This is a genomic window from Methylobacterium tardum (assembly GCF_023546765.1).
Classification (GTDB): Bacteria; Pseudomonadota; Alphaproteobacteria; order Rhizobiales; family Beijerinckiaceae; genus Methylobacterium; species Methylobacterium tardum.
In genome coordinates this window covers 113929-339243 of sequence record NZ_CP097484.1, presented here as the reverse complement: position 1 = coordinate 339243, position 225315 = coordinate 113929, and the positions used below count along the sequence as shown (strand labels likewise).

The window sequence follows — 225315 nt, the reverse complement described above, 5'->3', positions numbered from 1 at the left end:
CCAGATCGATCTGCGGGCCGCCGGCGTCGACGCTCTGGTCGGCAGCATCGTCGGGCAGCGCTTCGGCTCCGACAGGGGAGCGCTGGTCGGGCAGTTGGTCGGCGGCCTTCTGGGCCTCAGCCGGCGGCCCGACGCGGAGGCGCCGACCGGCAGCGCGCCTCTGAAGGCGCTGCCGCCGCTCCGGCTGGTGGATGGTCGGCTGGTCTTCAGCGGCTTCCCGATCCCGAACGTCTTCGTGCCGGCGCTGTATTAGAGTCGTCCTCGATCATCCTCAGAGCTCTGACGCGCAGCCCTGCGTGCGGCGCGTCCCCATCCGGGCCGGAATCGAACCGGATTCGCTCAGTAGAGCCGCAGCCCGGGACTGATCGGCGACGCGGGATCCGCTATAGGAGGCACATGGCCTCCGAGACCGCCGTCCCGACCCGCGTGAAGATTTGCGGGCTCAGCACCGAAGCGACCCTGACCGCCGCCCTTGAGGCCGGTGCGGATTGGATCGGGCTGGTCCACTTCGCGCGCAGCCCGCGGCACGTCACCCTCGCGCAGGCTGCCGCCCTCTCCGTCCTCGCCCGTGGGCGGGCGGAGCGCGTGCTCCTGCTCGCCGATCCGGACGATGCGCTGGTGGCTTCGGCCGTGGCGGCGGCCGATCCGGATCTGATCCAGCTTCACGGGCGCGAGAGCCCCGAGCGCGTTGCGGCGATCCGGGCAGCCACCGGCCGGCCGGTGATGAAGGCGCTCGGCATCGCGACACCCGCCGACCTCGCGGCCCTGCCCGCCTACGCGGCCGTGGCCGACCGGATCCTGCTCGACGCGAAGGCGCCCGCGGACGCGACCCTGCCGGGCGGGAACGGCCGGCGTTTCGACTGGGAGCTTCTGCGCGGCACCGATCTTCCGCACGGCACGATGCTGTCGGGCGGGCTCGACGCGGCCAACGTCGCCGAGGCGCTGATGCGAACCGGTCTCCGCGCCGTCGATGTCTCATCTGGCGTCGAGTCGGCGCCCGGGACCAAGGATCCGAGCAGGATCGCGGCCTTCGTGGCGGCCGCGCGGGCCGCGCGCTAAATTCTCGGAAGACGCAGGCCGTCCAAGAAAGGGCCCGTTCCCGCCGCCGCCTCGCGACGTGGCTGCCGCCCTATCGCGGCGCCGGCAGGGCGGTGCGGCCCGTATTCGGGACCGTGTAGGGGCCAACGGTCTCGCTCTCCGGCGCGTAGGTCCGCAGCCGCGTTGCCTCGCGCTCGTACCGGACCGCCTCGCGGCGGTGGTAGCGCGCCCGGGCGCGGGTCTTGCCCTGGCCGAGCCACGTGAAGATGCCGCCCACCACGATCCCGAGCGCCACCGCGCCGAACAGGATCGCGTAGAGCGGCAGGGCGACGCTGAAGACCGGCGCGTCGGCGTTGAACGGATCGAAGGAGAGCTGCACCGGCGCGCGGTTGGCGACCGCCAGCAGGATCACCAGGGCGGCGATCGGCAGCAGCACGAGGCTCTTCAGGAAACGGATCATCGCGCTCACAGGTCCTTCCTACTCGGCGGCCGAGGCGCTCTCGCCGATGCCCGCGGCGTTGAGGCGCTGGCGCATCTCCTTGCCGGTCTTGAACACCGGGATCGCCTTCTCGGACACGGCAACGGCGGCGCCCGTGCGCGGGTTGCGTCCCCGGCGCGCCTCGCGGCGTTTCACCGAGAAGGCGCCGAAGCCGCGCAACTCCACCCGGTCGCCGCGGGCCAGCGCGTCGGAAATGGTGTCGAGGATCGCGTTGACCAGGATCTCCACGTCGCGCTGGTAGAGATGCGGGTTCTGCTCGGCAATCTTGAGGACGAGCTCCGACTTGATCATGGCGTCTTGTCTTCTCGCGGGATCGGGGCGGGCTGCGTGAGGGCAGGCAATCAGGGGGCCGGGCGCCAGAGCGCGAGCAGCCCGCCCTGGGAGGCCTGGGCCTCGGCGCCGACGGTCCGCAGCCGCGCCGCGAGACCGTCGAGCCCGAGGAGATCGGCGCCGATACCGGCCGCGGACCACAGGGAGAAATTGCTCTCGGTCGAGGGCTTCCAATCCTTGATCGGCAGGTCCTTCTGGACGCCGCGGGCGCTCTCCAGCCACGCCGCGGCCTGGCGCTCGCTGCCGAGCTCGTCCACCAGCTTCAGCGGCAGGCTCTGGCGGCCGCTGAAGACACGGCCGTCCGAGACGGTGGCGAGCTGGCCCGGATCCATGCCCCGCCGTTCGGCCACGAGGCCCTTGAACCACGCGTAGGTGTCGCCGACGACCGCGGCGAGCGCCGCGCGCGCTTCCGGCGAGGTCGGGGTGAAGCCCGACGGCTCGGCCTTGAGCGGCGACGACTTCACCGACTCAACCTTGACGCCGACCTTGTCGAGCAGGCCGGACACGTCCGGATACTGGAACAGCACGCCGATCGAGCCGACGAGGCTCGTCTCGCGCGCCACGATGTGGTCGGCCGCGATGGCGGTTATGTAGGCCCCGGAGGCGGCGGTGCCGTCCACGAAGGCAACGATCGGCTTCTTGGCGGCCAGCGCCCGCAGGTTGCGGAAGATCTCCTCGGAGCCCGTGGTCGTGCCACCGGGTGAGTTGATCGAGACGATCACACCCTTCACGGCATCCGCGTCGCCGACCCGCTTCATCAGCTTGGCGGTGGCCTCGCTGCCGGCGATGAAGCCCGAGACTGAGATGCGGGCGATCTGCGGCCGCACGGCGAAGCCGCCCTCCGCGCCGGTGCGCACGCGGTAGCCAAGGGCGCCGACCGCCACGATCAGGCCGCCGATGCCGAGCACGCGCCAGAGAGACAGACTGCGGCGCAGGCGCCGCCGGTCGATCAGCAGTTCGGCGTCGGCTGCCATGCTGTGCCTTCCCCTGAAGCCCCCGGTCGCTCCCCTCGACGGGGTGCGGGAGCCACGCCCCCGCGCCGGGCAAGTCCTTGGTTTCCTTCGGCTCGCTCGGTCCGAGCCGTGCGAGGCCGGTGTTCTAGAGCATTTACCGCGGGCGTGGATATGGGGCGGACGAAGAAAATGACGGGGTGGCCGGCCGCTGTCGCGTCGCACCGGCCCGTCCGACCTGCGATCTGCCTTCGGCAACCTTGAATTGTTGGACCAAAAAAGAACCCGCGCAGGACATCGGTCCTGCGCGGGTCTCGGTACCGCGGATCCGCCGCCCGGACAGGCCGGGCGGCAGAGAGCAGCGGCTTACTCGTCGTCGGAGCGCTTCTTGTTGAAGGCCGCGCCCAGGATATCGCCGAGCGAGGCACCCGAATCGGCGGAGCCGAACTGGGCCATGGCCTCCTTCTCCTCGGCGACCTCGAGGGCCTTGATCGAGACCTGCACGCGGCGGGCCTTCCGGTCGAACTGCACGACGCGGGCGTCGAACTTCTCGCCGGTGGCGAAGCGCTCGGGGCGCTGATCGCCGCGGTCGCGGGCCAGCTCCGCGCGACGGATGAAGGTCTGCATGTCGGTGTCGACGATCTTCACCTCGACGCCGGCATCCTTCACCTCGACCACCTCACAGGTGACGATCTGGCCCTTCTTGATCTCGCCGGCCTCGGCGAAGGGGTCACCGCCGAGCTGCTTCACGCCCAGCGAGATCCGCTCCTTCTCGACGTCGACGTCGAGAACCTGGGCGCGGACCATGTCGCCCTTCTTGAACTCCTCGATGACCTGCTCGCCGGGACGGTTCCAGTCGAGATCCGACAGGTGAACCATGCCGTCGACATCGCCCTCGAGGCCGATGAACAGGCCGAACTCGGTCTTGTTCTTGACCTCGCCCTCGACCTCGGAGCCGACCGGGTGCTTCTCGGCGAAGGCCTCCCAGGGGTTCTGCAGGGTCTGCTTGAGGCCCAGGCTGATGCGGCGCTTGACCGGATCGACCTCCAGGATCTGAACCTCGACCTCCTGGGAGGTGGAGACGATCTTACCCGGATGGACGTTCTTCTTGGTCCAGCTCATCTCGGAGACGTGGATCAGGCCCTCGATCCCCGGCTCCAGCTCCACGAAGGCGCCGTAATCGGTGATGTTGGTCACGCGGCCCTTGAGCTTGGCGCCCTCCGGGTAACGGGCGGCGATGCCCTCCCACGGATCGGCGAGAAGCTGCTTGATGCCGAGCGAGATGCGGTGCGTCTCGTGGTTGATCTTGATGATCTTGACCTTCACGGTCTGACCGATCGTGACCACCTCGGACGGGTGGTTCACGCGGCGCCACGCCATGTCGGTGACGTGCAGCAGGCCGTCGATCCCGCCGAGGTCGACGAACGCGCCGTACTCGGTGATGTTCTTGACGACGCCGTCGATGACCTGACCTTCCTCAAGGTTGGCCACCAGCTCAGAGCGCTGCTCGGCGCGGCTCTCCTCGAGGACGGTCCGGCGCGACACGACGATGTTGCCGCGGCGGCGATCCATCTTGAGGATCTGGAACGGCTGCGGGGTGCCCAGCAGCGGGGTGACGTCGCGGACCGGGCGGATGTCGACCTGCGAGCGCGGTAGGAACGCCACGGCGCCGTCGAGGTCGACGGTGTAGCCGCCCTTGACCTGGTTGAAGATCGTGCCGGTGACGCGGTCGTTGTTCTCGAACGACTTCTCGAGCTTGACCCAGCTCTCCTCGCGGCGCGCCTTGTCGCGCGAGATGACGGCCTCGCCGAGCGCGTTCTCGATCCGGTCGACGTAGACCTCGACCTCGTCGCCGACCTTCAGCTCGCCCTCGCGGCCGGGACCGGTGAATTCCTTGAGCGCGACACGGCCTTCCGTCTTGGCGCCGATGTCGATGACGGCCACGTCCTTCTCGATCGCGACGACGCGACCCTTGACGACGGAGCCCTCGGTGATCTCGTGTTCGAGGAAGCTCTCCTCGAGGAGTGCGGCGAAATCGTCGCGGCTCGGGCTGCGCCCCAGAGCGGTACCTGCGGTCATTCTGTCTCCTGAACGGCCTCCGGCGGAGGCCCGTTGCGTCGGCGGCTCGCGTTGCAGGCACCCTCGCTCGCCGCGGCCTCCCCGGACTCTTTCGGGAGAGGCGACCGGTCCCGTGGGACCCGGCTTGCCGACGCGTCGATACGGATGACGAGGGCGGTCCAGCCGGCGGCCCAGCGGGCGCAAGAGTGACGAGCGCGCGAGAGCGGATCCGGGAGGACGCGCGTGCCATACAGCATCGGCCCTCTGACTTCAACCGAACGGGGGGGTCCGCGCCGCGGCGGATGGCACATCCGCGGCCTGGTGACGCTTTCGCTTGCCGCTCTTGCCCGGCGCCGTGCAGGCGCGATACCTCTGGCGGCGACACGAGGGCTTCCGGCAGCGGCGACGTGATCCTGCTCGTCTCGCAGGGCCATCGCTTCGCCGATCGGGTCTGGCACCAGGTTCAAGGCCGGTGCCCGCAGGAGAGCGCCGATCGATGTCCGGTCTGGAGGAATGAACGTGCTGGGCTCCTGTCTCAACCGTCCGGCCGAAGCGGGTCAGCCGCGACGGTCCCACCTGATCGGGCAGCTCAAGGCCTAAGCGCGGATGCCGACCGGACGACACTCACCGCTGGAGATGCTGACGCGCAAGCTCGACAGCATAACGGTCCTGGCCGAAGAGGATCGGACCGCGATCCTCGATCTGCCGCACACGGTTCGAAACCTGCCGGGGCGCCACGATATCGCCCGGTTCGGCGAACGGCCGAGCCAGTGCTGCCTCGTCCTCCAGGGCTGGGTCTCGCGCTATGCCGCGCTGTCCGAAGGCGGCCGGCAGATCCTGTCGTTCTACGTCGCCGGCGATATGCCGGACCTGCAGAGCCTGCATCTGCACCGGATGGACCACAATCTCGCCACCCTGACGGCCTGCACCATCGCCTTCATCCCGCACGACGCGCTGCATCGGGTGCTCCGGCGGCACCCGGACCTTGCGAATGCCCTGTGGCGGGATACCCTGATCGACGGGGCCCATTATCGCGAGCGGATCACCAGCCTGGGCCGGCGTCAGGCGCTCGGACGCGTGGCGCACCTGTTCTGCGAATTGTATCTCCGGCAGCGCGCGGTCGGACTGACGAATGGCCTCAGCTTCTCCCTGGCCCCGAAGCAGGCGGAGTTGGCCGATGCGCTCGGCCTGACGAGCGTGCATCTGAACCGGGTTTTGCGCACCTTGCGGGCGCGCAAGCTGGTCACCCTCAGCGGCGGTGTCCTGACCATCGAGGATTGGGACGCCCTGGTCGCGGTGGCCGAGTTCGATCCGACCTTCCTCCACCAGGGCAACAACGCGCCGGCCGTCCGCGAGACGGCCGAAACCGTCTAGCAGCACCCACCTGCTTTCAGGCTGCGCGGGCCAGAGGCGTGGCTGCGCCCGGCACTTCGTCGGTGTGGACGTCGAACCGCGCGAGGTACGCGGAACCGAAGCTCGTCGTCAGGGCGCAGTCGGTTGCGTCGCGTCCGCGGGCCATGACGATGCGGCCGATCCGCGGCCGGTTGTGGCGCGCGTCGAACGTGTACCAGCGCGGGCCCTCTGGACCGTCGAGATAGACCTCGAACCACGCTGAGAAGTCCATCGGGGCGGGATCCTTCGACACGCCGATATCGCCGAGATAGCCGGTGGCGTAGCGCGCCGGGATGTTCATGCAGCGGCACAGGGTGATCGCGAGATGCGCGAAGTCGCGGCACACCCCGACCCGCTGAGTGTAGCCGTCGAAGGCGGTGCGGGTCGCGTCGGCCTGCTGATAATCGAAGCGCAGATGCGCGTGGGCGAAGTCGACGATCGCCTGGACCCGGGCCCAGCCTTCCGGTGTGCTGCCGAACAGCGACCACGCGACACCCGAGAGCTTGTCGGTATCACAGTAGCGCGAGCCGAGCAGGTACATCAGGACATCGTCCGGCAGGTCCTGCACGGAGGGCTGACGCGCGCCGGGTGCCTGATCGTCCGGAAGGCCGCTGTCGGCGATCGTGAAATCGGCCGCCATGGTGATCCGGCCGCCCGGCGCGACGATGCGCGTGCAGACGTTGCCGAAAGCATCGACGTGCTGGCGGGCGGGAATCGGCGGATCGAAGGTGATCGTCTCCGGGGTGACGAGATCGGTCCTGCGCTCCGGACGCACGTTCAGGAGCAGGTTCATCGGCGTCGGGCCGACGGTGTCGAAGGCGATCGAGAATCCGGTGCGAATATGCATCGTCGGGAACCATGTCGGAAACCGCCGCTCGGCTGGACGAGAGGCAGGTTGTTTCAGTCCAGGGCCCTAAAAAGCGATGAGCCGAAGCAGAGTTCCGTCCGGAAGCTCAGTTCTTGCCCCGTCATCTGCTCTAATATTGAGCAGCGGAGGCACGCGCCGCGATCGATGTCTTCGCGCGACTGACCGCACGGCCCGTTGCGGCGGCGCACCTCTGCCCGGCGCCGCGCCATGTTGCATCGCACAGGGCACGCTCGTATCCCTGTCGCCTCGGGGCTCGGAGCGACCGAATCCCGCCGAGACTTCCTGCCAGACGATCGATGCCGATGACGCCCGACAAGCTCTCCCTGCCCAAGGACAAGATCCGGGTCCTGCTGCTCGAAGGCATCAACGACAGCGCCGTCGCGCTGATGCGGGCGGCCGGTTACACCAACCTGACGCGGCTGCCGAAGGCGCTCGACCGGGAGGCCCTGCACGAGGCGCTGCAGGGGGTGCACATTGTGGGCATCCGGTCCCGGACGCAGCTCGACGCGGCCGCCTTCGAGGCTGCGGACCGGCTTCTGGCGGTGGGCTGCTTCTCGGTGGGGACAAATCAGGTCAATCTCGAAGCGGCGCGCCACCGCGGCATCCCGGTCTTCAACGCGCCCTTCTCGAACACACGCTCGGTGGCCGAGCTGACGATCGGCGAAATCGTGATGCTGCTGCGCCGGATCGTGCCGCGCTCGGTCGGCGCCCATGCCGGCCGCTGGGACAAGTCGGCGGTCGGGTCGCTCGAGGTCCGCGGCAAGACGCTGGGCATCGTGGGCTACGGCAATATCGGAACGCAGCTCTCCACCCTGGCGGAAGCCATGGGCATGCGCGTCCTGTTCTACGATCACACCGACAAGCTGCGACACGGCAATACCGAGCCCACCGAGACGCTGCACGAGCTGCTCGCCCAGAGCGATGTGGTCTCGCTCCACGTGCCGGAGACCGACTCCACGGCCAACATGATCGGTGAAGCCGAGATCCGGGCCATGAAGCCCGGCGCGTTCCTGATCAACAACGCCCGGGGCACCGTGGTCGATCTCGACGCTCTCGCATCGGCCCTGCGCGACGGCCACCTCAAGGGCGCCGCCGTCGACGTCTTCCCCGTGGAGCCGGGATCCAACGCCGAGACCTTCGTAAGCCCGCTCCAGGGGATCGAGAACGTCATCCTCACGCCGCATGTCGGCGGTTCCACGGAAGAGGCGCAGGAGCGCATCGGCGCCGAAGTGGCCCGCAAGCTCGTGGATTATTCCGATATCGGGTCGACCGTCGGCGCGGTGAATTTCCCGCAGGTGCAACTGCCCGCCCGGCCGACCGGCACGCGCTTCATCCATGTCCAGCGCAACCTGCCGGGCATGCTGGGGCGCCTCAACGACGTGTTCTCCCGGGGGCACGTCAACATCGCGGCGCAGTTCTACCAGACCGACGGCGAGGTCGGTTACGTGGTGCTGGAGACGGACGCCACCGACGCGGACGCGGAGGGGCTCCTCGACGAGATCCGCGCTATACCGGGCACCATCCGCGCCCGGCTGCTCTACGAGCGGCGTTGAGCGCTCGGCTACGCAATCCGCGGCGGGCATTTACGCTGCGCGCGTGAACGCGCCCGCGCCTGCCGCGTTCGACTTGCGTGGCCAAGCCGGCCGCTGTTCAAGTGGCGTGCGACCGGTCCCGGTGGATCGGATCGGCGGCGGAGGATTGACGGTGACGAAACGTGTTGCGCGCGCCTGGGCCGGCCTCGTGCTCGGCATCGCCGGGACGGTTCCGGCCGCCTCCGATGCCTCGGCGGATTGCCTCCGCCGCGTCTACAACCGCTCGAACTTCGTGCTCGTGGTGCGGAACGAAGCCGGCCCTCCGGTGACGCTGCCGCCCGGGCGGTCCGTGCCAGTGCGACTGTCGCGACCGGGCCAGATCGACGTGTCGGCCTATTGCGGCATCCCCGGCGGCGAGCCGGTGCTGCACCGGACTTTCGACTACGAGGCCGTGCTCGACCGCTGCTTCGTGCGATTCGGGGACGATCTGTTCGTTCCCCAACTCGGGCGCGGGTTCTTCGGAACGCAGGAGACCGCGCCGTTCACGGTCAACAATCCACGTCAGGGTGACATCGTCCTCGGGCCGGCAGCCCAGCCGGCCTGCGCGGTGCCGAGCGCTGTCCTGAGCCGCCGCGGCTGATCGCTCAGAGATAGTGCCGGAAGACGACCCCCCATCCTCGGCCATGTCGGGCTGACAGGGGGCGGCCGGCCCGATCAGCGGGCTGGCCAGACGCAGGGCGATCAGGCCGAGGGCTGCGAGCGTCGGGGCGACGAATCGGAACGGGCGAGCGAGCATGGGCGCCTCCGTCGCGCGATCGCCGATACAGGAACGGTCCTGTGTGCAGCCCTGGCGCGCTTGTGAAGCATCGCACCCGACGACTGAACCCGAGGTGCCCCAGCGCACATGGGTAACGTTAAGCTGGCGCCGCTGCTGTCTGGTCCGGTCGGGGCGTGCCGGCGTTACGGTCGGTCGATTGCGTCGACCGCGTCGCTGGCATGTATCCCGACGCGCTCCTATGCTGCCCGTGGCGGGAATTTGCCGGCTGTCGCGTCCCACGGCGTGCGGCCGCGCCGTCCCTGCAAGACCAATTGCGTGAACGAGGACGCGCGTATGCTCACTCAGACTGGCAGCTCGATCGTGCGGGGGATCTCGGTGTCGAGGAGACCATCGAGTCGACAACATCGTCCGCTGGGACGGCGAGCGGCTCTATGTCGAGCAGGACGTCTACCACAACGGGCAACTCGTCCACCGCAAGTATCGGCGCACCGTCACCGAGCCCGTGGCCCGCGTGCTGTGGACGATCATCAACCGCGCCAAGCAGTAAGCGGCGCTGCGGGCTCACGCGGCGGCCTTCTTGGGTCGCCGCGCCCGATCCAAGCGATGGCGTCTCGGCGGCTTAGTTCCGACCGGTGACGCGCCGCGGTGTAAGCACCATCCCAGATCTCAGGCGGGACCTCGACGCGGGCCTGTGTTCGCCACGCCGAGCGTTGCGGACCCTATCCGGCCTCAGGCGGCTACGGCGTCGGGCGTCTCGACCAGTGTGAGATGCACCGGTCGGAGTGCGTCCAGGCGCTCATGCGCGGCGTCGAAGGCGGCGCGAATCGTCGTGCTTGCATCCTCGACGGCGACCAGCACCGCCAGCTTCTGCGTGCTCGCCCGCTCGGCGATGCTGCGGGCGGCGCTGACCAGGGATTGCTCCAAGTCCAGGAACTCGGTTTCGGCGTCCGTCCCGGCCTCCTGCGTGGCCGTCGCGAGACGTGCAAGCACAGCTTCCAGTGCGTGACGCAGGACAAGCGTCCGCACGCGCTCCTGAAGGAGCGCCCTCTCGTCGATCTTCATCGGAATCAGTCCGGGTTCGGGAACATGGCTAAGTTCTCATAGTTCGCCGGACTGTGCAGCCACCTTTTTGCAACAGCGTAATACAGTCTCGCAGGCGGCGGCCGCGGCGCTCTGACCATCGTGCCGGTCAATATTCCTGGAAACATCCGAGCAATATTCGAATTTTTGTGGGATCGGGCCCGGATCAGCCGCTGACGGATAGAGGCCGAGACGATGAAGAGGCGGAAGAATAATCTGTATTCGTGACCTTAGGATCCCGCGCGCAAACGTCGACCATGGGTATGGCTGACGGCCGCCGTCTCGACGGTATGAACCGGACAGTGAGGCGCCGCAGATGTCCCGGCAGGGAGCCGCGTCAGAGGTCAGTATGGGGTGCCCTGGGCGCGCCGGGTGCGCAGGGCCTCGGCATACCATTCCAATTCATCCAGGAACCGGTTCGCGGACCGCTCGAGCCACGACTCTGCGGGCGTTCCGTCGTCGCCGATAGCTTTCTGAAGACGGGGGATCGGCAGGAGCGAGGGAATGCTGGGCATGCCCATCTCTGCGAGCATCGCGCGCAGCGGCATGGCCGCCCGGACGCCGCCGAACTGTCCTGCCGAGTAGCAGCAGATCGCCGATGGCCGCCAATAATACTCCTCGAGAAAATGATCGAGGGTGTTCGAGAGCGCGGGCGGGACCCCGTGGTTATATTCGGCCGAGACGATCAGGAACGCGTCGGATCCACGATATAGCGCGGCGAGCCGCTCGAGCGGTTCCGGTGCCGTGCCGGCCGGATATTCCTTGTACATCCGGTCGAGCAACGGAAGCTTCAGCTCGGCAGGATCGGCGAGCGGCGCGGCGTGGCCTCGTGCCTCCAGCTTCGACGTCAGGAAGCGGGCGGCCCGAATGCCGATCCGGTCGGATCGGACGCTGCCGAGGATGACGGGCACGGTCAGGGTCATAGTGGCCTCCCAGACGCGCGATCATGCCAGAGCCGCGCGCGCCGCTCCAGGCGCGCCGCACAACCCGTCCGCTCAGGCCTTCGCGGTGCTCGTCAACGCCGCCGCCGCGACGCCGACGGGGCCGCCGCTCGCGTAGGCGGCGATCGCCTTCGTCATCTGCTGCAGCAAGGCGTCCAGACCACTCCCGATGCTGGCCGTCGAGGACGCGTCGCCGCTCGAGGATGCGCCCGCGACCGTCGACGTGTCCGAGGCGCCGCTCGCCTGCCCGGCCTGCGTGCCGTCCGCAGCGTCCGACGCGAGCGGATGGTGATGATGCCCGCGATGACGCTGGACCGGGGTCGCATCGCCCGCGCCCTGGCTTGCGTCCGTCACACTGGAGCTCGCGGCGGTCCCGGAGGCATCGGCCGGGTCGGTCGGCGATGTGACGCCGTTCTGCAGGCCCATCTGGCTGAAGTCGGATTGCAGTTGCAGGAGCGAGGCCATCAGGTCGTTCGACATCGCCGGCGCGGAAGCCGCGCTGCCGGACTGAGCGGCGCTGCCGGCGCTCTGGGCCGATCCGGCATCCTGCGACGCGGGCGTGAACGTGTCGGCGTCCACCGGCCGCGCATTTGCAGCGCGCGCCTGACGCAGCGCGCTGACGAGATCCTTCTGAAGCGAAGCCCCTGAGACCGTGTTCACCGACATAGCCGAATCCTCTGCCGCCTTTCGGATCCGGCAGGCACGGCGCGTTCCAGAAATTCGCCTGTGATTTCAAGCACCCGTCCGGGCAAAGCACCGGCAGGTTCGACCGCGCGGCAATTTCTGCCGGCGCATTACCAGGCCGACATCGCGCGGATCGCGGCCGGGCCGGGCGTGTGCGTGCCGGCGGGGAATGCCAGGAGGGTGATCGCGTTCAGCAGGGCGCAGAGCAGGAACAGGACGCCGAGACCCTCGGTGACGGCCTCGGCGCGCGTGCCGGCTTTCTGGATGAGGATGCAGCCGAGCGTGAACAGCGAGGCCATCGCGAGGGGCAGGCCGAGGATGGACGGCATCGCCGCTCAGGCGCTCGCGACGGCGCCGGCACCCGCCGCTTCACAGCAAGCGCGGCCGCGTCTGACTGCCCAGGTCGCCACCATCATCGATTCCCCTCGCCCGCGGGAGCATGGCGGTCGCGGCAGAGCGGCTGCGACCGGTTCGGCATCGTCGCCGAGCCTTCGATCGGGATCAGCGCCCCTGTTCAGCGCCCCTGCGCGCCGGCTGAAACGTCCCGGTCGCTCACCGCAATGAGCGCGAGTTCGCTGAGGCCGAGGGCCGCGAGCAGAAGGCGATCTTCCGCCGGCTCGTCCTGCAGGAGCGCGGCCGCGCCGACGAAGCTGAGGGCGCCGACCGCGTCGCAGGCGAGGTGGGTCCGCATGGACAGGAACGGCACGAGACCGCCCTCGTAGCGCGTCAGGAGCGAGTACGCGTAGTGCCACACGGGGCCGATCCGCATGATCCGGCGCGTGGCAGGACCACGCCCCCGCGAGAGTGCGGCGATCATCGCGGGGAAGACGTAATCGGTGACGGCGTGCACGCGGCTCGGGATCATCCCTGGGGTTTCCTCGGGCCGACGGTCAGGACGATTTCGACGTGGTGCTGGCATCGCCGAGATGGCGCAGGTTCTCGGGAGGAGTCTCCGCCTCTGTCGCCTCGACCGAGGCGGTGCTGCCGCCGGCCACAGAATCCAGGCGCTGGTAACCCGAGGCGATCCGTGCCGTCTCCGCCTGCCAGCTCGGATCGGATTCGAGTTCGCGCTGCAGCTGCGCCGGGCGTCCGACGTCCCGGGCCTCGTCCTGGCCGAAATCCTGGCCGTTGCGATCGGTGTAGGCGTCGAACTCCCTGAGGTTCGGGCGCTTCGAACGCTGCGTGTCGTCGGTCTCGTGTGCCAAGGGATGCTCCCGTTTTGCTGCGCAGGATGGATCAGATAATCGGTTTGCCGCCGGTGACCGCGACGGTCGCGCCGGAGACGTAGCTGGATTCCGGGCTCGCCAGCATGACGTAGACCGGCGCGAGCTCGCAGGGCTGGCCGGGGCGCTTCATCGGAACTTGGGAGCCGAAGCTGCGCACCTTCTCTTCCGGCATGGTCGAGGGGATGAGCGGCGTCCAGATCGGGCCGGGCGCCACGCAATTCACGCGGATATCGCGCTCGGCCAGCATCTGCGCCAGGCCGCCGGTGAAGTTCTGGATCGCGCCCTTGGTGGTCGCGTAGGCGAGCAGCTGCGGGCTCGGCGTGTCGGCATTCACCGAGGTCGTGTTGATGATGGCGCTGCCGCCCTTCATGTGCGGGAGCGCGGCCTTCACAAGGTAGAACATCGCGTGGATGTTGGTCGCGAACGTGACCTCCCACTCCTCGTCCGAGATCTCCTCCGGGTTGGCGAAGGTCTTCTGGTGCGCGGCGTTGTTGACCAGCACGTCGACTTGCCCGAACTCGGCGACGGCCTTGTCGGCGATGGCCCGGCAATGCTTCGGATCCTTGATGTCGCCGGGGAGCGGGACGGCCTTGCGCCCGGCGGACTCGACAAGGCGGCAGGTTTCCCGGGCGTCGTCGTGCTCGTCGTAATAGCTCACCAGAACGTCCGCGCCCTCGCGGGCGAAAGCCAAAGCGACCGCTCGGCCGATGCCGCTATCAGCGCCGGTGATGATCGCCTTCCGGCCGGACAGCCGCCCCGATCCCTTGTAGTGCGCCTCGCCGTAATCCGGGCGCGGGTCCATGTCGGCGTCCCGCGCCGGCGGGGTGAGCTGGCGTTGCCGGTCGAAGGGCGGCTTGGGAAAGTCGGTCATTGTGGCGCTCCTTCCAGCGCGGCGGCTGGTCACGACGTCTCATCGAGGGCCGCGACGCAGGGCGCCGCGACGATGGGAGGCAGGCTGTGCCCGAAGATCGCGTGTGGCCGCTGTCGAAGAGCGCCCCGGCTTCATGCCCCGGTGAGGCCCGTTGGATCGAAGCGGGCTTCGGTTCTGCCCCGATAACCCGGCCTCCCGGCCATTGTTTCGTCGGTCGCGCAGATCCGCCGCTGCGCTCATCCGCGCCGTCGTTCCCCGCAAACGCGCAGTAGATGTCGATGCGGTTGCCCGATCCGGGGCACGTCGGCTGCGACGCAAAGTGTATCTTTGTATTCCGTCACGGAGATGGCGCGCGGTCTGTTCGGAAAGCTTGGCCGGATACACATCATCCGGAACGATGCGTGTGCCCCCGGGTTTGCACCACATTCGGCAACGACGGGGTACACATGACGACCAAGCCACCACCCGTTCCTCCGGCGAACCGCTCCGACAAGGGCCCCGGTAGCGCGACGGAAGCGCCGCTTTCGCAAGGCCGCGCCGGTTCTCAGACGAAGGATCCCGACAAGATCGGGCAGGCCGGGAACTCGAAGGTGAACACCACCAATCAGGGCTACCAGCAGGACCGCTGACAGCCGCCAGCGCGGCGGCTGCGTCCGCCGTGCCGAACACAGCTTAGGTTCCGCATCGGAGAATCAACATGGCGAATGCAAGTCGGCATAAGGTCGGTCCGGGCGCCCAGGGCAAGGGTGATGGGACCGGCGCGATGTCGGAATTGCCGGACGGTGTGCTGCCGGAGAACATGGTTCTCAGCAACCGCGACAAGTCTCGTCACAGCGACGAGCGCGGCCTCGACAGCAAGAACGTTCAGACTGAGCAGTATCAGGACCATGCCGGGAATCGTCAGGTCTCCCTCGACGAGGCGGCGGATGCCAGCGGGAATACCAGCGGGCTCGCCAACCCGATGACGGACGAATCCGGCGCGCAGAGCAGCCTCAGGAAGCAGCAGCATTCGTAAAGGCCGGCAACCCGTCACCGGAGTCGCGATCCGGTCGGGAGTCGCGGCGCGCGCCGGGACTCCCGGGCGTTCCGCGGCAGGCAGGCCTAGCTGTTTGTTGCCTGGCGTCCGATCAGCCGGCCATTCTGAAAGTGGATGATGGCCGCCTCGGTTGTCCCGGATGCAGAACCAGGATCAGGACAGGTGCGATGTCGCGATCGGTAATCCTCGCTCCGCTCCTCGCGAGCGTCTCGCTCAGCTCGGCTCTGGCCCAGGCTGTCAATCCGACGCCGGGGACCGAGGCTGCGCAATCCAATGCGCTCCTCAGCACCCCGGTCTGGCTGATCCTGGGCGTTATCGTCGCCTTTGCGATACTATACGCGTTCCGCGCACGCCGCCGCCGGTAGGTCAAAGCTCAGCAGCGTGGTGTTTTGCCTGACGTGCTAACACACGTGAGTGTCACGTCTCCCTGATCACGCACAAGACAGTCCCGCCCGAGCCCGGCATCCTGAAATCGGCGGCGATCTTCGGTTTTGCGCGGGAGCACATGAAGTCGGGCCGCGCGCACGGGCGCGAGTCCTGAGCGGGCCTGCCAGAATCCAGAGTACCGCTTGATGGCGGCTGACCGGTCGGACGAGGCGAGTCGGGTGACGCGTGTCTGAAGCTCGCCTATCGCGGTTCAACCGCCTTCTCGACCGCCTGGACGCGGTCGTCCCGCAACCGCAAGCTTGGTTCTTCGCGCTCCGCATCTGGATCGCGATGATGCTCGCGCTCTACGTCGCGTTCTGGCTTCAGCTGGAGAGCGCCTCCTCGGCGGCCGTGAGCGTCGCGATCCTGGCGCAACCGAAGCGCGGACAGGCGATTTCCAAGGCGATCTACCGGTTCCTCGGAACGATCCTCGGCGGCGTGATCTCCATCGTGTTCGCGGCGGCATTCGGCCAGGACCGGGTGCTGATGCTGGTCTGCTTCACGGCCTGGCTGAGCCTCTGCGTGTTTGTCGCGCAGTATCTGCAGGATACCCGTGCTTACGGGGCGATGCTGTCGGGCTACACGGTGGCGATCATCGCGATCAGCAACATCGACACGCCGCAGAACGTCTTCGACGCGGCGGTGTCGCGCGTGGCGGCGATCGCCGTCGCCATCACGGCCATCACCTTCATCAACGACGCGCTCGCCTCACCCAGCACGTGGCGCGGCCTCCTGCCCCCGATCGCGACGGCCCTCCGGTCGGCGAAGGTCTTTGCCCGCCAAGCGCTCCGCGACGGCGATCCCGGCCCCGAGAAGGCGCTCGATCTGATCCGCATGACGGCGCCGCTGAGGGCGGATGCGAGCGCGATCGCGGGCGAACTCGACGACGGCCCCCAGCGGGCCGCGGGGGCCCGCAGCGCCATCGCGGCTCTCTACGCGACCATGGCGGCGAGCCGGAACTTCGCCATCGCCGCGCGGGATGCCGGCCCGGACCGTCCGGCCATCGCGGAGGCCCGCTCGATCTGCGCCCGGCTGGTGGCCGACGACGGCGCATCGGTGGACAATTCGGCCTTCGCCGAAGCCCGCGGGCGGCTACGGGCGCTGATCGAGGCTGCGGTCCGTGACGGTCGTCGCAGCCTCGGACGAGGTTCTCACCCTTCAGCGCGCCCGCGACCTCGCGACCGCGTTGATGTTTGCGCAGGACGGACTGAATGCCCTCAGGAACGGCCATCGGCCGTTGCGCGACGTTCGCCTGCCGACCCACCGCGATTTCCCTGTGGCGTTCCGCGGTGCCGCACGCGTCGCCCTCGCTTTCGCGCTGACGGCGGCCCTGTTCGTCGGGCTCGGCTGGCCGGCGACGACCTATGCCCTCGTGCAGGTCGCCGCGATGGGGGCAATGTCGTCGGTCAATCCCGATCCTCTGAAATACGCCAACGGCGTCGTCATCGGCATCCCGCTCGCGGGCTTGGCGGCCGGCCTGATCCTGCTCCTGACGCTGCCGACGGTGAACGGCTTCCCGATCCTGGCGCTTGCGGTCGCGCCTGTCGTCTTCGCCGCCTGTTTCCTGATCCTGAATCCGCCGACCGCGTCCATCGGCTTCATCCTGCTGGTCTACTTCCCGGTGCTGCTGTCGCCGGGAAACCCGCAGAGCTTCGATGCGCAGACGTTCTTCGGGAATTTCGCTCAGATGACGATCGTGGCCGTCATCCTCGCGACGACGGTGCGGGTCATCCTGCCGATCCGGCCCGATCAGGCCCGGGCGTATGCCTTCGACTCCGCGATCCGGGATGTTCGGAGCGCCCTCGTGGGCGCAGGCGGCGATGCGGTCGACCGGACCAGCCTGAACTCCGATCGGATCTTTCAGTACGCCCAGATCAATGCCGGACCGGATATCGTGCGGGCGCGTCGCCTGAAGCTCGCTTTCGCCATCGCCCACCTGGAGGCGTCCGCCGCACGGGCGCATGACCAACTGCGCGCCTTCCACCGGGATGCCGTCCTGCAGACAGCGAGCGCGCAGGCGCGCGCGGCCCTGGCCGGCGGAACCGTGGGTGACATCGAAGCCGCCGCGCAGGCTCTGCTCAGGGCCGTCCGCGACGCCGACGCCTCTCAGAGCCTGCCGGTTGCCCGGGCCGTGAGCGATCTCGTGGCGGTCGCGCGCGTCATGGCGCGCCACAAGCGCTTCCTTCAGACGATCGCGCATCCGGAGACGTGACGGCCGCTTCGCGTGAGCGTCGATGGTCCTCGGTGCGCCACGAAGAAACGCACGATTTTGCGCTCGAGTGGCGGCCGGAGCCGAAGAATTCGGGAGGGTTGGGTCGGTGGCTCCCCGAGCAGTTAAGCCATAACGCAATGGCGCCAATGGCTTGGCTCCCGCACCCGCGCGTACTGACCCTATTGTTAGGCAAGGCGAATTTTCGACGCCTCCGCACCCCGTCAGTGGTTCGACGACTGCTCAAACGCCCTCTCCTGCCCTCGTGATCAGCGACGCCGAGCGTGTCCAATTAGGCGCAGGAAAGATCCGCCGCTTGCCTTGATGTGCGTCCGAGAAGGTTGAGGAACGGGTTCTGTCCTTCTGCCCAAGAGCGGACATTCCACTTCCGACCCAACCCGGTCACTCAGCTGCATAGGCCGGCAGCCCGAAGGCGGACGCGACTGACTGCACGTCCTGCCTTTGAGCCCGCCGGTAGTCACGGGGGCTCATGTCGTAGCGATCCTTGAAGCGGCGCGCGAAATGGGCCTGGCTGACGAAGCCGCAGCTATAGGCCAGCATGCCAATCGACAGGTGGGCGCAGGCCGGATCGCTCAGGCGCTTGGCTGCTGCCGCCAGCCGGCGCTCCCAGATCCAATCCGAGATGTGCTGACCGCGCTTGTGGAACAGCTCCTGGAGCCGCCGCACAGACACGCCGACCACGGAGGCGAGCTGTGGTGGATCGAGGGTTTGGTCGTGAAGGTTGGCCTCGACATAGGCTTTGGCGCGCTGGACGACGAGAGAGCCTTGGACAGGCTGGGGCACCTCCCGGGCGATGCGCTCGGCGAGGCTGGCGACGATGAGATCAATTCCCACCCCAACCATGCGCTCGGCGACTGCCGGTGACATCTGATCCGCCCGAGCCGACAAATTCGTCAAGAAGGAGCGAGCCAGGGTGGCTACAGGTTGGTGGCCCTCGACGGTCAGACTGGCGAAGAGCCGAGCCGGCCCCAGCACGGTCTCTATCCGCTGCCGTGGGATCGCGATGGCTAGCACTTCGGTGTAGCCGTCGTGCTCGATCGTCCATGGCATGTTCGTATCGCGAATCGCGAAGTCGCCGGTTCCATCCGTGCTCGATCGATCGTTCTGGTCCGCTTTCACGGTGCCGGTCAGCACCATGCTCATGAAAAGATGATCAGTCTTATGATTTTCGTGGCGGAGAGTTCTCGGTGTTGTCGAGGCCCTGAGGTTGCGCAAAGCGAATTTGGTAAAATCTAGTCCACCAATACTTGCCCCGTCGATTGTGGCATCAAACTGCCCGTCGCCCAGAGGTCTTTGCTCCATTGGGACGAGACGATCCTCACAGACTTCACGCCAGTGCCGAAATCGGTCCCTCGGCAACACCCCGTCCGTTGAGAAGATGGTCTTCATCGCGGCCGCGTTATGTCCGCAGTTGCGAGTGTTTACAATATACATTCTGAATTGAATTATTTATACATTTGGATAGCGCTTGGAATTTTCGCCATAAAATGTGCCGTCGGACCAACAAACTTTAAAAGGCGTCACGTGCTCGAACGACCGAAAGCTCACCGGCCTCTTCCGGCAAATCGGCGAGCGTCCGCTTTCTTCATACCCGCTCCCGGAACCGGAACGACAGAGTTCCACCCATAACAGACCTTGCAGCTTGCGATCGCTTGCGAGGTAGGGCGGTCATGCATAGGCGACCGGCAGCTCGCTCACCTGCGTGGTGTAGCGCGGCGTGCGCATCTCGAACTTGGTGTTCCAGTCGCGCCGGCTCACCAGACCCGCGCGGGCCGGCACCACCGCGCCTCGGCCCCAGCGCGCGTTGCAGGCATCCATCGCCGCCATCAGCGGCCCCGATCGCTCGCGATCCAGCGCGCCGATCAGCGCCCGCGGGCTGTGCGACAGCGGCACGAGGTCGTTGGTGACAATCCCCGCTTTGGAGAAGCGCCACGGCCGCTCGCCCGGCTCCCGCCAGGTCTTGGCCACGCCGTGTCGCGCCGCCTTGATCAGCGCCAGCGTGTCCGAGGTGTGCTCTGGCAACTGCACGGTGGTCGAGACCGAGCGCATCGGATCGTCCCGGTCGTGCTCGCTCGTGTGGTAGAAGACCGTGACGTGGTTGGTCCCGAGCCCCTCGCGCCGCAGCTTCTCACCGAGCCGCGTCGCATGCGCGGCGACCGCCTCCTCCAGCACCGCGCGCTCCGTGATCCGGCTGGAGAACGAGCGACGGGTGTGGACAGGGTCGAGAAAAGCGAACGGCGGCAGCGCGTTGCGCCGACCGTCAGCTAGGACGGGCGGACATGGCGATGAAGACGGCGTTCGTGGTGCAGCCGTTCGAGGTGCACCGGAAGCGGTTGCGGCCGGGCCGGCAGGAGCCGGCGCAGACCGAGAGCGGGGCGCTGAAGAAGGCCGAGAACCTGGCCAAGCGGATGCCCGGCGCGGCGGCGCTGAAGGTGGTGGCCGACGACGAGACGGGCGAGCTGGAAGGCGTCACCATCCTCGGACAGTGGGGCGAGATCCCGGACGACTTCGCCGAGAGCTTGCAGGGCGGCTGACGATCAGCGACGTGCGTCCAGCAGGCTCATGACGTAGCAACCGCCTCCTTCAACCCACTGGTCGCCACGAAGAAGCAGCACGCGGCCGATGACGAGGCAGAGCTCCATCGCGTCGACCAAACTGAAGACGACCAATTGGCCGGTGGGAGGCATGCCCAAGGACACGATTGAATAGCTTCGACCGAGGCTCGCGAGCGCGCAATCGTCACGGCGAATGGGCGGCCAAGCCGAGTGTGGTGGCCGATCATCCCGCTCCAGAGCAGCTGAGCAGCGTCATTATTCCCGCTTCGGTGGTGCAAAATCATTATAACCGGCCGAAAGCGTAACTCAAATTTTGAGTTGCCTTCCGTTAGCGGTAGTCATAGCTTGCGGGCCAGAATTCGGTGGGGTGAAGCAAAGTGACTACGGGAACACCAGACCGCACGTCGGACCTGATCGAACTAGCCGGCGGGATCGTTTCCGCATACGTCTCGCGGAACCCCGTCCCGATGGCTGAGCTTCCGAAGCTTATTCAAAGCGTTCATACCGCGATCGCGGGACTAGCCTCTGGCGGCATATCTGACGCGCCTGCCTCGACTTACGAGATCCAGAAGCCAAGCGCGCTCCAAATTCGCAAGTCGGTCCGGGATGACGGGATAACGAGCTTCATCGACGGCAGGACCTATAAGACGCTCAAGCGCCATCTCTCAGCCAAGGGGCTTGACCCGCACAGCTACCGTGAACGGTTCGGACTACCCAGCGATTACCCGATGGTGGCCCCGAGCTACGCCGAGAAGCGCTCGGCCCTAGCTAGAGCGATCGGGCTTGGCGTGCAGGTGCGCGCCGGTCAGCTTAGAAGTGTCGCGAGATCGCCGGCCCAACACAGGCGGGCCGCCGAGCCGCTGACTTCAGATCGTCACTCGTGTCACCACGACTCCAGCGGCTCGGAAGAGGCGTTGGAGCGACGCGCATCGGACGGCCGAAGGTATCGGCCCAGCTCAGCCGAATGATCTTGGCGCAGGGCCTTTCGATAGCAGCTGCTGCGGCGGCTTTTGACCGGCGAAGATTAGCAGCGCCGATCCAGCGGGCCACCCAGTGTTCACGTCCGCGGCGCAAAGCCGGTGATCGTTCAGGCTTGGACCAGCGCTGTGCAGAGCGGACCTGGTCGCGCTTACCTGAAGACATGAGCGAGGCCCCCGGTCGGGCTGTCGGAGACTGTTTTTAACAATGTGACCAGCTAAGCCGTATCCTCCTTTTGGGTGAGATGCCGAAGGATGCCCGGTTTGGCTGGCCCAGATGCCAGCGTCGTCCTTAGCAGCGTGAAGCCTGAGAGCGAGCCTGTGCTGCCGAGGATGGCGGCCGGCGGTTACCGGGACGAGACCGGGCATGCTACCCCGGCAGCATGCCCCGTTGGCTGCACTTCGTTCTTGGCTTCCTCACGCTGATCGCGCTCGCTGTGGCCGTCGTCCGCGCAGCACACCGCAACATGCCGGGCGGGGTTAGTGCCTGGTTCTGGCGCTGGAGCTACGAAGCCTTGGTCCTGATGCTGGCCGCCGCTTTCGTGACCTTCGTCGTTCTGCTCACCCGGAAGGGGAAGGCTGCTCGGACCGACGAGGAGCCTTGATGCCGCCGAGACCCCGGCTGCGCCCGGACAGGCCCGCGCCGGCGGACTTGGAAGCTCTTGGTACCAGGACCGCCAGAACAAGCGTGACTCAATGACGGATCCGCCGTGGACGGGCTGCAGTGCTAAATTTAATCTACCTTCATATAAAACTTGCAGAAAATCTGGATATCATTGACTTTAGTCACGTGCTGAAACTACACGCAGGGGTACTTGGTGCTCAAGGGGTCACCCGGCGGCGAAAGTTACCAATTTATAGAAGGCGTTATCCTCTCTCGATAAGCAGTCGAAGTCTTGATTAAGGCTACGTCGTAAAAGCGGGGCAGAGTCGCTCGGACAATAGGTATACTTGCATTTATTGCCGGGGCTGACACGATGAGAATTTTACATCTTCCGACAAATTTGAAGACAAAGTCTGGCACTCGTCCTCCGCTCCCAGTTGTCGTTGCATCCGTTGTAGCTGCGGTTGCGATTTGGGCACCGATTTATTGGCGTGCAGGGCGCGTGATCTGGTTCTGGTGAATTGCGCATCTTTGTCAATCTTTGTCTTGATAGCCTAAATAAGCGCCGACTAGGTAGCCGGATTGATGCGCAAGCAGGTATGCGAATGTTAATAGAAGCTCCACTATATCGAATTGAGACAGAGTTGCAAAAAATATTATTGACGAAAAAAATATAAGCGATGACGACAGGAGCAGGGCAAATACATTGTGCCCTAGGCCGAGAAAAATCCCAGCACCGAATAATAAAGCTGCAACTATCATCTCGCTCGCCCATCCGCACCTGGATAGATAGCATTTTACGCTTCGGCACTTTGATCGATTGCCGGGTTGTCAGCCCTATGCGCGGTCTTCGTTCCTCTGATTTTTTTGGGCAAGAAGTTACATTGTGGAAACCATAGGCGGGGTTATCGGGCAGTTAAATTATTCCGCGCGTTTTAAACGAGGTCTTGTTTTTTGCGGCTGAGCCGTGGCCGGAAGGCGTTCTGAGACAGCGGTGAGCTGTCTACGGCTGAGCCCGTTGCGAGCATCACGGGAGCGGGATCGAAAATGCCCCGCGCGGCAGTCGCTGATGCGCCAGTCGAAGAACGGCTTCACGTCGGGCTTGCCGGTCGCCGCGCGCCACGCGGCGAAGTAAGCGGCCGGATCGGCGATGCCGCGGCCGGCGCCGGTGTTGAGGACGATCGGGCTGGTGAGCGGCCCGGTGTTGCCCTCCCACACGATCGCGGTCGGCGCCTCGCCGCGCAGGACGATGGCCGCCGCGTCCGGGCGCGCCGCGAGGCCGACATAGGTCCAGCAGTCGCGGATGGCGATCGAGCCGCCGCGCGCGTAGCCGAAATCCGCGTTGCCGCTCGCGTCGCAGTTCGCCACCGTGAAGTGGTGGCAGATCGGCAGCCCGCCCTCCTCGCCGCCGAACCGGCGCTGCGCCGCGGCGAAGCTGCCGCGCACGTCGACCCAGCGCGTGTCGGCGATCCAGCCGCTCGATCCGTCGGCGTTCTGGCCGAGGACGGGAATGCCCGCCCATCCGGTCATGGTGAGCCTCTGGAAGTAGCGCCTGGCCGTTGACCGTGTGGTTCATGCAGTAGACGGCGCGGTCGGCCGTGAAGTTGTCGGCGAGCGGCTGGCTCCAGCCGGCGATGATGGTGGTGATATCCGTCTCGGTCCGCACGTCGCCGTTGCAGCGCACGAAGCGCGGACGCTCGAGGTGCAGGCTCGTCGAGTAGGCCTGGACGGCGTCCACCGCGTAATCGGCGGTGTCGGCGAAGGAACAGCCCAGGATGTCGAACAGGCCCTCGCCGATGTTCGGGTTGCCCGCGACAGCCCGTCGAGCCGCGCGCGCACGGCGGCGGTGGCCTCCGCGGCCTCCGCGTCTCCAGCGGCCCGCGCGTCCGCTTCGGCCTGGACCAGCGCGGTGCAGGCCGCGGTGACGGACGCGACCGCCTGCGTGATGTGGGCGACCCGGTAGCCGGCCTCCGCGCCGACCGTCTGGTTCGCTGTGATGGCGACCGCCTGGATCTGCGCGTCGAGCGCGCGCGACGCGGCCGCGACGGCGCCCTGGCGCGCGGCGATCTCCGCCTCGATCTGCGTCTGCAGATCGGCGACATGCGCCGTGAGTGGATCGACGGCGTCGCAGAGCGCCACGATGCTGCTGAGCGTCGCCGCCGTGTCGCCCGTGATCGGTCGAGGAAGTGCTATTCCGGCCTCTTGATCTGATGCGCGCGCGCCGCCGAAGCCGAGACCGGTTCGGCGTCAAGGCGCGCGTCGCGCCGAAGACTGAGACGAAGGCTTGAAGCGGCGCGCGACACGGCCGGGCCCGGCTCCAGAGTCGAGACGCAATCAGCTTGGACGTGTGAAGGGCTGCTTAGGGTGGGTATCGGTCATTGGCCTTCCGGCCCGTAGCGGACGTTCCGCGGACGTCCCGATCGCGCCTGAGATGCCGGATCGTGCCGTCCTCGAAGGCGAACGAAGGCAGCATCATTCCGGCGGAGCGAGCGTGGCGAGAACAGTTATGCAACCATAAGGCGAAGTCAGGTTGTATAAAATGCGACGCAAAATCCTATCCGGATGTATCGTCGCGCAATGCATTTTGAACTCACAAAGCTTGAGACATCTGTTTGGGCGATCGCTCACCTCACGCCTGTCTCGATCAGGAACGTCAGACCATGATCACGCGCGTCCTCGACGAACTATGCCTCAGTGCCCTGGGTTCGCCGGCCCTCGGATGGGCGGTGCGCACGGTCATCGTTCTGGCATCACGGAATGCTTCGCCGCGCGGCGAGGCCGTCTACGGGAGAGCAGGCACGATGGTGACGGCCCGGTAGGCAAAAGGATTGCTGAGGGCGGCGCGGATCATGCCGCCCGAGCTAGATCCCCTTCGATCGCGGCAAGCGCCCGCTCCAGCGCAGCGAAGCAGGTCGGGTCGAACGCTGTCCCGACATCGGCGCGCATGATCCCGAGCGCTTTCTCCAGCGGCATGGCCGACCGGTAGGGGCGGTCGGCGGTCAGCGCGTCGAACACGTCTGCGACCGAGACGATGCGGATCTCAGGTGCGATCGCATCGCCTTTCAGCCCACGTGGATAGCCCTTGCCATCCAGCCGTTCGTGGTGGCTGCCGCCGATGCAGGCGGTCTCCCGAAACACCGCCACGCGGGAGAGGATGGTCTCGGACAGAACTGCGTGATTACGCATATCCCGCCACTCCGCATCGTCCAGCTTGCCATTCTTGTCGAGGATTGCGTTCGAGACCCCGAGCTTGCCGACGTCGTGCAGGAGTGCAGCCCGCTTGAGCCAGCGGCGGCGTTCCGTGGTGAAGCCGAGTTCGGCCGCGATCATATCGGCATAGACCGCGACCCGCTCCGAATGGCCGGAGGTGAACGGGCTTTTGGCATCGATGATCTCGGCGAAGGCACGGGCGATATCGTCGAGGTAGTCTTCATCCACGACGATCGGGCTCGCCGGCGCCAGCGCGACGACCGCCGCCTCGACTGCGTCCGAACTCAAGATCTCCCAGAAGCCTGGTTCAGCCGCGACCGACTCGAAGCAGGCCACAACCTGCGGGTCGAACCATGTTCCCGAGCGCGAACGCACTTCAGCGATCGCGGCCGCAGGACCAGCCGCTGTATGGAAGACGTCAACCACCTGCGCGAGCAACGCCACGCGTGCGTAAAGGGGGATTGCGGCGCCGGCGAGATGGTCCGGTCGGCCGCTGCCGTTCCAGTGCTCGTCGAGCGCGTGGATGGCTTCACAGACGCTCGCGGGAAAGCGGAGCTGAAGTGCGATCTGAGCTCCGCGCTGACAGCGGGTCTGGATAAGATCGTCGACGATCTCTCCGCCGTTCTGCAAGATGTTCAGCACGGCGCGAAAACGTTCGGCCAAGCCTGCTTTGAGGCCCGTGTGCGCGAAAACAAACCCCAGCACCTTCGGCAGGCTGTCACTGACCGTCTTAAAATCGCGTTTGAAGCTGAGATCGTCGGATAGATAAAGCTCGCAGATGCGCGCGGCGTTGCTGGAGCATCCGAGGTCTTTCAGCATCACCGTGTGGTAGAGTTCCCACAGCTGCAAATCAGGCAGGCCCATCTTTCTGCCGATGTGGAAGCCAATCCATGTGGCACGCACGCAATGGCCGACGGGCTGACCTTCCGTCAGATCGAGGGCGTGGCTCAGAGCGCCAAGGATTTCCGACAGCTGTACGGTCCTGGTCTCCGTTGCACTGCTCGCGACAATTTCCATTAATATTGCCCAGCCCCGCGCCTAACAGGATCGGAGTTTATATCCTGAGCCTAAGTAAAGCGTTTAAAGGCAGCTCGATCGAATGGTGAACCCTTCGTTGGCGCGGCGTTCACTTCAACGCGTTTGCGACTTGGAAGCGCGCACTTGCAAAATCATTTGCTCCGATCGTTGGCCCTGACTCGCAAATCAGCCCGCGCGCGGACCTTCCCCACTTCCGCAAGGGGTCGAAACCAGCCCCCGCATGATCCCGCGGATCGGGTTCTGACCCTCTAGAACGCTTTGACGAACTCGATCTTCACGGTGCCGGTGCGCGAGAGCTGGAGGCTCATGGCAGCCGTGTCGTCGCTGGCCAGGCGCATCGTGCCCACCGGCGCCCCGAACATGATCGCCGTGCCGGCGGGATAGGTGTCGCGCAGCCAGGGGCGCACGGCCACCGCCAGGATCCCGGGCGGTCCCTGCCGGCCGGCAGATCGGCGATCGTGTGCAGGCGCGCGCCGAGCGAGAGCATCATCCCGGGCTCCAGCACGCCGCCCCGGACCCGCTGCACGTCGAAGACGGCCGACCCGAGCGGCGCGAGGCCCGCAATCCGGAAGTTGACCCCCGACGCCGTGTCGCCCGTCTCCAGCTCCGGATGCGTGATCCGCTGCCGGCAGGTCAGCGCGTTGCCGACGAAGTCGCGATTCCAGGGCGCGCGCGGGTGCTCGTAGGGGCCGATCAGCCAAGCCGTGCTGCGTTCCATCGCGATCACGCGGCGCATGGCCAGGACCTGCGCCGGCGTGAGGCACGGAACGGTCAGCGCGGCCTTCCACCGGGCTGTGGGCGAGGCCACGACCTGCTCGTGGCCCTGGAAGGTCTGGCCGCCGGAGCGCGTGCCGCCGCGCAGCGACCACTCCTCGGCGGATGGCACGAGCAGCCCCGGCCAGGGCAGCGGATCGGCCATGATGGTCGCGCGCCTCAGGTCCACGTGTCGGGCATCGGCGGGCGCTGCCCTTCCCAGGCCAGATCCCAGGCCGGGCCAGCACCTCGGCGCAATCGTAGGCGCCCCAGGACCGGTAGCGCATCTCGGCGGTGGCGCCGTTCGGGTCCGGCACGACCAATGCCACCGGCTCGTCGCAGACATCGGCCAGGGCGGCGAAGCTGGCGAGGTCGATCCCGGCGAGCGCCAGCCCGTAGCCGCTGGCATGGGTCAGGTAGTCGAGCAGGACGATGGCGGCGTTGTCGGTGTAGGCAGTGGCCCCCGAGCGGGGATCGTAGGAGGGCGCCCCGGCGACCAGCAGGCGCACGTCCGGTGCGCCCTCGGGGAAGATCTGGCTGCCCTTCTTGAGTGGCGTGGCGACCACGACGCTGTAGCACAGGCCGGCGAGACGCTTGCTCGCGCTCCAGTAGGGCAGCTTCAGCAGGGCGGACGAGGCCGGCTGGTCGTCGGTGCCGGCATGGGCCTCGATCACGATCTTGCCCTGGTAGACGCTGTCCGGGACGCTGCCGCCGGGTCCGGCGGCGAGGCCGGTCTTCACGTCGCCGAGCCAGTATTGCAGGATCGCGACCGGCCCGACGCAGTGGACCGCGCCGCGGTACAGGACCTTGTTGGTGTCGTTGTACTTCAGCGTTTCCAGCGCGAAGATCACGCCGCCGAGCTTGGCCTGACCGAGGACGCGGCGGCGCGGCGCCACCGCCTGCCGGACGGTGATCTGGTGGTCGGCGCGCTTCTCGCCGCCGAGCAGCGCCTGGGCGCCGTATTGCAGCCCGATCGTGCCGACCGTCAGGGCGGCGTAGCCCACGAGCGTCTCCGCCGAGACGCCCGCGAGGGTCGAGCCGATGATGACGTCGAGCCCGACCTCGCCCAGGATCGCGACGCCGATCGCGGCCGGCATCAGAGGCGCCAGGCCGCGCGGGTCGGGAAGGCGCCGAGCGCCACGCCGGCTTGCCCCTTCACGGCCCAGCCCAGCGCGCAGCGGATCGCGCAGGCGGGACCGACCTCCGGGTGCGCGACGAGGCCGACATCGCCGGGGCGCGGCGCGTCGGTCGGGGCGAATCCGGCCGCATCCATCAGCGCGCAAACCGCAGCCTCGAACCCGCCGCGTCGGAGGACGGCGCGCGCCGCGCCGCGCGCCGTGCGGTAGCGCCCGCGCAGGGGCGCGGCCGGGTCGACCCCGCGGGCGCGCCGGCACCAGTCGGCCATGGTCAGGGCGCAGTCGCAGAGGCCCCAGGCGAAGTCGGCCCGGACCATGGCGCGCAGGAAGACACTCAGCTCTTCTCGGGGATCTCGGGGTTCCACGGGCGCCTCCGGTTGACCATCTGGGCGATGTCGAACAGGCCGTCGTCGCCGGGGTGGCGACGCTGCTGGTCGGCGTGGGTGAGGTTGCCGAAGGGCGGCAGGCCCCGGCGGGCGAAGCGGGTCTCGGCGGTGAGCTGGGCGGTCCAGCTGTCGGGTCCGGATGCGGTGTGGGTCAGGCGGTCCATGATGCCGCGGTAGAGGGTGTAGAGGCCGCCGAGCGGCGCGAGGTCCGCGCCGTAGAGCTGCAGATAGAGCGTGCAATCCCGGCCCTTCACCTGCGTGCGGGCGTCGACCACGTCGGCGGCGATCGCGGGCCCGACGCCCGAGAGGGTGAAGGTGACGAGCGGGGCGAGGCCGCCGACCGGGCTCTCGATGTCGGAGACGGCGCCCAGGCCGCCCAGGCCCTGCAGGTCTGGCCCCCGGCCCGGAGCGTGCCGAACCCGGCATGGACGCGCTGCGGCCGGTCGCGGAAGTCGAAGAACGCCAGGATCTCGGCCGTGATGGTCGCGCCGGCGAGCGCGGCCGCCCCGGCCGCGTCGAAGATCGGCACGGTTCACCGCCCCGTGCCGTAGCGCCGACTGGCGACGGCGCTGCGCGCCGCGAGGGTGCGGCTCAGGCCCCGGTCGTAGGCGCCGAGCGCCGCGGTGATCTGCTCGGCGACGCCGGCCTGCGCGCCGCGCGCGTCGATCGTGTAGCTCCGGCTGTTGTCGACGCTCTGCGGGCCGGAGGCGGCGCCGGGGGCGATCGGCACGATCGTGCCGTTGGTCTGCGGCACGAACAGCTCGCGGCCCATCTCGCCGACCGTGACCGGCTGGCCGGCGGCGACCGGGCCGCCATTGGCCCGGAACAGGCCGCCGAACAGCGTGCCGAGCAGGCCCATCGGCGAGTCGCCGGCCAGGTCGAGGGTCGCGCCCGATGCGGGCGGCCCCGGAAGCACCCCACCTGCGCCGGCCCTGCCGGCTCCGCCGCCGGCGAGGCCGCCGAACAGGTTGCCCAGGAGCCCGCCGGCGGCGTTCGGCCCGGCGCTCGCCAGCGGCGCGGTGCCGAGCAGGCCGGCGAGCGGCCCGGTGCCGGTCAGGAGCCCGGACAGCATCGAGCGCTCCAGCTGCTCGGCGATGTCGGCCAGCACCGAGGCGAACGACTTGCCGTTGACGATTGCCTCCGTGAGCCCGTCGGCGGCAGCCTGCGCGAAGAACCGCGCCGCCTCGGCGCTCTGGCGCAGGGCCTGCTGGGCGTTCTCGGTGGCGTCCCGGTAGTGTTGCATGGCCTCGGCGGCCGACAGGACCCGGCTGCGCTCGTCGTCGCCGAGGGCCGGATTCGCCCGCTTGCCGCGCTTGGCATCCTCCCGGGCGGCGGCCTCGGCCTTGGCCAGAGCCACCGCCTTCTCGCGCTCGACGTTGGTCTTGCCGACGGTGTCCAGCTCGGCCTTCGCGGTGTCGCGAGCCTTCTCCAGCTGCTTGACCAGGGTCTCGACCGCGTCGAGGCTCTCGGCCTCGGAGCCGCCCCGACCCTTGTGCGCGTGCAGCGCTGGCAGCACCGCCGAGCGGTCGGGCCCCTTGGGCCGGACCTTGATGGCGAGTGGCGCCGGCGGCCCCTGGGTCTCCGGATCGACAAGGCCGGTGGCGCGGCCGGCCTCCTGGAGGAAGGTGAGCGGGTTGCCCGCCGTGAGCATCTTGCCGATCCCGGGGATCGACCCGACCAGCTCGCGCACCTTGCCGACCATGCCGGTGACGGTTTCGTAGAGGTTCACGGCGATCTGCACGACCCGGGCGATCACCCGCTCGACGTCGAGGAAGGCTTGGTAGGTGTCGAGCACCGCGTTCGAGATGTCGTGCTGGATCGGGGCGAGCGCGGTGGCGAAGGTGTCGGCGATGTCCTTCGCCTTGGCGTCGAGCAGCCGGGCGCGCTCGACCTCGTCCGCGCCGACGATGCGCACGCCGGCCACCGTCGTGCTGCTGCTGTCGAGGGTCTCGCGCAGCTGATCGGTCAGGTCGACGCCGCTGCGCAGCTGGCGCTCGAAATCGGGCCCGAAGAAATGACCGGCGAGGTCGAAGGCCGCGAGGTCGCGCTGATCGGCCCGGAGCTTGTCGATCAGGTCGAGCATCGCCCGGATCTTGGCTTCCTGCGTCTCGGCGGCGTCGAAGCCCGCCTTGTCGGCGGCCGAGAGGTTGCCGGCCCGGACATTCTGGGTCAGGCGCCCGTCCATCGCCGCGGCGTTCGCACCGTCCTTGCCCTCCCCGATCCGGACCTCGCTCGCGGCCCGGGCGTGCTGGAGCGCGGCGACCATCTGCTCGACGGTGAGGCCGAACTTGTCCGCGTCCAGGGTGGCGCGCTGGAAGAAGCCGGTGCCCACGCCGGCCTTCTCGGCCTCGCGGCCGATCCGGACGAAGTCGGCGATATGCGCGCGCGCGGCCTCGATCGAGGCGGTGACGCTGTCGAAGACGAGCTTGGCGGCCTCGAAGCCCAGGAAGGCGGCGAGCAGCGTGTTGAGCGACGGGATCTGGGCGGCCACGCCCGAGACCGCGCCGGAGGTGGCCGACAGGCCGGTGCGGGCAGCGGCGCCGGCGGTGTTCGAGGCGGCGGCCGCGCCCGTGAAGGCGCGGACGACGCCCTCCAGCGTGGCCCTGTCGGCGGTGGCGGCATTCGCCGTGGCGGAGGCGATGGACCGCACGTCCTGGCTGACGGCGGCGGCGGCGCGCTGGGCGTTGGTGGCGAGGCCCTGGAGGGACGCGCCGAAGGTGTTGCTGTTGGCGGCGCCGCCCGACATGGCGACGCCGATCGACGTCATATTGCCGACGATCTGGGACGCCAGCGTCGCCATCGCGCTCTGGGCGCGGGACGTGTCGGCCGCGAAGGCGATGACGAGCGGTTCGGCCATCCTCTCTAGCTCCGTTGAAGGAGCAGCTGTGCACGGAAGACCTGGCGCGATTCGACACGGGCCGTTGCTGGCACCCGACGGGTGCCAGCGGTTCGCGAGGTGGTTATGCGGCCAGCGCGCCGAAGCATCAGATCTATGGGTGCGCGTCCTCTATGACACTGAGCTGATCTGGAGAGACGAACTCTGGCGTGCGCGCGAGCTTTCAGCACCTCCCTCGGGGAAGCATTTGGAAGATCTAAATCCCCGCACCTTGTGCCAGGTTTAACCTTGCGTTCTGCGTCGCCGGCTCGGTCCATCTCTGGATGATCAGATCACCGATCACCTTCCTATCAGATCTTCCGAGTATGTCCGGATTAACAGCGGGATCCTCAGTCCATTTGCTGTGGCTGTAAGTCCGCTGAAACGACTCGCCGATGGCGAAGCCGATCGAAGCCGCAACGACCGTTGCGTACAAGATGAAGATGTAGACGATGGGATGGATAGCCGCGATCTGGAAGCCGTGTACCAGGGTGACGATGCTCGCAAGGAAGCTTGCTGCACCGGTGACGCCCGCTTGCTTCCAGGACCGGAGATGCGACAGGGGACGTTTCAACCTGGATTTATCGATGTACTTGCCGGTGAAGTAGCCCGTGATTGCAGGAAGCAAGGCCCAGGCGAATGCGATCCGAGCCGGATTGCCCGACATCATGACAAATGCGATCTGAATCGTCAGGCAGATCATATAGGAAACAGCTGCGCAAATCTCATTTTCCGGGGCATCCGAAGTTCCCCCATGCGCATGCTTCGGAGCATAGAAGCGCTTCACAGCGAGGGCGACGACGACGGCCAAAGTATGGAGGGCCGCGGCCATGAGGGCCCACATGACAACCTGCTTGGGATCGACGGGCACATAGGCTCGGTACTGCGCCGGAACGCTAAAACCGAGATTGTCGACGCTTGCCGCATAAATAAAACTTGGTATTAGAGTCGATAGAATGACGCAAAGACCGACGATGAAAATAGCCTCCCAATGCCATCGTGGGAGATAAGTCACTTCAACACCGAAGCCGAGGCTTTTGAGCCTCATGTCTATCCGCTCCGGACGTTGCTCGACCGCGAAAACGGCCAGCGTACACAGCCTGCAAAATCGTAGCTTCAGGGCTTGAACCTCCGCCAGGAATGCACGCCTCTGAGCGGTGAATTCCTGGATCTCGGGCTTATCGATCTGACTCATCAGGAAATCATCTATGTTCTCCACGTAGTCCGGGAGAACTTTGTCCTGCTGCTGAAAGTAATTGAAGATTTGATCTCGAAGATTGTCGACACGTTGTCCCGCGTCATCGATGTCTGATTGGATGATGCTCTGAAGCAGGGGTATCGGGCAGTTCAGGACGTATTTTTTGACGCTCTCACGAATGCAACGCAGTTCGAACCATGTCCGCTCCAGGGAGCCCGTTTCCCGTTCGGCTATCACTTCGCGAAAATGGTGGGTTCGAATGCCGGTAAAGATATCGCTACCAATCGTCTGGTTCGGCTCATATTCGACGATCAATAAGTACTGAGCCGTCTGCTCCACGCCAGTTGGCACATTCGCGCCTTTGTGGAGTGCGCGAAGGATGAACCCGTCAACCTGCCTGAATACCGGAAAAGAAGTCAAAAGACCGGTCAAAATAAATAGCGACCAAATTGCCCTCTCAGTGACAGTTTCTGGAAAATGAATTTGTCCTGTTGGAACGCTGGCGCCGGATAAATAGTAAATTGATTTGACCACTTCCGGTGAGAAGGTCATCACGACGAAAGCCGTTTCGAGCATTATGACATATTTGAGCATAAACCTTTGATATTGAGAGCGCGTTGTCGTGTATTTTGGTGGCGCCAAGCCATTAATCCTGGATATGGCTGGATCCAGAGTAGATGGGCCCGCAGCTCGTTCCGAACCGCCACTCAAAGCGTAATTTGGAGTGTTGAAGTGATAACTACCGAAGAAGAATAAGGCGATTACACCGACTGCTACGATCCAGTAATTGAGTATTGCCGTCTGTAGCCACGGCACTGGAACGCCGAATAGTATTTGAGGGAAATCAATCATGGACCCCTCCCGGCGGCCGAAGAGCAATGAACTCAGATCTTCGGGGAAGAATGCAGTAAGTCTCATCAATTGACTCGTGTCAATACAGTAATGGAACCCGCTTCTCGATGTTGGTGCCATCTGTCACGCTCGCCCCGCCGCCATCTCCTCCGCCAGCACCGCCAGGAACTCGTCCGCGCTGCCCCCCGCTTCCGGCGGCCCGTGGGCGGCGATGAAGGCCGCCACGATGACGTGCCACTCGGCCAGCGTCATCCGGCGGACCTCCTCCGGCGCGAAGCCCGCGACCGCCCCGGCGCCGTAGAAGACCGAGAGGTCGGCGGGTCGGCTGTCCCCTCCCCCTCGGCCGCGGCGTTTCCCGCCGCGTCGCCCGCCTGCGGCACGCCGTTGACCGCCGCCGCCACGATCCGGCCGCCAGTGGCAGGTGATCCATCAGCGGATCGTCCTGATAGTGCAGCACCAGCGCAGAGGCCGCGATCCCGCTCATGCCGCCGCCCTCCAGCCCGAGGCGGATCGTGTCCCACACGTCCCGGTGCGAGAACTGGTGCGTGCCGAGCCGCATGAAGATCGCCCCGATCCCGGCCCCGCACAGCCGCTCCAGCTCGGTCATCTCGCCGAGCCGCAGCTGGAAGCGGCACGGCCGCCCGGCGAAGTCGGCCGTCACCAGGGTGCGGCCGGTCTCAGGCCCGCACACGTCCAGGGCCCCCAGGCGAGCGGACCGTCGCCCCGGAACTGGCTGGTGAAATTCACGGTGCCGTTGTTGGCCTTCGTGATCTCGAAGTTCTCCACGAACACCCGACCCGACCACGCGCCGGCCCCGACGCCGTCCTTCGGGTCGATCCGGAACCGGTAGGGCACCGCCTCGTCACTGGTGGCGTCGGCGCGGAACTCGTCGGCCTGCCCGGCGATTCGCCCACCCCAGGAGCGCGAGGTCAGCACGCTCTTGCGGTCCGGGATGCCGGTCGGGTCGTCGCAATCGGCCACCGTGGCATCCTCGTAGCTGTTGGTCAGCGTCAGGGTGATTGAGGTGGCGAGGCAGATGAAGTGGTAGGCCAGCGGCGAGCCGGAGCCGCGATACGCGGAATCGGTTGCCGGGCAGGAGCGCGGGCTCGGCCATGGTCAGGTCTCCTCTCCCGGGATGGGCCAAGCGCACGGCCTGCGCAGATCCAGAAACACCGACTTCGCCTGAAGCGGGTCGATCACGTCGCCCGCCTGGACCACCTCGATCGGCGTGCGCTGGCTTTAGGGTGTGCGTCCGCCGGCGTGCCGGGCCGGGCGCAAGGCCGGTGCGCGCCGGGCGGCCGAGAGCGGCGCGACGGAGGCTGAATTGAACGCGTGGTTTGGGTGGGCCGAGGGAAGCCGCGAGAGCGCGACTTACGTGCGCGGCGCCAATCGAACGAAGCTGGCCGAGCGTATTGCCGATCGATGGGACGGCAACGCTATTCCCGCACCTCAGCACCCGGCGCGGGAGCGAGCGCAGAAAAGCTTGAACGTTCAGGATGTTGCTGGAGTGATGGCTCCCCGAGCAGGACTCGAACCTGCGACAAGGCGATTAACAGTCGCCTGCTCTACCAACTGAGCTATCGGGGATCACGGTCGCGTCTGTACACACCGGGATCGCGTGGCGCAAGGCCCTCGGCGCGCAATCTGTGCATCGTTGAAGCCCGCCAGCCGACGTTACAGGAGCAAGGCGCCAACCTGCGGCCTCACGGCAACAGACGGCGTTACCGGCAACGAACGGTCGCGCAACCCCGCCCTGCGGTCGGGACCGGGCGACGGCGTTTTGGCGCCTCAGGTCATCCGAGCGTCATGACCCAGGCCTACGGGACCGGCCTCGCCGGTCGAGCCGGCCTCCGCGCGCTGCACCCATGCTGACCCATCGCTGCCTCGACCCTCAGGATCCGTACGGTGAACGGGAGGTCCGCGTCGCCTTCGAGTGGGTCGCCGGCGGTCCGCGGCTGATCGCAGCCTTCGACGAGCTGCAGGCCGACATCCTGCCCGATCTTGTCGAGGCCCAGTGCGACGACCTGCGCCGCGAGATCGTCACGGCCGTGCCCGGCCCTGAGACACGTCCGATCCGGACGGCGGAGGCAAGAGTCTCGCGGGCCTGCGAGCACTGACGGGCCGTCCTCGTCCGGTCACGTCCAGGAGCCTGCACCGCGTCCCGCCGACGAGCCGAGCACGCTCCGCGCTGACAGGCGTTCCGGCGCGACTTGAACACGGTCGCTAGATTTGCGCCCGTGAGACTGCATAGGCCCGGTGATGCCTGTCAGAAGCCGAACGTAAGGTTTGCGCATCGCAATTGTTCTAAAAGATAGCGCGATAATTTCGGTTTGCGCGCACGGTAACGATAAGAGAAAAAACATCGAATTTGCCGGCTATATTTGGATGTGCGGCACCTTCGGCGGCTGTATGTCTCGCCCGCTCCGGTTCTTCTGCGAACGTGGCCTCGGACCCATGCGCATTTCTCTGGGACTCAAGCTCTCGGCCGTCATCGGCCTGCTGGCCCTCGTGGCAATCGGCATCTCGCTCTTCGCAATCCGCCAATCAGGCCGGGAGCAGGAGCGCGCCGCCGCCACCGACAGGATCTGGAACGCCGGGCTGCAAGCCGGGGCACTCGGGCAGGCCATCGAGCATGCCGTCGTGCAGGCGACTGCGCTCTACACCGCCGAGGACAAGACGGAGGCGCGGACGCGTCTCTCCGCGCTCCACGAGGCCCTGACGGTGGTAGAGCAGGTCCGCGGGCCGTTTCTCGAGGCCATGACGGACCAGCTGCCCGACGACCGGCGTCGCCGGTTCGACCTGTTCGTCAAGGAGTTCATCGCCTATCAGAACGACACGGCCGAGCTGGGACTGACCATCTCGCCGAAGGCGGCCCTCATCCAGGCCACGGACGAGGCGACGGTCAAGAACCGCGAGCGCATGATCGCCGAGATCGCTGCGCTCGGGCGCGAGGTACTCGGCCGCCTGAACGCGCGCCGCGCCGCCGACGCGGCGGACCGCAGCCAAGCGCGGATCACCCTCATCGTCGTGCCGGCGGTGGCACTGGCAATCGGCCTGCTTGCCGCGATCGGGATCATCGTCACGCAGGTCCGGCGGCCCCTGCACCGATTGAAGGTCTGCATGACGGCTCTGGCGGCCGATGAGCTCGACCGGACGATTCCGTTCACGAGCCGCCGCGATGAGATCGGCGAGATGGCGGGCGCCATCGCGGCGTTTCGGACGGCGCTCATCGAGAAGCGGCGTCTCGACCGGGAGGCGCAGGCGCGCCGCGACCGCGATCGGATCCGAGCGGAGGCTCTGGCCCAGGCGACGCGCGCGTTCGAGACCGAGACCCGTCGCGCCGTCTCGGACCTCGCCGGCTCCGCCGAGGCGATGCAGGCGGCGGCCGACACGCTCTCGGGGAATGCCGGTGCCATGGCGGTACAGGCGACTGTGGTGGCTGGCGCGTCCAGCCAGACTGCCGGGATCGTCGACAGCATCGCCAGCGCGGCCGAGGAGCTCTCGGCCTCCGCGCGGCAGATCGAGACCCGTGTCCGCCATACCAGCGAGATCGCCTCGACGGCCCGCACCGACACGCAGGGCCTGGCGCAGACGGTGTCGAGCCTCGCGCAGGCGGCCGAGGAGATCGGTGCCGTGGTCACGCTGATCCGCGATGTTGCCGGGCAGACCAACCTGCTGGCACTCAACGCCACGATCGAGGCGGCGCGGGCGGGTGCCGCCGGCCGCGGCTTCGCCGTCGTCGCCGCTGAAGTCAAATCCCTCGCCGGCCAGACGGCGCGCGCCACGGACCGCATCACCGGGCAGGTGGAGTCCATCCAGAACGCTGCGGATCGGACGGCGAGCGCCATTGCGGCGATCGGCGAGACGATCGCCCGGATGAGCCTGATCGCCGCGGAGGTCGCGGACGCCACCGACCAGCAGGGCCATGCCAGCCAGGAGATCGCGCGGGCGATCTTCAACGCGGCCGAGGATGCCCGGAAGGTCTCCGAGAGCGTGGCGGGTGTGCGAGCGGCGGCTGCGTCCAACGAGGCTCAGGCCGGACAGGTCCGGGGCAGCGCGTCCCGGGTGAATGCCGGCACGCACAGCCTTCAGCAGGCGATCGAGACCTTCCTGGCCCAAGTCCACGGCGCCTGACTGCGGTCGGGCCCCTGGAACACGGCGAAGATCGATGATGGGTAAGATGGAGGCCTCGCCCGGAATCGAACCGGGGTGCAAGGATTTGCAGTCCTCTGCGTAACCACTCCGCCACGAGGCCTTCTGAACGGCGCCGAAGCACCGTGCGGAGCTGGGCGGTCAGCTCCGGGTGCGCGTCTCTAGCAGAGGTCGGCGGCCGCAGGCAACGGCTGCGACACGCGAAGATGCAGGATCGTGTCAGCTCTGCCAGACCCGGGGCATCGGCAGGCCGCGATAGCCGGCGAGGAAGCGTGCGATCAGGCCCCTCAGCGGCCCGACCGTGCTGGACAGGGCCCGGATGGCGAGATGCCCGTTCCAGGCACTGGCGGCCGCCTCGATCCCAGGCGCGCCGACTTCGGCCAGCCGCGCGCGCGCCTCGTCCAGGCGCGTTTCGGCATCGTCCGAGACATCGAGCAGGGTCGCGCAGGCACCCGCCCCGCCGCCGACCGCGGGCCGCGCCAGGAGCTCGCTGATCGGACCCTCCAGCACGAAGCTGTCGGCGTAGACCAGATGCCCTGCCCGGCGCACCCGCCAAGCATCGGCGAACAATCCGTCCGCAATGCGCTCGCCCCGCGCGGCGCGACCGAACGCGACGATCTCCGCGGCGACCAGCGCGGCGCCCGGCGCCAAGTCGGCCTCGAAGCGGCGCCGCACGCGGGCGCGGTCGAAGAGGATGGTTTCCTGCGGCAGCCAGGCGAGCTTTGCGCCGGCGCCCAGGGCAACTTGGTTCTCGATCCGGCTCACCGGCCCGTCCGAGCGGTAGATCTTCTCCGCGGCCGTGGTGGTCAGGACGAGGTCGCCTCCCGGCGCGAGATCGAGCGCGATCGCGAAGTGATCACCGCACGCGACGCCGCCGGCCGTGTTGACCAGCACGGCCTCGAGCGCGCCATTGCCCCGCGGGAAACGCAGCCGGGACGGGCCGGACTCCGCGAGGTCGATGATGCGCGTCGCCCCTCCCGGATGCGCCGGGCCGGCCTGCAGCCGGACATGTCCGTTCGAGCGCTGACGCATCGGCGCCGCGCGGTCCATCGCGCGCAAAGCTTCGGAATCCGGGACGCGGCCGTGCATCAGGCGCGCTCAGCGGTGTCGCCCGGCACCGCCTCGACCGGCAGGGTCGGCCGGTCGAGGATGCGCCTTCCGAACAGGCTGGCAACCAGCTCGACCAGCACCCGGGCGCTGCGCCCCCGCTCATCCAGGAATGGATTCAGTTCGACCACGTCGAGCGAGCGCACGAGACCGGAATCGTGCAGCATCTCCATGATCAGATGCGCCTCGCGGAACGTCGCGCCGCCCGGAACCGTCGTGCCGACGCCCGGTGCGATGGACGGGTCGAGGAAATCGATGTCGAGGCTGACATGCAGATGCGCGCCGAGGGCGGAAACCCCGTCGAGCACGCGCCGCAGCGGCGCGACCACGCCGAACTCGTCGATCGTGCGCATGTCGGTCACGCCGACGCGGCGGGCCGTGACCAGCGCGCGCTCGCCCGCATCGATCGAGCGCAGGCCGAACAGGTGGACGTGGCTCGGCGCGAGCGGCGGCGGCGCCGGCTCCGCGAACAGGCGCGGGAAGCCCGGCTCACCGCAGAGCGCGGCCAGCGGCATGCCGTGGACATTGCCGGAGGGCGAGGTCTCCGGCGTGTTGAAGTCGGCATGGGCGTCGAGCCAGAGCACGAAGAGCGGGCGGCCCTGCGATGCGCAGTGGCGCATGACGCCATCGATGGAGCCGAGCGAGAGGCTGTGGTCGCCGCCGACCGCCAGGGGAAGCGCACCGGCCTCGAGCGCGGCCAGGACTGCCCGGGACAGGGCACGCGACCACGCGGTGACCGCGGCGAGACCTCGCGACTCCGCCGGCTCGTCGGGAACGACGTCGCCGTGATCCGTGACCGCATGGCCGAGGTCGGAGAGTGCACGGACCAAGCCGGCGGTGCGCAGGGCGGCCGGACCCATGAGGGCGCCGGGCTCGCTGGTCCCGACCTCGATCGGGACGCCGATCAGCGCGATGCGGCACGCTGGGTCGGAAGTGGCCTCGCTCGTCATCCGATCTCCATCGGCCGCACGAATTCCGCGGCGGCTCGTGTCTCGCCGCTGCTCTAGCAGGCCTCGGGCCGCGGTTCGATCACGGCAGCTGTCGGCTTTATCGGTCGCCGATCAGGGTTACCGCGGCGGAACGCGCCCGGATGGCCGGTGCCTGCTGACCGGTTCTCCGCAAGGACCAAAGTTCGGCGAGACCCGCCAGACCGAGCGCCGTTTACGCGCCCTTCACGAGCGTTGCTTCTATGTTTCCGCGCAATTCTAACCCCCTCCAGAACGTCCAGAGCCCATCATGACTATGCTTTCGCGGCTGAGCGCGCGCCTTCCGGCGATGACCGTCGGGCTGGCGCTTCTCAGTGCCACCGCGATGGGCGGTTTCAGCTGGTACACGGCCCGGTCCGGGCTGATGGATGCGGCGCACGAGCGCCTGCAGCTGGCCGCGGCGGCGCGCCGGGACGGGATCGAGCTGGTCGCCGACCGGATGCAGGCCGACTTCCTGGCCGTCGCGGCCCACCCCCAGATCGTCTCCAACTTCCCCGACCTGATCGAGACCCTCGATCCGGCAAAGCCCGAGACCGCCGCTGTCATCGAGGCCTTCCGGGCGCCGCAGACGGTTGAGGCGCGCGTGGCGCTCGACGGCGCCGGGATGGCGTCGATGTACGGGCGCCGGCACGTCAAGGTGCAGGAAGTGGCCCGCAAGCTGATCGCCCAGCCGGGCTACGCCGACCTCATGTTCCTCGATGAAGGCGGCCGGATCGCCTACACCACGACCAAAGGCGCCGATTTCGCCAAGCCGATCTCGGACGACACCCTGGCGAGGACCGCCCTCGCGCGTCTGGTCGAGCGCCTCAAATCCGCGGATTCGAATGCCGTGCTGTTCGAGGATTTCGCCGCCTACCCGGTGGATGGGGCTCCGGCCGCCTTCATCGGACGCGCCATGACCAAGCGGGCGAACGTCGCCATGGGAACGGCGCAGGCGGCGGAGCGGATCGGCTTCATCGTCATGCGGGTCACGCCGACCCTGTTCGACCAGACCCTGGCCAAGCGGACCGGTCTGGGAGAGACCGGGCAGATCCTCGCGGCCGGTGCCGACGGGCTCCTGCGCAGCAATCCGCCGCTCAATCCGACGGTGAAGGCCGGGAGCGGGCTCGCGCCGCTCGGGATCGCCGCCGAGCAGCTCAAGGCGGGCGGCAGCGTCGATTTCACCGCCGCCGACGGGCCGCACATGGCGGCCGTCTCGCCGCTCACCGTTCTGGGCGCGCCCTGGACGGTCATCGCGGAGCAGTCGCAGGCCGAGGCGATCGACGCCGTGCGCGCGCTGTCGCGGACGTTGATCCTGACCGGCCTCTTCGTCCTGCTTGGCACGGCTGTCCTGGGCCTGCTGCTCGCGCGCTCGATCGTGGCGCCGTTGGGCGCCCTCACCCGCGCCCTGAAGGCGCTCGCCGACCGGCAGAGCCTCGCCGACGTGCCCGGCAGCAAGCGGCGCGACGAGATCGGCGACATCGCCCGCGCCGTCGTGACGATCCGAGACATGTCCCTGGAGGATGCCGCGCAGCAATTGCAGACCACGGAGGCGGCGCGCCTCCGCGAGGAGCAGAGCCGTCGCGCCATGCTGAAGGAACTCGCCGACGGCTTCGAGCAGTCGGTCGGCGGCATCGTGCAGGGCCTGACCGGCGCGGTGGCGGCTTTGCAGGACGCCTCCGGCACCATGCGGGTCGCGGTCGCCGGCACCTCGCAGCGCTCGACCAGCGTCGCCGGCGCGGCCCAGCAGACGTCCGACAACGTCAACGCCGTGGCGGCGGCCGCGGAGGAGCTCGGCGCGACCGTGCAGGAGATCGGCCGCCAAGTGGAGCAGGCCGCCGGCATGTCGGCCACCGCCGTCGGCGAGGCCCGCCGGGCCGAGCAGACGATGGCCGATCTCGCTGCGGCGGCGACGCGGATCGGCGACGTCGTCGGGATGGTCTCGGCGATCGCCGGGCAGACGAACCTCCTGGCTCTGAATGCCACCATCGAGGCCGCGCGCGCCGGTGAGGCCGGTCGCGGCTTCGCGGTGGTCGCCGCCGAGGTCAAGGACCTCGCCACGCAGACGGCCCGGGCGACCGAGGAGATCGGCCGGCAGGTGGAGGCGATCCAGACCGTGGCGCGCGATGCGGCCGGCGCGATCCAGGGCGTTGCCGGTCAGATCGAGGCGATGAGCCACGTATCGACCAGCATTGCGGCGGCGGTTGATCAGCAGGGTGTCACCACCCAGGACATCGTCCGCAGCATGGGACAGGCATCGACCGGCACCGGCATGATGACGGCCGATATCGCGGAAGTCGCCCGGGTTGCCGGCGATGCGGGCCAGGCGGCGGCTTCCGTGGCCCAGGCCTCCGACGCCCTCGCGGCGCGCTCGGAACAGCTTCGGGCCGAGGTTGCGCAGTTCCTGCGCAACGTGCGGGCGGCTTAGACGCGCCGGCCGCCGGGGCGGACGATTTCAGGCCGCCTCGGCCGGCATCGGCGCGAGCTTCTGCTCCCGCCGGCCGGCGAAGGTCTGGGCGGCCAGGGGCAGCTCGATCGCGGCGCAGAGGCCGCCCTCGCGCCGGTTCTCGAGGGTGAGCCGCCCGTTATGGGCCTCGACGATGGCCTGGACGATCGAGAGGCCCAGGCCGAAGCCGCTCGCCTCGTTGAGGTTCCGGGCCCGGTCGCCGCGCACGAACGGCTGGAGCATGGCCTCGCGCTCAGCCTCGGGTATGCCCGGGCCCTGATCGAGCACGCAGACGCGGACGCCGCGCTCGGAGGCGTCCATGTGGACCTCGGCGCGGCCGCCATACTTGATCGCGTTGTCCACGAGGTTGGTCACCGCGCGCTGCAATTCCTCCGGGCGGCCCTGGACCAGGACGTGCCGGCTGCGGCCGACGCTCACCGGCGCACCGAAATCCGAGAAATCGTCGCAGACGGTCTGAACCACCGAGGCGAGATCCACGAGGCTGTGGCTGCCGGTATCCCGGGTCTGGCCGTCGCGGACGAAGGACAGCGCGGTCTCCACCAGACCATTCATCTGGTCCAGGTCGCGCAGGGTGGCGGCCCGGGCGGTGTCGTCCTCGATGAACTCCGCCCGCAGGCGCAGCCGCGTGATCGGCGTGCGCAGATCGTGGCTGATCGCCGCGAGCATCTGTGTCCGGTCATCGATCAGCCGGCGAACCCGCGAGCGCATCCGGTCGAGGGCCCGGGAGACCGCCAGCACCTCGCGGGGACCCGCCTCCGGCAGCGCGACGTGATCGTCACGGGTTCCGAACGCCTCGGCCGCGCCGGCCAGCCGCTTCAGCGGGGCCGTCAGGGCGCGGGTCGCCCAGACGCTGAGCAGGGCCAGGGTCAGCGCCAGGAACACGACGGTGAAGATCAGCGCACCCTGCTTCGGCGTCCGCAGCGGGTCATTGGGCAGCGTCGCCTGGAGCATCGCCCCGGCCGGGGTGACGATGCCGATATGCAGCCGCGCCGGCGAGCGGGTCTGTTCCGGGTCGCCGTCCGACAGGTCCGTAATCGTCACAGGCCGCCCGGCGCCGTTGCGTAGGCGATGGATGACGGGAAGGTCGGGAACAGGTTTCGCGCCGGGCGGCACCGTCCCGTCCCAGCTCTCGACACGGATCAGCGGCAGGCTGTGACCGCTCGCCAGGAGTGCGGGCCGGGCGGCCGGGTCCACCGCATCGAGGAGCCGCGCCAGCGTGCCCAGGCGGCTCGCCGCCACGCCGGGCAGCTCGTCGGGATTCTGTGGCTCGTGCAGCAGCAGAAACGCGATGGTCGCGACGACGTGCGCGACCGCGATGCCGGCGACCACTAGAAGCGCGATCTGGCCCGCGATCGTCGTCGGTCGCAGCCGGAGGCGCAAGCGTCGCAGCGCTGTCATGAGCGCGTCACCTCGGGCGTGAACAGGTACCCGCCCGAGCGGATCGTGCGGATGAACTCGGGATTGCGGGTATCACGCTCGATCTTCTGCCGAATGCGCGAGATCAGCACGTCGATGCTGCGCTCGAACGGGCCCGCCGTGCGCCCCTGCGTGAGATCGAGAAGCTGATCACGGGACAGGACGCGACCCGGGCGCAGGCACAGTGCGTGGAGGAGGTCGAACTCGGCGCCCGTGATGGAGATTCGCGCCCCCTCGGGCGAGAGGACCTGCCGAAGGGAGACATCGAGCGTCCAGCCGGAGAAATGCAGGCGCCGGCGCTCGTCCGTATCGGGCGCCTCGGCAGCGACCCGACGCAGAATCGCGCGGATGCGGGCGAGCAGCTCCCGCGGGTTGAACGGCTTGGCGAGGTAATCGTCGGCCCCGAGTTCCAGGCCGAGGATCCGGTCCACATCCTCGGACTTTGCCGTGAGGATCAGGATCGGGATCTGCGAGGAACCGCGCAGTCGCTTGCACAGGCTCAGGCCATCCTCGCCCGGAAGCATCAGGTCCAGGACGATCAGATCGATGCGGGATTCCGCGAGGGCGCGGTCCATGTCGGTCCCGTCGCCCGCCAGCGTGACGCGGCAATCGTTGCCCCGCAGATAGCGCGCGATCAGGGCCGAAATCTCCCGATCGTCCTCGACCACGAGGATGTGGGGTGTTGCCGGAGCAGTCATCGCGAAGGAATCTGTGTGCGGTTCGGCCTGCATCATCAGGCTATTATGCGCCGATCCGACGATTATTCGAAGATGGTTGGCGGAACCAATTTGTAAGCGCGTGTTTCCCGCACGCATCCTGCATTGGGCTGCGACATGACGAAGGGGAACCGATGACCGAGAATGAGGCTCGGGGCGAACGGATCGCGCCGCATCCGCCGGAACTCGCCTCGCCGTGGCGGACCGACATGCGGATGGCGCTTCAGGACGAGGCCCGGACCTTTGCCCGCGACACGGTGCTCCCGCTGGCCGATGAGCTGGATCGGCAAAAGGGCGAGATGCCCCGGACGCTGATCGACGCTATGGCCGAGAAGGGCTGGTTCGGCATCACGATTCCGGAGCAGCAGGGCGGCCTGGGCCTCGGCGTGTTCGAGTACTGCCTCGTCTCGGAGGAGCTCGCGCGAGCCTGGCTCTCCGTCGGCAGCATCCTGGCGCGTGGCCAGGGGCTTGGGACGCAGACCCTCGATCCGAAGCGCCGCGCCGACCTGCTCCGGCGCTCCGCCCGCGGACAATGGATCGGATCGATCTCCCTGTCGGAGCCCGATGCCGGCTCCGACCTCGCCGGCGTTCAGACCCGGGCGGTGCGCGACGGCGACGTCTGGCGCCTGACGGGGACGAAGCGGTGGGCCGGTTTCGCCAAGGGCGCAAACTTCGTCGAGGTCCTGGCTCGGACCCGCGACCCAGAGCCCGGAGAATCGCGCTCGGCCGGCCTGGAGCCGTTCCTGGTGATCAAGGAGCGCGACAGCTTTCCTCCCGGCATGACCGGCCGGGTCATCGACAAGATCGGCTATCACGGCTTCGAAACCTTCGAGCTGACCCTCGAGGATGTCCGCGTGCCCGAGAGCGACCGGCTCACAGGCCTCTACGGCGACCAGGGCGCCGACGCCGATTCCGGCGGGTTCGCGGCGGTCCAGCGCGGCCTCAACATCGCCCGGGTCCACACCGCGGCGCGCGCCGTCGGAGTGGCGCGGGCGGCCGTGGAAGACAGCCAAGCCTACCTTCAGGAACGCGTCCAGTTCGGGCATCCGATCGGCGACTTCCAGGCCCTACGCTTCGCCCTGGCCGACATGGCCGCCGAGGTCGCGCAGGCCCGGGCCTTCTGGCACCAAGTCGCGCATCTCCTCGATCAGGGTGAGCCCGCCGAGAGCGAGTCGGCCATGGTGAAGCTGCTGGCCACCGAGATGGCGGTGCGCGTCACCAACCAGGCCATGCAGCTGCACGGCGGCAACGGCTACACCACCGAGCGCCGGGTCGAGCGCTACTGGCGTGATGCGCGGCTGACAACGATCTTCGAGGGCACGAGCGAGATCCAGCGGCGCATCATCAGCGACCGGATGCTGCCCCGGGCCAAGACCTGAGCCGTCGTGCGGCGAATCGTCGAGCGGGACTCCCCGCTCGGCGTCGCCCGGCTACGTCCCTGAGACGATCCCGCCCGCCGCGGCGGACGCAGCCCTCCCCGGAAACCACGTGTCGAAGCCCATCAGCGACTACGCCCTCATCGGCGACACCCATTCCTGCGCCCTGATCGCCCGCGACGGCTCGATCGACTGGCTGTGCTGGCCGCGCCACGACTCGCCCGCCCTGTTCCTGAAGCTCCTCGACGACGAGAAGGGCGGCGCCTGCAGCCGGCTTTCGACGGCCTCAGCGGCACCACACGGCGTTACGTGCCGGACACGAACATCCTAGAGACCACCTTCGAGACCGCCACGGGCCGAGCCCGCCTCGTGGACGTGATGCCGGTCAACCCGCCGAGCCCGGAACCGGACGAAGGTCCGGACGGCGAGGGCGAGAGCCGGCTGATCCGGCTGCTCACCTGCGAGACCGGGCAGGTGACCGGCCGCTTCCTCGTGCGGCCGACCTTCGACTACGCACGCCGGGCCTGCACGCCGATCGCCGAGGGCGCCTCCGTACTCTTCGAGGCCGGCGACTGGCGGCTGCGGGTCAACGCCCTCCCGCGGCCGGACCTCACAGGCGACGAGGCCGAGGTCCGTTTCACCCTGAGCGCGGGCGAGACCGCCTACCTGGTGCTCACCCACGGCGAGGATCAGGAGGAGGCGTGCATCGACGACTTCGCCGGCGCACAGCGCCGCATGAAGTCGACGGTCGATTACTGGCACCGCTGGTGCGCCCGCAGCACCTATCGCGGTGCCTATCGCGACGCGGTGATGCGCTCCGCGCTGTGCCTCAAGCTGCTGACCTACTCGCCCTCGGGCGGGATCCTGGCGGCGGCCACCGCCGGCCTGCCGGAAGCCGTCCCGGGCAATCGCAACTACGATTACCGCTTCACCTGGATGCGCGACGCATCCTTCACGGTCACGGCCTTCGTGATGCTGGGCTACGTGCGCGAGGCGGCTGAATTCCTGCGCTTCCTGCGCGAGCGGGACGGGACCTACGGGCGCGAGACCCGGCTGATGTACGGCATCGCCGACGGCATGCCGCCCGAGGAGGAACTGACGCATCTCGCCGGCTGGAACGGTGTGCGGCCCGTGGTGATCGGCAATGTCGCGGAATTCCAGGACCAGCACGACATCTACGGCGAATTGCTGCGGGCGCTGTGCATCTTCCTGGAGGCAGTGGATTACGACCCGCCCGAGAAGGTCAACGACCGCCTGCCGGAGGTCCTCGACAATCTCACGGCGCGGGCGATCCGCCACCGGCACGAGGCGGATCACGGGATCTGGGAGCTTCGGACCGAGCGGCGCCAGCAGGTTCACACCAAGGCAATGATCTGGGTCGCGCTCACCGACGCGGTGCGCATCGGGCGCAACATCGCGGGCGTGCCCGAGGAAAAGATCGCCGAGTGGGAGCGCGTCGCCGCGGAGGTCCGGGCAGAATACCTCGAGAACGGCTGGAATGCCGAGAAGCAGGCCTATGTCGGCGCCTACGGGTCGCATCACCTCGACGCGGCGGTGCTGCGCGTCGCCCTGTTCGGGGCGCTGGATCCGAAGGATCCGCGCACGCGCTCGACCCTCGCGGCCGTCGAGCGGGAGCTGGGGCGCGGCGACCTGATCTATCGCTACCGCATGGATGACGGCCTCGACGGTGACGAGGGCACCTTCACGGCCTGCGCCTTCTGGCGCGTGGGCTGCCTTGCCCTCGACGGCCGCACCGCCGAGGCCAAGGCCGCGTTCGAGCGGCTGATCGCGCGCGGAAACGATGTCGGGCTGTTCGCCGAGGAGATCGATCCGGAAACCGGCGATCAACGCGGAAACACCCCGCAGGGCTTCTCTCACATGGCCCTGATCAACGCCGCCCTGCGGCTGGAGAGCAGCATCGAACGCTACGGGCTCGCCGATCCGGCGGAGGCGGAAGAGCGCAGAGCGGCCGAGTAGGGACCTGCTCCGCGTCCGATCCAGTCGGCGGCCTCACCTGTTCAGGCGGCGATCTTCACCACGCTGTCGGGCTCGGCGGCCTCCGCCGCCGGTGCGGCGGAGTCCTGGCTGGCGCGGAAGTGATCGAGCAGGCTCTCGCCGAGCCCGTCGAGCACCGCATCGGTGGCCGCCTGCGTCTCCGGATCCATCTCCGGCTCGTCGGTCCTGTACCAAGCCAGGATCTGGTCCGGCAGAGCCTCGAGGATCGCGCCGACCGGATTCTGGGGTTCCGCGGCCGCTGCAGTGGCCACGATCTCCGCTACCGGGATAATCTCCGCCTCGCCCGCCGAGGGCGCGAATTCGGTCCGGCGCTGGCTGTCCAGGGCGGCGCGCCACGCGGCGTCGGCCGCCTGGGCATCACGACGGGCGTTCTCCCGCGCGAGCGCCTCCGCGGCGATGGCCCGCGCGACCTCGCGGGCCTCGTCGCGGGCGGCCTCTGCCTCATACCGGTTCAGCAGCGCGCGGACCGGATGCATGTCCGGCCCGGGCAGGTCGTCGCAAGCGCTGATCGCGCATTCGATGATCTGCCGCGATAGGCCGGCGCCGCGGTTTGCGGCCGGGCGGCGACTGACTGCCTGCCAAGCCGAGACCGCCGCCTGCATCGCCGGCAGGAGTGCGTCGTGCAGGCCGGCCCGCGCGTGAAGGTCGGCGAAGCTGCGCGGATCGCGCATGGCCCGGGCGACCCCGGCATGATCCTGGCCCGACAGGTCGGCAAGCGCTGCCAGGGCGAAGTCGATCCGACCGGACAGGACGGCGCGCAGGATCAGCCCGGCCGTGAGCTGATGGGTGGTGCGCAGATGGGCGACGAGCCGAGCCACGGCGGCCGCTCCCGCGCCCCCGCAGGCCTCGAGCGCAACGCGCTCGCCAGCCTCGCGGCTCAAGCGGTCGCAGCGCTCGGCTCCGAGCCAGCCGCGGTGCGTCACGAAGTCGGACAGGGCGTCCGCCACCGCGAGGCCGATCGCGTGGCGGACCTCCGGCGGCAGGTCGGCCCGGGTCAGCAGAGCCTCGCGCAGGGCGGCGTCGTCGCCGTGCCGCTCCAGCATGCGCAGCATCCGGCCGGCGGTGATCTTGGCCGTGGGATTGCGCGCGAGAACCACGAGGATGTGCGGTTCACCGATCTCGGCGAGCGCTCCCGAGACGGCATGCGTCAGGTGGTGGCGGGCCGCGATCACCGCACGCGTCGTCTCGTCGCCGAGGGCCGCGGCATCCACGAGATCCGCATCGGTCAGCACCGGCGAGCGCGCCAGCACGAGCCGCGCGACCTCGGGCACGTCGCAGGACAGCGCGACCACCAGGGGGCGCGGCGTCCGGGCGGAGGCGGCACAGGTCTCGGCCAGGGCGCGACGGACCACCGGCGACGGATCGTCCAGAATCGTCAGCAGCGCGGTCTTGGTTTCCCACGCCTCGTCGGCCGTGAGATTGCCGTAGAGATAGGTCCGCGCCAGGACCGCCGCGGCTTCGGCGCGGTGGTTGGCCGAGCCGTTCTGGGTCCGGGTCAGGAACTCGCGGATGATCATGGACCGCTCCGGGGGGCGAACAGGCTGGTCCTGCCGCCGGTCATGGCATTGCTCGCGGCGAACTCCGCCGGGCGGCGGGGCGGCAGCGGCGGATTGGTGAGCGCGGTCCCGGGCGGCGTCGCCGCGATCGCGGGAAGCGCGCCGGTCACGTCGGGATCGGGAGCGGTGACGCGCGCAGGCGCGTCCGAGTCGGAGCGCGGGAAGTAGGTTGGCTCGGCGTGCGCGGTGGGCTGAGCGCTGTTGCGCGCCTGCCAGAGCCGCGCGGCGGCATCCGACACGGCCCCGCGCTGACCGGTCTGGAACAGGCTGCGCAGGTCGGAGCTGCCGCCGAACGCCGTGGCGGCGCTGGCATAGGCCGAGACGGCCTGTGTGGCCGGGGCGCTGTCCTGGCGCAGGGCGGTGATATCGGTGGCCGCTGCCCCCTGGGCGGCCGCCGAGAGGCTGGCGTAGAGTTCCGCCGCGCTGCGCGGTCGTCCCGCGCGGTCGTAGAACAGCGCGCGGTTGGCGGCCGCCGCGTCCGGAAGATCGAGGGCGGCGGCGCGCTCAGGAAACGCGCGGGCCGTCGAGATCAGGGCCGCGGCTCCTTTGGCGCCCAGGACGTGCGCCGCGTAGAGGTCGCCCGCGGTCGGCTCCCGGCCGAGGGCGCCGGAGAGCGCTTCGGCATTCTGCTGCGTCAGTGCGCCGGCGAGCGTCGCGGAGACCTTCGGATCGCGGCGCAGATCGAGGATGGCCTGCCGCTGGCCCGCATCCGTGACCGTATAGGTTCCGTCCGCCTGGCGCGTGATGGCGTCGGCCTGCGCCTGGAGGCCGAGCCGCGGCCCGGCATTCTTCATCACGCCGAGCCAGGTCTGCTCGATGAACTGAAACAGCCCGGTGGCCGAGGATGTCCCGGCCTTCGCGGTGGGATCGAGGGACGATTCCCGCCTTGCCGTGGCGAGGAGGTAGTCGAACCCCACGCCGCTCGCCGTCGCGCCGTCGCGGATCGCCTGGACGACCGGTCCGGAAGCGGTCGAGCCTGACGGCGCCCGCGCCTGGGAAGGCGGGCTTTCCGGAGGGCTGGACGGCGTGGTGAATAGGAACATCCGGGCGCGCACGGGGGCTGAAGACAGCCTGAACCTGCGCTCCGTATGGTAAATAAGTCCTCAATCCACCCTGACGGACAGATTCTCCTTTCAGGACCCGGCGAACTCGCCCGCGCCCTTCGGCCGGCGCATCTGGAACCGCGTGTCTGCGGTGGCGTGGAAGTAGTCGAAATAGCCGCCGCGCATGATCGGATGCATGGCCGCGGTATCGACCATGCCGTCCTTCACGTAGCGTTCGTCGACATAGATCGACACGACTTGGCCGATGACGAGAAAGTTGTCCGGCTCCCCGCCCCCGAGCGGAACGAGCGGCACGGTCTGGAGCCATCGGCATTCCAACGCCGCCGGCGAGGCCGCCACCCGGGGCGGACGCACCTTCTGCGAGGGCGCGGTCTCGAGGTTGGCGAAGGCGAATTCGCTCTGGCCGCGCGGCAGCGGCGCGGAGGAATCGTTCATCCCGTCGCGCAGGTCCCAGGTCGCGAGGCTGCAGACGAATTCGGCGCCGTCCTCGGCGAAAGTCATCGCGTCCTTGCGGCCCGAGGACGAGAACGCGACCATGTTGTCGGCCACGGCGTTGAAGAATGAGTACGGCGCGAGGTTGAGCTGACCGGCGCGATTCATGGCGCTGATCCAGCCGATCGGCCGCGGTGCCACGATGGCCTTGAGCGGATTGTGTGGCAGCGCGCGCGCGTCGCGCGGGGCCTCAAGATCGTAGTGCACGGCCAAGCCCCTCAGAGATACGTGACGATGTCGGCGAGCGCCGGCCGCGGTCGATCGGACGGCACTTCGCGGGCCCGGCCGATATGCACGAACCCGGCGAGCTTCTCGGTCGGCGCTAGGCCCAGCGCATCGAGCACGCGGCGGTCGTAGGCGAACCACTCAGTCAACCAGGAGGTGGCGAAGCCGGCGGCGTTCGCGGCGATGACAAGGTTCATGGTGGCGGCCCCCGCGGAGAGGACCTGTTCCCATTCGGGGATCTTCACGTGCGGTCCCGCCCGCGACACGACGGCGATCGCCAGCGGCGCGTGCGTCAGGCGGCTGCGCTCCTGTGCGAGACGATCGGGCGCCGCCTCCGGATTGTCCGCCGCGTAGGTCTGGGCGATGATCTCGCCGAGTCGCTCACGGGCCTCGCCGGCGATCACGATGAAGCGCCAGGGCGCCAGCTTGCCGTGGTCCGGCACCCGCGAGGCCGCACTCAGGATCGTCTCCAGCTGCGTGCGGTCCGGACCGGGGCCGTCCAACAGCGGCGGCGGCACGGAGCGGCGGGTCTTCAGGAGGTCGAGGGTGGCGGTCATGCGCTCCGTCCCGGTGTCGGGTCCCGATCGGGATGTGGCATGCGCGAGCCGCCGGTGGAAGAGCGGCCTTGCCGTCGCCACGGTCCGGATGCAGAGGCAGTGATGGATGATCCGCCGACCGAGCTCCCGGGCTTTCGGACGGATCTGCGGTGCGGCCCGTCGGCCGAGCCACAGGAAAGGTCGATGAGGATCCGAGCGATGTGCGTGAGGCTTGCCGCGACGGCGTTGGCCATGCTCGTCACGCTGCCCCTGACCGTTCCCGCGGCCGCGCAGCAGGACCTGTTCCAGGATCGCCTCGGCGGGCCCCTGCCCTCGCCTTCGATCACGACCCCGAACCTACCCCCTGCCCTTCCATCCGCCGAGCCGGACGCGCAGCTCTCGCTGTCCGCGCTGCTGTCGGGTCCCGGGACCCCGCTTCGGCAGGGGCTCGCGTGGCGCGTCTACGAGGATCGCGGCGACGGCACCAAGCCGTCGATCATCGCCCGCTCAGGTGAGGCGGAGCCGCATTTCACCCTCGCCCCCGGCACCTACGTGGCGACCGTGACCTACGGCTTCGCCAGCGCTTCGAAGCGCATCGTGATGGGAGGGCAACCCACCACCGAGACGCTGCGCGTCGCGGCCGGCGCACTGAAGCTGTCGGGCGCCGTCGGCGACCAGAAGATCCCGCCGGCGCAGGTCCTGTTCTCGGTCTTCGTGCCGGTGGGTACCAATTCGGAGGGCCGCCTCGTGCGCTCCGGAATCAAGACCGGCGAGCTGCTCCGCCTGCCCGAGGGCACCTATCACGTGGTGTCTACCTACGGGGAATCGAACGCGATCCAGCGCGCGGATCTTCGGGTCGAGAACGGCAAGGTGACGGAGGCGACCCTGAACCACCGGGCCGCCACCGTGACCCTCAAGCTCGTGGCCGCAGCCGGCGCGGAGGCGTTCGCCGGAACCGCCTTCTCGGTCCTGACGCCCGGCGGCGACACGATCCGCGAGGCCATCGGCGCCTTCCCGCAGGTGACGCTGGCCGAGGGCGACTACGTGTTGATCGCCCGCCACGACGGGCAGGTCTACACGCGCGAGTTCAAGGTCGAGAGCGGTCTCGACCGCGACATCGAGGTCGTGGCCAAGTCGGGTTGAGGGCGCCAGACGGCCGGCCGATGCCTCAGGCCAGGCGCCGCGCCAGCGCGACGCAGGACGCGACCGCGATCGCGGCGCCGATCATCGCGGGCTCGATGCGCTCGCCGAGCACGAGGGCCGCGATGCCGAGCCCGAGGAAGGGCTGGAGCAGCTGGAGCTGACCGATGGTCGCGATGCCGCCCCGCGCCAAGGCCCGGTACCAGAACACGAAACCGATGAGCATGCTGAACAGCGCCACGTAGGCGAGGCCGACCCAGGCCGGCATCGGGATCGCGGCCGGGTCGGCCGGGCTCAGGACCAGCGCCAGCGGCAGGCTCAACGGCAGCGACAGCACGGTCGCCCAGGCGATCACCTGCCAGCCGCCAAGGCGGCGCGCCAGGACCCCGCCTTCCGCGTAGCCGAGGCCGCAGACCAGGACCGCGGCGAGCATGAGGCTGTCGCCGGGGCCTGGCGGGCCGTCGAGCCCGCGCGCCGCGAAGCCCACCGTGATCAGCGCGCCGACCAGCGACAGCAGCCAGAACGCGAGCGACGGGCGCTCGCCCGAACGGAGGGCGCCGAAAAGCGCGGTGGCGAGCGGCAGCAGGCCGACGAAGACCGTTCCGTGCGCGGCGCCGACGGTCCGCAGAGCCAGCGCGGTCAGCAGCGGAAAGCCGACCACGACACCGCAGGCCACGATGACGAGCGACGGGACATCACGGCGTGCCGGCCGCTTCTGCCGGAAGGCGAGCAGGGCACTCGCTCCGGCAAGCCCCGCCAAAGCCGCCCGGGCCGCGCTAAGGAACAACGCGTCCATGCCGGTCAGGGCGAGGCGCGTGGCCACGAGCGACGCGCTGAAGATGGAGACGCCGATCAGGCCGTCGATCCAAGCGCCCGGACTGCCTGCCGCGGACAAAGTCGCGCCCGAACTCTCGGCCACCATCGCTCTCCCGCCTCCAAACCTGCGAGCGGCATGCCCCGGCCCGCGTGCGCCAGCCAGGGACGATGGTGCGCCGTGCGGCCGATCTGTCCGGGCTTTCGATCAATACGGTTGACGGATCTGGGATGGGATCACGAACCGATTTGCCGCTGCCCATCAGGCGTGCAGAGGTTCCATGTTCCGGGCATTAACATTTCGGGTAGGAATTGGAACGATCGCGCGGGCTCCCGGCTTTCCAGCCACCCATTCCGGGAACTGGAGATCGCCATGCGCCGCCTCGTCCTCGCTACCCTTGCAGTCGCCGCCCTGGCCGGACCGGCTCTTGCCGCCAACGAGGCGCCTCCGACGGTCGCGCCGAAGTTCGAGACCGTCCCGCAGGATGCCGTGCTGAGCTACAACCTGATCGGGCTCACCGTCACGGACGCGCAGAACAACACTGTCGGCGAGATCAAGGACCTCGTGATCGATCACGAGAAGCTCACCGGCTACATCGTCTCGGTCGGCGGCTTCCTCGGAATGGGCGAGCGCTATGTGGCGGTCTCGCCTGCCTCGATCGCACTCGGCTACGACGCCGATGCCAAGAAGTGGAAGGCCATCATCGGGGCCAGCAAGGACCAGCTGAAGTCCGCCCCCGAGTTCAAGTACGACGGCAAGTTCAAGCGCTGATCCGCGGACACGCTAATCCAGAGCCGGGAGCGGGTCGACGCCGCGCCCGGCCATCGCCAGGATGCCGTCAGGGCGCCGCGGCAGCCAGACCGGTCACGCCTGGATCTGTGCCTCCAGCGCCGCCCGCGTCATACGGGCGACGATGGCGTCCCGCTTGGCTTGCCGCATGATGATTCGGGCGGCCGCTCGCGCGTTCGCGGCGCGGAGTTCGGCCTGCGGGCCACCCTCGCGCAGGGCCCGCGACGCGAGGGCGCGGAACCACTTCACGTTGGCCAGCGCGGCGGCCCGACGGCTGATCGGCCCACCGACATCGAGCGGCTTCTCTACTGTAACGGACGCCATTGGCTTAATCCTGGACTGCGATTCGCCGCTTGTCCGTACTTAAGACAAGAGATGGCGATGTTTTGCGACTTGGGCAATAGTGGCACCGATAATAAGTTCTGACGGATCGCCATGACCCGGCATCCTCGAAATGCGGTATGCCGCCGGTCCCCGAGTGACAGAAGGCACCGCATCCGCAGGTGCCCGCAACCTTACGGGAACGCCGGCCTGCAGAGATGACTTTTCTCCTCCGGAACCGAAGCGACGCCGGAATTGCTGGCGCATCCCGTGGAGGGGAGCGTGCCGACGATCTTCGATGCTCATACCTTTGCCCTCACCGCGCATGCGGGCCAGCTTGATAAGGGCGGCGAACCCTGCATGCGGCACCTCGAACGCGTCGCGAATGCCGCCCTTGCCCGTGCCGGCCACGCCCGCCTGGTCGACGGATTGGACATCGACCCGATGCGAGTGATGCAGGCTGCGCTGCTGCATGATGTGCTGGAGGACACGCCGCGCACGCCCGCCGACCTTCGGGCCGCCGGATTCGGCCCGGATGTGATCCGGACCGTGCTGATCCTCACCAAGCCGCAGGCCCGTGTCGCCTATTCCGAGCGAATCGCCAGCCTGATCGAGGCCGGCGATTTCGCCGCGATCCTGGTGAAGATGTCGGACACCGAGGACAACCTTTGCCCGTCCCGCATCCCGCCGAATGCCACCTTCCTGCGCGAGCGCTACGCAACCGCCTTCGCGCGTCTCAAAGAGGCTGCGACGGCGGCGGGCTATACGGGACGCTAGCCGAGCGGCAGTGCCGCCAGCAGCCGGTCAGGCCCGATCCAACGATAGGCAGTCGCGGATGAAGAGCCCGGCCTGGTCGAGCGCGCGGGCCGCTTCCGGGATCGGCGAGGCGACGAACACGTGGCACAGGTCTTTATAGCTGTGCAGCGCGACGGATGTCCGTGAACGCGCCAGACGTTCGTGCAACCGCGTAGCGTCCGGATGAAGGAGATCGCGCGTCCCCGTGAAGATCGCCACCGGCGGCAGGTCATCGAGCGGACCGTAGAGCGGGCTGACCCGCGGATCGTCCAGCGGCGTACCGGCGGCCCACAGACGCCCCGCCGCCCTGCAGCCCGGCACTGCGAGCATCGGATCATGGGGTTCGATGGCGAGAACGCGCGGATCCGAGAAGGTCAGATCCAGCGCGGGCGAGAACAGCAGCAGTCCCGCCGGCAGGGCGCCGCCCCGTGCCCTCAACCGTTGGGCCATTCCCACCGACAGGCAACCGCCCGCGGAATCGCCCGCGATGATCAGGCGCTCACGCTCGGTGATGAGATGCGAGTCGAGCAGCCGATCGAGAAAGGCATACGTGTCGCGCCACGTGCTCTCGGGAGCGAGCGGGTAGCGCGGCACGACGACTCGCGCGCCGACGCGGTCGATGAGAGCCTCGACGATCCACCAATGCGGTGCGAGCACGTCGAAGACCCAGGCGCCGCCGTGCAAGTACAGGATCGTGGCATCGGACCCGCCGACGCGTGGCCGAACCTCGAAGACCTCGACCCCATCGACCATGAACGTGTCGATGGCGAACTTGCGGCGCAGGCGGGCCGAGGGACGCGCGGGTTCCACGCGCCGGTGAAGCGCGATCTGACGGCGCAGGTCGTGACCGTCGCGTGCCCTGCGCTTCATGCCGCTCAACGGCAGCACGACATCGTTGATCAGCCGGGCTCGGACACTGACGCCGGAGGTGCGCGACCAGCCAAACAGTCCAAGAGAGACAATCCCGGTCGCCACAGCCGCCCAGGCCGCTCGTTCCGCATTCTTCGCCACGCCATCCGTCCTGTTCTGCGAAACTCGAGCGGTTCAATGGAGACCGTCCGCAGGCGTTCCCGGTCGGTCTCGACGAATCGTGCGGCGATGGCGCAGCCCGCAGCCGGCGCGTGAAACCGTCCTGCCGAACCGGGCGAACCAAGAGGACCCAGGGCGCCCAAGCGCGTGTGCTGCGTCGCGCCTCTGGCAACCGGAGACGCTCACGATGGTCACGGACGGATGGATCGGCCGCGCTTGGCAGGATTCGGGCGGCCACTGGCCCGCGCTCGCGCGGTGGGCGCCGCTGCCGATCCGCCTGATCGTCGGATACGGCTTCCTCGAGCATGGGCTTGCCAAGGCGGCCCGGGGATTGGATGCCTTCCCATCAATCCTGCACGCCATGGGCGTCCCGCTCCCGTACCTGATGGGTGTCCTGACGATCGCCGTGGAGATCGTTGGAGGTTTCTGTGTCCTGATCGGTGCGCTCGTGCCTCTGGCCAGCCTGCCGATGGCGACCGTGCTTCTCACGGCGATGTTCACGGTCCACTGGCAGTTCGGCTTCAGCTCGATCAAGCTGCAGGCGATTACGCCCGCCGGAGCGCAGTTCGGACCGCCCGGCTTCGAGACCGATCTTCTCTACCTTGCAGGATTGGCATCGCTGGTCCTCGGCGGGTCCGGGCCCCTATCGGCAGGCCGATTCCTGACGCGCGCGCTGGGGCGTTCGCCATCCGATCCTGCCGCCCGGGCAGCGCGTGACGAACGCCCCGACATCCCGTCGATGGGACCGAACTGAAGCCGTCGCGTTCGCCGGCCTGGTTCGGCGGGGCGGCTCTCGGTCAGGAACCCTGAAGTGGACCGTCCGGTTGGCTTAGGACGCGTCCGACGCGACGGCGTCTGGGCCTGCCCATCGTGATCTGGACGATGTCCTTACCGCGAAGCCGGGCCTGGACTCTGCCGCCTGCGGTGCAGGCTTCGCGAGGCCGGGAGAGCGCAGAGACGGGCGCGCGACCACGCAGCAGCAGGATTCGAATGAGCACATCGAAGAAGACTCCGGCGGCGGACCGTCATCACGGCGGCCCGGGCAGCAGCCATCAGGATGCCTCGAAGCCGCAGGCCGAAGAGCATCGCGGGCCGGCCCCAGGCTCTCCGACCAGCGACGCGAAATCCCACGTTTCCGGCGGCGGCGGCGAGCGGGACAGCCATCACACGCACAGCACACACGGCCGTGCACCGGACCGGACCGACCGGTCTCACTGAGCCCGGGCCGACGGTACGGCCGCGAAATTCCAAAGCGACCATGCGCGCACGCGGTGCGGCGTGCGTGGTCGGCAGATTGCGCGCACCGGTGTTCTCCGCGTGGGCCGCTCAGGCCGTTCCGACGCGATTCTGAGACAGCCCCGGTATCGTGAGAAGACGCCGCGTCGACCACCGCGGTGGCGTTGTGGCGCCACAAGATTGCGTCGGGTCTGCGGAGGCGTCTGTGAGCGCGCCGGTCCTCAGGCGGCTCACCGTGGCGGGCTGCTCCAGACAATCGGGGTGGTGACGCTTCATATCCAGCATTGGGTGTTCCCCGCGAGCCTCGGTCCAAGGTCAACCGCGGCCGAACGCGCGGGATCCTAGTTGTTCGACGCGTCGCTGACGCAAGCGTGACGGTCGGGCGGCCGCCGCCGGTGGACTGAAATCCCGAGCCAACGCGTCGCGATCCGCCCCAGTCGCGGCGTACCGGGCTGCGCCGAAAGTAGCCGACCGAACCGCCGTCGACAGCCGGGAACATTTGCCCGACCGGACGGTAGATCATCTGCCCGCGACGCCTTCGCGTATCGAGGAATTCAGCTTGGTCGAGACACATCCGCGATCGACGGCCCGGATTGGGCATCATCCGATCCATGCCATGCTGGTTCCCATCCCTGTCGTGTGCTTCGTCGGGACGTTGGTGACCGACATCGCCTATTGGTACACAGCCAACATGCAATGGGCGAACTTCTCCGCCTGGCTCCTGAGTGTCGGATCGATCGTGTCCGGTCTGGCGGTCGTTGCGGGGTTGATCGACTTCTTCGGTGATCGCGGCATTCGCAGGCTTCGTCCCGCCTGGATCCATGCCGGCGGCAATGCCGTCGCGCTCGTGCTCAGCATCATCAACATCTTCGTGCACAGCCGCGACGCCTACACGTCCGTGGTGCCGACCGGACTGATCCTCTCGGCGCTCGTCGTGCTCATCCTCCTGGTGACCGGCTGGAACGGCGCGGCCCTGGTCCATCGCTACGGCGTCGGCGTCCAGTCGGGAGAACGGGCATGACGCGCCTTCAACGGGTGCTCGCCGCGAGCGTGCTGCTGCCGCTCTCCGCCTGCGGCCCCGACCCGATCGACCCGCAAACGCAGATCGGACCGAATCCGCCGCTTCCGGAGCTCCACCAGTACCTGCTGCCGCCGATGCACGTCTCCAGCGCGATCGGCTGGAAGGACGGCGAGAAACCGCAGGTGGCGGCCGGCCTGGAGGTCAAGGCGCTCGCCACGGGTCTCAAGAACCCGCGCTCGATTCTGGTCCTTCCGAACGGTGACATCCTGGTGGCGGAAAGCGGCGGCCCGAATCCGCCCGTCAATCGCCCCAAGGAGATCATCATGGGCTGGCTCGAGCGGAAATCCCATTCCGCCGAGACGCCCGGGCAGCGGATCACGCTCCTGCGCGACGCCGACGGCGACGGTGTTGCGGAGCAGCGCTCCGTGCTCCTCGATAAGCAAAACTCACCCTTCGGTATGGCGTTGGTGGGCAACGATCTGTACGTCGCGGACACCGATGCCGTGATGCGCTACCCCTACAAGGAGGGCGAGACGCAGATCACCGAGCCAGGCGTCAAGCTCACCGAGCTGCCGGCGGGGCACATCAACCATCACTGGACGAAAAGCCTGACGGCGAGCCCGGACGGGAGCAAGCTCTATGCCGGCGTCGGCTCGAACAGCAACGTCTCGGAGAACGGGCTCGACGAGGAGAAGGACCGCGCGGCAATCTGGGAGATCGACCGGGCGACCGGCGCGCACCGGCTCTACGCGACCGGCCTGCGCAACCCGAACGGTCTGACCTTCGAGCCGCAGACGAAGGCGCTGTGGTGCGTCGTCAACGAGCGGGACGAGCTGGGGCCCGATCTCGTGCCCGACTATATGACCTCGGTGAAGGATGGCGGCTTCTACGGCTGGCCCTACAGCTACTGGGGCAGCCACGTGGATCCCCGCGCGATGCCCCAGCGCCCGGAACTGGTCTCTGCTGCGATCATGCCCGACTACTCGTTGAGCTCGCACGTGGCCCCGCTCGGGATGACCTTCTATTCCGGGACCGGTCTGCCGCAGACCTATCAGGGCGGCGCGTTCGTGGGCGAGCACGGTAGCTGGAATCGGGATCCGCTGAACGGATACAAGGTCGTCTACATCCCGTTCGAGAACGGAAAGCCGGCCGGCAAGGCGCAGGATGTGGTCACCGGCTTCGTCAACGCGGACCGGCAAGCCCGCGGTCGGCCGGTTGGCCTCGCCGTCGACACGCATGGCGGCCTGCTGATCGCGGACGATGCGGGGGGCGTCGTCTGGCGCGTCACCGGTGCCCAGTCCCAATCTCAGGCCGGGCCGAACCCGGTCATCCGCTGACGCCTCGGGCAGGATTCCACCGTGCCGCTCTCGTCCCGCTCACCGACCGCGATCAGCGACGAGGGCCGCCACGCTCGGGACCGCGGCGATCCGATCACCGCAAATCCCTATCCCGCCGAATCGGAGGCGCACTGGACCTGGGAGCGCGGCTATCGGATGCCGGACGCGCAGGCCCAGGATCCGCCGACGAAGCCCGATGAAGCGCCACAGCCGGATTCATCGTCGTAGAACGACCGGGCCGCGCAGCTGTCAGGTCAGTGAGATGAGGGCGACGCCGCCGATCATCAGCAGGCCGCCGAGCATACGCCAGGGGCCCGCCGTGTGCTGCACGAAGCCGAGCCAGCCGAAATGGTCGAGGACCAGGGAGGCGACGATCGCGGCCGTCACGGTCAGGCCGGTGAAGATCGCTGCGCCGAGCCTGTCGGCCAGCAGGATCATCGCCAGGACGTAGGTGCCGCCCATCGCGCCGCCGAGCCAAGCCCACCAGGGGACAGCGGCGATGCGCGCCCCGCCCGGCCAGCCGAGCCCGAGGAAGGGTGCGGCGAGGAGGTAGATCACGGCGTTCGTGAACGCCACGATCAAGGCCGCCAGGATCGGCTGGTCGAGTGCCTTGTTGAGGCTCGCATTCGCGCCGGTCTGGACGGTGTTGAGGATGCCGGCCGCAATCGCGGCCAGGGCTAGAAGGATCGGCATGCGAGAAGCGTGTCTCTGTCGCCCGGGTCTCGCATCAGGAACAGCCGTCCTGAATCGGTGTTCCCAGGAAGACCGACTGCGACGCTTCTCGATCAGCGGTCGGCAATACAGGGAGACACGCCATGAAGTTCATTGTGCTTGCCGTGGTCGGCCTCAGCGTTGCCGCCGCGCCCGCCCTGGCAGCCGAAAGCGGGGGCACGAGCCGATCCGGCACGGCCAACAGCACGGGCCCGAACGATGCCGGCTCCGGGTCGACGCCCGGCGCCAACGGCAGCGGCCCGTCGAGCGGCTCGCTGAGCCGCTCCGGGACCACGAACAGCACGGGTGCGAACGATGCCGGTTCCGGCTCGAAGCCGGGCGCCGGAAGCCGCTGACGCGATGAACGACCGTCTTCAGGCTCCGGTGAGCCGGGAGACGCTCCGCTCGACCCAGGCCGGGCGGAGCGCGGTCAGCGGAATTCCGGGCCAAACGCTCTGAATCCGTAACCTTTGGGACGCGTGGCAGTGCGTCCTCGCGTCGAACCTGACCACCTCGGAGGCGTCATGCCCATCAAACGATATGTGGTCGTCCTCGCACTTCTGTGTCTCGGCGTTTCGGCGTGCGACGACAAGCAGGCCCAGAACAACGCGCCGACCAAGCCTGACTCGACCAAGATGGAGCCGCAGACCGATCAATCCGCTCCGAGCCCGCAGAAGCGCTGACCGCTCCGGCATTGGTCTTCGGCGAGGCGTCGGACATAGCCGTAGGCCGAGCCTGAGGATCGGACGCCCCATTGGGGTGCCCCCGTGTCCGGCCAGAAACCGATTTCGGTGGAGCGCGCATCTTCAATCGTCACACGAAGTGCATCGGCAGCGCGCGATCCAAGACCTCGACATAGGTGCCGGCGAGCACCGCGACGGTTGCCGCGGCGACTGCGGCGGCCAGGGTCAGGCGAGCGAGAACGGTCATGGGAAGTCTCCTTCGGGTCCGCGATTGTCCTCGCGGCATGACCCCGATGTAAGCTCAAGCTTTGCGGGCCGGCGTGCTCCGGCACACCGAGACGTCGGTGTCTTGAGCGTGTGCACGGATCATCGGCTCCGCAGCAACCGCGCGGAGACAATCCCGAGGCTTAGGCTGAAACCGAGGCAGGCGACGGCAGGTCCGATGCGGTCGCCCGAGACAGCTGCGTGCCCCGAGACGAGCAGCAGGATTTCGCGCAGGCCGATCAGGCCGCAGGCTGCCGAGCCGAGTCCGGCGAGAAACGCCAAAGCCTTGAGCAACACCGTATCCGAACGCGTGCGGGACGAAACGGGCGCCACTGTGCCTTTTCACTTCGAAAGGACCAGGGGTCGAACACAGGTCAGGTTAAGCGGCGATGAGGCGGCTGACTAAAATAAACCTTGAAATTGCAGGTGGTTATGGATCCAAGGGCGCGACGATCTTGCCTCGCGCCACCTGAGTCTTGAGCGTGACCAAAAGCTGGGGCTCGAAGCTGAGACCGACCGCCGCGCGATCGGGCTCAGTTCACGGATGACCTCCTCGACCCCTTGGAATAGGCCGGGTGCGCTTTCGATCAGAGTCTCAGGCGGCGCGGACGGTGCCGAGGAAGCGATCGACCTCGGCGGCGAGGTGCTCGGACTGGCGCGACAGCTCGGAGGCCGCGCCCAGAACCTGGCTGGCCGCCGCCCCGGTCTCCTCCGCCGCGCCCGCCACGCCCGCGATCGTGCCGGTCACCGCGCCGGTACCGGCCGCCGCCTGCGTGACGTTGCGCACGATCTCCTGCGTGGCCGCGCCCTGCTCCTCCACCGCCGCCGCGATGCCCGCCGCCACCCCGTTGATCTCCCGGATCCGGCCCGTGATCGCCCCGATCGCCCCCACAGCCTGACCCGTCACCCCCTGGATGCGCGCGATCTGCCCCGAGATCTCGCCGGTCGCCCGCGCGGTCTGCTCGGCCAGCGCCTTCACCTCCGAGGCCACCACCGCGAAGCCCCGCCCCGCCGCACCCGCGCGGGCCGCCTCGATGGTGGCGTTGAGCGCCAGCAGGTTGGTCTGGCCGGCAATCGACGCGATCAGCCCGACCACGTCGCCGATCTTGGCCACCGCAATGTTCAGCTCCTGCACCAGCGCGCCGGTCTGGTCGGCTTCCGCTGCCGCGACCCGGGCGAGCTCCGACGAGCCCTGCACCTGCCGGCCGATCTCCTGCACGGAGGAGCCGAGTTCCTCGGCCGCCGCCGCGACCGTGTTGACGTTGCTGGCGGCCTCTTCCGCAGCGGCCGCGACCGTGCCGGACTGGGCCGAGGTCTGGCCGGCGAGCGCCGACATCGCACCCGCCGTGGCCTGCAGCTCGGTGGCCGAGGCCGAGACCGCCGACGATGCCGCCGACCGCAGCCTCGAACCGGTCGGCCATCTCGCGCATCCCGGCCTTGCGCTGCTCTTCCGCGGCCAGCCGCGCCTGCGCGGTCTCTGCCTCCAGGGACTTCATCTGGATGAGACCGTCCTTGAACACCTGGACCGCGGTCGCGATCGTCCCGATCTCGGTCTTCGCGCCCCGATGCGGGATCTCCGCCGACAGGTCTCCGGCGATCAGGGCCTGCATCGGCCGCACGACCGAGGCGATGCCGCGGGTGACGCCGAGGACGATCACCACGCCTGAAAGGATCGAGAGGCTGAGGGCGAGTACGATTGCGACAAGGATGACCGTCCAAGTCTCCTGGTAGACAGCCTTGCTCTGCGCCTGCGCGTCCTTGGCGCCTTCGTTGTTGATCGCGATCAGCTTCTCCAGCGCCTTGGACGCGGCGCGACGCGGGATCAGGCCCTTCGTCTCGTAGAGCTGGTAAGCCTCAGCCTTGTGGCCGCCGCGCGAGAGATCAACGACCTCATTGCGAACGGATTTGAACGTCTCGGATTCACGCTCGAATGTCTCGAATAGAGTCCGCTCGTCGGCGGAGCTGATCATCGTCCGGTAGGAGGCGATCTTGTCGGACAGCTTCTTGTCGAAGCTTTCCATGTCCTTCTCGATACTCCCGAGGAGTGCCGCGTCGGTGGCTTGCGTGTGCCGCAACAGGAGGCCGCTGCTGCGGGACGTGAGCGTGTCGATCTCACCCAGGATGCGGATGCTCGGCAGCCAATTCTCTTCGATCTGGAGCGCCTGCTCGCGCAGCTTGTACGTACTGACCAGCCCAAGCACCCCGAGGCCGACCGCGAAGACGGTCAGGATCGAGAAGGCGATCACCAGCTTGGTGCGGATAGAGACAGCTTGTAGCGACACGACGCCCTCTGAGCAGCCGAATAGAAGCATTCCGTGGCCGCTTGGATCACAAGTACGGGGGATCATTTAACAACCGATAAGCAATGCTGCCGATCGCCTCGCTGCTCTAAACGGCCGACGGCTCGCGCGCGGCCTGGATTGTCGGATTGTGCCCAAGCCGAACCGCGCTGCGCCCTGGTGCCGTTCGGTACCGGGTCGCCGGCTGAGATTTGGTCCGTGGCGGAGCGGCGTCGGCACGTTTTGCACCGCGCGCGTGTCTCCCCGCGATGTTTCAGCCCGCGCCACGGAAGCCGTTGACGACGTCACCCCTCGATAATAAATGACGATCATAATTTTTCGGATCACGCGGCAGCGACGGGGAACGGCGATGGATGCGAGATGGATGATCGGGGTCGCCGGCCTGGCCCTGGCGGCATGCTCGCCGGCCGAGACCGCCGTCCCGCCGGAGCCACCCCTGGTTCAGACCATCGCGGTCGCGCCTGCGGCAGGGGTCGTCGCGCGCTACACCGGCGTCGTCCGAGCCCGGACCGAGAGCAACCTCGGCTTCCGCGTCGGCGGCAAGATCTTCGAGCGCCTCGTGGATCCGGGCGACCACGTGCGTCTCGGGCAGCCGCTGATGCGCCTCGATCGGACCGACTTCAGCCTGGCGTTCAACGCAGCCCGCGCCTCGGTCGAGGCGGCCCGCGCTCAGATGATCAAGGCCAAAGCCGACGAGGAGCGCAGCCGGAAGCTCGTCGGCGACGGCTGGACGTCGAAGCAGACCTACGACCAGAACAAGGCCGCGGCGGATGCGGCCATTGCTCAATTCGCTAACGCCGAGGCGCAGGCGAGCCAGATCGCCAACCAAGCGGGCTACTCGGAGCTCCAGGCCGATGCCGACGGCGTGGTGATGGAGGTGCCGAGCGAGCCCGGCCAAGTCGTTGCCGCCGGTCAGACGGTCGTCAAGCTCGCCCGTGACGGCGCCCGCGAGGCGGAGGTGTTCCTGCCCGAGGGGAGCCGCGGCCTCGCGCAGGGTACGGCGTCGGCTACGCTCTACGCCGAGGGCGAGACGACCTATCCGGCAAAGCTCCGGGAATTGTCGGCCACGGCAGACCCGGCGACCCGCACTTACCGGGCCCGCTACATTCTCCTGGGCGGCGGCGAGACCGCGCCGCTCGGGGCAACTGTCACCCTCCGGCTGGAGCCGGCTCAGGCCGCGCCGACGACGTCGGTGTCGATCCCCCTCGGCGCCCTGTTTGACCAGGGCGGCGGCTCGGCCGTCTGGCGCTACGATGCCGAGACGCAAACCATCGCGGCGCAACCGGTCGCCGTCGCGCGCCTCTCGGCGGAGAGCGCGGAGGTCGTCTCAGGTCTGAACCCGGGCGACCAGATCGTCGCGCTCGGCGCCCACTTGCTCAAGGCCGGACAGAAGGTCCGGCAGGCGGCCGTGCGCATCATCGGAGTCGATCGATGAGCGCCTCCGGCTTCAACCTCTCGGCCCTGGCGGTTCGCGAACGCGCCGTCACGCTGTTCCTCCTGCTCGCGGTCACCGCGGCCGGGTTCTTCGCCTTCGAGAAACTCGGCCGGGCGGAGGACCCGACCTTCACGGTCAAGACGATGGCGGTCTCGGCCGCCTGGCCCGGGGCAACCACCGCCGAGATGCAGCGGCAGGTCGCCGACCCGCTGGAGAAGCGCCTGCAGGAACTCGTCTACTACGACCGCGTCGAGACGACGGTTCGTCCAGGCCTGCTGCTGATGAAGCTGTTCTTCAAGGACAGCATGCCGCCGGCGAAGCTCCCGTCGGAGTTCTACCAGGCGCGCAAGAAGCTGTCCGACCAAGCCTCCAGCCTGCCGCGCGGCGTGTTGGGGCCGCTGTTCAACGACGAGTTCTCCGACGTCTACTTCGCGCTCTACGCGCTCCAGGCGCAAGGGCTGCCGCACCGGCACCTCGTGCTCCGCGCGGAGGACCTGCGCCAGCGGCTGCTGCGCGTGTCGGGCGTCGAGAAGATCAACATCCTCGGTGAACAGGCGCAGAAGATCTTCGCCGAAATCTCCTATCAGCGCTTGGCCACGCTCGGCATCACCGGGCAGCAACTGCTGGCCGCGCTGGCGAACCAGAACGACGTGACGCCGGCCGGCTTCATCGAGACAGACGGACCGCGCGTGTACCTGCGCCTCGACGGCGCCATCGACGGTCTCGACGCGATCCGCAATCTGCCGGTGGCAGCGGGCGACCGCAGCCTCAAGCTCGGCGACATCGCCGAGGTCAAGCGCGGCTACGAGGATCCGAAAGCCTTCGCGATCCGCAACGACGGCGAGCCGGCCCTGATGCTGGGTGTCGTCATGAAGCCGGGCTTCAACGGCCTCAGCCTGGGCGAGGCGTTGAACGCCGCGGAGGTCGCGATCCATCACGAACTCCCGACCGGGATCAGCTTCATCAAGATCACCGATCAGGCGAAGGTGATCGCGGATGCCATTCACGAGTTCATGGTGAAGTTCTTCACTGCGCTCTCGGTCGTGATCTTCGTCAGCCTCGTGGCTTTGGGCTTCCGGGTCGGGATCGTGGTGGCGCTGGCGGTGCCGCTGACCCTCTCGGCCGTGTTCGTGGTGATGATGATCACCGGCCGTGACTTCGACCGCATCACGCTCGGCGCCCTGATCATCTCGCTCGGCCTCCTCGTCGACGACGCCATCATCGCCATCGAGATGATGGTGGTGCGCATGGAGGAAGGCGCCGACCGTATCTCCGCGGCGACCTACGCGTGGAGCGCCACCGCCGCGCCGATGCTGACCGGTACGATCGTCACGATCGCGGGATTCCTACCGGTCGGCTTCGCCGCCTCCACGGCGGGCGAATATGCCGGCAACATCTTCTGGGTGGTGGCCTTCTCGCTGATCGTCTCATGGATCGTGGCCGTGACCTTCACGCCGTATCTCGGCGTCAAGCTCCTGCCGGACATCAAACGCGTCGCCGGCGGCCACGAGGCGATCTACGCGACGAAGAATTATCAGCGTCTCCGCCGAATCGTGCGGCTGTCGGTCGACCACAAGTGGATGGCGGCCGGCATCACCGTGGCGTTGTTTACCGCGGCCGTGGTCGGCATGGGCAGGGTCGAGAAGCAGTTCTTCCCGAATTCCGAGCGGTCCGAACTGATCGTCGAGGTGACGCTGCCGACGGGGTCGGCATTCGCCGCCACCGAGGCCAGCGTCCGGAAGGTGGAGGCGGCCGTTCGGAGCTTGCCCGAGGCGCGCGAGATCACGAGCTACATCGGCCAGGGGATGCCGCGCTTCGTACTCTCCTTCGATCCCGAACTGCCCGATCCCGCCTTCGCGCAAATCGTCGTCCAGACCGCCGATGCCCAGGCCCGCGACGTGCTGCGAGGGAAGATGCGCCAGCTCGTCGATGAGGGGCGCTTTCCCGAGGCGCGGGTGCGCGTGCTGCAGATCGTGTTCGGGCCGCCGGTCCGCTTCCCCGTGGCCTTCCGGGTCGTCGGACCCGACCTCGACGTCATCCGCGGCATCGCCGCCGAGGTGCGTGACGTCATGATGGCCAATCCCAACATGCGCCTCGTCCACCTCGATTGGGGCGACCGGACGCCGGGTCTGCACCTCGCCCTTGACCAGGAGCGTCTGCGCCTGATCGGCCTGACGCCGAAGGAGGCCGGCCAGCAATTGCAGAGCTACCTCAACGGCACGCCCGCGACGCAGGTCCGCGAGAATCTGCGCACCGTGGACGTGCTCCTGCGCAGCCCCGGCCCCGAACGTCGCTCCCTCGGCGACATCGGCGACCTCACGCTCGGCACGAAGGACGGACGGCAGGTGCCCCTCTCCCAGGCCGCCCACCTGGAGAGCCGCAACGAGGACGCGGTCCTCAAGCGCTACAACCGCGAGACCTACATCCGCGTGCAGGGCGACGTGATCGACGGCAAGCAGCCGCCGGACATTCACGCGCAGATCGTCCCCGAACTCGCCGCGATCAAGGCGAAGCTGCCGCCGGGTTACCGCATCGACACGGCCGGCTCGGTGGAGGAGAGCGAGAAGGCGATGAGGGCGCTGGTGACGGTATTCCCGCTGATGCTGATCGTGACCCTGACGGTCATCATGCTGCAGGTCCGCGCGTTCACCACCATGTTCATGGTGTTCGCGACCGCGCCGCTCGGCCTCGTCGGCGCCGTCCCGACGCTGCTCGCCTTCCACCAGCCCTTCGGCTTCAACGCGATCCTCGGCCTGATCGCGCTGTCGGGCATCCTGATGCGCAACACCCTGATCCTGGTGGACCAGATCCATCACGACCGCGCGGCGGGGTTGTCGGATTACGAGGCCATCGTCGAGTCGACGGTGCGGCGGGCGCGTCCGGTGATCCTGACGGCCGCGGCCGCGATGCTGGCGTTCATCCCGCTGACCCACTCGGTGTTCTGGGGCGCGCTGGCCTACGTGCTGATCGGCGGCGTCGGCGTCGGGACGCTCCTGACCCTGCTGTTCCTGCCAGCGCTCTACGCCCTCTGGTTCCGTGTGGTGCGCGAGCCGCGCGGGAAGGAGGCTCCGGCCGGGCCGGAGACGATGCCGCATCGGGCCGGAGCCTGAGAGCCGACGCAGATGGGTCACGCCGCGATCTCGCGGCGTTCCAGGATCGCGCGCTCACGCGGTGAACGCGCGGTACGGCGACCGGCCTGCGCTTCGCCCCCTCGCGCAGGCCGGCCTGTCGCCGACGCAGAACCGCTCCCGCCCGGAGGTGATCGGATGCCCCTTCTTTAGATGACAGCGCGCATCTATATTGGCGGCAGGAACGCCGAGGGATCAGGCCATGCCGAGAGTTTCGCAGGAACAGGCCAGGATCAACCGGCAGCGCGTCGCCGAAGTCGCCGCAGCCCTTTTCCGTGAGCGCGGTCTCCACGGGATCGGGGTGGTGGACATCATGGCCGCCGCCGGGCTGACCCATGGCGGATTCTACGGCCAGTTCGCCAACAAGGATGCTCTGGCGGCCGAGGCGTTCGATGCGGCACTCACCGAAGACCGGGGGGCCATGGACACCCTGGTCGCGAACTACCTCTCTCTCGGCCATGTCCGGACGCCGGGAAAGGGATGTCCGCTGGCGGCGCTCGCGAATGACGTTTCCCGTGAGCTCTCGGGCAGCCTCGTCCGGGACCGGTTCACGCAAGGCGTCGAGCGACTGGCGTCCACCATCGCCGGTTTGATGCCGAAGGCATCGAAGGAGCGGCGTCGGCAACGCTCTCTCGCGACGATGTCCACGCTCGTTGGCGCCGTCGTCCTCGCGCGAGCCGTCAACGACGAGGCGTTGGCGCAGGAGCTTCTGGAGGCGGCACAGGCCTCCGTGGCGTCCTGAGACGCGCGGGCTTGAGCGTCAGGCGGATCGTCCGGGGACCCTGCCTGCATAGTGCGAATGAGCTTGTATGCTGCACCTGTATAGATTATGGACGGCATGAAAATTCGAACCTGTGGATCGGCGCCGCCGCTCGTAGGTCGCGTCTTCTCGGGCTGCTCCACCGGCAATCCCAAGAGGTCCACCGATGACCGACGAAGCGCCTTCGAAGACGCCTGCCTCTGCACGGCGGAGAATCGTCGAGTGGGCTGATCCCCATGTGATCGCTGCGGCGGGGCGCAACGTTGCGGGGCTCGACTTCCTGCGTTCGCTGTTGGCCGGAGAAATCCCACCTCCGCCCGCGATCCAATTGCTCGGTATCGAAATCGTGTCGGTTGATCCGGGTACGGCAAGCATGCGGATGCCGGCCGCGGAGTACCTCTTCAACCCATCGGGCTCCGTACACGGTGGCTCCCTCGCCACGCTCCTCGACAGCGTCATGGGCTGTGCCGTGCATTCCACCCTGCCGGTCGGCCGCGGCTACACGACGCTCGAGTTCAAGATGAACTTCCTGCGTGCGGCCAACGCGAGGTCCGGCGTCCTGACCGCGGTCGGACAGGTCGTCCACGGCGGGCGTCGCCAAGCCGTGGCCGAAGGTCGCCTCAGCGACTCGTCTGGCCGCCTCGTCGCGACCGCGAGCACGACCTGCCTCCTGTTCGATCTGCCCGGGGCGGTGGCGCCCGCTCTCGCCGGCTGATCGGCAGCCGCGCGCGCGGCCCCGGGTGCCGCGCTTGGCGTCGTCAATCGGTTCTGCTCAGGAGCGCGCTGCGGATGATCGGTCTGCAACTTTGCCCGCGGCGCCTAAACAAATCTCCGACGGCGCAGACTTTCCAGAAGCCTGTATCAGCCTGCCTTGGCACGGGTGCCGAAGGCCGATCGTCGGCCTGATCAGATGCGGTCGGCTCACGGCGTCCTACCTGTCGTGGTCACGCACGCGTGGCGACGTGTGGCCGGCAGTAGCTGTCGCGCACGGCCGGAATATCATCGTAACCGTCAACGGTGCAGAAGAACGTGCATACAAGCCAAGCGGCCAGGGCGAGGCACAGCACGCCGTTGTAGAGCCACAGACCGATCACGCGCTTGCTAGGCAGGTTCGCCAACCCGACGACCGAGCCCGGCACCCAATCGACCGCGAACACGATGGTGCCGAAGGCCCCCAGAACACCGGCCATCATTACGGCGAGAGCAGTGGCAGTCATTCCGGTTCTTGCCCGAGACACCCGTCCCACGATGGCGCTGCCGCGACGGTCACGCCGAACGCGCACAATACGCTGACGGGGGACCGCTGGACCAGCACCGGGGTGACCGATCACACCTGCCCGGTCGATGGCCTGGAGGTCAAGAACCCCCGTCGAACCGCCATCATCGCGCCGTTGTTCACGGATCTCTGGCTAGAGATCGCGGGTTTTCGTCGGAACGTCCGGATCGTTGTCGGCAGCGCGTGGCTGCAACCGCACGATCGGGGATGACGCGGACGCTTCAGCCCGCGACGCCAACCCGCCGGTAGGCCGCCACGAACGCTTCAGCCGCCTCTTTTGTCAGGTCGGTGACGATCAAGCCCGGAACGGATACAGTCCAGAGGCCGTCGTCATTCTGCGAGATCCCGATCTCCGGCATGAGAACCTCCGCTCGCCGACGTTTCTATGTCGCGAAAGTGGGCGAGGTTCCGGATCGAAGGCCTCGGGCAGCCCGCCGATGGTCAAGAGCATGGCCATGGCCAGAAGACCGCCACGCTTCAGTAGAAGCGTCCTAAAACCACTGATGTGAAGGGTGTCTGCTCAGACTGCCCCGTCAAGGGGCGTCGCAGCGACTAAGTCTTGGTGGGCGCACTAGGGTTCGAACCTAGGACCCGCTGATTAAGAGTCAGCTGCTCTACCAACTGAGCTATGCGCCCGATCGCTGTTGCGATCGCCCGGCGGCCACCAAGTCCGCTGGGGTGGCGGGCTGATACCAACGCCGCCGGGGACTGTCCACCCCCGAAGGCAGCTTTTTCTCATTCTGCGGCGGCATGCTGTGCATGGACGCGCACGGCATGGGCCGCGAGCTTGTTCAGCGCCGAGAGATACGCCTTCGCGGACGCGACCAGCGTGTCCGGATCGGCGCCGCGGGCCGTGACGCTCCGGTCGCCGTCACGCAGGCGGACCGAGACCTCGGCTTGCGCGTCCGTGCCGCCGGTCACAGCGTGGACCTGATAGAGTTCCAGTTGCGCCTGATGGGGCACCAGGGCCGTGATCGCGTTGAAGACGGCATCGACCGGACCGTTGCCCTCGGCCTCCTCGATCCGCGTGCCGGTCTCGTCGGCCAGGCGCAGGGTCGCACGCTGCGGTCCCCGCGTGCCGGCCATCACCGACAGGGAGACGAGACGGATCCGATCGTGAGCCGTGGCGAGGTTCTCGCCGACCAGCGCCTCGATGTCCTCGTCGTAGACGTGTTTCTTGCGATCGGCGAGTGCCTTGAACCGCTCGAATGCGTCCTGGAACTGGTTATCGGACAGGTGCAGGCCGAGATCCTCCAGCTTCGAGCGGAACGCTGCCCGGCCCGAGTGCTTGCCCATCACCAGAGAGGTCTTGGTCAGGCCGACCGAGGCCGGAGTCATGATCTCGTAAGTCTCGGAATTCTTGAGCATGCCGTCCTGGTGGATGCCGCTCTCGTGCGCGAAGGCGTTGCGGCCGACGATCGCCTTGTTGAACTGAACCGGGAAGTTCGTGGCGTGGCTCACGAGCTTCGAGGCGCGCGTCAGCATCGCCGACTCGACGCCGGTCTCGTAGGGCAGCACGTCGGCGCGGGTACGCAGCGCCATCACGATCTCCTCGAGCGCGGCGTTGCCGGCCCGCTCGCCAATGCCGTTGATCGTGCACTCCACCTGCCGGGCGCCGCCCTCAATGCCCGCCAGGGAGTTGGCGATCGCGAGGCCGAGATCGTTGTGGCAGTGGACCGAGAAAACGGCCTTGTCGGCGTTCGGCACGCGCTCGCGGACATTCGCGAACATGTCGCGGTACTCGGTGGGCGTGGCGTAGCCCACCGTGTCGGGCAGGTTGATCGTCGTGGCGCCAGCCTTGATCGCCGCCTCGACGCAGCGGCACAGGTAGTCGATCGGCGTGCGCGTCGCATCCATGGCCGACCATTCCACGTCCTCGACGAGGTCGCGGGCCTGCGCCACGGTCTTCAGGATGATCTCGGCGACCTCGTCCTGGCTCTTGCGCATCTGATGCGCGAGGTGGATCGGCGACGTCGACACGAAGGTGTGGATCCGCGCGCGCTTGGCGTGGCGCACGGCCTCGCCGGCCCGGGCGATATCGGCGGGGATCGCGCGGGCGAGGCCCGCGATGGTCGCGCGCTTCGTGCGCCGGGCAATCTCCGACACCGCCTCGAAATCGCCGATCGAGGCGATCGGGAAGCCGGCCTCGATGATGTCGACGCCCATCGTGTCGAGGAGTTCGGCCACCGCCAACTTCTCGCCGAAGGTCATGGTGGCGCCGGGGCACTGCTCGCCGTCGCGCAGCGTCGTGTCGAAGATCACGATGCGGTCGCGGGCCGAAGTGGTGCTGGTGGTCGAAGTCATAGCATTACCCTGTCGCGGGCCGCCCGGCTCTCGGCGCGGTGCGGCGTGGTGCCCGAAGGGGCGGATTCGCGAATGGAAGATCTCCCCTGAAGGCCCAGGCGCGCGCCCGGACGGCCCTCAGGGGCGGGTAAGCAGAAGCGGAAGAGCAAGCCCGGCGCGGCGCGCGCGCGACCGCGGCGCCGTCGCTGCGGCGCGGGCGGTCTCGGGCGCTGAGCCGGCTCTGGCCAAGGCTCGTCTCTCCTATCAGCGGCCCACGCGGGAAGCTCTCACGGCGCGGTGCAGCCCGTAGGTATCTCCGGAGCCGCCGGAACACAAGCGAGACGGGCGCTAAGCCCACCCCTGCTCGCCGACGTTCACGCGCCCGCCGCCCCCTGCCTGTGCGCCTCAGCGCAGATGCTCGCGGCCAGATCGTCGTAGAAGACCATCTGGCAGGCAGCCCAGAATTCGAATTCCTCCAGCAGCGAGGGATCGAAAAACGTGAGGCTGCGACCGTCGGTCCGGAACCATCCGGCCGCTTCGGCCTCCTGCAGCAGATTGCCGACATGCGCGCGGGACACCATTAGGTGATCCGCCAGCGCGCGCAGGCTCAGCGGCATCGCCGCCGGTGCGTCCGGGACCGAGGCCGCATAGTGCGCGCCGGCGACCGCAGTGAGCAAGGGGTAGCCGCAGTCCCGGTTCGTGAGCCGCAGAATCCGCGGGAACGGCTCGGTCAGCATGCCGTGCCGCAGAACGTGGCGGGCCGATCGATAGACGAGTTCGCCGAGGCATTCGGGCTCCGCCAGTGTCCCGGCGAGGGCGGGCTGCCTATCCGCGAGTCTGTCCATAGCCGCGACGAAGAGACGTCCGGACCGACCGATCTCGACCACGAGGGCAGGAGCCGCCCGCAGACACTTCAGCCGGGCGTCCTCGGGATCTGATTCGACGGTGACGAAACGGGCGGCCTTCAACGTTGCCACGAAGGCGGCGGTCTGGCGGGCGCTGGTTCCGACGAGGGCCTGCAGCGCGGTGAGAGTCGGAGGCGGGCCGCCGTGATGGCGCCATGCGTGATCGTTGTGGATCAGCATGAACGAGACGCGATACCGTCCGGCCTGGTTAAGCATCTTGTGTGTCGGCCACACGATTTCGGTCGGTGCGAGAGCATCACGACAGTATTCTGCCATTATAATGCGAAAATCTGGCTTGTATATAGGCTTAGATGTTCGGGAGAAGAATGCATCGTCGGGCATAATTGGCCTGAGAGCCTTCTTTATGCGGATCCGGGCTAAGCACATCGCGTGCGCGCGCCCAGATATCCATGCAAAGTTTGGACTCTGCAATTCAAACCGGAAGACGTTACCAATGCAACTGCTTGGGTCGGTGCCGACGCGCAGGACAGTCGCCGCAGATCGATGGTGCAACGCGCGCTCAGCCCGTCCGGGATCCATTGTCATCGGGAGCTAAGCCGTGTCTGACGAGCATATGTCCTTCATCTCGCGTCGGGGCCTGCTGGCGGCCGCCGTCGGCTCGCTCGCAGCCGCATCGGCTCTCGACATCCGCGCCGAGGCCGCAGACGCTGCCGCGCCCCCCAATGCGCTCAGCCCAGACGCGGCGCTGGCGCGGTTGCTTGAAGGCAACGCGCGCTACGTGGCCAACGCGCCCGCCAACAAGGACTTCTCGGCCGGCCGGGCCGCGCGCTCCGCCGCGCAGTACCCGATCGCCTGCATCGTCGGCTGCGCCGATGCGCGGGTCGCTCCCGATTTCGTGTTCGATCAGGGTCCGGGTGACCTGTTCGTCGTCCGAATCGCTGGAAACTTCGTCAACACCGACAGTCTTGCGAGCCTGGAATACGGCGTGCAGGTCCTCGGTGCGCCGCTGATCCTCGTGCTCGGCCACTCGGATTGTGGGGCGGTGAAGGCGACGATCGACGTTCTGAAGACCAACGCCGCCCTCCCCGGCCATCTGCCCACGCTGATCGACGCGATCCGCCCATCGATTGATCTGACCGAGAAGGCGCGGGCGGCGGATCCCCTCGCCGAGGCCATCGCCCAGAACATCCGGTACAATGTCCGGCGCCTGAAACAGGCCGGGCCCATCGTCGCCGAGCGCGTCGCGCACGGACAGGTGAAAGTCGTGGGCGGCTTCTACAACATTGCCACCGGCAAGGTCGCACTCCTCTGAGGGGCCGGCACGGCGGTCGGCTGATTGCACCGCCGCCTTGCCAACGACGGTCCGCCCTCGATAAAGCCCGCCGGCACGTCGAGACCAAACCCGCGAGACCGTCATGGCCAGCTACAAGCTCCTGCTCCTCCCCGGCGACGGGATCGGTCCGGAAGTCGCGGGCGGCATGCAGGTCGTGCTCGACGCCCTTAAGGAGACAGGCCTCGCGACCTTCGAGACCGAGACCGACCTCGTCGGCGGCAGCGCTCTCGACGCCCACGGCGTCCCGCTGGCGGACGCGACCCTGCAGCATGCCAAGGATGCGGACGCGATCCTGCTCGGCGCCGTCGGCGGTCCGAAATGGGCCGGCGTCGCCTACGAGAACCGCCCCGAGGCCGGGTTGCTGCGTCTCCGCAAGGAGCTCGACCTGTTCGCCAATCTGCGGCCTGCGATCTGCTACCCGGCGCTGGCCGAGGCTTCGACGCTGAAGCGCGAGCTGGTCGAAGGGCTCGACATCATGATCGTGCGCGAGCTCACCGGCGGCGTCTATTTCGGCGAGCCGAAGGAGATCACCACCCTTGAGGACGGCTCGAAGCGGGCCGTCGACACCCAGGTCTACACGACGGCGGAGATCGAGCGGATCGCCCACGTGGCGTTCGACTTGGCGGGCAAGCGCTCTGGTCGGGTCGCCTCGGCCGAGAAGCACAACGTGATGAAGTCCGGCGTCCTGTGGAAAGAGGTCGTCACCAAGGTTCATGCCGAGCATTACCCCGGTGTACAGCTGGAGCATATCCTGGCCGACAATTGCGCGATGCAGCTCGTGCGCCGGCCCAAGCAGTTCGACGTGCTGGTGACCGACAACCTGTTCGGCGACGTCCTGTCGGACATCGCCGCGATGCTCACCGGCTCCCTCGGCATGCTGCCCTCGGCCTCCCTCGGCGCGGTCGACGCGAGCGGCCTGCGGAGCGCCCTCTACGAGCCGGTCCACGGCTCGGCCCCCGACATCGCCGGCCAGGACAAGGCCAACCCGATCGCCATGATCGGCTCGCTCGCCATGTGCCTGCGCTACTCCTTCGGCCTCGGCGACGCCGCCGATGCGCTGGACGGTGCCATCACGGACGCGCTCGCGGGCGGCGCGCGGACTGCCGACATCGCCGGCGAGGGAACGAACCCCATGGGCACCCGCGCCATGGCCGCGGCCGTGGCGGACGCGCTCCGGGCGCGGGTCGGCTGAGACACGACCTCGGCGCGTCGCAGCACCGGAGGTCGATCCCCAACCGTGTGTTTCGACGCATGGCGGACCGGCGCGACCTTCGCTATGACGCGCCCATCGAAGATTGGGAGCGTCATGAAGGCCGGAGACGGGGCGTCTGAGCGCGCGAGCGCGGATTTCGGCTTCGAGCGCGTGGCGCTCGACGAGAAGCAGGGGCGCGTCGACAGCGTCTTCCACTCGGTCGCCCGCCGCTACGACATCATGAATGATCTGATGTCGGCGGGCCTGCACCGGGCCTGGAAGGCGCAGCTCGTCTCCATGCTGCGGCCGCCGCAGAACCGCGCATTCGCGCATCTCGACGTGGCCGGCGGCACCGGCGACGTGGCGTTCCGGGTGCTGGCCGCCGGAGGTCCCCGGACACGGGTGACGGTTCTCGACATCAACGAATCGATGCTGCGGGTCGGCGCGGAGCGGGCCCGCGAGCGCAAGGTCGACGAGGCCGGTGACCGGATCGCCTTCGTGACCGGAAACGCCGAGACCCTGCCGCTCCCCGACGCATCCTTCGACGCCTACACGATTGCGTTCGGCATCCGGAACGTGCCGCGGATCGAGACGGCCCTCGCCGAGGCGCGGCGCGTGCTGAAGCCCGGCGGTCGGTTCCTCTGCCTGGAATTCTCCGCCGTCGACATCCCCCTGCTCGATAAGATCTACGACGCCTATTCCTTCAACGTGATCCCGCGCATTGGCGCCCGGGTGGCGGGGGATGCCGAATCGTATCGCTATCTGGTCGAGTCGATCCGGAAATTCCCGACGCGCGGCGCCTTCGCGGGCATGATCGAGCGCGCCGGCTTCCGACACGTCACCGACCGGGCGCTCACCGGCGGGATCGTGGCGATCCATTCGGGCTGGAAGGTCTCTTGACCGCCGCCGTGCGCGACGGGGGCCAGCACCGATGATCAGCGCCGCCGTCAACCTGTTCCGCGGCGCCCGGGTCGGCTTCGTGCTGGCGCGCGAAGGGGCTCTCGCTCTCGCCGATCCCACGGAGCTGCCGCCGCATCTGCGCCTAGCCCTTCGGATCGGCCGCTCCCTCGAACGGCCCGGTCTCGGACGACGGCGCCGCCCGGCTGTCCGCCGCGATGACCCGGCTCGGCCCGTCTTACGTGAAGTTCGGGCAATTCCTGGCGACGCGTCCGGACATCGTCGGCATGCGGGCGGCCTTCGATCTGGAGAAGCTGCAGGACCGGGTGCCGCCTTTCCCGCAGGAGGTCGCGCTCCGGACCGTCGAGATGGCGCTCGGCAAGCCGGTCGGCCAGCTGTTTGTCTCGTTCAGCGAGCCGATCGCGGCTGCCTCCATCGCGCAGGTCCACAAGGCGATCGTGCAGGATCCCGACGGCACGCAGCGCGCGCTCGCCGTGAAGGTGATGCGCCCGGGCGTCCGCGAGCGTTTCATGCGCGACCTCGAGGTCATGCGCTTCATGGCCCGCGTGGTGCACGCCCTGTCTCCGCAGGCGGAACGGCTGCGCCCGCGCGAGGTCGTGGAGATCCTCGCCCGCTCCGTGCTGATGGAGATGGATTTCCGTCTGGAGGCTGCGGCCGCCTCCGAACTGGCGGAAAACACCAAGAACGATCCCGATTTCCGCGTGCCGAAGCCCGAATGGGAGCTGACCGCCCGCGAGGTCCTGTCCGCCGAGTGGATCGACGGAACCCGGCTCCACAGCGCCGCCGACCTGATCGCGGCCGGGCACGATCCGCAGACCATCGGGCGGACCGTGATCCAGAGCTTCCTCCGGCAGGCGATCCGCGACGGCTTCTTCCACGCCGACATGCATCAGGGAAACCTGCTGGTGGATGCCGAGGGGCGCCTCGTGGCGGTGGATTTCGGCATCATGGGCCGGCTCGGTCCGCACGAGCGCCGGTTCCTCGCCGAGATCCTCCTGGGCTTCATCCTGCGCGACTACCACCGGGTGGCGAAAGTCCATTTCGAGGCGGGCTACGTGCCGGCTCACCATTCCGTCGAGGATTTTGCGCAGGCGATTCGGGCGATCGGCGAGCCGATCCACCAGCGCCGTGCCGACGAGATCTCGATGGCCAAGGTTCTGACGCTGCTGTTCGACGTCACGGCCCTGTTCGACATGAGCACCCGCACCGAGTTGGTCATGCTCCAGAAGACCATGGTGGTGGTGGAGGGCGTGGCCCGTTCCCTGGACCCGCGGCTCGACATGTGGACCACCGCCGAGCCGGTGGTCCGCGCCTGGATCGCTCGCAACATGGGCCCGGTCGGCCGGGCGCAGAGCGGCCTTGAGGCGTTGCGGGTGGTATCGGACGTCGTCGGCGACATCCCCGACCTCGCCATGCGTCTCAAGCGGGTGCTGGTCCGCCTCGACGAGACCGGAACCGGCGATGCGCGCCGCCTCGAGCGCTTTGCCCGCAACGAGCGGTATCGGGCGATCTGGTCGACGCTGGCTCTCTGGGGCATCGCGATCGGCGCCCTCGTGATGGCGTTCCGGGGTTCCTGACCCGCACCGGCTCTCGCGCGGCCGTCTGACCGCGATCCTCAGTCTCGCCACGTTGCGAAGGTGCGACTCCTTGAAATTGGGCCGCGCCTCGGTGGCCGGCGCCGCCCGCGTCCGCGTCGGCCAGCATCGGCATGAGGGATCGCAGTTCGCGGGCTAGCTCCCCGAGCCCGGTTGACCCTTTGGCCAGGACACGGTCGGCATGGCCGGCGAGGCGTCGGCGGTCGTCAGCCGTGATGTCCTTGGCGGTGAGCACGACGACCGGAACTTCGCGCCAAACCTCCCGCGCCCGGACCGTGCGGAGGAACGCGAACCCGTCCATCTCGGGCATCATCAGATCCAGCAGGACGAGACAGGGTCGGTCCGCCTCCATCCGGTCAAGGGCGTCCTTGCCGTTCTCCGCCTCGGCGACCGGGAAGCCCTCCCGCCGGAGATAGCCGCAGAGGTGCCCGCGCACGTCCGCCTCATCTTCGACCACCAGGATCGGCCCGTCCTCCGCGACAGTCCGGAAGCGATCAACGATCTGGCGCAGATTGCCCCAATCGATTGGCTTCTGCAGGTAGTCGGTCGCGCCGAGCGAGAAGGCGAGGTTCTGCTCGTCCAGTACCGTCACCATCACGATCGGTGTCGCGCCGATGTCGGGATCGGCGCGAAGGGCCCGCAGCACCGCCCAGCCATCCATCTGCGGCATGGTCACGTCGAGGAGCACGGCCCGCGGACGCAGGCGGCGTGCGAGCTCAAGGCCGCGCCGGCCATCCTCGGCAACCGCCACCGCGAAGCCTTCCCGCTCCAGGAAGCGGGCGAGCAGATCGCGGGTCGCGGAATCGTCGTCGACCACCAGAATCGTCTTGCGATCGTCTGCGGTTTCCGGCCTCCCCTCGGCATGCTCGGCTGCCACACCTTGGAAGAGAACGGGCAGCGTCAGCGTGAAGGTGGTGCCCGCCCGGTCGCGGCTCGCCACATCGATCGAGCCGCCGAGCATCTCGGCGAAGGCGCGGGTGATTGCGAGGCCCAGGCCGGTGCCGCCGAAGCGCCGCGTCGTCGAGGCGTCCGCCTGGGTGAAGCGCTCGAACAGCTTCCCGACCTGCTCCTGCGTCATGCCGATCCCGGTATCGGCGACGGAAAAGCGCAGCGTGTCCCCGATCCGCGCCGCGCTCAGGGTGATCCGGCCATTCTCGGTGAACTTCGCGGCGTTGCTCAGGAGATTGATCAGGCACTGCCGCAGCTTCGTCACGTCCGTATGGGCCATGCCGAGATCGTCCGCGAGATCGAGCGTGAGGCTGTTGCCCTTCTTGGCGATCAGGCCTTCGACCGTTGTGGCGACATCCCGCACCACCGCGGCGACGGCGAAGTCTTCCGCATAGATTTCGACCCGGTCCGCCTCGATCTTCGAGATGTCGAGGACGTCGTTGATCAGCCCGAGCAAGTGCCGCGCATTGGCCTCGATCTTCTTCACGTCGGCAATGAGATCGGCTTCACCGAGGTCGTCCAGCTCCTCCTGCACCATCTCGGCATAGCCGATCACCGCCGAGAGCGGGGTGCGCAGCTCGTGGCTCATGTTGGCCAGGAACTGGCTCTTGGCCGCGTTGGCGGCCTCCGCGGCCGCCCGCGCTGCCTCGATCGCGGCCTCCGCCTCCTTGCGCTCCGTGATGTCGGTGTGGGTACCCACCCACTCGCGCAGGGCACCGTCGGGCTCGAGGATCGGCACGGCCCGCACGCTCATGTGGCGGTAGGCCCCGCTGGCGGCACGGATCCGGTGCTCGGTGGCGTAGGGCTGCAGCGTCGCGACGGCCTCCGACCAAGCCGTGCGCGTGTGCTCGCGATCCTCGGGATGGACGGCATCCAGGAAGCCGAGCCCGGAATAGGCGGCCTCGTCCTGACCGGTGAAGCGCGTCCAGGCGACCTGCCGCCGCTGCAGGTTGCCCTCGGGATTGGCTGTCCAGACGATCGCCGCGCTGGCCTCGATGAGAGAGCGGAAGCGCTCTTCGCTGCGGCGAAGCCGCGTCTCGGCCAGGTGGCGGATGGTCTCGTCGACGACCACGAGGCCGACACCCTCGACCTCCGGACCCGTGCCGTCCGCGGCGCCGCGCAGCGGGTAAAAGCTCATCGAGAACTGGCGCACGCCCCCCGGGGCCGACGGTGTCGGTACAGCCACCGGCACGTTGGGCGAGACCAGGCCCTCGCGGAGAGCCGCGGCGAGCTTCGGCGCGAGTTCCGTGCGCAGGGTCGGGAGTATCGCCCAGATCGGCGCTCCGAGATCCGCCCCGAACCCCCGCTCGCTCATCGTTGCGAGCGCCCGGTTCATGTGCCGGATCTTCAGGTCGCGGTCGAGGAAACCGAGGCCCACCGGTGCATTGGCCAGGACTCCGTCGAGCAGCCGCGACATCCGCAGCGATTCCTGGCGGCGAACCAGCGCGAGCCGCGCCAGCAGGACGATCGCACCGAGCGCCGCCATCCCGGAGAGCAGGAAAAGGATCAGCCCGCGGCGGTGCTCTTGGGCCTGCAAGGTGGCGAGGCGCTGCGCGGAGGCGTCCTGCCGCGTGGCCGCCTCGACGCGGATCGCGTCCATCAGGCGCTTGCCCTCGCCGGTCCGAACCAGCTCGGTCGCCGCCTCAAAACCCTGTTCGCGGCGCGCCGTGATGACCCGGGCCGCGAAGTCGCGCTTCTGCGCGATCAGGCCAGCCAGGGACGGGCCGCCGGCGCGGACCGGCTCCTGCGCTGCCGAGCCGAGACCGGCCAGCTCGGTCTCGATCTTGGTCAGGGCGACCGTGTACGGCGCCAGATAATCCTCGCTGCCGACCAGCACAAAGCCGCGCTCGCCGGTCTCGAGGTCCTTCACCTCGGAGACGAGGCGCTCGACGCCGGCGATGGTGGCATTCGCCCGCGCCGTCGCGGCCCGGTCCGCCTCGCCCGCCAGATAGTTCGCCGTGCCCGTCGCGAGTGCCACCACGAGGAGCGCGAAGGCGGCGGGCGATCCCATCAGCGGGCCGAGCGGGCCGGCGCCGCGCCAATTCCGGCGGCGCAGGCTGAAGATCGAACCGGCTCCCGGCTGGGCGCTCACGTCTCCACCAACCCGGTGCTGGCGCCGGACGCTTCGGAATCGGGCCGGCCATGCGGCAGGGCGAGATATTCTCGGGAGCGCATCTCGATGAGGCGTGAGACGGTCCGATCGAACTCGAACGCCTCGCGGCCGGTTGCGGCGGTGTAGAGGTCCTGCGCCTCGGCCGCCGCCGAGGCCACGAGCTTCACGTGGCGGTCGTAGAGCGTGTCGATCAAGGTGATGAAGCGCTTGGCCTCGTTCCGGTCAGCCTCCTGCATCACCGGGATCCCATCGACGATCACCGTGTGATAGGCCCGGGCCAGCGCCATGTAGTCCGAGGCGCCGAGCGGATTCCGGCAGAGATCGTCGAAGGTGAAGCGCGCGACGCCGCCAGCCTGTTCGGGAATCTCGACCAGGCGCCCGTGCACCGTGACGGTCGCCGGGCGGCCCTGCGCTTTCCCCGTCAATCCTTTGAAGGCCGCATCCAGCGCTGCCCGTGCGGCCGCATCGGCCGGCACATGGTACACGGCCGCGCCGCCAAGCTTCTCCAAGCGGAAATCGGTCCGCGAGTCGAGACGCACCACCTCGACCCGCTCCTTCAAGGTCTCGATGAACGGCAGGAACAGCGCGCGGTTCAGACCGCCCTCGTAAAGCCGGTCGGGCTCGACATTGGACGTCGCCACGACGGTGACACCGCGCCGGAACAGATGGCCGAACAGGCGCCCCAGAATCATCGCGTCCGCGATGTCGGTGACGGTGAACTCGTCGAAGCACAGCAGGGTCGCCTCGTCGGCGAGCTGGTCGGCGACCGGGCCGATGGGATCGTCGCCCTTCACGGTGCCGGCCTTCAGCGCCTGTCGATAGGCGTGGATGCGCTCGTGCGCATCTGCCAGGAAGCCGTGGAAGTGCACCCGCCGCTTCGGCTCCGGCGCCGCCTCATGGAACATGTCCATGAGCATCGTCTTGCCGCGCCCGACCGAGCCCCAGACATACAATCCTTTCAGCGGCTCGGCTTCGTCCTTTCGCCGGAACAGCCATCCCAGAGCGCTGGTCTTGCTGGCGCGTTTGCGCCGCTGAAGGTCGATGACCAAGCGATCGAGGGCGCGGACCAGCCGGGCCTGCGCCGGATCGCGCTCGATCGCCCCGGAAGCGACCATCGCCTCGTAACGCTCGTGGACCGGGCCCGGCGAGACGGCACTGGCCCGCGCCTCCGGAGACGGAGCCTGTTGATTGCCGGATCTGTCGGTCACCGCCCCGGTCCCTCGCAGCTGACTGCGGCGCCGGATCGGCACCCCCATCCGCGTCGATCCACACCGACCCGGGCTATCTTCCTGTGGCGTGCAAGCTCAGCCTGAATCAAGCCCGACGCCGAACAGCGAACGGTGAAGCGTCGCAAAGGGCCTGTGCATGGCAGCCGCGCAAAAGCGCCCATCCGCATCTTGCTGCATTGCACAAACACCAGTGAGATGCGAGATCAGCCCCGTCTCTGGGGAGGAACGTCCGGATCAACCTGCGCACCCGCGCATGACAGACCGGAGACCCATCATGGCCGTTCAGGCGCTCATTGTGCCGGCCTACACCGTCCGGCGCCTCTGGCCGGTCGACCGCGACGCGGTCCTCGATTACTTTCTGCGGCTGGACCCCGACACGCGGGCGAGCCGGTTTATGGGCAACGTCAGCGAGGCTGGCGTGCGGGCATACGCCGCGCAGGCGGTGAACTCCGAAGGCGTCATGTACGGTGCCTTCATGGAGGGTGCTCTGCGCGGCCTGGGCGAGCTTCGGCCCATGGGACCCTGCCCGTCCCGCTACACGCTGAGCCCGCGGGCCGAGGCCGCCTTCGCGGTCGAGCGCGCCTTCCGCCGCCGCGGCATTGGTGCGGCCCTGTTCGCGCGTATCGCCCGATCGGCGCGCCATCACGGCGTGATCGATCTGCACGTGCGGTGCCTGTCGGGCAACGGGCCGATGCTGCGACTGGCGGCGAAGCACGGCGCCGCCCTCCAGCACGAAGGGACCGAGACGGATGGCGCGCTCCATCTGGCGCGTCCCACGCCCTTCTCGCTCTGGTACGAAGGCATCGCGGAAGCCTTCGACTTCACGCTGGCGGTGAGCTTTCCGAACCGGGACCGTGCCTCGGCCTGACCTGCCGCGTGTCGCTCAGCCGGCGGCCTCGCCCACCAGTGCGAAGGTTAGGAGGTCGACCGCCGTCGCCCCGGCGCGCAGAAGCGCCCGGGCGGCGGCATTGCCGGTGGCACCCGTGGTCGTGACGTCATCGATGAGCAGGACTCGGCGGCCGTCGATGCGGTGCCGCGCGTGGCGGGGTACCCGGAATGCGCCGCTGAGGTTCTCGGCCCGCGCCGCACGGCTCAGGCTGACCTGGGAGCGTGTCGCGCGCACTCGTTGCAGCGTCGCCGGCAACACCGGCCGTTGCGCAGAGGCGGCAATGAGTCTTGCGAGAAGCGCGGCTTGGTTGAACCGGCGGCGCCAGAGTCGTCCGTGGTGGAGCGGCACCGGCACGATGCAGTCGGCCTCGGCAATCAACAACCGGCCGCTGGCCGCCATCATCCGCGCCATGACCTTTGCGAGGTCGAGGCGGTCCTCGTATTTCAAGCGGTGCACGAGGCTGCGCGCGACACCCTCGTAGAGGGCAACCGCCCGCGCGCGTGCGAAGACCGGCGGTTCCGCGATGGCCCGTGGCGACAGGAGCGGCCCCACGCCGAGATCGACCGCGAAGGGCGTCCCGTAGCGCTGGCAGACCGGTTCCTCGATTAGGCGGAGGCCCGACCAGCAGGTCGCGCACAAAGCTCCGGAATCGGCGGTGGCGCCGCCGCAACCGGCGCAGGTCGGTGGGTAGACCAATGACAGAGCCCCGCGCGGCAAGCCGCGCAGGGCCGAAGCGACGACGTCGAGCGCCGTCATCCGAAAAAGCGGCGTTCGTCCCGGCTCAGCGAGCCGAGACGGGGCGCGCCTGCGGATCCATCGGCTGCTGATCCTGGCGGGCGCGGGCATTGGCCCGATGGCGTCCGATCGCGCAGCCGGCCGCGGCGCCGACGAGGCCGTGATGGCCGGCGTAATGGCCCGCGATGCCGCCGACGATGGCGCCCTTGATGCATCCCTTGGCCTCGGCGCCGCCCGCGGTGGTGAGAGCCGCGAGGACCATGGCGGTCCCGACGAGCATGCGCTTCATGATCCGTGCTCCATGACAAAACTCGGCCGTTAGGCCCGTTGCAGCAGGAACAGCGACGCTGCCGAGTCGTTCCACCATCCTACTGCGGCTCACGACTCCGTGCGCGGTCTTGCGCGTTTCGTCGTCGGGGCGCTGGCAGGACTGCCCCGCGAGCGCCATCTGCTGCGCGATGGAAGCCCCGTCCGCCCTCTTCGATACCGACCTCGCCCGCCGCCGCCTCGCCCGAGCGCGACAGACCGGTTACGCCGGTTTCCTGCTCGATCGGCTCGCGGAGGATCTGGACGATCGTCTGGGAGCGGTGCTGCGCAGCTTCTCGAGCGTGCTCGATCTCGGGTCGCCGGCGCCGGCTGCAGCGCAGATTCTCAGGGCGCGCTACGGCGAGGCATGGCACCTTCGCCTCGCGCCGCTGCCCGAGGCCGGTGGCGACGTGATCGTGGGTGATCCCGAGATGCTGCCGCTGGCGGCCGGAAGTCTCGATCTCGCGGTCTCGCTGCTGGCGCTCCACGCCGTCAACGACCTGCCCGGCACGCTGATCCAGCTTCGCCGCGCGCTCCGTCCGGACGGTCTCTTTATCGGATGCCTTCTCGGTGGTGCCACCCTCACGGAGCTGCGCCAGAGCTTCGGCCAGGCCGAGAGCGAGATCGAGGGCGGGATCAGCCCCCGGGTCGCACCCTTTGCCGCGGTGCGCGAGGCCGGGGCGCTCCTGCAGCGGGCGGGTTTCGCGCTCCCGGTGGCCGACACCGATACGGTCACGGTGCGGTACGCCGATCCGTTCGGGCTCATGCGCGATCTGCGGTCCATGGGCATGACCAACGTGCTCACCGAGCGCCGACGGACGCCGCTGCGCCGGGCGACCCTTCTGCGGGCCGCGGAGGTCTACGCCGAGCGCTTCTCGGACCCGGACGGCCGGGTGCGCGCGACCTTCGAGGTGCTCTGGCTGTCGGGCTGGGTGCCGCACGAGAGCCAGCAGAAGCCGCTGAGGCCGGGCAGCGCCAAGTCGCGCCTAGCCGACGCCCTCGGAACCATCGAACTGAAGCCCGAAGACGGAAGATCGCCGTGAAGACACCGGGGCCTGACCATCCCATCACGATCACGCCCGAACCGCGACGCGTCCGCGTCATGGTCGGCGGAGTCGCGGTCGCCGATTCGCGCAAGACCCTGCGTCTCGAGGAGGCGCGCTACCCGGCGGTCTACTACGTGCCGCGTGCGGATCTGCGCCTTGAGAGCTTCGTCCCCTCCGCGCGGACGAGCCACTGTCCCTACAAGGGCGACGCGCGGTACTTCGACCTCGTCGTCGGCGAGGACAGGCGGTCCGATGCGGTCTGGAGCTACAAGGATCCCTATCCCGCTGTGGCGGCAATCCGCGACCACGTGGCGTTCTACCCGGATCGCGTCGACGTTATCGCGGTGGAGGATTGATCGGACCGAAGGACCAACTCAGTCTCTGACGAGGTTCCAGAAGGCATGCTTGCGGCCGTGCTCGCGCCGTAGCGCCTCACGATAGGCCTGCGGGTCCGGGCTGATCGCGCCGGGCTCCAAGCGCCCGGCCAGACCGTCCAGTTCCGTGAGGTAGCGCGCCCCGTGAGTGTAGGCCGCGCTGCGCCCAAATTCGAGGATGCCGTCGAGAAGCCGGCGGTACAGGATCGTCGCGGGAAGCGGATGGTCCTGGGCAAGGGCGTCGGCGGCCGGCGCCAGGACGGCGTACTGGTCGCCTTGCCAGACCGTCGGCCGCTCCGTCACCAGCTTCGCGGCGCGGCGCAGATCGGGCCACGCAGCCAGGAAGGCCAGCGCGCGATGGGGCTGCGGGAAAGTCTCGGCATGATCAAGGGCCCGCTGGAGCGCCTCCTCGTCGTCAAAATCCGGAAGCTTGGCCAGAAAGGTGCGTAGCATCGGCGCATCGAGATCACGCTCGAACCGGGCCCAGCGCAGCGCCTGCGCCTCCTCGGTCCGGCCGAGCTTCTCGAGCACCTCGATCTCCAGCGCCTGCCGCTCACGCTCCGGCCCGCGCAGGTCGAAGCCCGCGATCAGATCGGCCCGGGTGGCGATGCGGAGGCCGGGATCCTGCATCCGTCGGATCCAATCGAGCGCCTCGACCGCGCGCCCGGCGTCGAGAAGACGGCGTGCGACCTCGACCCGGTTCTCGCGGCCCGGCAGGATCGCGGTCTCCAGGGCGATGTAGGCATCCGGATCGCCCCGGCGGTCGGCGATGGCCTGGCGCAGGCGCACGATCTGAGCGCGCGCCGCCTCCCGGCGAGAGCTCGCCTCGCTGCGCGGATTGCCGGTTTTCGGAAGAGCCGCAGCCGCCTGCGCGAGGCGGGAATCGATATCGGCGAGTGCGTCCTCGGCGAGCTTGGGCACCATGTCGGCGAGGACGGAACCCAGAGGGCCGAAAGGGTCGTCGCCGAAGGAGGCCACGAGGCTGGCCGCCACTCGGGCGGTATCCTCCGGCGGGAGCCCGGCCGCGATCTCCACGAAGGCGTCGGAGGCCCGCTCGAAGACGCCCTGGATCGTACCGTTGCTGTCATCGACACGGTTCAGGACGGCATCGGCTCCGTCGAGGAAGCGCCTCAGCCGGTCGAGGGCGGCGGCGGGATCGAGCGGACGCAGCTCGTTGAGGATCACCGTCACCGTCGCGTTGAGATCGGCGGTGAAGGTGCGGCGCTTCTGCCAGTCGATATAGGACTGGGCGCCTTCGAGGGCGGTGAGCCGCCGGTCGACGATCGCTGCGACGGCATCCGGTCCTTGCAGCGAAGCGAGGGCCGCGCTCACCAGCTTCTTGAAGGCGGGATTGCGCGCCGTCTCCCCGAGGATCAGCGCGATGAGGCGATCCGGCCCGAGCGCCGCCAGCGTCTCGGGGGTCGGGGTTGTGCGACGCGCGCCCTTCGGCAGGGCGCGCGCCTTCGGAGTCTCGGCGCGCGCCGCCGGCTTCACGGCCCGGGCGCGCGCCACGTCGGTCCCCGTCCGTCAGCAGGATCGCGCATGGCCGCTCGGTCCCGCGAACTTACTCCACGACCTTGGCGCGCGGCCGGTCGTTGCCCTGCGCGGTCTCGTCGTGCCAGCCGCCGGCCTGGTCCTGGTAGCGGATGCCTTCCGTCGAGCCCGGGACCTGCTGCTCCGCCGCCGCCGCCTGAGCCGCCTGCAGCGCCTCCTCGCGGCTGGGGAAGGTTTCGGAGAAGACGTCACCCACCTTGTAGGCGAAGCCGCCGTCGTGTTCGACGATGCGATAGGTAACCTCGGACATTACGCCTCCCGTACGCAGCTGGAATTGCTGTCCGCGAACCCGCCGCAGGCGCCGGGGTTCCAGGCCGCGCGGCTTTCAGCCTCCGATCCGCCCGAAAGTGAGGTTATCGACGCCGGGTCTCCGCCTGCTGACGACGATGATGCCGATACGACAGATCTTCGCGCTCGCCCTCATCCTGGCCGCGCAGCCCGCCGCCGCTGAGGAAGGCTTCCTCGATAAGCTCTTCGGCGGCTCGTCGCGGGGCACGCCGCCGAACCCGTTCGCGTCGAATTATCCGTCCGCGCCGCCGTCGGCCGAGGATGTCCGCGCCGAGCGCCAGCGTCGGGTCACCCGCGGCGAGCGCGGCGGACAGGCCCCTCTGCCCCCGGGGCGCATCCCGGAGGAGTGAGCGGCCTCAGGAATCGCCGACGACACCGGCCGCGTCCTGTGCCTGAAGCACGTCCGGCCGCGGCATCGAGATGATGTTGTAGCCGGCATCGGCGAAGTGGACTTCGCCGGTGACGCCGCCGGAGAGCGGCGAGAGCAGGTAGAGCGCCGAGCCGCCGACATCCTCCAGGCTGACCGTCCGGCGCAGAGGCGCGTGGGCCCGCTGGTGGTTGAACATCAGCCGCGCGTCGGCGATGCCCGCGCCGGCAAGCGTCCGCATCGGCCCGGCCGAGAGCGCGTTCACCCGGATGCCGTCCGGCCCGAGATCGCTCGCGAGATAGCGCACCGACGCCTCCAGCGCGGCCTTGGCGACGCCCATGACGTTGTAGTTCGGCATGACCCGCGTGGCGCCGCCATAGGTCAGGGTCAGCAGCGAGCCGCCGTTGGTCATGCGCTTGGCCGCGCGCTGGGCGATCTCCGTGAAGGAGAAGCACGAGATCGTCATCGTCCGCACGAAATTCTCGCGCGTGGTGACGTCCACGTACCGGCCCTTGAGCTGCGCCTTGTCGGAGAAGCCGATGGCGTGGACCACGAAGTCGAGGCCGCCGTCGAACCGCGCGTCCAGGGCTTCGAAGGTCGCGTCCACGGAGGCCAGGTCCTCCACGTCGCAGGGCAGGACGATGTCCGAATCGAGCTTCGCGGCGAGCGGCGCCACGCGCCGGCCCAGGGCGTCACCCTGGTAGGTGAAGGCGAGCTGAGCGCCCTGGTCGTGGAGAGCCTTGGCTATGCCCCAGGCGATCGAGTGATCGTTGGCGACACCCATGATCAGGCCGCGCCTGCCCGCCATCAAACCCGTCATGCCGACTCACATCTCGAACGAGGACGCCGCCCCGACGACACCGGGACGGGCCACGACCGGAACGACCGAACCGCGACAGCGTGCCTTAGCGCGGCTCGCCGCTCGATCCAAACCGGCCGAGCCCCGCGAGCGGCCAAAAAAAGCCCCGCCGTTCGGGCGGGGCGTTCACGAGGTGCTGGATGGGCTCAGAAATGCCCGTCCGTTTCGGACTGCGCCTCTTCGATCAGGGTCTGCCGGCGTAGATCGCGGCGCAACCGGCGATCACCAGCCCACCTAAAGTTCCGAAGATGAAGGTCCCCATCGCCACCATCGCCTCTCAACATCCGGTAAACGCCGCTCTCGAGCGGCGGTTCCGGATGCCGCTCTGTCAGGCGTCGACGTGCTTGAGGACCAGCGTCGCGTTGGTGCCGCCGAAGCCGAACGAGTTGGTCAGCACGTGACCGAGCTTGGCGTCGTCCCGGCGCTTGCGCAGGATCGGCATGTCGGCGAAGGCGGGATCGAGCTCGTCGATATGCGCGCTCTCGCAGATGAAACCGTTGTTCATCATCAGCAGGCTGTAGATCGCTTCCTGCACGCCGGTCGCTCCGAGCGAATGGCCGGTCAGCGACTTGGTGGCCGAGATCGGCGGGCAGGCCTCGCCGCGGCCGAACACCTCGCGGATCGCCTCGATCTCCTTGTCGTCGCCCACGGGCGTCGAGGTGGCGTGCGGGTTGATGTAGTCGATCCGCGCCCCCTTCAGCCCGTCCAGGGCCTGACGCATGCAGCGCACGGCGCCCTCCCCTGACGGCGCGACCATGTCGTGCCCATCCGAGGTGGCGCCGTAGCCTGCCACTTCGCCGTAGATTCGCGCGCCGCGGGCCTTGGCGTGTTCCAGCTCCTCAAGCACCAGCACGCCGGCGCCGCCCGCGATGACGAAGCCGTCGCGGTTGGCGTCGTAGGCACGCGACGCGCGGGCGGGCGTATCGTTGTACTTCGACGACATCGCGCCCATCGCGTCGAACAGCACCGACAGGGTCCAGTCGAGATCCTCGCAGCCGCCAGCGAAGATGATGTCCTGCCGGCCACCCTGGATGATCTCGGCAGCATTGCCGATGCAGTGGTTCGACGTCGCGCAGGCGGACGAGATCGAGTAGTTCACGCCGCGGATCTTGAACCACGTCGCCAGCGTCGCCGAAGCGGTCGGCGACATCGCCTTGGGAACGGCGAACGGGCCGATGCGCTTCGGGCCCTTCTCGCGGGCCGTCGCAGCGGCCTCGGCGATCACGCGGGTCGAGGGGCCGCCAGAGCCCATGATGATGCCGGTGCGCTCGTTCGAGATGTCGCCCTGATCCAAGCCCGCATCCTGGATCGCCTGATCCATGGCGACGTGATTCCAGGCGGTGCCGCCGCCGTGGAAGCGCATGGCGCGCCGGTCCACCACGCCCTCCGGATCGAGGGTCGGCGCCCCGGAGACCTGACTCCGGAAGCCGTGCTCGGCGTAGCTGGCGTCACGCGCGATGCCCGAGCGGGCCTCGCGCAGGGAGGCGAGCACCTCCTGCGTGTTGTTGCCGATGGATGAGACGATGCCCATCCCGGTGATGACGACGCGGCGCATGATGGTGACACTACCTCCGTCGCGGCTTCGGTTGCCCGTGCCGCGTTCCGGTCAGCTAAGGTGACGCGGACACAATCTCAACAGCCGAAAGCGCTCGGCGTTGCAGCCGAGCCGTAAACCGCAGCCTCGCGGAGCCTGCTCAGCTCTGGAACAGGCCGACCCGCATGTCCTGCACTTGGTAGACGCGCTCGCCATCGGCTTCGAGCCAGCCGTCGCCGATCCCGAGCACGAGCTTGCCCTGCCGGACGCGCTTCACGTCGACGTTGTAGACCACCCTCTTGATCGACGGCAGCACCTGCCCGGCGAGCTTGACCTCGCCTACCCCGAGGGCGCGGCCGCGGCCGGGCGAGCCGAGCCATCCGAGGTGGAAGCCGAGCATCTGCCACAGCGCGTCGAGGCCCAGGCAGCCCGGCATCACCGGATCGCCCTGGAAGTGGCAGGGGAAGAACCAGAGGTCGGGTCGGATATCGAGCTCGGCCGTGACGTGCCCCTTGCCGTGGGCGCCGCCATCGGTCGCGATCGACGTGATCCGGTCGAACATCAGCATCGGCGGCAGCGGCAGCTGCGCGTTGCCCGGTCCGAAGAGTTCACCGCGCCCGCAGGCCAGAAGATCCTCGTAGGAATAGTGCGACCGGCGGTTCGCGCTCTGCACGGGTGTCTCGGCGTCTGGCGGCATGTAGGCGGCTGTTTCCTCGGATCTGTCGGACGATGCGCGCCCGGTCGTTCGGCGCGCGGGTTAGCACGGGGCGACGCACCGTTAAAGTCATCAACCGCCCCGGCAGGGGTGCGGCGACGCTCGGGTTGCGACAGCCTGACCACTTCAATATACTAAATGGAAGTCCGTTCCTTCAGGCCCCCAGTCGAGCGTTCAGTCCAGCGATGTCCGAATCGGTGCCATTCCAGGCCGTCTTCAACGGCCGGGTCCCAGCCCCCCAGCTGGAGCCCAACGGGACTCCGCGCCGCGGCTGCCCGCTGTCCGACCTGCGCGACCGCCTGCGTCGCGCCGGCCTGAGGCCGACGCGGCAGCGTCTGTCCCTGGGCTGGCTGCTGTTCGGCCGGGGTGACCGCCACCTGACGGCTGAGATGCTCTACGACGAGGCCATGCGCGCCAAGGTGCCGGTGTCGCTGGCGACCGTCTACAACACGCTGCACCAATTCACCGAGGCCGGGCTTCTGCGCCAGCTCGCGCTCGACGGGTCGAAGGCCTATTTCGACACGAACCCGAGCGAGCATCACCACTTCTATCTCGAGGACGAGAGCCAGGTGATCGACATGCCGGATTGCGGCATCACGGTCGACTCGCTTCCCGAGGCGCCCGAGGGCATGGAGATTGCCGGCGTCGAGGTCATCGTCCGCCTGCGCCGTAGCCGGCCGGCCGGTCGCCGCCAGAGCTGAACGGAGGTTGCGCCGTTGGTCTTCGGCGCGTCCTTCTCCGGCGGTCATTCGACGGCCGTTCAATCGCCGCGTCATTCCGGGTCGCCGTAGGCGAGCCCGAAATCCTGAGCCGCCGACGCGTGCAAGACTTTGAGCGACCTGTGTTTATGGATCCCGGATTCCGCTGCGCGGCCCCGGGATGACGCGGTGCTGACGGGCGAGCGCCGGGTTTCGAGAAATCGGCGGTCGTCGCGTCCGGAACGAGACCGCCCGCACTCGCCTGAAAACCCCTACTCCACCACTTCGTTCGGGTAGACGCCCCAGAGGCGGTTCTGCCGGATGTAGCCGTCCACATCCCGCTTGTTCGGGAGGGCGACGATCAGGCGGCACCATGTCCCGGTGCAGTTCTTCACGCTGCCGATTACGCCGGTCTGAAGCCGTGCCGCGTCCTCGGCGCCGTCATCGGCGCGGGTGCGCAGCGAGACGGCCGCCTTCTCGGCCCCCTTGTCGGGGCCGGCATTGACGATGGCGGTGCGCCGTCCCGAGAGCAGCGAGTGCAGCACCCAGCCCTCGGTCCCTTCCGAATCCCGGATCCGGCGCCACGTCTCGAATTCGCCGACGATCTCTACCGGCAATCCGGCGCGCTGGAACACCCACAGGGTGCGGTGATCCTTGGACGGACCCTCGCGGAGGTTGACGCGATCGGTCTTGAGGCTCGCGTAGCGCGGCAGCGGCAGCTTGGTGACCGGCCCGACGCCCGCCTCGGGCGGGGCGGATGGCGCGGCCACGGTGACGGTCGCGGGACTGCCCAACAGCAGCGCCGCGACGGCGAAGGTGAGGCGTGACACGCGCATGGTCCAATCCCGCTCCGGACGTGACGATGGTGGGCGCCGGCCATGCCACGTGCGGACGCGTTCGGCATGCGGGACGCGTTCGGCAAGCGGGCCGGGCCGGCTTCCGATTGTGTTCCGGCCCACCTCTGGTAGAGAGGCCGATGGGTCGAAACAGGCTCCGGGACCGGCGCCTCGTGATCGATCCTGTCTGGCCGAGTTCGGTTAACGGACGCTTGCGGGAAGCGGTCCGGGCCCGAGCCGCCGGACACGAGCTGAAATCAGGGCCGCGGGGCCGACGGGGAGAGAGACGTGTCGAAGCGCAAGCCGCTGGTGGTCGTGACGCGGCGCCTGCCGGATGCCGTCGAGACGCGGATGCGCGAGCTGTTCGACGTCCGGCTCAATTCCGAGGACGCGCCGATGGCGCCGGACGCGATGGCGTCGGCCCTGCGCGAGGCCGACGTGCTCGTCCCCACCGTGACCGACGAGATCGATGCCGGGCTGATCGCCCAGGCCGGCCCGAACCTCCGCCTGATCGCCAATTTCGGCAACGGCGTCGATCACATCGACGTGGCGGCAGCGCTGGAGCGGGGCATCACGGTCACCAACACGCCCGGCGTGCTGACCGAGGACACCGCCGACATGACGATGGCGCTGATCCTCGCCGTGGCCCGCCGGGTCACTGAAGGCGCGCGGATCATTCCGGACGACGAGTGGACCACCGGCTGGTCGCCGACCTGGATGCTCGGCCGGCGGATCACCGGCAAGCGCCTCGGCATCGTCGGCATGGGTCGGATCGGCCAAGCGCTGGCCAAGCGCGCCAGGGCCTTCGGCCTGCAGGTCCATTATCACAACCGGCGCCGCGTCCCGGCGGCGATCGAGAGCGCGCTCGACGCCACCTACTGGGAATCCCTCGACCAGATGCTGGCGCGGGTCGACATCGTGTCGGTCAACTGCCCGCACACGCCGGCGACCTACCATCTGCTGTCGGCGCGGCGGCTCAAGCTGCTCAAGCCCGAGGCGGTCGTGGTCAACACCGCCCGCGGCGAGGTGATCGACGAGAACGCGCTGGCCCGATTGATCGAGGGTGGCGAGATCTCGGCGGCCGGCCTCGACGTGTTCGAGCAGGAGCCTGCGGTCAGCCCGCGGCTGGTCAAGCTCGCCCGCCAGGGCAAGGTGGTCCTGCTGCCGCATATGGGCTCGGCGACCTACGAGAGCCGCACCGATATGGGCGAGAAGGTCATCATCAACATCAAGACCTTCATGGACGGCCACCGGCCGCCGGACCGGATCCTGCCGAGCATGCTCTGACCGGAGTGGGCCGGCGCCCCTACAGGGTGTCGGCCGCGGTCGCGGGCTCCGGCGAGCGCTGGCCGCTCTGGAACAGGCGCTCGCTGGTCAGCTTCAGGAAGTAGAAGCCGAATTCCGGGTTCTGATAATAGAGCTGCTTGACGTCGGAATAGGACACGCACAGCGCGTGGCCGGCCTCCACGCAGACCAGGGAGGCGGTGCGTGCGTTGCCCGGCGCCAGCAGGCCCAGCTCGCCGACGATGCCGCCCTTGCGCATCTCGATGCCGACTTCCGGGATCCGGAACGCGCCGCTCTCGATGTAGTACATCTCGTCGGCGGTATCGCCCTTGCGGAACACCACCTCGCCGATCCCGAACGGGCGCCGCGAGCCGAACGGCCGCAGCCACTCAAGGGACAGGTCGCCGTCGGCGGCCGTCTCCACGTCGCGGACGAGGCGGAGCATCTGCCAGAGCCGGTACGCGTTGAACGGCATCTGGATCAGCTCGGTGAGCACGACCGGCATGCTGCCGATCAGGATCCCGTAGGTGATCACCGCGCAGCTCGCGCAGAGCGAGATGATCCGCAGCGGGATCATCGTGCTCATCGCGGTGGCCGAGATGGTCAATACGGTGCCGAGGTAGCCGATCCCCTCGATCCAATCCATGGCCGCCCCCTGAAGCGAAGTGTCCGGGGGATGCCCGTCTTGCCCGGCTGCGGCAAGCCGCTCGGCCGCCGGACGGGCGTGCGCATCTCAGGCTGTGCCCGCGCGGATACGCTCGGCGACGGCCTCGGCAGCGCGGGTGCCCTCCTCGTAGGCGCCGCCCACCGTGCCCCACTGCTCGCGCGACAGCGCCTCCCCGGCGAACCAGACCGTGTCACCGAGGGGCTCGCGCAGGAAGTGCCGCGCCGGCGCGTGGCCCGGCGGGACCACGGCCCAGGATCCCCGGGACCATGGGTCGTGGCGCCACGTGCTCACCGCCGGGATCGTCAGGTCGCGCAGCCGCGCCCGGCCGAACAGGTCGGCCAGAACCGCGCGGACATGCCGGCGAACGCCGTCCGGCCCCGACCCGGCCGCATCGATGGCGGCGGCCTCGTGGAGATCGAGCTCGTAATAGTGGAACGGCGTGCCGTCGATCCGGGTGAGCAGTCCGGGCGGCGCGTGCCGCCGTCCGTGGATCGCCGCCAGCCGGTCGCGGCCCCGGAAAGGGCTCGACGGCCAGTGCAGCACCGCGTGCTCGTAGATGCCCGTGGTGAAGCCGTCGATCGCGGCGCGGACCGCGTTCGGCAGAGGCGGCGTGAAGCTCGGCCCGTCGCGCAGAACCATCATCGGCACGGTGACGATCACCGCACGGGCCGCATGCACGGCACCGTCCGCAGCGGTGACGCGGACGCGACCGCCCGACCAGTCGATCCGCGTGACCGGCGTCGCGAGCGCCACCGGCAGCTTGTCGGCGAGGCGGGCGAGATAGCTGCCGTAGCCGTCGGCGAGGAAGAAATTGTCGCTGTATTCCAGGCTCGGGAAGTCGTGGAGCGAGACCTCGTCCAGCGGCCGCCCGGAGACGAGCCCGTGCACCTGCGCCACCCGCGACCCCCAGGGCCCGAGCCCGGGCGGCAGCGCGCTGCGCGCCGGCCGGTCGGCGCCGGGCTGCGCGGCGCCGCGGGTCATCGCCTGGTCGGCCCGCGCGAACGCCCGGCCATTGGCCCGCACCTCGTCGGCCCGCCCGCGACGGCCATCGACCCAGACATGGCTGTCCTGCGGCGCCCGGCGCAGCCGCTCCCCGCGCGCCCGGCCTAGCGCCACCAGCGGGTTGATCGGGCCCGCATGGAGCCAATGGGCCCCGAGATCGAGAGCATGGCCGCGCAGCGACACCGTGTGGGCACGACCGCCGACCCGGTCGCGCGCTTCCAACACCGCAACTGGGACGCCCCGCGCGACGAGCGCCCGGGCCGCGCCGATCCCGGCCGCCCCCGCCCCGATCACCAGCACCTCCGGCGCCGCGGGCAACGGCGCGAGCCGCGGCCGGTAGGCCGGCCCGCGTGGCGGATCCGCGCTCCGCGCGCTGGGAGCCGATGGGATCGTGACCGTCACCGCTGCATCCTGCACACGTCTTCCCCGTACCCGCGCCCTTGCGACGGCATCGACCTTGCGCCCGGTGCCGCCCCGTTTCACAACGCAGCCGCGCCGCGACCGGCGCAGGCCGGACCTATCGCCCGATGCTCGCCGAGTCCGCCGCGGCGGCTTTGCGCCAAACCTTCTCGCCGCCCATGCGGGCGATCCTCTGGAAGTCCCTCGGCCTGACGCTCGGCCTCCTGGCCCTGGTCTGGCTCGGGCTGACCCGGCTGATCCAGCTGTTCCAGGCGAGCCACCACATCTCAGCCCAGTACCCGATCCTCGACAGCCTCGCCTACTACCTGGCGGGTTTCGGCCTCGTGGTCGTGCTGGCCTACCTGATGCCGGCGGTCTCGATCCTCGTGGCCGGGTTCTTCCTCGGCGATGCGGCCGAGATCGTCGAGCGCACCGACTTCCCCGACGATCCGCCCGGCCGGGCCATGCCCTTCGGCACCGCCATGCTCTACGCTGTGCGCTTCGCGGGCGTGACGCTCCTCGTCAACCTCGCGGCTTTGGTGATCTTCTTCGTTCCGGTCATCGGCATCGCGGCCTTCTTCGGGGCGAACGCCTATCTGCTCGCCCGCGAGTATTTCGAGATGGCGGCCGCCCGGTTCCGGCCTCTCCCCGAGGCGGCCGAGATGCGCCGCGTCTTCGCGGTCCGGACGCTCGGCGCCGGCTGCCTGCTCGCCGCCATGATGGTGGTGCCGATCCTCAACCTTCTGACTCCGCTGTTCGGGATCGCCCTGATGGTCCACCTGCACAAGCGGCTCAGCCGGCGCGCGCTCGCGGCGGGGCCGCGGCTCACCTAGCGGGCGATGCGGCCAAAGCCCACTCTGGCGGGGCTGCTCCGAGGCCGCTACGTTGCGAGTCCCGGCCGAGGGTCCGGGCGGAGAGCCGATCGATGAAGGCGCACGACGCGGGCGAGGATGTTCCGCCCCCGCCCGGCAAGCTGCCGTTCCTGCTCGTCGTGCTCGCCGGAGCGGGTCTCCTCGCCTGGGGCGCCTACGGGCATTGGCAGCGGGATGCCGAGGCGACCGCGACGCTGGAGGCGATCAGGGATCTGGTCCCGCAGGTGCGCACGGTCACGGCCGAGCGGGCCGAGGGCCCACTCGATCTCGTGCTACCCGGTGAGATGCAGGCCTTCACGACGGCGGCGATCGCCGCCCGCGCCACCGGCTACATCGCCGAGCGCCGCGTCGATATCGGCTCGCGGGTCAAGGGCGGCGACCTGCTCCTGCGGATCGCAGCGCCCGACCTCGACCAGCAGCTCGCCCAGGCCGAGGCTCAGGTCGGCCAGTTGAAGGCACAGCTGCTTCAGGCGCAGGCTCAGGTCGAGCAGGCGCGCGCCAACGTGGATCTCGCCAACCTCACCAACAACCGGACCACGACGCTCGCCGTCCAGGGTTGGGCGTCCCGGCAGAACGCCGACAACGCGCAGGCGGGCGTGCTATCCCAGGCGGCGACGCTGGCCGCCGCCGAGGCCGGCGTGAAGGTCGCGACCGCCAACATCAAGGCTCAGGAGGCCGTCGCCGACCGGCTGAAGGCGCTGACGGCGTTCGAGCGAGTGGTCGCGCCGTTCGACGGCGTGGTCACGGTCCGAAACGTTGATGTCGGCGATCTGGTCCGGGCTGATAACGGTGGCACGCCGCTTCTCAGCATCGACCAGGACAATACCCTGCGCATCACCGTGAATGTCCCGCAGAACGACGCGGTCGGCGTGAAGCCCGGCGTTCAGGCGGTGATCACGGTTCCCCAGATGCCGGGCAAGACCTTCGGCGGGTTCGTCGAGCGCAGCTCGGTCGCCCTGAACGCCGCCTCGCGCACCCTGACGACGCAGGTGGATGTGCCCAATCCCGACCGCCTGCTGCGGGCCGGGCTCTACGCCTACGTGACCCTGAAAATCCCGCGCAAAGCGCCCAGCGTGGCGGTCCCGGCCGAGGCGACCGTGTTCAACAGCAACGGCCTGCAGGTCGCCGAGGTGGGCCCTGACGGCCGGGTGAAGTGGCGGACGGTCCAGGTCCAGCGCGATCTCGGGCGGACGTTGGAGCTTGAATCCGGTCTGCCGGCCGACAGCCAGATCATCTACAGCCCGGCGCCCGAACTTCGGGATGGCCAGGCGATCGAGCGGCTCAAGTCGAACCCGGAGGCAGCACCGCTGCGCTCGGCCCAGCGCTGATCGCGGCCCTGCCGCCTCAATCCACCCGGACGACCAGCTTCATCTTGGGATGGATGCCGCAGAGCACCTGAAACGTGCCGCGCTCGGTGAAGGTGACCGGCGTTCGGCTGCCGGGTTCCTGGTCCCCGGAATCGAAGCTGAACGTGTCGGATTCGACGAAGACATGATGCAGCAGGTCGCTGTCGTCGTTCACGAATGTCACCGTCTCGCCGCGGGTGACCGCGAGGTTGCCGGGATGGAACATCCGGCCTTTCTGCGAGACAGCGATCGCCGAGGCCTGGATCTGTCCGGCCAGCAGCAACCCGCACCCCACCCCGAGGGCCAGCGCCGACACAACGGGCACCGCTCTCCGCGAGAGCCGGGGGGAAACAAAGAACCGGAATTGATTGGCCAACATGCTATTCCTCGGGTTCTGAGGATCAGCCTAGCCGACTTTTCATTGAGAAATCATTTTCCGTATGCGTGATATGTCGTAGATCGAACGTATCCGACGACCCTTTACCGAAGTTCGCGGTCGCGGTTGAATCCAATTCGGAAAGCCTCGGGCTAATCGCCTCTTAACATGTAGCAATTACATGTCACCGCACGTGTGACGCGGCGGCCGGTGCGATGCGAGACCCCGAGACAGCGACTGACGATCGGACACGAGCAGGGCTGTCGTACGCGGCGCGTGGCCTCCTGGGCTTCTTCACGACGATCCGCGGCCGGATCTTCGTGGCCTTCCTGTGCATGAGCCTGCTGTCGGGCCTGCTCGGGCTCTACGCGGTGGTGGCGATCTCGCACATCGGCACGCTGATCAACCGCACCTACGACGAATCGCTGATGTCCATCAATTATGCGCGGGCGACAGCAGCGGACTTCGCCAAGATGCGGACCGTGTTCGCGCGCCGGATGCATGCGCACGATGCGGCAGAGGCCGCCAAGCTTGACGCCGAGATTGCGGAACTCTCCACCACGCTGGCCGAGGATCTGACGATCGCGGTGGAGCGCTCGCAGTCGGACCGGGCCGTACGCACCGCCGGCGCGGTTCAGGCGGGCGTGGCCGCCTGGGAGGAGATGCGCCGGACTCTGAATCCCGCCACAGCCGTGTCAGCACGGTGGGACGAGCTGGATCAGCAGGCGCACGCGGTCGACAACCAGATCGATCTGCTGGTGAACTACACGGCGGGTGACGGCTTCACCTTCCGGCAGGCGGCCCGCGTCCTCGTCGCTCGGGAGATGCAGGTCAACGCGATCGCGGCGGCCCTCGCGGTCGTCATCTGCGGGCTGATCGCGTGGCTGCTCAACCGCCGCATCACAGGGCCTCTGGCCGCCGCCTCCGCCGCGGCGGAGCGCATCGCCAGCGGCCGCCTCGAGGATCGGATCCTGGCCGGGGGGCGCGACGAGCTCGGCAGCCTGCTTCGCTCCATGGCGGTCATGCGCGACAACATCCAGGCGATGATGGCCCGCGAAGTCAGCCAGCGCCGGGTCGCCGAGGCGTTGGTGACGGACGCGCTCCAGACATCGCGCGAGGGTGTCGTGGTGGTCGACGCGGCCGGCCGCATCGCCCTCGCCAACGACCAAGCCCTGCGGTTTTTCGAAGGGCTCGGTGCAGCCATCGAGGCGGGAACTTCCCTGGCGCGACTGGCCGGCGGATCGGCGAGCAACGGCTCGGAGCCGCTGGAGGATTGCGTCCGGGCGCTGGCCCAGGACGGTGACATCCAGCTGGCCGATGGTCGCTGGTTGCGGGTGAGTCGCAGCGCGACACAGGGGGGCGGCTTCATCGCCGTCTGCAGCGACATCAGCCTGCTCAAGGAGCAGGAGGACCGCCTGACGCAAACGAACCTCCGCCTCGACGCGGCCCTCGACAATATGTCCCAGGGGCTCTGCCTCTACGACGCGCAGGACCGCCTGATGGTGGTCAACCGGCGCTACAGCGAGATCTACGGCCTGTCTCCGCGCGCGATCGTGCCCGGGATGACGACGCTCGACGTCATGAGGGCCAGCCTCGTGGCCGGCAATCATCCGGGCTGCGACCTCGACACCTTGCTTCGGCAGCAGCGCGAAGCCTTCCACAACGGCGCCTGGCGGACGCATTTCCAGGAACTCAGCAACGGCCGGATCGTCGCCATTGATCGGCGCGAGACGGCCGATGGCGGCTTCGTGGCTACCTATGAGGACGTGACCGAGCGCCGTCGCGCCGAGGCGCGCATCGCCTTCCTGGCCCATCACGACATGCTGACGGGGCTGCCGAACCGGGTGGCCCTGGGCCAGCAGATCGAGATGGCGGTCGCCCAGGCCGGGCGCGACTACGGCTTCGCGGTCTTCGCCATCGATCTCGACGATTTCCGACCCGTCAACGAGACCCTCGGCCACGGTGTCGGAGACGAGCTGCTCGCCGCCGTGGCCAACCGGTTGACCGCCTGCGTGCGCGAGATCGATTGCGTCGCCCGGCTCGGTGCCGACGAGTTCATCGTGGTTCAGCGCGGCATCGACCGGCCCGAGGACGCGGCGGTGCTGGCGCGCCGGATCATCGAGGTGGTCGGCGCGCCCTACAGCCTGAGCAGCCACGAGGTCAGCGTCGGGCTGACCATCGGCATCACCCTGGCGCCGAGCGACGGCACGAGCTGCGACAAGCTCCTGAAGAATGCCGAGGTCGCCCTCGACCGAGGCAAGACCGAGGCGCGCGGTTCGTTCCGGTTCTTCGAGCCCGAGATGGACGCCCGTCTCCAGGCGCGCCGGCTCCTCGAGCGCGACCTGCGCGAGGCGCTGACCCGGGAAGCCTTCGAGGTCTACTACCAGCCGATCTACAGCCTCGACACCGACCGGGTCTGCGGGTTCGAGGCCCTGCTGCGCTGGAACCATCCGGTCCGCGGCTTCATCTCGCCGGCCGAGTTCATCCCGATCGCGGAGGAACTGGGATTGATCGTGCCGCTGGGCGAATGGGTCCTGCGCCGCGCCTGCGAGGTGGCCGCCCACTGGCCGGACGGGCTCAAGGTCGCCGTCAACGTCTCGGCCGTGCAGTTCACGTCGGCGAGCCTCGTCACGGCCGTCCGGGAGGCCCTGCGGCGGACCGGCCTGCCGGGCCGGCGGTTGGAGCTGGAGATCACCGAATCGGTGCTGGTCGCGAATCCCGGGTCCACGACGGCGATCCTGCACAGCCTGAAGGCGCTGGGTGTCCGCGTCGCCATGGACGATTTCGGCACCGGCTACTCGTCGCTCAGCTACCTGCGCAGCTTCCCTTTCGACAAGATCAAGATCGACCAGTCCTTCGTGCGCGACCTTTGCATCAAGGACGGGACGGACTTCATCGTCCGCGCGGTGATCGGGCTCGGCGCCAGCCTCGGCATGACGACGACCGCCGAGGGCGTGGAGACCGAGGCGCAGCTCGCCCAGCTTCGCGCGGAGGGCTGCGACGAGGTTCAGGGTTACCTGTTCAGCCGCCCCGTCCCGGTCTCGGAGGTCGCCGACGTGATCCGCCGCTGGAACGGCAACAGCCGGGCCATCGCCTGACACGTTCACGGCGGTCTGGACTGGAACGAACCTGGTCGACGGGTTCAGGGAATGTCGACTTCAGCCGAGCCTTCCACGCCGTCTTTCCGGGGCGCCGCAGGCGAGCCCGGAAACCAGAACCGCAACCGATGCCCTATCTGGCACCGCGGCGGCTGTGGATCCCGGGCTCCGCTGCGCGGCCCCGGGATGACAGGGTGGCCTTCCCGAAGTCCGGTGCGAACATCACCCGCTTCGGTGGATGGCGACCTACTCCGCCGCGTCGAGACGCGGGCGCTCCACGTGGCTGCGCTCGGCCTTGACCAGCTCGGCCGTGCGGAACGCGACTTCCAGCGCCTGCTCGGCGTTGAGGCGCGGATCGCAGTAGGTGTGGTAGCGGTCCTGCAGGTCGTCGGCCGTCAGCGCCCGGGCGCCGCCCGTGCACTCGGTGACGTCCTTGCCGGTCATCTCCAGGTGGATGCCGCCCGCGATGGTGCCTTCGGCCCGATGGACGCCGAAGAAACCCTCGATCTCCTGCATGACGCGCTCGAACGGCCGGGTCTTGTAGCGGCCCGCCGGGATCGTGTTGCCGTGCATCGGATCGCAGATCCACACCACCTTGCGCCCCTCGCGCTCGACAGCCCGGATCAGGGCCGGCAGGTGATCGCCGACCTTGTCGGCCCCGAACCGGCAAATCAGGCTCAGACGCCCGGGCTCGTTCTCCGGGTTGAGCTGATCAATCAGCCGGATCAGGCCGTCCGCCTTCATGGACGGGCCGCACTTCAGGCCGATCGGGTTCTTGATGCCGCGGGCGTATTCCACGTGGGCATGATCCGGCTGCCGGGTGCGGTCGCCGATCCACAGCATGTGCCCGGAGGTCGCGTACCAATCGCCGGTCGCCGAATCGACGCGGGTCAGCGCCTCCTCGTAACCGAGCAGCAGGGCCTCGTGGCTGGTGTAGAAGTCGGTGGTCCGCACCTCCGGGTGCGTCTCCGGATTGATGCCGATCGCCCGCATGAAATCGAGGGCGTCGGTCATCCGGCCGGCGACATCCTGGTAGCGCGAGGATTGCGGCGAATCCTTCACGAATCCCAGCATCCAGCGATGCGCGTTCTCCAGGTTGGCGTAGCCACCGGTGGCGAAGGCGCGCAGCAGGTTGAGGGTCGCGGCCGACTGGCGGTAGGCCTCGAGCTGACGGCGCGGATCCGGGATCCGCGACTCCTCGGTGAAGCCGATGCCGTTGATGATGTCGCCCCGGTAGCTCGGCAGGCTCACGCCCTCGAGGGTCTCGGTGGGCGAGGAGCGCGGCTTGGCGAACTGCCCGGCGATTCGCCCGACCTTCACCACGGGCGATCCGCCCGCGAAGGTGAGCACCATCGCCATCTGCAGGAACACCCGGAAGAAATCGCGGATGTTGTCGGCGGAGTGCTCGTCGAAGCTCTCGGCGCAGTCGCCGCCCTGGAGAAGGAACGCCTGACCCTCCGAGACGCGCGCGAGCGCCGATTTCAGCTTGCGGGCCTCACCGGCAAAGACGAGCGGCGGAAAGCTCGCGATCTGAGTCTCGACCGCACCGAGGGCAGCGGCGTCCGGATAGGTGGGGACCTGCTCGATCGGCAGATGCCTCCAGCTCTTCGGTGTCCAACGCTCGCCCATGACCTCTCTCCGCGCACCCCTTCGTGCGATCGCGCCTCGTGCGCGAAGCGCGGCTTATAGAGAGGTTCCCGCGGAGTTGCGAGTGCCGGAAACCGGGGGCAGGCGCGCCCCGGCGTCAGGCCTCGCCGTCCTCGACCTCGATGCCATGCTCGGCCAGGATCCAGAAGATCGCCTCGAGGTCTTCCGCCGAGACGTCGCGCGGCGGCAGGGCCTCTTCCAGATCGTCGTAGGTCAGGTTGCGGCTCCGCTGCGCCTCCGCCTTCGCGAGAAGCCGGTCGATGGCGCGGCGGATATCGGCCGCGAGCGCGTCGTGGCTCGGCGGGCGATGGAATGCCGGGCGCAGCGCGTCCGCGAGCAGGCCGTCAATAATCGCCTGCCTGCGCGCATGCGCGTCGTCCCCGCCTCGTCCCTTGCCTGCGCCCTGCTTGCCCATGCCCCTGATATGGCTCGGTCGGGCACCGCGTCGAGGCCTGGCCGCCGCGGAGACCTCAGCCGACGCCGACCGGATGCTTGGTGACCTCCGGAACCCGCATGGTCACAAGCTCCTCGGCTGCCGTCGGGTGGACCGCGATGGTCCGGTCGAAATCGGCCTTGGTGGCGCCCAGGGTCACCGCGATCCCCACCGCCTGGATCACCTCGCCGGCATCGTGGCCGAAGATGTGCACGCCGACCACGCGGTCGCTGGCGCAATCGGCGATCACCTTCATGAGGATCCGCTCCTCGCGGCCCGACAGCGTCGCCTTCATAGGTCGGAAGCGGGCCTTGTAGACGTCGATCTTGCCGTAGACCTCGCGGGCGGCCGCCTCGGTATGGCCGACGACTCCGATCTCGGGGGTCGAGAACACCGCCGTCGGGATCAGGCGGTGATCGACGCAGGACGGCTTGCCGCCGAAGACCGTGTCGGCGAAGGCGTGGCCCTCGCGGATCGCCACCGGGGTCAGGTTGGCGCGGTTCGTGACGTCGCCGACCGCGTAAATCGACGGGACCTTGGTCTGCGAGTAGGCGTCCACCGGGATCGCGCCGGCGGCATCCGTCTCGATGCCGACCCGGTCGAGGCCGAGCCCGGCGACGTTCGGCCGCCGGCCGGTGGCGACGAGGATCTGGTCGGCCTCGATCGTGCTGCCGTCGCCGAGCCGGGCGCAGAGGCCGCCGGCCTGCCGCTCGATGCGGGTCAGGTTGCGCCCGAGGCGCAGGTCCATGCGGCGTCCGTAGGCCTCGGCAAGGGCGTCGCGGACCTCGTCGTCGAAGCCGCGCAGCAGCTTGTCGCCCCGGTGCAGCAGGGTGGTGCGGCTGCCGAGTGCCGCGAACACGCCGGCGAACTCCACCGCGATGTAGCCGCCGCCGATCACCAGGATGCGTTCCGGTAGGCGCTCTAGCTCGAACACCTCGTTGGAGGTGATCGCCAGCTCGATGCCCGGGACGGCCGGCTCCTTGAGCGGATGTGCGCCGACGGCCACGAGGATCCGCTCCGCCCGGACACGCCGGTCGGATTTCAGCAGGCGCACGGTGTGCACGTCCTCGATCACGGCGCGTTCGGGCACGATCTCCACGCCGGCCCGGATCAGGTTGGCGTCGTAGATGCCTTCGAGCCGGGTCACCTCGGCGTCGCGGCGGTTCTTGAGCACGCTCCAGTCGAAGCGCGGCCGCTGCAAAGTCCAGCCGAAGCCGGCCGCGTCCTCGAACTCGTCGGCGAAGCGGCCGGCATAGACCATCAGCTTCTTGGGCACGCAGCCGCGGATCACGCAGGTGCCGCCAACCCGGTACTCCTCGGCGAGCATCACCTTGGCCCCGTAGCCCGCCGCGATCCGCGCCGCCCGGACCCCGCCCGAACCGCCGCCGATGACGAAGAGGTCGACGTCGAAATCGCTCATGCCGGACCGTCCTTCCCGGATGCCGTCTCCGCGCGCGGCCGGGCGGCCTCGCGCAGCCACGAGATGGCAGCGCCGAGCCCCGCCGTCCACCACGCGGCCCAGCCGTTATGCTCCACGAAGGCGATCGCGGCCGCACAGGCGACGAGGCCGAGGGCCACCGCCCGGTCCGGCTGGTCCAGCCGCGCCACGCGGGCGAGCATCAGCATCAGGGTGAGCGCGGCCAGGACCGCGCCGGGCAGGCCCAGCTCGGCCCAGACCTGGAGGAAGCTGTTGTGCGGATGGCCGACGCCGAGGAGCACCCGCATCTCGGCCGGCAGGCTCTCAGCGACCGGCGTCTCGGCGAAGCGCGCGCTGGTGCCGGTGCCCGCACCGCGCCAGGGATCCGTAGCCACCGCCGCCCCGAAGCTGCGGGCGATGGCGACCCGCGCCCGGGACGAGGATTGCACCAGGCGCTCGTGGGCCGCCTCCGGCATCATCCGGGCGAGCAGGTCGCCTTCCACAGGAGCCAGCGCCACCGCGAGCCCGAGGCCGAGGCCGGCGAACTCGAGGCCGATCCGCCGCGGCAGCAGCCTTGCCGCGACGAACATCGCGGCGCCCGCGAGAAGGCCGAGCTGCGCGGCCCCGCTGATCGAGCGCAGCACGCCCAGCGCCGCGAAGGCGAGCGCCGCCGCTGCCCACAAGCGGGCACCCCTGCGCCACAGCACCAGGGCGACCGGGCCGGCCACGAGATCGAGGGTCAGCGCCGGCCGGTTGTGCACGAAGGCGGCGACCCGCCGTCCCAGGGCCCGTTCGAGGGCGAGATCCGCGGCGAGGTCCACGGCGATCAGAACGCCGCCGAGGGCGAGCGCCGCCGCCGCGAGCCGGGGCGCGAAGGCCGGGATGCGGCCGGGCGCCGTGCAGGCCAGCAGGTAGGCGGCGAGCAGGGTCGGCAGGAACTCGGCCAGAACCCGCAGGGAGACGGTCGGAAACGGGCTCCAGGCGAGCGCGGCGAGCGCCCAGGCGAGGAAAGCGAGCGCGGCTCCGGCCAGGGGCGTCGCCAGCGGCGCCAGCAGATGCGCCCGCAGGGCCACGCGATCCTCGACCCATCGGCCGGCCAGGAAGGCGAGCGCCGCCAGCCCGACGACGGCCGGGCTGGAGCGGTTGGCGAGCACCATCGCGAGCGGCATGACGGCGAGGAGCACCCCGCCGGCCGCGTAGAGCCGGGCCGCCGCGCTCATCGGGTCGTCGTCACGGCGATCCGCCCCCGGGAGCGGCCGCCCTCACTGCATCTGGTGCCCGCGCTTGCCCATCTCGGCGCGCACGCGGACCATGACGTACTCGGAGACGTCCTGGGTCCAGTCCTGCATCTCCTGCACCATCTCGTCGAGCAGCTGCGGCTGCGCCTCGACGTAGTGCTTGCCGGCGGGCGAGCGGAAGAAGGTCGCGATCTCCTTCAGCTCGGCCTCCGAGAACTTCGCCGCGTAGGTCCGCGCCGCGATGTCGATCATCCGCTGCTTCTGCAGCTCCATTTCCGGCTGCAGCGAGGCCAGGACCTCGTCGAGATCCTTGGCCAGCTCGGGCCGGGTGACGGATTGCTTGCGGATCTGGTCGGCGAAGGCGGGCAGCACCGAGTCGAACGAGCGGGCGATGCCGGAGCTGAGCATCACCTCGCGGGCGAGCGCGAGGTGGCTCGGCGTGTAGGCCGGAGCGGCCGGGGTGTTGGCGGCCGGCGTGCTCGGCTGCGCAGCCGGCTTGGCCGCGCCGCCCTTGTTGGCCTGGGCGACGGCCGCATGGGGGAGTGCCAGAAGCGCGAGGCCGAGCGCGAGGCTGGGCGCGGCGGTGAGGCGTCGGGACATGCTGGACTTTCTTGCGAGGAGGGCCTGCGAGGAGGGTGGCGCCTCAGGCGAGGCTGCCGAGAACGGTGACCTCGGCCTGTCCGTCCCGCGCGGCCGCCAGGATGGCGGCATCGGCGATCCCGATGAACAGGCCGTGCTCGACCACGCCCGGCACCGACCACAGCGCCGCGCCGAGCGTTTCCGGGTCGGGAATCGCGCCGAGATGGGCGTCGAGGATATGGTGCCCGCCGTCGGTGACCAGAGGCTTGCCGTCGGCATGGCGGCGCAGCCGGACTTCGCCCGCGCAGCCGGCAGCCGCGACCGCCGCTTCGACCGCGCGGTGGGTGGCCGTGAGGCCGAAGGGATTGACCTCGATCGGCAGCGGGAAGGCGCCGAGCCGGCTGACCCGCTTGGCGGCGTCGGCGATGACCACCATGCGGCGGCTCGCGCAGGCGACGATCTTCTCGCGCAGGAGCGCCGCGCCGCCGCCCTTGATCAGCCGCAGCTGATCGTCGACCTCGTCGGCGCCGTCGATGGTCAGGTCAAGCTCGGGCATAGTGTCGAGGGTGGCAAGACGGATGCCGAGCCCCTCGGCCTGCACCCGCGTCGCCTCGGAGGTCGGCACGCCGACGATGTCGAGCCCGCCGCGGACCCGTTCGCCGAGCAGCGCCACGAAGGCGGCGGCCGTCGAGCCGGTGCCGAGCCCGAGGCGCATGCCGGGCTCGGCGAGGTCGAGCGCGCGGGCCGCCGCGGCCCGGCGGAGGTCCGGCCCGCTCACCGGGGGAGCGCCCGCTTGGCGGGACGGATCGAACGATGGCGCGTCATGGGCTGAAGGTCTTTCCCCGAAGGTTCGTCGGCCCGTAGCACGTGACACGGCCGACCGGAACGCCGGAGGCGACGATGGCGCGTTACGGCCGGCCGCCCTGTGTCGGCGTCGCGCTGGCTCCGGCCCGGCCGGGCGCCGGCCCGGTCAGGGGGGCGTCGGACGCGCCGTCGGCGCCGGGCTTGCCCTGCTGGGTGCAGACGACCTGCTCCTTCTTCACCAGCACGAAGCAGATGCTCATCTCGCCGGTCCTGTAATTCACCCGGAAGACGCCGGCCTCTCGGGTGTGCCGGCTCGCCACCAGCCCGTACTCGGACGGGGTCTGCGGACCGGCGCCCTCGCCGGCCCCGAAGCAGACCGTCTGGCCGATGCCGCCCGCCGATTCCTGGAGGCCGTACTGGCAGGAGGTCACCTCGCCGGTAACCTTGTCGACGCGGTACATCCGGTTGAGGTCGGTCTGCGGCGCGGGGACGAACTCGAAGGAGGTCGCGGCGGCCGGCACGGCGTGAAGCGCGGCGCAAATCGCCAGGATGGACAGAGACGGTTTCATCGGCGGTCCCGGGGGCTGGTCTGCCGTGCATGTCGCTGGGCTTTCGGGCGAGTCTGGGGCATGCGGCCGAGGGATGCACCGCTTCAGGTCCCGCGGCCTGCCTTGTGATCCAATCTCTGCCGTCATTCCGGGGCCGCGCAGCGGAATCCGGAATCCAAACGCGCTCCGCGTGCAAAATCCGGCTACGTTCGCGGTTCTGGATTCCGGGCTCGCCTGCGGCGACCCGGAATGACGGGTTACTGCGACGCGTGAAGCAGGGAGCCGACGGTGTCTCTGCCATTCCGTCCGCCGGCTTGCCCGCATTTGCAGGCCCCGTTAGCGAAGGCGCCAGCCAGCAGGAGTCCCCTCAGAATGTCCGCCGAACCGACGACCCGCCCGCCGATCGCCGTGTTCGACCTGGACGGAACCCTCGCGGAAACCGCAGGCGACCTGATCGGCACGCTCAACGTGCTGATGAAGCGGGAGGGGCTGGCCGAACTGCCGCTGTCGCAGGCGCGCGGGCTGATCGGTGCCGGCGCCAAGGCGCTGATTCGGCGCGGCTTCGAGGCGGAAGGCCGCGCGCTCTCCCCGGAAGATCACGACCGGCTGTTCGACGCCTTCATCGCCCATTACGGCGAGCACCTTGCCGACACCTCTCACCTGTACCCGGGCGTGGTCGAGGCGCTCGATGCGTTGGAGGCGGCGGGCTTCCGCCTCGCGGTCTGCACCAACAAGTACGAGGGCCAGTCGGTGGAACTGCTGAGGATCCTGGGGATCGGCGACCGGTTCGCGGCGATCTGCGGCCGCGATACATTTCCGCAGTTCAAGCCCGACCCGCGGCACCTTACCGACACGATCGCGCGCGCCGGAGGCGACCCGGCGCGGGCCGTGATGGTCGGCGATTCCCGGACCGACATCGACACCGCCAAGGCCGCCGGCATCCCGGTGGTCGCCGTGACCTTCGGCTACACCGACCGGCCGGTCACCGAACTCGGGCCCGACCGGGTGATCGAGCATTTCTCGCAGCTGCCCGAGGCAGTCGGCGCGCTCGTGCCGGTGGACGCCTGAGCGGTCAGCGCAGCCGGTCCGGAGTCGCGCCACCGCCTCGCGGCATTCGGCTTCCGAGCCGGCGAACGAGAACCGGACGTGGTGGTGGCCCAGCTCCGGGTCGAAATCGAGACCCGGAGTTGCTGCGACGAGGGCCTCGTCCAGCATCCGCCGGCAGAAGGTCGGCGCGTCGTTGGTGAGGTCCGAGACGTCGGCGTAGAGGTAGAAAGCGCCGTCGGCCGGGTGCACGCGGCCGAGGCCCAGGCCGGGCAGAGCGTCCAGCAGGATCGCGCGGTTGCGTGCGTAGCCGTCGCCAACCGCATCGAGTTCGTCCGTCGCGTCGAAGGCTGCCAGGGCGCCGATCTGCGACAGGTAGGGGGCCGAGATGTAGAGATTCTGCGCCAGCCGCTCGATTGGGCGGACCAGCGCTTCCGGCACGATCATCCAGCCGACCCGCCAGCCGGTCATGCAATGGTACTTCGAGAACGAGTTGATCACCACGGCGTCGGGGTCGAAGCGCAGGGCCGTCACCGTGGGGACGCCGTAGCTGAGGCCGTGATAGATCTCGTCGGAGATCAGGGGCAGGCCCAGCGCGTGCGCGGCCGTGCAGAGATCGCGCAAGGCGGTCTCGGTGATCACGGTGCCCGAAGGGTTCGCCGGGCTCATCACCAGGGCGCCGGCCACCGGCTCCCGTGCGTGCGTTTCGCGCAGCAGCGCGGCGGTCGGTGCGAAGCGGTCCTCCGCGCGCAGGACCATCGGGGCGGGCACGAGATCGAGGGACGCCAGGATGCTCCGGTAGGCCGGGTAGCCCGGCTGCGGGACCGCCACGCGGGCGCCAGCATCGAACAGGCTCATGAAGGCCAGCACGAAGCCCGCCGATGAGCCGGTGGTGATCACCACCCGCTCCGGGCTGACCGGGACACCGTGCCGCTCGGCGTAGTCGCGGGCGATCCGCTCACGCAGGGCGGGAAGGCCGAGGGCTTCCGTGTAGGGGACGCGGCCGGTGGCGAGAGCCGCCTGCGCGGCCGCAATCACCGCGCGCGGCGCCGGCGCCGAGGGCTGTCCGACCTCCATCCGCACCACGTCGTCGCCCGCCCGCGCCTTGGCGGCCGCGGCGGCCATGACGTCCATGGCGAGGAACGGCTGGACGGCGGCGGCCCGCCGGGAAATCGGGGTCATGGGGCTCTGCTCTGCGCCGGGCGAAGCCGGGGTCTCGGGGTTAGACCCTCGCGGTCCCTACCTCAAGCCGAGGCCAGGCCCGATGCCGGCAGAAACCCTCCTGGGTCAGGACCGTCTTTCCGGGGCGCCGCAGGCGAGCCCGGAATCCAGACGCGCAGGCTGTGCCAGCCCTTGACGCGTCGGCGGCTCTGGATCCCGGGCTCCGCTCCGCGGCCCCGGGATGACGGATGTGTCTGTGGGCAAAATCCGCACCGGCTCATCCGGCCTCGCAAACCGGCGCGCCGCAGACCGCGGCACTGGCTGGAATTGACCGAGCGCCGCGAAAACGCCTAACCCAGCCCCTACCGCTCGCGCCACGCGCGGGCCGGCTTGCCGCGCAAGCGAGGATCCATGCCCTTCATCCGCCCCCTGCCCGCGCTGGCCCTGGCGCTCGGCCTCGTCGCCGTCCCGGCACTCGCCCAGAATGCGGCGCCGCCCGCCGCGCCCTTCACGGATGCGCAGCGCGCCGGCATCGAGGCGATCGTCAAGGAATACCTGATCAAGCACCCCGAGGTGCTTCAGGAGGCCCTCGCCGAGGCCGAGAAGCAGCAGGCCGAGACGCAGCGCCTCGCCCAGGCCGCCGCCCTCAAGGAGTCGCGCGACGCGCTCCTCAACGGCCCCCACGACGTGGTCGCCGGCAATCCCTCGGGCGACGTCACCATGGTCGAGTTCTTCGATTACAATTGCGGCTACTGCCGCAAGGCGCTCGGGGACGTTCAGGCGCTGATCAAGTCCGACCCGAAGCTGCGGGTGGTGATCAAGGACTTCCCGGTGCTCGGCCAGGAATCGCTTGAGGCCAGCCAGGTGGCGATCGCGGTCCGCCAGCAGCTCAAGGGCGACAAGCTGTTCGAGTTCCACCAGAAGCTCCTGGAGACCAAGGGCCGGGTGAATGGCGCCCGGGCGATCCAGGTCGCCAAGGATCTCGGCGTGGACACGACCAAGCTCCAGAAGGACATGGCCTCCCCCGAGGTGAAGACCGCGCTGAGCGAGAACCGGGGGCTCGGCGACCGTCTGGGCCTGTCCGGCACGCCGGCCTTCATCATCGGTGACGAGGTGATCCCGGGAGCCGTCGGCGTCGAGCCGATGCGCAAGACCATCGCCGACGTGCGCCAGTGCGGCCACGCTTCCTGCTGAGCTGACGATCCGGGCCGCTGGACCCGAGAAGGCGTCGCGTGCAGCCTTGTCGCGGCGGGGCGCCTTCGTCTAAGAGCCGCCAGCCGCAGGGCCGCGGTCCAGCGCCGACTCGGTTGGACGGACTGACGCGCCGCGAGACGAAGTAGGCCGGATGCCAAAGAACGACGCTATCGATCCCGAGCTCGTGCGCGAGCTCGCCAACCTCGTCACCGAGACCGGTCTGTCCGAGATCGAGGTCGAGAAGGGCGATCTGCGCATCCGCGTGGCGCGCCGGCTCGAACCCGTGAGCGTCCAGGTCGCGGCGCCCGCGCCGGTCGCGGCCATGGCACCCCCTCCTGCCGCTGTGTCGGCGGCGCCGTCCGCCCTCGCCCCAGCCGAGCCGGCGCGGTCCCAGCCCGGCACCGTGCCGTCGCCGATGGTCGGGACCGCCTATCTGCGCCCCTCGCCCGACGCCAAGGCGTTCGCCGATGTGGGCTCAAAGGTCGAGGCCGGCGACAAGCTGCTGCTCATCGAGGCGATGAAGACCTTCAATGAGATCGTGGCGCCCCGCGCCGGCACGGTCAGCGCCATCTTCGCCGAGGACGGCCAGCCGGTCGAGTTCGGCGAGGCCTTGCTCGTCATCAGCTAGGACGTCCGCTGGGCCGATCATCGCTCAGTCCTGGAAGACGCCGCTTAACAAGAGGATAGAGCATCCTGTGCGGTCCGGGATCGCCAGGACGCCCTAACGGGTCCGATGTTCGACAAGATCCTGATCGCGAACCGCGGCGAGATCGCCCTGCGCATCCTGCGGGCGGCGAAGGAGCTCGGGATCGCCACCGTGGCGGTCCACTCCACCGCCGATGCCGACGCCATGCATGTGCGTCTGGCCGATGAGAGCGTCTGCATCGGGCCGCCGGCCGCCCGCGACAGCTACCTCAACATCCCGTCGATCATCGCGGCCTGCGAGATCACCGGCGCGGACGCGGTTCATCCTGGCTACGGCTTCCTGTCGGAGAACGCCCGCTTCGCCGAGGTGCTGGCCCATCATCAGATCGGCTTTATCGGCCCCAAGGCCCAGCACATCCGCACAATGGGCGACAAGATCGAGGCCAAGCGCACGGCACTCAAGCTCGGCATCCCGTGCGTGCCGGGATCCGAAGGCGGCGTCGAGGATGCCGATACCGCCAAGCGCGTGGCCGCCGAGATCGGTTACCCGGTCCTGGTGAAGGCGGCTGCGGGCGGCGGCGGACGCGGCATGAAGGTCGCGCGCTCCGAGGCCGAGTTGGAGCAGGCGATCGGCATGGCCAAATCCGAGGCCAAGGCCGCGTTCGGCGACGACGCGGTCTATCTCGAGAAGTACCTCGAGAAGCCCCGTCATATCGAGGTGCAGGTGCTCGGGGACGGCCGCGGCGGTGCGGTCCACCTTGCCGAGCGCGACTGCTCGCTCCAGCGCCGTCACCAGAAGGTCTGGGAGGAAGGCGGCTCGCCGGCGCTCAATGAGTCGATGCGCGCCGAGATCGGCGGCATCTGCGCCAACGCCATGAAGGAGCTCGGCTACCTGGGCGCCGGCACCGTCGAGTTCCTGTACGAGGACGGGCGGTTTTACTTCATCGAGATGAACACCCGGATCCAGGTCGAGCATCCGGTGACCGAGATGATCACCGGGATCGACCTCGTCATCGAGCAGATCCAGGTCGCCTCGGGCGGCCCGCTCTCGGTGAGCCAGGCGGACATCAAGGTCGAGGGCCACGCCATCGAGTGTCGGATCAACGCCGAGCACCCGGAGACCTTCCGTCCCTCGCCCGGCGAGATCACCCACTATCACACGCCGGGCGGCCTCGGCGTCCGCGTCGATTCCGCGGCGTTCCAGGGCTACCGGATCCCGCCGAACTACGACTCGCTGATTGGCAAGCTGATCGTGCACGGCCGCACCCGCAACGAGTGCCTAATGCGCCTGCGCCGCGCGTTGGACGAGTTTGTCATCGACGGCATCGACACGACGCTGCCCCTGTTCAGGACCCTTGTCCGCAACCCGGACGTGCAGAACGGCCTTTACGACATCCACTGGCTAGAGCATTTCCTGGAAGATGGGGGCATGAAGGTCTGAGGCCGCGGGAGCCTGCGGCGGCCGCGGGCTCTGGCCTTCGGGCCGGCCGCGCGCGACACTGACGCCATGCATGATCCCACCCGCGTGGACATCACCCCCGAGATCCTGCTGAAGGCCTACGCGGCGGGCATCTTCCCGATGGCCGAGGATGCCCAGGATCCGACCCTCTACTGGGTCGAGCCGAAGGCGCGCGGCGTCCTGCCCCTCGACGGTTTCCGGGTCTCGCGGCGCCTCGCCCGGACCGTCCGGTTGGACCAGTTCGAGGTTCGGTGCGACACCGACTTCGCGGGTGTCATCGACGGCTGCGCCGCGCCCCGCCGGGACAGCGAGCGCACCTGGATCAACGGGCGCATCCGCGAACTCTACGGCGCCCTCTACGATCTCGGCTATGTCCACACCGTGGAGGTCTATGCCGGAGGGCGCCTGGTCGGCGGCCTGTACGGCGTATCGCTGGGCGCGGCCTTCTTCGGCGAGAGCATGTTCCACGAGGTGCGCGACGCCTCAAAGGTCGCCCTCGTCCACCTGATGGGACGCCTGCGCGCCGGGCATTACCGGCTTGCCGACACCCAGTTCGTCACCGAGCACCTCACGCAGTTCGGCGCCGAGGAACTCCCGCGCCACGTCTACAAGCGGCGGCTGGCCGAGGCCCTCGACCAGGCTGGCGACTGGAACGTCTGGCCCGGAGACGGTTCGGTGACGGGCGGACAGGTGCTCGACGCGCTGGGCGGCACCTAGCCTTCGAACGCACGCGCCAAAGGCGGGACAGTGAGCTGCCGATTTGAGTCGATGGCGTCGGCTCCGCCGTCTTTGCAGGCAGAGCGAAGCAATCCAGGCAGCACCACGCTGGTCGCCGGCGCGCTGCCCTCGGACACTTCGCTGCGCTCGTGATGACGGAGCGGCTGAAGCCGCCCGCCCCCTTCAACCGGACGCGGTCTGATCGCGCCTCAGCGGAACAGCGCGTCGAACAGGTTCTGCGGCTGCTGCGGCGGAGGCGGCGGAGCTGCCGCGGGGCCCTCGTTCGACGGGAAGAATTTGCGCGAGGGCTTCTGGCGGGGCTGGACCGGCACGCCGCGTGGCGCCTCCACATCCACCTGGCCGGCGGCGTTGAGCTGCTGCGCGGTCTTGGTGGCGTCCTTGCTCGGGCGCTTGGTCTTCTCGGGCTTTGCCGCCATGGCAGGAACGTCCTCCTGCTCCTTGGCCTCGGCGATCACGTCGCTGCCGCCCTTACAATCGACCAGCCACACGTCGTAGATCGGGTGCTCGATCGCGTGCAGGCCCGGGCTCGACGCGAACATCCATCCGGTGAAGATCCGGCGATACTTGTTGTCCAGGGTCACCTCGCCGACCTCCAGGAACGCCGTGGTCTTGGCGCTCTCGGTCGGTGGGCGGGTGTAGCAGACCCGCGGGGTCAGCTGCAGGGCGCCGAACTGCACCGTCTCGTCCACCGCCACCTCGAAGGAGACGATCCGGCCGGTGATCTTGTCGAGGCCGGAGAACACCGCGGTCGGGTTCTTGATCTTGTCGGCGGCGGCAGGGCCCGCGCAGAGGGCGAGCGCGAGGCTCGACATGAGCGCGCGGCGTGCGAGGGCGGTGATGCGGCTCAAGGCTCGGACCCCTAGACGAGGGTGGCCGGCCGCGCCTTCAGTTGCGCGGCGGACGATCGGGATTGGCCCGCCATGAACACCGGAACGGTGGCGGCAAAAGGGCGCCGGAGGCCGGTGTCGCGCCCTCTACTCGCCCGGCGTCCAGGAGACGTAGTCGCCGGTAGCCGCCGGCCGCTGCCCCCAGGACAGCTGCGAACCCGCCGGCCGGTACGCGTTCGGCGTGCCGGTCTGATTCTCGATGTGCGGCTTCTGCCACGCCTTCGGCTGGTAGTTCTCCTCGCTCGGGGCGAGATCGACGTTGTGGCAGAGCCAGCCGCGCCAGCCCGGAGGCACCTTCGACGCGTCGGCGTAGCCATTATAGACCACCCAGCGCCGCTCGGAGCCGACCGAGCGGTCGATGAGGGCGCCCTCGGCCTTGTAGTACTTGTTCCCGAACTCGTCTTCGCCGACGAAGATGCCGGTGCGCGCGGTCTGGAGCGCGAGGGAGACGGTCTGGCCGTTCCACCACGTGAAGACGCGCAGCAAAGTGTCCTTCAGCGCCATCGCCGATCCCGAAATCGTGCCGCGCCGCGGAGGCGCTTCTCGGCGCCGTTATGGTGACCGCGCGCGCGCGAGTCCAGCGGGCTGACGGAAGTGTCGCTCCCCGGCAACGCCTTCAGGGCGCATCGACGGATCGCTACAAGGTTCCCGAAAAAACGCTCGCCGGCCCCTGTGAATCTAAAATTTTCCCGATCCGATTCCCGAAAGCCGGAAGGACACTTATCCGCGCCGCGGACGATATCCACAGGCTTTTGCGAGCCGGCACAACATCTAGCGGGGAACAAGCGTGCCGAACACCACTTGTTGACGTGAGAGCAAAGGCGGCGGTAATCTCCCTGCATCGGTCGCACCCCTGGATTGTGGTGCGTTGGTCAGGGGCGACCGTTCCTAGATTTCGTTCGTGAGACCGAGCCACGACCCCCTGCCGGGCGTGTTCGGGCGCGAATCCCAATATTGGGCACAGACCCCGCTTCGCGCGGGTACGGGACCGTCGTGTCTCGTCGGGAGAGGTGTGTTTCATGCGGTTCGAGCGTCGCTACACCACGGCCGGCCAGTCGCCCTACGCCGGCATCCCGTTCCGCAAGGCGCTGAGCGAGATCCGCAACCCCGACGGGTCGGTGGTCTTCCGCCTCGACGGCATCGACGTGCCGGAGAGCTGGAGCAGGTGGCGAGCGACGTGCTCGCGCAGAAGTACTTCCGCAAGGCGGGCGTCCCGGCGCGGCTGCGCAAGATCGAGGAGAACGCGGTCCCGTCCTTCCTCTGGCGCTCCGTGCCGGATGAGGCGGCGTTGGCCGAGCTGCCGGAGGACGAGCGCTTCGTCTCCGAATCCTCGGCCACGCAGGTCTTCGACCGGCTCGCCGGCTGCTGGACCTACTGGGGCTGGAAAGGCGGCTACTTCTCGTCGGAGGACGACGCCTCGGCGTTCATGGACGAGCTGCGCTTCATGTTCGCCCGCCAGATGGTGGCGCCCAACTCGCCGCAATGGTTCAACACCGGCCTGCACTGGGCCTACGGCATCGATGGCCCGAGCCAGGGCCACTATTACTGCGACCCGCAGACCGGCGTGCTGACCAAGTCGGCCTCGGCCTACGAGCACCCGCAGCCGCATGCCTGCTTCATCCAGTCGGTTCAGGACGACCTCGTGAACGAGGGCGGCATCATGGACCTGTGGGTGCGTGAGGCGCGCCTGTTCAAGTACGGCTCGGGCACCGGCTCCAACTTCTCGATGCTGCGCGGCGAGAACGAGAAGCTCGGCGGCGGCGGCAAGTCGTCCGGCCTGATGAGCTTCCTCAAGATCGGCGACCGGGCGGCCGGCGCGATCAAGTCGGGCGGCACCACGCGCCGCGCCGCCAAGATGGTGATCGTCGATATCGACCATCCGGATATCGAGTCGTTCATCGACTGGAAGGTGAAGGAGGAGCAGAAGGTCGCCGCCCTGGTGACCGGCTCCAAGGTCGTCTCCAAGCACCTGAACTTGGTGATGAAGGCCTGCACCCAGTGCGAGGCCGAAGGCGACGCCTGCTTCGATCCCGAGCGCAACCCGGCGCTCAAGCGCGAGATCAAGGCCGCCCGCCGCGCCTCGGTGCCGGACGCCTACATCAAGCGCGTCGTGCAGTTCGCCCGCCAGGGCTTCACCAAGATCGATTTCCCCGTCTACGACACCGACTGGGATTCGGAGGCCTACCTCACGGTGGCCGGCCAGAACTCCAACAACTCGGTCTCGCTGACCGACGACTTCCTGCGCGCCGTCGAGGCGGATGCCGACTGGTCCCTCCAGGCCCGCACCACCGGCAAGGTCACCAAGACCCTGAAGGCCCGCGACCTCTGGGAGCGGATCGGCGAGGCCGCCTGGGCCTCGGCGGATCCGGGCCTGCACTTCAACACCACGATGAACGACTGGCACACCTGCCCGGCGGGCGGGCGGATCCGGGCCTCGAACCCGTGCTCCGAGTACATGTTCCTCGACGACACCGCCTGCAATCTCGCCTCGGCGAACCTGCTGACGATGTACGACCGGGAGACCAAGCGCTTCGACGTGGAGGCGTTCGAGCACCTCAACCGCCTCTGGACGGTGGTGCTCGAGATCTCGGTGATGATGGCGCAGTTCCCGTCGAAGGAGATCGCGGAGCTGTCCTACCGGTACCGGACGCTCGGTCTCGGCTACGCCAATATCGGCGGCCTGCTGATGACCATGGGCCTGCCCTACGATTCCGACGCGGGCCGGGCGCTGGCCGGCGCGCTCACCGCGATCATGACAGGCGTCGCCTACGCCACCTCGGCCGAGATGGCCGCAGAGCTCGGCACCTTCCCGGCCTACGAGGAGAATGCCGACGCGATGCTGCGGGTCATCCGCAACCATCGCCGGGCCGCGCATGGCGAAACCGAGGGCTACGAGTTCCTGAACGTGGCGCCGGTCGCCCTCGACCACGCCAACATCCCGCAGGCGGATCTGGGCGACCATGCCCGCGCCGCCTGGGACCGGGCGCTGAAGCTCGGCGAGGAGCACGGCTACCGCAACGCGCAGGCCACCGTGATCGCGCCCACCGGCACGATCGGCCTCGTGATGGACTGCGACACCACCGGCATCGAGCCCGACTTCGCCCTGGTGAAGTTCAAGAAGCTCGCCGGCGGCGGTTACTTCAAGATCATCAACCAAGCCGCTCCGGACGCCCTGCGGGCGCTCGGCTACCGTGAATCCGAGATCGCCGAGATCGAGGCCTACGCGGTCGGCCACGGCTCGATGGGCCAGGCGCCGGGCATCAACCCGACGACGCTGCGCGCCAAGGGTTTCACCGACGAGAAGATCGCCGCGGTGGAGAAGGGCCTCAAGTCGGCCTTCGACATCAAGTTCGTGTTCAACCGCTGGACGCTCGGCGACGACTTCCTGACCCAGACCCTGAAGGTCCCGGCCGAGAAGCTCGCGGACCCGACCTTCGAGCTGCTGCCGTTCCTCGGCTTCTCCAAGAAGGAGATCGAGGCCGCCAACACCCATATCTGCGGGGCGATGACCCTGGAGGGCGCGCCCTTCCTCAAGGTCGAGCACTACCCGGTCTTCGACTGCGCCAACCCGTGCGGCCGGATCGGCAAGCGCTACCTCTCGGTCGAGAGCCACATCCGCATGATGGCGGCGGCGCAGCCCTTCATCTCGGGGGCGATCTCCAAGACCATCAACATGCCGAACGACGCCACGGTCGAGGATTGCAAGGCGGCCTACCTGCTGTCGTGGCGCCTCGCCCTCAAGGCGAACGCCCTCTACCGCGACGGCTCCAAGCTGTCGCAGCCGCTCAACGCCGCCCTGATCTCCGATGAGGACGACGAGGCGGATGAGGGGATCGAGGCCCTGATCCAGGCACCGGCCGCCGCCAAGGCCGCCGCGGCCGCGGAGAAGATTGTCGAGCGGGTGATCGAGCGCGTCGAGCGGATCCGCTCCCGCGAGAAGCTGCCGGCCCGCCGGAAGGGCTACACCCAGAAGGCGGTCGTCGGTGGCCACAAGGTCTACCTGCGCACCGGCGAGTACGACGACGGCCGCCTCGGCGAGATCTTCATCGACATGCACAAGGAAGGCGCGACCTTCCGGAGCTTGATGAACAACTTCGCCATCGCGATCTCGCTCGGCCTCCAGTACGGCGTGCCGCTGGAGGAATACGTGGAGGCCTTCACCTTCACGCGGTTCGAGCCGGCCGGCTTCGTCCAGGGCAACGACGCGATCAAGAACGCGACCTCGCTCCTCGACTACGTGTTCCGCGAGCTGGCGGTCTCGTATCTCGGCCGCGCCGACCTCGCCCATGTCAGCCCCGCCGAGATCGGCGGCACGGTGATCGGCGGCGGCGAGAGCGGCGACACGACCCGTGAGGGTCCGAAGCCGGCGCCGGCCTCCTCGGTCGTCTCCCGCGGCCTGCTCCGCGGCTCGGCCGATCGGCTCACCCTGATCCAGGGCGGCCCGGCCGGCGGCAACCTGGGTGTCGGTGCGGCGAGCGCCGGCCAGTCGGCCCCGGCCGGCGGCACGGTCCACGCGATCCGCGGCAGCACGGCGCTGAAGGCCGAGCCGGCTTTGGCCGGACAGGCCGAGACGATCGCCGACTCCCTCCCCTTCGCCAAGGCGGAACGGACGGTCGCCGACCGCCGTGCCGAGGCGAAGATGAAGGGCTACGTCGGCGAGGCCTGCCCGGAATGCGCGAACTTCACGCTGGTCCGGAACGGCACCTGCCTGAAGTGCGACACCTGCGGGAGCACCACCGGCTGCTCGTAAACCGGATATCGGTGCCCTCGGGCGGGGCGGTGACCGCGCTGCCCGACGGTGACCGGTAGCCCCTTACGGGAGATCGATGGGCCGGCTTGCTCCTCGCGGCAAGTCGGCCCTTCCGCGTTCAAGGCACAGGGTGCGCTTCGGGGGCCGAGGCCAACCGAACGCCGTCGTTCCGGGGCGCCGCAGGCGAGCCCGGAACCCAGAACCGCGACGCGTGCGCAGCATGGCGTCGTCGACGGTTCTGGATTCCGGGCCCTGCTGCGCAGTCCCGGAATGACGTGCTCGCGGCCGCGTCGTGCTTTGCGAGCGGAGCGCGTCACACGCGCCAAACGCTCTGACCGGATTCCGCCTCGGGCCGCCCTGCGGCCTGCACACGCGACACCGATCCTTCTGTCTCATCTGAATACAGCATCCGCCTACCCGCCGTTGCCCTTATGCAGTAGCGTCAGGACGCCATTGGGCCGGCGAGACCGGCTGGATCATCCTTCCGAGACGAGGGCTGCATGCGTTCCGGCGACACCAAGACAGATCGTTGCGGCTCCACCCGGCGGACACTCCTCCGGGCCGGCCTCTCGGCCGCCGCCTTCGGAGCGCCTCTGATCCGGTCGGGCGCCGCGCGCGCCGAGGCGGGCGAGCTGCGTATCGCGAAGCAGCCCGGCCTGTCCTACCTGCCGGCCGTGATCGCCGAGAAGCTCGGCCTCGTGGAGAAGCACGCCAAGGCTGCCGGGATCGACAACCTCCGGGTGACGTGGACGCGCCTGACCAATGGCGGCGCCAGCAACGACGCGCTGCTGTCCGGCGGCGTCGACATGGTGATCAGCGGCGGTCCCAACATGCTGATCATGTGGGGCAAGACGAGCGGGCGAGTGAAGGGTGTCGTGGCGACCGGCGCCCTGCCGATGAAGCTCGTCACCAACAACCCGAACGTGAAGACGCTGGCGGATTTCGGACCGGCCGACCGGATCGCGGTCCCGACCATCCGGGTCGGAACGCAGCCCGTGGTGCTGGGGATCGCCGTCGAGAAGGAGTTCGGGGCCGGCGCCCTGGAGAAGTTCAACGCGATGACCGTCGGCATGGGGCATCCCGACGCGATGATCGCGCTCCAGAACAAGAACAACGGCGTCACCGCGCACTTCTCGCAGCCGCCGTATCAGGACCAGGAGCTCGCCATGTCGGGCGTCCACGAGGTCCTCGACTCGGTCGCGGTGATGGGCGGCCCCCTGACCAACGGCTGCGTCTACAGCACGACGACCTTCCACGACGCCAATCCGAAGGTCATCGCGGCGTTCGTCGGCGCGATCAAGGAGGCCATCGCCCTGATCGACACGGACAAGCCGGCCGCGGCCAGGATCTACCTGGAGGTCAACAAGGAGAGCATCTCGGCGGACGCCCTCGCGGCCCTGATCGCGCGGCCCGGCATGGTGTTCTCCGCGGCGCCGCAAAACCTGCTCCCGGCCGCGCAGTTCTTCTCGCGCGCCGGCTACATTAAGCAGAAGCCGACCAGCTGGAAAGAGTTCTTCTTCGGCGAGGTTCACGATCTCCCCGGAAGCTGAGAACGACCGGGCGCGTCAATCAGGTTTCTGCCGGAGGGCCGTTCACCGAGGCCCGCGCCGACATCACGTGCGCCGACGACGTGCTTCGCGCGGCCGGTAGGGACGGTCGGCACGGCCCAATCCTAATGCCACCCTTATAAGATCCGCCCCGTCCCCGCCTCGAACCCTAACGCGGTTCGGGGCCACTGTCCGGGTTGGCCGGAACCGATCGCGGAGCCTCCGCGGCCGGTCCGCCGAACCGGACCCGACCACCATGCTCGACATCGTCTTCCTCGCGGGGGGACTCGCCTTCTTCGCTGCCGCGGCCGGCTACGCCGCGGCTTGCGAGCGGCTGTGAGCGAGGCCGCCATGAGCCTCGACCTCGCCCTCGGCGCCTGCGTCACCGCCGGCCTCCTCGTCTACCTCACCTACGCCCTCGTCCGCCCCGAGCGGTTCTGAGCGGCTGCGCACGGACCTCCCCATGAACCTCAACGGCTGGATCCAGATCGCGCTCTACTGCGCGGTCGTTCTGGCGCTCGTGAAGCCCCTCGGATCGTACATGACCCGGGTCTTCACCGGAGAGCGCACCTTCCTGTCGCCCGTGCTCGGCCCCGTCGAGCGCGGGCTCTACCGCGTGTCGGGCATCGATGACCGTCAGGAGCAGCACTGGCTCGCCTATACCGGCGCCGTCATCCTGTTCCACGTGCTGGGCTTCGCGGTGCTCTACGCGATCCTGCGGCTGCAGGCGGTGCTGCCGCTCAACCCGGCCGACCAGTCCGCGGTGGCGCCGGACCTCGCGTTCAACACGTCGACCAGCTTCATCACCAACACCAACTGGCAGTCCTACGGCGGCGAGACCACGCTGTCGTACCTGACCCAGATGCTGGGGCTGACGCACCAGAACTTCCTGTCGGCGGCGACCGGCATCGCGGTGGCGGTGGCGCTGATCCGGGGCTTCGCCCGGGCCTCCACCGGCACGATCGGCTCGTTCTGGGTCGATGTGACCCGCGCGAACCTCTACGTGCTGCTGCCGATCTGCATCCCCTACACGCTGTTCCTGGTCTGGCAGGGGATTCCGCAGACGCTCGGTGCCTACGCCGACGCCACCACACTGGAAGGTGCCAAGCAGACGATCGCGCTCGGACCGGTGGCGAGCCAGGTGGCGATCAAGATGCTCGGCACCAATGGCGGCGGATTCTTCAACGCCAACGCCGCGCACCCGTTCGAGAACCCGACTGCCCTGTCGAACTTCGTCCAGATGGTCTCGATCTTCGTAATCGGCGCCGCGCTCTCCAACGTCTTCGGCCGCATGGTCGGCGACGAGCGCCAGGGCTGGGCGATCCTCGGCGCCATGGGGATCCTGTTCCTCGCGGGCGTCGCCGTCACTTACTGGGCTGAGGCCAGCGGCAGCTCCGTCCTCAACAGCTTCGGGCTGACCGGCGGCAACATGGAGGGCAAGGAGACCCGCTTCGGCATCGCGGCCTCCGCGCTGTTCGCCGTCATCACGACCGCGGCCTCCTGCGGCGCGGTCAACGCCATGCACGACTCGTTCACGGCGCTCGGCGGCCTGATCCCGCTGCTCAACATGCAGCTCGGCGAGATCATTATCGGCGGTGTCGGCGCCGGCCTCTACGGCATGCTGATCTTCGTGATCGTGGCGATCTTCGTGGCGGGCCTGATGGTCGGCCGCACCCCTGAATACCTCGGCAAGAAGATCGAGGCGAAGGAGGTGAAGATGGCCATGCTCGGCATCCTCTGCCTTCCGCTGATGATGCTGGGCTTCACGGCGCTGGCGACCGTCCTGCCGGCGGGCCTCGCCGGCCCGGCCAATGCCGGCCCGCACGGCTTCACCGAGATCCTCTACGCCTACACCTCGGCGGCGGCCAACAACGGCTCGGCCTTCGGCGGGCTCACGGCCAACACGCTGTTCTACAACAGCACGCTTGCCATCGGCATGCTGGTGGGGCGGTTCTTCGTGAAGATCCCGGTGCTCGCCATCGCGGGCTCGCTCGCCGCGAAGAAGCGGGTCCCGGCCTCGGCGGGCACGTTCCCGACCCATGGCGGTCTGTTCGTCGGGCTTTTGGTCGGCGTGATCCTGATCATCGGCGGCCTGACCTTCTTCCCGTCCCTGGCGCTGGGCCCCGTGGTCGAGCACCTTGCGGGCGCGGCCGGCCAGACCTTCGCGACCGGGGGCTGAGATGCCGCGCGCCCTCCCCGCCCGGCGCCTGCCGCGCCATCACCTCGTGCTGCACCGGCAGCCGCGGCGGAGCGACCGCGCCCAGGCGGTGCGGACGTCCGATCTCGTGCTGGCGCTCCTCGGCGTCGTCCTGCTCGGCGGATTCGCCCTGCTGGCGGCTTACGCGCTGACCCTCGGCGTCGTGGGCTGAGCCTCTCTGCCGTCATCACGAGCGCAGCGGAGCGTCCCACGGCGGCTCGACGCCTCCGGACACAGCGCGGCTCTGGATTGCTTCGCTCCGCTCGCCAGGACGGCAGCCTCTCTTCCATCTCTCCTCCGGACATCTCCCATGTCGCGTCAGACATCATCCCTGTTCAGCGCCGCCCTGGTCGGGCCGGCCCTCCTCGGCTCGGTTCGAAAGCTCGATCCGCGCGCCATGATCCGAAACCCGGTCATGTTCGTGGTCGAGGTCGTGGCCCTCCTCACCACCGTGCTGTTCGCCCGTGACCTCCTCACCGGCGGCAGCGACCTCGCGTTCTCCGGCCAGATCATCCTCTGGCTGTGGTTCACCCTGATCTTCGCCAACTTCGCCGAGGCCCTCGCGGAGGGGCGCGGCAAGGCCCAGGCCGACAGCCTGCGGCGGACCCGCACCGAGATGACGGCCAAGCGCCTCACCGGCCAGGGCCTCGCCTACGAGACGGTGCCGGGCACGACCCTGAAGGTCGGCGACGTGGTGCTGGTTGAGGCCGGTGACCTGATCCCCTCCGACGGCGAGGTGATCGAGGGCGTGGCCTCCGTCAACGAGGCCGCCATCACCGGCGAATCCGCCCCGGTGATCCGCGAATCCGGCGGCGACCGCTCGGCGGTGACCGGCGGCACGCAGGTCCTCTCCGACCAGATCAAGGTCCGCATCACGGCGGCAGCGGGCTCGACCTTCGTCGACCGCATGATCGCCCTGGTCGAGGGCGCCGCGCGCCAGAAGACGCCGAACGAGATCGCCCTCAACATCCTGCTGGCCGGCCTGACGCTCGTGTTCGTCTTCGCGGTGGCCTCGATCCCGAGCTTCGCGAGCTACGCGGGCGGCGCGATTCCGGTGATCGTCCTCGTCGCCCTGTTCGTCACCCTGATCCCGACGACCATCGGCGCGCTGCTCTCGGCGATCGGAATCGCCGGCATGGACCGGCTTGTCCGCTTCAATGTGCTCGCCATGTCGGGGCGCGCCGTCGAGGCGGCGGGCGACGTCGACACCCTGCTCCTCGACAAGACCGGCACGATCACGCTCGGCAACCGGCAGGCCACGGAGTTCCGCCCGGTTTCCGGCGTGTCGGAGCGGGACCTCGCCGATGCGGCGCAGCTCGCCTCCCTGGCCGACGAGACGCCGGAGGGCCGCTCGATCGTGGTGCTCGCCAAGGAGACGTACGGGCTCCGGGCCCGCGACATGGCCGCGCTGAACGCCACCTTCGTGCCGTTCACCGCCCAGTCGCGCATGTCCGGCGTCGATCTGGACGGCTCGTCCATCCGCAAGGGTGCGGTAGATTCGGTCATCGCTTCCGTGTCGGCGCAGCCCATGGCCACCCACGGCTCCAACGCTGCCCTGGCGTTCCGTCCGGAAGCCGAGAGCGGATTCGTGACCGAGATCCGATCCATCGCGGAGGCGATCGCCAAGGCCGGCGGCACGCCGCTGGCGGTCGCCCGCGACGGGCGGCTGCTCGGCGTGATCTACCTCAAGGACATCGTGAAGGGCGGCATCCGCGAGCGCTTCGCGGAACTGCGCCAGATGGGCATCCGCACCGTGATGATCACGGGCGACAACCCGATGACCGCGGCGGCGATCGCCGCCGAGGCCGGCGTCGATGACTTCCTCGCCCAGGCCACGCCGGAGGACAAGCTCGCGCTGATCCGCAAGGAGCAGGCGCAGGGCAAGCTCGTCGCCATGTGCGGCGACGGCACCAACGACGCCCCGGCGCTGGCCCAGGCCGACGTCGGCGTCGCCATGAACACCGGCACGGTGGCGGCCCGCGAGGCCGGCAACATGGTCGATCTCGACAGCGACCCGACCAAGCTCATCGAGATCGTCGGCATCGGCAAGCAGCTGCTGATGACCCGCGGCGCGCTCACGACCTTCTCGATCGCCAACGACGTCGCGAAGTACTTCGCCATCATCCCGGCGATGTTCCTGGGGCTGTACCCGCAGCTGCAGGCGCTCAACGTGATGCACCTCGCCTCGCCGCAGAGCGCGATCCTGTCAGCGATCATCTTCAACGCGCTGATCATCGTGGCGCTGATCCCGCTGGCCCTGCGCGGCGTCACCTACCGCGCCGTCGGCGCGGCCGCGCTGCTGCGCCGGAACCTGCTGATCTACGGGCTCGGCGGCGTCCTCGTGCCCTTCGTCGGCATCAAGGCGATCGACCTCGCCGTCAGCGCCCTCCACCTCGCCTGATCCGGTCCCACGGAGACCCGCCATGCTCAGACAGCTTCGCCCCGCCCTGGTCCTGCTCACCGCGCTGACGGTGATCACCGGCCTCGCCTACCCTCTCGCCATGACCGGCCTCGCGGGGGCGATCTTCCCCGCCAAGGCCGCCGGAAGCCTGATCGAGCGCGACGGCGCGGTGATCGGCTCAAGCCTGATCGGCCAGACCTTCACCAGTGCCGGCTACTTCCACGGCCGGCCCTCGGCCACGACGGCGCCGGATCCCGCTGACGCCTCCAAGACGGTGCCGGCGCCCTACAACGCGGCCAATTCCTCCGGCTCGAATCTCGGCCCGACAAGCGCGGCTTTGGCCGAGCGGGTGAAGGGCGATGTCGATGCGCTCAAGGCCGAGAACGCGAATGCCCCGGTGCCGGTCGACCTCGTGACGACCAGCGGGTCCGGCCTCGACCCGGACATCTCGCCCGAGGCCGCCTACTTCCAGGTTCCCCGGGTCGCCAAGGCCCGCAACATCCCGGAGGAGCGCGTGCGCGACCTCGTGACGTCGCGCATCGAGGGCCGCATGCTCGGTATTCTGGCTGAGCCGCGTGTCAACGTCCTGGCGCTGAACTTGGCGGTCGACGGGCTCGCCGCTCGCTGAGGCGAGTCTGACATTCTGTCGGAACACCCCGTCAGACCGGATCGCTGTCGATTGGCCTGACGGACATGGCGCGTGAGGTTCAATCGCTTGGACGGACCTCGAAACGGCGTGTTGCTAATTCCGCTTCGTCTTTGCGAGCGAAGCGAAGCAATCCAGCAGCGCCACGTCCACCGGCGTCCCGCTGCCCTGGGTTGCTTCGCTTTGCTCGCAATGACGCGACGATTCCGCGCTGGCCGCGGCGTTTTGCTAAGATGGCGATCATGCCCGAGACCGGCCGCGACCCTGCCCGTCCCTCGCCCGATGCCCTGCTCGAAGCGGTGCGCCGGGAGGAGCGGACGCGCGGCCGGCTCAAGGTCTTCCTCGGCGCCGCCCCCGGCGTCGGCAAGACCTACGAGATGCTGACCATCGGCCGGGCCCGGCTGAAGGCCGGGCTCGACGTCGTGGTCGGGGTGGTCGAGACGCACGGCCGCGCCGAGACCGAGGCGCTGCTCGACGGATTCGAGATGATCCCGCGTCGGGCGGTGCCGTATCACGGCACCGTGCTGGAGGAGATGGACCTCGACGCGCTGCTCGCCCGCCGGCCGGCTCTGGTGCTGGTCGGCGAGCTCGCCCACACCAACGCGCCGGGCTCGCGTCACCCGAAGCGCTTCCAGGACGTCGAGGAATTGCTCGATGCCGGCATCGACGTCCTGACGACGCTCAACATCCAGCACGTCGAGAGCCTCAACGACGTGGTTGCGTCGATCACCCGCATCCGGGTGCGCGAGACGGTGCCGGACGGCGTCCTCGACCGGGCCGACGACATCGAGGTGGTAGACCTCAACCCCGACGACCTGATTCAGCGTCTGAAGGACGGCAAGGTCTACGTCCCGACCCATGCCGAGCGCGCCCTGAAGCATTACTTCTCCCGCGGCAACCTGACGGCTTTGCGCGAGCTGGCGCTCCGGCGCACCGCCGATCGCGTCGACGACGAGCTCCTCAGCCATATGCGGGCCAACGCCATCGCGGGCCCCTGGGCCGCCGGTGAGCGCGTGCTGGTCTGCGTGAACGAGGATCCGCGTTCCTCCGGCCTCGTGCGCTACGCAAAGCGCCTGGCCGACCGCCTGCACGCACCCTGGACGGCGCTCTCGATCGAGGGCGCGCGGGCGGCCGCCCTGAACGAGGTGCAGCGCGACCGCATCGCCGAGGCCCTGCGGCTCGCCGATCGGCTCGGCGGCGACGCCGTCACCCTGCCGGGCGGACGCCGGATCGCCGACGACGTGCTCGACTATGCACGCTCCGCCAACGTCAACCACATCGTCGTCGGCAAGGCGAACCGGTCGTGGCTGTTCGAGCTCGTGAACGGCTCGGTGGTGCACGATCTCGTGCGGCGCAGCGGCAATATCAGCGTGCACGTGGTCCCCGGCGAGGCCGTGCCGGCCGAGACGCCGCCGCGCCGCGCCGTGGCTTTGGCCGCTCCGCGGTCCAGCTTCGAGGCGCGGCCCTATGTCATCGCCCTGGCGGCGGTCGCCGCGGGACTCGGCGCGGCGATCCTCGCCCAGCCCTATGCGGGCGTCGAGAATGCCGATCTCTTCCTGCTGACCGCTGTCGTCGCGGTCGCGGTGCGCTGGGGGCTCGGGCCGGCCCTCGCCGCCGTGGTGGCGGGCTCGCTCGCCTATAACTTCTTCTTCCTGCCGCCGGTCTACACGCTGACCATCGCCGACCCGACCAACGTCGCCGCCTTCCTGCTGTTCACGCTGGTGGCGGTGCTGGTCTCGAATCTCGCCGCCCGCGCTCGCCGGGTGGCGGTGGTCAGCCAGGGCCGCGCGCGGGCCACCGAGCGGCTGTTCGGCTTCTCGCGCAAGCTCGCCGCCTGCGGGACCCTCGGCGACGTGCTCTGGGCCACCTGCGCCCAGGTCGCCGCGATGCTGAAGGTGCGCGTGGTCCTCCTGCTGCCCGAAGGCCAGGCCGTGACGGTCCGGGCCGGCTACCCGCCCGAGGACATGCTCGGCGAGGCCGACCTCGCGGCCGCGCAATGGGCCTTCGCCAACGACCGGCCCGCGGGCCGCGGCGCCGACACGCTGCCCGGCGCCAAGCGCCTGTTCCTGCCGATGCGGACCGGGCGCGGTACGATCGGGGTGATCGGCCTCGATTCCGACGGCACCGGACCGATCCTGTCGCCGGAGGGCCGCCGCCTCCTCGACGCCCTGGCCGACATGGGCGCGCTCGCCATCGAGCGGGTTCGGCTTGTGGAGGATCTCGACCGGGCCGAGCGCGCCGCGGAGACGGACCGCCTGCGCCAGGCGCTGCTGACCTCGATCAGCCACGACCTGCGCACGCCCCTCGCCTCGGTTCTGGGCGCGGCGAGCACGCTGCGCGACCTCGAGGCGGCGCTGCCCGCGGACGCGAAGGCGGAGCTGCTGGCGACGATCATCGAGGAGTCGGAGCGGCTCAACCGCTTCATCGCGAACCTTCTCGACATGACCCGATTGGAGGCCGGCGCGGTGGCGCCGAACCTCTCCGCCCAGGACGTGGCCGAGACCATCGATACCGCCCTGCGCCGTACGCAGAAGATCCTCGCCGACCACCGCGTCGCCGTGGCGGTGGATCCCGACCTGCCGGCGGTGGCGCTCGACCCGGTCCTGTTCGAGCAGGTTTTGGTCAACCTCCTCGACAACGCCGCGAAATACGCGCCCGGAGGCTCGACCGTGACGGTCCGAGCGCGGCGGGAGGGCGACCGGGTCCGGATCGCCGTGCTGGACGAGGGCGACGGCCTGCCCGAGGCGGATGTCGAGCGGGTGTTCGACAAGTTCTACCGCGTCCGGAAGGGCGACCGGGTCCGGGCCGGAACCGGGCTGGGGCTCGCCATCTCCCGCGGCTTCGTCGAGGCGATGGGCGGGACCGTCACGGCCGCGAACCGGCGCGACCGAAGCGGCGCCTGCTTCACCATCGCTCTGCCGGTTCCCGCCCGCAGCGCGCCCAGGGACATCGCCGCATGAGTCCGAAGGTTCTGGTCGTCGACGACGAGCCGCCGATCCGCAAGCTCCTGCGCATGGGCCTCGCCACGCAGGGCTACGCCGTCCTGGAAGCGCCCGATGCTGGGTCCGCCCTGGCGCTGCTCGGCCGCGAGGGCGTCGATCTGGTGATCCTCGACCTCGGCCTGCCCGACATGCGCGGTCACGACCTGCTGCGGACGATTCGGGCGAGTCATCCCGACCTGCCCGTCGTCGTGTTGTCGAGCCGCGACGACGAGGGCGGCAAGGTCGAGGCGCTGGATCTCGGTGCCAACGACTACGTGACCAAGCCGTTCGGCATGGCGGAGCTTCTGGCGCGCCTGCGTGCCGCCATGCGGCACCAGCTCGCCGCCCGGGGCGAGCGACCGATCTTCCGCGTCGACAACCTCTCGGTCGATCTGATCCGGCGCATCGTCAAGATCGACGAAGCCGAGGTGAAGCTGACACCCCGGGAATACGATTTCCTGCGCGTCCTGGTGCTGCATGCCGGCAAGGTGCTGACGCACGCCCAGCTCATGCGCTCGGTCTCGTCCTCGTCCGACCCGCAATACCTGCGCGTCTACGTGCGCCAGCTTCGCCAGAAGCTGGAGGCGGATCCCGAGCGTCCCCGAATCTTGCTGACCGAGACCGGCGTCGGCTACCGCCTGCGCGCGCCCGACGACGAGCCGGCGCCGCGCGCCGCCGACGGCGCGGCCGCGCCCTGACCCCGAGGATCGGATGAAGCTTCTGAGCACCGGCAGCCCCGCGCGATGACGGTGGACGAACTCCTCGCGCCGTCCGACGTACTCGTCGGCCTCCGCGCCGCCACCAAGAACGCGTTGCTCGAAGACCTGGCCCGGCGCGCCGCGGCGGCCCTCGGCATCGGCCCGGACGCGATCTTGCCGGCGCTCGCCCGACGTGAGCATTTGGGCTCGACCGGGATCGGCGACGGCATCGCGCTGCCCCATGCCCGGCTCGAGGCCGTCTCCCGGCCGTACGGGATCCTCGCCCGCCTGCGCGAGCCGATCGATTTCGAGGCGGTCGGCGACAACCCGGTCGATCTCGTCTTCCTGCTGCTCCTGCCCGCGCCCGCCCGGCACGAGCCGCTGAACGCCCTCGCCTGCGTGGCGCGGCGTCTGCGCGATCCCGAGACCGCGGCGGCGCTGCGCGGCGCCCGGGACGCGGCGGCCCTCTACGCGGCGGTGACCGGCGGGTAGCGCAGCGGATCGCCGGTGCGCCGGTTGTCGTAGACGCATTCGCCGGCCACCCAGGTCGCCCGCACGGTGCGGTGGTCGCCGAGGATCATCAGGACGAAGAGCAGCTCCTCGATGTCCCGGCAGGTCCCGGTGCGGAAGCCGAGGAGCGGGGTCGCGGCGAGGTCGAGGACGCAGAGATCGGCCTCGTAGCCCGGGGCGATACGGCCGATCCGGTCGTCGAGGCGCAGGGCTTCCGCCCCGCCCAGGGTGGCGAGCCAGAAGGCCCGCAGCGCGTCGAGCTTGGTCCCCTGCAGGGCGGCGACCTTGTAGGCGTCGCCCAGCGTCTTCAGCAGCGACAGGGTCGTGCCGGCCCCGACATCCGTGCCGAGGCCGACCCGCACCGGCCGCCGCGGATCCTGCGCGTCGAACAGGCGGAACAGGCCGCTGCCGAGAAAGCCGTTCGAGGTCGGGCAATGGGCGAGCGCCGCCCCCGCCTGGTGACAGGTGCAGAGATCGTCCTCGCCGACATGGATCGCGTGGCCGAAGACCGAGCGCGGCCCGACCAGTCCCGCGCGGGCGTAGACGTCGAGGTAGCTCGCCCGATCCGGGAACAGGTCCATCACCCAGGCGACCTCGTCGGTGGTCTCGTACAGGTGGGTCTGCAGGAAGAGACCATCATGCTCGGCGAGCAGTGCGCCGGCGGCGTCGAGCTGCGCCTGCGTGCAGGAGGGGGCGAAGCGCGGCGTCACGGCGTAGAGCTGGCGGCCCCGCCCGTGCCAGCGCGCGATCAGGGCCCGGCTCTCGTCGTAGCCGCGCTGGGCCGTGTCGAGCAGGGCCGCGGGGGCGTTGCGGTCCATCAGCACCTTGCCGGCGACCATCCGGGTGTTGAAGCGCTCGGATTCGGCGAAGAACGCCTCCACCGAGCCGGGATGGACCGTGCAGTAGACCGCCGCCGTGGTTGTGCCGGCGCCCAGGATCTCGCGGAAGAACAGCTTCGCGACCCGCTCGGCATGGGCCTGATCGGCGAATTCCAGCTCGGCCGGGAAGGTGTACTTGTCGAGCAGGCCAGCAGCTGCTCGCCGTACGACGCGATCATCTGAAGCTGCGGATAGTGGACGTGCGTGTCGATCAGGCCCGGCAGGATCAGGGCGTTCGCGTATTCCGTGACCGGCACGCCCTCGGGCACGCGGCCGATCGTGTCCGCGTAGGGGCCGAACGCCGCGATCCGGCCGCCCTCGATCAGGATCAGCGCGTCCTCGATGTGATGCAGGCAGCCCTCGGCCAGGAACGGGTTTCCGGTGAGGCTCGCGGCGCGTCCCCGCAAGGCTGCGGACCGCATCGGCTGGGCGGAGGCGGCGCCGGCCATCAATGGGCCCCGCCGGTCTCGACGAACTTGAACAGGAACACGGCCGCGATCACCCAGACGATCGGCTTCACGTCCCGGGCGCGGCCGGCGAGGAGCTTGAGCGCCGCGTAGGTGATGAAGCCGCACGAGACGCCGGTGGCGATCGAGTAGGTGAAGGGCATCAGCAGCGCCGTCACGCAGGCCGGCACGACCTCGGTGAGATCGTCCCAGTCGAGCTCCACCAGCTCGCGCAGCATCAGGCAGGCCACGTAGAACAGGGCCGGCGCCGTGGCGTAGGGCGGGACCGCGGCGGCCAGCGGGGCGAAGAACAGGCAGGCCAGGAACAGCACCGCCACCGTCGCGGCGGTCAGGCCGGTGCGGCCGCCCTCCTCCACCCCGGAGGCGCTCTCGAGGTAGGCGGTGGTGCTCGATGTCCCGAGGAGCGAGCCCGCGAAGACCGCGGCGGAATCGGCCATCAGCGCCCGGTCGAGACGGCGCATCCGGCCCTCGGTCAGCAGCCCGGCGCGGCCCGCCACGCCCATCAGCGTGCCGGTGGCGTCGAACAGCTCGACGAGGAACAGCACCAGGATCACATTGAGCAGCCCTGCCGAAAGGGCACCCGTGATGTCCAGGGCGAACAGCGTCGGGGCGAGCGAGGGCGGCAGGGAGACGATGCCCTGGAAGGTGTTGCCCGCGAAGACGAAACTCAGCACCGTCACGGTCAGGATGCTGGAGAGCAGCGCCGCCCGCACCTTCCGGGCGGACAGTACGGCGACCATCAGGAAGCCGATGACCGCCAGAATGGCCTCGGGCTTGTGCAGGTCGCCCAGGGTAACGAAGGTCGCCGGGCTCGCCGCGACCAGGCCGGCGTTCTTGAGCGCGATGATCGCCAGGAACAGACCGATGCCCACCGTGATGGCGATGCGCATCGAGGACGGGATCCCGTCGACGATGAGCGCCCGCAGGCCGGTGAGCGTGACCACCAGGAAGCACAGGCCGGAGATGAACACCGCGCCCAGCGCCGCCTGCCACGAGAAGCCCAGGCCCTGCACCACGACGTAGGTGAAGTAGGCGTTGAGTCCCATCCCCGGCGCGAGGGCGATCGGATAATTGGCGTAGAGCGCCATGATCATCGAGCCGAGCGCCGCCACCGGCAGGTGGCCACGAAGACCGCGCCTCGGGGCATGCCGGCATCCGCCAGGATGCTCGGATTGATGAAGACGATATAGACCATCGTCAGGAAGGTGGTCAGGCCGGCGAGCAGCTCGGTGCGCACGCTCGTGCCGTGCTCGGCGAGCCGGAAGGTGCGCTCGAGAAATCCGGAAGCGCCCGGGGCCGGCGGAGCCACGTCGCGCTTCAGGTCCATTCCTGACCCCCGCCTCGTCCGGCCGCCACGGCCCGGTAGATCCTGTCGGCCGCGAAGGGCGTAGCGGTGAGCCGGATGCCGGTCGCGTCGCGGATGGCGTTGCCGAGCGCCGCCGCGACGGGATTGAAGGGCGATTCGCTCATCGACTTGGCGCCGAGCGGGCCGACGCTGTCGTGGGTTTCGGCGAACAGCACCTCGGTGTCCGGCACGTCGGCGCAGGCCGGGATGTGGTAGTCGCGGAACGCCTGTGTCACGACCTGCCCCGTCGCGTCGATCCGGACATCCTCGTAGAGCGCCGCGCCGATCGCCTGCGCGACACCGCCCTCGACCTGGCCGCGGCACTGCATCGGATTGATGACGCGGCCGGCATCGGCGGCGTGGACGCTCCTCAGGATCCGGACTTCGCCGCTGACCGGGTGGACGGCGACCCGGAAGCCCTGAACGTTGAACGACACCGAGCGCGGCGTGCCGTCCGCGCGGCCCGGCGCGTCGAGCGGGCCGAGAGCCGCGAGCCGAAGCGATCCGTTCGCCGTCACCACGGTCTCGCCGGTGAGGCGGCAGGTCTCCGGGGCCGTACCCGACATGTCCGCGGCCCGCGCCCGGATCCCTGTCGCGAGCGCCTCGGCGGCGCGGAGCGTCGCGAGGCCCGCCACCACCGTGCCGGTGCTGCCGTACGCGCCTGTATCGTGGCCGACCGCATCGGTGTCCGCGCCGGCGACGCGCACGCGCTCCGGGGCGACGTTCAGCGCCGAGGCCGCGATCTGCCGGTGCACCGTGCTGGTGCCGTTGCCGAATTCGGCCGTGCCGACCCGGACGGTGTAGTGCCCGTCGGCGTCGAGGCTGACCCGCGCGTCGGCGTGATGGCCACGGGGCGGGATCGTGTCGATCATCGCCATCGCCATGCCGGTCCCGCTGAGCCAGCCGGGCTCCGGCTCCGGCCCGGGATCGGCCCGCAGGGCGTCCTCGACCAGGGTCAGACACTGGTCGAGGCCGTAGCTGCCGAACACCACGTCGTGCGGCTCCAGACTGTTCGAGACCATGGCGTCGCCGGGCTTCACGGCATTGATCCGGCGCAGGGCGAACGGATCGATCCCGAGGCCGCGGGCGACCTCGTCCAGCGCGGATTCGAGGGCGAAGATCGTCTGGCTGAGGCCGTAGCCCCGGAAGGCGCCGGATGGCAGCGTATGAGTATAGACCGCGTAGCCGTCGACCCGCTTGTTCGGGCAGGCGTAGGCGGCCAGAACCTCGTTGCAGCCGTGGTGGATCACGCCGCCCGCGTGATTGCCGTAGGCCCCCGTGTCGGACAGGACGTCGAGGCTGATCGCCGTCAGGGTCCCGTCCCGGCGAGCGCCGATTTTCACGGCCACGCGCATCGGGTGGCGGGTCGTGGTCGCGGTGAACTGCTCCTGGCGGGTTAGCTCCCAGCGCACCGGACGGCCGGTCCGCAGGACCGCCAGGGTGACGAGATCCTCGGTCAGCATCTCCTGCTTGCCGCCGAAGCCGCCGCCGACCCGGCCGCACAGGACACGCACCGCGTCCCGCTCAAGGCCGAACAGGTCGCAGAGGGCGTCGCGAGTCAGGAACGGGACCTGCGTGCTCGTGCGGAGCGTCAGGCGCCCGTCCTCGGCACGCCAGCCGAGGCAGCCATGCGTCTCGAGGGCTGCGTGCTGGACGCGCTGCGAATGGAATGTGTCCGTGTAGACGAAATCGGCCGCAGCGAAGGCCGCCTCCACATCGCCGACCTCGCCGTGCACCTCCGCGGCGAGGTTCGGGTGAAGCCCGTGCGGCCGGGCGTCCTCACCCGGCCGGTCGCGCGGATCGTGGACCCACGGCGCGTCGTCCGCCAGGGCGCGATCGGGGTCGAGGAGCGCCGGGCGGACCTCGTAGGTCACGCGCAGGGCCCGGCAGCCGGCCTCCGCGGCGGCCTCGGTCTCGGCGACCACGGCCGCGACCCGCTGCCCGACGAAGCGCAGGATCGGGTCGAGGACGCGGGTATCTGCTGCGTCGTCCCGCGGATCCTGGTGGCGGCCGGTGGAGAACCGGCCCGGCGGCGCGTCCGCATGGGTCAGCACCGCGACCACGCCCGGGACGGCGCGCGCCGCCGCGTCGCCGATCGCCACGACGCGGGCATGGGCGTGCGGCGAGCGCAGGACCTTCAGATGCAGCGCATCGGTCGGCGGCCCGTCGAGGGTGAAGCGGGCCCGCCCGGACACCACGAGCGGCGCGGCCGGCGCGGCCACGTTCTGGCCGACCGGGTGGAGGTCGGACCCCGCTGCCACCGCGTGCCCGGCTCCCGCAATGGCGTCGCGAATGGCGTGGTAGCCGGTGCAGCGGCAGAGATTGCCCTTGAGGGCGGTGCCGAGATCCTGCCTCTGGCCCTGATTCAGGGCCGCAGCCGTCATGATCATGCCCGGGGTGCAGAACCCGCACTGGAAGCCCTGCGCTGCCAGGAAGGCCGCCTGCATCGGATGGAACGATGTCGGCTCGGTCTCCTCCGGACGGCAAGGACCCGCGAGGCCCTCGATCGTCGTCACGCTCCGCCCCTCGGCGCGGTAGGCGGGGATCAGACAGCTATGGACCGGCTCGCCATCGAGATGGACGGTGCAGGCGCCGCAATCGCCCGCGTCGCAGCCCTTCTTCACGCCGAACCAGCCCGCCTCGCGGAGATACGTGCGCAGGCATTGCCCCGGGCGGGGCTCGCGCTCCTGGGCGAGGCCGTTGACGGTCAGCCGCATCGGCCCGTGTCCTCCGCGAGCGCGTCGCGGATCTCGCCGGCGAGGTGCCGGGTGACGTGGCGGCGCCAGTCCGGCCGTCCGTGGACGTCGTCATGGTAGAGGGCGTCGGGGATCGCCTGCTCTAGAGCGGTCACGACCTCCGCGCGCTCGGGCAGGCCGGCAAAGACGAGACGTACCGGGCGCCGCACGGACGCGGTGACGGTAAGCGCGAAGCCGCCGGCTGGATCCCGTGTCCCGATCAGAAGAGCCCCCGACCGCCCGTTCGGGCTGAGGCTGATCCGCCGGAACGCGGTCTTGCGCATCAGGGCGGCGGCCGGCATCGACAGACTGCGCAGGATCTCGCCCGGCTTCAGGGCATTGCGCTGGGCTCCGAGGATGAAGTCCTCGACGGGCACGTGCCGCGCGCCGCCATCCGCGGACCAGATCGCGCAGGTGGCCTCCAGCGCGGTGGCGAGCGCGATCATCGGCCCTGCCGGCAGCGCGAGGCAGAGATTTCCGCCGACAGTGGCGGTGTTCCAGATCTTGAACGAGCCGAGCAGGGCGCGGCAGCATTGCCCGACAAGCGGTGCCGCGATCCAGGCCTGCGGCAGGTCCAGGCGGTCGAGCTGCGCGAAGGTGCAGGTGGCGGCCAGAACGAGACCGTCCGTGTCGATCGCGTGCGGCGGCCACGCGAGGCTCGCGAGGTCGACGAGGCGCCGCGTTTCAACCTGCGGCTCGGAGAACAGCCATGTCCCGCCCGCGAGGCACGCATCGCCGGCCCGCCACGCGGGCAAGTCGGACCGGCTGCGCGGCCGGAGAACCGTCTCAATCGTGTTGAGGTCCATTCCCCGCTCGTCTGCCGGATGACCGGTGGGCTTCAGCCCCGCGATATGGCTGCCGGTGCGCCGCCGCAGTCAAGTCATCCCAGTCCTGCCCCCGGGCACATGGATCTTGGACCCGCGGACGGTCCCGCCCTAAGCTGGACGGCGCCCATCGCCTTTCCCGGAGACCCCCTATGCCCCTGATCGCGTCGCGCTACGGCAAGGAGCAGGTCCGGGTGATGCGTCTCACCCGCGACGGCGACCACCATACGCCGCGCGAGCTGACCCTCTCGGTGATGCTGACCGGCCGCTTCGATGCCGCCTGGACCGAGGGCGACAACCGCGCCTGCATCGCCACCGACAGCATCAAGAACATCGTCAACGTCACGGCGGCCCGGAATCTTGCCCTCGACAAGGAGGCGTTCGTCGCCGCCGTCGCGCGGGTTCTGCTCGACACCTACCCGCAAATCGAGATGGTCGCGATTGAGGCCGAGGAAACGCGCTGGCTGCGCCACAGCATCGACGGTCAACCGCACGGCCATACCTTCACGCGGGATGGGAACGGCGTCGGCTTCGTCGCGCTCGTGGCCGACCGGGCCGGATCGACCCTGCGTTCCGGCCTGCGCGGCTATACCTTCATGAAGACCACGCAGTCGGGTTGGACCGGCTTCGTCGCCGACCAGTACCGAACGTTGCCGGACACCACGGACCGCATCGCGGCCACCAGCATGGACGCGACTTGGACGTGGGCGGCCGTGCCCGCCGCGTGCGAAACCGCGAATGCGCGGATCCTCGCGACGCTGCTGGCCGTCTTCGGTACTACTTACAGTCGCGGCGTGCAGGATAGTATGTACAGGATGGGCGAGGCCGCGCTCGCAGCCGTGCAGGACATCAGCGAGATCACCTTCGTGATGCCGAACAAGCACTACATTCCCGTCGACCTGACAGCCTTCAGCCTGGACAATCCCGGGACCGTTTTCCTGCCGACCGACCAACCCTACGGGCGGATCGAGGCGACAGTCAGCCGCGGCGGTTGATCACCGATGCGTTACTTCGAGCACACAAATAATTGATCGGCATACAATCATTCAGCGGCTCAAACCGTGTCTGCTGTTTTCAGGGTGCTATCGGAGAAGCGGCCAAAATATCGATTGTCGAACTTACTATTTCAATCTGCGGAACATGAATGAAAAACTGCAAAGTAGCGACCGGTATTGGGGGCGGTACTAGTTTGGTCAGCCCACACGAAGAGCGTCCGTCCGACACCAACCCGAGGTAGTGGGTGGGACCAACCTAAGATAAAATAATGCAATCGCTGGATGAGTGACGAATTGGTCACGTTGATTTCTGCACGTGCGGCCGGAATTACTAAAATCAAGATAGTCGAGAGCCGCTTTAACAGTTAGGAAAGAAAATCGCCGTAGATCGAACTGAAGAAGAGTTTCAGTAAAGCTGATATCGAACTCGCTAACATAGATAGCTTTTTTCGAGCGGCTTGCAATTACGCCGCAACCGTCAAGGCGCGCTTTCGTCGCACCAGCGGGTTGCGCACAGGGAGAACATCATGTTCGAGCGCCTCAAGGGCCGCCGGGATCAGTATGCCAAGCTGGCCGCCTTGAGCCGGTCGCTCGCCACAATCGAATTCGCGCTCGACGGAACCATCCTGGACGCCAACGCGAATTTCCTCGCCGCGATGGGCTACACCCTGGATGAGATTCGCGGCCGTCATCACAGCCTGTTCCGAACCGGCGCAGCGCGAGAGCGCGGCCTACCGCGCATTCTGGGAGGGTCTGCGGCGCGGTGAGTTCCAGACCGCCGAGTACAAGCGGATCGCCAAGGGTGGCCGTGAGGTCTGGATCCAGGCCACCTACAATCCCGTGCTCGATGCTTCGGGCAAGCCGGTCAAGATCGTCAAGTTCGCCACCGACATTACCGCGCACAAGCTTCGCTCCCTCGATCTCGAAGGCCAGATCGCGGCGCTCCACCGCTCGCAGGCGGTGATCGCCTTCGCGCTCGACGGAACGATCCTGAGCGCCAATCAGAACTTCCTCGATGCCGTGGGCTACCGCCTGGAAGAGATCGTCGGCCGGCACCACAGCCTGTTCGTCGGCGAGGCCGAGCGAGCGGGCGAGGCCTATCGCGCGTTCTGGGCCGCGCTCGCCCGCGGGGAGTTCCAGTCCGGCGCGTTCAGGCGCACCGGCAAAGGCGGTCGCGAGATCTGGATCCAGGCTACCTACAACCCGATCACCGACGCGGACGGACGCCCCGTCCGGGTCGTCAAGTTCGCCACCGACATCACCGCGCAGGTCCACGAGCGGCAGCGCCGGGCCGAAGCGCAGCGCGCGATCGGCGACGATCTCGACGCGATCGGACGCGCCGTCGAGGACGTGACGCGGCAGACAAATCACGCCGCCGAAACGGTCGGACGTGTCTCGAACGAGATCCGGTCGGTCACCTCGGGTGCCGAGCAGTTGTCCGTGTCCGTCGGGGAGATCAGCCAGCAGGTCAGCCACGCGGCGGAGATCGCCGGACAGGCGGTCGATCAAGCGCAGCACACGGGACGGATCGTAGCGGGGCTGAGCGAGCAGGCGACCCAGATCGGCGATGTCGTCGGCCTGATCTCCGGCATCGCCGCCCAGACCAACCTGCTCGCGCTCAACGCCACAATCGAGGCGGCCCGCGCCGGTGAAGCCGGCCGCGGTTTCGCGGTCGTGGCCAGTGAGGTGAAGACCCTCGCTGAGCAGACCGGCCGGGCGACGGATCAGATCCGCAGCCAGATCGCCTCCACCCAGTCGGCGACCCGCGAGGCCGTGGACGCGATCGGCGTCATCCAGGGCACGATCCGCACGCTGAACGAGGTCTCGCCGACCATTGCGGCGGCAGTGGAAGAGCAGTCCGCGGTAACGCGTGAGATGTCCGGCAGCATGCAGACGGCGTCGCACGGCGTCTCCACGATCGCGTCCGGCATGGACACGATCGCCGAGGCGAGCGTTCGCGTCGACCGGGCGACGCGTCAGGTCCGGGAAGCTTCGCGGGCGATCGGCTGACGACGCCGCGCGTGGACGGCGCGCCGGCCGTCTCAGCCTGGCTCGCCGTTCTCCTCGAAGTCGGTCTCATCCACGACGTGTCCGACCCGCGGCGTAAGCGGGAACCGGACGGTGCACCGTAAGCCATCGGCTTCGAAGGCGAGATCGACCTTGGCACCCAACTCATAGCTCAGCATCTCGGTCAGGACCTGCATCCCGAAGCCCTGCCGTGCAGGCGGCCCGATCCCCGCGCCGCCCGTCTCCTTCCATACGAGCGTCAGCTCCCCGGCGGGTGTCGCGCCGTCGACGGACCAGCGGACCTCGACCCCGCCCTCCGCGAGGCCGAAGGCGCCATGCTCGACCGCGTTGCTGCAGAGCTCGTGGACCGCGAGCGCCACCAGCTGCGCGGCCTTCGGCCTGAGCCGGACCGCCGGCCCGTCGAGCGCCGCCTGCTCGCCCTCGCGGATGAGGTGGATCATCAGCTCATCCGAGATCACGGTGTGCAGGTTGACCTCGCCGAAGGTGTCGGCGGTGACCCGGACGCGCGCAATGGCGTCGAGCCGACCCTCGAGATGAGTCGCGTAGTTCTCGACGCTGTCTGCAGTCTCAGCCGACAGGCGCAGAACCGCCCGAAGCATCGCCATCGTGTCGCGCAGGCCGTGTCGGAGCCCGTCCGGCGCGCCCGCCTCATCCAACAGGCGGCGCAACCGCGTGTTGTCCGCCTCGAGCCGCACCATGCGAGCCGCGATATCGGATCCCTCTGCCATTCTGGCCTTCTCCGCGCGAAGAGCCACGAGGATGCGTTCGGCTCAAACAATAGGCGCATTGCTCACGCGAGCTTCACGCCTTGATCAGGGTCGGTCAACTGCATCGATTAAGGTGCGGGCCGATGACCCGTCCCGTTTTCCGCCGACGTTGCGTCAGCGCGGCAGAACCCGCGCCGCCTGGAGGCGGCCGATCGCCAACAGCAGGGCTGCGGCGCTGTCCACGCTCTCGCCGAAGCCGGCCCGCCTGATCTTGCCCATGTCGGAGACGAGATCGAAGGCGCTGTGAAACACGAAGTCGCCGAAGCCCCAACCGACGGCGCGCTCGTAGGGCATGGCGCTCAGGCCCTGCTCGGCGACGAGCCGATTCCAGACCGGCGCCTTGTCGGCCATATGGACCGCCAGGCGCATCGGCACCGGCGGTCCGATGGGCAGATCCAGCGCGGCGGCGAGCTTCTCCCAGAGGCGCCGCCAGCGGAAGGGCTCGTGCACGAAGTTGAAGGCCTGATCGCGTGCGGATTCCGCGGTCGCTGCCCAGAGGCTGGCCCGCGCCAAGGCATGGGCATCCGTGACCTGCGCGAAGACACCCTCGTAGACATGGGCCGGACCGGGAAAGCGGAAGGCCGCGCCTTCCGCCCTGCACAGGGCCGCGTAGGCGCCGATCACCATGGCGATGTTCATGGCGTTGCCGGCCGCGTCGCCGACCACCACGTCCGGGCGCAGGATGGACCAGCTCGAACCGCCACGTGTCGCACGGGCCCGCAGCTCGTCTTCCTGCGTGAAGTAGAAGTTCGGGCCAATATGACGCGGATTTTCGTCCTCGTAGAAGGGCGATGGCACGGGTCCGAGATGGACTCCGTAGACCTTCGCGCCCTGATACAGGACGACGCGCCGCAATGGTGCATTCACGGCCGCTAATCCGTCGAGCAGATTGCGCAGCATCGCCCCGTTGACCCGGTTTTCCTCGGCCAGGTTCGGCTGAGGCGCCAGGGCGGCGTAGAAGAGATGCGTGGTGTCGCCGGCCGCCGCGAGGGCCGCGCGGGTCGCGCCGGCATCGGTGAGATCCGCCGCGATGGCACCGGCTGCCGGGTGCGGGTGTCGCGACAGCGCGCGGGCCGTCCAATCGGAGCGGGCGCTGAGTTCTTCCATCAGCGCTTTTCCGATGATGCCGTTGGCGCCCGCGACCAAAGCTGTCCCAGAGTTCTCTGTCGTCACTTCGCTCTCCTCGATCATGGTACGCGAGCCGCGTGATCGCCCCTGCGCCGGATCGGATTGCTGTCCGAGGAACGGCGCCCCGTGCGATGAACCGGCGGGACCGCAGGCCGTTCGCCGCGACGGTACCTGCCGCTGCTGAACCTGCTCGGCGTATGGCAGACCTGGAAGCTCAGACTGTCCCGTCAGCGGTGACGGATCCCTAACCAAGCACGCTCGACACGTGAGGCGATAACCTCAAACAATTTGCGTCAATATATATTTTTGCATCCTCCCGATAGTTTTACAAAAGGCGTTTTGATCGCAAACATCTGATACAATAAAGTCATCAAGCGGGCATACCAATCCGTCTTGCTGTAATAATTGATCAATGTCTCCTTTGCGGAAGAGGCGGTTTTGGGTTAATGGCGCAGTTTGGGCGTGCTGGTAGCATTTTCGGACCTTTGCTCTAGGAGCATATTGCCATGAATACGTCTGGTCAGACGATATGTCTTTCCATGATTGTCAAGAATGAAGCGCATTGCATACGGCGTTGCCTCGATTCCGTCCGGCCGATCATTGATCACTGGGTGATCGCCGATACGGGGTCGACCGATGGGACGCAGGATGTGATCCGCTCGGCCATGGCAGATCTGCCGGGCAGGCTCGTGGAGCGACCCTGGGTCGATTTCGCCCACAACAGGAGCGAAGCGCTTGCCTTGGCGCGCCCTCACGGCACCTACTCGCTGATCATCGACGCCGATGACGAACTGGTGATTCCGCCCGGCTTTACGATCCCGAAGCTCGATATTCCCAGTTATAGCTTTACGATTTCCGATCGCCACACGGAGTACGCGCGCATTCAGTTGGTCAGCAACGCTCTGAGTTGGTGCTAACGAGGCGTGTTGCACGAGTTTATCGACAGCAAAGATGTCTATTGGACGAAGCCGATGCCCTTGGTGATGCGTCGCGGCGAAGACGGCGCACGCCACCGCGATGCGTCAACGTATCGGCGCGACGCCGAGATCCTCAGGAAGGCGCTCGATACGGAAAAAGATCCGTTTCTGATCGCCCGGTATACCTTCTATCTCGCGCAGAGCTATCGCGACAGCGACGAGCCTCGCAAGGCCATCGAGTTTTATTCAAAGCGTGCCGAATTGGGCTTCTGGCAAGAAGAGGTTTATATTAGTCTTTTGAGCGCCGCTCAACTCAAGCACTCCCTCAAAGATCCTGAAGACGAAATCCGGGCCGTCTTCGACCGCGCGATCTCGGTCTGCCCGCACCGGGCCGAAGCTCATCACGGTGCCACTTTCTTTTTCCGGCAACGTGGCCAGCACGCCAATGCCTTCTTCTACGCGCAGCAGGCCCTGCACCTGAAGGCGCCCAGCGAGGCCTTGTTTTTACAGAACTGGATCTATTCGTATGGCCTGCGCGATGAGTACGCGGTGAGTGCATTCAATACGGGGCAATACCGCGCCTGCTTCTCCACTTGCCTGGACATTCTTGATCAAGCGAACATTCCGCCGGATGTCCGGACGCGGATTGCCGGCCTCGCGCGCGAGGCCTTGGCCAAGATGGTCGATCCCGCCTGGGGGTGTCAGCAATCGCCCTATAGCGCCGAGTTCTGGCCGTGCTGGGAATTTGCCGCAGCGTGAACGCATCTTGCGGTCCGGTCCGGCCACCAGGGATCGCGTGTCCACTATGTCGATTCGAGGCAATCGCCCGTCCTCTGCCGCCAAGCAGTGCGACGCGCCTCGGTTTGCTGCGCGTCTCGACCGTCGGGATTGGCCGCGTATGTCAGGACAACGGCATCCCCCGAACACACCACGATCGCTGAGCGCTGAGGCCGACGATATCAGATCCGACCGTCGCGTAAATCGCTGCTCTATACAAGCTTGCAGCATGGATAGTGGCATGTGCTATGGTGCATCAGCCAATTCGACCATGTAATATCGTGCGAAGCGTTACTATGGCCGCATAGGCAAAGTATAGAAAATTTGTCTCGGAACGTTTCTATCCGGATTACGCTGGGCAGGTCATCAAATTGCCCTATTGATCAGATGAATGCAAAATGCTGAATGCGGGTGGTGAGCGAAGCCCCGGCTTCATCCCCAGATCGTGACGCGGACAAGTCTCCAACGATGGCCGCAATCGTCCGACTCGCGCTTCTGCGCCCCTATACCTTCGTCGTGATGTCGATCCTGATCCTGATCTTCGGGGTCCTGTCGATCTTCCGGACGCCGACCGACATCTTTCCGAGCATCGGCATCCCGGTCATCAGCGTCGTCTGGCAGTATACCGGGCTTCCGCCTGAAGACATGTCGGGCCGGATCGTCTCGGTCTTCGAGCGCTCGCTGACCACGACCGTCAACGATATCGAACACATCGAATCGCAATCGGTCCCGGGTTACGGGATCATCAAGATCTACTTTCAGCCGAGCGTCGACATCACCGCGGCCCAGGCCCAGGTCACCGCCATCTCGCAGACGCAGCTGAAGCAGTTGCCGCCGGGCATCACGCCGCCCCTGATGCTGGCTTATAACGCGTCGAGCGTGCCGATCATCCAGCTCGCCCTGTCGAGCGACACGCTCTCGCAATCCGCTCTCAACGACCTCGCGATGAACTTCATCCGGCCCCAGCTCGCCACAGTGCCAGGGGCGCAGCTCCCCTACGCCTATGGCGGCGCGGCGCGGCAGGTGCAGATCGACCTCGACCAGTCGGCGCTTCACGCCCACGGGCTGTCGGCGGCCGACGTCGGCGCGGCGCTCGCCCGGCAGAACCTGATCACGCCGGTCGGTACGCAGAAGATCGGCAGCTACGAGTGGATCATCGACCTGAACGACTCGCCCAAAACGATTGACGCGTTCAACGACCTGCCGGTGAAGGTGGTCAACGGCGCGGTCGTGTTCATGCGCGATGTCGCCCATGTACATAACGGCTCGCCGCCTCAGACCAACGTCGTCCAGCTCGACGGCAAGAAGGGCGTGCTGATGTCGGTCCTGAAGATCGGCAATGCCTCGACCCTCGACATCATCGCCGGCGTGAAGGCGCGGCTGCCGGCCATCCAGGCGACCCTGCCCGCCGGCGTCGACCTGAAATACGTGGCCGACCAGTCGGGCTTCGTGAAGGAGTCGGTGGTGGCCGTGGTGCGCGAGGGCCTCATCGCCGCCGCGCTCACCGGTTTCATGATCCTGGTCTTCCTCGGCAGCTGGCGCTCGACCCTGATCATCACCGTATCGATCCCGCTGGCGGTACTCTGCTCGCTGATCGCCCTGTCGGTCCTGGGCCAGACCATCAACGTCATGACGCTGGGCGGCCTCGCGCTGGCGGTGGGCATCCTGGTCGACGATGCGACGGTGACGATCGAGAACATCAACCGGCACATGGAGGAGTTCGGCGAGGACATCGTCACGGCGATCACCCGCGGCGCGCAGGAGATCATGCCGCCGGCGACCATCGCGCTCTTCTGCATCTGCATCGCCTTCGCGCCGCTGCTGGCGCTCGGCGGGGTGGCCGGCTTCCTGTTCCGGCCGCTCGCCATGGCGGTGGTGTTCGCGATGATCGCATCCTACGCGCTGACCTATACGGTGGTGCCGACCCTGGCGCGCTACCTCCTCACGGAGCATGCCCACGGGGACGGGGCTCACGCGGAGCCGGGTTTCTTCGGGCGGTTCCAGAGGGGTTTCGAACGGCGGTTCGAGAGCCTGCGCCGGGGCTATCTCGGCCTTCTGGCGCTTGCGCTGGCGAACCGGCGCCTGTTCGCGGGTGGGTTCCTGCTCGTCGTCGGCCTGTCCTTCGGGCTGCTGCCCTATCTCGGCCGGGACTTCTTCCCGTCGATCGAATCCGACGCCCTGCGCATGCATGTCCGCGCGCCCACCGGCACCCGCATCGAGGAGATGACGGCGCTGACCGGGCGGATCGAGAACCGTGTCCGCGCGCTGCTGCCGCCCGGGCGCGTCACCAGCGTCGTCAACAACATCGGCCTGCCGATCAGCGGCATCAACATCTCGTACGGCAACAGCGGCACGATCGGCACGTTCGATGCCGACATGCTGGTGACCCTGGCCGAAGGTGAGGTTCCCGCCGACGCCATTACCCGCGACCTGCGCAGCCGCCTGCCGCGGGAATTCCCCGGCGTGACCTTCTCGTTCCTGCCGGCCGACATCGTCAGCCAGATCCTCAACTTCGGCTCGCCCGCAGCTCTCGACGTGCAGATCGCCGGCCACGACATCGACGGCAACCGTGCCTACGCGTACACGCTGCTGTCGCGGATCCGCCGGGTCGCCGGCGTCGCCGATGCGCGGATCCAGGAGCAGTCGAAGGGTCCGGCGCTCCGGGTCGATTTCAACCGCGCGCTGGCCGGCGTCGTCGGCCTCACAGAGGGCGACGCGGCCACCAGCGTCCAGGCGAGCCTCTCGGGCAGTACGCAGACGGCGCCGACCTACTGGCTCGACCCGCGCAACGGCGTCTCCTACCCGGTCTCGGTCCAAACGCCGCAATACTCCATCGACACGCTCGGCGACCTCAACAACCTGCCGATCACGGCCGCCCGCTCGGAGCAGCTCCTCGGCGGCCTCTCGACCATCTCGCCCGAGCCGCTGAGCGCGGTGGTGACGCACTACAACGTCATGGGAACGGTCAACATCCTCGCCGCCGCGCAGAGCCGCGACCTCGGCGGCACGGCGGCGGACATCCAGAGGATCATCGGCGAGACGAAGGGCGCGCTGCCGAAGGGCTCGACCGTCGCGGTGCGCGGCCAGGTCGTCACCATGTCGAACGCCTACCAGCAGCTGCTGATCGGCCTCGGCTTCTCGATCGTGCTCATCTACCTGCTGATCGTGATCAACTTTCAATCCTGGCTCGATCCGTTCGTCATCATCATGGCGCTGCCGGCCGCGCTTGCCGGGATTGTCTGGATGCTGTTCGTCACGCAGACGCACGTCTCCGTCCCGGCGCTGACCGGCGCGATCATGTGCATGGGCGTCGCCACCGCCAACTCGATCCTGGTGATCAGCTTCGCCCGGGAGCAGCTCGCGGAGGGCCTGAGCGCCCTCGACGCCGCCCTGGCGGCCGGCGCGACGCGGCTGCGACCGGTGATCATGACGGCGCTCGCCATGGTGATCGGCATGCTCCCGATGGCGATCGAGCCGGGGCAGAACGCGCCGCTCGGCCGCGCCGTGATCGGTGGCCTGCTCTTTGCCACCACGGCGACGCTGTTCTTCGTCCCCGTCGTCTTCGCCATGGTGCATGGCCGCGCGCGCGGCCCGGCGGCTGCGTCGCTCCCCGGTGCTCTTCCCTCTCCGTCCGTCTGAGCTGGATCACATATGGACCCCGTCGAGACGCCAACGCCCTCCAAGCGCAAGGTCGTCGTGCTCCTGCTCGGCGTCGCGGCGGGCGCCGCGGCCTTGGCCTATTCCGGCATCGCCGACCGCGCGAAGGGCATGCAGGAGGTCGAGGCCTGGACCGAGAGGCAGGCCGTTCCGACCGTCCGGGTGGTCCAGGCCCAGCGTGGCCCGCGTGACCAGGAGCTGTCGCTACCCGGCACCCTGAACGCCTATTACACGGGGTCGCTCTACGCCCGCGCCAGCGGCTACGTGACGGCGTGGCACAAGGATATCGGTGCCCGCGTCCGCAAAGACGAGGTGCTGGCCGACATCTCGGCGCCGGATCTCGATCAGCAGCTCGCCGAGGCCCGGGCGACGCTGGTCCAGCTCCAGGCTGCCGTCCAGCAGGCCCAGGCCAACGCGGATCTCAGTGACGCCACCAACAAGCGCACCGCCCGCCTCGTCACGCAGGGCTGGTCCAGCGAGGAGCGGGGCGATACCGACCGCTTCACCGCGGCCTCGCGGGCGGCGGCGCTGTCCGTCGCCAAGGCCAACCTCGTTGTCCAACAGGCTGTCGTGAGCCGCCTGGAGGAGCTGACGCGGTTCAAACAGATCAAAGCACCTTTCGACGGCGTCGTCACCGCACGCGCCGTCGATATCGGCGATCTCCTGACCGCCGGCGGCACGTCGGGGCGGCCGCTGTTCCGCGTCTCGGACATCCACCGGATGCGCGTCTACGTGAACGTGCCGCAGGGATTCCTGGCGGTCATGAAGCCGGGACTGAAGGCGTCCCTGCACGTTCCCGGGCAGGACGCCGCGTTCTCCGCCGAGGTGACGTCGACGGCCAACGCGGTCGCGGAGGATTCACGCAAGGGTCTGGTCGAGCTGCAGGCCGACAACCCCGACGGCGCGCTCTGGCCGGGAGCCTTCGTGGAGGTGCAGTTCCACGTCCTGTCGAACCCGGACACGCTGCGGATCCCCACGACGGCGCTGCTCTTCACCAAGAACGGCACCCAGGTGGCTGAGGTGCAGGACGATCATCGGGTCGCGCTGCGGACGGTCAAGCTCGGCCGCAACCTCGGCAACGACGTGGAGATCCAGAGCGGCGTGACCCTGGCACAGCGTCTGATCGACAATCCGCAGGAATTCCTGAGTTCCGGCGACGTGGTCCAGATCGCCGGTGAATCCGCCTTGCCGCGGACCGCGTCAGCGGAATGAAGCCCAGCCGCTGAGAGGAGCCGGGCAGACGACAGCACCGTCTGGTCGCGGGCCGATCGGACGATGCGGAATGCCACATTCGGGATCTCGGACACGTGCCGTCGCTCAAGAACCTGCAATCCACCTCGGTGAGGTGATGGCCTCCGCAGGCGCTTCACGCGATTCCTTGCCCGACAGCGTCGGCTTAACAAAGATTAGTTTCTCCATCGGGCACCAAGCCCGCGGAAGACCTGCAAGCCAATGTCGTTGTGTGCTTGGGAACGACATCCCGAAACTCCGGTTTGTCGGATAATCTCACAAGAGACCTTCGTCTCATCGAAGCGTGAGTACCCCATGAAGGCCGAACAGGTGTGCACGGTCCTGGCTGCCGCCTTGCTGCTCATCGGCGGCTCCCACACAGCCTGTGCGCAGGGCGGCGCTGCCGGCGGGGGCGCCGGCATGAGCGGCAGTCCGACCGGAGCCCAAGATGCGGGGGCCCGGAGCGACGCCAGCAGCCAGCCGAACACCGGAAGCGCAGAAGGCGCGAAGGGTCGGCCGCGCGAGGGCACCACTGATCCGCGCGGCACCGGCGGCTCCATGGGCGGCGGCGCCGGCAGCCCGGCCGGGACCACGGATCACTGACCAGCAGGTCCGCCGCGGCGGCAAAAAGCTTAGCCGTAGGGCGACGGCCGGTCCCGCCCAGGGTCGATTGCATACCGCTCACGCCAGGGCTCGGACTCACCCCTGTTCCGCTCAGGCTTACCCAGCGCGTGGCTCTCACCTACCCGTAGCCGGACGTGGTTTGCAGGAGATGAATGCGTGGTGGATCAAACCGTGCGGAAGGCTGGACGACTCAAGCGGCTCTGGCCGGGACGCGCTGCGGCGCTCCCTCCGGCACCGCGGCCGCTGCGGGCAATCGATCCGGTTCCGGCGCTGCCGCCGCGCGGCCTCACCGCCGCCGAGCTGATCGCCATGGCGCGCCAAGCCCGCGCGGTCGCGGGTCAACGGGATCCCGCCAAGTCCGCCGACGTTTTCTGAGGTCATTCGTAGTCTGCCGGGAGGTCTGCCTTGGGGCTGCTCGCCTTCATCGTCTTCGTTTGCCCGTGGATGGGCGTGGCCGGGCTTCTGTGGCTGCAGGAGCGTCGGAGCCGTCCGCTTTGAGAGCGGTCCGGCCGCGCGGCGGCCCCGAGGTCTGCTCATCGGCCTCGATACCTCGGCGGAGCTGACTCTCCGGCCGCCACGCGCCTGAGCCTCAGTCATCGGCGACCGGTTCGCACTCCGAGCCTGGCGGCTGGGAGCGAAGCTGTCTGCCGATCCGGCCTAATTTGGGAGCACATTCCCGTTCGGGCGGCCTATCGTGACCGTATTCCCATCACAGATCGGCGCGGGCGCCGGTTGGAGGGTTGCGTGTCCGTTCCGTCTTGTGAAGCCGCCTCCCGCGCCTTGCGCCAAATCACGGGCCCCGAGAGCCGCGGCACGATGGCCGGCATCGATCCGCTGTCCGGCCGGATGCAACGCTGCGCCCTCACGCTTGATCATCCGATCCAGCACCGGCCGGCGATCCTGGCCGACCCGGCCGTCTGATCGCCTCCAACCTCCGACACCGCTCTCAACAAGAACGAGGTATCGATGATGACGACGCGACGCTCGGTCCTGGCTGGAGCGCTGGCACTGTCGGCGACCAAAGCTCTGGCGGCGGCTCCCTTGCGGGTGATTGCCTCATCGGTGCCGCATGCGGAGATCCTGCAATACGTCACCGGGGCGCTCGCTCCGGGCTTTCCCCTGAAGGTGATCGAGATCAGCGGCGACGTCCGGCCGAACGCGCTCCTGCGGGACGGCGATGCCGATGCCAATTTCTTCCAGCACGTTCCCTATCTCCGCGCCGAGGAGGCGGAACTGGGAGTTCAGTTCGCGGTGGTCGCCACCGTCCATGTCGAGCCGCTCGGAATCTACGCGCGGCGCGTGAAGACGCTGGCGGAGGTGGCCAAGGGCGCCCAAGTCGCCGTCGCGAACGACGTGACCAACTTCACGCGCGGGTTGAAGCTCCTCCAGGCGAACGGACTGATCCGCCTTCGGTCCAGCGACGCGGGGGCCTTCGCCACCCTGCAGGACATCGCAGACAATCCGAAAGAGCTGCGGTTTGTCGAGGTCGCGCGGTCGCAACTGCCCCGTTCCCTGGACGATGTCGCGCTCGCGGTCATCAACGGCAACGACGCGCTGGAATACGGCCTCGTCCCAGCCCGCGATTCGCTGGCGCTCGAACGCGCCGAGGGCAATCCGTACGCCAACGTCCTCGTCTCGACGCAGGCCCTCGCCAAGGATGGGCGGATCCAGCGCCTCGCCTCGCTGCTGACCTCGGCGGAAGTCGCCCGCTTCATCCAGGATCGTTACAAGGGATCGGTCATCCCAGTCCGGGCCGCGTGACGACAGCCCCTAGGCTCGCTGTAGCCTGATCCGCGGCTTCGGATGATTTCGATCGTAGGACGACAGAAACCCCTATCAGTGCGCGAGATCGGATTGAGCCTCAAAAGCCGCCACGATCTTACGACGAGGAGATTGTTCTCCAAAAGATCGGTTGATCAGAGGGACTGATCTTGCGCGCCGGTAAGCTTTGGCCTTTGCTCGCCTTGACCCTGCGCAAGCGGCTCCCGGATAAACAAAGCCCAACCTTCTCGACGTGTCGCGGGCCGGCGGGTCCCGATGAGGGAGACCCGTTTGGACGCGTCCGTATCGCCGCCGCCACATCGCCAGGCCGGCGCAAAGCTCATTCGATTCGAGCAGGTGTCGAAGGTCTATCCGGTCCCGGGCGGTGCGGACCCGATCACGGCGGTCGCCGACGTCGACCTCGCCGTGCAGGCCGGTACCATCCACGGGATTATCGGGCGCTCCGGTGCCGGCAAGTCGACGCTGATCCGGCTCATCAACGGCCTGGAGCGTCCAAGCAGCGGGCGCGTCTTCATCGGCGACGTGGAGGTCTCGCGGCTGACCGAGCGGGAGATGCGCACGGTCCGGAGCCGGGTCGGCATGATCTTCCAGCATTTCAACCTGCTCTCGTCACGCAGCGCCGCCGACAATGTCGCCCTGCCCCTGGAACTCGCGGGTTGGAAACGCGGCGCGATCCGCGAGCGGGTCGCGGAGCTTCTCGCGCTGGTGGGCCTCGACGCGGAGGCGGACCGCTATCCGGCCGAGCTGTCGGGCGGGCAGAAGCAGCGGGTCGGGATCGCGCGGGCGCTCGCGACCGGGCCGGAGGTTCTGCTCTCGGATGAAGCCACATCGGCGCTCGACCCCGAGACAACCCGGTCGATCCTGACATTGCTCAAGCGGATCAACGCGACCCTCGGGCTCACGATTGTCCTGATCACCCATGAGATGTCGGTGATCCGGGCGGTCGCCGATGAGGTTGCGGTGATCGAGGGCGGCGCCATCGTAGAGGCTGGTTCGGCCTTCGAGGTGTTCACCCGGCCGCGATCCGACATCACCCGTCGTCTTCTGGCCACGGAGACCGGGCTCGCCTTGCCGCCGGGCCTTGCCGCGCGGATCGGCGCCGCGCCGCGCCCGGGCCGCGCACCGGTGTTGCGGATTCGCTTCCAGGGGCCCGGCGGCGATGCGGGGCTCGTCGCACGGCTGGCCCGTGAGACCGGCATCGATGCGGCGATTCTCGCCGGCACCGTGGACGAGATCGGTGGCCAGCTGTTCGGCACGCTGGTCGTCGCGCTGTCCCCGGGACCGGAGGTCGTCGCCCGGGCGCAGGCATTCCTCAGTGCGGCGGCGACCGCGGCGGACCTCCTCGGCTACCTCGATCCGGCAGAGGAGGCAGTCCGTGTCGCCTGACTATCTCGGGCTCCTGTCCGAGGCGACGCGCGACACCCTGACGATGGTGGCGCTCTCCGCCATCATCGGGACCGTGGTCGGACTGCCGCTGGGCGTGTTCCTGGCCACGAGCCGGCGGGGCGAGCTCCTCGCCGCGCCGGCCCTGAACGCGGCCCTGGGGCTCGTGGTCAACGCCACGCGTTCAACGCCCTTCATCATTCTGGTCGTGGCGATCATCCCGTTCACCCGCCTCGTCGCCGGCACGTCGCTCGGGACCGGCGCCGCCGCCGTTCCGCTTACGGTTGCGGCAGCCCCCTACATCGCGCGTCTCGTGGAGGCGGCGATCCGCGAGGTCGATCACGGGCTCGTCGAGGCGGCCCGCGCCTTCGGAGCGAGCCCGGCACAGATCATCCGCAAGGTGCTGATCCCGGAGGCGCTGCCGGGCATCGTGCTCGGGCTGACCCTGGCTGTCGTCTCGCTCATCGGCTATTCCGCGATGGCTGGCGCGGTCGGGGGCGGCGGCCTCGGGGATCTCGGGATCCGCTACGGCTACCAGCGTTTCCGGCCCGAGATGATGGCCGCCGTCGTGGTCGTCCTGATCCTGCTGGTCCAGGCGGTGCAGATGGCAGGCGACCGGCTCGCCCGACGCGTCAACCGACGCATCCGTCGCAGCTGACCGATCGGACGAGCCGAGTGAGCCCGCGTCTGGCCCGTGTCGCGTGCGCAGGTCATGAGGGCGCATGGTCAATTCGGTGCCTTGAGCCCACCCCCTTCGAATCGTTGCGCAGCCTGCACGACTGCGCACTTTATAAGACCACGTTTTCCCAATATATTCTTTCCATTGGTTCGCCTGATTCGAAACTTATCGCATAGCGATGATGTATTTATAACCGCTAGGAATTTGATTTTCTGCTGTCGGGCGGCTACAGAACGCAAAATTAGTCCGGAATAACTTGGATGTTGATTTTTGGATCCGGACCTGCGCGGAGATCGTCCGTCGGACTCCGGGCGATCATCATTGGGTCCGCGATAGTTCTGTTTTGTCTGTTCATGGCGATCGGGGCGTTCTCGATTGCCCGCATCGGCCAGATCAACGACGTGAATCGCTCCGTCGCCGCAGAGATGAGAGCGGTGACGATCCTGGGAACCATGAAACAACTGAGCCAGGAGCTGCGCGCCCTCGACGTCCTGGCCCACACCGCGCTGTCGGACGAGAGCCGCCGGACCTTCCGTGCACAGAGCGCCCGGGCGCAGGAAGCCTTGTCGGAGGCCTGGAGCGCCTACGCGCCGACGGTGACCGGACCGAAGGAGCAGCGGCTCGCCCATGGTTTGCGAGAGGCTTGGCAGCATTTCCTGGCCGTTGAGGCCGAGGCAGCCGCCCTGGACCAAGCCGGTGAGATGGAACTCGCCGACAGCGTGATCACGAACGCTCTGCAGATCGATTCGGCGGATTTTTCGAAGGCGATCGACAATGTGCTGACCTATCGCGAGACCAGAGTCGCCGAACAGGCAGCGGAAGCGGATGCGGTGGGCATCGGTGCGCGGCTGTCGGTCGCCGCGGCTGTGGCTGTGGCGGCTGCCCTTACGGGTTGGATCGCCTGGTTGATCCTGCGCAGAGTGACTGCGCCGATTGCCGCGCTGACTCGCGCCATGCAGCACTTGGCGGCGAACGATCTCGCCGTGGCAATTCCAGCCGCAGAACGGCAGGACGAACTCGGCGCGATGGCCGGCGCGCTGCGGGTGTTCCAGGAGAGCGTGCTGCAAGCCCAGGCGCGCGAGGCGGAGGCAGATCGGACGCGCGTTGCGGTCGAGCAGCAGCGCCGGATCGCGATGCAGGCAGCGGCGGCGAATTTCGAATCCGCGGTGCGCGAGATCGTCGGGACGGTGGCTTTGGCTGCGGCCGAGCTGCGCGGGACGGCCGATCGGATGCGGTCTGCGGCGGGGAAGATTGTGACCCGGTCGAGCACGGTGGCGTCCGCCGAGGAGGTCGGCTCCGATGTCCGATCGATCGCGGCCGCCGCGAGGAACTCGGCACCTCGGTTCAGGAAGTGGAGCGCCAGGCCCAGATGACGGCCGCGATGGCCAGCGGTACCGCCATCGAGGCGGAGCGGACGACGATGCGCGTCCAGTCACTGAGCGGCGCCGCGGAACGGATCGGGGACGTCGTCCGGATCATCGCCAGGATTGCGGCGCAGACCAATCTCCTCGCTCTGAACGCAGCGATCGAGGCAGCGCGCGCCGGTGAGGCGGGGCGCGGCTTCGCGGTGGTGGCCGCCGAGGTCAAGGTCCTCGCAGGGCAGACCAAGCAGGCGACGGACGACATCACGCGACACGTCCCAGTGATCCAGAGCTTCACCGCCGAGGCGGTCGCTGCCATGACGGACATCACCGCCCGGGTCGGCGACATGAACCGGGCCGCCGCCTCGATCGCCGCTATGGTCGAGGAGCAGGGAGCCGCGACCCGGGAGATCGTGCGCGTCGCGCAGGCCGCCCAGGGCACCGGCGTGGTCGGCGCACACAGCTCCGGCCTGGCTGAGACCGCTGAAACTCTGGGTGCGGCAGCGATCGGGATGCTCGACCAAGCCAGCGCCCGTCGCGCGACGCCGAGCGCCTGAGCGACGAGGCCGCCCGCATCCTCGGCAGCATCCGGGCTGCCTGACCAGTGACGAGGCCCGGCCACGATGGAACATGCCGCATGAGCCGGACACGAACTGCTTGGCTGCTCGCCCAACTCTTCGGAGGTGCCCTGGTGGCGCTCGCCTGCGGCGCGGGTCAGGCCCTCGCGACCACATTCGGCGTTGCGATGACCCTGCCGGTCGCGTCAACGCCGCGTCTGCACGACAGCCTTGAGGAGCACGCGAGAGCCCGGAGCCTCCTGTTACGCTTTGCCTATGCTCCCGAAGGGGCCGCCGAGCAGCAGATCGCGCAGGTCCGCGATCTCATCGCCGCGAAGGTCGACGCGCTGCTGGTCGTGCCGGTCAGGCCGGCCGTGACGGCCGCGATTACCCGCCTCGCCCGCGAGGCCGACATCCCGCTGGTCTACATCAACGACGGGCCGCGTGAGGATTGGTTGGCCGGGCGGGTCGCTCTCGTGATCCCGAACGACCTCGTGGCGGGCCGGCTGCAGATGCGCAAGCTTGCCCAGATGATGCACGGCACCGGACGCCTCGCGATCCTATCGGGGCGTCCCGACGAAGCGGGCTCGATCCTTCGAACCCGAGGCATCAAGGAAGTGATGGCCGAGTTTCCCGGCCTTCAGCTCGTCGCGGAAGGCGCCGCCGATGGGGAGCGCAGGACGGCCGGCACGTTGGTTTCCGGATGGCTCGCCGAGGGCACCGCCATCGATGCGATCGCTGCCAGCAACGACGCGATGGCGATCGGCGCCGCGGATGCCGTCGAGGCGTCTGGTCTCCCCGCGGGGCGCATCCTGATCGGCGGTATCGGTGCAATCGCAGACGCCATGCAGGCCATGCAGCAGAAACGCTTGGCGGTGACCCTTCACCAGGACGCCACGCTGCAGGGCCGCCGGGCAATCGGCGACGCGCTGGCGCTGATCGCGCATCGGCCGGTGCCGCAATACGATTGGGTGCCGTTCACGCTGGTGACGGACCGGATCTCGACCATGCAATTCTCGAAGTAGCCCGGCCCGAGGCTCCTGCCTCCCGGAACTGTCGCGCGGGGCCTCGATCTGCTATGCAGCGCGCGTCAACCTGCGCGCGTTTCGGACGGGCGTCCTCTCGCGCCACGGCTGCGATCCCGCGGCCCGTAGGAGTTCGGAATGACCGTCCGGCCCGGGAGTCCGGAGCCCGATGCCGGTGCGGATCCGGGGCCGGGCCACGCTTGCCTGCACGGTCGGTCCGAAGGCGGCTGCGCCGCCTGCGATGTCCGCATGATCAGCGTTTGCGCCGCACTCACCGGTCCGGAGCTTGAGCGCCTGGAGGCGGTCAGCCAACGGATCGCGCTCGATCCGCGGCAGATCCTGTTCGCTCAGGATGATCGGGCCGACGCCGTCTATAACGTCACCGAGGGGGCCGTTCGTCTGTCCCGCCTCCTCCCCGACGGGCGCCGTCACGTGATGGGATTCGCGCTCGTCGGCGATTTCCTCGGCCTCGCCCTTCCGGAGCGTTTCACCGTCACCGCCGAGGCGCTCTCGCCCGTATCGCTGTGCCGCTTCGATCGCCGCGCATTCACCGCGCTCGTCGAGGACGTGCCGCACCTGCTGCGGCGTCTGCACGAGCGTGCCGGCTATGAACTCACCCTGGCGCAAGACCACATGATGCTCCTCGGGCGGCGGACCGCCGAGGAAAAGGTCGCCGCCTTCCTGCTCGGCCTGCGGTCGCGCTACGCACGGATTGGGCTCACCTCGGTGACGCTTGAGCTGCCGATGGGCCGCCAGGACATCGCCGACCATCTGGGTCTCACCATCGAGACGGTGAGCCGGATGCTCACCCGCCTGGATCGCGAGAGGGCCATCCTGATCGTGCCGGGCGGCGTGCGGCTCGTCGACGCCGCCCGGCTGGAGCAGCTGGCCGCCAGCTGAGCGGCGCCTCTCAATGCGCCATCAGGCAGCAGATCGCGGTGCTCTGAAGGACGTCGCGGGTCGCGCCGCCGAAGGCCCATTCCCGAAGGCGGGAATGGCCGTAGGCACCCATGACGGTCAGGTCGGCCTCCTGCTCGCGGGCGAACCGAAGGATCGAGTCGCCGTCGCTCACGGTCGTGGTCAGTAGGTGCGTCGTCACCGAAGCACCGTGGCGGCTCAGATGGCGGGCCACATCCTGCGCGCCCTCGAACCGGGCGCCCTCGCCTACGGTCACCACGAAGACCTGATCGGCCGAGCGGATGAACGGCAGGGCTCCGGACACGGCCCGGCGTGCCTCCGGCGTATCCTTCCACGCCACGACGATGCGCCGTCCCGACAGGTCGGCCACCCGGGGCGGGACCACCAGGACGGGCCGGCCGGCCTCCATGAGAATGACCCCGAGCGCGAAGCCGAGCGGTCCCGGATCGAGGTCGCCCGGAGCAGCGCGTCCGACCACCAGGAGGTCGGCGGCCCGGCCCTGCTCGATAATGTGGACGAAGGGCCTTTCGGTGGCACCGCGCCAATCGGTCCGGGAGGTCTCCCCGGCACAGCGGGCGAAGACGTCGCGAGCCCGTTCGAGCTCCTGCAGGATCTCCCCCCGCGCCTGGTCGAACTGAGCCTGCGCGTCGCGGATATCGTGCGCGAACAGCGGCGCCGGGACCTCCGCGGCGGCGGCTCCGGTCAAATCCGCATCGAACCGGCGCGCGAGGCCGGCCGCGAGGCGAATGCGATCGGGTGCGGTCTCGGCGAGATCCACCGAGACGAGGATGTTGGCGTAGCTCATGGCGGCCTCCTCGGGACCGGTCGTCCGGCCCCGGGGCAGCAGTGTCGGCGCAGCCGTCGCGCAGAGCCTTGATCCAGCGCAAAGGGCGAGGCCGGCCCGTGGCCTGCCTGTGCCGGGTCAGGCTTTGCGCTGGATCAAGGAACGGCTCTCCGGGGCGCGCCAGAGGTCGCGGGTCCGTTGCTCCGGAGACCGCGATGTCCGCACTCGAACTGCCCAGTGCAGTCAACCTCGCGCGAACTCAATTCGCGCTCACGATCGTCTGGCACTTCCTGTTCCCGGCCTTCACCATCGGGCTTGCGAGCTATCTCGCGGTGCTTGAGGGCTTCTGGCTGCGGACCGGGAAGGCCGTCTACCTCGATACCTACCGCTACTGGCTGCGGATCTTCGCCATCGCCTTCGCGATGGGCGTCGTCTCAGGTTTGGTCATGAGCTACCAGTTCGGCACGAACTGGTCGGTCTTCGCCGATCGCACCGCGCCGGTGCTCGGACCCCTTCTCGGCTACGAGGTCCTCACCGCCTTCTTCCTGGAGGCCGGCTTCCTCGGCGTCATGCTGTTCGGCCTGGAACGGGTGGGCAAGCGCCTGCACTTCCTGGCGACCTGCCGGTGGCCGGCGGCACGCTCACCTCCGCCTTCTGGATCCTGTCGGCTAATTCCTGGATGCAGACGCCGACAGGCCACGTGGTCGGGCCGGACGGGCGCTTCGCCCCGGCCGATTGGTGGGCGATCGTCTTCAACCCGTCCTTCCCGTACCGCTTCGCCCATACGGTTACGGGCGCCTATCTCACCACGGCGATGATCATCGGAGCGGTGGGCGCGTGGCACCTGTTGCGCGACCATGCCAATCCGCGCGCCCGGCTGATGTTCTCGATGGCCATGTGGATGGCGGCCGTCGTGGCGCCAGCCCAGATGATCATCGGCGACCTGCACGGCGGCAATTCCTACCAGCATCAGCCGGCCAAGGTCGCGGCCATGGAGGGACACTTCGGTTCGGAGCGGCGCGCGCCCGCGATCCTGTTCGGCTGGCCCGATGCGGAGGCCGGAATGGTGCGGGATCGCATCGGCATACCCGGCCTCGCCAGCCTTTACCTGACGCACGATCTCGACGGTGAGGTCCGCGGCCTCAACGACATGCCGCGGGAGACCTGGCCGACGAACCTGCCGCTGGTGTTCTGGTCCTTCCGGGTGATGGTCGGCCTCGGCCTTCTGATGATCGCGCTCGGCCTCGCGGGGCTGTGGCTGCGCCGGCAGGGCCGGCTCTACGACACCGGGTGGCTGCACCGCTTCGCCGTGGCCATGGGGCCGTCCGGACTGATCGCGGTCACGGCCGGATGGACGGTCACCGAGGCCGGCCGGCAGCCCTTCACAGTCTACGGGGTCCTTCGCACCGCCGACAGCGTTTCCCCGGTGGCGGCCCCGGCCGTCGCCGCCTCGCTGGCCGCCTTCGCGATCGTCTACCTCGCGGTGTTCGGGGCGGGCATCTGGTACCTCCTGCACCTGTTCAACCAAGCGCCCCACGCCCACGAGCCGGGGCCGCCCACCGATCAGCCGATCCGCACCGCCGGGATCACCCCCGCACCCGCCCTCATCGCCGGTGCGCAGGCGGCCGGCCGTCCCCTCGCCCAGCCCGCGGAGTAAGCCCGATGTCCCTCGATCTCACGCTCATCTGGGCGCTGCTCATCGCGACGGCCGTTTTTCTCTACGTGGTGATGGACGGCTTCGACCTCGGGGTCGGGATCCTGTTTCCGGCCGTCCGCGGCAAGGCGGAGCGGGACGTCATGGTCAACACGGTCGCCCCCGTCTGGGACGGCAACGAGACCTGGCTCATCCTTGGAGGGGGCGGGCTGTTCGCGGTCTTCCCACTCGCCTACGCCACCATCCTGCCGGCGCTCTACATGCCGCTGATCCTGATGCTACTGGCCCTTGTGTTCCGCGGTGTCGCCTTCGAGATGCGCTTCCGCGCCGCGACCGTGCGATCGCAAGCTCTGTGGGACCGGTCTTTCTCGTGGGGCAGCTACGTGGCGGCCTTCTGTCAGGGCATCTGCCTCGGTGCGCTGGTCCAGGGCATCCGTGTGGAAGGCCGCGCCTATGCGGGCGGCTGGTGGGACTGGCTGACGCCGTTCTCGCTCCTGACCGGGGCCGCCCTCGTCGCCGGATACGGCCTGCTCGGCGCGTGCTGGCTGATCTGGAAGACCGACGGGGAACTCCAGCTCCGGGCCTACCGGCTGGCGCGGCGGCTCGGATGCGTCACCCTGGCGGCGATTGTGATCGTCTCCGCCGCCATGCCGTTCCTGAGCGCGGCCTTCAGGGCCCGCTGGATCGCTTGGCCGAACCTCGTGCTCGCCGCGCCGGTCCCGATCCTGGTCGCGCTCCTGGCCTGGCGGTTCTTTGTGGCCCTCGACCGGCGCGCCGAGGTGACGCCATTCCTGTGCGCGCTCGGGCTGTTCCTGCTGTCGTATGTCGGGCTCGGAATCAGCCTGTGGCCGATGATTGTCCCGCCGGCGATCACGATTTGGGACGCGGCCACCCACCCGAGCAGCCAGGCCTTCCTGCTCGCCGGCGCCGTCGTGCTGGTCCCGATGGTGCTGGCCTATACCGGCTACGTGTACTGGCTGTTCCGCGGCAAGGTCGTGGCCGGCGCCCCGGGCTACCACTAGGAGAGCGGGCCATGACCTCGGAGACGAAACCTGGCTCATCCCTGCGCCGGCTGGGCTGGTTCATCGCGCTGTGGGCCGGCGGCGTCGGAGGCCTCACCGCCGTGGCGCTGCCGCTGCGATGGCTTCTGAAGGCGGTGTGAGACCCAAGCGGACGCCGCGTCGCCCCGGGTGACGCGGCGTCCGGCGTCACCGCATCACGAACGGGTTCTCCGGCGCATCGCGGCTGGTCGAGATCCAGACGCTCTTGGTCTCCAGGAACTCGCGGATCGACTCGATGCCGCTCTCGCGACCGATGCCGGAGCGCTTCATGCCGCCGAACGGCATCATGTAGCTCACCGCCCGGTAGGTGTTCACCCAGACGGTGCCGGCGCGCAGGCCCTTCGACATGCGCATGGCCCGGCCGATATCCTGGGTCCAGACGCCGGCCGCCAGACCGTAGATCACGTCGTTGCCGATCCTCAGTGCCTCCGCCTCGTCGTCGAAGCCGATGATCGACAGGACCGGGCCGAACACCTCCTCCTGGGCGATGCGCATGTCGTTGGTGACGCCGGTGAAGATCGTCGGCTCGACGAACTGGCCGCCGATCACGCCCGGTCCGGTGGCCGGATTGCCGCCGAACACGCAACGCGCGCCCTCGCTCTTGGCCAGCGCGATGTAGTCGAGCACCTTTGCGTATTGCGGCGGCGTGGTGATCGGTCCGATGTTGGTGTCGGCTTGCATGGGATCGCCGAGCTTGGCGGTGCGGGCGAGCTCGACCAGCCGCGTGACGAATTCCTCGCGGATGCTGTTCTGCACGAGGAGCCGGGAGCCGGCGATGCAGGTCTGCCCGGTGGCGGCGAAGATCCCTGAGATCGCGCCCGCCGCGGCCGCCTTCAGGTCGGCATCGGCGAAGACGATGTTGGGCGACTTGCCGCCGAGCTCGAGGGAGACGCGCTTGATCTGACGCGCGGCGGCCTCGTAGACCTTCGCGCCGGTGACGTCCGAGCCCGTGAAGGTGATTTTGGCGACGTCCGGGTGCTCGGCGATGGCGGTCCCCGCCTCGCCGCCGTATCCGGTGACGACGTTGAACATCCCGTCCGGAAGGCCGGCCTCCTTGGTCAGGCGCGCGAATTCCAGCGTGCTGGCGGAGGCGAATTCCGAGGGCTTCACCACGACCGCGCAGCCGGCAGCGAGCGCGGGCGCGCATTTCCAGGCCACGAACAGGAGCGGCGAGTTCCAGGCGGTCAGCGCCCCGACCACACCGACGGGTTCGTGCCGGGTGAACGCGAAGGTCTCCGGCTTGTCGATCGGCACCTGGGCGCCCTCGATCTTGTCGGCGAGGCCCGCGTAGTACCACCACCATTCCGGCTAATAGCGGGTCTGGCCGTACATCTCGGCGAAGAGCTTGCCGTTGTCGCGGACCTCGACCTCGGCCAGCGCCTTGGACTCCCGCTCGGCGAGGTCGCCGATCTGCCGCAGCACCTTGCCGCGGGCCGAAGCGGTCATGGTGGCCCAGGGCCCCTCCCACATGGCGCGCTTGGCCGCGGCCACGGCCTGGTCGACATCGGCGCGTGAGGCGCGCGGTATCCGGGCCCAGGCCTCGCCGTGATAGGGATCGACCGACTCGAACCACGAGCCCTCGACCGGATCGACGTGCTCACCGTCGATGTAGAGCTGATAGGTCTTCACGGCGCGCATCTCCGGGCTGAGATGCCCGCCATATGGACCGGCAGGCGGGCGGCGGCGAGCCCGGCCGCTCAGGCGTTTGCGCTGAGGCGGCGGATGTCGGCGTCGACCATCTCGGTGATCAGCGCTTCCAGACTCGTCTGCGCCTCCCAGCCGAAGGTCGCCTTCGCCTTGGCGGGGTTGCCCAGGAGCACCTCCACCTCCGCCGGCCGGAACAGGGCCGGGTCGATGACGAGGTGGTCGTCGATATCCAGGCCGACATGCTTGAACGCGATGGCGCACATGTCTCGCACCGTCGTGGTCCGCCCGGTGGCGATCACGTAGTCGTCCGGCCGGTCCTGCTGCAGCATCAGCCACATCGCCTGCACGTAATCCCGGGCATGGCCCCAATCGCGCTTGGCGTCGATGTTGCCCAGCCGCAGCTCCTTCTGCTTGCCGAGCTTGATCCGCGCCACCGCGTCCGTGACCTTGCGGGTCACGAACTCCACGCCCCGCAGCGGGCTCTCGTGGTTGAACAGGATGCCGTTCGAAGCGTGCAGCCCGAAACTCTCCCGGTAGTTGATCGTCATCCAGTGCGCGTAGAGCTTGGCCACACCGTAGGGCGAGCGCGGGTAGAACGGCGTCGTCTCGCTCTGGCGTTCCTCCTGGATCAGCCCGAACATCTCCGAGGTCGAGGCCTGGTAGTAGCGCGCCTGCGGCGCCACCGAGCGCAGGCATTCCAGCATGTGCACGGCACCGAGCCCCGTCACCTGCCCGGTCAGCAGCGGCTGCTGCCAGGAGGAGGTGACGAAGGACTGGGCGGCGAGGTTGTAGATCTCGTCGGGCTTGGCGGCCTGGACGATGCGTAGCAGGGCGGATTGGTCGAGCAGGTTGCCGTCGACCAGCTCGACCTCGTCCAGGATGCCGAGCCACTTCAACCGATGGTCGAAGACGCCGGCATGGCTGGAACGGCGCACGATGCCGGTCACCGCGTAACCCTTCTCCAGGAGCAGTTGCGCCAGATACGCGCCGTCCTGGCCCGTCACACCTGTGATCAGCGCTCGCTTGGCCGTCATGAACCCGTCTCGTTCCAAAGTTGACCGGCTGCTACGACCGCGACCGCATCCGCGTCAAGGAGCGGCCAGACCTCAACATCTTCCGAAGCTGATTGCCGCCGATCCACGGAGGATGTCCGATGTAAATGTATTTCGACGCTGATCGATCGATATTTTTCAGTCCTGGCTCGCGTCTCTCATCCGGAAGACAGCCAGTCGGCGACGCCGGGAATCGACCGGAACTCCTCCAGGGCGTGGACGCGCGCCTCCGGCAACGCCAATCGCGCCATGGTCGCCAGGGCGTGACCGGGACCGAGTTCCAGAACTCGGTCGGCGCCGTATTCGCCGCAGGCTTCCAGACAAGCGGACCAGTCAATCGTCCGCGAGATCTGGATAGCGAGCTTTTCCAAACCCTCCTCGGCGCGGAAGACCGCGCCTCCGTCGAGACCGCTGATCAGGCGCGGCGCACCGGCTGGGGGGCGCACCTGCTTCGCAGCGGCCAGGATGTCCCGGAACGCATCGGTTGCCGCCGACAGGAGCGGCGTGTGAGAGGGGGTCTGGACCGGAAGGATGACGGCCCGCTGCGCCCCCGACCCGCTCGCCTCGGAGCACACGGCATCGAGGGCGTTCCGCCGCCCTCCGACAACGCCGCTATCCGGGGCATTGCGGATGGCGAGGTAACATCCATGGCGGGCCGCGAGCATGTCCAGAACATCGAGCCGGAGGCCTCGTATCCCGGCGAGCCCGAATCCCTGGCCGGTGGCGGCGTCCATGGCCTCGGCCCGCCGCGCGGCAAGGGTCAGGACGACGTCCGGTTCGAAGCGTCCGGCGACACCCCACGCGGCGAGATCGCCGATGCTGTAGCCGGCCACGATGGCGCGGGCCGGTCGTGCGCAGCCCAGGGCGTTCCAGGCGGCGAGCGCTGCCACGCAGCACAGGATCTGACCCGTGCGGTTCGCGTGCAACTCGTCGCCGCCGGTCCTGGCGACGTCGCGTGGATCCCTGCCACCGAGGAGCGGCTTGGCGGCGTCGAAGATCGCCTGAGCCTCGGGTCGGTCCGCCGTGAGGTTGAACATGCCCGGATGCTGGCCGCCCTGACCGGAGAGCAGAAGCGCCAGCGTCATCGGCGGATCGAGGCCCGGAGCGCGGCTGCCGGCACCAGAGCGACCCGGTCGAGGCTCTTGGCCACCACCGATCCGCCTTCAGGCGCGTCGCGCAATTCCCGCCACTGCACACCGGTCCCGTCCGGCAGCAGGATCTCTCCGTCGATGCGCATGGGGGCCGTGTCCGCGACAGCGCCGATCCGGTCGAGCAGGCCGGCCGGCACGCCTGTCGCGCATGGCCAGAGCAGGTCAAGGTCGGAATGCGCGCTGAGGTAGGTCAGGCCGGTCAGGGCCTGCCAGAGCAGGGCGCCGAACGGCCGTGGCACGATCGCGTGGCGGCCGATCTCGACCAGGGCGCCGATGGTCGGTTGCCACGCGGCGGGCGCATGCCGCCCGGCGGCGGCGAGATCCGGCGCTTCCATGGGCGACAGCATCGTTGACGGCAGGGCGAGCCCGATCCGCCGCTTGCCGTCGGCGGGTGGCAGCGGCAAGCCGAGGGGAACGGTATCACTGCCCTCCCCCGGATTTCGGCGGCGGACGATCAGGGGTCGGCCGGCCGCGGCCCAGCCGTCGAGATGGGGCGCACCCGCGAGGTCGGAGCGCGACGCCAGCCATGCGGCCCAGGCCGTCGGATCGGCCTGCACGAGGTCGTGGCGGCTGTAGACCTCAGCCAAGGCGCGCCTGATCGGCCACGGCCGCCGCGATGCCGCGGGCCACCGGACGGCCGCCGCGCTCCTCGCCGAGGCGGTCCCGCACGTCGCCGGGTTCCATCCTTGCGATGAGATCGCGGATCTGGACGGCCAGCGGCTTGTCCGGATCGAGGATGGCGTGCACTGCCCCCGTCGCCACCATGTTGTCGAGGCCGGGCGCGAAGACCGGTGTCGATTTCGCCATCTCCTGAAGCTTCGTTAGCGGCAGCTTCGTGACTCGGGCGACCGAGGGCAGGTCCATCACGCTCGGGTCGGCGCCCGGAAGCGCCGCCAGAACCCGGGTTGCCAGTGCGGTGGCGATGAACGCGCCTGCGGCTGAATGGCCGTAGATCAGCCCGACCGTCGGATGCCCTGACCGGTCGGCGAGGAGCAGAGCCTTGGCCAGATGCGCGAGGCATTCGTTGAGGCCCAGAAGCTCGTCCCGCCGGCTCATGCGCTGGCTGTCGGAATCGACCACGACCAAGATCGGCGTCCGCTCGCCCGCCCGCACCGTGTCGAGCACGGCGCGCGACAGCGACAGCGCCCCCTCGACGCCAAGGGGCGTGTCGCCATCGACGCCCACGACCTGGATCCGGCCGCCGTCGAACGGGCCGCTGCCCATCACGAGCCCGTTCCGAACCGTCACCGCGTGTCCCTCCGGGAACAGGGAGGCGAGGATCTCAGCGAGCGTCATGATCAGCCTCCCTGACCCGGGCGACGGTCTCGTCGAAGGCCTTGGTGTCCATCCCGGGTACCGTCTCCGGATCGTTCACGCCGAGACGCGCCCAGACATCGGTCCCGTCGCGGCAATCGCCGAAGCGCGCGATCCGGTCTTCGAGACGCGCCTGCTCGGCCTCGAGCGTGTCAAGATCGAAGGCCGGCGCGCGGCCGACGAGATCGAGGGCGGCCGCACGGAAGGCCGTGACGGAGTCGGCGCAGAAGGCGTCGGCACCCCCGATCAGGCGGCGATGCTTGCCGCCCATGGTGCGCCAGACGAGCGCCCGGTCGCGCGAGTCGAATTCCTCGGCCCCCTTGTTGGTCTCGATGACCTCGGGGCCGGACACCGAGATTCGCCCGCCCTCCGAGACGGCCAGCCGCGAGCAGGTCCCGGCAATGAGGCCGCCGCCGCCGTAGCAGCCGGCCCGGCCGCCGATCAGCCCGATCACCGGGATCCCGGCCGCGCGGGCCTCGGCGATGGCCCGCATGGTCTCCGCGATAGCGGTCTCGCCGGCATTGGCCTCCTGAAGACGGACGCCGCCAGTGTCGAACAGGATCAGCACCGCCTTCGGCTTCAGCTCCAACGCCGCCCGGAGCAGTCCGACCAGCTTGCCGCCATGCACCTCGCCGAAGGCCCCGCCCATGAAGCGGCCTTCCTGGGCGGCGATCAGGATGGGGCTGCCGTCGAGCCGCGCGCGGCCCACCACAATGCCGTCGTCGAAGGCGCGGGGCAGATCGAATAGCGGCAGATGCGGGCTCATGCGCCGCTCCGTTGGCGGCAGGAACTCGTGGAAGCTTCCCGGGTCAGTGAGCGCCACCACGCGCTGACGAGCGGTCGCCTCGTACCAACTCAAGGCATCCGGATCGATGCTCGCGGCGCGGTTGCCAGCCATGCTCAGGCCTCCATCAGCCGCGCGCCCTGAAGCAGGCGAAGCGACACCGTGTCGGGACGGGCGCCGCCGTCGTTGATGCTGATGCGGAGGCCGCCCGGCTGCGCTCGGGCGATGAAATCGGCCACCACCGCCGCCCAGACGTCACCGTAGCCGGCGATCGGGGTCTCGATGGACACCTCGCAGGCGTCCGGCGGCAGAACCCGCTCCAGCAGGATTTCCAGATTGCCGGAGGCCACGACGCCGGTGATCGCGTTCGGCACCGAGCCGGGCAGCGGCTTCTGGGTGGTGTGGCGGAAGGTCAGGGATTCCATCGCCGGCTCCTCAAGTACGGACCCTTAATCGCCCAAAGTTCACCAGTTCCGGAACTTGGCAGGCGGCTCGTAGAGGCCGCCGGACCAGTGCACGAGATCTTTGATCGACTTCGCCGCGAGCAGCGCCCGGTCGGCGTCCAGCGGCTCGATGCCGAGATCCTCCGGACGTCGGATCACGCCCCGGGCGCGCAATTCCTCGACCTTCGCCCGGTCGCGGCCGCGTCCGACCTCGGTGTAGCCGGCCACGCCCCGGATCGCCTGCTCGCGCTCGTCGGCGTCGCGGCAGAGCAGGAGGTTGGCGATGCCCTCCTCGGTGACGATGTGAGTGACGTCGTCCGCGTAGATCATGACCGGCGCCAGCTCGAGGCCGATTTTCTTGGCCAATTCCAGGGCATCGAGCTTCTCCACGAAGGTCGGCACGAGCTTGTCGCCGAAGGTCTCGACCAGCTGCACCACGAGCTTGCGACCGCGCATCAGCGCGGGATCGCCAACGATCTGGCCCTCGCGGCCGGCCTTCATCCAGGCATCGGATGGGTGGCGCCGGCCGTGCGGGTCCGAGCCCATGTTGGGGGCGCCGCCGAAACCCGCGACCCGCGACTGGGTGATGGTCGAGGAATGGCCCATCAGGTCGATCTGGAGCGTCGCCCCGATGAACATGTCGCACGCATAAAGGCCGGCGGTCTGGCAGAAGGCGCGGTTCGAGCGCAGGCTTCCGTCCGCACCGGTGAAGAAGATGTCGGGCCGCTCGCGGATGTAGCGATCCATCCCGACCTCCGAGCCGAAGCAGTGGACCTGCTTGACCCAGCCGGATTCGATCGCTGGGATGAGGGTCGGGTGCGGATTCAGCGCCCAATGAGTGGCGATCTTGCCCTTCAGGCCAAGTTTTTCCCCGTAGGTCGGAAGCAGCAGCTCGATCGCCGCCGTGCCGAACCCGATGCCGTGGTTGAGGCGCTTGATGCCGTACTCGGCGTAGATCCCCTTGATCGCCATCATGGCGATCAGGATCTGCGTCTCGGTCATCGCCGCCGGATCGCGGGTGAAAAGCGGCTCGACGTAAAACGGCGTGTCGGCCTCGACCACGAAATCGACCCGGTCGCCCGGGATGTCCACCCGCGGGACCCGGTCGGCGATCTCGTTGACCTGCGCAACCACGACGCCGTTCTTGAAGGCCGTCGCCTCCACGACGGTGGGCGTGTCCTCGGTGTTCGGCCCGGTATACAGGTTGCCGTCCCGGTCCGCCGAGACGCCCGCGATCAGGGCTACGTTGGGCGTCAGGTCGGCGAAATAGCGGGCGAAAAGCTCCAGGTAGGTGTGGACCGCTCCGAGCTCGATCTGACCGCCGTACAGCATCTTGGCGATGCGTCCGCCCTGCGGACCGGAATAGGAATAGTCGAGCCGCTTGGCGATGCCGGTCTCGAACACGTCGAGATGTTCCGGAAGGACGATCCCCGATTGAACCATGTGCAGGTCATGGACCTTCCCGGGATCGCAGGCGCTGAGGCCGCGGGCGAGGCAGTCGGCCTGCTTCTGGTTATCGCCTTCGAGGCAGACCCGGTCGCCAGGCCGCAGGATCGCCTCCAGTAGATCCACGACGGAACGCGCGGGAACCACCTTGCCTTGTGCATGGGCGCGACCCGCCCGGATGCGGGCATCGCGGGCCAGTTTCTCGCCGCGCCACTCGCTCATTCGCGCGCTCCAATAAGTGTACCGAACTGGACATAGCAGTCCATTCGGTATTTTCAAAGCCGGTCCGATCACAGTTTCGTATACGGGATTGCGATCCTGTCAACGTTCCGCATACTCACTGGAACGGCTGCTAGGCCGACTCGGGAAGGAGACGCTCCATGACGAGCGCGTCGCCGCGGCTGCCGCACGGGGCCGGATGGACGACCCTGCAGAAGGGTCAACGCCGATGATCGTCCTCGGTGTCGCCCTGCTCGCAGCCTGCACGCTGATCGGCGTGTATCTCGGCGACCTTCTCGGCATTGTCCTCGGTGTGAAGGCCAATGTCGGCGGCGTCGGCATCGCCATGATCCTGCTGATCGCCGCGCGGCTCTGGCTCTCCCGCCGGGGGCGCCTGACCAGAGGCGTTCAGTTCGGCGTCGAATTCTGGGCGGGCATGTACATCCCGATCGTGGTCGCCATGGCGGCCCAGCAGAACGTGGTGGCTGCAGTCAGCGGCGGCCCGATCGTGCTGATCGCGGCGACCGGGTCGCTGGTGCTGTGCTTCGGCGCCGTGGCCCTGCTCAGCCGGATCGGCCGCCGTGGTCCGGGCAGCGCCGCCGTCGAGCACGGTGGATCGGTGATCGGCGGGGATGCCGACGCTCCCGACGCCACACGGGCTGCGCCGGTCGTCGCCAGGGAGGGCTGAACGCCATGGGTCACGAGATCTGGCACGGCATCGAGCATGTCTTCATCGAGCAGAGCCTCGTGGCCGCCTTCGCGGTGGTCGGGACGCTGATCCTCGTCTCGAACTATGCCGCGAAGCACCTCACCAACGGCCGCGTCCACGGCTCGGCCATCGCGATCGTGCTGGGCCTGGTGCTGGCCTATGTCGGCGGGCTCTACACGGGCGGGAAGAAGGGCCTCGCGGACATCCCGGCGCTCGCCGGGATCGGCCTCATGGGCGGGGCGATGCTGCGCGACTTCGCCATCGTCGCCACGGCCTTCGAGGTGGATGTGATCGAGGCCCGAAGGGCCGGCCTGCTCGGCGTGCTGGCACTCGCCCTCGGCACGATCCTGCCATTCATCGTCGGGACGCTGACCGCCGTGGCGTTCGGCTACCACGATGCCGTCTCGATAACGACGATCGGCGCGGGGGCGATCACCTACATCGTCGGCCCGGTCACCGGGGCGGCGATCGGCGCGGATTCCACCGTGATGGCGCTGTCCATCGCCACCGGCGTGACCAAGGCGGTGATGGTCATGGTCGGGACGCCGCTGGTGGCGCGGCTGATCGGCCTCGACAATCCGCACTCGGCCATGGCGTATGGCGGGCTGATGGGCACGGTGAGCGGGGTGGCGGGTGGCCTCGCGGCGACCGATCCGAAGCTTGTGCCTTACGGCGCGCTCACGGCGACGTTCCACACCGGCATCGGCTGCCTCGTCGGGCCCTCCCTCCTGTTCCTGACGGTGCGCGCCCTCGTCGGTTAGGTCTGCGGCCGCGCATAGAATCGTGCCGTTTCCTGATCCGACACTGTGGATTAGGCTATGGTTCCGCATCGTCTGATACGAAGACTGGCAGTCGCCGCTCGCGGGATGGTCTAGGATCGGCGGATGCACGGAGATTTTCAGAAGATCGAGAGCGGGCTGCTCTCGGACCGGATCCGGGACGCCCTCACGGACGCGATCGCGTCGGGGACGATCGCGGCCGGCACGGCCCTCGACGAGCAGAACCTCGCGGACCGTTACGGCGCCTCGCGCACGCCCGTTCGCGAGGCTTTGCGTCAGCTCGCGGCCTCGGGGCTGGTGGAGATCCGGCCCCGCCGGGGCGTCGTCGTGGCGCGCCTGACGCCGCAGCGGATCGCCGACATGTTCGAGACCACCGCCGAGATCGAGGCGATGTGCGCGCGGCTGGCCACCTACCGGATGACGCCCCTCGAGCGGGGGCAGCTCATGGAGCTGCACGAGGAATCCGCCCGCGCGGTGGAGGCGGGCGACGTCGACGCCTACGACCGCTTCAACCGTACCTTTCACGAAGCGCTCTACACGGCGACCCACAACGGCTTCATGGCCGAGCAGGCGCTGGCGATCCGCGAGCGCCTCGCCGCCTTCCGGCGCACGCAGCTGCGCCACGCCGACCGGATCCGACGCTCGCGGGAGGAGCACGGTGAGATCCTGGCGGCGATCGCGGAAGGGGACGGCGAGACGGCGGCGCGCCGCATGCGCGCCCACATGCTCCGGGCCGCGGCCGCCCTCGGCCGCTACATCGCCGAGACCGGCTGAGACGCGTTGCCGGGCGTGCGTCTGCCCCAGCGCGGAGCTGGGACGGCGAGACGCGAGGCCGGCCTGTCTTCCGACCGCTCGGATAGCTAAGCCGATCGACGTCGCGCTCAACCGCGCGCGGCAGATCCCCCGAGCGCTTCCGCCAGTCGGCCGATCCGCTCGGCCGCACGGCCGATCCCCGTCGCGGCCCGCTCGGCATCCTCCGCGCGCCCCCGTTCGGCGGTCTCCGTGGCGTGGCGCAGCTCGGACACCTGTGCCTCCAGCGTTGTGAGCCGTCCACGCAACTCGGACACTTCGTCGGCGATCGTGAGGGCGGCCATCACCTGGAGGCGCATGTCGCCGATCTCGCCGAAATTCTTGCGCATCTCGCCGATGCGCGTGTCCAGGGTCGCGGCAAGGCCGGTAAGATGGGCTTCCTCGCCCACGCCGCAGGCCATGCGGTAGCTGCGGCCGTCGATGGTCACGTTGATCTGCGGCAAGGGCTGCTCCGACGGGCTGCTCGGATGAATGCTCAAATGACGGGGCCGTCCGCCTCAGGCGCGTCCGAGCACATCCTGGACGGTCTCGATGGCTCGATCGAGCCGCTGGCCGACCTCGCCGGTGGTGGCCGAGACCTCGGCGAGGCGGGCGCTCGCCGCATCGAGGGCAGCGGCCAGGCGCGTCCGATCCTCGTCCATGAGGGCGAGCTCAGCGTCCCGGTCGTCGGGCTGGGCCGCCGTCTCGATCCGGCGGGTGACCACGGCATCCAGGCGGCTCAGGGCCGCGTCCAGACGCGCGAGGGCTTCATCGATGGAATCGGGTTCGGTCGCGTCGGCCATGGTGTTGTGTCCGCCTCGAGGCGAAGCTTTCCGTCGAATGCTGCTGGATTTCCAGTCCGAAATGGCGTCCCGCACCGTGATCGATCCGGCCGCGTAATGGAACGTGGCAATCCTTGTTTATTGGTCGGTGGATCGATGAGGTTTGTCATGGCCGCGCGTTTGACAGCTAGGGGCGCCATGCTAGACAGCCGCGCGCTCCCGAGAGGGTCCGCGCGAGACAGGCCGGATAGCCGATCCGTGACAGTCCCGAGGCCTCAGCCTGCGCCGTCCGCTTCGACGGTCCCTGGCGGCGGAGCGCGGCTTAACCCGGGCCGGTTCATCGCAGGTTCAAACCCGCCCGCCCAGATCCGCCCGGCACGGCGGCGGGCCGCAGAGACCGCCCCGCGGACCGCACCCAGCGGTCCGGCGCGCGGTGCGCCGCATCAGGAAGGAGTCACGCCGTGACGAAGGTTGCCATCAACGGGTTCGGACGCATCGGCCGCAATGTCCTGCGGGCGATCGCGGAAGCCGGCCGCACCGACATCGAGGTCGTGGCGATCAACGATCTCGGCCCGGTGGAGACCAACGCCCACCTGCTCCGCTACGACTCGGTGCACGGCCGCTTCCCCGGCGAGGTCGCTGTGGACGGCGAGTTCCTGGTGGTGAACGGCAAGCGCATCAAGGTCACGGCCGTGCGCAACCCGGCCGAGCTGCCCCACCGCGATCTCGGCGTCGACATCGCGCTGGAATGCACTGGCATCTTCACCTCGAAGGACAAGGCCAAGGCCCATCTCGACGCCGGCGCCAAGCGCGTCCTCGTCTCGGCCCCGGCTGACGGCGCCGACCTGACGGTGGTCTACGGCGTCAATCACGACAAGCTGTCGCGCGAGCACCTCGTGGTCTCGAACGCGTCCTGCACCACGAACTGCCTCGCCCCGGTGGCGAAGGTGCTGGACGAGGCCGTGGGCATCGAGCGCGGCTTCATGACCACGATCCACTCCTACACCAACGACCAGCCCTCGCTGGACCAGATGCACAAGGATCTCTACCGGGCCCGCGCCGCGGCGCTCTCGATGATCCCGACCTCGACCGGCGCCGCCAAGGCTGTCGGCCTCGTCCTGCCGGAGCTGAAGGGCAAGCTCGACGGGACCGCGATCCGCGTGCCGACCCCCAACGTTTCGGCGGTCGACCTCGTGTTCACGGCCAAGCGCGCGACCACGGTTCAGGAGATCAACGACGCCATCAAGGCCGCCGCGGCGGGCCCGCTCAAGGGCGTGCTCGGCGTGACCGACCGGCCGAACGTCTCGATTGACTTCAACCACGATCCGCACTCGCCGACGTTCCACCTCGATCAGACCAAGGTGATGGACGGCGTGCTGGTGCGCATCCTGACGTGGTACGACAACGAGTGGGGCTTCTCGAACCGCATGGCTGACACGGCCGTGGCGATGGCCAAACTCATCTGAACTGCCTTGCCGCGGTCGCCGCCTCGTGAGAGGCCGGCGGCCGCGCCTTCCACTGGACGGCCTTACTTCGAACCAGGGACTCTTCAGGGATGACCGACGCTTCGCAGGGCACGTCAGCCGGGCCGGAATTCGTGCCGCCCGCACCACGGCCGGCTCCGCCACCGCCCGCCACGCCTGTTGCCCCGGCCAATACCGCGCCGTCGCACGCGCTCCCGGCCAATCAGCTCTTCGACCAGCTCGCGCGGATCGAGGACAAGTGCTCGCGCATCGAGGACAAGTATGCCCGCTCCGAGGCGCTGCTGTCCCGCGTCGAGGACAAGGTCGAGAATGCCGCGAACCGGATGAACGAATCCGCGCGCCAATCCGACCTCGCGGCGCTCCGGACGGAAATGCGCGGTCTGGCCGAGCGCACCCGGCGCCTGCCCGGGACCGGCGCCCTGGTCCTCACTGCCGTCATCACTGCCATTCTGACCGTGGTCCTGATGGTCGCCGTCCAGCGGCTCAACCTCGACCGCCTGCTGCCGCAGCGCGCCGCCATCGGCACGACCGTCCAATAATCCCCGTCGCCCCGTACAGGACCGCAACAGACCGCATGAGCGCCTTTCGTACTCTCGACGACGCCGGCTCCCTCACGGGCAAGCGGGTTCTCATGCGCGTCGACCTGAACGTGCCGATGGAGAACGGTCGCGTGACCGACGCGACCCGCATCGCGCGCGTCGCGCCGACGATCCGCGAGGTCGCCGAGAAGGGCGCGAAGGTGATCCTGCTCGCCCATTTCGGCCGTCCGAAGGGCAAGCGCGAGCCGAAGGACTCGCTGGAACCGGTGGTCCCGGCGCTGGCGGCGGCGCTGGGACGCGAGGTCGCCTTCGCGGCGGATTGCGTCGGCGAGGCGGCCGCGCAGGCCGTGGCAGCCCTCAAGGACGGCGATGTCCTGCTCCTCGAGAACACCCGCTACCATCCGGGCGAGGAGAAGAACGAGGCGGCCTTCGCGGACGCGCTGGCGGCGAACGGTGACGTCTACGTCAACGAAGCTTTCTCGGCGGCCCACCGCGCCCACGCCTCCACCGAGGGGCTGGCGCACCGACTGCCGGCCTATGCCGGCCGCGAGATGCAGGCCGAGCTCGAGGCCCTCACCAAGGGCCTGGAATCGCCCCAGCGCCCGGTGATCGCGCTGGTCGGCGGCGCCAAGGTGTCGTCCAAGATCGATCTTCTGGAGAACCTCGTCGCCAAGGTCGACATGCTGGTGATCGGCGGCGGCATGGCCAACACCTTCCTGCACGCGCAGGGCAAGTCCGTCGGCAAGTCCCTCTGCGAGAAGGATCTCGCGGAGACCGCGACCCGGATCCTGGCGGCGGCCGAGAAGGCCGGCTGCCGGATCATCCTACCGGTGGACGCCGTCGCCGCGACGGAATTCAAGGCGCAGGCTCCGCACGACACGGTGTCGGTGGACGCTGTGCCGGAAGCCAGCATGATCCTCGATGCCGGCCCGCGCTCGGTTGCCGAAATCAACGCCGCCATCGACGAGGCCAAGACCCTGGTGTGGAACGGCCCGCTGGGCGCGTTCGAGCTCGCGCCGTTCGACGCCGCCACGGTCGCCGCCGCCAAGCACGCGGCCGGGCGGACGAAGGCCGGCCACCTCGTCTCGGTGGCAGGCGGCGGCGACACCGTGGCCGCCCTGAACCATGCCGGCGTCGCGCAGGACTTCACCTACGTCTCAACGGCCGGCGGTGCGTTCCTCGAATGGCTGGAAGGCAAGGCCCTGCCGGGCGTCGAGGCGCTGCGGGCGAAGGGCTGAGACCGCCCTTGCACTCCTCCCCCGGCGGCGCGATCCCATCTATGATGGCGGCGTTTATCAGCCGGGGAGCCTTGTCGATGGGTGACACCGTGGAGAACGCGACCTTCGAGATCCTGAAGGGCATCCAGGCGAGCCTGGCGGATCTGCGGGCCGAGACGGTGACGCGCTTCGACAGGCTTGAGGCGCGGATCGATCGCCTTGATCTCGGCATATGCGAGGATCGTCGGATCGCGGCCGGGATGCCCGTGATGATGCGCGCCGCGGCCGGCGATTTCGACGCGCGGGTCAGCGAGTTCGAGGGACGCGTCCCGGCCCTGGAGAGCAGAACGAGTTGAGGATCATCCAGCGCAGGAATGCGCAACTCGGCGTCTGAGATTGACCGAAAGCAAGGCTCTCGGCAGAGCGATACGATACAGCTCAGCTGAGCGCCGCACGGCGCCATCGGCGATCGGGCAGACGACCACACGGAAACGGGAAGACACGCACGATGGCACGCATCACCCTCCGGCAGCTCCTCGATCACGCCGCTGAGCACGAGTACGGCGTGCCCGCCTTCAACCTGAACAACATGGAGCAGGGGCTCGCCATCATGGCGGCGGCCGACGCCACGGATTCGCCCGTGATCCTGCAGGCGAGCCGCGGCGCCCGCGCCTACGCCAACGACGTCGTGCTGGCCAAGCTGATCGACGGCCTCGCCGAGATCTACCCGCACATCCCGGTCTGCATGCATCTCGACCACGGCAACAACGAAGCCACCTGCGCCACCGCCATCCAGTACGGCTTCACCTCGGTGATGATGGACGGCTCGCTGAAGGCCGACGGCAAGACACCCGCCGACTACAATTACAACGTCGAGATCACCCGCAACGTCACCAAGATGGCCCACTGGGCGGGCGTCTCGGTCGAGGGCGAGCTGGGCGTGCTCGGCTCGCTGGAGAGCGGCCAGGGTGAGGCCGAGGACGGCCACGGCGCCGAGGGCACGCTCAGCCACGACCAGCTCCTGACCGACCCGGACGAGGCGGTGAAGTTCGCCGAGGCCACCAAGGTGGACGCGCTGGCGGTGGCGATGGGCACGAGCCACGGCGCCTACAAGTTCACCCGCAAGCCCGACGGCGAGGTGCTGGCGATGAACGTGATCGAGGAGATCCACCGCCGCCTGCCGACGACCCACCTCGTCATGCACGGCTCCTCGTCGGTGCCGCAGGACCTGCAGGACATCATCAACCAGTACGGCGGTCAGATGAAGCCGACCTGGGGCGTCCCGGTCGAGGAGATCCAGCGCGGCATCAAGCACGGCGTGCGCAAGATCAACATCGACACGGATAACCGCATGGCGATGACCGGCCAGATCCGGAAGGTCCTGACCGAGAACCCGTCCGAGTTCGACCCGCGCAAGTACCTGAAGCCTGCCATGGAGGCGATGACGAAGCTCTGCAAGCAGCGCTTCGAGGAGTTCAACACCGCCGGCAAGGGCTCGAAGATCCGGCCGATCTCGGTCGCCGAGATGGCCAAGCGCTACGCCAGCGGCGCGCTCAATCCGAAGATCGGCGCCCGATAAGACCGCGCAGCCCCTCGCGATGAGCAACGATGCGCGTCTCGCCCTGCTCGGGCCCCACGGTCTCGACGCCGCCGACCTCGACGGTTTCGTAGCCGCCCTGAAGGGTGCGTGCGGGAGCGGCGATGTCGCCGCGGTGATCCTGCGGCTCGCCGCGGCCGACGAGCGCGCACTGGTTGCCCGCGTGAAACAGGTCGCACCGGTTGCGCAGGAGCACGGCGCCGCGCTGGTCGTGGCCTGCCCAGGCTTCGTCGGCGATCTGGCCGCGGTGGCGATCCGCGGCGGTGCCGACGGCATCCATGTCGACAAGCCGCGCGACCTCAGGGACCTGCGCGGCCGGTTGAAGGAGGGGCGCATCCTCGGCGCCGGCGGCATCGAGACGAAGCATGCGGCTATGGAGGCCGGCGAAGCGGGCATCGACTACCTGATGTTCGGCGGCCTCTATCCGGACGGCATCGCCCCTGATCCCGAGGGTGTGCTGGCGCGCGCCTCGTGGTGGGCGGAGATTTTCGAGACCCGTGCATCGCCGTCGCGGCGGCTGCCGACGAGATCGCGTCCTTGTCCGCGACAGGTGCCGAGTTCGTCGGGCTCGAGAGCGGGCTCTGGCTGCAGGATCCGGCCGCGGTCGAGCGGGCCCATCGGACGATGCAGGAGGCGGGAGCCTGATGACGCGGCCGTCGCCGCACACCCTGGCGGTCATCGCCGCGTTCTCGGTCCTGGCCGCCCCGGCCTGGGGTGCCGCTGGACCGGCGGATCCGTCGAAAAACGCATTGCCGTCGGCCGCCTCACCCGGCGCCGAGCCCGGCAAGAAGCAGATGCCGGAGCTGCCGAGCCCCTATACGCCGAACTACACGAGGGGCGCCGTGCCCCCGGCCAACGGCCAGCCCCCGGATCTCGCCTACGGCGCGTACCAGCGCGGCCAGTACGTCACGGCCTTCCGGGAGGCGACCAAGCGCATCGAGGCCAATCCCAAGGATGCGCCGGCCATGACGCTGCTCGGGGAGCTGTACAATCAGGGCCTCGGCGTTAAGCAAAATCCGGTCAAGGCCGCCGAGTGGTACAGGCTCGCGGCGGCTCAGAACGACGCCGCCGCCATGTCGTCCCTCGGCCTCATGGCCCTCGACGGGCGTGGCATGCCGAAGGATGCGAAGGCCGGCCGCCGCTGGCTGGAACAGGCCACGTCCCACGGCTCACCGACAGCCGCCTACAATCTCGGCCTGATCCTGATCGGCACCGGCGCGACCGCCGACGAGGCCGCGGCCGCCGCGCAATTCCGGAAAGCCGCGGATGCGGAAATCGGGCCGGCCCAGCACGATCTCGGCGTGCTCTACCTCCAGGGTCGCGGCGTGCCCAAGGATCCCGCCATGGCGGCGCAACTCTTCCGCCGTGGCGCCGATAATGGCGATCTCGCCAGCGAGGTCGAGTACGCGATCCTGCTGTTCAACGGCAACGGCGTGACCAAGGACGAGCGTTCCGCGGCCCGCTACTTCCTGCACGCGGCCTCGCGGGGAACGCGATCGCGCAGAACCGGATCGCGCGGCTCTATGCGGTCGGCCGCGGCGTGCCCAAGAACACGGTCGAGGCTGCGGCCTGGAACCTCGCCGCCGCCGGTCAGGGGCTGTCCGATGCGTGGCTCGACCAGACCCTGTCGGGCCTCTCCGCCGACGAGCGGACCCGCGCCGAGCGGCTGGCGAACGAGCGGATCGAGCAGCGCTGAAGGGCTACACCTCGGCCTTCGACCAGTCGACGCCGGCTTCCAGCTCCGGCAGCAGGACCACGCTCTCCTGCTCGTTCGGGTCGGTGCGGGCGATCACCGCCGTCACCGGCTCCGTCTGGCTGCGATTGTACGGCAAGTGCGGGACGTTGGCGGCGATGTAGACGAACTCGCCGGCCCCCGCGATCGCGTGATTCTCCAGACGCTCGCCCCAGAAGCAGCCCGAAACGCCGGAGAGGACGTAGATCGCCGTCTCATGGGCTTCGTGCTTGTGGGCGTGGGCCCGCTCACCGGGCGGGATCTCAAGAAGCTGCATGTGCAGGGCTTTGGAATCGACCGCCTCGGCCGAGATCGCCGGACGGTAGAGGTGTCCCTGCTTGCCGCGGAATGGCGCGCTCTCGTGCACCACCAGGAAGCCTGGCTTCTGCGTTTCGGACCCGGTGCTCATGGACGTTCCTCCACCCTGAAGGCGGGATCGACGGGAATCTGCATGCCGTTGACCAGCGCATTGGTCTGGTTCGCCATGCCGACAATCGCCAGGAATTCGCCGTGCTGCTCCGCCGTCAAGCCCTTCGCGCGCGCCGCGGCCGTGTGCGAATGGATGCAATAGGGGCAGCCATTCGCAATTGAGACCGCGATGTAGACCAGCTCCTTGGTCAGCGGATCGAGTGTGCCCGGGCCCATGACGGCCTTGAGACTGGTCCAAGTCCGCTCGAGCAGGGCGGGATCGTTGGCGAGCCCGCGCCAGAAATTGTTGATGAAATCGGAGCCCCGCGTCGCCCGGATGTCCGCGAACACGGCCCGCACCCGCGGCTCCGCTTCGGCCTCGGCGTCGCTCCAGAGCGTCACAGTTGCCATGGCAAGGCCGCCCTTCAGAGCTTGCAGGCACCGTCGAGGGCGCGATTCTCAGCCTCGGAGAACAGGCGCGAGCGGATGTGGAAGCGCTTCTCGCGGCCATTCTCCAGCGAGAACATGCCCCCGCGACCGGGCACGACGTCGAGGATCAGGTGCGTGTGCTTCCAGACCTCGAACTGGGACCGGCTGATGTAGAAATCCGCGCCGCCGACGCTGCCGAGATGCACGTCGCCGTCGCCGACAATGAAGTCGCCGACCGGGTAGCACATGGGCGAGGAGCCGTCGCAGCACCCGCCGGACTGGTGAAACATCACGGGGCCGTACTCGGCCCGCAGCTCCTCGACGAGCTCCAGCGCCTTGGGCGTGGCGGTGACCCGCAGCGGCGTGCCGTCGGCACCGACCTGCTCCGCGGTCGTGGCTTCAACCGTCGCATCCGTGCTCATGCTGACCTCCCCGTGTTACCTTGGATATGCGTCCGCGCGCCGGGATTTCCACATTCCCGCGAGCGGAATGGCCAAGCTGGTGCCGATCGACCCGTCCCGCGTTGCTCGCCGAGGATGCGCCCATCTCGGGCGCAGAAGGGAGAGCCGACCGGGCTGATCGACGCCATGACCTCATCACGAGCCCTCGCCCTCGCCCTCGTGTTCGCCGGCGTTGCTGCGACACCGGCCGGCGCCGACCCGCTGACGCTCCGCGTTCAGCCGCGCACCCAGCCGCTGTTCGTTCAGCACGCCTGGCACGTCGCTGGAAATCCGAACGTCACCCCGGACAACCGGATGGGCGTTGTCGGCTGGGATGGGCCACCCGACGATGTTCCGTCCGTCAGCGCCGATGCCGGTCCGATGCCGCCCGGCTCAATCGCCAACGTGCCGTACGAGGGCTTCGGGAACGGCGTCTATTGAGCCGCCCGCTCGCCGCCCTGCTGGCCGTCGGACTGGCAAGCGCCCCTGCCCTTGCGCGCGAGGATGTCAACGCGCCGGCGCGGGAGGCCGAATTGCGAACATGCCTGAACCACCCTGCGTGGGTCGTCCCACCCGACGCCGTGATTGCGGACCGAGCGTCGTTCTGCGGCTGCTATGCCGACGGAGCGGTGAAGGCTCGGCTCTGGGAGCTTGAGAAGGCCGAGGCCAACGAGGGCGAGGAGGTTCGCCGGACGGTGGCGGACCGCACCATCAGCCTGCACGACCGGACATCGGCAGCGATCGCCGCGTCCTGCCTGAAGCCCTGACTGCGAGGCTGCAAAAAGCCCCGGCCCTAAGGCCGGGGCGAAGTTGTCTCGGGGGTTGACCCGGGCAGAAGCTCAGAAGAAGCCGAGCTTCTTGGCCGAGTAGCTGACCAGCATGTTCTTGGTCTGCTGGTAGTGATCGAGCATCATCTTGTGGGTCTCGCGGCCGATGCCGGACTGCTTGTAGCCGCCGAAGGCCGCGTGGGCCGGGTAGGCGTGGTAGCAGTTCGTCCATACGCGGCCGGCCTGAATTGCCCGGCCGAAGCGGTAGGCGCGGGTCCCGTCGCGGGTCCAGACGCCGGCGCCGAGGCCGTAGAGCGTGTCGTTGGCGATGGAGAGCGCCTCGGCATCGTCCTTGAAGGTCGTGACCGACAGGACCGGCCCGAAGATCTCCTCCTGGAAGATGCGCATCTTGTTGTGGCCGCGGAACACCGTCGGCTTCACGTAGAAGCCCTCGGCGAACTCGCCGTCCTTGACGTTGCGCTCACCGCCGGTGAGCAGCTGGGCGCCCTCCTGCCGGCCGATGTCGATGTAGGAGAGGATCTTCTCCATCTGCTCGCCCGAGGCCTGGGCGCCGATCATCGTGGCCGGATCGAGCGGCGAGCCCTGCGTGATCGCCTCGACCCGCTTCACCGCCCGCTCCATGAAGCGGTCGTAGATCGACTCGTGCACGAGCGCGCGGCTCGGGCAGGTGCAGACCTCGCCCTGGTTGAGGGCGAACATCGTGAAGCCCTCGAGGGCCTTGTCCAAGAAGTCGTCGTCCTCGTTGGCAACGTCGGCGAAGAAGATGTTCGGCGACTTGCCGCCGAGCTCCAGCGTCACCGGGATCAGGTTCTGCGACGCGTACTGCATGATGAGGCGGCCGGTGGTCGTCTCACCTGTGAAGGCGATCTTGGCGATCCGCGGCGACGAGGCGAGCGGCTTGCCGGCCTCGAGGCCGAAGCCGTTGACGATGTTGAGCACGCCCGGCGGCAGCAGGTCGCCGATGATCTCCATCAGCACCAGCACGGAGGCCGGGGTCTGCTCGGCCGGCTTCAGCACCACGCAATTGCCGGCGGCGAGCGCCGGGGCGAGCTTCCACACCGCCATCAGGATCGGGAAGTTCCACGGGATGATCTGGCCGACGACGCCGAGCGGCTCGTGGAAATGGTAGGCCACCGTGTCGTGGTCGATCTCGGAGATCGAGCCCTCCTGCGCCCGCACGCAGCCGGCGAAGTAGCGGAAGTGGTCGATGGCCAGCGGGATGTCGGCGTGGGTCGTCTCGCGGATCGGCTTGCCGTTGTCCCAGGTCTCGGCCAGCGCGATCAGATCGAGGTTCTCCTCCATCCGGTCGGCCATCTTGAGGAGGATGCGGGCGCGCTCGGCCGGAGCGGTGCGGCCCCAGGCCTCCTTGGCCGCGTGAGCGGCGTCGAGCGCCTTCTCGACGTCCTGCGCGTCGGAGCGGGCGACCTCGCACACCACCTTGCCGGTAATCGGCGAGGTGTTCTCGAAGTAGCGGCCGGCCACGGGGGCGACCCACTGGCCGCCGATGAAGTTCTCGTAGCGGGCCGAGAAGGGCGACTTGATCTTGGCGTCGCCGAGGAATTCCGGCTTGTTCATCGCTCTGTTTCCTCCATAGGCCCCGGCCTCGCGAACCGCGGCTCTTGGGCGTTAGCTGGCGCCCGGGCGGCCGTTCGGTCGGGCCGCATCCGGTTCCGCTGTGATCGCAGCCAATGGCTTTTGGCCGGTCGAATCAAGATGGACTTTTGGCCAGTGCGCGAGTGCGAGGATCCTACGCTCTTCCGATCGTGACCGCGAGGGGGACAATCCTCCTCGAAACCGCGAGCGCTCGCGGCCCATATTCGGGCGATCATTACGGGCGGCGGGCAGGAAAAGGACTGCGCTTCATGTCCGCTCGATGACGGTTGAGGCGCAGGAGATCTTCCGGCGCAGCGCACTCAATGCGGGAGCGCAAGCGGCAGCATGACGGCGGCGAGCGGCAGCGCGACGAGGGCCGCCGTCCGTAACCAGCCGGGCCGGTAGGCGATCAGCGCCACGACTGCGAGGGCCGAGGCGGTCAACGACCCGACCCACTGGACCGGGCCGAACGTCCATCCGGACGATCCGACGGCCGCCGCGAAGGCCAGCGCGAGTCCGGACCAGCCCGCGGCGCGCAGGCCGCCGACCCGGCGCCTGGGAACCGGTGTTCGGAACGCGGCGCGGTGATGCCGGTCCAGGCTCAGCGCGAGGGCCGCGAATCCCGAGAAGGCGAGGAGCAGGGTCAGCGCGTGTGCGGCCGTGGTCACGCCTGCGCCGTCCTGTGCAGGGCTGCCTCGGCGGTGCGGGGGCTCAATGCGTGGCGCCGCGATGCCAGCCGAGCCGCCAGAAGCAGAAGGAGGCCGAGGGCCGTCATGGCGAGGTCAAAGCCGAGGAAGCGCGCCTGCCCCACCGTCACGGCATCGACAATCGGGATCGCGAGGAATGCGCAGGCGGCCAGACCGAGGGCGGCTTTCCAGGCCCGCGCACGCTGGTAGAGGGCGGAGACGACGGCGGCGAGCAGCCAGGCCCCGAAGAAGCTTCGAACCTCCCAGTCAGCGCGGGCCTCCAGACCGAACGGCAGGAGGCGGTTGGCCAGGAAGTAGGCGGCGAGTCCCACCGGCAGCCCCCCGACGGTACCCAGATTGAGCACGCGCACGAGACGCAGACCGAACCCTTCGGGATCGCTCCCCTTCGGGGCCCGCGCCACGGTCCACAGCACGAGGCCGCTGGCGACCGTCGCCGCGCCCATGACGCCGCAGAGAAAGAACAGGAGACGCAGGGGCGCGGCGGCGAAATGCGCCTCGTGGAGCCCGGCCATGACCGCACCCGTTCGGGTTGCAGCCCCGGCCTCGCCGACACGCCCGATCTCGGCGCCGGTATCGGCCGCATAGGCGATCTGCGGGTGCAGGTGTGTGAGGCCGTGAGGCTCCTCGAAATACGCGGTGGCCGTCGCACCGGCGTCGCCCGGCATCGACACCATGAGCACTTCCGGCATCTCGCCGCGGGCCGCGACCGCCCGCGCCACGATCTCGCCGAGCGGCAGCAGGGCGCCCGGCCGTCCCTGAGGCGCCCGACCCGGCGTCATGAGACCCGCCTCGGCATAGTACCTGAGTGCGTCCTCGCCGTAGACGGTCCTGACGCCCCAGGGCATCAGCATCGACGCCAGGGTGACCAGCCCCGTGTAGACGATCATCAGATGGAACGGCAGCGCCAGCACGCCCGTCACGTTGTGGGCGTCGAGCCAGCCCCGCTGCGCCGAGCGGTCGCGCCGGAAGGTGAAGAAATCCACGAAGATGCGCCGATGCGTGACGATCCCCGAGATTAGCGCGATCAGCAGGATCATTGCGCAGGCCGAGACGATCCAGCGTCCCCAGATCGGCGGCAGGTTCAATTCGAAATGGAAGCGGTAGAGGAAGTCGCCGCCCCGCGTGTCGCGTGCCCGCGACGGCTCACCCGTAGCGGGATCGAGAAGCGCGTGGTGAAAGGGGCCGACCGGGCTCTGCCACCAGAAGACTTCGACGGCTGGGTTCTCGGCATTCGGCAGCCGCACGGACCAGCCCGCCGCATCCGCCATCGTCTTCTGCAGGAACGTGCCGGCGCGCGTGGCCGCTGCAACCGGGTCCGACGCCGCGTCGGTCAGTTCCGGCCGCATCCACTGTGAGATCTCCGTGCGATAGTAGCTGGCCGTACCGGTCACGAAGATCGCGAACAGCACCCAGCCGACCACGAGGCCGGACCACGTGTGCAGCCAGGCCATGGACTGGCGGACGCTTCGGGCTTGGCTCACGTGGGAACTCCGGCCGAGAAGGCTCCCGCGAGCCACAGCGCGCAGATCATTCCCGATGCCGTGATCGCCAGAACCAGCGCCGCGCGGGCCAGCGTCCGCGCCGCGAAGACCCAGATGATCGCCGCGGCCATGATGGCGAAGCTTACGAGCGTCGCGGCGGAGACAGCTTCGGCCTTCGGGCCGGGCAGGCTGACGGCGAGCAACGCGGTCGCGAGCGCGGCGACGGCGTAGCCTCCCAAAGCCGCCAGGAGCAGACGGCCTCCGACTGCCATCCGGTCGGCGAGCTTCGGCGTCGCGCGGGCGCTCATCGCACCACCTCTCGTTTCCGTGAGCCCATGGCGCGACCTAGCAGCGGCCGCCGCGACGGTGCAACGTCTATGTTCCGGAACGATTCCAGTGTGAGATGAGGCGCTTAAGGCAGCCGGCCGCTATGTCGTTGGCGCAGCTATCCCGCCGTCAGTCGCAACGCTTCGAGCAACGGCAAATCCGAGGCCCGAGATCTGCTGAGCAAATCTGCGAGGACGCAGAGGCTGCTTCCCGGTGCGGTCGCTGATCTCGGAACAGGATCAATGGACCGGCCTGGCCTCAGTGCTTGGACGAGCCGCCAGCATCGCGCATTCGGAGTGCCGCGGCTGCATCACGTGCGCTGGGCGGCAGCTCGGTCCCGAGACCCGGCTTGGCCGCCGCGGATCCGGTGCTGGGTACCGTCCCGGTCCTGTCGCGGCCGTGGCCGATGGCATAGCCCGCGTTGATGCCCGCGTAGAAGCCGGAAAAGTCTTCCGCGCGTGCCGAACCCGCAATTACGAGCAGAACGGACAACAGGACAACACGGCGCATGGCGGACCTGACATGAAGAGGGCGGCGGCTCCGTTTAAGGAGCCGCCGCCCTGAGGTCTTCGTCGTAGATCACGGTCGGAAAACGGCCGCCGCGATCCCGTCAGTCCTCGACGTTGATGCTCTGCGCCTCGCGACCCTTCTGGCCCTCGACCACGCCGAGCGTGACCTGCTGCCCCTCGGCCAGCGAATCGAGGCCCGCCCGCGACAGGGCAGAACGGTGGACGAACACGTCCTTGCCGCCGTCGTTGACCGAGACAAAGCCGAAGCCCTTGGCAGGGTCATACCACTTGACGGTTCCGCTCATCTCGACGGAAGGACCGCCAGCGGAGCGGCCACCGCCGCCGCCATAACCGCCACCGCCGCCGTAACCACCGCCGCCGCCATAACCGCCGCCGCCGCCGCCGTAGCCGCCACCACCGCCGCCAAAGCCGCCGGTGCGCGGACGGAACTCGCGGCGCGGCGCGGGCGCCTCAGCCGTGGAGGTGTCGACGCTCGTCACGCTGGTGACCTGCGGACCCTTCTGGCCCTGGGCCGTCGTCACCGTCAGCCGGGTACCCGGCTGCAGGTCATCGTGGCCGGCCGCCTCGACGGCGCGGATGTGGAGGAAGGCATCGCCCGAACCGTCGCCGAGTTCGACGAAGCCGAAGCCCTTCTCCTTGTTGAACCACTTAACCGTGGCATCGCGCTCCGGCCCGGACGCGACCGGTGCTGCACCACGCGACGGGCCGCGGTCGAAACCGCCTCCACCGAAACCGCCGCCGCCGCCACCGAAGCCGCCGCCGCCGTATCCGCCGCTGGGGAGCCTGGTCAGGCCATCTCGGCTCGCCACCCTCGCCGAAGCCGCGCTTCTGCGGCCCCCTGAAATCACGACCACGTCCCATAGAAAGCTCGCAAAAACCGTCCGCCGCCCTTGTCTCGAATACCGCGTGCGCGCCATCCCAGACAGCCCACGCCCCGCACTATCATTACCCCAGGTCGCGGTAACCAAGAATAACGCCCTAGTCCTGACGCAATCGGGCCTTGACCGCAAGGACCTTCTTGGCCCAGACGCCCTCGTTTCGTTACTTTCTTGCGGCAAACAACGCAGTCGGGCCTGCTCGCGCGACGGCCTTTCTCATTCGACGGAACGCGTTAGCGAAACGCAAACGCTGGCCCGGCTAGACTCGCCGCCATGTCCCGCAATGCCGGCCGGCCATGATCGCGACTCCGACCTTTCCCGATCTTTCGGCCCTCGTTGTCGACGAGAGCCTCTACATCCGCCGAATCGTCCGCGACATGCTGATGCGCGTCGGCATCAAGCGCGTGCTCGAAGCACCGGACGGAGCCGAGGCACTCGGCGTGCTGGCGGAAAGCAAGCCCGACATCAGCATCATCGACTGGGACTTGTCGATCCTCTCGGGCGAGGAGTTCATCCGCCTCGCGCGCACGCCGACGACCTCGCCCTGCCCCACGATCCCGATCATCCTGATGCTGGCCCAGCCCCGCCGGAACGTGGTCGACCGCGCGGTAGCGCTCGGGGTCAACGAGATCATTGCCAAGCCGTTTTCGCCCAAGACCCTGTGGTCGCGCCTGGACGAGGTGATTAACCGACCGCGACCCTACTCGCAGGTGAAGAGCCTCCTGCGCCCAATCCCGCGGCGGGCCAGCGCGATGAAGGCCGTCGCCTGATCGCCGGTGCGATCGGACGTTGCAGTTCCCGACCGAGCCTGTAGGGTCACACGCAACAAAGGCCGAGCGTCGCGCTCCCGGCCGACCCAAAGGATCGACGGCCGCGCCGATGAGGGACGAGTCCGCCGCGGCCGCGCCGTCCCGAATCCAGACCGGCGCCGCGCCGCTCCAGCATCCAGGCCCGCTTCCGGGCCGTGAGCGTCGTCGTGCCACCTACGCGGCGCTCGACCTCGGCACCAACAATTGCCGGCTGCTGATTGCCGAGCCGACCTTCAGCGGCTTCCGGGTGATCGACGCCTTCTCGCGTATCGTGCGCCTCGGCGAGGGCCTCGGGACCTCCGATCGGCTGAGCGAGGCGGCGATCGAACGCACCGTCGAGGCCCTGCGCATCTGCCGGACCAAGATGCAGACCCGCGGCGTGCAGCGCGCCAAGGTGATCGCCACGGAGGCGTGCCGTCTCGCGGTGAACGGGGCGGCCTTCGTCGACCGCGTCCGCCGCGGCGTCGGCCTCGATCTCGAGATCGTCGACCGGCAGACCGAGGCCTATCTCGCCGTCACCGGCTGCGCGGCACTCGCGGACCCCCTCGCCGAATCCGTCGTGATCTTCGATATCGGCGGCGGCTCCACCGAGATTGCGTGGCTCGACGGCGCGGCGGCCAATCCCTCCACCGACCCGACCCTGCGGATTCGGGCCTGGGATTCGCTGCCCGTCGGGGTCGTCACCCTGGCCGAGCGCCACGGCGGCGCCGAGGTCACCCGGCGCATGTTCGAGGGCATGGTCGAGGAGGTGGCCGAGAAGCTGTCGGCCTTCGCGCTGCGCGCTGCGGCCGCCGCCACGGCCCCCCATTTCCACCTGCTCGGCACGTCCGGCACGGTGACGACGATAGCCGCGATGCATCTGCGGCTGGCGCGTTACGAGCGGCGGCGGGTCGATGGGCTGTGGATGCAGGACGACGAGGTCACCACCGCAATCGGCGACCTGCTCGACACGCGGCTCGAACAGCGGGCCGACAACCCTTGCATCGGCCGCGACCGGGCCGATCTGGTTCTTGCTGGCTGCGCGATCCTGGAAGCGATCCGTCGGGCGTTCCCATCCGAGCGCCTGCGCATCGCCGACCGGGGCCTGCGCGAAGGCTTGCTGATGAACATGATGCGGGAGGACGGGGTCTGGAACCGGAAAGCGGTGCGATGAGGGTGTCGCGATGAGCGATCGGCGTGGCGGCGCGAGTTCCGGCGGCGGCGTGCGCGGGGAGCTGAAGCAGCGGGTGAAAACCGGCCGCGGGCGCACCCTGTCGCAGAAGCGCTGGCTGGAGCGCCAGCTCAATGACCCCTACGTGGCGCGGGCCAAGCGCGAGGGCTATCGCTCGCGGGCGGCCTACAAGCTGCTGGAGATCGATGAGCGCTACAAGCTCCTGAGGCCCGGTCAGAAGATCGTCGATCTGGGCGCCGCTCCCGGCGGCTGGTCGCAGGTCGCCGCGCGGGTTGTGGGCCCGTCGGGCCGGGTCGTCGGCATCGACCTTCTGGAGATCGAGCCGATGGCCGGGGTCGAGTTCATCACCCTGGACTTCCTCGATCCCGAGGCGCCGGCCAAACTCACCGGCATGCTCGGCGGCCCGGCCGACCTCGTGATGTCCGACATGGCCGCCAACGCCACGGGCCACAAGAAGACCGATCACCTGCGCATCATCGGCTTGGCCGAGACCGCCGCGGAATTCGCCCGCGAGATCCTGGGGCCGGGCGGCGCCTACCTCGCGAAGGTGCTCCAGGGTGGGACCGAGGGCGCGCTGCTCACCGACCTGAAGCGCGACTTCGCCCTCGTCCGGCACGTGAAGCCGGCGGCGAGCCGCGCCGATTCGAGCGAGCTCTACGTGCTGGCGACCGGCTATCGCGGGACAGCGGCGCGGGCACCGGAACCGGACGAGGTCTGAGCCGGCCGGCGATGCTGCTCGCCTGGGCGCTGTCGCTTCTCAATCCCGCGCCGCTGCGCCTGCGCCGGCTCGGCTATGTCCGGCAGAGCGGCCTGCTCCACGCCCGATCCCGCCGCTGCCGCGCCGCCTGGGCGCCGCATCTGGAGAACGCGCGCGGCATCGTGGCAGCGGCTGCGGAGGCGACCCGGGGGCGGCGCCATGCCGTCGTGCTCGGCTCCGGGCTCCTCGACGACATACCGCTGGCGATCCTGGCCCAGCTGTTCGGGCGGGTCAGCCTGGTCGACGCGGTTCATCCCTGGCCGACGCGGCTCGCCGCACGCCGCTATCGGAACGTCGCGCTGAAGACCGCGGAGATCAGCGCCGGTTCGGCGGGCGACTGGACCGGGGCCTGTGCGGATGCCGACCTGGTCGTCTCGGCCAACCTGCTCTCGCAACTCCCCATCGTGCCGCTCGACGCCTATAAGGCCCGGGGTCGCGAGGCGCCGCCGCATCTCGGACGGCACATCATCGAGGCGCATCTTGCCGCGCTGGACACCCTCGCCGAACAGGCCGAGCGCGTGTGCCTGATCACCGATACGATGCATCGCGCGGAGGATCGCGCCGGCGAGATCACCAACACCCTCGACCTCATGTTCGGCGTCGCCCTGCCCCGACCCGAGGCGGCCTGGGATTGGGAGATCGCGCCCTTCGGCGAGATCGGCCGGCGGCACCGCCTGGTTCACCGGGTCCACGCCTATCCGGACTGGCGCGCGGCTCGCGCCTGACCGCAGCGCGTGAAAAGGGCCGCCCCGGAAGCCCAGGACGGCCCTGAAGATCTGTAAACTCAGTCAGCTGTGCGACTACTCGTTCGGCACATCCTCGGCGGCCGTCCCGGCGCCACCCTCCTCCGCGGCGACGCTCTCGAAGCGCGGCCGCCGGCGGCGGCGGGGCTTGGTGGCCGGCGTCTCGTCGGCGGGGACCTCCGGTTCGGCGGAAACCGGCGGCTCGGCTGTCGGGGCGGGCCGAGGCGGAGTCATCAGGAAAGCCGGCAGGCCTGCCGGATCCTCAGCGACCGCCACGGGCGCAGCCTCGCGGCGGCGCTCCCGGCGCGGCGCCGGCTCGCCCTGGCGCACGGCCTCGCCGCGGGGCGCACGCTCGGGCCGGCCTTCCGGACGAGCCTCCTGCCGGTTCTCGGACCGGGGATTTTCGCCGCGGCCATTGTCGTAGCGGCCCTGATCGCCCCGGTTGTCGGAACGATTGTCCTGCCGCGCATCGGACCGGTTCTCCTGGCGATTATCCTGCCGGTCCTGCCGATTCTCTTGGCGGTTATCCTGCCGGTCCTGCCGGTAATCGGGACGGCCGTAATCCTGGCGGTCCTGACGGTCCTGGCGGAAATCCTGCCGCGGATAATCCTGGCGCTGGTAATCCTGACGCGGCTGGTCCTGCCGCCGGAAATCCTGCCGCCCGTTGTTGTCGAACCGGCGCTGGTCGCGGTTCTGGAACCGGTCCCGGCCCTGCCGGCCGTCCTGGTTCAGGTCCGGACGATTCTCGTAGGGCTGCGGCTGCTGACCGGGATCGCCCTCGTCGTAGCCGTTATAGGCGTGGCCGTTCTGGGACGAGCCGTTGCCCTGACCCTCGTCGTCGCCCTCGTCCATCTCGTCGTCGTAGGGCCGGCTGGCATAGCCGCCGGTGTTGGCCGGGCGGTTCTGCTCCTGAGCGCCGGACACGATCCGGAAGTAGTGCTCACCGTGCTGGAAGTAGTTCTCGGCCGCCACGGGGTCGCCCGCCGCCAGCGCGTCGCGTGCGAGCTGCGCGTACTTGTCCGCGATGTGCTGCGCGGTGCCGCGGATTTTGACGTCGGGACCGTTGGATTCGTACGAACGCGTCAGCGGATTCGGACCCTTCGGCCGATTCCGGCCGCGCATCCGTCGATTCTGGTTTGGTCTCATCGGTCTGTAATGACCCTCGTTCACGCAAACGACTGTTTTAGGAGGCGCCCGTCTCAGGATCTCGTGACGCACTCCGGCCAAGCGCTCCCGGCGGCGCCGCGCGTGCAGCCGCTCTGCGACCGGCGCGCCTGTCTGACCATCCCTCGTACCGCGCCCGGACCCTGACGCCGGCAACCAGTCGATTGTCAGATTCGAATGCCGTCAAACCGCCGCGCGATCACCGGCGCGCTCTGATTCAACGTCTCTGGGGGATCAGCGAACCCGTCGGCGACACGCGGTCGCCACCAACCATATGGTCGTCCGTCTTAACGAACCGTTCGCGATCTTCAAGCCGACTCTAGCGTTCCGCGGTTGATGCAACAAGAGTTTTTCGGTGCCGGGATCGTCCACCGACACTTAGGCATCCCTGTGGCCTGAGAGAAGACCCTCCCGCAGGCCGAAGCTCAGGACCCTGTCGTGGCCGGCAAGATCGCGGGTCAGGCCCCGTTCGCTGAAACCCTTCGCCTGCGCGAGCGCCCGCACCGGCTCGGCTTGGTCGTAGCCGATCTCGACGGCGAGCGTCCCGCCTGGGGCGAGCAACGCCCGGGTGCCAATCCCATCCAGGATACGTCGATAGGCCTGGAGTCCGTCCGGGCCGCCGTCGAGGGCGGCGATCGGATCGTAGTCCTGCACCTCCCGCTGAAGCGTCGCGATCACCTCCCGGCCGATGTAGGGGGGATTCGAGACGATGAGGTCGAAGGAGCCGCGCGCTGCGTCGCACCAATCTCCGACGAAGAAGGCAGCCCGGTCGCCGACCCCGTTCGCGGCCGCATTGTGCCGGGCCTCCGCCACGGCCGCCTCGGAGCGGTCGACGCCGATGCCGAACGCGCCGGGCAGTTCGGACAGGAGCGCCGTGAGAATACATCCTGACCCGGTGCCGAGATCGAGGCAGCGCAGGGGCGACGCTCGGTCGGCAACGGCAGCGAGGGCGACCTCCACCACGATCTCGGTATCTGGGCGGGGCACGAGCGTCTCGGGCGCGAGCCGGAACGGCAAGCCCCAGAACTCCCAGGCGCCAAGGATGCGGGCGACGGGCTCTCCGGCAAGCCGGCGGGCCAAGGCGGCGTCGAAGGACGACGCTTCGTCCGGATCGAGCACCCGGTCGCCGTGGAGGATGAGGTCGCGGGTCTCCAGGCCCAAGACACCCAGGAGGAGGAACCGGGCATCGCCGGCCGCCTCCGCGATGCCGCCGCCCGCCAGAAGTGCCGATCCGCGCCGGAGCGCGGCGCGGCGCGACAAGCCGAGGCTCGACCGGGACGTCACGGCGCCGCTCAGGCCATGCCCTCGGCGGCCAGCAGTTCCGCCTGATGCTCGGTGATCAGCGCGTCCACCACCTCGCCGAGGGCGGTCCCGGCCATCACCTCCTCGAGCTTGTAGAGGGTCAGGTTGATGCGGTGATCGGTCACCCGCCCCTGTGGGAAGTTGTAGGTGCGGATCCGCTCGCTGCGGTCGCCGGAGCCGACCTGTGCCTTGCGGTCGGCGGCGCGGGCCGAATCCTTGGCGTTGCGCTCGGCGTCGTAGAGCCGGGCGCGCAGCAGCGCCATCGCGCGGGCGCGATTCTTGTGCTGCGACCGCTCCTCCTGAACGAACACCACGATACCGGTCGGCAGATGCGTGATGCGGATCGCGGATTCGGTCTTGTTGACGTGCTGGCCGCCGGCGCCCTGCGCGCGCATCGTATCGATCTTCAGGTCGGCATCATTGACGACGATATCGACATCCTCCGCCTCGGGCAGCACAGCCACTGTGGCGGCCGAGGTGTGGATGCGCCCCTGCGTCTCGGTATCGGGCACGCGCTGCACCCGGTGGGCGCCGCTCTCGAACTTCAGCCGGGCGAAGACGCCCCGTCCCTTAACCTCGGCCACGACCTCGCGGAAGCCGCCGACGGTGCCTTCGCTCTCTGAGATCACCTCGACACGCCAGCCCTTCGACTCGGCGTATTTCGCGTACATGCGGAACAGGTCGCCCGCGAACAGGGCCGCCTCGTCGCCGCCCGTGCCGGCGCGAACTTCCAGGATGGCGCTCTTCTCGTCCGCCGCATCCTTCGGGAGGAGCAGGAGCTGGAGCGCGCGGTGCGCGTCCTCCAGCTGTTCCTGGGCGTCTGGCTTCTCCTCGGCAGCGAGCGCCCGCATCTCGGAATCGGTGCCGGGCTCGCCGATCAGCGCTTCGAGGCCTGCCAGATTCTCCAGGGATGCCCGATAGACGCGGATCGCCGCCACAACTGGATCGAGGTCGGACAGCTCGCGCGAGAGCTGGACCACCAGCTCGGGATCGATCTCGCCCGAGGCGAGCTGCGCGGTGACGATATCGTGCCGCGCCAGGATGGCGTCGAGGCGCTCAGTGGGAAAGGGGATCATCGCCCGTGTTTCTAAGGTCTGCGCGCGGCGGTCAGCGCCGTACGCTGGTCATGTCTCGGGCGGGAGAGGGTGTGGCCCGGAGGGTTCTCGACCCGGCAAGACTTCCCCCTTCCCACGCCTGTTCCGTTCGAGAGCGGAAGCCGCGGCGCGCCGACCGAGATTGTCGTGGCGTTGCCGTACAACCCCGGCCGAATGTTCGGCAAGGGTCGCGTACGCGCTTAGATAGGGACGCCGTTGGCGTGTGCGAAGGCAGTGAGCGCCGGCCGCAGAGAATCGCCGTCGTGCATGCGCGACATCTCCGCATCGATCAGCTCGGCCACGGCCCGCGCCTCGAGGCTGAGCACCATCGCCTTGACCGGGCCGATGGCGGCCGGCGACATCGACAGGTCGCGGTAGCCGAGGCCGATCAGCGCCATGGCGTCGAGGGGTCGCCCGCCGATCTCGCCGCAGACCGTCACCGGGCAGCCGGCGGCGTTCGCCCGCTCGGCGATCAGCCGGAAAGCCCTGAGCGCCGCGACGCTGAGCGGGTCGAAGCGGTCGGCGACGCGGCGGTTCTCGCGATCCACCGCGAACAGGAACTGCATCAGGTCGTTCGAGCCAACGGAGAGGAAGTCGGCCTCCCGGGCGATCTCGTCGATCTGGAACAGGAGCGAGGGCACCTCGATCATGGCGCCGAGCCGGCACTCGGTCGGGAGCCGGTAGCCGTGGCGCTTCAGATAGGCCTTCTCGCGCTCGACGATGCCCCGGGCGCGGACGAACTCGTCGACCGTCGCGACCATCGGGAACATGATCTTCAGCGGATCGCCATCGGCGGCCTTCAGGAGGGCGCGCAGCTGCATGCGCAGCAGGGCCGGCCGGTCGAGGCCGATCCGGATCGCCCGCCAGCCGAGCGCCGGGTTCTCCTCCTCGAGCTTGGCCATGTACGGGAGGATCTTGTCACCGCCGATATCCAGGGTGCGGACCGTGACGGATTTTCCCGCCGAGGCCGCGAAGACCTTGCGGTACAGCTCCTCCTGCTCGGCGGCCGAGGGCATGCGCTGGGCGACCATGAACTGCAGTTCGGTGCGGAACAGGCCGACGCCCTCGGCACCGGTCTCCTGGAGGTGGCTGAAATCGACCAGCAGGCCGGCATTGAGATGCAGGCCGACACGCACGCCGTCACGGGTCTGGGCCGGGACGTCGCGCAGCGCCCGGTACTGCTCCTGCCGGCGAGCGCGCAGGCGCACCATCTCGGCATAAGCTGCCTCGACCTCGGGCCCGGGCCGGACGTGGATCTCGCCGGCCACGCCGTCGGCGATGATGGCATCGCCGGCATCGCACAGGGCCGTGGCGTTCTCGACCTCACCGACCGCCGGGATGCCGAGCGCCCGCGCGACGATGGCGACGTGGCTGGTCGGACCGCCCTCCTCCAGGACGATGCCGCGCAGCGTCGAGGCCTCGTAGTCGAGGAGGGCCGCCGGCCCCATGGTGCGCGCCACCAAAATGGCGTTCTCGGGCAGCACGACCGTGCCCGCCGCCTCGGAGCCGATCAGCGTGCGCAGGAGCCGGTTGGCGAGGTCGTCGAGATCGTGCAGCCGCTCGCGCAGGTACGGATCGGATTGCCGCATCATCCGGGCACGGTTGTCCGACTGGACCCGCTCCACGGCAGCCTCGGCGGTGAGGCCCGAGGCCACGGCCTCGCGCATGCGCCGGAGCCAGCCCTTGTCGTGGGCGAACATGCGGACCGTCTCGAGGACTTCCCGCGACTCGGCGGTGCCGATCCGGTCGCCGCGCTCCACCAGCGCGTCGATCGCGGAGCGGACCTCCTCGATCGCCTCGTCGAGGCGGGCGACCTCGCGATCGACGTTCTCGGCGATCAGGGTCTTCACCACGACGCGGGGCTCGTGCAGGACCACGTAGCCGAGGCCGATCCCGTCGGCGAGCGCGATGCCGCGCGACAGCACAGGCCGGCGGGCCGCCGTGCCGGCATCCGGCGCCAGGCCTTCCAGCTCGCCCGAGGCGATCATCTCCGAGAGCACCATGGCGGTGGTCTGGAGCGCCTCGATCTCCTCCTCGGAGTAGACCCGGTAGGTCTTGTTCTGGACCGTCAGGACGCCGAGCGTGTTGCCGGCCCGCAGAAGCGGCACGCCCAGGAAGGCGTGGTAGGCCTCTTCGCCCGTCTCCGGCCGGTACGAGAAGGCCGGGTGGTTCTGCGCATCGGACAGGGAGAGAGGCTCGGCCGTGCGGGCGATCAGGCCGACGAGGCCCTCGTCGGTGCGCATCCGGGTCTGGTGGACCGCCTCGCGGTTCAGACCTTCGGTGGCGAACAGCTCGAGGGTGTTGTCATCCCGCAGCACATAGACCGAGCAGACCTCGGCCACGACGTTGGCGGCGATCAGGACGACGATCCGGTCGAGGCGCGCCTGAGGGCTGACCGGCTCCGCCATCGCTTCGCGGAGGCGGCGCAGCAGCAGGCGCGGGCCTCCGGGCGCAGCGGGCATCGGTTCGTCGTTCCAGCGTTGGTGAGTGGCCTTGGCGTCGACCACCCTGCAACCTTGGCGCCAAGTTCGGGACGGCCGGCGCCGGATGGACCGTGCCGCTGGGCCCAGAGGCGCTCTGGATCCCGCGGACCGGCCCGTGACTGTTCAGTTCAAACCGCGCGACCCGCTCGAAACCGCGTCGTCTAGGTTCAGGCCTGATCGAGGCCGTATAGCGAGTGAAGCGTGCGAACGGCAAGCTCCGTATAGGCAGCATCGATCAGCACGGAGAACTTGATCTCCGACGTCGTGATCGCGCGGATGTTGATTCCCTTCTCGGCGAGAGCGCGGAAGGCCTTCGCGGCGACGCCCGCGTGGCTGCGCATCCCCACGCCGATCGCCGACACCTTCACGACGTCGGTGGCACCCTCGATCTGCGCGTAGCCGATCTGCGTGCGGGCCTCGCCGAGGATCGCGCGGGAGCGCTGGTACTCGGAGGCCGGCACCGTGAAGGTCATGTCGGTGGTCGACTGATCGCCGGACACGGTCTGGATGATCATGTCGACGTTGATGTTCGCGTCGGCGAGGGGGCCGAAGATCGCCGCGGCCACGCCGGGGCTGTCCTTGACCTTGCGCAGGGTGATCTGCGCCTCGTCCCGGGAGAAGGCGATCCCGGTGATGATCTGCTGTTCCACGATGTCGTCCTCGTCGCAGATGAGGGTGCCCGGACGCGCGGCGTCCGGCGGATCGAAGGAGGACCGGACCGTGGTCGGCACACGGTGGACCATGGCGAGTTCCACCGAGCGGACCTGCAGCACCTTGGCCCCCAGCGAGGCCATCTCTAGCATCTCTTCGAAGGTCACCCGCTCCATGCGTCGGGCCTTCGGCACGATGCGCGGATCGGTCGTGTAGACCCCGTCGACATCGGTGTAGATGTCGCAGCGCTCGGCGCCGATCGCGGCCGCCACGGCCACCGCCGAGGTGTCCGATCCGCCGCGCCCGAGGGTGGTGACCCGGCCGGTCTCGGCGTGGATCCCCTGGAAGCCGGCGATCACCGCCACCTCGCCCTGGGCGAACCCCGCCGCGAGGTTCTTCGGGTCAATCTCGGCGATGCGCGCCGAGCCGTGCGCGTCCGAGGTGATCACGGGAATCTGCCAGCCCTGCCAGGAGCGGGCCTTGATCCCGTCCTTCTGGAGCGCGATCGCCAGGAGGCCCGCGGTGACGAGCTCACCCGAGGCGACGACGGCATCGTACTCGCGCGGGTCGTAGAGCGGGTTGGCGTCCTTCACCCAGTCGACCAGCTCGTTGGTCTTGCCCGACATGGCGGACACGATCACCGCAACGTCGTAGCCGGCCGCCACCTCGCGGGCGACGTGGCGCGCCACGTTGCGGATGCGGTCGACGGTGGCGACGGACGTGCCGCCGAATTTCATCACCAGACGGGGCATGGTCTCTTGATCGCGGGTTCCCGGTGGCGACTGGACGGAGCGCTTCAGCCCGGCCCGGACGGTGCCCGGCGGGTACAAGCGGCTCGGTAGAGTGTCAACAACCTGCCAAGCATGGCGCCCGCGCGCCGCGGCGACTTCCAGCGCGCCCGCGTGCTAAGGCGCGGCAGAACCTCTCGAACGGATCACCCATGGACAGGCCAGCCACGGACCACCCCTCGGACGGCTTCGTCGACCGCGGCGAGGTCGCGCGCTTCGACGCCCTCGCGGCGACCTGGTGGGACGAATCCGGTCCGATGCGGGTCCTGCACCGGTTCAACCCGGTGCGGCTCGCTTACATTCGCGACGCACTCTGCCGGCATCATGGCCGCGATCCGCAGGCGCCCTTCCCTCTGGACGGGCTCACGATCTGCGATGTCGGCTGCGGCGGCGGCGTTCTGTCGGAGCCGCTGGCGCGGCTGGGCGCCACGGTGACGGGCCTCGATCCCGCGGAGCAGAACATCGCGGTGGCCCGGGCGCATGCCGAAGCGGCCGGCGTGCCGGTCGATTACCGCGGCGAGACGATCGAGTCCGTGGTCGCTGCCGGTCGCAGCTTCGATGCCGTGCTGATCATGGAGGTCGTGGAGCACGTCTCGGACATGCCCGCCTTCGTGCGCACCGCCTGTTCCGCCGTGAAGCCCGGCGGAATGCTCTTCGCCGCGACCCTCAACCGGACGATGCGCTCCTTCGCGCTGGCGATCGTCGGAGCCGAATACGTGCTCGGCTGGCTCCCCCGCGGCACGCACGATTGGGAGAAGTTCGTGACGCCGGACGAGCTCGGCCGGGCGATCCGGGCGGGCGGCCTCGCCGTCACTGACACGGTCGGCGTGGTCTACAATCCGCTCACCGACGGCTGGCGCACCGGGCGGGATACGGCGGTGAACTATATGGTCGCGGCCGTGCATCGGGGCTGAACCGGATGAGCCGCGCGCCGTTGAGTCGGCGGCGGAGGGACCGGCGATGCTCGAGAAGATACCCAGCGTAATTGGCGGGGCCCTGTCGGGCCTGAAGGCCGGCCGGGAGAAGACGGCTTCTCACGCGGCCTTCGCCGACGTCCCGGAGACGCTCACGCCGACGAGTCCTGCCTTCGCCGATGGGGCGGACATGCCGGCCCGGTTCACCGCTGACGGCGCGGGTGTCTCCCCGCCGCTGGCCTGGACCGGCCTGCCGCCCGGCACCGCCGCCCTGGTCGTGCTCGTCGAGGATGCCGGCAGTCCCACGCCGCAGCCGCTGGTCCACCTCATCGCCTGGGATCTTCCGCCCGAGCCCGCGGGCCTCGATGAAGGCGCATTGCCAAGTCCCGGCCGCCCGGGTGACGCGCACCGGTTGGGCCGGAACAGCTTCCTGCGTCCCGAATGGCTGCCCCCGGATCCGCCGAGCGGGCACGGACGGCACGACTACGTCTTTCAGATCTATGCCCTGCGGCAGCCGCTTCATCTGGCCGACGAAGCGGGCCGTGGTGCGCTGATCGCGGCGATGCAGGGTCACGTGCTCGCCAAAGGACAGCTGACCGGAGGTTACGCGCGCGCCTGAGCTGCCACAGGAACGGGCCGGATTGCCACAGACCAGCCTGCCGCGGCGTTGTGCCGTCGCCGACGCGCCGGTATTGTGTCGACCAAGCTTGCCCTGTCGGGTCAGCACCTTGGACCAGGATCGGAGATCAAGCCCGTGGCCGTCGACGCACGGACGAAGCGGCGCGGCAGCGCGAGCGTGGCGCGGGCGCTGGCGGCGTCGGATGTCGGCACCTGGGAATGGCACATCGCGGACGACGTCCTGCGCTGCGACGCCGCCGCGGCGTCGATGCTGGGCGTCCCGCAGGCCCGCGGCGACCGTGGCGCGACCTTCGCGCTGTTCCTGGATCGGATCCACCCGGAGGATCAGCGGCGCATCGGCACATTGGTCGATGACCTTCGCCGCAACGGCGGGCTCTACATCGCGCAGTACCGGACCGTTCCGGAGCCGGGCGACGTCCGGTGGGTTCTGGCGCGTGGCCGCTTCGGCCAGAACGAAGATGGGGTCGTGAGCGAGGCGCGCGGGATCGTCATCGACGTCACCGAGAGCAGCCGCGACGGATTCCTGGATGAGGCCGCCTTCAGCGTGACCGACGCCTCGGTGGGGGGCTCGACCGGGTGGCCGAACTCGCGCTGGCCCTGTTCTCTTCGGCGGAGGCCGGCCTGCCCCGGGTGGGCTTCGAACGGCTGAAGCCGCTGCTGGAGGCGCTGCTGCATGAGATCGGACGGCAGCTCGTGAGCGCGCCGCCGGTGCCGAACCTCGACAGCATCCACTGATTCCCCGCCCTGCGACGCCTTGCCTAGCGGGGGCGAATCCTGATAAGGCGACGCCATTCCGCGATGCGTGTGCCGTGATCGCCGGACGCGACTGCGCGTCCTGCCTCGTGACCACGTTCCCGACACCCTACAGATGGACGGCCCTCCGGGCTCGAGAGACCCATGAAGATCCGCAACTCCCTCAAGTCCCTGCGTGGCCGCCACCGCGACAACCAGCTCGTGCGCCGCAAGGGCCGGGTCTACGTGATCAACAAGACCCAGAAGCGCTTCAAGGCCCGCCAGGGCTGAGGACGAATCGGCCGGCCTCAAGCCAGCTTCGTCGCATCGAAAGCAGCCGCGCCCAGCCGGGACGCGGCTGCTTTCGTTTGCGCGGCACCAACGCACGTTGACGGGCGAAGTGACCGCGCCCAGTCTGACGCGATGATGCCGCTCCGCCTCCGCGTCGCCCTCGTCTGTCTCCCGGCACTCGTCGTGGGAGCGACGAATGCACTGGCGGCGGCGGACACGAACCGGCCCGCCCGCGGGGCGCCCGAAGCGAAGCCGGCACCGAAGCCGCCGAGCCTGGACGACCTGTTCGCCCGGCTGCGCGCCAGCGAGGATCCCGCGGAGGCCAAGGGCATCGCCCGGCTGATCGAGCGGCGGCTCGCCGGCTCTGGCAGTCCGACCGCCGACTTGCTCACCGACCGCGCCCGACAGGCCGTGACCGCCCACGATTTCGCCCTCGCCGCCGAGTTGATGGACCGGGTGACGGCCCTGGAGCCCAACTGGTCCGAGGGCTGGAACCGACGGGCGACGGTGTTCTGGCTTCTGACCGACAAGGACGACGCCATCGCCGATTTGCAACGGGCGCTGGTACTTGAGCCGCGCCATTTCGAGGCCTGGATGGCCCTGGGCCGGATCTACGAGGCGAACGACGACAAGGCGCGGGCGCTCGCGGCCTTCCGACGGGCGCGTGCCCTCTACCCGCAGATGGACAAGATCGGCGAGGCGATCGACCGCCTCGCGCCGGAGGTCGACGGCCGCGACCTGTGACCCGGGTGTTCGCCGTTCTCCTCACGATCCTGGCCCTGCCGTTCGCGGTCGCCGGACTGGTCCTCGCGGTCGGTGCGTTGGCGAGCCTCGCGATCAGCCTCCGGGTCGGTTCTGCCCATCCCCCGGCAGGCCCGTTCGTGGCGGTGACCGGCGGCCGCCTCGCCACGATCCAGGACGGGCCGGCAGACGGCCCGCCGGTCGTCCTCCTGCATGGCGCCTCGGCCAATGCCTCGGACCCGATGGAGGGCATCGGCCGCCGGCTGGCCGCGCAGGGCTTCCGGGTCATCGCGTTCGACCGGCCCGGCTTCGGATGGAGCGACCGGATCGCCGGTGCCGAGGCCGCCGCCCCCTCGGTGCAGGCGCGGCTGATCGCCGAGGCGCTGGCGCGCATGGGCGTCGGACCGGCGCTCGTGTTCGGCCATTCCTGGGCCGGCTCCCTGGCCCTGGCCCTGGCCCTCGATCACCCCGAACGGGTCTCCGCCCTGGCCCTCGCCGCCCCCGTGGCAATGCCCATGCCGGACCGGATGCCGGACCTGCCCTGGTACTGGAAGCTCGCCGTGAAGCCGCCGGTGGCTTGGCTGCTCAGCCGCACGATCGGACCGCCTCTGGCGCAGCATTTCCTGTCGGAGGCGGCGCGCCGGGTGTTCCAGCCCCAGGCGGCGAACCCGGACTACCCGGATCTGGCGCGCGCCGACCTGGTTCTGCGGCCGGGGACGCTGCTCGCCAACGTGCAGGATCTCCTCGGCCTGTCGGCGGCGCTCGCGACGCAGAGCCCGCGCTACCGCACGATCCACGTCCCGACGCTGGTAATCTCCGGTGAAGCCGACCCGATCGTCCGAAGCGACACGCAGGCGGTGCCGCTGGCGCAGGTGATCCCGGGGGCCCGGCTCGTGCTGCTTCCAGGGGTCGGCCACATGCTCCAGTACGTGGCCGCGGAGCGCGTGACCGAGGAGATCGTTCGGCTCTCAGGCGAGGTGAAGAAATCGGTCAGCGCCATGCCGGCCGCGACCCGCTGAACCGCGGGCCGATCGGGTCCCGTCCTCCGCTAACCGGTCGCCACTCTCGAACGATGATTTCCGCCGTCGTTCCGGGGCGCCGCAGGCGAGCCCGGAATCCAGACCCTCAGTCCCCGCGAATCCTTGGCGCGTCGGCGGCTCTGGATCCCGGGTTCCGCTGCGCGGCCCCGGGATGACGGTGCGCAAGGACTCGTCAGGCCTTCTCGGCGTGCTCGCGGGTGATGAAGGTGAGCCGCACGAGATTCGTCGCCCCGGGGGTGCCGAACGGCAGGCCCGCCACCACGATCACCCGGTCGCCGACAGCGGCGAACTTCTCGCGCACGGCGAACTTGGCGGCGCGGAACGACATGTCGTCCACGTCGCTGGCATCCTTGGTGACGATCGGATGTGTGCCCCAGGCGAGGGCCAGGCGCCGCGCGGTCTCGCGCCGCGGCGTCAGGGCGATCACGGTGGCGTTCGGGCGCTCACGGGAGAGGCGCAGGGCCGTCGAGCCGGAATTGGTCCACGCCATGATCGCGTCGAGGTTCAGGGCATCGACCATCTGGTGCGCGGCGGCTGCAATGGCGTCGGCCGCGGTCTCGTCGGGCGTCGCACTCTGCGCCCGGATGATCGACCAGTAGATCTGGTCCCGCTCCACCTGCTCGGCGATGCGGTTCATGGTCTCCACGGCGCCGATCGGATGGGCGCCGGAGGCGCTCTCGGCCGACAGCATCACGGCGTCCGCGCCCTCGTAGACCGCTGTCGCGACGTCCGAGACCTCGGCGCGCGTGGGTACGGGCGCCGTGATCATGGATTCGAGCATCTGCGTGGCCACGACGACGGGCTTGCCGTAGCGCCGCGCCCCACGGGTGATGCGCTTCTGCACGCCCGGCACCTGCTCGAGCGGCATCTCCACGCCGAGGTCGCCGCGGGCGACCATCAGCCCGTCGGAGATCTCCAGGATCTCGTCGAGGCGCGTCAGCGCCTGCGGCTTCTCGATCTTGGCCATGACCAGGGCGCGCCCGGCGCAGACCTTCTTCACCTCGGCCACGTCCTCGGGCCGCTGGACGAAAGACACGGCGATCCAGTCGGCGCCGGCGTTCAGCCCGGCATCGAGATCCGCCCGGTCCTTGTCGGTCATCGCCGGCACCGGGATCACGGTGTGCGGCAGCGACACGCCCTTCCGGTTCGAGATCCGCCCGCCGACTTCGACACGGGTGACGGCCCGGTTCTCCGACGTCTCGACCACGGAGAGCCGCAACTTGCCGTCGCCGAGCAGGATCGCGTGGCCCGGCTCAAGCGCCTCGAGGATCTCGGGATGCGGCAGGTGACACCGGGTGGCGTCGCCGGGCGTCGTATCGCCGTCCAGCACGAAGGTGGCCCCAGTTTCGATCATTGCGGCCCCCTCCGCGAAGGTGCCGAGCCGCAGCTTCGGTCCCTGCAGATCGACCAGGATGCCGATCGGCCGCTTCGCCTCGCGCTCGATCGTGCGGATGGCCTCGACCTTCTCGGGCAGCTTCTCCCGCGGAAGATGGCTCATGTTGAGCCGGAAGACGTCGACGCCTGCGCGAAACAGCCGCTCGATCATCTCGGGCGAATCGGAGGCCGGGCCCAGGGTGGCAACAATCTTCGTGCGGCGCGAGCGTTTCAAGCGTCATCCTCCGAATGTTTTCACGGCAAGCCCGCAAGCATTGCCGAGTCGTTGTTCTTTTTGCGGGTGTGAGCATCCCAGACCGGACAGCGTCAAGGGCGCTGTCGTCACGTCAGGGTTTCGCGGGTGGGTCGGCCCGGTTAGGGTCGGTGAGCTGAATCGTCCAGCTCTTCTGCTCGCCAGTATCGACTTCGAAGAAGCCGTTACGATCGTATCCCCGGGCCAGACAATCCTCGTTGCCGCGAATCGTGAATTCCGAATCGCGGGTACACATCAAAGAGCGCCCGCTCCACTCGCCGCCGCGCGTGTAGTCGACCGCGAAGACGTAGTAAAACCGCGCGGCCAGCGCGCCCTTGAGCAGAGTCTCGCAGGCTTTCGGTGCGAGGTCCCACCAGCCCTCCGTCACCCAGCCCTGCGGGTCGCGGTAGCCCAGCGAGATGCCGACCTTGCTGCCGGTCTGGTTGCACAGGCGCAGGTCCGCTCGCGCCGGGGTCGCGCAGAGGAGCGCGAGACCGCATGCCGTGAGTGCTGGAAGAACCTGAGCCGCCGGGACGCGACGCCTAATTGACGAGAATGATGCGACAGTCGTTGACATTGGTACGGGTCGGGCCGGGGTTCACGAGGTCGCCGAGGGCCGCGAAGAACGCGGTGGAGTCGTTCTGCTCCAGCATCGCGGCCGGGTCGAGGCCGGCGGCCTTGGCGCGCGCCAGGGTGGTGGGGTCGATCAGACCGCCCGCCGGGTCGGTGGCGAGGCCCCGGCCGCCATCGGTTCCGTCGGTGTCGGCACTGATCCCGAAAATGCCGGGCTCCCCGTCGAGCGCCACCGCGAGCGCCATCGCGTATTCCTGATTCGGACCGCCGTTGCCCTCGCCCCGGATCGTGACGGTGAGTTCGCCGCCCGAGATCAGCGCGACGCGCCGCCCGGCCGCCTTGTGGCGCTTGGCCTCCACCGCGTGCTCGGCCGCGACCGCCCGGGCTTCGCCCTCTAGGTCGGCGCCCAGCATCACCGGCTCGTAGCCCGCGGCCCGGGCCGCCTCGGCGGCCGCGTTCAGGGCATCGATCGGGCGCGCGATGATCCGGTATTCGGCCCGCGCGAAGGCCGGATCGCCGGCCTTCGGCGTCTCGTTGTTCGGATCGTTCAGGAGACGCACAGCCTCCTCGGGAAGCGGGATGCCGCGCTTCTCGCAGATGGCGCGGGCGTCGGCGAGCGTCGAGGGATCCGGTACCGTCGGGCCGGAGGCGATCACCGCCGGATCGTCGAACGGGACGTCCGAGATCGCCAGGGTCAGGATCCGTCGGGCGTTGCGGGCGGCAAGGGCGAGGCGACCGCCCTTGATGCGGGAGATGTGCTTGCGCACCGTGTTGATCTCGCCGATCGGCGCGCCCGAGCGGAGCATGGCCCGGGTGATCGCCTGCTTCTCGATCAGCGTCAGGTCGCCGGCCGGCGCGATCCAGTTGGCCGAGCCGCCGCCCGAGAGCAGCACCAGGACCTCGTCCTCCGGGCCGGCCTCCGTGGCGAGGCGGAGCGCCTCCTTGGTGGCGGCGATGCCGGCTTCGTCGGGAACGGGGTGGCCCGCCTCGACCATGTGGATTCCCGGCGCCTCCTGACCGTAGCCATGACGCGCCACAGCGAGGCCGACGATCCGGTCTTCGCCCAGCCCATGCTGCTGCCGATAGAACCGGCTCGCCACGTCGCTCATGCTGCCCGCGGCCTTGCCGGCGGCCAGGATGATCAGCCGGCCCGGGCTCGGCGCGGGCAGATGCGGCGGCAGGGCGAGATCGGGATGGGCGGCGCGGATTGCGGCCGTCAGGATCGCCTCGAGCAGGGCGCGCTGCGCCTGGATGGCCGGATCGGCGACGGGCGGAACGGTCTCGGTCATGGCGTCGGACGGGCTCCTCTCTCGATTATATCGCGCGATCCCCGCCCGTTTCTTCCGGGGGCGGCGGGCCCGTTTCTTGCCGTGAGCGCACGATCCTTGATAGGTGATCTGCCCGAGCGGCCGCGCCACGGCAAGCGCCATCGGCACCCTCGCACAGAACTGAAGACCTCGGAGCCCCGTGACCCGCCCGGAGACAGAAGCGGCCCTATCGCCTGTGCACCCCTGCGAGATCATCCCCGGCAATCCCGGCTGCGGCTGGTCATTGCCTGCGATCACGCCTCGAATTACGTGCCGCCGGACATCGATCTCGGCGTGCCGGCCTCCGAGTTCGCCCGGCACATCGCGTACGATATCGGTGCGGCGGGGGTGACGCGGCGGCTGGCGGCCCTGCTCAATGCGCCCGCAATTCTCACGAACTTCTCCCGCCTGATCATCGACCCGAATCGCGGTCGCGCCGACCCGACGTTGGTGATGCGGCTCTCCGATGGTGCCGTCGTGCCGGGTAATGCCCGCATCGACGAGGCCGGCAAGCAGGCGCGGATCGCCCGGTTCTACGCGCCCTTCGATGCCGCGATCGACGATGCGGTGGTTGCCGCGGAGCGAGCCGGCCGCCCGCCCGCGATCCTGACCATGCACAGCTTCACGCCCTACTGGCGTGGCATCGCCCGGCCCTGGCAGGTCGGGATTCTGTACGACCGTGACGCGCGCTTCGCCCGGCCGCTGATCCAGGCGCTGGAGGCCGACCCGGCCGGTCTGACCGTCGGCGACAACCAGCCCTACGGTGGCGGCCTGCCGGGGGACACGATGGACCGCCACGCCACCGCCCGCGGCCTGCGCAATGCGCTGGTGGAGATCCGCCAAGACCTGATCGCCGGCGAGGCGGGCCAGGAGGCCTGGGCCGAGCGCTTCGCCCGCATCCTGCGCCCGCTGATCGCGCCTTGATCCGCGGGCGGATGGCCCCGAAATGCGGCTGGACAGCCAGAACCGGAAAGCGCCACGACCGATGAGCGAGATCGACCCGCAGACCCAGACCGAGCTCGAGGCGGCGGTGTTCCGCCGCCTCGTCGCGCACTTGCGCAACCGCACGGACGTGCAGAACATCGACCTGATGAACCTCGCCGGCTTCTGCCGGAACTGCCTGTCGAACTGGCTCAAGGATGCCGCCGACGAGAAAGGCGTCCCGCTCACCAAGGATGCCAGCCGCGAGGCCGTCTACGGAATGCCCTACGACGCGTGGAAGGCCCAGCACCAGAAAGAGGCGAGCGCCGAGCAGCAGGCGGGCTTCGCCGCTCAGCAGGCGAAGGGGCACTGACGCGGCGTCGCGGTCCCCCTCGACCCGGGAATCGGCTAAGCTTCCGGTAAGGCCGGCCCGTTAACCACGGGTCAGGGCGCAACCGCGCCGTGCATTTCGGAGAGCCCCATGAACGCCCATTCGATGCCCACCGCTGCCCAGCGGCCCGGCGGCGACGTCTCCTCGGCCGAGGGCGTCGCGGCCGACGAGCTGAAGCAGTTCATCGAGCGCCTCGAGCGCCTCGAGGAGGAGAAGGCCGGCATCATGGGCGACATCAAGGAGGTGTTCGCCGAGCTGAAGGGCCGCGGCTTCGACGCGAAGGCCGTGCGGACGATCCTGCGGATCCGCAAGCAGGATCACAGCGAGCGCCAGGAGCAGGAAGCGATCCTGGAGCTGTACATGCAGGCGCTCGGCATGGCCTAGTCGGGCCGCACGGCACCGCATCGATCCAATACGCGGCCCTCATCCAGAGGCGTCGGAGCGCAACGGAGGCCTCGACGGGGCCTCCGGACAGCCGCGCGATCCCTTCAAACCTCCTTCAAGGCTCCCCGCCGAGGCCATCCCGAAAGGTGGGCGCGGCGGCACAGCCTTCTCGGCGCTCTACAGCGCGGTGAGGACGGACGAAGCATCCCGACGCCGACAGGCGCGAGGCTCAATGCGCCTCCGCCGCTGCCGTGAGCGCGGGGATGTCGGGCCCGAGGGTGCGGCCGGGATATCCGGCAGCATCGAAGTAGCGGGTCTCACCCACCGTCTGATAGGCCAGCACCGTGATGTGGCCGGCAGCATCCGGCTCCGAGCGGAGCACCGCCCTCGCGAAGGTCGGCGTGCTGCCGTTCGCGAGGGCCTCGGTCAGGACGCGCCCGACCAACTGGCCCTTGCCGGGGATCGTGAGGCCGAGGAGCTGAGCGATCGTCTTGCCGAGATCGGCATTGCTCGCCGGCACGGGGCTCGCGAGGCCCGCGCGGAAGCTCGGGCCCATCGCACCCATGACGTTGCGGGTGTCAGCACGCGAGAAGCTGCCGTGCATGCCCTGGCCCTGCTGCAATCCGGTATCGGAGACCTCGACGCCGCAGGTCGTCGGATCTGAACAGCCCGTCGAGAAGCTTCGGAAATTGACCACGATCGCCGGCATCGGGGTCAGCGCCGAGCCGTCGAGGGCGATGGCGGAGAGCGGGAGCGTCCCTGGGATCGGCCCCAGGGCGGCACTCACGAAGAGGCCGCTCACGTAGTCTTGGCGCGTCAGGGCCTCGACCACCTTGCGGGCCAGCGCCTTGTCGCCACCCGGCAGGTAGACCAGATCCGAGCCGCCATTGGCGGCAACCACCACGTCGGGCTTTGCCGGATCCGTGCCGATCAGGCCGTTGGCCCGACTGGGGAAGGCGTCGGCGGCGAGCACGGCGCCCTTGGCATCGGGGTCGAACAGACCGAGCCCGAGTTCATGTGCGAGATCGATGGCGAGGAACCCCGGCGGAATCTGACCCTTCGGGACGCCCTTGTAGGCTAGCGTCGCGGAGAAGCTGGTCGCGCTCTCCTTCGAGATGGTCGAGAAGCCGTGATCGGAGGTGAGGATCACGTCCGTGCTGTCCGCAAGACCCTGTTCCTTCAGCGCGGCGAGCAGCGTGGCCAGGTTGGTGTCCACGTTGCGGATCGCCGCGAGGCTGGTCGGACCGTTGATCCCCGGCACCAGCCGCCCAAGACTATCGCCCTGATTGTGCTGCGTCCCGTCGGGATCGCGCGACCAGAACACCAGCACGAACGGTTTTCCGCGTTCCCTGAACAGCGGCAGGACCGCCTTGGTGGCCACATCGGCGAAGTAGCTCTGTTGCTCGACATTCGCCGAGAGGGTTCCGGGCGTCTCCGCGGTCCCGGCCTGCCCGTTGGTGCCCCGCGTCGGCGCCTGGGTCGGCAAGCCGGCCGCGCCAAGACGCGTGCGGAGTTCCTCGCTCAGCGGGATGCCGCCGGGACGGCCCGTGCTGTCATCGACCAGGATGCTGTCCTGTCCGGAACGCGCCGTGTGGTCGAAGACCAGCGACGGCCCGAGCTTGCCAATGCTGGCGGTCGAGAGGCCCTGGGCATGGGCCGCGCGCAGGATCGTCTCCTCGTTGAGGTAGTTGCCCGCGAAGTGCGCGTCGACATCGCCGAGGACCGGGTCGCTCTCCAGGAACGGCGTGAGGCTCTCGCCGGCACCCGGGACCGGGAAAGCCGTGTAGATCGTGTTCCCGAACTGCCCGGTATCCCCGAGCATATGGCCCGTCGCCATGGCGGTGGCGTTCGGCATGGTGAAAGTCGGGAAGAGAGAGTGCGTATTGGTGAACCGCACGCCGGCCCGCATCAGGCGGTCCATGGTCGGCGCATTCGCGGCATTTACCATGCCGTCGCGGAGCCCATCGGCGATGAACAGGACGACGTTGCGGGCTTGCGGCTGCGCCTGGGCCGATCCGGCGAGGCTCAAGCCGACAAGACAGGAAAGAATGACGCGCCGCATACCCGAATCTCCGAGTGATCCGGGCAGCGGCGTGAGCCTGAACGATGACAGGCGCGTGACGGATCCGAGGAATGTTGTCCCACGAACCCGGATCCGGGACCCCCTCCGGCGGAAGGGGGAATGGTCTTACGCGGCGTGCTTGGCCCGGTTCAGCAGCTTGCGGTTGATCAGGACCTCGGCGATCTGAACCGCGTTCAGAGCGGCGCCCTTGCGCAGGTTGTCCGAGACGCACCAGAAGTTCAGGCCGTTCTCCACCGTCGCGTCCTCGCGGATGCGCGAGATGTAGGTTGCGTCCTCGCCGGCCGCCTCGTGGGGCGTCATGTAGCCGCCGTTCTCGCGCTTATCGATCACCAGCACGCCGGGGGCGGCGCGCAGGATCTCGGTGGCCTTCTCGGCCGAGAGCGGCTGCTCGAACTCGATGTTCACCGATTCCGCGTGCCCGATGAAGACCGGGACGCGGACGGCAGTCGCCGTCAGCTTGATCTTCGGGTCGAGCATCTTCTTGGTCTCGGCGACCATCTTCCACTCTTCCTTCGTGTAGCCATCCTCCATGAACACGTCGATGTGGGGGATGACGTTGAAGGCGATGCGCTTGGTGAACTTGCCGCCCTGCTTGATCTCGCCGGCGGTGAACACGGCGCGGGTCTGGTTGAACAGCTCGTCCATCGCCTCCTTGCCGGCGCCGGAGACCGACTGGTAGGTCGAGACCACGACGCGCTTGATCGTGGCCGCCTCGTGAAGCGGCTTCAGCGCGACGACCAGCTGCGCGGTCGAGCAGTTCGGGTTGGCAATGATGTTGCGCTTGGTAAATCCGACCACGGCGTCGGCATTCACCTCGGGCACGATCAGCGGCACGTCGGCGTCGTAGCGGAACGCCGACGAGTTATCGATCACCACGCAGCCCTGCTGGCCGATGCGGGGCGACCACTCCTTCGAGGCCTCGCCGCCGGCCGACATCAGGCAGATGTCGGTGTCGGAGAAGTCGTACGTGTCGAGCGTTTTGACCTTGAGCGTCTTGTCGCCGTAGGAGACTTCCTGACCCTGGCTGCGGCGCGAGGCCAGAGCCACGACCTCGTCGGCGGGGAAAGCCCGCTCGGCCAGGATATCGAGCATTTCGCGGCCCACGTTACCCGTGGCGCCGACGACGGCGACCTTGTAACCCATCTCTCGTCTCCGCGCGGAAAACCCCGATTGATCCGGGTGCCGCGCTCCTGCCAGCAAATTCGGCCGAAGGATCGTTCGTGCCGGACGGCGCCCGTGAAACGGGCGCGGCCGCAGATCCCGTCCTCGCAGGAGGTGGGATCGACGGCCGCAGTGAGCAAGGCGCCGATGGCACGGCGGTGTCAAGGCCGCGGCCCGGTCAACGACTGATTCACCCTACACGAACGAAGCCGGTGAGGACCCGGCCTGAGGGAAAGGGAATGTAATCCTTCCCGGCCAACCTCGCTGCGGCTTGACGGAACAGCTGTCCGCACGGGGTGCCATGCTGACCAGGGCAACACGAGACGACGTGATCCGCGACGCCGGGCCGAATGCCGATCGGCCGAAGCTGTCGGTCATGCGCGCCAGCGCGCAGCTCGCCCTCGCGGCAGCCGTGATCACGGCCTTGTCGTTCTACGCGCGGACGAAAGTCGAAACCTCCGGTGCCGCACGCCTCCCAACGTCCTTCGTCCCGACGAAGCCGGCTGTTCAGGCCCCTCCCCCTGCCTCGGTCGCGCAGTTCGGCTTGGCGGAACCAGGCTCCGACCCGGTTCGGGTGGCTTCCGGGCGAGTCGACACCCGGACGGGCCAGCGTGAAGATTCGCTGACACGCGGAGACTTCGACGCGATGGAGGCCCCCACGTTGCGGGTCACCCTCACGCGCGGCCTGTCCGCCGAACGCCCGGCGAGCCTTTTTGTGCTCGTCGCCCGGCGCGCCGCTGCCGGTCCCGAGATCGGCCGCGCTGCCCTATCCGTGGTGCGGACCGGCCCGTACGGCCGGATCGACACGAAGCTCGGGGCCGTGGAGCTTCTCGAGGTAACTCTCGGCGGTGCGTCGCGGCGCACATGCACCGGCTTCGTGACGCGCGAGGCGGCTTTCCGCCTGGATGGGTGGATGTGCGCACCGCTGGGGCAACCGCCGGAGGCACAAACCGTCGCCTGCATGATCGACGCGCTCAGCCTCGCCGACCTTGCCGATCTGGACACGACCGCGGCCTTCTCGGCCGCTCCCAGAAATGCTGACGCTTGCGCGTTCGCGAAACCCACCGCGGAGGCAGCAAGCCGGACAGGATCAATCGGTCAAAGGGCGCGATCTAAGAAATGAGGCTGGAGTGTGGCAAAACACACAAGCTCGACCGTTTCGCTGGAACAACAGCCTCGCTCAAGCGTCTTCTTCTCAAAGGCGGCGAACTGTTAAGCTTCCACCGCCATATTGATGCCACTCTCAGACAAGGTTGGCCATGCGCTCGCTCAAGATCGCCCTTCTCGGCGTCATCGCCGCTGCCGGCTTCGGCGCCGCGGTCCCGGCGCCGGCCCAAGCCCAGGACGGCTTCGTTGCCGGTCCGATCTACCGGGTCAGCCGGCCCCTGCCGATCCGCGTCCGCCCGCGCAGCTGGCTTGACGCCGGCAACGTGCCGCTGACCTCGAACGTTCCGGGTGCTGGTGGTTCGCGCAATCCCGCCCTGAACCCCTACCTGATCGCGGCGTCGAACCAGCTGACCCCGCCCTACGGGCCGACCGACCGCTTCGGCCGCGGCATCCTGCCGGATCCGATCACCAACGGCCCGTTCATCGGCGCCCGTTCGTCGGCGATCCGGAACGTCGACCTCTCCTTCGTCGACCGCTTGGACCCGACCTCGCCGCTCTATGGCCGTCCTTACTAGAATCACCCGGCCTCATCGGCTGACGGTGCGGAGCGCGGACCCAAGGGTCCGCGCTTTTCGTTTGTGATCCGGGCCCCTCTCGCCTTCACCGGCGTCGGTAATCCTGTATGCCAGTCGTCGCGGCGACATCTGTGCCGCCGCGACGGGATCGATGACATGAAGCCGTTCAACTGGGTGTCCGGGTATCCGTCGCTGCGCATGCCGATGTTCGGCCGCAATTGCGTGGCGACCTCGCACGCACTGGCCGCTCAGGCCGGAATCCAGATGCTTCAGGCCGGCGGCAACGCCGTCGACGCGGCGATCGCGACAGCCGCGGCCAAGACCGTGACCGAGCCCTGCAGCAACGGGCTCGGCTCGGACGCCTTCTGCATTCTGTGGGATGGGAAGGCGCTGCACGGCCTCAATGCGTCGGGCGGCGCGCCGGCAGCCTGGACCCCGGATTACTTCCTGCGGAAATACGGGGCGTCCGAACGGCCGCCGATGCGCGGCTGGGATTCCATCACTGTTCCCGGTGCGGTTGCCGCCTGGGTCGCGCTCAGCGAACGCTTCGGCCGCCTCCCCTTCGCAGACCTGATGCAACCGGCGATCCGCATCGCCGAGCGCGGCTACCTCGCCCCCGTCGTCGTGCAGCAGAAATGGGCGGCTGCCGCCGGGGTGGAGGCGATCACTCGTCAGCCGGGCTTCGCCGAGTTCTTCCTGCCGCGCGGCCGCGCACCGGATGTCGGCGAGCTGGTGACGTTCCCGGGTGCCGAGAAGACCCTGCGGCTGATCGGCGAGACCAAGGGCGAGGCGTTCTACCGGGGTGAGATCGCCGAGGCGATCGCCGCGCATGCGAAAGCCCATGGCGGGGCCATGACGACCGCCGACCTCGCGGCGTTCCGGCCCGAATGGGTGACGCCGACCGCCAAGGATTATCGCGGCTACACGCTGCACGAGATCCCGCCGAACGGTCAGGGCATCGCGGCGCAGATCGCGCTCGGTATCCTGGAGCAGTTCGACCTCGCCGGCCTGCCGGTTGACGGTCCCGAGTCTCAGCACCTCCAGATCGAGGCCATGAAGCTCGCGTTCAGCGACACCTACCGGTACGTCGCCGACCCGCGCAGCATGGAGGTGACGCCGGAGGCGATGCTCGATCCGGCCTATCTGGCGGAGCGCGCGAAGCTGATCGATCGCAACCGGGCCCAGGTGTTCGGACCGGCAAGCCGCCCGCCGGCGGCACGATCTACCTCACCGCGGCCGACGAATCCGGCATGATGGTGAGCTTCATCCAGTCGAACTTCATGGGCTTCGGCTCCGGCGTCGTCGTCCCGGGTTGGGGAATCTCGCTGCAGAACCGCGGCTACGGCTTCGCGCTCGATCCGGCGAGCCCCAACGTGGTGGCGCCGGGCAAGCGCCCGTTCCACACGATCATCCCGGGCTTCCTCACCCAGGACGGCGCGCCGGTGATGAGCTTCGGCGTGATGGGCGGCAACATGCAGCCGCAGGGTCACGTCCAGACGCTGGTGCGGATGATCGATCACGGCCAGAATCCGCAGGCGGCCTGTGATGCGCCGCGGTGGCGTGTGAACGAGGGCCTCGACATCAACGTCGAGGCGGCGATGCCGGCTGCAACCCTCGACCGCCTGAAGGCCCTCGGCCACCAGCTGGAGGTGATCGAGGACAGCTACCAGGATTTCGGAGCCGGCCAGTTCATCTGGCGGATGGGCGACCCGTCGGTGGAGGGCTACGTCGCGGCGAGCGATCCGCGTCGGGACGGCCAGGCTGTGGTGTGGTGAGGCGCTACTTCACCTGCACGCTGTCGACCACCTCGCGGAACTTGGCGAGCACGCCGGTCCGCTGATCCTCGCGGACCACCCCGAGGGCGCGCAGGTAGCCATCCGGCGCGAACCGGATGGTCTGCGAGACGACCACCGGCACGTTGGTCGGCTGGTCGATGGCGCGGGCCACGATCTCGTGCCAGTCGACGCCGTTCGAGCGGTAGCTCTGCGAGCGCTCGATCACGAAATCCTTGAGGGTCTGGTTCGACGCGAGGGCGGCCCGGGCGAAGCCGTCCCGCTGCTCCGCCGTCGGCGGCTGCTGCACGGCTTGGGCCAACACCAGGATCGGCTGCTCCAGATTCTGCATCTGGTCCTTCGGACCCTGGGTCAGCAGGACCGAGTTTCCCGCCAGAACCCGCACCGGCCTGAAGCCCGCCAGGTCGGCGATGCGGAACGGCAGCGCGTCGACCTGCTGGGTCAGGCTCAGGGCCGGCCGCAGGGTCACGCCGGTCACCATCTTGCGCATCGTCGCTTCGGTCTCGGCGTCGGGCAGCGCCTGCGCGATCACGAGGCCGGTCACGCTCGGCGCGCCGACGACGAGGATCCACTTGCGGATCGCCGGCGCGGAGGCGTTCGGATCGGCAGGCTGCTCACCGGTATAGAGCATGCCCTCGTTGTCGCCGATCTTGACCTCCTCGCGCTTCTCGACCGCGAAGCCCTGGCTCAGCAGGTTGGCGTCGGTGAAACCGCTGACGAGTTCCGCGAAGGCGTTCGCGGGTAGTTCCACGATCGACAGCGTCGCGCCGCCCTCCTTCCGCTCGAATCCGGAGAAGCGGCGGGACAGCACCATGTCGGCGGGCGGCTCGAAGCCGAACCGCGAGCCCGGCGGGAAGACGGGGTCGGCGGCATGGGCGGCGGATCCAAGGCTGGCCGCCAGCGCCGCGGCGCAGAGAACCCGTCCGAGACGCAGCATCAGGTTGCGCATCAGCATCGAATACCGGTTCTCCTGGTGAACCCAACTTGGGGTTAGCCCGCAGGCGATGGGTCTGCCCGGCAGTTCGATCTGTCAAGCCGGCAGCGCGGCGCGCCTGCGATCACGATGAAGGGAAACCGCCAGCAGAGCGGCCGCACCGATGCCGGCGGCGTAAGCTCCGAAGTTCCACACCGAGAAGATGTTGCCGAGCAGGAGCTGGCCGGCCATCGCCGACCGGAACGCGTCCAGGGCTGCGGTGTGGATCAGCCGGCTCGTCTCGATGAGCGCCGCACCGATCGCGGCGGCGATCACACAGCCGCGCAGGCCCCATCGCGCCGGACGCAGGGCAGCTACGAGCAGGAACACCATCGCACCCCATAGAATGCCGCCGCCGTAATGGTGAACCGGGAGCGGCAGATGCCAGGTTGGCACCCGCAGCAGAAGGCCCAGCCCGATCACAGCAATGGCGAGGCCGAGGTGCGTCCAACGAGCGGCCGGGAGGCGTGGCGGTGCCGTCATCGGGGTCGCGGCCGGCCAGCTGGCAATTCCGTTCACCCGGGCGACGAGGGTGTAGGACACGATCATCAGCAGGAACCAGGAGGAAAGCTTGGCCACTGGAACCATGGACCAGTGATGCCTCTGGCTCGGATAGAGCCAAGTGCCCGAAAGAGTACCCAGGTTTTCCGCGAACCAGATGAACAGCGCAACGAGCAGAAGTCCGAGCAGCAGCGGCATCGCGCGGTGCTGTCGCCAGATCTTGAAGTACACGATCGCGGGGGCGAACGCTGCCGCGGCGATGAGAAGGAGAGGAACGCGCAAATCGTAGCCGAGATGATCGGTGAGGAAGTTGACGTAGATCGCCACCGAGAGCGGCGCCAACAGGCGCAGGCTTGGATGCCGTTTGAACCGGAAATCGAAGAGGCGCCACACGCGAGCGAGATAGCTGCCGACGGCCGCGTACATGAAACCCGTGAACAGCGGTACGCCACCCAGACGGAAGAGGTTCGCTTCCGGATAGACCCAGCTTCCGATGGCCGTCTTGTGGATCTCCATCGCGGTGCCGATGACGTGAAAGACCAGGATCACCCTGGCTTCGGACCACGTCTCCATCCGCAGCCGTAGCAGGAGCACTTGAAGCATCACGGCTGCGAGGAACAGCGCGTCGTACCGTGCGATTGGTGCGTGCTCCGGCCAGACCAAGCGTGTGCCGAGCATCAGCGCCAGCAGCAGGCCGCCGAAAAGGCAGGCCCAGCCCTGCTTCAGCCCGAAGCGCACGAATTCATAGATTGCGGCCGCGACGCGGCCATGCGCAACGACCGCCTCCTGCAGGCGCGCCTCGGCGACGATGAAGCGCCCGATCGCCTGCCATTGTGCCGCTGCGCTGACACCGTTCTTCGGCGGAGCCGGTTCGTCGGACGAGTCGCGATCAGGCGCTGACGTCAACGAGCCGCCCCTCCTGCCGCCGTGACCCGACGAAGGGTCAGGTTGCAGCGGCCGCTCGGCGGCAAGAAGGCGAGCCCACCCTCCTCGTCGAGGAGGTCGGCGCTCGGGTAGAGCCGGTCGATCCCGTGATAGATCAGCCGCGACGCGCCGCCGATCACCAGGGCATCTCCGGATTGAAGGCGCACCGAGCGGGTCGGATCGGAGCGGTTCAGTCCGCCGTAGCGAAACAGCGCGGCGGCACCGAGGGACAGCGACAGGACCGGCGCCGCGAGATCCGCCTCATCCCGATCCTGGTGGAGTCCCATGCGGGTCCCCGGTGCGTAGAGATTGATCAGGCAGGCTTCTGGTGGCGCCGGATATGCCGCCAGCGCCTCCCAGGCCGCGCGGGCGGTCGGCGGCAGAGGCGGCCAGTGCGCGCCCCGTCTCGGGATGTGTCGGCAGGTAGCGGTAGCCGCTGATGTCCGAGACCCAGCCGAGGGGGCCGGCATTCGTCATCCGCACCGAGAACGGCTTGCCGGTGCGCGGCATGCGCGGCGTGACTGGCGGGGCGGCTTCGAGGACCGCAGCGATCTCGGCGGCAAGACGCGCGCGGGCGGCCGCGTCGAGGAAGCCCGGATGATGGATCAGGCCGGGCGCGAGTTCGGTCGCCACTCAGGGGCCCGCATCGCCGTCCCACGCCAGCACCGTCTTGGCGGCGATCGTGGTGTCGGCGTTGAGGCGGTAGACCAGCGGGACGCCGGTCCTGATCTGAAGGTCCGTGACGGCGTCGCCGTCCAGGCGGTCGAGAACCATCACCAGGGCGCGCAGCGAGTTGCCGTGGGCCGCTACCAGAACCCGCTGGCCGGCCATGACCCGCGGCAGGATCGCAGTAATGTAGTAGGGCAGCACCCGCGCCGCCGTGTCCTTGAGGCTCTCGCCCCCGGGTGGACGCACGTCGTAGGATCGCCGCCAGGCATGGACCTGCGCGTCGCCCCAGCGGGCCCGGGCATCGTCCTTGTTGAGGCCCGAGAGTTCGCCGTAGTCGCGCTCATTGAGGGCCCGATCGCGAACAACCGCGAGATCGCCCAAGCCCATCTCCTCCAAGAGCAGGGCGCAGGTCCGCTGCGCCCGCACCAGCTCCGACGTGAACGCCGCGTCGAAGCTGTAGCCCTCCCGCTTCAGCCCGCGCCCGGCCGAGCGGGCCTCGGCCACGCCGCGCTCCGTCAGGTCGGGGTCGCGCCAGCCAGTGAACAGGTTCTTGAGGTTCCAGTCGCTCTGGCCGTGCCGGACGAGGACGAGGAGCCGTTCCATGTCCGCACCGCCTGTCAAAGGCCGAGCACGTCCGCCATCGTGTAAAAGCCCGGCGGCTTCGGATGCGCCCAGAGTGCGGCCTTCACCGCACCGGTCGCGAAAAGGCCGCGGTCGCCGGCGTGGTGGCTGATCGTGAGGCTCTCTCCGGTGCCGGCGAAGATGACGCTGTGGTCGCCCACGACGCTGCCGCCCCGGAGCGTGGCGAAACCGATGTCACCGGGCTTGCGGGCGCCGGTATGCCCGTCCCGGGTCGAGACCCGGACCGCCTTCAGATCGACGCCGCGTCCCGCCGCGGCGGCCTCGCCCAGCATCAGCGCTGTGCCGGAGGGGGCGTCCACCTTCATGCGGTGGTGCATCTCGCAGATCTCGATGTCGAACTCGTCGCCGAGCGACTTGGCCACGCACCGCACCAGTTCGGTCATCAGGTTGATGCCGAGGGACATGTTGCCCGATTGCACGATCCGGGCGTGGTAGGACGCCGCGCGCAACTTGGCGAAGTCGTCCTCGGACAGGCCGGTCGTGCCGACGACGTGGACGATGCGGGCCTGGGCCGCGAGTTCGGCGAACGCGACCGTGGCTGCCGGCGCGGTGAAATCCAGCACGCCATCGGCCGCCGCGAAGGCCGCCAGGGGATCGTCGGTCACCGGCACGTCGAGGGGCGACAGGCCGGCCAGCGTGCCCGCATCCTGCCCGAGGGCCGGGGAGCCCTCGCGCTCGATTGCCGCCGACAGGGTGCAGCCTTCGGCCTGCGCAACCGCGCGCACCAGCATCCGCCCCATGCGCCCGTCGGCGCCGACCACTACGAGCCGCATCCGGTTTCCAACTCCGTCACAGGGTTCGCGGGGCCCGGGCCGAGAAGGCCCGCTCCGCCCCGTGTCGTCCGCCGGGCGCCCAATCCACCGCAGTCATGACGGGCGCCCGCGCGCGGTTATTCCTTCTCGGGAGCGATCTGCTCAAGCCCGCCGATATGCTTCTGCGCGTAGAGCGGCAGGCCGATCTGCTTGATCAGCTCCAGCTGCGTCTCAAGGAAGTCGATGTGACCCTCCTCGTCCTCGGCCAGATCCTCGAACAGGCGCTTGGACACGCGGTCGTTGATCGAATCGCAGTACTTTGCAGCCTCGAGATAGAGGCTGCGGGCCTCGTTCTCGGCGGCGAGATCGGAATCCAGGATCTCCTGGACGTTCTGGCCGATGCGCAGCGGATCGAGTTCCTGCAGGTTCGGGAAGCCGTCGAGGAACAGGATCCGGTCGATGAACCGGTCGGCGTGGTTCATCTCCTCGATCGATTCCTTGCGCCAGAACTTGGCCAGCTCAACGTAGCCCCAGTCATTGAGCATCCGGAAATGCAGCCAGTACTGGCTGACAGCGGTCAGTTCGCTGCGCAAACCCCGGTTGAGATACTCGATGACCTTGGTGTCGCCCTTCATGCCCCCGTACTCCTTACCGTGTTTTCAGGCGGGGGGCAGAAGCATCAGGCCGCGACTCCCTCATCCGCAGTTTGGAATTTCACCAAACTACACGCGCTTGCGCAAGCGGTCGTGCAGGCATGGCTGCTCTCCGCTTGCGCAGCTTGGCCGAGGGCGGTCTCCATGATCGAGCGGATGGTGCGGGCGCAGCGACCGCATTTCGGGCTGCAGCCCAGACACGCATAGACCTGGGCCGGGGTGCGCGGGCAGCCGGGGCCGGGCGAGAGGCAACTGCGTACCGCGCCGTCCGAGATGACATTGCAAGAACAGACGATCATGCGCGCCGCAGATCCCGCCTTCTCCGAGCCGGTCGCAGCCTCACTGGGCCGAACCGGGCACATCCGCCAGTTTAGAAGCTTTGAAAAGTAACTGACTTTTCAATCATTTACTGGTCGGCGCTGCACATGACACCCGCGCTTGCCCGGGTCAAGTCGCCAGTCCCGCACGGACGGCGTCGCGAAACGGATCAGCGCGCGAGCTCCCGCAAGCCCAGGCGGATCAGCACCCTGGCCTCGGCCCCCTCCCCGGCGCTCTTGAGGGCGGCGGCGACCGCGGTGGCGGCCTGGACCTGGGGGTAGCCGAGATTGACCAGAGCCGAGATCGCGTCGGCCACGGGCTGCGGAGCGGCGCCCGCGCCCACGGCGTCGGTCAGGGCGACCAGCGACGGATCCACCGGAGCGAAAGCCGGGGCCTTGTCCTTCAGTTCGGCGGCCATCCGGGCTGCGAGCCGGGGTCCGACACCCGGTGCGCGGCTGATCGCAGCCTTGTCGCCCGTGGCGATTGCGTTGGCCAGCGCCTCCGGCTCAAGGGCCGACAGGACACCCAGAGCCACGCGGGCCCCGACCCCCTGGACGGTCTGGAGCAGACGAAACCATTCCCGTTCGGCATCGGAGCGGAAGCCGTAGAGCCGGATCATGTCCTCGCGGACATGAGTCTCGATCGACAGTTCCGCCGGCTCGCCCGCCTTCGGCATACGCTGGAGCGTCCGCGCCGAGCAATGCGCGATGTAGCCGACGCCCGAGACGTCGAGGATCACGAAATCCTCGCCGAACGAGTCCACGATTCCCTTAAGCTTGCCGATCATGCCTTGCCTGTCCGCCAACCCGGGATGCCTACAGAAGCGCAACCGCCTCCGCCAGACGTGCTTGAGCCGGCCTGGACTTCATGAAATCAGGTTTGCTGCGCGGGCCGACCTTGGCCGGCACGGGGGACGACCATGCGTGTGCCATTTCTTGCCCTGATCGGGCTGCTGTGCCTGGCTTCGGCCCAGGCGGCGGACAATCCTGCACCGCCCGTGGGCCCCAGTGCCGATCCGACCCAGGTGCGACCGGGCGCCTACGTGCTCGATCCCGATCACGGCAAGATCACGTGGTCGGTCTCCCATCTCGGCTACTCGACCTATTACGGCCAGTTCACCGGCCTGACCGGGACCCTGCAGCTCGATCCGAAGGCGCCGGAGAAGAGCGGCCTCGACGTCACCGTGCCTCTCGGCGGCGTCATCACCGGCAGCGCGCGGCTGAACGAGCATCTCGCGGCGCCGGATTTCTTCGATGCGGTCAAGTTCCCGAACGCCACCTTCAAGGCCACCCAGATCGAGCCGACGAGCCCCACGACGGCGCGGATCACCGGCGATCTGAATCTCCGCGGCACCGTCCGGCCGCTCGCGATCGACGCGACCTTCAATCAGGCCGGCATCCACCCGGTCGATCAGCGCTACACGGTCGGCTTCGATGGGCGGGCCGTAATCAAGCGCTCCGATTTCGGCATCAATGCGTATCTGCCGCAGCTCGGCGATGAGGTGACCCTGCGGATCGAGGGGGAGTTCAAGGCCGCGCCCTGACGCGGTCGGAAGCCGGCCCGTGACGCCGCCGCGGCACGGGTGTAGTCAGCCGCCACCGCGGGCGGCCGCGGAGGGATAGCCGCGCGTGTCGGTGGCATCAGGGAGATTCAAGCGGTGCGGGGTACGAGACTCTTCGGCGTCGTCCTGACTCTCGCCCTCGCCGGCCAGGCCAGCGCACAGGCGCCGGCACCGCCGCCGGTTGCCCCCAGCGCGCCGGCCAGCCCGCTCTCGCCCCTCGACAATTACGCCGCGGCGGCCTCAACCACGATCATCGCCGAGCAGGCCTGTCCGGGCGTTCAGGTCAGGGCCGGGCAGCTCACGACCCTGCGCCTCGCGGCCCGGGTCAATCCCGGTCAGGAGGCTGTGCTGGAGGAGAAGCTGCGCACGCGGGCCTCGCAGGTTCGGCAGCAGCTCGCGGCCGATGGCCGGGAGGCCTGGTGCGCCGAGGCACTGGCCGCCTTCGGCCCGCAGGGGACCATCGCCAAGGGCGTCCTGGCCACCGGCGCACCGATCCGCTGATCCAGGCCGCGCCCCGGCCGTGAGGATTGACACGAAGCCGCAGCGCCCGTAGTGACCCCGCATGGCGCGCGGCCTCTCCTGAGGTCCGCGCGTTTCGCGTTGTCCGGGCACAAGCCCGCGCAATGACTTCAAACAAGAAGCCGGTCCAGGGGCAGCCCCCGGAGGCCGTTCGAGAACACGAGAGAACGATGTTCGCAGTCATCAAGACGGGCGGTAAGCAGTACCGCGTCGCCGCCAACGACACCATCACCATCGCGTCGCTCGCGGGCGAGGCCGGCGAGGCCGTGACCTTCGGCGAGGTCCTTCTGTTCGCCGACGGCGCCGGCGCGACCCAGGTCGGCGCTCCGACCCTGTCGGGCATCAGCGTCACGGGCGAGATCGTGCGCCACGGTCGCGACAAGAAGGTCATCGCCTTCAAGAAGCGCCGCCGGCAGAACTCCCGCCGCAAGCGCGGCCATCGCCAGGACCACACGGTCGTGCGCATCACCGGCATCTCGGCCTGAGGCACGGCGCAAGCGCTGGGCGCGTCACGGTCCCTGAGGACCCGATCCGCGACCGCATCCAAGCAGATCAGAATTCGGAGCTCATCCCATGGCACACAAAAAGGCTGGCGGCTCGTCCCGCAACGGTCGCGACTCGGAAGGCCGGCGCCTCGGCGTCAAGAAGTTCGGCTCGGAAGCCGTGATTCCGGGCAACATCATCGTGCGCCAGCGCGGCACCAAATGGCATCCCGGCGCCAATGTCGGCATGGGCAAGGACCACACGCTCTTCGCGCTGGTACCGGGCCATGTCCGCTTCGAGACGCGCCGCGGGCGCGCCTTCGTAGCCGTAGCACCGCTGGCCGAGGCCGCGGAATAAGAGGCGGGCGCCCGAGAGGCGAAGCTGGCGTCCCGCCCGGTGTCCCACACCGGACCGGAGACGTCGTTGCCGAGCCCCTGACGGGCCGGATCGGACGGAACACCGGGGAGGATGGGACGCCATCCTCCCCTTCGTCGTCTTGAGGCGGTGCCCCGGAGCCGGGCGCGCTGCCCAGCGAGGGCACGATGTTCCCCGATCTGACCCGTGATGACGTCTTCCGGATCGAGACGCGCCGGCTATGGCTGCGCTGGCCGGCCGCCAAGGACAGGGACGCGATCCTGAAGCTGGCCGGGGATCCGGCCGTGTCGGAGATGCTGGCGCGGGTCCCACACCCGCTGCCGGCACCCGTGGTGGATGCCTTCCTGCTGCAGGCGCGCTCGGAGAACGCGGCCGGGTCGGCGCTGACGCTCGCCCTGGCACGGCGCGCGGCCCCTGCGACCGCGATCGGCGTCGTCAGCATTGAGGTCGGGCCTGATCGGATGCCGGAACTGGGCTACTGGCTCGGAAAGCCGTACTGGGGCGCTGGCCTGATACGCGAGGCGGTGTCGAGCCTGTGCCACGCCTTCTTCGCCTATGCCGGAGGAACCGAGCTCGCGGCTTCGGCGCGCAGCGTCAACCCGGCGTCCCGGCGCGTCCTGGAGTCGTGCGGCTTCCAGCATGTCGGCACCGGCCTGCGGCCGTTTCCGGCTCGGGGCGCGGATCTGCCGGTCGATCGCTTCCGCCTCGACAGGCGGCGGTGGCAGATGCTGGAATCCGAGCCCGCGATGACGGAGGCTGCCTGAGGGCAGCCCCGCGGAACCGGCGATGGCCGGCGGCCGCTGACGAGGATGATGGTGCGGGTCCCGGATCCGTACCCCATTAGGGAATCGAGCCGTGAAGTTCCTCGACGAAGCCAAGGTCTATGTCCGCTCCGGTGACGGCGGTCCCGGCTGCGTCTCGTTCCGGCGGGAGAAGTTCATCGAGTTCGGCGGCCCGAACGGCGGCGACGGCGGCCGCGGCGGTGACGTCTGGGTCGAGTGCGTCGAGGGACTCAACACCCTGATCGACTACCGATATCAGCAGCACTTCAAGGCCAAGAAGGGCGAGCACGGCATGGGCTCGAACTGTCACGGCGCGAACGGGACGGATGCCGTTCTGAAGGTCCCGGCCGGCACGCAGATCTTCGCCGAGGACGGCGAGACGCTGCTCGCCGATCTGACCGAGGTCGGCCAGAAGATCCGCCTCGCCAAGGGCGGCAACGGCGGCTTCGGCAACGCCTACTTCACCACCTCCACCAACCGCGCCCCGAAGCACGCCAATCCCGGCCAGGAAGGCCAGGAGATGTGGATCTGGCTGCGGCTGAAGCTGATCGCCGATGCCGGCCTCGTCGGCCTGCCGAACGCCGGCAAGTCGACGTTCCTCGCCAGCGTCACGGCGGCCAAGCCGAAGATCGCCAACTACCCGTTCACCACTCTGCATCCCGGCCTGGGCGTCGTCCGCTCGGACGGGCGCGAGTTCGTGCTCGCCGACATCCCGGGCCTGATCGAGGGCGCGCATGAGGGCGTCGGGCTCGGCGACAGGTTCCTGGCTCATGTGGAGCGCTGCCGCGTGCTGCTGCACCTCGTGGACGGCACGAGCGAGCATGCCGGCAAGACCTACAAGCTGGTGCGCGGCGAGATCGAGGCCTACGGCAACGGCCTTGCCGAGAAGCCCGAGGTCGTGGCGCTCTCGAAGGCCGACGCCCTCGATGCCGAGACCCTGAAGAGCAGGTGGCCAAGCTGAAGCGCGCGGCCGGCCGCGCGCCGCTGGTCCTGTCCTCGGCGAGCCGGAAGGGCGTGCCAGAGGCGCTGCGGGCGCTTCAGGCCGAGATCGACGCCAGCGCGGAGGCGGATCGAGAACCTGAGGCTGCCGGCAGCCGTGAGAGGTCGAAGCCTCCGATAGCGTGAAGGCGCCAGCAGGGCCGCTCGATGCGAGCCCTGCCGGCGATCCGTTTCGGTGCGTGCGATCAGCCCTGCTTCAGCTTGGCGATCGTCTCGGCCGGCACGCCGGCGAAGTTGTTCGACACGAGGTAGTTCGGGCTGGCCTTGATCCAGGCATCGAGGTCGATCTCCTCGAACTTGCCGTTGTCCCAGGTCTGGATGATCTCCAGGTCCTCGTCGCCGACGTTCTTGATCGCGTGACCAAAGCCCTGGGGGATGTAGGCCACGTCGCCCGGATTAAACTCCGCGACCTTGCCGCGACCGCCCGAGCCGAACAAAGCCACCTCGCCCTTACCCTTCAGGTAGAAGTGCCATTCGTTGGCGTTCACGTTCCAGTGGAACTTGCGCATCTGGCCGGGCCGGATGGTCATGACGCCGCCCGACATCGACTTGGAGATCGGCCACTCGTCCACGGTGGCGAGGCGGAAGGTGCCGCCGTCGAACTCGCGCACGGCGCGCGGGTCCTTGAGGAGCCGGAACTTGTGGGTCGATTCCTTCGGCCAGGGCGCATCCAGCGCCTGGGAGAGCGGGATCACCGGGCCGGCCTGAATATAGGCCTCGCCCTTCGGGAAGGCGTTGAGCGCTTCCTTCGGCAGGCCGAAATCGGCCGCCAGCATGTCCTTCGGGGACACGTCGACCCAGTCGGTGATCGAGAAGGTGCCGTGCTCCGAGAAAGCGCCGTTGTCGAACGACAGGATGAAGTGGCACGGCTTGTCACCGATCGTCTGGATCGAGTGGCCGTGGCCCTTCGGGAAGAACCAGAGGTCGCCCGGCTCGTAATTGTTGATCTCGCTCGCCCCCGACGGGTCGAGAACCACGGTCTGGCAGCGGCCGTCGATCACGTAGGCCCACTCGGCCGCGATCGCGTGCCAGTGTAGCTCGCGCGAAGCGCCGGGGTCGAGGAACATGTGCACGCCCGCGATCCCCTTGCTGATGGGGAACTGATGGACCGTGGCCTCCTTGGCCCAGCCGCCGGACGTGATCTTCGGCACATTGCCGTCGAGCGAGAAGTGGAAGTCGGGCATGG

Annotated in this window: 202 protein-coding genes, 3 tRNA genes and 22 pseudogenes (2 of these 227 cut by a window edge); 114 read left to right on the top strand and 113 right to left on the bottom strand. The window is 68.8% G+C overall.

From position 1 onward, the window contains the following. Both M6G65_RS01690 and M6G65_RS01685 read left to right on the top strand, forming a co-directional pair. Window positions 1–253 carry the 3' portion of a DUF2125 domain-containing protein gene (locus tag M6G65_RS01690; RefSeq protein ID WP_238198248.1) on the top strand. 854 nt of this gene lie to the left of the window's left edge, so the window shows 253 of its 1107 coding nt (coding positions 855–1107); the start codon falls outside the window, past its left edge; the stop codon is at window positions 251–253. 143 nt (window positions 254–396) lie between these two features. Next, window positions 397–1059 (top strand): phosphoribosylanthranilate isomerase, encoded by a 663-nt coding sequence (locus tag M6G65_RS01685; protein WP_250103483.1) that lies wholly within the window; start codon window positions 397–399, stop codon window positions 1057–1059. Window positions 1060–1129: 70 nt separating this feature from the next. Here M6G65_RS01685 and M6G65_RS01680 read toward each other — a convergent pair whose 3' ends face one another. From M6G65_RS01680 to rpsA, 4 genes are all read right to left on the bottom strand, one after another. After that, window positions 1130–1498, bottom strand: a complete 369-nt coding sequence (locus tag M6G65_RS01680) for a LapA family protein (protein WP_192707183.1) — start codon at window positions 1496–1498, stop codon at window positions 1130–1132. A gap of 18 nt (window positions 1499–1516) precedes the next feature. Next, window positions 1517–1828 (bottom strand): integration host factor subunit beta, encoded by a 312-nt coding sequence (locus M6G65_RS01675; protein WP_091785957.1) that lies wholly within the window; start codon window positions 1826–1828, stop codon window positions 1517–1519. Window positions 1829–1878: 50 nt separating this feature from the next. Further along, entirely contained in the window at window positions 1879–2841 is a 963-nt protein-coding gene (sppA, locus tag M6G65_RS01670; protein ID WP_238198251.1) for a signal peptide peptidase SppA, read from the bottom strand. 342 nt (window positions 2842–3183) lie between these two features. Further along, window positions 3184–4896 (bottom strand): 30S ribosomal protein S1, encoded by a 1713-nt coding sequence (gene rpsA / locus M6G65_RS01665; RefSeq protein ID WP_238198253.1) that lies wholly within the window; start codon window positions 4894–4896, stop codon window positions 3184–3186. Window positions 4897–5481: 585 nt separating this feature from the next. On the opposite strand from rpsA, the gene M6G65_RS01660 reads away from it, so the two are divergent. Beyond that, window positions 5482–6249, top strand: coding sequence for a Crp/Fnr family transcriptional regulator (locus tag M6G65_RS01660; RefSeq protein ID WP_238198255.1), 768 nt, complete (start codon window positions 5482–5484; stop codon window positions 6247–6249). 16 nt (window positions 6250–6265) lie between these two features. Here the strand turns inward: M6G65_RS01660 and M6G65_RS01655 are convergent, their stop codons facing one another. Next, window positions 6266–7114 carry a transglutaminase-like domain-containing protein gene (locus M6G65_RS01655; protein WP_238198257.1) on the bottom strand — a complete coding sequence of 283 codons (849 nt, stop codon included), beginning with the start codon at window positions 7112–7114 and terminating at the stop codon, window positions 6266–6268. 323 nt (window positions 7115–7437) lie between these two features. Between M6G65_RS01655 and serA the strand changes: the two genes are divergently transcribed. From serA to M6G65_RS01640, 3 genes and pseudogenes are all read left to right on the top strand, one after another. Further along, window positions 7438–8688, top strand: a complete 1251-nt coding sequence (gene serA / locus M6G65_RS01650) for a phosphoglycerate dehydrogenase (RefSeq protein ID WP_238198259.1) — start codon at window positions 7438–7440, stop codon at window positions 8686–8688. 151 nt (window positions 8689–8839) lie between these two features. Next, window positions 8840–9307, top strand: a complete 468-nt coding sequence (locus M6G65_RS01645; RefSeq protein WP_238198261.1) for a hypothetical protein — start codon at window positions 8840–8842, stop codon at window positions 9305–9307. A gap of 471 nt (window positions 9308–9778) precedes the next feature. Next, window positions 9779–9992 (top strand): annotated as a pseudogene (locus M6G65_RS01640) (hypothetical protein). A gap of 182 nt (window positions 9993–10174) precedes the next feature. Here the strand turns inward: M6G65_RS01640 and M6G65_RS01635 are convergent. From M6G65_RS01635 to M6G65_RS01605, 7 genes are all read right to left on the bottom strand, one after another. Then, on the bottom strand, window positions 10175–10507 hold the full coding sequence (locus M6G65_RS01635; RefSeq protein ID WP_238198266.1) for a P-loop NTPase family protein: 333 nt from the start codon (window positions 10505–10507) through the stop codon (window positions 10175–10177). Between the two features lie 362 nt (window positions 10508–10869). Beyond that, window positions 10870–11448: an NADPH-dependent FMN reductase gene (locus M6G65_RS01630; protein WP_250103482.1), complete on the bottom strand. Its 579-nt coding sequence runs from the start codon at window positions 11446–11448 to the stop codon at window positions 10870–10872. A gap of 72 nt (window positions 11449–11520) precedes the next feature. Then, window positions 11521–12132 carry a cell wall anchor protein gene (locus M6G65_RS01625; RefSeq protein ID WP_238198270.1) on the bottom strand — a complete coding sequence of 204 codons (612 nt, stop codon included), beginning with the start codon at window positions 12130–12132 and terminating at the stop codon, window positions 11521–11523. A gap of 128 nt (window positions 12133–12260) precedes the next feature. Then, window positions 12261–12479: a hypothetical protein gene (locus M6G65_RS01620; protein ID WP_238198272.1), complete on the bottom strand. Its 219-nt coding sequence runs from the start codon at window positions 12477–12479 to the stop codon at window positions 12261–12263. Window positions 12480–12664: 185 nt separating this feature from the next. Next, the gene (locus M6G65_RS01615) at window positions 12665–13015 is read right to left on the bottom strand and encodes a hypothetical protein (protein WP_238198274.1); all 351 of its coding nucleotides are present in this window, start codon (window positions 13013–13015) and stop codon (window positions 12665–12667) included. 25 nt (window positions 13016–13040) lie between these two features. After that, window positions 13041–13355, bottom strand: a complete 315-nt coding sequence (locus M6G65_RS01610; RefSeq protein ID WP_238198276.1) for a hypothetical protein — start codon at window positions 13353–13355, stop codon at window positions 13041–13043. A 31-nt stretch (window positions 13356–13386) separates the two neighbouring features. After that, a complete protein-coding gene (locus M6G65_RS01605; protein ID WP_250103481.1) occupies window positions 13387–14247 on the bottom strand; it encodes an SDR family oxidoreductase in 861 nt (286 codons plus the stop codon). Window positions 14248–14693: 446 nt separating this feature from the next. Between M6G65_RS01605 and M6G65_RS01600 the strand changes: the two genes are divergently transcribed. The 5 genes and pseudogenes from M6G65_RS01600 to M6G65_RS33645 all read left to right on the top strand — a co-directional run bounded on the left by M6G65_RS01600 (window position 14694) and on the right by M6G65_RS33645 (window position 17921). Next, window positions 14694–14876: a hypothetical protein gene (locus M6G65_RS01600; protein ID WP_238198280.1), complete on the top strand. Its 183-nt coding sequence runs from the start codon at window positions 14694–14696 to the stop codon at window positions 14874–14876. Window positions 14877–14944: 68 nt separating this feature from the next. Beyond that, the gene (locus tag M6G65_RS01595) at window positions 14945–15262 is read left to right on the top strand and encodes a hypothetical protein (protein WP_192707167.1); all 318 of its coding nucleotides are present in this window, start codon (window positions 14945–14947) and stop codon (window positions 15260–15262) included. Window positions 15263–15450: 188 nt separating this feature from the next. After that, window positions 15451–15648, top strand: coding sequence for a hypothetical protein (locus M6G65_RS01590; protein ID WP_238198281.1), 198 nt, complete (start codon window positions 15451–15453; stop codon window positions 15646–15648). Between the two features lie 352 nt (window positions 15649–16000). Further along, a pseudogene (locus M6G65_RS33650) lies at window positions 16001–16768 on the top strand (FUSC family protein); the annotation flags it as partial. Between the two features lie 61 nt (window positions 16769–16829). Then, the gene (locus M6G65_RS33645; protein ID WP_347710474.1) at window positions 16830–17921 is read left to right on the top strand and encodes an FUSC family protein; all 1092 of its coding nucleotides are present in this window, start codon (window positions 16830–16832) and stop codon (window positions 17919–17921) included. A gap of 399 nt (window positions 17922–18320) precedes the next feature. Here M6G65_RS33645 and M6G65_RS01580 read toward each other — a convergent pair whose 3' ends face one another. Beyond that, on the bottom strand, window positions 18321–19241 hold the full coding sequence (locus tag M6G65_RS01580) for a helix-turn-helix domain-containing protein (RefSeq protein WP_347710512.1): 921 nt from the start codon (window positions 19239–19241) through the stop codon (window positions 18321–18323). Window positions 19242–19607: 366 nt separating this feature from the next. Beyond that, window positions 19608–20144, bottom strand: a pseudogene (locus M6G65_RS01575) (DUF4113 domain-containing protein); the annotation flags it as partial. 74 nt (window positions 20145–20218) lie between these two features. On the opposite strand from M6G65_RS01575, the gene M6G65_RS01570 reads away from it, so the two are divergent. The 3 genes and pseudogenes from M6G65_RS01570 to M6G65_RS01560 all read left to right on the top strand — a co-directional run bounded on the left by M6G65_RS01570 (window position 20219) and on the right by M6G65_RS01560 (window position 22076). Then, complete coding sequence (locus tag M6G65_RS01570) at window positions 20219–20473, top strand: hypothetical protein (protein WP_238198285.1); 255 nt, start codon at window positions 20219–20221, stop codon at window positions 20471–20473. Between the two features lie 398 nt (window positions 20474–20871). Next, a pseudogene (locus tag M6G65_RS01565) lies at window positions 20872–21282 on the top strand (Ros/MucR family transcriptional regulator); the annotation flags it as partial. Window positions 21283–21854: 572 nt separating this feature from the next. Further along, complete coding sequence (locus tag M6G65_RS01560) at window positions 21855–22076, top strand: hypothetical protein (RefSeq protein ID WP_238198289.1); 222 nt, start codon at window positions 21855–21857, stop codon at window positions 22074–22076. 920 nt (window positions 22077–22996) lie between these two features. Here M6G65_RS01560 and M6G65_RS01555 read toward each other — a convergent pair. From M6G65_RS01555 to M6G65_RS01505, 12 genes and pseudogenes are all read right to left on the bottom strand, one after another. Next, on the bottom strand, window positions 22997–23605 hold the full coding sequence (locus M6G65_RS01555) for a hypothetical protein (protein ID WP_238198291.1): 609 nt from the start codon (window positions 23603–23605) through the stop codon (window positions 22997–22999). Between the two features lie 42 nt (window positions 23606–23647). After that, window positions 23648–24214, bottom strand: coding sequence for a hypothetical protein (locus tag M6G65_RS01550; RefSeq protein ID WP_250103480.1), 567 nt, complete (start codon window positions 24212–24214; stop codon window positions 23648–23650). A 708-nt stretch (window positions 24215–24922) separates the two neighbouring features. After that, window positions 24923–26302, bottom strand: coding sequence for an HD-GYP domain-containing protein (locus M6G65_RS01545; RefSeq protein ID WP_238198297.1), 1380 nt, complete (start codon window positions 26300–26302; stop codon window positions 24923–24925). 269 nt (window positions 26303–26571) lie between these two features. Continuing rightward, window positions 26572–28173 carry a hypothetical protein gene (locus M6G65_RS01540; protein WP_238198299.1) on the bottom strand — a complete coding sequence of 534 codons (1602 nt, stop codon included), beginning with the start codon at window positions 28171–28173 and terminating at the stop codon, window positions 26572–26574. Next, the gene (locus M6G65_RS01535; protein WP_238198301.1) at window positions 28173–28577 is read right to left on the bottom strand and encodes a DUF6950 family protein; all 405 of its coding nucleotides are present in this window, start codon (window positions 28575–28577) and stop codon (window positions 28173–28175) included. The genes M6G65_RS01540 and M6G65_RS01535 overlap by 1 nt, the downstream gene beginning before the upstream one ends. After that, a complete protein-coding gene (locus M6G65_RS01530) occupies window positions 28547–29134 on the bottom strand; it encodes a hypothetical protein (protein WP_250103479.1) in 588 nt (195 codons plus the stop codon). The genes M6G65_RS01535 and M6G65_RS01530 overlap by 31 nt, the downstream gene beginning before the upstream one ends. Further along, complete coding sequence (locus M6G65_RS01525) at window positions 29131–31455, bottom strand: hypothetical protein (protein WP_250103478.1); 2325 nt, start codon at window positions 31453–31455, stop codon at window positions 29131–29133. Before M6G65_RS01525 ends, M6G65_RS01530 begins: the two co-directional genes overlap by 4 nt. A gap of 235 nt (window positions 31456–31690) precedes the next feature. Next, a complete protein-coding gene (locus M6G65_RS01520; protein WP_238198307.1) occupies window positions 31691–33523 on the bottom strand; it encodes a hypothetical protein in 1833 nt (610 codons plus the stop codon). A 123-nt stretch (window positions 33524–33646) separates the two neighbouring features. Continuing rightward, window positions 33647–33775 (bottom strand): hypothetical protein, encoded by a 129-nt coding sequence (locus M6G65_RS33380; RefSeq protein ID WP_283214889.1) that lies wholly within the window; start codon window positions 33773–33775, stop codon window positions 33647–33649. A 214-nt stretch (window positions 33776–33989) separates the two neighbouring features. Beyond that, a pseudogene (locus M6G65_RS01515) lies at window positions 33990–34130 on the bottom strand (gene transfer agent family protein); the annotation flags it as partial. A gap of 50 nt (window positions 34131–34180) precedes the next feature. Continuing rightward, window positions 34181–34504 carry a hypothetical protein gene (locus M6G65_RS01510; protein ID WP_238198309.1) on the bottom strand — a complete coding sequence of 108 codons (324 nt, stop codon included), beginning with the start codon at window positions 34502–34504 and terminating at the stop codon, window positions 34181–34183. Between the two features lie 530 nt (window positions 34505–35034). Beyond that, window positions 35035–35110 (bottom strand) — tRNA-Asn (locus M6G65_RS01505). Between the two features lie 278 nt (window positions 35111–35388). Here M6G65_RS01505 and M6G65_RS01500 point away from each other — a divergent pair. Both M6G65_RS01500 and M6G65_RS01495 read left to right on the top strand, forming a co-directional pair. Beyond that, window positions 35389–35640 (top strand): hypothetical protein, encoded by a 252-nt coding sequence (locus M6G65_RS01500; RefSeq protein WP_238198311.1) that lies wholly within the window; start codon window positions 35389–35391, stop codon window positions 35638–35640. Window positions 35641–35977: 337 nt separating this feature from the next. Next, a complete protein-coding gene (locus tag M6G65_RS01495) occupies window positions 35978–37657 on the top strand; it encodes a methyl-accepting chemotaxis protein (protein WP_238198313.1) in 1680 nt (559 codons plus the stop codon). A gap of 47 nt (window positions 37658–37704) precedes the next feature. Here M6G65_RS01495 and M6G65_RS01490 read toward each other — a convergent pair. The 3 genes from M6G65_RS01490 to rocF all read right to left on the bottom strand — a co-directional run bounded on the left by M6G65_RS01490 (window position 37705) and on the right by rocF (window position 39732). Further along, a tRNA-Cys gene (locus tag M6G65_RS01490) sits at window positions 37705–37778 on the bottom strand. Between the two features lie 116 nt (window positions 37779–37894). Then, window positions 37895–38764 (bottom strand): urease accessory protein UreD, encoded by an 870-nt coding sequence (locus M6G65_RS01485; RefSeq protein WP_238198315.1) that lies wholly within the window; start codon window positions 38762–38764, stop codon window positions 37895–37897. After that, the gene (rocF, locus tag M6G65_RS01480; RefSeq protein WP_238198316.1) at window positions 38764–39732 is read right to left on the bottom strand and encodes an arginase; all 969 of its coding nucleotides are present in this window, start codon (window positions 39730–39732) and stop codon (window positions 38764–38766) included. Before rocF ends, M6G65_RS01485 begins: the two co-directional genes overlap by 1 nt. Before the next feature lie 286 nt (window positions 39733–40018). Between rocF and M6G65_RS01475 the strand changes: the two genes are divergently transcribed. Continuing rightward, the gene (locus M6G65_RS01475; protein ID WP_250103477.1) at window positions 40019–42175 is read left to right on the top strand and encodes a methyl-accepting chemotaxis protein; all 2157 of its coding nucleotides are present in this window, start codon (window positions 40019–40021) and stop codon (window positions 42173–42175) included. Window positions 42176–42202: 27 nt separating this feature from the next. Here M6G65_RS01475 and M6G65_RS01470 read toward each other — a convergent pair whose 3' ends face one another. Continuing rightward, window positions 42203–43612, bottom strand: a complete 1410-nt coding sequence (locus M6G65_RS01470; RefSeq protein WP_238198320.1) for an ATP-binding protein — start codon at window positions 43610–43612, stop codon at window positions 42203–42205. Then, a complete protein-coding gene (locus tag M6G65_RS01465; protein WP_465264127.1) occupies window positions 43609–44328 on the bottom strand; it encodes a response regulator in 720 nt (239 codons plus the stop codon). Before M6G65_RS01465 ends, M6G65_RS01470 begins: the two co-directional genes overlap by 4 nt. 152 nt (window positions 44329–44480) lie before the next feature. On the opposite strand from M6G65_RS01465, the gene M6G65_RS01460 reads away from it, so the two are divergent. Both M6G65_RS01460 and M6G65_RS01450 read left to right on the top strand, forming a co-directional pair. Continuing rightward, complete coding sequence (locus M6G65_RS01460; RefSeq protein ID WP_238198324.1) at window positions 44481–45725, top strand: acyl-CoA dehydrogenase family protein; 1245 nt, start codon at window positions 44481–44483, stop codon at window positions 45723–45725. 109 nt (window positions 45726–45834) lie between these two features. Then, window positions 45835–47699 (top strand): annotated as a pseudogene (locus M6G65_RS01450) (glycoside hydrolase family 15 protein). 41 nt (window positions 47700–47740) lie between these two features. Here M6G65_RS01450 and M6G65_RS01445 read toward each other — a convergent pair. From M6G65_RS01445 to M6G65_RS01430, 4 genes are all read right to left on the bottom strand, one after another. Beyond that, on the bottom strand, window positions 47741–49255 hold the full coding sequence (locus M6G65_RS01445) for a DUF2336 domain-containing protein (RefSeq protein WP_238198328.1): 1515 nt from the start codon (window positions 49253–49255) through the stop codon (window positions 47741–47743). Next, window positions 49252–50337 carry a lytic transglycosylase domain-containing protein gene (locus tag M6G65_RS01440; RefSeq protein WP_238198330.1) on the bottom strand — a complete coding sequence of 362 codons (1086 nt, stop codon included), beginning with the start codon at window positions 50335–50337 and terminating at the stop codon, window positions 49252–49254. The genes M6G65_RS01445 and M6G65_RS01440 overlap by 4 nt, the downstream gene beginning before the upstream one ends. Before the next feature lie 90 nt (window positions 50338–50427). After that, window positions 50428–51057, bottom strand: a complete 630-nt coding sequence (locus tag M6G65_RS01435; RefSeq protein ID WP_238198332.1) for a flavin reductase family protein — start codon at window positions 51055–51057, stop codon at window positions 50428–50430. Between the two features lie 11 nt (window positions 51058–51068). Further along, window positions 51069–51632, bottom strand: a complete 564-nt coding sequence (locus tag M6G65_RS01430; protein WP_238198334.1) for a nitroreductase family protein — start codon at window positions 51630–51632, stop codon at window positions 51069–51071. A gap of 198 nt (window positions 51633–51830) precedes the next feature. Here M6G65_RS01430 and M6G65_RS01425 point away from each other — a divergent pair, with 198 nt between their 5' ends. Next, window positions 51831–52754: a hypothetical protein gene (locus M6G65_RS01425; protein WP_238198336.1), complete on the top strand. Its 924-nt coding sequence runs from the start codon at window positions 51831–51833 to the stop codon at window positions 52752–52754. A gap of 25 nt (window positions 52755–52779) precedes the next feature. Here the strand turns inward: M6G65_RS01425 and M6G65_RS01420 are convergent, their stop codons facing one another. Further along, a complete protein-coding gene (locus M6G65_RS01420; RefSeq protein WP_238198339.1) occupies window positions 52780–53673 on the bottom strand; it encodes a DMT family transporter in 894 nt (297 codons plus the stop codon). Window positions 53674–53937: 264 nt separating this feature from the next. On the opposite strand from M6G65_RS01420, the gene M6G65_RS01415 reads away from it, so the two are divergent. Continuing rightward, window positions 53938–54336: a PRC-barrel domain-containing protein gene (locus M6G65_RS01415; RefSeq protein ID WP_192707139.1), complete on the top strand. Its 399-nt coding sequence runs from the start codon at window positions 53938–53940 to the stop codon at window positions 54334–54336. Window positions 54337–54429: 93 nt separating this feature from the next. Here M6G65_RS01415 and M6G65_RS01410 read toward each other — a convergent pair whose 3' ends face one another. Continuing rightward, window positions 54430–54678, bottom strand: coding sequence for a hypothetical protein (locus tag M6G65_RS01410; RefSeq protein ID WP_238198341.1), 249 nt, complete (start codon window positions 54676–54678; stop codon window positions 54430–54432). Between the two features lie 279 nt (window positions 54679–54957). Here M6G65_RS01410 and M6G65_RS01405 point away from each other — a divergent pair, with 279 nt between their 5' ends. Continuing rightward, window positions 54958–55452 (top strand): HD domain-containing protein, encoded by a 495-nt coding sequence (locus M6G65_RS01405; RefSeq protein ID WP_238198342.1) that lies wholly within the window; start codon window positions 54958–54960, stop codon window positions 55450–55452. Window positions 55453–55479: 27 nt separating this feature from the next. Here M6G65_RS01405 and M6G65_RS01400 read toward each other — a convergent pair whose 3' ends face one another. Continuing rightward, window positions 55480–56481, bottom strand: a complete 1002-nt coding sequence (locus M6G65_RS01400) for an alpha/beta hydrolase fold domain-containing protein (protein WP_238198344.1) — start codon at window positions 56479–56481, stop codon at window positions 55480–55482. Window positions 56482–56686: 205 nt separating this feature from the next. On the opposite strand from M6G65_RS01400, the gene M6G65_RS01395 reads away from it, so the two are divergent. From M6G65_RS01395 to M6G65_RS01375, 5 genes are all read left to right on the top strand, one after another. Further along, window positions 56687–57253, top strand: a complete 567-nt coding sequence (locus tag M6G65_RS01395) for a DoxX family protein (RefSeq protein WP_238198346.1) — start codon at window positions 56687–56689, stop codon at window positions 57251–57253. 236 nt (window positions 57254–57489) lie between these two features. Then, window positions 57490–57717, top strand: a complete 228-nt coding sequence (locus M6G65_RS01390; protein ID WP_238198348.1) for a hypothetical protein — start codon at window positions 57490–57492, stop codon at window positions 57715–57717. 634 nt (window positions 57718–58351) lie between these two features. Beyond that, complete coding sequence (locus tag M6G65_RS01385; protein WP_238198364.1) at window positions 58352–58756, top strand: DUF2231 domain-containing protein; 405 nt, start codon at window positions 58352–58354, stop codon at window positions 58754–58756. Continuing rightward, a complete protein-coding gene (locus M6G65_RS01380) occupies window positions 58753–60093 on the top strand; it encodes a PQQ-dependent sugar dehydrogenase (RefSeq protein WP_238198350.1) in 1341 nt (446 codons plus the stop codon). Before M6G65_RS01385 ends, M6G65_RS01380 begins: the two co-directional genes overlap by 4 nt. Window positions 60094–60114: 21 nt before the next feature. Beyond that, window positions 60115–60321 carry a hypothetical protein gene (locus tag M6G65_RS01375; protein WP_238198352.1) on the top strand — a complete coding sequence of 69 codons (207 nt, stop codon included), beginning with the start codon at window positions 60115–60117 and terminating at the stop codon, window positions 60319–60321. Between the two features lie 21 nt (window positions 60322–60342). Here the strand turns inward: M6G65_RS01375 and M6G65_RS01370 are convergent, their stop codons facing one another. Continuing rightward, window positions 60343–60786, bottom strand: coding sequence for a DMT family transporter (locus M6G65_RS01370; RefSeq protein ID WP_238198354.1), 444 nt, complete (start codon window positions 60784–60786; stop codon window positions 60343–60345). A gap of 122 nt (window positions 60787–60908) precedes the next feature. On the opposite strand from M6G65_RS01370, the gene M6G65_RS01365 reads away from it, so the two are divergent. Beyond that, the gene (locus M6G65_RS01365) at window positions 60909–61160 is read left to right on the top strand and encodes a hypothetical protein (protein WP_192707132.1); all 252 of its coding nucleotides are present in this window, start codon (window positions 60909–60911) and stop codon (window positions 61158–61160) included. 168 nt (window positions 61161–61328) lie between these two features. Continuing rightward, entirely contained in the window at window positions 61329–61487 is a 159-nt protein-coding gene (locus M6G65_RS01360) for a hypothetical protein (RefSeq protein WP_192707131.1), read from the top strand. Between the two features lie 366 nt (window positions 61488–61853). Here M6G65_RS01360 and M6G65_RS01355 read toward each other — a convergent pair whose 3' ends face one another. After that, window positions 61854–62045, bottom strand: a complete 192-nt coding sequence (locus M6G65_RS01355; protein ID WP_250103474.1) for a hypothetical protein — start codon at window positions 62043–62045, stop codon at window positions 61854–61856. A gap of 301 nt (window positions 62046–62346) precedes the next feature. Next, window positions 62347–64033, bottom strand: a pseudogene (locus M6G65_RS01350) (methyl-accepting chemotaxis protein). A gap of 367 nt (window positions 64034–64400) precedes the next feature. Between M6G65_RS01350 and M6G65_RS01345 the strand changes: the two are divergent. The 4 genes from M6G65_RS01345 to M6G65_RS01330 all read left to right on the top strand — a co-directional run bounded on the left by M6G65_RS01345 (window position 64401) and on the right by M6G65_RS01330 (window position 70089). Beyond that, entirely contained in the window at window positions 64401–65486 is a 1086-nt protein-coding gene (locus tag M6G65_RS01345; protein WP_238198553.1) for an efflux RND transporter periplasmic adaptor subunit, read from the top strand. Then, window positions 65483–68596 (top strand): efflux RND transporter permease subunit, encoded by a 3114-nt coding sequence (locus M6G65_RS01340; protein ID WP_250103473.1) that lies wholly within the window; start codon window positions 65483–65485, stop codon window positions 68594–68596. Before M6G65_RS01345 ends, M6G65_RS01340 begins: the two co-directional genes overlap by 4 nt. A gap of 220 nt (window positions 68597–68816) precedes the next feature. Further along, on the top strand, window positions 68817–69356 hold the full coding sequence (locus M6G65_RS01335) for a TetR family transcriptional regulator (protein WP_250104328.1): 540 nt from the start codon (window positions 68817–68819) through the stop codon (window positions 69354–69356). Window positions 69357–69540: 184 nt separating this feature from the next. Continuing rightward, the gene (locus M6G65_RS01330; protein WP_238198559.1) at window positions 69541–70089 is read left to right on the top strand and encodes a PaaI family thioesterase; all 549 of its coding nucleotides are present in this window, start codon (window positions 69541–69543) and stop codon (window positions 70087–70089) included. 229 nt (window positions 70090–70318) lie between these two features. Here M6G65_RS01330 and M6G65_RS01325 read toward each other — a convergent pair whose 3' ends face one another. Continuing rightward, window positions 70319–70591 (bottom strand): hypothetical protein, encoded by a 273-nt coding sequence (locus M6G65_RS01325; protein ID WP_238198561.1) that lies wholly within the window; start codon window positions 70589–70591, stop codon window positions 70319–70321. A 102-nt stretch (window positions 70592–70693) separates the two neighbouring features. Between M6G65_RS01325 and M6G65_RS01320 the strand changes: the two genes are divergently transcribed. Continuing rightward, on the top strand, window positions 70694–70861 hold the full coding sequence (locus M6G65_RS01320; protein WP_238198563.1) for a hypothetical protein: 168 nt from the start codon (window positions 70694–70696) through the stop codon (window positions 70859–70861). Window positions 70862–70871: 10 nt separating this feature from the next. Here the strand turns inward: M6G65_RS01320 and M6G65_RS01315 are convergent, their stop codons facing one another. The 4 genes from M6G65_RS01315 to M6G65_RS01300 all read right to left on the bottom strand — a co-directional run bounded on the left by M6G65_RS01315 (window position 70872) and on the right by M6G65_RS01300 (window position 74180). Then, entirely contained in the window at window positions 70872–71009 is a 138-nt protein-coding gene (locus tag M6G65_RS01315; RefSeq protein WP_238198565.1) for a hypothetical protein, read from the bottom strand. Window positions 71010–71210: 201 nt separating this feature from the next. Beyond that, window positions 71211–71286, bottom strand: a tRNA-Lys gene (locus tag M6G65_RS01310). A gap of 99 nt (window positions 71287–71385) precedes the next feature. Further along, window positions 71386–72954 carry a 2-isopropylmalate synthase gene (locus M6G65_RS01305; protein ID WP_250103472.1) on the bottom strand — a complete coding sequence of 523 codons (1569 nt, stop codon included), beginning with the start codon at window positions 72952–72954 and terminating at the stop codon, window positions 71386–71388. 353 nt (window positions 72955–73307) lie between these two features. Further along, entirely contained in the window at window positions 73308–74180 is an 873-nt protein-coding gene (locus M6G65_RS01300; protein WP_250103471.1) for a cyclic nucleotide-binding domain-containing protein, read from the bottom strand. 217 nt (window positions 74181–74397) lie between these two features. Here M6G65_RS01300 and M6G65_RS01295 point away from each other — a divergent pair, with 217 nt between their 5' ends. The 4 genes and pseudogenes from M6G65_RS01295 to M6G65_RS01280 form a co-directional block, all read left to right on the top strand. Continuing rightward, window positions 74398–75111, top strand: a complete 714-nt coding sequence (locus M6G65_RS01295) for a carbonic anhydrase (protein WP_373323847.1) — start codon at window positions 74398–74400, stop codon at window positions 75109–75111. Window positions 75112–75214: 103 nt separating this feature from the next. Further along, window positions 75215–76324, top strand: coding sequence for a 3-isopropylmalate dehydrogenase (leuB, locus tag M6G65_RS01290; RefSeq protein WP_238198571.1), 1110 nt, complete (start codon window positions 75215–75217; stop codon window positions 76322–76324). A 114-nt stretch (window positions 76325–76438) separates the two neighbouring features. Continuing rightward, window positions 76439–77224: a bifunctional demethylmenaquinone methyltransferase/2-methoxy-6-polyprenyl-1,4-benzoquinol methylase UbiE gene (gene ubiE / locus M6G65_RS01285; RefSeq protein WP_238198573.1), complete on the top strand. Its 786-nt coding sequence runs from the start codon at window positions 76439–76441 to the stop codon at window positions 77222–77224. 215 nt (window positions 77225–77439) lie between these two features. Next, window positions 77440–78519: pseudogene (locus M6G65_RS01280) on the top strand (AarF/UbiB family protein); the annotation flags it as partial. Window positions 78520–78661: 142 nt separating this feature from the next. Here M6G65_RS01280 and M6G65_RS01275 read toward each other — a convergent pair. Further along, complete coding sequence (locus M6G65_RS01275) at window positions 78662–81877, bottom strand: response regulator (RefSeq protein WP_250103470.1); 3216 nt, start codon at window positions 81875–81877, stop codon at window positions 78662–78664. Continuing rightward, complete coding sequence (zapE, locus tag M6G65_RS01270; RefSeq protein ID WP_238198579.1) at window positions 81874–83106, bottom strand: cell division protein ZapE; 1233 nt, start codon at window positions 83104–83106, stop codon at window positions 81874–81876. The genes M6G65_RS01275 and zapE overlap by 4 nt, the downstream gene beginning before the upstream one ends. Window positions 83107–83401: 295 nt before the next feature. On the opposite strand from zapE, the gene M6G65_RS01265 reads away from it, so the two are divergent. Next, window positions 83402–83995 (top strand): GNAT family N-acetyltransferase, encoded by a 594-nt coding sequence (locus M6G65_RS01265; RefSeq protein WP_238198581.1) that lies wholly within the window; start codon window positions 83402–83404, stop codon window positions 83993–83995. Between the two features lie 15 nt (window positions 83996–84010). Here the strand turns inward: M6G65_RS01265 and M6G65_RS01260 are convergent, their stop codons facing one another. Together M6G65_RS01260 and M6G65_RS01255 are read right to left on the bottom strand one after the other, a co-directional pair. After that, on the bottom strand, window positions 84011–84772 hold the full coding sequence (locus tag M6G65_RS01260; RefSeq protein WP_238198583.1) for a ComF family protein: 762 nt from the start codon (window positions 84770–84772) through the stop codon (window positions 84011–84013). A 25-nt stretch (window positions 84773–84797) separates the two neighbouring features. Beyond that, a complete protein-coding gene (locus tag M6G65_RS01255) occupies window positions 84798–85040 on the bottom strand; it encodes a hypothetical protein (protein ID WP_192707088.1) in 243 nt (80 codons plus the stop codon). Window positions 85041–85209: 169 nt separating this feature from the next. On the opposite strand from M6G65_RS01255, the gene M6G65_RS01250 reads away from it, so the two are divergent. After that, window positions 85210–86100 carry a methyltransferase domain-containing protein gene (locus tag M6G65_RS01250; protein ID WP_238198585.1) on the top strand — a complete coding sequence of 297 codons (891 nt, stop codon included), beginning with the start codon at window positions 85210–85212 and terminating at the stop codon, window positions 86098–86100. Beyond that, window positions 86097–86459 (top strand): DUF427 domain-containing protein, encoded by a 363-nt coding sequence (locus M6G65_RS01245; RefSeq protein ID WP_238198587.1) that lies wholly within the window; start codon window positions 86097–86099, stop codon window positions 86457–86459. The genes M6G65_RS01250 and M6G65_RS01245 overlap by 4 nt, the downstream gene beginning before the upstream one ends. Window positions 86460–86477: 18 nt before the next feature. Here M6G65_RS01245 and M6G65_RS01240 read toward each other — a convergent pair whose 3' ends face one another. Both M6G65_RS01240 and M6G65_RS01235 read right to left on the bottom strand, forming a co-directional pair. Continuing rightward, the gene (locus M6G65_RS01240) at window positions 86478–87989 is read right to left on the bottom strand and encodes a DUF6880 family protein (protein WP_238198589.1); all 1512 of its coding nucleotides are present in this window, start codon (window positions 87987–87989) and stop codon (window positions 86478–86480) included. A 52-nt stretch (window positions 87990–88041) separates the two neighbouring features. Next, window positions 88042–88281: a hypothetical protein gene (locus tag M6G65_RS01235; protein WP_192707085.1), complete on the bottom strand. Its 240-nt coding sequence runs from the start codon at window positions 88279–88281 to the stop codon at window positions 88042–88044. A gap of 136 nt (window positions 88282–88417) precedes the next feature. Here M6G65_RS01235 and M6G65_RS01230 point away from each other — a divergent pair, with 136 nt between their 5' ends. Continuing rightward, window positions 88418–88669, top strand: coding sequence for a hypothetical protein (locus M6G65_RS01230; RefSeq protein WP_238198591.1), 252 nt, complete (start codon window positions 88418–88420; stop codon window positions 88667–88669). A 6-nt stretch (window positions 88670–88675) separates the two neighbouring features. On the opposite strand, the gene fabI is transcribed toward M6G65_RS01230, so the two are convergent. The 3 genes from fabI to fabA form a co-directional block, all read right to left on the bottom strand. Beyond that, window positions 88676–89506, bottom strand: coding sequence for an enoyl-ACP reductase FabI (fabI, locus tag M6G65_RS01225; RefSeq protein ID WP_250103469.1), 831 nt, complete (start codon window positions 89504–89506; stop codon window positions 88676–88678). Between the two features lie 367 nt (window positions 89507–89873). Next, complete coding sequence (gene fabB, locus M6G65_RS01220) at window positions 89874–91100, bottom strand: beta-ketoacyl-ACP synthase I (protein WP_250103468.1); 1227 nt, start codon at window positions 91098–91100, stop codon at window positions 89874–89876. 139 nt (window positions 91101–91239) lie between these two features. Further along, window positions 91240–91776, bottom strand: a complete 537-nt coding sequence (gene fabA / locus M6G65_RS01215; protein ID WP_238198593.1) for a 3-hydroxyacyl-[acyl-carrier-protein] dehydratase FabA — start codon at window positions 91774–91776, stop codon at window positions 91240–91242. Window positions 91777–91979: 203 nt separating this feature from the next. Here fabA and irr point away from each other — a divergent pair, with 203 nt between their 5' ends. After that, window positions 91980–92495 carry a Fur family transcriptional regulator Irr gene (irr, locus tag M6G65_RS01210; protein ID WP_238198595.1) on the top strand — a complete coding sequence of 172 codons (516 nt, stop codon included), beginning with the start codon at window positions 91980–91982 and terminating at the stop codon, window positions 92493–92495. 269 nt (window positions 92496–92764) lie between these two features. Here irr and M6G65_RS01205 read toward each other — a convergent pair whose 3' ends face one another. Further along, a complete protein-coding gene (locus M6G65_RS01205; RefSeq protein WP_238198597.1) occupies window positions 92765–93328 on the bottom strand; it encodes an SH3 domain-containing protein in 564 nt (187 codons plus the stop codon). A gap of 288 nt (window positions 93329–93616) precedes the next feature. On the opposite strand from M6G65_RS01205, the gene M6G65_RS01200 reads away from it, so the two are divergent. Continuing rightward, window positions 93617–94615 carry a 2-hydroxyacid dehydrogenase gene (locus M6G65_RS01200; RefSeq protein ID WP_012319641.1) on the top strand — a complete coding sequence of 333 codons (999 nt, stop codon included), beginning with the start codon at window positions 93617–93619 and terminating at the stop codon, window positions 94613–94615. Between the two features lie 19 nt (window positions 94616–94634). On the opposite strand, the gene M6G65_RS01195 is transcribed toward M6G65_RS01200, so the two are convergent. Together M6G65_RS01195 and M6G65_RS01190 are read right to left on the bottom strand one after the other, a co-directional pair. Then, the gene (locus M6G65_RS01195) at window positions 94635–95258 is read right to left on the bottom strand and encodes a Crp/Fnr family transcriptional regulator (RefSeq protein WP_238198599.1); all 624 of its coding nucleotides are present in this window, start codon (window positions 95256–95258) and stop codon (window positions 94635–94637) included. Window positions 95259–95345: 87 nt separating this feature from the next. Continuing rightward, window positions 95346–96683 carry a flavin monoamine oxidase family protein gene (locus M6G65_RS01190; RefSeq protein WP_430929537.1) on the bottom strand — a complete coding sequence of 446 codons (1338 nt, stop codon included), beginning with the start codon at window positions 96681–96683 and terminating at the stop codon, window positions 95346–95348. 125 nt (window positions 96684–96808) lie between these two features. On the opposite strand from M6G65_RS01190, the gene M6G65_RS01185 reads away from it, so the two are divergent. Then, entirely contained in the window at window positions 96809–97513 is a 705-nt protein-coding gene (locus M6G65_RS01185) for a sulfate transporter family protein (protein WP_250103467.1), read from the top strand. A gap of 92 nt (window positions 97514–97605) precedes the next feature. Further along, window positions 97606–98880: an efflux RND transporter periplasmic adaptor subunit gene (locus M6G65_RS01180; RefSeq protein WP_250103466.1), complete on the top strand. Its 1275-nt coding sequence runs from the start codon at window positions 97606–97608 to the stop codon at window positions 98878–98880. A 16-nt stretch (window positions 98881–98896) separates the two neighbouring features. Here the strand turns inward: M6G65_RS01180 and M6G65_RS01175 are convergent, their stop codons facing one another. Beyond that, window positions 98897–99277 carry a plastocyanin/azurin family copper-binding protein gene (locus M6G65_RS01175; RefSeq protein WP_238198604.1) on the bottom strand — a complete coding sequence of 127 codons (381 nt, stop codon included), beginning with the start codon at window positions 99275–99277 and terminating at the stop codon, window positions 98897–98899. 212 nt (window positions 99278–99489) lie between these two features. On the opposite strand from M6G65_RS01175, the gene M6G65_RS01170 reads away from it, so the two are divergent. Further along, window positions 99490–102372: an EAL domain-containing protein gene (locus M6G65_RS01170; protein WP_250103465.1), complete on the top strand. Its 2883-nt coding sequence runs from the start codon at window positions 99490–99492 to the stop codon at window positions 102370–102372. A gap of 246 nt (window positions 102373–102618) precedes the next feature. Here M6G65_RS01170 and M6G65_RS01165 read toward each other — a convergent pair whose 3' ends face one another. From M6G65_RS01165 to M6G65_RS01135, 7 genes are all read right to left on the bottom strand, one after another. Next, a complete protein-coding gene (locus M6G65_RS01165; protein ID WP_250103464.1) occupies window positions 102619–104001 on the bottom strand; it encodes a class II 3-deoxy-7-phosphoheptulonate synthase in 1383 nt (460 codons plus the stop codon). A 115-nt stretch (window positions 104002–104116) separates the two neighbouring features. Continuing rightward, complete coding sequence (locus M6G65_RS01160; RefSeq protein WP_238198610.1) at window positions 104117–104434, bottom strand: RNA polymerase sigma factor region1.1 domain-containing protein; 318 nt, start codon at window positions 104432–104434, stop codon at window positions 104117–104119. Between the two features lie 55 nt (window positions 104435–104489). Then, window positions 104490–105872: a glutathione-disulfide reductase gene (gor, locus tag M6G65_RS01155; RefSeq protein ID WP_250103463.1), complete on the bottom strand. Its 1383-nt coding sequence runs from the start codon at window positions 105870–105872 to the stop codon at window positions 104490–104492. Beyond that, window positions 105869–107089, bottom strand: coding sequence for an O-antigen ligase family protein (locus M6G65_RS01150; RefSeq protein WP_250103462.1), 1221 nt, complete (start codon window positions 107087–107089; stop codon window positions 105869–105871). Before M6G65_RS01150 ends, gor begins: the two co-directional genes overlap by 4 nt. A 42-nt stretch (window positions 107090–107131) precedes the next feature. After that, window positions 107132–107707, bottom strand: coding sequence for a DUF2059 domain-containing protein (locus tag M6G65_RS01145; RefSeq protein ID WP_192707070.1), 576 nt, complete (start codon window positions 107705–107707; stop codon window positions 107132–107134). Window positions 107708–107750: 43 nt separating this feature from the next. Further along, the gene (rpiA, locus tag M6G65_RS01140; protein ID WP_250103461.1) at window positions 107751–108464 is read right to left on the bottom strand and encodes a ribose-5-phosphate isomerase RpiA; all 714 of its coding nucleotides are present in this window, start codon (window positions 108462–108464) and stop codon (window positions 107751–107753) included. 130 nt (window positions 108465–108594) lie between these two features. Continuing rightward, on the bottom strand, window positions 108595–109059 hold the full coding sequence (locus M6G65_RS01135; protein WP_238198618.1) for a hypothetical protein: 465 nt from the start codon (window positions 109057–109059) through the stop codon (window positions 108595–108597). 351 nt (window positions 109060–109410) lie between these two features. Here M6G65_RS01135 and gph point away from each other — a divergent pair, with 351 nt between their 5' ends. Continuing rightward, window positions 109411–110106 carry a phosphoglycolate phosphatase gene (gph, locus tag M6G65_RS01130; protein WP_238198620.1) on the top strand — a complete coding sequence of 232 codons (696 nt, stop codon included), beginning with the start codon at window positions 109411–109413 and terminating at the stop codon, window positions 110104–110106. 18 nt (window positions 110107–110124) lie between these two features. On the opposite strand, the pseudogene M6G65_RS01125 reads toward gph, so the two are convergent. After that, a pseudogene (locus M6G65_RS01125) lies at window positions 110125–111264 on the bottom strand (pyridoxal phosphate-dependent aminotransferase); the annotation flags it as partial. Between the two features lie 390 nt (window positions 111265–111654). On the opposite strand from M6G65_RS01125, the gene M6G65_RS01120 reads away from it, so the two are divergent. From M6G65_RS01120 to aat, 4 genes are all read left to right on the top strand, one after another. Further along, a complete protein-coding gene (locus M6G65_RS01120; protein WP_192707065.1) occupies window positions 111655–112437 on the top strand; it encodes a DsbA family protein in 783 nt (260 codons plus the stop codon). A gap of 151 nt (window positions 112438–112588) precedes the next feature. Further along, window positions 112589–113065 carry an acetyl-CoA carboxylase biotin carboxyl carrier protein gene (gene accB, locus M6G65_RS01115; RefSeq protein WP_250103460.1) on the top strand — a complete coding sequence of 159 codons (477 nt, stop codon included), beginning with the start codon at window positions 112589–112591 and terminating at the stop codon, window positions 113063–113065. Between the two features lie 105 nt (window positions 113066–113170). Further along, window positions 113171–114523: an acetyl-CoA carboxylase biotin carboxylase subunit gene (accC, locus tag M6G65_RS01110; RefSeq protein WP_238198626.1), complete on the top strand. Its 1353-nt coding sequence runs from the start codon at window positions 113171–113173 to the stop codon at window positions 114521–114523. 66 nt (window positions 114524–114589) lie between these two features. Next, a complete protein-coding gene (gene aat, locus M6G65_RS01105; protein ID WP_238198628.1) occupies window positions 114590–115258 on the top strand; it encodes a leucyl/phenylalanyl-tRNA--protein transferase in 669 nt (222 codons plus the stop codon). A gap of 209 nt (window positions 115259–115467) precedes the next feature. On the opposite strand, the gene M6G65_RS01100 is transcribed toward aat, so the two are convergent. Together M6G65_RS01100 and M6G65_RS01095 are read right to left on the bottom strand one after the other, a co-directional pair. Continuing rightward, on the bottom strand, window positions 115468–116127 hold the full coding sequence (locus tag M6G65_RS01100; RefSeq protein WP_250103459.1) for a DUF2155 domain-containing protein: 660 nt from the start codon (window positions 116125–116127) through the stop codon (window positions 115468–115470). A 126-nt stretch (window positions 116128–116253) separates the two neighbouring features. Further along, window positions 116254–116670 carry an NADH:ubiquinone oxidoreductase subunit NDUFA12 gene (locus M6G65_RS01095; protein WP_192707060.1) on the bottom strand — a complete coding sequence of 139 codons (417 nt, stop codon included), beginning with the start codon at window positions 116668–116670 and terminating at the stop codon, window positions 116254–116256. Between the two features lie 515 nt (window positions 116671–117185). On the opposite strand from M6G65_RS01095, the pseudogene M6G65_RS01090 reads away from it, so the two are divergent. The 10 genes and pseudogenes from M6G65_RS01090 (at window position 117186) to M6G65_RS01045 (ending at window position 131878) form a co-directional block, all read left to right on the top strand. Beyond that, window positions 117186–120916, top strand: a pseudogene (locus M6G65_RS01090) (vitamin B12-dependent ribonucleotide reductase). A 500-nt stretch (window positions 120917–121416) separates the two neighbouring features. Next, on the top strand, window positions 121417–122466 hold the full coding sequence (locus M6G65_RS01085; RefSeq protein WP_250103458.1) for an ABC transporter substrate-binding protein: 1050 nt from the start codon (window positions 121417–121419) through the stop codon (window positions 122464–122466). A gap of 333 nt (window positions 122467–122799) precedes the next feature. Then, window positions 122800–122904: a K(+)-transporting ATPase subunit F gene (locus M6G65_RS01080; RefSeq protein ID WP_209578313.1), complete on the top strand. Its 105-nt coding sequence runs from the start codon at window positions 122800–122802 to the stop codon at window positions 122902–122904. 22 nt (window positions 122905–122926) lie between these two features. Next, window positions 122927–124642 (top strand): potassium-transporting ATPase subunit KdpA, encoded by a 1716-nt coding sequence (gene kdpA, locus M6G65_RS01075; RefSeq protein ID WP_238198636.1) that lies wholly within the window; start codon window positions 122927–122929, stop codon window positions 124640–124642. A gap of 1 nt (window position 124643) precedes the next feature. Beyond that, entirely contained in the window at window positions 124644–124832 is a 189-nt protein-coding gene (locus M6G65_RS01070; protein ID WP_238198638.1) for a hypothetical protein, read from the top strand. Between the two features lie 138 nt (window positions 124833–124970). Beyond that, on the top strand, window positions 124971–127061 hold the full coding sequence (gene kdpB / locus M6G65_RS01065) for a potassium-transporting ATPase subunit KdpB (RefSeq protein ID WP_250103457.1): 2091 nt from the start codon (window positions 124971–124973) through the stop codon (window positions 127059–127061). Window positions 127062–127083: 22 nt separating this feature from the next. After that, a complete protein-coding gene (locus M6G65_RS01060; RefSeq protein WP_238198642.1) occupies window positions 127084–127689 on the top strand; it encodes a K(+)-transporting ATPase subunit C in 606 nt (201 codons plus the stop codon). A 260-nt stretch (window positions 127690–127949) separates the two neighbouring features. Further along, window positions 127950–130667, top strand: coding sequence for a sensor histidine kinase (locus M6G65_RS01055; protein WP_250103456.1), 2718 nt, complete (start codon window positions 127950–127952; stop codon window positions 130665–130667). Further along, window positions 130664–131386: a response regulator transcription factor gene (locus M6G65_RS01050; RefSeq protein WP_238198646.1), complete on the top strand. Its 723-nt coding sequence runs from the start codon at window positions 130664–130666 to the stop codon at window positions 131384–131386. Before M6G65_RS01055 ends, M6G65_RS01050 begins: the two co-directional genes overlap by 4 nt. 45 nt (window positions 131387–131431) lie before the next feature. Next, window positions 131432–131878, top strand: coding sequence for a PTS sugar transporter subunit IIA (locus M6G65_RS01045; RefSeq protein WP_250103455.1), 447 nt, complete (start codon window positions 131432–131434; stop codon window positions 131876–131878). Here M6G65_RS01045 and guaD read toward each other — a convergent pair. The 4 genes and pseudogenes from guaD to M6G65_RS01025 form a co-directional block, all read right to left on the bottom strand. After that, window positions 131854–133223 (bottom strand): annotated as a pseudogene (guaD, locus tag M6G65_RS01040) (guanine deaminase). The gene M6G65_RS01045 and the pseudogene guaD sit on opposite strands and share 25 nt — an antisense overlap. Continuing rightward, a pseudogene (locus M6G65_RS01035) lies at window positions 133223–134568 on the bottom strand (NCS2 family permease). The pseudogenes guaD and M6G65_RS01035 overlap by 1 nt, the downstream one beginning before the upstream one ends. Next, entirely contained in the window at window positions 134559–137303 is a 2745-nt protein-coding gene (locus M6G65_RS01030; RefSeq protein WP_250103454.1) for a molybdopterin-dependent oxidoreductase, read from the bottom strand. The pseudogene M6G65_RS01035 and the gene M6G65_RS01030 overlap by 10 nt, the downstream one beginning before the upstream one ends. Then, entirely contained in the window at window positions 137294–138127 is an 834-nt protein-coding gene (locus M6G65_RS01025) for an FAD binding domain-containing protein (RefSeq protein ID WP_238198657.1), read from the bottom strand. The genes M6G65_RS01030 and M6G65_RS01025 overlap by 10 nt, the downstream gene beginning before the upstream one ends. Before the next feature lie 170 nt (window positions 138128–138297). On the opposite strand from M6G65_RS01025, the gene pucL reads away from it, so the two are divergent. Both pucL and M6G65_RS01015 read left to right on the top strand, forming a co-directional pair. Continuing rightward, window positions 138298–139140, top strand: coding sequence for a factor-independent urate hydroxylase (gene pucL, locus M6G65_RS01020; RefSeq protein ID WP_238198659.1), 843 nt, complete (start codon window positions 138298–138300; stop codon window positions 139138–139140). A 527-nt stretch (window positions 139141–139667) separates the two neighbouring features. Continuing rightward, a pseudogene (locus M6G65_RS01015) lies at window positions 139668–141150 on the top strand (methyl-accepting chemotaxis protein). Between the two features lie 32 nt (window positions 141151–141182). On the opposite strand, the gene M6G65_RS01010 reads toward M6G65_RS01015, so the two are convergent. Both M6G65_RS01010 and M6G65_RS01005 read right to left on the bottom strand, forming a co-directional pair. Then, entirely contained in the window at window positions 141183–141896 is a 714-nt protein-coding gene (locus tag M6G65_RS01010) for a sensor histidine kinase (protein WP_238198663.1), read from the bottom strand. 153 nt (window positions 141897–142049) lie between these two features. After that, window positions 142050–143108: an SDR family oxidoreductase gene (locus tag M6G65_RS01005; RefSeq protein WP_250103453.1), complete on the bottom strand. Its 1059-nt coding sequence runs from the start codon at window positions 143106–143108 to the stop codon at window positions 142050–142052. A 461-nt stretch (window positions 143109–143569) separates the two neighbouring features. Between M6G65_RS01005 and M6G65_RS01000 the strand changes: the two genes are divergently transcribed. The 13 genes from M6G65_RS01000 to M6G65_RS00940 all read left to right on the top strand — a co-directional run bounded on the left by M6G65_RS01000 (window position 143570) and on the right by M6G65_RS00940 (window position 157955). Continuing rightward, on the top strand, window positions 143570–143980 hold the full coding sequence (locus M6G65_RS01000; protein ID WP_250103452.1) for a glycosyltransferase: 411 nt from the start codon (window positions 143570–143572) through the stop codon (window positions 143978–143980). A 9-nt stretch (window positions 143981–143989) separates the two neighbouring features. Further along, entirely contained in the window at window positions 143990–144739 is a 750-nt protein-coding gene (locus tag M6G65_RS00995; RefSeq protein WP_238198668.1) for a tetratricopeptide repeat protein, read from the top strand. A gap of 486 nt (window positions 144740–145225) precedes the next feature. Then, the gene (locus M6G65_RS00990) at window positions 145226–148396 is read left to right on the top strand and encodes an efflux RND transporter permease subunit (protein ID WP_250103451.1); all 3171 of its coding nucleotides are present in this window, start codon (window positions 145226–145228) and stop codon (window positions 148394–148396) included. Window positions 148397–148408: 12 nt separating this feature from the next. Further along, window positions 148409–149626 (top strand): efflux RND transporter periplasmic adaptor subunit, encoded by a 1218-nt coding sequence (locus M6G65_RS00985; RefSeq protein WP_238198672.1) that lies wholly within the window; start codon window positions 148409–148411, stop codon window positions 149624–149626. Window positions 149627–149959: 333 nt separating this feature from the next. After that, window positions 149960–150247 (top strand): hypothetical protein, encoded by a 288-nt coding sequence (locus M6G65_RS00980; RefSeq protein ID WP_238198673.1) that lies wholly within the window; start codon window positions 149960–149962, stop codon window positions 150245–150247. A 177-nt stretch (window positions 150248–150424) separates the two neighbouring features. Continuing rightward, window positions 150425–150643, top strand: a complete 219-nt coding sequence (locus M6G65_RS00975; protein WP_238198674.1) for a hypothetical protein — start codon at window positions 150425–150427, stop codon at window positions 150641–150643. Window positions 150644–151234: 591 nt separating this feature from the next. Then, entirely contained in the window at window positions 151235–152029 is a 795-nt protein-coding gene (locus tag M6G65_RS00970; protein WP_238198676.1) for a MetQ/NlpA family ABC transporter substrate-binding protein, read from the top strand. A 357-nt stretch (window positions 152030–152386) separates the two neighbouring features. Then, window positions 152387–153436, top strand: a complete 1050-nt coding sequence (locus M6G65_RS00965) for a methionine ABC transporter ATP-binding protein (protein ID WP_308445228.1) — start codon at window positions 152387–152389, stop codon at window positions 153434–153436. A gap of 43 nt (window positions 153437–153479) precedes the next feature. Further along, a complete protein-coding gene (locus M6G65_RS00960; RefSeq protein ID WP_430929587.1) occupies window positions 153480–154091 on the top strand; it encodes a methionine ABC transporter permease in 612 nt (203 codons plus the stop codon). A 374-nt stretch (window positions 154092–154465) separates the two neighbouring features. Further along, a complete protein-coding gene (locus tag M6G65_RS00955) occupies window positions 154466–155485 on the top strand; it encodes a HAMP domain-containing protein (protein ID WP_250103450.1) in 1020 nt (339 codons plus the stop codon). Then, the gene (locus M6G65_RS00950) at window positions 155482–156030 is read left to right on the top strand and encodes a methyl-accepting chemotaxis protein (RefSeq protein ID WP_379010951.1); all 549 of its coding nucleotides are present in this window, start codon (window positions 155482–155484) and stop codon (window positions 156028–156030) included. Before M6G65_RS00955 ends, M6G65_RS00950 begins: the two co-directional genes overlap by 4 nt. A gap of 80 nt (window positions 156031–156110) precedes the next feature. Continuing rightward, window positions 156111–157055, top strand: a complete 945-nt coding sequence (locus M6G65_RS00945) for a substrate-binding domain-containing protein (protein ID WP_250103448.1) — start codon at window positions 156111–156113, stop codon at window positions 157053–157055. Window positions 157056–157193: 138 nt separating this feature from the next. Further along, window positions 157194–157955 carry a Crp/Fnr family transcriptional regulator gene (locus M6G65_RS00940; RefSeq protein ID WP_238198682.1) on the top strand — a complete coding sequence of 254 codons (762 nt, stop codon included), beginning with the start codon at window positions 157194–157196 and terminating at the stop codon, window positions 157953–157955. Window positions 157956–157965: 10 nt separating this feature from the next. Here M6G65_RS00940 and M6G65_RS00935 read toward each other — a convergent pair whose 3' ends face one another. Continuing rightward, window positions 157966–158778 (bottom strand): universal stress protein, encoded by an 813-nt coding sequence (locus tag M6G65_RS00935; protein ID WP_238198683.1) that lies wholly within the window; start codon window positions 158776–158778, stop codon window positions 157966–157968. Window positions 158779–158972: 194 nt separating this feature from the next. On the opposite strand from M6G65_RS00935, the pseudogene M6G65_RS00930 reads away from it, so the two are divergent. The 3 genes and pseudogenes from M6G65_RS00930 (at window position 158973) to M6G65_RS00920 (ending at window position 161573) form a co-directional block, all read left to right on the top strand. Further along, window positions 158973–160414 (top strand): annotated as a pseudogene (locus tag M6G65_RS00930) (cytochrome ubiquinol oxidase subunit I). 5 nt (window positions 160415–160419) lie between these two features. After that, entirely contained in the window at window positions 160420–161433 is a 1014-nt protein-coding gene (gene cydB / locus M6G65_RS00925; RefSeq protein WP_238198685.1) for a cytochrome d ubiquinol oxidase subunit II, read from the top strand. A gap of 11 nt (window positions 161434–161444) precedes the next feature. Next, complete coding sequence (locus M6G65_RS00920) at window positions 161445–161573, top strand: DUF2474 family protein (RefSeq protein ID WP_238198686.1); 129 nt, start codon at window positions 161445–161447, stop codon at window positions 161571–161573. A gap of 46 nt (window positions 161574–161619) precedes the next feature. On the opposite strand, the pseudogene M6G65_RS00915 reads toward M6G65_RS00920, so the two are convergent. The 8 genes and pseudogenes from M6G65_RS00915 to mdcA all read right to left on the bottom strand — a co-directional run bounded on the left by M6G65_RS00915 (window position 161620) and on the right by mdcA (window position 169531). After that, window positions 161620–163101: pseudogene (locus M6G65_RS00915) on the bottom strand (aldehyde dehydrogenase). Window positions 163102–163169: 68 nt separating this feature from the next. Further along, window positions 163170–164153: a GDP-mannose 4,6-dehydratase gene (gmd, locus tag M6G65_RS00910; protein ID WP_250103447.1), complete on the bottom strand. Its 984-nt coding sequence runs from the start codon at window positions 164151–164153 to the stop codon at window positions 163170–163172. Between the two features lie 176 nt (window positions 164154–164329). Next, window positions 164330–165256 (bottom strand): acyltransferase domain-containing protein, encoded by a 927-nt coding sequence (locus tag M6G65_RS00905; protein ID WP_250103446.1) that lies wholly within the window; start codon window positions 165254–165256, stop codon window positions 164330–164332. Next, window positions 165253–165909, bottom strand: coding sequence for a malonate decarboxylase holo-[acyl-carrier-protein] synthase (mdcG, locus tag M6G65_RS00900; protein WP_238197470.1), 657 nt, complete (start codon window positions 165907–165909; stop codon window positions 165253–165255). The genes M6G65_RS00905 and mdcG overlap by 4 nt, the downstream gene beginning before the upstream one ends. Beyond that, window positions 165902–166618 carry a biotin-independent malonate decarboxylase subunit gamma gene (mdcE, locus tag M6G65_RS00895; RefSeq protein WP_238197471.1) on the bottom strand — a complete coding sequence of 239 codons (717 nt, stop codon included), beginning with the start codon at window positions 166616–166618 and terminating at the stop codon, window positions 165902–165904. Before mdcE ends, mdcG begins: the two co-directional genes overlap by 8 nt. Then, window positions 166605–167534 (bottom strand): biotin-independent malonate decarboxylase subunit beta, encoded by a 930-nt coding sequence (locus tag M6G65_RS00890; RefSeq protein ID WP_250103445.1) that lies wholly within the window; start codon window positions 167532–167534, stop codon window positions 166605–166607. Before M6G65_RS00890 ends, mdcE begins: the two co-directional genes overlap by 14 nt. A 2-nt stretch (window positions 167535–167536) precedes the next feature. Beyond that, window positions 167537–167845, bottom strand: coding sequence for a malonate decarboxylase acyl carrier protein (gene mdcC, locus M6G65_RS00885; RefSeq protein WP_238197473.1), 309 nt, complete (start codon window positions 167843–167845; stop codon window positions 167537–167539). A gap of 39 nt (window positions 167846–167884) precedes the next feature. Beyond that, a complete protein-coding gene (gene mdcA / locus M6G65_RS00880) occupies window positions 167885–169531 on the bottom strand; it encodes a malonate decarboxylase subunit alpha (RefSeq protein ID WP_250103444.1) in 1647 nt (548 codons plus the stop codon). 226 nt (window positions 169532–169757) lie between these two features. On the opposite strand from mdcA, the gene madL reads away from it, so the two are divergent. The 3 genes from madL to M6G65_RS00865 all read left to right on the top strand — a co-directional run bounded on the left by madL (window position 169758) and on the right by M6G65_RS00865 (window position 171790). Then, window positions 169758–170216, top strand: coding sequence for a malonate transporter subunit MadL (gene madL, locus M6G65_RS00875; RefSeq protein WP_238197475.1), 459 nt, complete (start codon window positions 169758–169760; stop codon window positions 170214–170216). A gap of 17 nt (window positions 170217–170233) precedes the next feature. Next, a complete protein-coding gene (gene madM / locus M6G65_RS00870; RefSeq protein WP_238197585.1) occupies window positions 170234–170998 on the top strand; it encodes a malonate transporter subunit MadM in 765 nt (254 codons plus the stop codon). 123 nt (window positions 170999–171121) lie between these two features. Beyond that, on the top strand, window positions 171122–171790 hold the full coding sequence (locus M6G65_RS00865; protein WP_238197476.1) for a GntR family transcriptional regulator: 669 nt from the start codon (window positions 171122–171124) through the stop codon (window positions 171788–171790). A gap of 107 nt (window positions 171791–171897) precedes the next feature. Here M6G65_RS00865 and M6G65_RS00860 read toward each other — a convergent pair whose 3' ends face one another. Further along, window positions 171898–172269 (bottom strand): cell division protein ZapA, encoded by a 372-nt coding sequence (locus M6G65_RS00860; RefSeq protein WP_238197477.1) that lies wholly within the window; start codon window positions 172267–172269, stop codon window positions 171898–171900. A gap of 54 nt (window positions 172270–172323) precedes the next feature. Then, on the bottom strand, window positions 172324–172608 hold the full coding sequence (locus M6G65_RS00855) for a DUF4164 family protein (RefSeq protein ID WP_238197478.1): 285 nt from the start codon (window positions 172606–172608) through the stop codon (window positions 172324–172326). Window positions 172609–173048: 440 nt separating this feature from the next. Here M6G65_RS00855 and gap point away from each other — a divergent pair, with 440 nt between their 5' ends. The 7 genes and pseudogenes from gap (at window position 173049) to M6G65_RS00820 (ending at window position 179120) form a co-directional block, all read left to right on the top strand. Beyond that, on the top strand, window positions 173049–174053 hold the full coding sequence (gap, locus tag M6G65_RS00850; RefSeq protein WP_250103443.1) for a type I glyceraldehyde-3-phosphate dehydrogenase: 1005 nt from the start codon (window positions 173049–173051) through the stop codon (window positions 174051–174053). Window positions 174054–174142: 89 nt separating this feature from the next. Beyond that, complete coding sequence (locus M6G65_RS00845) at window positions 174143–174610, top strand: hypothetical protein (RefSeq protein WP_238197480.1); 468 nt, start codon at window positions 174143–174145, stop codon at window positions 174608–174610. Window positions 174611–174645: 35 nt separating this feature from the next. Then, window positions 174646–175848 carry a phosphoglycerate kinase gene (locus M6G65_RS00840; RefSeq protein ID WP_238197481.1) on the top strand — a complete coding sequence of 401 codons (1203 nt, stop codon included), beginning with the start codon at window positions 174646–174648 and terminating at the stop codon, window positions 175846–175848. A gap of 77 nt (window positions 175849–175925) precedes the next feature. Beyond that, window positions 175926–176183: a hypothetical protein gene (locus M6G65_RS00835; protein WP_238197482.1), complete on the top strand. Its 258-nt coding sequence runs from the start codon at window positions 175926–175928 to the stop codon at window positions 176181–176183. A gap of 152 nt (window positions 176184–176335) precedes the next feature. Then, entirely contained in the window at window positions 176336–177406 is a 1071-nt protein-coding gene (gene fba / locus M6G65_RS00830) for a class II fructose-bisphosphate aldolase (protein WP_250103442.1), read from the top strand. Window positions 177407–177425: 19 nt separating this feature from the next. Next, window positions 177426–178069 (top strand): annotated as a pseudogene (locus M6G65_RS00825) (thiamine phosphate synthase). Further along, window positions 178069–179120, top strand: a pseudogene (locus M6G65_RS00820) (tetratricopeptide repeat protein). The pseudogenes M6G65_RS00825 and M6G65_RS00820 overlap by 1 nt, the downstream one beginning before the upstream one ends. Window positions 179121–179124: 4 nt before the next feature. Here M6G65_RS00820 and M6G65_RS00815 read toward each other — a convergent pair. From M6G65_RS00815 to M6G65_RS00805, 3 genes are read right to left on the bottom strand one after another with little or no spacing between them, the layout of a single operon-like run. Continuing rightward, on the bottom strand, window positions 179125–179565 hold the full coding sequence (locus M6G65_RS00815; RefSeq protein ID WP_192706969.1) for a cupin domain-containing protein: 441 nt from the start codon (window positions 179563–179565) through the stop codon (window positions 179125–179127). Next, on the bottom strand, window positions 179562–179975 hold the full coding sequence (locus M6G65_RS00810; protein WP_238197486.1) for a carboxymuconolactone decarboxylase family protein: 414 nt from the start codon (window positions 179973–179975) through the stop codon (window positions 179562–179564). Before M6G65_RS00810 ends, M6G65_RS00815 begins: the two co-directional genes overlap by 4 nt. Before the next feature lie 14 nt (window positions 179976–179989). Further along, entirely contained in the window at window positions 179990–180415 is a 426-nt protein-coding gene (locus M6G65_RS00805) for a DUF779 domain-containing protein (RefSeq protein WP_238197487.1), read from the bottom strand. Window positions 180416–180580: 165 nt separating this feature from the next. Here M6G65_RS00805 and M6G65_RS00800 point away from each other — a divergent pair, with 165 nt between their 5' ends. Both M6G65_RS00800 and M6G65_RS00795 read left to right on the top strand, forming a co-directional pair. Continuing rightward, entirely contained in the window at window positions 180581–180874 is a 294-nt protein-coding gene (locus tag M6G65_RS00800) for a hypothetical protein (RefSeq protein WP_238197488.1), read from the top strand. Beyond that, on the top strand, window positions 180871–181200 hold the full coding sequence (locus M6G65_RS00795; protein WP_238197489.1) for a hypothetical protein: 330 nt from the start codon (window positions 180871–180873) through the stop codon (window positions 181198–181200). Before M6G65_RS00800 ends, M6G65_RS00795 begins: the two co-directional genes overlap by 4 nt. A 72-nt stretch (window positions 181201–181272) precedes the next feature. Here the strand turns inward: M6G65_RS00795 and adh are convergent, their stop codons facing one another. The 5 genes and pseudogenes from adh to M6G65_RS33375 all read right to left on the bottom strand — a co-directional run bounded on the left by adh (window position 181273) and on the right by M6G65_RS33375 (window position 186720). After that, on the bottom strand, window positions 181273–182796 hold the full coding sequence (gene adh, locus M6G65_RS00790) for an aldehyde dehydrogenase (RefSeq protein WP_238197490.1): 1524 nt from the start codon (window positions 182794–182796) through the stop codon (window positions 181273–181275). A 338-nt stretch (window positions 182797–183134) separates the two neighbouring features. After that, window positions 183135–183482, bottom strand: a complete 348-nt coding sequence (locus tag M6G65_RS00785) for a DUF3325 domain-containing protein (protein WP_238197491.1) — start codon at window positions 183480–183482, stop codon at window positions 183135–183137. After that, window positions 183479–184972 (bottom strand): PepSY-associated TM helix domain-containing protein, encoded by a 1494-nt coding sequence (locus tag M6G65_RS00780; protein WP_238197586.1) that lies wholly within the window; start codon window positions 184970–184972, stop codon window positions 183479–183481. Before M6G65_RS00780 ends, M6G65_RS00785 begins: the two co-directional genes overlap by 4 nt. Before the next feature lie 26 nt (window positions 184973–184998). Continuing rightward, window positions 184999–185310: an iron transporter gene (locus tag M6G65_RS00775; RefSeq protein WP_238197492.1), complete on the bottom strand. Its 312-nt coding sequence runs from the start codon at window positions 185308–185310 to the stop codon at window positions 184999–185001. A 629-nt stretch (window positions 185311–185939) separates the two neighbouring features. Next, window positions 185940–186720 (bottom strand): annotated as a pseudogene (locus M6G65_RS33375) (cold-shock protein). 313 nt (window positions 186721–187033) lie between these two features. Between M6G65_RS33375 and M6G65_RS00760 the strand changes: the two are divergent. From M6G65_RS00760 to M6G65_RS00745, 4 genes are all read left to right on the top strand, one after another. Beyond that, window positions 187034–187507: a response regulator gene (locus M6G65_RS00760; protein WP_012317168.1), complete on the top strand. Its 474-nt coding sequence runs from the start codon at window positions 187034–187036 to the stop codon at window positions 187505–187507. A gap of 109 nt (window positions 187508–187616) precedes the next feature. Next, window positions 187617–188699 (top strand): Ppx/GppA phosphatase family protein, encoded by a 1083-nt coding sequence (locus M6G65_RS00755; RefSeq protein WP_250103441.1) that lies wholly within the window; start codon window positions 187617–187619, stop codon window positions 188697–188699. Between the two features lie 10 nt (window positions 188700–188709). Next, window positions 188710–189435, top strand: coding sequence for an RlmE family RNA methyltransferase (locus tag M6G65_RS00750; protein WP_238197494.1), 726 nt, complete (start codon window positions 188710–188712; stop codon window positions 189433–189435). Window positions 189436–189446: 11 nt separating this feature from the next. Next, entirely contained in the window at window positions 189447–190199 is a 753-nt protein-coding gene (locus M6G65_RS00745; RefSeq protein WP_238197495.1) for a hypothetical protein, read from the top strand. Between the two features lie 75 nt (window positions 190200–190274). Here M6G65_RS00745 and M6G65_RS00740 read toward each other — a convergent pair whose 3' ends face one another. The 5 genes from M6G65_RS00740 to M6G65_RS00720 all read right to left on the bottom strand — a co-directional run bounded on the left by M6G65_RS00740 (window position 190275) and on the right by M6G65_RS00720 (window position 197663). Then, window positions 190275–191339 (bottom strand): DUF4167 domain-containing protein, encoded by a 1065-nt coding sequence (locus M6G65_RS00740; protein WP_238197496.1) that lies wholly within the window; start codon window positions 191337–191339, stop codon window positions 190275–190277. 420 nt (window positions 191340–191759) lie between these two features. Beyond that, window positions 191760–192665 carry a peptide chain release factor N(5)-glutamine methyltransferase gene (gene prmC / locus M6G65_RS00735; protein ID WP_238197497.1) on the bottom strand — a complete coding sequence of 302 codons (906 nt, stop codon included), beginning with the start codon at window positions 192663–192665 and terminating at the stop codon, window positions 191760–191762. A gap of 8 nt (window positions 192666–192673) precedes the next feature. After that, complete coding sequence (gene prfA / locus M6G65_RS00730; protein WP_250103440.1) at window positions 192674–193759, bottom strand: peptide chain release factor 1; 1086 nt, start codon at window positions 193757–193759, stop codon at window positions 192674–192676. 218 nt (window positions 193760–193977) lie between these two features. Continuing rightward, complete coding sequence (gene ptsP, locus M6G65_RS00725) at window positions 193978–196239, bottom strand: phosphoenolpyruvate--protein phosphotransferase (RefSeq protein WP_250103439.1); 2262 nt, start codon at window positions 196237–196239, stop codon at window positions 193978–193980. A 188-nt stretch (window positions 196240–196427) separates the two neighbouring features. Next, complete coding sequence (locus M6G65_RS00720) at window positions 196428–197663, bottom strand: aspartate kinase (protein WP_250103438.1); 1236 nt, start codon at window positions 197661–197663, stop codon at window positions 196428–196430. A 188-nt stretch (window positions 197664–197851) separates the two neighbouring features. Between M6G65_RS00720 and ubiG the strand changes: the two genes are divergently transcribed. The 6 genes from ubiG to M6G65_RS00690 all read left to right on the top strand — a co-directional run bounded on the left by ubiG (window position 197852) and on the right by M6G65_RS00690 (window position 202035). Continuing rightward, window positions 197852–198613 carry a bifunctional 2-polyprenyl-6-hydroxyphenol methylase/3-demethylubiquinol 3-O-methyltransferase UbiG gene (ubiG, locus tag M6G65_RS00715; RefSeq protein ID WP_238197501.1) on the top strand — a complete coding sequence of 254 codons (762 nt, stop codon included), beginning with the start codon at window positions 197852–197854 and terminating at the stop codon, window positions 198611–198613. A 46-nt stretch (window positions 198614–198659) separates the two neighbouring features. Then, window positions 198660–199232 carry a YbhB/YbcL family Raf kinase inhibitor-like protein gene (locus M6G65_RS00710; RefSeq protein ID WP_238197502.1) on the top strand — a complete coding sequence of 191 codons (573 nt, stop codon included), beginning with the start codon at window positions 198660–198662 and terminating at the stop codon, window positions 199230–199232. A gap of 135 nt (window positions 199233–199367) precedes the next feature. Next, window positions 199368–199901, top strand: coding sequence for a PAS domain-containing protein (locus tag M6G65_RS00705; protein ID WP_250103437.1), 534 nt, complete (start codon window positions 199368–199370; stop codon window positions 199899–199901). 248 nt (window positions 199902–200149) lie between these two features. After that, window positions 200150–200275 (top strand): type B 50S ribosomal protein L36, encoded by a 126-nt coding sequence (gene ykgO, locus M6G65_RS00700; RefSeq protein ID WP_003601867.1) that lies wholly within the window; start codon window positions 200150–200152, stop codon window positions 200273–200275. A 132-nt stretch (window positions 200276–200407) separates the two neighbouring features. Further along, window positions 200408–201019: a tetratricopeptide repeat protein gene (locus M6G65_RS00695; protein ID WP_238197504.1), complete on the top strand. Its 612-nt coding sequence runs from the start codon at window positions 200408–200410 to the stop codon at window positions 201017–201019. Next, window positions 201016–202035, top strand: a complete 1020-nt coding sequence (locus tag M6G65_RS00690) for an alpha/beta fold hydrolase (RefSeq protein ID WP_238197505.1) — start codon at window positions 201016–201018, stop codon at window positions 202033–202035. Before M6G65_RS00695 ends, M6G65_RS00690 begins: the two co-directional genes overlap by 4 nt. Before the next feature lie 193 nt (window positions 202036–202228). Here M6G65_RS00690 and pyk read toward each other — a convergent pair whose 3' ends face one another. From pyk to M6G65_RS00675, 3 genes are all read right to left on the bottom strand, one after another. Then, window positions 202229–203665 carry a pyruvate kinase gene (gene pyk, locus M6G65_RS00685; protein ID WP_250103436.1) on the bottom strand — a complete coding sequence of 479 codons (1437 nt, stop codon included), beginning with the start codon at window positions 203663–203665 and terminating at the stop codon, window positions 202229–202231. A gap of 112 nt (window positions 203666–203777) precedes the next feature. Further along, window positions 203778–204260 carry a DUF1036 domain-containing protein gene (locus tag M6G65_RS00680; protein WP_238197507.1) on the bottom strand — a complete coding sequence of 161 codons (483 nt, stop codon included), beginning with the start codon at window positions 204258–204260 and terminating at the stop codon, window positions 203778–203780. Continuing rightward, window positions 204226–205545, bottom strand: a complete 1320-nt coding sequence (locus tag M6G65_RS00675; protein ID WP_238197508.1) for a glycerate kinase type-2 family protein — start codon at window positions 205543–205545, stop codon at window positions 204226–204228. Before M6G65_RS00675 ends, M6G65_RS00680 begins: the two co-directional genes overlap by 35 nt. A 178-nt stretch (window positions 205546–205723) precedes the next feature. On the opposite strand from M6G65_RS00675, the pseudogene M6G65_RS00670 reads away from it, so the two are divergent. The 3 genes and pseudogenes from M6G65_RS00670 (at window position 205724) to M6G65_RS00660 (ending at window position 207259) form a co-directional block, all read left to right on the top strand. After that, window positions 205724–206487: pseudogene (locus M6G65_RS00670) on the top strand (N-formylglutamate amidohydrolase). Window positions 206488–206548: 61 nt separating this feature from the next. Next, complete coding sequence (locus tag M6G65_RS00665) at window positions 206549–206857, top strand: DUF1244 domain-containing protein (protein WP_238197510.1); 309 nt, start codon at window positions 206549–206551, stop codon at window positions 206855–206857. 123 nt (window positions 206858–206980) lie between these two features. Beyond that, window positions 206981–207259, top strand: coding sequence for a DUF2312 domain-containing protein (locus M6G65_RS00660; protein ID WP_026604676.1), 279 nt, complete (start codon window positions 206981–206983; stop codon window positions 207257–207259). Between the two features lie 229 nt (window positions 207260–207488). Here the strand turns inward: M6G65_RS00660 and M6G65_RS00655 are convergent, their stop codons facing one another. Both M6G65_RS00655 and M6G65_RS00650 read right to left on the bottom strand, forming a co-directional pair. Further along, window positions 207489–209321, bottom strand: coding sequence for an alkaline phosphatase family protein (locus tag M6G65_RS00655; protein ID WP_250103435.1), 1833 nt, complete (start codon window positions 209319–209321; stop codon window positions 207489–207491). Window positions 209322–209447: 126 nt separating this feature from the next. Continuing rightward, window positions 209448–210485 (bottom strand): aspartate-semialdehyde dehydrogenase, encoded by a 1038-nt coding sequence (locus M6G65_RS00650; RefSeq protein WP_238197512.1) that lies wholly within the window; start codon window positions 210483–210485, stop codon window positions 209448–209450. A gap of 346 nt (window positions 210486–210831) precedes the next feature. On the opposite strand from M6G65_RS00650, the gene M6G65_RS00645 reads away from it, so the two are divergent. The 3 genes and pseudogenes from M6G65_RS00645 (at window position 210832) to M6G65_RS00635 (ending at window position 213960) form a co-directional block, all read left to right on the top strand. Next, on the top strand, window positions 210832–211626 hold the full coding sequence (locus tag M6G65_RS00645; RefSeq protein WP_250103434.1) for a hypothetical protein: 795 nt from the start codon (window positions 210832–210834) through the stop codon (window positions 211624–211626). Window positions 211627–211762: 136 nt separating this feature from the next. Continuing rightward, complete coding sequence (locus M6G65_RS00640) at window positions 211763–212185, top strand: hypothetical protein (RefSeq protein ID WP_192706939.1); 423 nt, start codon at window positions 211763–211765, stop codon at window positions 212183–212185. A 156-nt stretch (window positions 212186–212341) separates the two neighbouring features. Next, window positions 212342–213960: pseudogene (locus M6G65_RS00635) on the top strand (gamma-glutamyltransferase family protein). Window positions 213961–213964: 4 nt separating this feature from the next. Here M6G65_RS00635 and M6G65_RS00630 read toward each other — a convergent pair. The 8 genes and pseudogenes from M6G65_RS00630 to ruvA all read right to left on the bottom strand — a co-directional run bounded on the left by M6G65_RS00630 (window position 213965) and on the right by ruvA (window position 220197). After that, window positions 213965–214933, bottom strand: a complete 969-nt coding sequence (locus tag M6G65_RS00630; protein ID WP_238197515.1) for a hypothetical protein — start codon at window positions 214931–214933, stop codon at window positions 213965–213967. Between the two features lie 75 nt (window positions 214934–215008). Further along, complete coding sequence (locus M6G65_RS33640; protein ID WP_347710473.1) at window positions 215009–216358, bottom strand: DUF817 family protein; 1350 nt, start codon at window positions 216356–216358, stop codon at window positions 215009–215011. Beyond that, window positions 216355–217009 (bottom strand): annotated as a pseudogene (locus tag M6G65_RS00615) (alpha-ketoglutarate-dependent dioxygenase AlkB family protein). Before M6G65_RS00615 ends, M6G65_RS33640 begins: the two are co-directional and overlap by 4 nt. After that, window positions 217010–217648: a 2,3-bisphosphoglycerate-dependent phosphoglycerate mutase gene (locus M6G65_RS00610; protein WP_238197517.1), complete on the bottom strand. Its 639-nt coding sequence runs from the start codon at window positions 217646–217648 to the stop codon at window positions 217010–217012. A gap of 14 nt (window positions 217649–217662) precedes the next feature. Then, window positions 217663–218460, bottom strand: a complete 798-nt coding sequence (gene dapB, locus M6G65_RS00605; protein ID WP_238197518.1) for a 4-hydroxy-tetrahydrodipicolinate reductase — start codon at window positions 218458–218460, stop codon at window positions 217663–217665. A 116-nt stretch (window positions 218461–218576) separates the two neighbouring features. Beyond that, window positions 218577–219074 carry a bacterioferritin gene (bfr, locus tag M6G65_RS00600; RefSeq protein WP_043380322.1) on the bottom strand — a complete coding sequence of 166 codons (498 nt, stop codon included), beginning with the start codon at window positions 219072–219074 and terminating at the stop codon, window positions 218577–218579. 44 nt (window positions 219075–219118) lie between these two features. Continuing rightward, on the bottom strand, window positions 219119–219391 hold the full coding sequence (locus M6G65_RS00595; protein ID WP_238197519.1) for a (2Fe-2S)-binding protein: 273 nt from the start codon (window positions 219389–219391) through the stop codon (window positions 219119–219121). 188 nt (window positions 219392–219579) lie between these two features. Then, window positions 219580–220197 (bottom strand): Holliday junction branch migration protein RuvA, encoded by a 618-nt coding sequence (gene ruvA, locus M6G65_RS00590; RefSeq protein ID WP_238197520.1) that lies wholly within the window; start codon window positions 220195–220197, stop codon window positions 219580–219582. A gap of 132 nt (window positions 220198–220329) precedes the next feature. Between ruvA and M6G65_RS00585 the strand changes: the two genes are divergently transcribed. From M6G65_RS00585 to obgE, 6 genes and pseudogenes are all read left to right on the top strand, one after another. Continuing rightward, window positions 220330–220953 (top strand): YceI family protein, encoded by a 624-nt coding sequence (locus tag M6G65_RS00585; protein ID WP_238197521.1) that lies wholly within the window; start codon window positions 220330–220332, stop codon window positions 220951–220953. Window positions 220954–221067: 114 nt separating this feature from the next. Next, window positions 221068–221472: a hypothetical protein gene (locus M6G65_RS00580; RefSeq protein ID WP_238197522.1), complete on the top strand. Its 405-nt coding sequence runs from the start codon at window positions 221068–221070 to the stop codon at window positions 221470–221472. Between the two features lie 188 nt (window positions 221473–221660). Next, window positions 221661–221975, top strand: coding sequence for a 50S ribosomal protein L21 (rplU, locus tag M6G65_RS00575; RefSeq protein WP_010683509.1), 315 nt, complete (start codon window positions 221661–221663; stop codon window positions 221973–221975). An 88-nt stretch (window positions 221976–222063) separates the two neighbouring features. Beyond that, window positions 222064–222330, top strand: coding sequence for a 50S ribosomal protein L27 (gene rpmA / locus M6G65_RS00570; protein ID WP_091781540.1), 267 nt, complete (start codon window positions 222064–222066; stop codon window positions 222328–222330). Between the two features lie 185 nt (window positions 222331–222515). Beyond that, complete coding sequence (locus tag M6G65_RS00565; protein ID WP_238197523.1) at window positions 222516–223112, top strand: GNAT family N-acetyltransferase; 597 nt, start codon at window positions 222516–222518, stop codon at window positions 223110–223112. Between the two features lie 91 nt (window positions 223113–223203). Beyond that, window positions 223204–224255, top strand: a pseudogene (gene obgE, locus M6G65_RS00560) (GTPase ObgE). Window positions 224256–224314: 59 nt separating this feature from the next. Here obgE and M6G65_RS00555 read toward each other — a convergent pair. Then, window positions 224315–225315, bottom strand: partial view of a cupin domain-containing protein gene (locus M6G65_RS00555; RefSeq protein WP_250103433.1) — the 3' portion only. 190 nt of this gene lie beyond the right edge of the window; the window shows 1001 of its 1191 coding nt (coding positions 191–1191); its start codon lies beyond the right edge, outside the window — the gene reads right to left on this strand; it ends in the stop codon at window positions 224315–224317.

What these genes read in the sequence shown, in the direction of transcription:
- M6G65_RS01685 (WP_250103483.1), top strand. Translation starts at nt 397, where the DNA reads ATGGCCTCCGAGACCGCCGTCCCGACCCGCGTGAAGATTTGCGGGCTC.
- M6G65_RS01680 (WP_192707183.1), bottom strand. Translation starts at nt 1,498, where the DNA reads ATGATCCGTTTCCTGAAGAGCCTCGTGCTGCTGCCGATCGCCGCCCTG.
- M6G65_RS01675 (WP_091785957.1), bottom strand. Translation starts at nt 1,828, where the DNA reads ATGATCAAGTCGGAGCTCGTCCTCAAGATTGCCGAGCAGAACCCGCAT.
- sppA (WP_238198251.1), bottom strand. Translation starts at nt 2,841, where the DNA reads ATGGCAGCCGACGCCGAACTGCTGATCGACCGGCGGCGCCTGCGCCGC.
- rpsA (WP_238198253.1), bottom strand. Translation starts at nt 4,896, where the DNA reads ATGACCGCAGGTACCGCTCTGGGGCGCAGCCCGAGCCGCGACGATTTC.
- M6G65_RS01660 (WP_238198255.1), top strand. Translation starts at nt 5,482, where the DNA reads ATGCCGACCGGACGACACTCACCGCTGGAGATGCTGACGCGCAAGCTC.
- M6G65_RS01655 (WP_238198257.1), bottom strand. Translation starts at nt 7,114, where the DNA reads ATGCATATTCGCACCGGATTCTCGATCGCCTTCGACACCGTCGGCCCG.
- serA (WP_238198259.1), top strand. Translation starts at nt 7,438, where the DNA reads ATGACGCCCGACAAGCTCTCCCTGCCCAAGGACAAGATCCGGGTCCTG.
- M6G65_RS01635 (WP_238198266.1), bottom strand. Translation starts at nt 10,507, where the DNA reads ATGAAGATCGACGAGAGGGCGCTCCTTCAGGAGCGCGTGCGGACGCTT.
- M6G65_RS01630 (WP_250103482.1), bottom strand. Translation starts at nt 11,448, where the DNA reads ATGACCCTGACCGTGCCCGTCATCCTCGGCAGCGTCCGATCCGACCGG.
- M6G65_RS01625 (WP_238198270.1), bottom strand. Translation starts at nt 12,132, where the DNA reads ATGTCGGTGAACACGGTCTCAGGGGCTTCGCTTCAGAAGGATCTCGTC.
- M6G65_RS01620 (WP_238198272.1), bottom strand. Translation starts at nt 12,479, where the DNA reads ATGCCGTCCATCCTCGGCCTGCCCCTCGCGATGGCCTCGCTGTTCACG.
- M6G65_RS01615 (WP_238198274.1), bottom strand. Translation starts at nt 13,015, where the DNA reads ATGATCCCGAGCCGCGTGCACGCCGTCACCGATTACGTCTTCCCCGCG.
- M6G65_RS01605 (WP_250103481.1), bottom strand. Translation starts at nt 14,247, where the DNA reads ATGACCGACTTTCCCAAGCCGCCCTTCGACCGGCAACGCCAGCTCACC.
- M6G65_RS01600 (WP_238198280.1), top strand. Translation starts at nt 14,694, where the DNA reads ATGACGACCAAGCCACCACCCGTTCCTCCGGCGAACCGCTCCGACAAG.
- M6G65_RS01595 (WP_192707167.1), top strand. Translation starts at nt 14,945, where the DNA reads ATGGCGAATGCAAGTCGGCATAAGGTCGGTCCGGGCGCCCAGGGCAAG.
- M6G65_RS01590 (WP_238198281.1), top strand. Translation starts at nt 15,451, where the DNA reads ATGTCGCGATCGGTAATCCTCGCTCCGCTCCTCGCGAGCGTCTCGCTC.
- M6G65_RS01580 (WP_347710512.1), bottom strand. Translation starts at nt 19,241, where the DNA reads ATGGAGCAAAGACCTCTGGGCGACGGGCAGTTTGATGCCACAATCGAC.
- M6G65_RS01570 (WP_238198285.1), top strand. Translation starts at nt 20,219, where the DNA reads ATGGCGATGAAGACGGCGTTCGTGGTGCAGCCGTTCGAGGTGCACCGG.
- M6G65_RS01560 (WP_238198289.1), top strand. Translation starts at nt 21,855, where the DNA reads ATGCCCCGTTGGCTGCACTTCGTTCTTGGCTTCCTCACGCTGATCGCG.
- M6G65_RS01555 (WP_238198291.1), bottom strand. Translation starts at nt 23,605, where the DNA reads ATGACCGGATGGGCGGGCATTCCCGTCCTCGGCCAGAACGCCGACGGA.
- M6G65_RS01545 (WP_238198297.1), bottom strand. Translation starts at nt 26,302, where the DNA reads ATGGAAATTGTCGCGAGCAGTGCAACGGAGACCAGGACCGTACAGCTG.
- M6G65_RS01540 (WP_238198299.1), bottom strand. Translation starts at nt 28,173, where the DNA reads ATGCCGGCCGCGATCGGCGTCGCGATCCTGGGCGAGGTCGGGCTCGAC.
- M6G65_RS01525 (WP_250103478.1), bottom strand. Translation starts at nt 31,455, where the DNA reads ATGGCCGAACCGCTCGTCATCGCCTTCGCGGCCGACACGTCCCGCGCC.
- M6G65_RS01520 (WP_238198307.1), bottom strand. Translation starts at nt 33,523, where the DNA reads ATGATTGATTTCCCTCAAATACTATTCGGCGTTCCAGTGCCGTGGCTA.
- M6G65_RS33380 (WP_283214889.1), bottom strand. Translation starts at nt 33,775, where the DNA reads ATGACGCTGGCCGAGTGGCACGTCATCGTGGCGGCCTTCATCGCCGCC.
- M6G65_RS01500 (WP_238198311.1), top strand. Translation starts at nt 35,389, where the DNA reads ATGCTGACCCATCGCTGCCTCGACCCTCAGGATCCGTACGGTGAACGG.
- M6G65_RS01495 (WP_238198313.1), top strand. Translation starts at nt 35,978, where the DNA reads ATGCGCATTTCTCTGGGACTCAAGCTCTCGGCCGTCATCGGCCTGCTG.
- M6G65_RS01485 (WP_238198315.1), bottom strand. Translation starts at nt 38,764, where the DNA reads ATGCACGGCCGCGTCCCGGATTCCGAAGCTTTGCGCGCGATGGACCGC.
- rocF (WP_238198316.1), bottom strand. Translation starts at nt 39,732, where the DNA reads ATGACGAGCGAGGCCACTTCCGACCCAGCGTGCCGCATCGCGCTGATC.
- M6G65_RS01475 (WP_250103477.1), top strand. Translation starts at nt 40,019, where the DNA reads ATGACTATGCTTTCGCGGCTGAGCGCGCGCCTTCCGGCGATGACCGTC.
- M6G65_RS01470 (WP_238198320.1), bottom strand. Translation starts at nt 43,612, where the DNA reads ATGACAGCGCTGCGACGCTTGCGCCTCCGGCTGCGACCGACGACGATC.
- M6G65_RS01465 (WP_465264127.1), bottom strand. Translation starts at nt 44,328, where the DNA reads ATGACTGCTCCGGCAACACCCCACATCCTCGTGGTCGAGGACGATCGG.
- M6G65_RS01460 (WP_238198324.1), top strand. Translation starts at nt 44,481, where the DNA reads ATGACCGAGAATGAGGCTCGGGGCGAACGGATCGCGCCGCATCCGCCG.
- M6G65_RS01445 (WP_238198328.1), bottom strand. Translation starts at nt 49,255, where the DNA reads ATGATCATCCGCGAGTTCCTGACCCGGACCCAGAACGGCTCGGCCAAC.
- M6G65_RS01440 (WP_238198330.1), bottom strand. Translation starts at nt 50,337, where the DNA reads ATGTTCCTATTCACCACGCCGTCCAGCCCTCCGGAAAGCCCGCCTTCC.
- M6G65_RS01430 (WP_238198334.1), bottom strand. Translation starts at nt 51,632, where the DNA reads ATGACCGCCACCCTCGACCTCCTGAAGACCCGCCGCTCCGTGCCGCCG.
- M6G65_RS01425 (WP_238198336.1), top strand. Translation starts at nt 51,831, where the DNA reads ATGTGCGTGAGGCTTGCCGCGACGGCGTTGGCCATGCTCGTCACGCTG.
- M6G65_RS01420 (WP_238198339.1), bottom strand. Translation starts at nt 53,673, where the DNA reads ATGGTGGCCGAGAGTTCGGGCGCGACTTTGTCCGCGGCAGGCAGTCCG.
- M6G65_RS01415 (WP_192707139.1), top strand. Translation starts at nt 53,938, where the DNA reads ATGCGCCGCCTCGTCCTCGCTACCCTTGCAGTCGCCGCCCTGGCCGGA.
- M6G65_RS01410 (WP_238198341.1), bottom strand. Translation starts at nt 54,678, where the DNA reads ATGGCGTCCGTTACAGTAGAGAAGCCGCTCGATGTCGGTGGGCCGATC.
- M6G65_RS01395 (WP_238198346.1), top strand. Translation starts at nt 56,687, where the DNA reads ATGGTCACGGACGGATGGATCGGCCGCGCTTGGCAGGATTCGGGCGGC.
- M6G65_RS01390 (WP_238198348.1), top strand. Translation starts at nt 57,490, where the DNA reads ATGAGCACATCGAAGAAGACTCCGGCGGCGGACCGTCATCACGGCGGC.
- M6G65_RS01385 (WP_238198364.1), top strand. Translation starts at nt 58,352, where the DNA reads ATGCTGGTTCCCATCCCTGTCGTGTGCTTCGTCGGGACGTTGGTGACC.
- M6G65_RS01380 (WP_238198350.1), top strand. Translation starts at nt 58,753, where the DNA reads ATGACGCGCCTTCAACGGGTGCTCGCCGCGAGCGTGCTGCTGCCGCTC.
- M6G65_RS01370 (WP_238198354.1), bottom strand. Translation starts at nt 60,786, where the DNA reads ATGCCGATCCTTCTAGCCCTGGCCGCGATTGCGGCCGGCATCCTCAAC.
- M6G65_RS01365 (WP_192707132.1), top strand. Translation starts at nt 60,909, where the DNA reads ATGAAGTTCATTGTGCTTGCCGTGGTCGGCCTCAGCGTTGCCGCCGCG.
- M6G65_RS01360 (WP_192707131.1), top strand. Translation starts at nt 61,329, where the DNA reads ATGCCCATCAAACGATATGTGGTCGTCCTCGCACTTCTGTGTCTCGGC.
- M6G65_RS01345 (WP_238198553.1), top strand. Translation starts at nt 64,401, where the DNA reads ATGGATGCGAGATGGATGATCGGGGTCGCCGGCCTGGCCCTGGCGGCA.
- M6G65_RS01340 (WP_250103473.1), top strand. Translation starts at nt 65,483, where the DNA reads ATGAGCGCCTCCGGCTTCAACCTCTCGGCCCTGGCGGTTCGCGAACGC.
- M6G65_RS01335 (WP_250104328.1), top strand. Translation starts at nt 68,817, where the DNA reads ATGCCGAGAGTTTCGCAGGAACAGGCCAGGATCAACCGGCAGCGCGTC.
- M6G65_RS01330 (WP_238198559.1), top strand. Translation starts at nt 69,541, where the DNA reads ATGACCGACGAAGCGCCTTCGAAGACGCCTGCCTCTGCACGGCGGAGA.
- M6G65_RS01325 (WP_238198561.1), bottom strand. Translation starts at nt 70,591, where the DNA reads ATGACTGCCACTGCTCTCGCCGTAATGATGGCCGGTGTTCTGGGGGCC.
- M6G65_RS01315 (WP_238198565.1), bottom strand. Translation starts at nt 71,009, where the DNA reads ATGCCGGAGATCGGGATCTCGCAGAATGACGACGGCCTCTGGACTGTA.
- M6G65_RS01305 (WP_250103472.1), bottom strand. Translation starts at nt 72,954, where the DNA reads ATGACTTCGACCACCAGCACCACTTCGGCCCGCGACCGCATCGTGATC.
- M6G65_RS01300 (WP_250103471.1), bottom strand. Translation starts at nt 74,180, where the DNA reads ATGCCCGACGATGCATTCTTCTCCCGAACATCTAAGCCTATATACAAG.
- leuB (WP_238198571.1), top strand. Translation starts at nt 75,215, where the DNA reads ATGGCCAGCTACAAGCTCCTGCTCCTCCCCGGCGACGGGATCGGTCCG.
- ubiE (WP_238198573.1), top strand. Translation starts at nt 76,439, where the DNA reads ATGAAGGCCGGAGACGGGGCGTCTGAGCGCGCGAGCGCGGATTTCGGC.
- M6G65_RS01265 (WP_238198581.1), top strand. Translation starts at nt 83,402, where the DNA reads ATGGCCGTTCAGGCGCTCATTGTGCCGGCCTACACCGTCCGGCGCCTC.
- M6G65_RS01260 (WP_238198583.1), bottom strand. Translation starts at nt 84,772, where the DNA reads ATGACGGCGCTCGACGTCGTCGCTTCGGCCCTGCGCGGCTTGCCGCGC.
- M6G65_RS01255 (WP_192707088.1), bottom strand. Translation starts at nt 85,040, where the DNA reads ATGAAGCGCATGCTCGTCGGGACCGCCATGGTCCTCGCGGCTCTCACC.
- M6G65_RS01250 (WP_238198585.1), top strand. Translation starts at nt 85,210, where the DNA reads ATGGAAGCCCCGTCCGCCCTCTTCGATACCGACCTCGCCCGCCGCCGC.
- M6G65_RS01235 (WP_192707085.1), bottom strand. Translation starts at nt 88,281, where the DNA reads ATGTCCGAGGTTACCTATCGCATCGTCGAACACGACGGCGGCTTCGCC.
- M6G65_RS01230 (WP_238198591.1), top strand. Translation starts at nt 88,418, where the DNA reads ATGATGCCGATACGACAGATCTTCGCGCTCGCCCTCATCCTGGCCGCG.
- fabI (WP_250103469.1), bottom strand. Translation starts at nt 89,506, where the DNA reads ATGACGGGTTTGATGGCGGGCAGGCGCGGCCTGATCATGGGTGTCGCC.
- fabB (WP_250103468.1), bottom strand. Translation starts at nt 91,100, where the DNA reads ATGCGCCGCGTCGTCATCACCGGGATGGGCATCGTCTCATCCATCGGC.
- fabA (WP_238198593.1), bottom strand. Translation starts at nt 91,776, where the DNA reads ATGCCGCCAGACGCCGAGACACCCGTGCAGAGCGCGAACCGCCGGTCG.
- irr (WP_238198595.1), top strand. Translation starts at nt 91,980, where the DNA reads ATGTCCGAATCGGTGCCATTCCAGGCCGTCTTCAACGGCCGGGTCCCA.
- M6G65_RS01205 (WP_238198597.1), bottom strand. Translation starts at nt 93,328, where the DNA reads ATGCGCGTGTCACGCCTCACCTTCGCCGTCGCGGCGCTGCTGTTGGGC.
- M6G65_RS01195 (WP_238198599.1), bottom strand. Translation starts at nt 95,258, where the DNA reads ATGGATTGGATCGAGGGGATCGGCTACCTCGGCACCGTATTGACCATC.
- M6G65_RS01185 (WP_250103467.1), top strand. Translation starts at nt 96,809, where the DNA reads ATGCTCGCCGAGTCCGCCGCGGCGGCTTTGCGCCAAACCTTCTCGCCG.
- M6G65_RS01180 (WP_250103466.1), top strand. Translation starts at nt 97,606, where the DNA reads ATGAAGGCGCACGACGCGGGCGAGGATGTTCCGCCCCCGCCCGGCAAG.
- M6G65_RS01175 (WP_238198604.1), bottom strand. Translation starts at nt 99,277, where the DNA reads ATGTTGGCCAATCAATTCCGGTTCTTTGTTTCCCCCCGGCTCTCGCGG.
- M6G65_RS01170 (WP_250103465.1), top strand. Translation starts at nt 99,490, where the DNA reads ATGCGAGACCCCGAGACAGCGACTGACGATCGGACACGAGCAGGGCTG.
- M6G65_RS01165 (WP_250103464.1), bottom strand. Translation starts at nt 104,001, where the DNA reads ATGGGCGAGCGTTGGACACCGAAGAGCTGGAGGCATCTGCCGATCGAG.
- M6G65_RS01160 (WP_238198610.1), bottom strand. Translation starts at nt 104,434, where the DNA reads ATGGGCAAGCAGGGCGCAGGCAAGGGACGAGGCGGGGACGACGCGCAT.
- gor (WP_250103463.1), bottom strand. Translation starts at nt 105,872, where the DNA reads ATGAGCGATTTCGACGTCGACCTCTTCGTCATCGGCGGCGGTTCGGGC.
- M6G65_RS01150 (WP_250103462.1), bottom strand. Translation starts at nt 107,089, where the DNA reads ATGAGCGCGGCGGCCCGGCTCTACGCGGCCGGCGGGGTGCTCCTCGCC.
- M6G65_RS01145 (WP_192707070.1), bottom strand. Translation starts at nt 107,707, where the DNA reads ATGTCCCGACGCCTCACCGCCGCGCCCAGCCTCGCGCTCGGCCTCGCG.
- M6G65_RS01135 (WP_238198618.1), bottom strand. Translation starts at nt 109,059, where the DNA reads ATGAAACCGTCTCTGTCCATCCTGGCGATTTGCGCCGCGCTTCACGCC.
- gph (WP_238198620.1), top strand. Translation starts at nt 109,411, where the DNA reads ATGTCCGCCGAACCGACGACCCGCCCGCCGATCGCCGTGTTCGACCTG.
- M6G65_RS01120 (WP_192707065.1), top strand. Translation starts at nt 111,655, where the DNA reads ATGCCCTTCATCCGCCCCCTGCCCGCGCTGGCCCTGGCGCTCGGCCTC.
- accB (WP_250103460.1), top strand. Translation starts at nt 112,589, where the DNA reads ATGCCAAAGAACGACGCTATCGATCCCGAGCTCGTGCGCGAGCTCGCC.
- accC (WP_238198626.1), top strand. Translation starts at nt 113,171, where the DNA reads ATGTTCGACAAGATCCTGATCGCGAACCGCGGCGAGATCGCCCTGCGC.
- aat (WP_238198628.1), top strand. Translation starts at nt 114,590, where the DNA reads ATGCATGATCCCACCCGCGTGGACATCACCCCCGAGATCCTGCTGAAG.
- M6G65_RS01095 (WP_192707060.1), bottom strand. Translation starts at nt 116,670, where the DNA reads ATGGCGCTGAAGGACACTTTGCTGCGCGTCTTCACGTGGTGGAACGGC.
- M6G65_RS01085 (WP_250103458.1), top strand. Translation starts at nt 121,417, where the DNA reads ATGCGTTCCGGCGACACCAAGACAGATCGTTGCGGCTCCACCCGGCGG.
- kdpA (WP_238198636.1), top strand. Translation starts at nt 122,927, where the DNA reads ATGAACCTCAACGGCTGGATCCAGATCGCGCTCTACTGCGCGGTCGTT.
- M6G65_RS01070 (WP_238198638.1), top strand. Translation starts at nt 124,644, where the DNA reads ATGCCGCGCGCCCTCCCCGCCCGGCGCCTGCCGCGCCATCACCTCGTG.
- kdpB (WP_250103457.1), top strand. Translation starts at nt 124,971, where the DNA reads ATGTCGCGTCAGACATCATCCCTGTTCAGCGCCGCCCTGGTCGGGCCG.
- M6G65_RS01060 (WP_238198642.1), top strand. Translation starts at nt 127,084, where the DNA reads ATGCTCAGACAGCTTCGCCCCGCCCTGGTCCTGCTCACCGCGCTGACG.
- M6G65_RS01055 (WP_250103456.1), top strand. Translation starts at nt 127,950, where the DNA reads ATGCCCGAGACCGGCCGCGACCCTGCCCGTCCCTCGCCCGATGCCCTG.
- M6G65_RS01050 (WP_238198646.1), top strand. Translation starts at nt 130,664, where the DNA reads ATGAGTCCGAAGGTTCTGGTCGTCGACGACGAGCCGCCGATCCGCAAG.
- M6G65_RS01045 (WP_250103455.1), top strand. Translation starts at nt 131,432, where the DNA reads ATGACGGTGGACGAACTCCTCGCGCCGTCCGACGTACTCGTCGGCCTC.
- M6G65_RS01030 (WP_250103454.1), bottom strand. Translation starts at nt 137,303, where the DNA reads ATGCGGCTGACCGTCAACGGCCTCGCCCAGGAGCGCGAGCCCCGCCCG.
- M6G65_RS01025 (WP_238198657.1), bottom strand. Translation starts at nt 138,127, where the DNA reads ATGGACCTCAACACGATTGAGACGGTTCTCCGGCCGCGCAGCCGGTCC.
- pucL (WP_238198659.1), top strand. Translation starts at nt 138,298, where the DNA reads ATGCCCCTGATCGCGTCGCGCTACGGCAAGGAGCAGGTCCGGGTGATG.
- M6G65_RS01010 (WP_238198663.1), bottom strand. Translation starts at nt 141,896, where the DNA reads ATGGCAGAGGGATCCGATATCGCGGCTCGCATGGTGCGGCTCGAGGCG.
- M6G65_RS01000 (WP_250103452.1), top strand. Translation starts at nt 143,570, where the DNA reads ATGAATACGTCTGGTCAGACGATATGTCTTTCCATGATTGTCAAGAAT.
- M6G65_RS00990 (WP_250103451.1), top strand. Translation starts at nt 145,226, where the DNA reads ATGGCCGCAATCGTCCGACTCGCGCTTCTGCGCCCCTATACCTTCGTC.
- M6G65_RS00985 (WP_238198672.1), top strand. Translation starts at nt 148,409, where the DNA reads ATGGACCCCGTCGAGACGCCAACGCCCTCCAAGCGCAAGGTCGTCGTG.
- M6G65_RS00980 (WP_238198673.1), top strand. Translation starts at nt 149,960, where the DNA reads ATGAAGGCCGAACAGGTGTGCACGGTCCTGGCTGCCGCCTTGCTGCTC.
- M6G65_RS00970 (WP_238198676.1), top strand. Translation starts at nt 151,235, where the DNA reads ATGATGACGACGCGACGCTCGGTCCTGGCTGGAGCGCTGGCACTGTCG.
- M6G65_RS00960 (WP_430929587.1), top strand. Translation starts at nt 153,480, where the DNA reads ATGGTGGCGCTCTCCGCCATCATCGGGACCGTGGTCGGACTGCCGCTG.
- M6G65_RS00955 (WP_250103450.1), top strand. Translation starts at nt 154,466, where the DNA reads ATGGCGATCGGGGCGTTCTCGATTGCCCGCATCGGCCAGATCAACGAC.
- M6G65_RS00950 (WP_379010951.1), top strand. Translation starts at nt 155,482, where the DNA reads ATGACGGCCGCGATGGCCAGCGGTACCGCCATCGAGGCGGAGCGGACG.
- M6G65_RS00945 (WP_250103448.1), top strand. Translation starts at nt 156,111, where the DNA reads ATGAGCCGGACACGAACTGCTTGGCTGCTCGCCCAACTCTTCGGAGGT.
- M6G65_RS00940 (WP_238198682.1), top strand. Translation starts at nt 157,194, where the DNA reads ATGACCGTCCGGCCCGGGAGTCCGGAGCCCGATGCCGGTGCGGATCCG.
- M6G65_RS00935 (WP_238198683.1), bottom strand. Translation starts at nt 158,778, where the DNA reads ATGAGCTACGCCAACATCCTCGTCTCGGTGGATCTCGCCGAGACCGCA.
- cydB (WP_238198685.1), top strand. Translation starts at nt 160,420, where the DNA reads ATGTCCCTCGATCTCACGCTCATCTGGGCGCTGCTCATCGCGACGGCC.
- M6G65_RS00920 (WP_238198686.1), top strand. Translation starts at nt 161,445, where the DNA reads ATGACCTCGGAGACGAAACCTGGCTCATCCCTGCGCCGGCTGGGCTGG.
- gmd (WP_250103447.1), bottom strand. Translation starts at nt 164,153, where the DNA reads ATGACGGCCAAGCGAGCGCTGATCACAGGTGTGACGGGCCAGGACGGC.
- M6G65_RS00905 (WP_250103446.1), bottom strand. Translation starts at nt 165,256, where the DNA reads ATGACGCTGGCGCTTCTGCTCTCCGGTCAGGGCGGCCAGCATCCGGGC.
- mdcE (WP_238197471.1), bottom strand. Translation starts at nt 166,618, where the DNA reads ATGACGCTCGCTGAGATCCTCGCCTCCCTGTTCCCGGAGGGACACGCG.
- M6G65_RS00890 (WP_250103445.1), bottom strand. Translation starts at nt 167,534, where the DNA reads ATGGCTGGCAACCGCGCCGCGAGCATCGATCCGGATGCCTTGAGTTGG.
- mdcC (WP_238197473.1), bottom strand. Translation starts at nt 167,845, where the DNA reads ATGGAATCCCTGACCTTCCGCCACACCACCCAGAAGCCGCTGCCCGGC.
- mdcA (WP_250103444.1), bottom strand. Translation starts at nt 169,531, where the DNA reads ATGAGCGAGTGGCGCGGCGAGAAACTGGCCCGCGATGCCCGCATCCGG.
- madL (WP_238197475.1), top strand. Translation starts at nt 169,758, where the DNA reads ATGATCGTCCTCGGTGTCGCCCTGCTCGCAGCCTGCACGCTGATCGGC.
- M6G65_RS00865 (WP_238197476.1), top strand. Translation starts at nt 171,122, where the DNA reads ATGCACGGAGATTTTCAGAAGATCGAGAGCGGGCTGCTCTCGGACCGG.
- M6G65_RS00855 (WP_238197478.1), bottom strand. Translation starts at nt 172,608, where the DNA reads ATGGCCGACGCGACCGAACCCGATTCCATCGATGAAGCCCTCGCGCGT.
- M6G65_RS00845 (WP_238197480.1), top strand. Translation starts at nt 174,143, where the DNA reads ATGACCGACGCTTCGCAGGGCACGTCAGCCGGGCCGGAATTCGTGCCG.
- M6G65_RS00840 (WP_238197481.1), top strand. Translation starts at nt 174,646, where the DNA reads ATGAGCGCCTTTCGTACTCTCGACGACGCCGGCTCCCTCACGGGCAAG.
- M6G65_RS00835 (WP_238197482.1), top strand. Translation starts at nt 175,926, where the DNA reads ATGGGTGACACCGTGGAGAACGCGACCTTCGAGATCCTGAAGGGCATC.
- fba (WP_250103442.1), top strand. Translation starts at nt 176,336, where the DNA reads ATGGCACGCATCACCCTCCGGCAGCTCCTCGATCACGCCGCTGAGCAC.
- M6G65_RS00815 (WP_192706969.1), bottom strand. Translation starts at nt 179,565, where the DNA reads ATGAGCACCGGGTCCGAAACGCAGAAGCCAGGCTTCCTGGTGGTGCAC.
- M6G65_RS00810 (WP_238197486.1), bottom strand. Translation starts at nt 179,975, where the DNA reads ATGGCAACTGTGACGCTCTGGAGCGACGCCGAGGCCGAAGCGGAGCCG.
- M6G65_RS00805 (WP_238197487.1), bottom strand. Translation starts at nt 180,415, where the DNA reads ATGAGCACGGATGCGACGGTTGAAGCCACGACCGCGGAGCAGGTCGGT.
- M6G65_RS00800 (WP_238197488.1), top strand. Translation starts at nt 180,581, where the DNA reads ATGACCTCATCACGAGCCCTCGCCCTCGCCCTCGTGTTCGCCGGCGTT.
- adh (WP_238197490.1), bottom strand. Translation starts at nt 182,796, where the DNA reads ATGAACAAGCCGGAATTCCTCGGCGACGCCAAGATCAAGTCGCCCTTC.
- M6G65_RS00780 (WP_238197586.1), bottom strand. Translation starts at nt 184,972, where the DNA reads ATGGCCTGGCTGCACACGTGGTCCGGCCTCGTGGTCGGCTGGGTGCTG.
- M6G65_RS00775 (WP_238197492.1), bottom strand. Translation starts at nt 185,310, where the DNA reads ATGAGCGCCCGCGCGACGCCGAAGCTCGCCGACCGGATGGCAGTCGGA.
- M6G65_RS00760 (WP_012317168.1), top strand. Translation starts at nt 187,034, where the DNA reads ATGATCGCGACTCCGACCTTTCCCGATCTTTCGGCCCTCGTTGTCGAC.
- M6G65_RS00755 (WP_250103441.1), top strand. Translation starts at nt 187,617, where the DNA reads ATGAGGGACGAGTCCGCCGCGGCCGCGCCGTCCCGAATCCAGACCGGC.
- M6G65_RS00750 (WP_238197494.1), top strand. Translation starts at nt 188,710, where the DNA reads ATGAGCGATCGGCGTGGCGGCGCGAGTTCCGGCGGCGGCGTGCGCGGG.
- M6G65_RS00745 (WP_238197495.1), top strand. Translation starts at nt 189,447, where the DNA reads ATGCTGCTCGCCTGGGCGCTGTCGCTTCTCAATCCCGCGCCGCTGCGC.
- M6G65_RS00740 (WP_238197496.1), bottom strand. Translation starts at nt 191,339, where the DNA reads ATGCGCGGCCGGAATCGGCCGAAGGGTCCGAATCCGCTGACGCGTTCG.
- prfA (WP_250103440.1), bottom strand. Translation starts at nt 193,759, where the DNA reads ATGATCCCCTTTCCCACTGAGCGCCTCGACGCCATCCTGGCGCGGCAC.
- ptsP (WP_250103439.1), bottom strand. Translation starts at nt 196,239, where the DNA reads ATGCCCGCTGCGCCCGGAGGCCCGCGCCTGCTGCTGCGCCGCCTCCGC.
- M6G65_RS00720 (WP_250103438.1), bottom strand. Translation starts at nt 197,663, where the DNA reads ATGCCCCGTCTGGTGATGAAATTCGGCGGCACGTCCGTCGCCACCGTC.
- ubiG (WP_238197501.1), top strand. Translation starts at nt 197,852, where the DNA reads ATGGACAGGCCAGCCACGGACCACCCCTCGGACGGCTTCGTCGACCGC.
- M6G65_RS00710 (WP_238197502.1), top strand. Translation starts at nt 198,660, where the DNA reads ATGCTCGAGAAGATACCCAGCGTAATTGGCGGGGCCCTGTCGGGCCTG.
- ykgO (WP_003601867.1), top strand. Translation starts at nt 200,150, where the DNA reads ATGAAGATCCGCAACTCCCTCAAGTCCCTGCGTGGCCGCCACCGCGAC.
- M6G65_RS00695 (WP_238197504.1), top strand. Translation starts at nt 200,408, where the DNA reads ATGATGCCGCTCCGCCTCCGCGTCGCCCTCGTCTGTCTCCCGGCACTC.
- M6G65_RS00680 (WP_238197507.1), bottom strand. Translation starts at nt 204,260, where the DNA reads ATGTCAACGACTGTCGCATCATTCTCGTCAATTAGGCGTCGCGTCCCG.
- M6G65_RS00675 (WP_238197508.1), bottom strand. Translation starts at nt 205,545, where the DNA reads ATGACCGAGACCGTTCCGCCCGTCGCCGATCCGGCCATCCAGGCGCAG.
- M6G65_RS00665 (WP_238197510.1), top strand. Translation starts at nt 206,549, where the DNA reads ATGAGCGAGATCGACCCGCAGACCCAGACCGAGCTCGAGGCGGCGGTG.
- M6G65_RS00660 (WP_026604676.1), top strand. Translation starts at nt 206,981, where the DNA reads ATGCCCACCGCTGCCCAGCGGCCCGGCGGCGACGTCTCCTCGGCCGAG.
- M6G65_RS00655 (WP_250103435.1), bottom strand. Translation starts at nt 209,321, where the DNA reads ATGCGGCGCGTCATTCTTTCCTGTCTTGTCGGCTTGAGCCTCGCCGGA.
- M6G65_RS00650 (WP_238197512.1), bottom strand. Translation starts at nt 210,485, where the DNA reads ATGGGTTACAAGGTCGCCGTCGTCGGCGCCACGGGTAACGTGGGCCGC.
- M6G65_RS00640 (WP_192706939.1), top strand. Translation starts at nt 211,763, where the DNA reads ATGCGCTCGCTCAAGATCGCCCTTCTCGGCGTCATCGCCGCTGCCGGC.
- M6G65_RS00630 (WP_238197515.1), bottom strand. Translation starts at nt 214,933, where the DNA reads ATGCTGATGCGCAACCTGATGCTGCGTCTCGGACGGGTTCTCTGCGCC.
- M6G65_RS00610 (WP_238197517.1), bottom strand. Translation starts at nt 217,648, where the DNA reads ATGGAACGGCTCCTCGTCCTCGTCCGGCACGGCCAGAGCGACTGGAAC.
- dapB (WP_238197518.1), bottom strand. Translation starts at nt 218,460, where the DNA reads ATGCGGCTCGTAGTGGTCGGCGCCGACGGGCGCATGGGGCGGATGCTG.
- bfr (WP_043380322.1), bottom strand. Translation starts at nt 219,074, where the DNA reads ATGAAGGGCGACACCAAGGTCATCGAGTATCTCAACCGGGGTTTGCGC.
- M6G65_RS00595 (WP_238197519.1), bottom strand. Translation starts at nt 219,391, where the DNA reads ATGATCGTCTGTTCTTGCAATGTCATCTCGGACGGCGCGGTACGCAGT.
- ruvA (WP_238197520.1), bottom strand. Translation starts at nt 220,197, where the DNA reads ATGATCGGCAAGCTTAAGGGAATCGTGGACTCGTTCGGCGAGGATTTC.
- M6G65_RS00585 (WP_238197521.1), top strand. Translation starts at nt 220,330, where the DNA reads ATGCGTGTGCCATTTCTTGCCCTGATCGGGCTGCTGTGCCTGGCTTCG.
- rplU (WP_010683509.1), top strand. Translation starts at nt 221,661, where the DNA reads ATGTTCGCAGTCATCAAGACGGGCGGTAAGCAGTACCGCGTCGCCGCC.
- rpmA (WP_091781540.1), top strand. Translation starts at nt 222,064, where the DNA reads ATGGCACACAAAAAGGCTGGCGGCTCGTCCCGCAACGGTCGCGACTCG.
- M6G65_RS00565 (WP_238197523.1), top strand. Translation starts at nt 222,516, where the DNA reads ATGTTCCCCGATCTGACCCGTGATGACGTCTTCCGGATCGAGACGCGC.